Here is a 230,686-nt window from a genome sequence, read left to right as displayed (position 1 = left end):
CGTACCCAGGCGGTGATCGCCCTGCAGCAGATGGATATCAAGGACGACTGACCCCTTGCCATGACGGAAGGCGACAACCTCTGACCGGCTTCCCTCTCATCGCGGTATCTCGCTCGACAAATAGCACGGTCGTACTTTATGCTGCAGGGCCAACGAGGAGAGTGCGATGAGCAAGGGCCGGCTGACCCGCGACAACATTTTGCAGACTGCGTTTGAGCAGGCGAGCCAGCAGGGACTGGAGAGCCTGACCATAGGCTCCCTTGCCTGCGCCTGCGAGATGTCCAAGAGCGGCCTCTTTGCTCACTTCCAATCCCGCGACAACCTGCAGATCGCCGTGCTGGAGTACGCCGCCGAGGTGTTCCGGGAACGGGTGATCCAGCCGGTGCGCCAGCAGCAGCACGGCAACCAGCAGGAGAAGCTGATCGCCCTGCTGCAGGCCTGGCAGGCCTGGCTGGCCTGGAACCAGAGCTTCGCCGGTCGCTGCATGTTCCTCGATGCCTGGACCTCGGCCCAGGAGGGCGAGGTCCAGCAGGCGGCCCGCCAGCTGGTGCGCTTCTGGCTAGACTACCTGGCCCGCCAGGTGGTACAGGGTCAGGCGCAGGGGGAGTGGCGCGGCGACATGGATCCCTGGCGCGCCGTCTACCGGCTGTACGGCCTCTATCTGGGGGATCAGGTGTTCAACGCGCTGGACTTGTGTCAGGATCCGGCCCGCCACTTCTGGCCCGAAGTGGAGGCTCTGCTGACCAGCTGGCGCTGATTTTCAACTGCCTTTTTAAAAAGCCACAAAAAAGCACGACCGCTCGAACACAAAACAGACAGGAGCATCATGAGCAGCAAGATCTACTTCAACAACCGCCGCTTCAGCCCGAGCAAATGGCTGCTGGGACTCGGCACCCGGTTGCACCACAGACTCGCCCCCGCTCACGCCAGACGCACCGCCAGCAAGCTGCTGCTCACCCCCCAGCGCAATCAGCGGGACGAGGCGGCGCCTGGGGGCCTGGTGAAGCAAGCCGTGCACACCAGCGAAGGGCTATTGATGAGCTACCGGCTCGGCCAGGGACCGGTCTGGCTGCTGATGCACGGCTGGTCCGGCAGCGCCAGCCAGTTCTATCCGTTGATGAGTCACATCGCCGCCCAGGGCTTTACCGCCATCGCCTATGATCATCCGGCTCACGGCCACAGCGCCGGCCATACCGGCCACCTGCCCCGCTTCGTGCGCGCCTTCGACGAGCTGGTAGCCAAGCTGAGCGACGAGTCTGGCCCCATCCAGGGGCTCATAGCCCACAGCATGGGGGGCGCCGTCACCCTCTCCAGCCGGGTGCCAAACCTGGACAAGCTGCCGCTGCTGCTCATCTCGCCCGTGCTCGACTATGTGCCCCAGCTCTACGGCATGGTGGCGCGCTCCGGCTACTCCATCCGGCTGTTCGATGCCGTGGTGAAAGAGATTGAGCAGGAGTACCAGCATCCCCTCAGCACTGTCGATCCGCTGGGGTGCCTCGCCAGCCGCGCGGGGGCCGCCATCATAGTGCACGACGAGGAGGACAAGTTTGCCCCCCACGACGACTCCCTGCGAGCAAGCCGGGACGGCCGCACCCGGCTGGTCACGACCCGGGGACTGGGCCACGGTCGCATCCTCGCCAGCGCCCCCGTGTTTGCCGCCTTCGATCGGCTGAACACGCCGCATACGGTCGGATGACAGGGGTCGAAACCAGCCTGCAAAAAAATGGTGAGCAACCCTGTTTTTATATTCGATACAGCGCCTTATAGTTAAATTGCTCGGTGGCAACACCCCCAGTGGCAAGCATAAGGCGCAGTATCATGGCCAGACCCAACACAGCTCTTCTGTTAACCGGTGGCGGTGCTCGCGCCGCCTATCAGGTCGGTGCCCTCAAGGCCATTGCCGAGTTCTATCCCCGCAATCTCGGCATTCCCTTTCCCATACTGTGCGGTACCTCGGCTGGCGCCATCAATGTCACCGCACTGGCCTGCTATGCCTCCTGTTTTCATCTGGGGGTACGCAAGCTTGAATGGGTCTGGCGCCGCTTCGAGACCCATCACATCTTCGACTTTCATCCCGGCAGATTGCTGTGGCGGCTGATGTACGAGGGCTCGGCAGGCCTCATCAACCCCCACACCAACCACGCCTTTCACCTGTTCGACAACGCGCCACTGCGCCGCCTGCTGGATCAGCTCATCGACTACCACCGCATCGATGACAACATCCTATACGGCAGCCTGGAGGCGCTCGCCATCACGGCGTCCGATTACGATGACGGCCTCTCCACCACCTTCTTTCAGGGACGGGCCGAACACCTGCCATGGGAGCGGGCCAGACGGCGCGGGGTGCGCACCCTGCTCACGTCAGATCACCTGCTGGCCTCCTCGGCGCTGCCGTTTGTCTTTCCCGCAACCCATATAGGCGACAAATTCTACGGCGATGGATCCATCCACCAGCTCAGCCCGCTCAGCCCCGCCATCCACCTGGGGGCAGAGCGGATCCTGCTGATCACTCTGGATCCGCCGGCCCACTCGGCGCCAACCTTTCATCACGGTCACCTGACCAGCGCCAACATCGCCAGCCACCTGCTTGATACCGTTTTCACCGACACCCTCAACTCGGATCTTGAGCGACTGTGGCGCATCAACCAGACCCTGGATCTCATTCCAGAGCGGGAGCGTAGCCGTTTGAAATTAAAGCGGGTGGAGACCTGCGTGCTGAAGCCGAGCGAGGATCTCGACATCATAGCGCTGAACTATTTGCGCAAGATGCCGTTGCAACTGCGCCGCCTGCTGCGAGTGCTGGGGGTCACGGGGGATGAGACCAGCAGCCTGGCCAGTTTCCTGATGTTCTACCCCGGTTATTGCCAGCAACTGATCAAGCTGGGCTACCGGGACACCCTCAACGAGCGCCAGCGGGTCGAACAGTTTCTGGGCATCGAGCTGATGGCGCGGGAAGAGGCATGAACCGCAGCCGACCGGAGGGCCGCCGGGCTAGCGCCCCTCCAGCAGCCGCTGCTCGGCCTGCTCCATCGCCACCGCGTTGCCAAACAGCACCAGCCTATCTCCCGCCGCCAGCGTCAGCTCGGGTCTGGGCTCCAGGCTCTGCTCGCCGCGCTGCACCTCCTTGATCCGCACCGTATCCAGTGCCAGCGCCTGCACTGTGCGCCCCACAGCCCAGGCCTGATCGTGCAACAACACGGGATGCAGTCGCTCAAGCAACTGATCCGTCTCCAGATTCCCGGCGCTCTGATCTCCCCAGTAGAAGCCGTGCAGGAAGCGATACTGGCTGCTGCGCTCGTGCTCCATGCGCCGGATCACCCGGCCTATGGGGACGTTGCAGTTGAGCAGCAGGTGGGAGACCAGCATCAGGGCCCCCTCCTGGGATTCAGGGATCACCTCATAAGCCCCAGCCTGCTTGAAGGCCTCCAGAAAGCTGTCATCCCGGGTGCGCACCAGCACCCTGACCTCCGCCGCCAGCTCCTTGATCAGCGTCAACATGGCCTCGACCCGCTTGCGATCGTCGAAGGTGATGATCACCAACCGGGCCCGCAGCAGGCCGGCGGCCAGCAGGATATCGCGCCGGCTCGCATCGCCAAACGCCACCTGCTCCCCCGCCGACTTGGCCTCGCTCACCCGTTCGGGATCGAGATCCAGCGCGAGGAAGGGGATGTCTTCCAGCTTGAGGAAGCGGGCGCAGGTCTGCCCGGCCCGGCCGAAACCGGCGATGATGACGTGTTGATGCTTGCTGAGGCCGGACTGCGCCACCTCGGAGCGGGAGAGCAGGGCCGAGTCGGTGAGCGAGCGGGCCAGGCCGTGGGCCCGCTGCACCAGCCAGGGGGTCATGGCGATGGAGGTCACCCCTATGCCGATGAGCAGGGAGATCAGCTGATGGTCGAGCAGGCCGTGGTGATTGGCCAGCGCCAGCAGCACGAAGCCAAACTCGCCGACCTGGCTCAGCATGATCCCCGTCGCCATGGCATCGCGCTTGCGCTCCCCCATCAGGCGGCCGGCCAGCAGCACCAGCAGGGATTTGATCAATATGAGGCCGAGCACGCTGAGGATCACCTGCCACCAGGCCCGTGCCACCAGCTGCCAGTCCATGGTCATGCCGATGGTGATGAAGAAGAGCCCCATCAACACGTCCCGAAACGGCCGTATGTCGACCTCCAGCTGGTGGCGATAGTGGGACTCGCCCAGCATCATGCCTGCCAGAAAGGCCCCCAGCGCCATGGATAACCCCATCCACTGGGTCAGCGAGGCGGCCACCAGCGCCACCAGCAGGGCGCTCAGCACGAAAAGCTCGTCGGAGCGGGCCCGTGCCACCTCGTGAAACAGCAGCGGCAGCAACCACTTGCCCACCGCCAACAGGCTGGACAGGGCAAACAGCCCCTTGAGAGTGGCCCAGGCGATCTCCGCCAGCAGGGCGCTGCCCTGCACCTCTGGCCTCGCCAGTATGGGGATCATCACCAAGAGCGGTACCACCGCCAGATCCTGAAACAGCAGCACGCTCACCCCGAGCTGGGCCCGGCGGGTGTGCAGCTGTTTTTGCTCCCCCAGCTGCTTGATCACCACGGCGGTGGAGGAGAGCGCCAGGGTGCCCGAAACCACCAGCGCCTGCGACAGGCTCAGCCCCCACCACCACGCGAGCCAGAAGAACAGCGAGGAGGTGAACAGTACCTGCAAACCGCCCACCCCCAGCACCAGCATTCGCATGGCGATCAGCCGCGGCAGCGAGAACTCCAACCCGAGCGAGAACATCAGAAAGACGATGCCGAGTTCAGCTATGGTCTGCATGATCGCCTGCCCCGTGATCACGGCGGCGCCATAGGGGCCGAGCAGAACCCCGGCGAGCAGGTAGGCAAGGATCACCGGCTGGCCGAGGCGCCGGAAAATCGCCACCAGCAAGACGGCGGCAAACAGCAGGATCAAGACGTCTGTATACAATTTTTCCTCCCTTTTTATCCACTTAAGCCTAGCCAGCCGCCCTTGTTCACATCGAACATATTTTGGGCACAAGGATTGCAAGGAAGTGACAGGAAGTAGGATGTATGGGGGCTGTACCGTGGAAAACACATCGTCATTGAATGGTTTGGGACATGGCATAGAGCAGTGGGTTCGCCAGATGGAGCGACTCTCACCGCTGGCCAGTCAGGATCGCAACCAGTTGCTCGAGCTCTTGCTGGTACAGACGGATCTCGACAGCCTGCTGGCAACCTTTGCCGATCGTGCGGCAAGAATTGTCCGAATACACAGCCTCTACTTCGATCACGCTCAACCGCTTCGGCTGATCCAGCAGCCGCCCCAGGCCAGCCTGACGCTGCATAGCTACCCGTTCGAACTGCGCGGCCAGCATGGCCAGCTGTTTGGCCAGCTGCACTACACCCTGGAACATACCCTGAGCGGCAGCCAGCAGCGGATCCTGCAGCAGTACCATCAGCTGCTCTGCCTGCCCCTGCCCCTCTATCTGCGGCTGGCACAACTGGAGCAGCAGGTGCGGCTCGACCACCTGACCGGGCTCGGCAACCGATCCTACTTCGATGAGGCCATCGGCCGCGCGGTGGAGCAGCACAGCCGTGAGTCTCACGGTCTGGTACTGGTACTGCTGGACCTCGATCGCTTCAAGCTGATTAACGACACCTGGGGTCACCCGGTCGGCGATCTGGTACTGAGCCGCTTCGCCCAGTTGCTCAAGCATTGCATCCGCAGCACGGATCAGGCGTTTCGCCTCGGCGGCGATGAATTTGCGCTGCTGCTGCAACCCGCCGAGCCGGAGGCCTGGCGTCCCGTCTGGCTGCGGCTGCAACACATGCTGATGACCAACAAGGAGCTCAGCACCTTCTCGGTTGGCTGCAGCCTGGGGGCGGCCAGCTGGCAGTCCGGAATGGCGGTCCACAGCCTGTACGAGGCGGCGGACGCTCACCTCTACGCCCGCAAAAAAGCGGGCAAAGCCGGCCTGCTGGATTGAACCGGTCAGGGGACGAGAGCAGAAAAGCCGGCAATGCCGGCTTTTCTATCTTGATGGCGGGCCCGGATTCACTCCGGGATATAGCTGTCGGCCGCGGGTAGCCAGTCCCACTCCATACCGGCGGCTCGCGTCATGAATCCGTCACAGATAAAGAGTCCGGCCACGGCAGCCACCTGTTCGCCGTAATAGAGGATGGGGATGCGCCCCCGCTGCCAGGAGGGCACCCCATACTCTTGCAGCAACTTCTTGAAACGCCGACTGCCGCTGCGCCCCACGGGTTTGAGCATGATCCCGGGCGTCACCTGAAAACGCACCGACATTGGCTCCCGCGCGGTGGGCAACCTCAACCCCTCACCGCCCTGCCGCAGCTGTAGCTGCACCAGTCCCAGCCCGTCCGGCAAAGCGACCGACTCGCCAACCGCCACCGCCAGCTGCTCATGACAGGGCGCCAGCCCAGGCTTGACCAGATGGAGCCGGCCCTGAAAGCGGCGACAATCCAGACTCTTCAAGCTGAACTGCGGATTGGCGTCCTCTCGCGCCAGCGCCACCTCCTGCCACAGCAGAGCCAGCTGATCCCGGGAGGGCATCTCGCCCCCCAGCCGGCGGATCCAGTAGCGCAGCAGGTTGTTGCGCCGGGTCACCGAGAGCCCGTGCAACGGCTCGATATTCAGGGCACTTCCCTCACCGGCCAACCGCCAGTCCGTCTCGGCCAGCTCGGTCAGCAGCGTCTCCTGCTCGGCGCACAGCGCCATGCTGCGAGCGGCGGTGCGGGCCATGGCGGGCCAACGCGCCTTGAGCTGGGGGATAAGCGTCTGGCGCAGGAAATTGCGGTCATAGCTCACATCCTGATTGCTCTCATCCTCCACCCAACCGTAAGGAAGCGATTGTGCCACCTCTGCCAACTCGGCCCGGCTGACCTCAAGCAAGGGGCGCAGCAGCAGGCCGGCCGCAAACGTCTGACTCGGCAGTATGCCCGCCAGGCCGCGCACGCCGGCACCACGCTTGAGGGCCAGCAGCAGTGTCTCCAGCTGATCGTCCTGATGATGGGCGGTGAGCAGCCACTCCCCGGCCCCCAGGCTGGCGGCCAGCCGCTGATAGCGGGCCTCCCGGGCCTGGGCCTCCAGGCTCTCGCCATTGCCACGTACCAGCTGCACCCGCTCTACCATGAGCGGCACCGCCAGTTGCTGACACACGGCTTCACAATGGGCCACCCAGGCATCGGCGTGAGGGCTCAGGCCGTGATGCACGTGCAGGGCGCGCAGCACCAGCCCCTGCTCGCGGGCAAACTGCGCCGCCAGCACCAGCAACACGGTGGAATCGAGCCCGCCACTGAAGGCAACCAACAGGCCCCGGGAACCTTCCGGCGCTGGCAGGGTCTGAAAAAAACGAGAATAAATACGAGAAATCATAGGCTTCCCCAAAACGACCAGGCCGATCTTAGCAGAGTCGGGCTTATCAAGCTGCAACCCGACTGTTAGAGTGAAGAACTGCCCTGTTTGGGCCAGGAAGCTGAATAACCCGAATTGGAATCCAACAAGATGAACAATAAAAAAAGCATGCTGGCCGGCCTCATCGGACTGGCCCTGCTGGCCGGTTGTAGTCAGGCGCCGGACACAGCAGACAAACACTCCGGCCTCGCGCTGGCCAACATGGACACCCGGGTCAAACCCGGTGACGACTTCTTCCGCTACGTGAACGGCCACTGGCTGGCCACCGCCAAGATCCCGGACGACAGGCCCGCCGACGGTGCCTTTTACATGCTGCGGGACAAGTCGCTGGCGGACGTGCGGGTGCTGGTCGAGGGGCTCGACGGCAAGGCGGCGGCAGGCACCCCGGCCCAGCAGATCCACGATCTCTACCAGAGCTATCTGGATCAGGGCAGCCGGGATGCCAAGGGCACCACGCCGCTGCTGCCCCTGCTCAGCGACATCGATCAGATCCGCGATCGAAGCGGGCTGGCCCGGGCCTTTGCCCAGAGCGGTCGCACTGGCGGCGGCGCCCCGTTCGGCTTCTGGATCGACGCCGATGCCAAGGCGCCGGACAGCTATGCGGTCTACCTCTATCAATCCGGGCTCAGCCTGCCGGATCGGGATTACTACCTCAAGACGGACCCCAGCAGCCAGGCGCTGCGGCAGAAATACGAGCAGCACATCGCCGGCATGCTGACCCGTTTCGGCGAAGCGGATGCCAAGGCCAAGGCCGCACGCATCCTGGCCCTTGAGACCAAACTCGCCCAGATCCAGTGGGACAACGTGGCCCTGCGGGATCGGGAGAAGAACTACAACAAGGCGCCCCAGAGCGAGCTCAAGCGCCTCGCTCCGCATATCGACTGGGACGGCTACCTGAACCAGGCCGGCCTCGCCGGTCAGCGCAGCCTGGTCATAGGCCAGCCGAGTTATCTCGCAGCCCTTGATGGCCTGATGCAGCAGACCCCGATCGGCGACTGGCAAGCATACCTCAAGTGGCAGCTCATCACGGATTACGCTCCCTATCTCGACAGCCAGACAGACGCCCAGAACTTCGCCTTCTTCGGCACCACCTTAAGCGGCACACCCAAGCAGCGCGCCCCCTGGGAGCGCGCCCTCGGCGTGCTGGACGATCACCTGGGCGAGGCGGTGGGCCAGCTCTACGTGGAGCGCTACTTCCCGCCCCAGGCCAAGGCCCGCATGGAGCAGCTGGTAGAGAACCTGCGCACCGCCTACGGCCAGAGCATCCAGGAGCTGGACTGGATGTCGCCGGCCACCAAGACCCAGGCGCTGGAGAAGCTGGCCAAGTTCAGGCCCAAGATCGGCTACCCGGACAAGTGGAAGGATTACAGCGCCATCGAGATCCGCCAGGGCGATCTGCTGGGCAACCTGCAGCGGGCCCACGCCTTCGAATATGCCGACAACCTGGCCCGCCTCGGCAAGCCGGTAGACAGAGACGAATGGCACATGTCGCCGCAGACGGTGAACGCCTACTACAACCCGAGCAACAACGAGATCGTCTTCCCGGCCGCCATACTGCAACCCCCCTTCTTCGACATGACGGCAGATGACGCTGTCAACTACGGCGCCATCGGCGGGGTGATTGGCCACGAGATGGGCCACGGTTTCGATGATCAGGGGGCCAAGTCCGACGGCGACGGCCTGATGCGCGACTGGTGGACGCCACAGGATCTCAAGGAGTTCCGCTTCCGTACCAGCCGGCTGGTGGCCCAGTACAACCGCTTCGAGCCCATCAATGGCCAGTTCGTCAACGGCCAGTTCACCCTGGGGGAGAACATAGGCGATCTGGGCGGTCTCACCATAGCCCACAAGGCCTACGAGCTGTCGCTCAAGGGTGAGGAAGCGCCCGTGTTGGACGGCTTCACCGGTGAGCAGCGCTTCTTCCTCGGCTGGGCCCAGGTGTGGAAAGGCATGTATCGCCCCGAGCTGATGCAGATGCTGCTCGCCTCGGATCCCCACTCTCCGCCCGAGTACAGGGTCAACGGCGTGGTGCCCAACATCCCCGCCTTCTACGAGGCGTTCAACATACAGCCGGGTGACAAGCTCTATCTGGCCCCGGCCAAACGAGTCAAGATCTGGTAATCACCGCCTCCGGCGAGGCAGAGAAAGAGAGCCGGGCAGAGGCAAGCCCGAACCCGGCCCACACATACACATCCGTGACGGGCAGGCGTGCCGCCCGTCACCGCAGCAACAAGGGTCACATAGATGAAAGCCTTATTCATGACACTCGGCCTGCTCACCCTGCCACTGACTGGCCAGGCAGCGGAGGGGTTCTTCAAACAGCTGACGCTCCCCTCCGGCCAGGTGATCACCGTCAGCGAGGGACGGGGTGAACCCACCTCCATCGGCAGCTACGACGTGCGCCTCTACTCCGGCGCCAATCCCCAGTTTCCCCTCGATCAGTTCATCGACGGCAAGGTACTGGCGCGAGATGGCACCATCAAGGAGCTCAAACTGCAGGATCTCAACGGTGACAAGCAGCCCGAGCTCATCGTCATCATGGAGAGCGCCGGCAGCGGCAGCTACCTGAGTGCCGACGCTTTCACCATACATCCGCAAGAGGGGCTCGAGAGCTTCAACCACGTGGAAGAGCTGGCTCCCACGGAAGATGTGATCCAGGCGCTCAAGACCCCCCGCGATTAATTAATCACTCTCCATGAAGCAGCCCCGCAGCGCTGGGCTGCTTCCTTTTCGGCGACAGACGCTGACGCCCTTTCCCGCCTCCTTGCCGCCCGGCTACGGGCCTGCGCCCCGATGGACGGCTATTTTTTCTGCGTTTATAATCGCCCCACCTTGCCACTGCGAAAAATAAGGAGGTAAAAAAATGGTTATCCAAGCGTGTCCGATGTTCTCGGCCCGCCTGTTCGGCACATTCGCGTGCTCTTGCCTGCATACCATCGCGCTGCGATAGCGGGTTCGAGCAAAGCCGACTCCCTTCCAAACCGAGACCTTTCTCGACTCTGCCGTTGTCGCCAGCGCTCCTGATGACAGGGATTTTTGATCCCGCCATTTAAGAGAGCAAGAGCATGACAACCCTGATGAGTACCCATTCCCTGCAAATGAGTGCGGGGCACCTTCCGTTATTTGACAACCTGGACCTCAGCATCCGCAGCGGTGATCGCATTGGCCTCATCGGCGCCAATGGCTGTGGCAAGAGCACACTGCTCGCCCTGCTGGCCGGTCAGCGCCAGCCCCATAACGGACGCATACACAAGGCCACTCCCTGTCGCTGTGAATTCGTGGCCCAGCACCTGCCCGTGCAACTGCAAGCACTCAGCACCCGCGCCGTGCTGCTCGATGCGCTGGCCAACGAGGTCGACCAGGCGTGGCAGGTGGACAAGATGCTGACCGAGCTGCAGCTGGCCGAGCAGGCCGATCTCCCGGTCAGCGCGCTGAGCGGCGGCCAGCATACCCGCCTGCAGATAGGCCGCGCCCTGCTGCACCAGCCCAACCTGTTGCTGCTGGACGAACCCAGCAACCACCTGGACTTGCCCGCCCTGCTCTGGCTCGAGCGCTTCCTGCTGGCGTGGCGCGGCGCCTTCGTGCTGGTCTCCCACGATGGTCGCCTGCTCGATCGGGTGACCCGCGAGACCCTGATCCTGCGGGATCGGCGGCTTCATCGCTTCGCCCTGCCCTGCAGCCAGGCCAGGGCGGCCCTGGCCGAAGAGGACGAGCAAACCCGCCTGCGCCGGGCCGATGAGCAAAAAGAGATCGACCGTCTGAGCGCCAGCAGCAAGCGCCTCGCCATCTGGGGGCGAGAGCATGACAATGAGAAACTGGTGCGCCAGGCCAAGTCCATGGAGAAACGGGTGACCAGGCTGCAGGAGGAGCAGAGCGTGGTCGGGGCGGACGCCCCCTGGCGCGTCGAACTGCACGGACAGGCGCTGCCCGCCGATGCCCTGCTGCGGCTCGACGCCCTCGACGTGCGCCCCGCCCCCGGCCTGCCGCCGCTGCTGCGGGCCGAGGATCTCTGGCTGCGCGCCGGCGACAGAGTCGCCCTGCTCGGCGCCAACGGCACGGGCAAGTCCTCCCTGCTGCGCCAATGCTGGGGCGAAGTGTGCGATCAACTGCCGGCTGAGGGCTGGTATCGCCACCCGGGCGCCAGCATCGCCTACTACGATCAGGCCCTGCAGCAGCTGGACGGCGACGCCACCCTGACCGATGCCCTCTATCCGCTGGCGCCTTTGCCGGAGGTGTCGCTGCGCCAGGCGCTGATCCGCGCGGGCTTCCCCTACTCCCGCCACGGCCAGCGCGTCGCGACCTTGAGCGGGGGTGAACGGGCCAGACTGCTGTTCCTCGCCCTGTCGCTGGCGAGTCACCATCTGCTCTGGCTCGATGAACCCACCAACCATCTGGATCTGGCAGGAAAGGAGGAGCTGGCCGAGGCCTTGACCGGCTTTGCCGGCGGCGTGCTGCTGGTCTCCCACGACCGGGATCTGATCGAGCGCAGTTGCAACCGCTTCTGGGTGATCAGGCAGGGCCGGATCCACGAAGCCCACAGCGCCGAGCGGGCCTATGCCGAGCTGCTCGGCGATGCGCCCGATCGGCCCGCCGCCGACGCCCATGCCAATGAGGCCAGGGGGGAAGACCCCATGCCGGACCACGATGATGAAGCGCTGCTGGCACGCTGGTACGAACTGGATGCCCTGCTTGCCGCCGATCTCACCCGCAAGCCCAAACATCAAACCCCGCGGCTGCAGCAAGAGTGGCGCCATGAGCTGGGCAGGCTTGCCGGTTTGCTGGGCCTCGCAGAGGAGTGACCGCCACGCCAGCGTTTTTCACATGATCCTTTCACTCAACTCACGCGGCCGGCCACGGCTGGCCGCAAGGAGCACATTATGTCTTCACCACAGCAGCCTGATATCAGGCTCGACCCCGTCACGGATACCGACTTACCCCACATCTACCGCGGTCTGTCGGATCCCGTGGTCATCGCCTACTACGGCATCAGCTATGACAGCATGGAGGCGTGCCAGGCCCAGATGCGCTGGTACGCCGAGATAGCGCAGAGCCAGAGCGGGGCCTGGTTCCTGATCCGCTGCCAGCAAACCGGCGCCCCTCTGGGGGCCATCGGCTACAACGATGCCGACCCGCAACACAAGCGGGCCGAGCTCGGCTACTGGCTCTATCCCGAGTACTGGGGCCAGGGGATCATGCAGGCGGCATTGCAACAGTTTCTGGCCCTCGTCTACCGCACCACCGAGCTGCACCGGTTGCTGGCGGTGGTGGAAGAGCCAAACCGTCCCTCTGCCCGCCTGCTCGAGCGGGCCGGCTTTCGCTACGAAGGGACGGCTCGGGAATGCGAGTGGAAGGGGGAGCAGTTTATCTCCCTGCAGCACTACGCTCTGCTGCGCAGCGACCTGCCAGAGGCTTGAGCACAGCCGCACCTGATGGCCAGCAAAAAGCCCCGCACTGCGGGGCTTTTTATCGGGTCGGTTACTTGATGGCGCAGATGTTGTCGGTGGCCAGAGTGCGGCGACGTCTGCGCCGCCACAGGGAGAAAACCCCGTAACCCGCGCTCAGCAGCACCGCATAGAGCACCTGGGAGGCGAGCGCCACCAGCACGGCGAGGCAGAGCAGCACGCTCAAGGCCGCCAGCCCCTTGCCCATGCCACCGAGCAGGCGCCAGCCCGCCGCCATGCAGAGCAGATAGACCAACACGAAGTTGCCGTTGGCGTAGCGGATCAGCTCATCGAGCGGCAAACGCAGCCAGAGGATCAAGGTGATGGAGACGAGGCAAATGACAAGCACCCAGCACAGGGCATTGAGCGGCGCCCCCCTGGCCGAGAGGCGAGAGAGGGAAACGGGCAGTTTGCCCTCCCGCGCCATGCTCCAGATAAGGCGCGCAAACCCCTGCAGATAGATGTTGATGCTGGCAAAGCAGGAGAGGTATCCCAGAATGGCCACCAGCCACTTGGCGGTGGGGCCGAACAGCAGCGAGAGCAGGGCCGGGATGGCGGTGGCATTGGTCGCCTCGTCGCCATAGAGACCATATTTGAGCACCACCAGCGAGTGGACCCAATAAATGAGCCCCGCCAGCAAGACACCACCGAGCAGGGCCAGCGGATAGTCCCGCTCCGGCCGCTTGAACTCCTCCCCCATGTGGGCGAAGGCTTCCAGCCCCACGAAGCACCAGAACATCACCGCCAGCGCCGTGCCCATGGCGGGCCACTCAGCTGCCGTCGGCAGTGGCTGGGCCGCGTCGCGCCAGCTGAGATCCCCCTTGAACCAGATGAGCAGGGTCAGCCCCAATATGGCCAGGGCAATCAGCAACTGCAGGTTGCCGGAGGAGCGCGCCCCCCGTAGCCCGAGCAGAAACACTCCGAGCAGGGTCAGCAGCTGGATGGCCCACAGGGTCCACTCCCCCAGATCAAACAGCGCATGCCAGAAACCGGCGGCGATAGTGAGGGCCGCTGGCAACCCCACCGGCAGCACAGCCAGAAACAGGAAGGCGGAGAAGCGCTCGGCGCCGTTGCCAAAGGCAAGACCAATCAGGTGCGGCGCGCCGCCCGCATGGGGATAACGGCGCCCCAGCCGGGCGAAGGTGAAGGCGATGGGCAGCACCAGCACGATGAGCAGCACCCAGGCCCAGAGCGAGGCTCCCCCCGCCAGCGACGCCGCGGTCGCCGGCACCACGAAGATCCCGGTACCCAGCAGTGAGGTAGCGAGCAGCCCCATTCCCTGCCAGAGCCCCAGCTCTTTTTTCAACGCAGACATATCCTTTTGTCCTGACTGGAAAAAACACCCCGCCATGTTAGGCCTCCCTCGCCCCTTTGTTAAGCATCCGAGCGGGGAATATGCAGACCTTTATTCAGCGTCCAGTTCGGATTGGAGGGACTCGGCCAGAAAATCCCCCAGCAGGGCTATCTTGAGCACCTGACGACGGGCCGCCGGGTAGATGAAGTAGAGGGTTTTGGCAGGGGTCTGATAGTGGCTGAGCAGGGGTAGCAGACGCCCCGCGGCGATATGCTCCCGCACCTGTTCGGCTGGCTGCAAGGTGACGCCCGCCCCCGCCAGCGCCGCCGTCAGCAACGCCGGCAAGTGGTTGATACGCAGCCGAGATACCACCCGCACCTCCTCGCGCTGGCCATCCTCCCCGACAAACTGCCAGCGCTCGTGATCCCCCCAGTTGCCGTGCAGGCACTGGTGACGGGCGAGATCGGCGGGATGGCGCGGCAAACCGTGACGAGAGAGATAATCGGGGGCGGCGCAGAGGCGATAGTGTTGAGTCAGCAGCGGGCGGGCGATGAGCGCCTCATCCTGCGGGCGCAGGGTGCGAATGGCGGCGTCGAACCCCTCCTCCACCATATCGACCCAGCGCGGGGTGAGTTGCAAGTCCACATCCAGCTTGGGATAACGGTCTAGGAAGGCGGGTAGCAGCGGCACCAACCGGTGGTGGCCAAAGCTGAGCGGGGCGGCGATGCGCAGCCGCCCGGCAGGCTCGGCCAGCAGGTTCTGGGTGAGCGATTCGGTTAGTGTCATCTCCTCCAGCACCCGCTGACAGCGGGCCAAAAAGAGCTGACCCAGCTCGGTGAGGGTCTGCTGGCGGGTGGTTTTGTGAAATAGCTTGCCCCCGAGCCACTGCTCCAGCCCCTGCACATGCTTGCCCACCATCTGAGCGCTAATCCCCTGCTCGTTCGCCACCGCACTGTATGAACCCAGCTCCACCACCCGGGTAAAGATACGCATGCTGGTCAATCGGTCCAAAACCCCTCCTTTACCCCTTTTCGGGGCAACGCGGCCCGCTGCAGGGCCTCCAATTCACAACCAAAAGTTTAGTAAGAAATGTATTTTTGCCAATTTATTCCATTTTTAGTTACTAATACAGTGATGCAGTACCCTTCCCCACAGGATAAATCCCCATGAAAAGTACCTATCTGGCCGCGCTACTGGTCGGTCTGCTTGCCACCGGTGCCAGCCAGGCTGCCGAGAGCCGCTTTATCAACAGTCACGATCAAACTCCCGCCCCGGCAACCGCAACAGCCCAACCCGATATCTTCCGGGTCAGCCTGCTAGGCACCGGCACCCCGGTGCCCCAGATCAGCCGCGGCGGCTACAGCACGCTCATCGAAGCGGGCCACCAGAAGCTGGTGTTCGACTTTGGCCGCAACTCCACCACCCGCCTGTGGCAACTGCATATCCCCATCGGCCGGGTCAACGCCTTCTTCCTCACCCACTTTCACTCCGACCACACCAACGGGCTGGCGGATCTCTGGCTGACCGGCTGGCTGCAACCGGCCTATGGTCAGCGCCACGTGCCGATGGAACTCTACGGCCCCAAGGGCACCACCGCCCTCGCCCGTGGCTTGCAGCAGGCCTACGCCACCGATATCGCCACCCGGGTCAAGGATGAGGGGACGCCGCTGGACGGGGTGAAGATCAATAGCCACGAAGTCACCGCCGGGGTGGTCTACGACCAGGACGGGGTCAAGGTCACCGCCTTTGACAACGACCACGGGGTCAACATCAAACCGTCGTTTGGCTATCGCATCGACTACCACGGCCACAGCGTGGTGCTCTCCGGCGATACCCGCTACAGCCCGGAGGTGGTAAAGCAGGCCAAAGGGGCCGATCTGCTGGTGCACTGCGTCTCCATGACCTCTGATGCCCAGATGAAGGCCAACCCCGGCTACAAGGCGATCGCCGGCCACCTCGCCTCCCCCGAGCAGGCGGCCCGGGTGATGAACGAAGCCAAACCGGCGCTGACGGTGTTCAGCCATATCGGCCTCAACGGCCAGATCTCGGTGAAGGATCTGGCCCAGGATCTGCGCGCCCACTACACGGGCCCCTTCGTCATCGGCAATGACCTGATGCAGATTGACCTGCCCACCACGGCTGCCGGCAAGGGCTTTGCCCTCTGGCAATCGGAAAATATTGACAACAAATAGCCATAAAAAAAGCCGCCTCTTGCGAGGCGGCTTCTTCATTCAACTCGGTAACCAGTGTTATCAGGCAATCAGCTTGTAGATGATACCGGACATGGCGATCAGGCCAATCAGGGTCACGAAGCCGTTGCTGATGTTGCCAGCGTATTTGCGCATGGCAGGTACCTTGGTGATGGCGTACATCGGCATCAGGAACAGCAGCATGGCGATGATGGGGCCGCCCAGGTCTTCGATCATGCCGAGGATGCTCGGGTTGATGGTGGCGATGGCCCAGGTGGTCAGGATCATGAACACCGCAGTCACTTTGTTGAGCTGCTTGGTGTCAACGTTCTTGCCCTTCTCACGCAGCGCCTTGGCCATCAGGCCGTTCATGCCTTCTTGCGCCCCCAGGTAGTGACCCAGGAAGGATTTGCTGATGGCAACCATGGCGATCAACGGAGCCACAGTGGCGATAACCGGGTTGTCGAAGTGGTTGGCCAGGTAGGACAGGATGGAGATGTTCTGTTCTTTGGCAGCAGCCAGGTCAGCCGGAGAGAGGCTCAGTACGCAGCTGAATACGAAGAACATAACGGTCATTACCATCATGACGTGAGCGCCCAGCAGGATGTTGCTGCACTTCTTCTCGGCACCTTCACCGTAACGACCTTTGTTGTCCACCGCGAAGGAGGAGATGATCGGGGAGTGGTTGAAGGAGAACACCATGACCGGGATAGCCAGCCACAGGGTCTTGAGGAAGTCACCGTTGAAGGCGTCAGCCAGCGCTGGTGCTTCAGTGATGATGGTACCGTTCCAGTGCGGGATCAGGTAGAACGCCAGGCCCATCAGGGTGATCACGAACGGGAATACCAGCACGCTCATCGCTTTGACGATAACCTGGCCGCCCAGACGAACAACCGCCATCAGACCCAGGATCAGCGCCAGCGACAGGATGGCACGGGGAGGTGCAGACATACCCAGCTGGTGAACAATTACGCTCTCGACTGTGTTGGTGATAGCGACCGAGTACATCAGTACGATCGGGTAGATGGCAAAGAAGTAGAGCAGGGTGATGAATTTGCCTGCGGTCTTGCCGAAGTGCTCTTCAACTACTTCAGTGATGTCGCCATCACGGGTAGAGCCGGACAGCACGAAACGGGCCAGACCACGGTGAGCGAAGAAAGTCAGCGGCAGGGCCAGGATCAACATGGCAACCAGCGGCCACAGGCCACCTACACCGGCGTTGATCGGCAGGAAGAGCACACCGGCACCGATCGCGGTACCGTACAGACCCAGCATCCAGACCACATCGGCCTTGTTGATGCCACGGGAAGACGCATTACTGGCTAAGCTGCCTTCAACTGCAATGTTCATGTCAGACATAGGGGTGTTCCTGTCATCAAGGAAAATAGAAAAAATCTAGTCAACCGGGCGCAATGCCCTGTTCCATCTCCCTGGAACTCCTGCAGTCCATCCCTGTTATTCTGATCCCACCGACTCGGCAACTTGCTCGCCACTCCATGTAGCAACCAAACTGCAACAAACAGGTCTGTGGGTCATCAGCCCGAGGGCCGCAAGCACGTCAACCGTTACAACTCATTAACGCACCTTTGTTCTGATGGGCTGACTCTAATTAAATCCCCTTACCGATCACAGTGTTTTTTTGAATTAATCAACCAAAGTTTGACTGGAATCGCCTTTCTGGCGTCAGAGATCACGTTGCCAGCCCAATTTTGTGAACAACCATTAACAATTTCAGGTAGTTTCACCCGTATCTATATCCTTTGGGGTACAACAAACTGCTTACATTTGCCTGTTTATTGCTCAAGTTGTGCGCCGCAGTGCCCTGTCGTACCCTGTTCATCAACATTTCCCCGTTGAATTAATATGGCCATCACCCGTACCGACCTCGCCGAACTGGCAGTATTTGCCGCCGTCGCCCGTCACCAGAGTTTCAGCAAGGCCGCCCTCGAGCTCGGGGTATCGGCGTCTGCCCTGAGCCACAGCCTGAAAGGGTTGGAGACCCGCTTGGGTGTCAGATTGCTCAACCGCAGCACCCGCGCCGTGGTGCCGACCGATGCGGGCCAGCGTCTGCTCGAACAGTTGTTACCCACCCTGAACCACCTGCAGAGCGCGCTCGACGAGCTGGCTCACCACAGCGACGAACCGGTGGGACGGCTGAAGATCAGTGCGCCACGGGGCGCCATCGACGAGCTGCTGGCCCCCGTGTTGATCGATTACATGGTGCGCTACCCGCGCATGCAGGTGGAGGTGGTGGAGCAGGAGCTGATGCCACGCCTCATAGAAGATGGCTATGATGCCGCCATCTTCTATGGCGATCTGCTGCCCAAGGAGATGATAGGTGTGCCGCTCGGGCCGCCCCAGCGCTATCTGGTGGTGGGGTCGCCCGCTTATCTGGCCGAGCGCGGCACGCCGCAACATCCCCGCGAACTGTCGCGCCATGCCTGCATAGGCTACCGGCTGACCCCATCTAACCACTACCGCTGGGCGTTTGCCGGGGAAGAGGGGGCCCTGCTGGAGATAGAGGTGACAGGGCCCCTGACCACCAGCACGCCGGCGCTCTATCTGGGGGCGGCAGAGGCGGGGCTGGGATTGGCGTATTGCCTGGAGGAGGAGGTGAGCAAGCAGCTGGCACAGGGAAAACTGGTGAGCGTGCTGGAGCAGTGGTGCCCCACCTTCGTGGGATTTTCACTCTTTTATCCCAGCCGGCATCAGCTGGGCAGCGGCCTGCGCGCCCTGATAGACATGCTCAAGGCACACTATCAAACTCGATGATTGATGAACATGGCTCATCAATTCATCAAATAGAAACCGGATTATCAACAAAAAAATATTAATCTAGACTGTCTGCTCGATAATCGAACTCCCCAAGAGAACAGATATGTCTGCCTATTTCATGTTGCGCCAACGGGCGATGACTCGCCGTTTCTGGGGCTATGCCCTCCCCTCCATCATGGCCATGCTGGTCTCCGGTGCCTACTATCTGGTCGATGGCATCTTCGTCGGTCACTACGTGGGCGCCGCCGGCCTCGCCGGCATCAATCTGGTCTATCCCGTCATCATGGTGCTGATCGGGCTCGCCGCCATGATCAGCATGGGGGCGGCCACCGCCATCTCCCTCCATCAGGGGGCAAAGAATATCCGGCTGGCCCGACAGGCGCTGGTCAATGCGTTCTGGCTGCTCGGGCTGCTCGGGGCCTTGGCGCCCTTGCTGCTGAACTACTGGCACATCGACATCCTGCTGGCATTGGGGATTGAGCAAGGCACCGAGACCTGGAAGCAGGCCAGTGACTACCTCACCTGGATCGGCGGCGGTACCCTGCTGCTGGCCTGCAACCTGGCGGTGCCCTACCTGCTGCGCAACGATGGCAAGCCAAGGCTGGCCATGATCCTGGTCAGCAGTGGCGCCATCCTCAACATAGTACTCAACTACCTCATGGTCGGCCGGCTGGGACTGGGGCTGGTGGGCTCGGCCCAGGCGACGCTCATCACTGAGGGGATCGTCAGCCTGCTGGGCCTGGGTTACTTCTTTACCAGCCATGCCAAACTACGCCTCTCATGGCGCCACATGGTGCCCAGTTTTCCGGCCATGCCCAACCTGCTGTTCACCGGCCTGCCGAGCCTGATCGCCCAGTTCAACCTGGGACTGCTGCTGCTGCTGCACAACAGCCAGTTGATGGCGTATGGCGCCATCAAGGATCTCGCCGGCTTCACCGTGGCCGGTTATACCGAGGCCGTGTTCATCGTGATCCTGCAGGGTCTGGCCTTCGGCATCCAGCCGCTCATCAGCCAGGCGACAGGGGCCAAACGCCATCGTGATCTGAAATTCCTGATGGAGATGGGGCTCAAGATCACGCTCATCTATGGCATGGCGGTCTGGCTGCTGATCCAGCTGCTGCCGCGCCAGGTGGCCATGCTCTACATCGGCAATCAGGATGCCGAGCTGCTTGCCGCGGCCGTCAGCAGCCTGACCCTCAACCTCGGCGCCATTCCGCTGGAGGGGATCATCATGTTCGGCATAGTGTTGCTGCAATCCATGGCCCGCACCAAGCAGGCGCTGATCATCTCGGCCGCCAAGACACTGCTGCTGCTGCCGCTGATCTTCCTGCTGCCGCTCTGGTGGGGCCGCGAGGGTGTGCTGATGGCCCAGCCCACCACTGTCTTGCTGCTGACCCTGCCGCTGTGCTGGCTGCTGTGGCGGGAGTGGCGTCGCCTCAAGCTGGCGTGCACACCCCAGCGTCCACATAATGCCAAGCCGATCGGCGCCCGTCAGGGAGTCCAGCTGGCCCGCCGCGCCGGCTAGCCATTACGCAGACTCAAAGCCGGGTGGCGCGGGTACGCACCCCGGGTTCTGCCATCGCCTGCTGGGCGGCCACCAGTTGCAGCTCGTAGGCTCCCGCCAGCCAGGTCTGGGCCAGCACCGCATCCACGCTGGCGTTGGTGCGCTCAAACGCCAGCACGGGATCATGTCCCGCCAGCAGATTGGCCAGCATGGTGGCACTGAGCAGATCCCCCACCCCTATGGGCTGGCGATGAAATGCATAGAGCGGGCGCGAGATATGAAACGCGCCCGCATCGCATACCAGCACCATCTCGAACCTGTCTAGGCTTAACCCGGCCCGGCCCAGATGCTTGACCATCACCAGCTTGATCCCCTGCTCGCGCAACTGCTGACAAGCCGCCAGCACCTCGGGCACATTGCTTATCTCGTGGCCAGTCAGCCGTTCCAGCTCCAGCAGATTGGGGGCCAGCATGTCGGCCTGGGGCAAGGCCCGGGTTTTAAAGAATTCGCTAACACCGGGTGCCACTATGCAACCCTTGTCGGGGTGACCCATCACGGGATCACAGAAATAGAGGGCGTTCGGATTGAGCGCCTTGAGGTGTGCCACCGCCGCCAGTATTTCCTCCCCCTGTTCGGCCGAGCCGAGGTAGCCGCTCAAGAGCGCATCGCACTGCCCCAGCACGCCTATGTCGGCAAGCCCCGTCATCAACTGGCGGATATGGCCGCCGGGCATCACCATCCCCTGCCAACCTTCGCGGTACTGGGTATGGTTGGAGAACTGCACAGTGTTGACGGGCCACACCTCCATGCCCATGCGGCGCATGGGAAACACGGCGGCACCGTTGCCGGCGCAGCCGAACACCACGTGGGATTGAATGGAGAGAATTCGCTTCATGATGGCGACTCACGCAAAAATGGATAAAAAACACAGGGAAAAACGGGCCTTGCGGCCCGTTGTTGTCACTCTCGATTAACGCAGCACCTTGACGGTGTAGCTGCCATCGGCCTGACGATAGAGGCCGTGGATATCGGTCTCGAAGCCCGGGTAGTGGGCACCGATCTCGCACAGCATCTCGAGGAATTCGAGCACCGGCAGAGAATCGCTGGTCACCATCTCGCCCGGCAGTACCAGCGGTACTCCCGGCGGGTACGGCAGTATCATGTTGGCGCTGATGCGATCAACCATGTCACGCAACGGCACCTCTTCCAGATTGCCCGCCAGCTCCTGCTGCCATGCAGCGTGCGGGGTCATCTTCATCTCCGGCAGCACGTCGAACGCCTTGAACATCAGCTCCGGCAGACGGTATTTGCAGGTCAGATCGTGGATGCTCTGGGCCAGCGCCTGGATGCGCATCCCTTCGTAGAAGCTCGGGTCTTCACGATAGAGGCTCGGCAATATGCTCTTGATGGTCAGGTTCAGGTCATAACCGCGCTTGAACTCGGTCAGGGCACGCAGCAGCTGCATCGCCTTGGACTGATCGATACCGATGGAGAACAGGAACAGCATGTTGTAAGGGCCTGTCTTCTCCACCACTATGCCGCGCTCGTCGAGGAACTTGGAGACCAGTGAAGCAGGGATGCCCTTCTCCAGCAGCTTGCCATCACGACCCATACCCGGGGTCAGCAGGGTGACCTTGATGGGGTCGAGGTACATGTGGTCATCGTCGATGCCGTTGAAACCGTGCCAATCATCTTTCGGATCCAGCTTCCAGCACTCGACGGTGTCGATGTTGTCCGGCTGCCAGACGTCGAAGAACCAACCTTCGCTCTGATCACGCAGACGCTTGATCTCTTTGCGGAAGGAGATGGCGCGATCGATGGAGTCCTTGATCAGACGCTTGCCGGTGTTGCCCCGCATCATGGCAGCGGAAATCTCGGTGGATGCCACTATGCCGTACTGCGGCGAAGTGGAGGTGTGCATCATGAAGGCTTCGTTGAAGGTCTCTTCCTCCACGTCACCCTTGATGTGGATCATCGAGGCCTGGGAGAAGGCCGCCAGCAGTTTGTGGGTGGACTGGGTTTCATAGAACACCTTGCCCGGCATGGCGTCGCCACTCATGCCGCACTTGCCTTCATAGATGGGGCTGAAGTTGGTGTAAGGCACCCAGGCACTGTCGAAGTGGATGTACGGGGTATCCAGACTCTGCTTGATGAAGCCGGTGTTGTAGAGCAGGCCATCATAGGTGGAGTTGGTGATCACAGCGTAACGGGGAGCCTGGGCACCCGGGGTGGCGGCGACCTTGGCAGCTATGGTCTCGCGGCTGAATTCGCTCTGCGGGATACCGCCCAGTATGCCGTAAGCATTGCGGGTCGGACGGAAATAGAGCGGGGTCACGTCACTCATCATCATCAGGTGAGTCAGGGACTTGTGACAGTTGCGATCCACCAGCACTGTGCTGCCGGCCGGTGCGGAATACATGCCGACTATCTTGTTGGCGGTGGAGGTGCCGTTGGTGACGATATAGGAGCGATCGGCGTTGAAGGTACGGGCGATATACTCCTCGGCTTCCTTGTGCGGACCCGAGTGATCCAGCAGGGAACCCAGCTCCGGCATGGAGATGGAGACGTCCGCCTTGAAGGCGTTGGGGCCGTAGAAGTCATAGAAGATGCTGCCGGCCGGGCTCATCTGGAAGGCGGTACCACCCATGTGACCCGGGGTACAGAAGGTGTATTTACCCTCTTCCACGTACTTGAACAGCGCCTTGGTGAACGGCGGCAGTATGGCGTCCTGATACTCCTGAGTGGCTTGACCCATCTTGAGGGCGATGTCGTCGGCCATGCCGAGACGGTACTCGAAGAAGTGTACGTTCAGACGCAGGTCGGTCAGGTGAATATCCAGGGTGGACTGGTCGTTGGCGAAGGCGAAGATCGGCAGCTTCTCGTTGCGATCGTGGATCTCCTTGCACAGGCCGAGGGAATATTTATCCCAGTCGAAGATGGCACCGCAGACACGGGGGTTCTTCTCGATCAGTTTCAGCAGATCGGCTACGTCGACCGGGTATACAACCTGAAAGCCTTTACGCTCGAGGGAGGCTTGCAGCTGGCGAATGGGTTCTTCTTTGAAGAACACGCCCAGGTGGTTGAGGATGGCAATGATATTCATCGTGATACTCCACACGTAGAGGGGCGCTCTCCATCAGGGATGGTGAGTGAAGAGCGCTCGGAAAAGGAAAACGGAATTAGTGGCTGGCTTGCTCTTTGAGCAAGGCGTCGTGCTGACGCAGACCCTGTTTTTTGGCGTAGAACATCAGGATGATGAGCGACACCACGAAGGTGGCAGTGAGGTTGGAACCCTGGGCGCCCATCAGGGCCACCAGACAGAAGAGGCAGGCAACGCCGGAGAAGATCATGGTGCCTATGCTGCGGGAGGTCATGCCCTCGAAGCGAATGAGGTTAATGCTGGAGTAGAAGTAGGGCAGCATGGTCAGCAGCACCGCATCCGTGGTCAGCACGTTGAAGAGATCGGCAGCGTGAGCGGACTGGGAGGTGAAGGCGGTCAGGCCAATCATCAGGGCAGTCATCTTGAGGGAGCCCAAGATCAGACCCTTCTTGGCGACGCCATTCTTGTCCAGTTCGCCATAGATTTTCGGGAAGTTGCCGTCGTTGGCGGCACGCTTGCCCGCCTCACCCACCAGCATCATCCAGGAGCCCAGCGAGGTGAAGCAGGCCAGCGCGGTGAAGGCAGAGACGAACGGTGCAGACCAGCTACCGAAGATGGCGGAAGAGGCCATGGCAAACGGGGCGCCGGAGGCAGCCACTTCACCGGCCGGGAACATGCCGCTGATCACCTGGGTAGAGAGGATGTAGATAACACCCGCGATACCGGTACCCAGCATGGTGGCGAGCGGTACGGTGCGCTTGGGGTTCTTCACCATGCCGGAGGAGACGGCGGCAGACTCGACACCCACGAAGGACCAGAGGCAGATAAGCACGGCGCTGATGACTGCATGCAGATCGCTGCCGCTGGTGGTGTTCCAGTTCTGGCTGTAAACGCTGGTATCAAAATGCCCCCAACCCATCACGGCAGTACCGACTACCGGCAGCAGGATCAGCACCAGACCCAGGGTACAGAGTCGGCTCACCCAGCTACCGCCAAGCAGGTTGACGAAAGTGAAGATCCAGACGGCAGCGATGGTGGCTGCAGCGGCCGGGATCGGGCTGTTGAGAATGGGGAAGAAAACAGAGAGGTAGGAGACGCCGGTAATGGCGATGGCCAGGTTACCGATCCAGTTGGCGTGGTAGTAGAGCACACCGGTCTGGAAACCGAACACCGGAGAGATCTCGCCAGCATAAGCAATGGGGCCACCCTCTTGCGGGTTCTTGGTCGCAAGGCGGGCGAAGACGAAGGCGAGGCCCATGGCGCCTACCAGACAGATTGCCCAGCTAAAGACAGAGATGGAGCCGATGGTGGCCAGTGCCGAAGGCAGCAGCGCGATGCCGCTCCCCATCATGTTACCGGCCACCACACCTGTACAGGCGATGAGGCCAATCTTCTTGCTCGTATCTAGGGACATAAGATCTCCGGTTCTATAAAAGGTCGGGTCGTCACATACACATTTGGCGGAACGCCCCGCCAACGAATGGGCACAGACTAGGCCTCTCCTCCCCGGAAAACATAAAGACCCGCTAAGGGATAAAAACATGAGTGAACTTTTTTCGCCTCGTGGCATTAATCAATAAAAACCCATTTAAAACATAGAGTTGAATGTCACCCAACAAGCCACCTTGATAAATTCTTGATATCCAAGCCCCCGCTTGAGAGGTCCACAAAGCCTCATTCGATACACCTTGATATTTTTCATGATGCCCTTGCGGCCACGAGATGCCCCATTCAGCCCCTTTTGCCCTGATCCCACGGCCAGGCCGCCGCTTGAAACCTCGCCATCCTCCCAGACTCGCCACGCGGTCAAGGGATCAGCGGACGCCCCGGCAATGGCCACCATTGACCGGTGTAATCCGAAGGGAGGGCGAGCATCTGGACGACACAGCCGCGAGCGGTATGCAGAAGGAAGCTGGCCTGGGTCGGCCATCTGCGCAGGGGTGACGGCATGGCAGTGAAGGAGTCAAACCGGGTAGATAAGGATGCCATGGCCCGGAGCCAGTGGCGGGGATAGGAATAGAGACAGGAATAAAGAGAGCGGCTGGCAGCCAGGTCACCCACGACTGGTCATTGCCGGGCTGCGGCACACCAGGCGGCACATAAGCAACAGGCTGCCCCAAGGTAGCCTGTCTGGCTGAGCGCAACCTCTGCGGTCAGCGAAGCAGCATGTTGCCACGCCTCAGAACAGCTTCACCTTGCTTTGGCCCAGCGCATTGAACAGGGCGGGAGTCAGGGTTTCCATGTTGCTGTAGAAACCGAGTCGCTGGCAGAGCAGATAGGTCTGCTCGGTCGCCTCCATCAGGAAGGCCTGACTGTAGGCATCCCCTGCCGCCTCGGGGCGCCCATCCAGCTCCGCCAGCTTGCCGAGCAGTATGTGATAGAGCACGGAGCGGCCCCGGCTGGCGGCCAGCGCCAGCAGGCGATTCGCCTGCTGCTGCTGGCCGTCCAGTATGGCCTGCAGGGTCAACGCCTCCCACACCCGTGCCGGCAGCAGGCCGCCGTCCTGCACCAGACTGGCCAGATGGGTGCCAATCCCCTGCAACCGCTCACTCTCGGACTGACCGGCCAGGGTTGCCAGCGCCTCCCCCGCCAGATAGCGTTCGGCCAGCAGCAGCGGCTGATCCGGCTGGGTGGCGAGGGACTTGTCGAGCAGGTCGATACCGCGCTTGAGCGCCACCGTATCCTGGCTGTTGGTGTAGTAGTGCGCCTCCATCATGGCCATCAGGGCGGCATCGTCGGTAGGCCAGCCCATACCGGGCAAGGCGTCCGGCTGATCGAGGGCGCGCAGCAGATCCTGGCTGCTCGCCTGCAGTACCGCATGGACGTTGTGACGACTGAGCTGATACTGGTGGCTGAACAGCACCCGGTTGGTATTGATGTTGCGGTATTCCAGATCCAGATAGGTGCCACCGGGCTGACGGGAGACCCGCACGCTCAGCTCCTTGCCGGGCAGTATGCCGCCCATCAGGGTATTGGCACCGTATTGCACTCGCAGCGGCGTGGCGGCCGCCACCTCCCCCATCAGGGCGCGGGTGATGCCATCGGCCAGGCGCACATTCTCGTTGTCCCCCTCCATGCCGGAGTGAAAGCGAAACACCAGCAGGTCAGGATCCAGCATGGAGTGCACCTGGGGACTGGTGTGCTGGTAACTGAGCAGGCTGACGATGGCGACCAGGATGACGGCCACGAAGATGTCGAAACTGATCATCTTCCAGCGGCTGCGGCCGTCCTGGGCCCGGGTCGAGATGGCGCGGGTCAGGGGGCCGGCCGGGAAGGGGGCCACCCCACTGATCGCTTCGTCATCCTCGTCATCGGCAGGCGGGCTCAGGTCGGAGAGGGTCGAGTTGGTCGTCGGGGATGACTGGGCATCCGCCATCACCACAGAGACCACCTGCAAAGGTTGCAATGGCCGTACCGGCGCCACCAGCTTGTAGCCACGCTTGGGCACTGTGATGATGTAGTCGGTCGCATCAAAGCGACCATCTTTGAGGATCTTGCGCAGCTCGAAGATGGACTGGGTAACCACCTGATCGGTGACCTCGGCCCCGTCCCATACCTCGTTGATCAGGGCGTCGCGAGCAAACACTGTGCCGGCATTGCTCGCCAGAAACCGCAACAAATTGACCAGCCGGGGCTCGAGGTAGACCTCGCGATCGGGACGACACAGCATGTTGTCGTCAACGCTCAGGGTCCAGTCATGGATCTCAAAAACCGATTCGCTCATGATTCACTCGCTGCAGATGAAGACGATGCACGATGAGAGTGACGCAAGACCAGAGGCAGGTGGAACCGGGTGGGGAACTGAAAAACAGTGTCGCCGAAACAGTGAACATGCCTGAGGGTCAATCCTGTTTACGTCTGAAGGGCATCCTTGCGGGTATTCCAATCGGGCCGATCGGAAGCGGTCACTTTAAGCAAAACGGGAGCGGGATCCCACTTTTTTTGGCCACTAACCGCCGCTCAGTTGATCCGACACGGGGGTTTTCGGCAAACATCGTGCCAACTGGTATCCATATGAAGAGTGTTTATCCCGGGTCCAAAAAAGAAGGCCCCCGCACTGCGGGGGCCTTCTGGCATCATGTCGGGATGAAGCTGGCGCTTAGCAGTAGCCGTAGCCCATCAGCCGCTGGTAGCGCTGCTCCAGCAGCTGATCGGTCTCGAGCGGACGCAAGGCATTCAGATCCTGCTGGATGCGATCCTTCAGGCGCTTGGCCATCAGCTCCACATTGCGGTGGGCACCGCCGAGGGGCTCCTCGACTATGCTGTCGATGAGTTTCAGCTCCTTCAGGCGCTGGGCCGTGATGCCCATGGCATCGGCGGCGACCGGTGCCTTGTCGGCGCTCTTCCACAGGATGGAGGCACAGCCTTCCGGCGAGATGACGGAGTAGGTGGAGTACTGCAGCATGTTGACGCGATCACCCACGCCGATAGCCAGGGCGCCGCCCGAGCCGCCTTCACCGATCACGGTGCAGACAACCGGCACGGTCAGGCCGGCCATCACTTTCAGGTTGCGGGCTATGGCTTCAGACTGGCCACGCTCCTCGGCACCCACGCCGGGGTAAGCGCCCGGGGTGTCGATGAAGGTGATGATCGGCATCTTGAAGCGCTCGGCCATCTCCATCAGGCGCAGGGCCTTGCGGTATCCTTCCGGACGCGGCATGCCAAAGTTGCGCTTGATCTTCTCCTTGGTCTCGCGACCTTTCTGCTGACCAATCACCATCACGGGTTCGCCGTCGAGACGGGCGATGCCGCCGACGATGGCCTTGTCATCCGCATAGGCGCGATCGCCAGCCAGCTCGTCGAAGTCGGTGAAGATGTGCTCGATATAATCGAGGGTGTAAGGACGCTGAGGATGACGCGCCATCTGGGATACCTGCCAGGCCCCCAGATCGCCGAAGATCTTCTTGGTCAGCTCTTCGTTTTTCTTCTCCAGCCGGCGAATGTCTTCATTGAGATCGACAGCACTGTTGTGCTCACTCACATGACGGAGTTCATCAATCTGCGCCTGCAACTCGGCAATCGGCTGTTCAAAATCCAGAAAAAGACTCATAGGGCCTATAGATCCTCTAATCAAAAACCAATTCAACCCGCTCTCGTCCAAGCAGGACTCGCAAGTCATCTATCAGTTGATCGGTGGGCGTCACCCGCCACTCGGTACCGAGCGTCAATCGCACCCGGGAGCCGGGGCGACGATAGTTTACCTGAACCGGACAGACTCCGGCACGGGCGGGTTCCAAAATCTCGCACAAACGCGGGAAAAAGCGATCATCAATCCGCTGTTCATCGAGGGAGATGCGGATTGCCCTGGCAAAACGCTCCCTCGCATCGTTGATATCCAGTAATTCACGGGCCGACATTTTAAGGCCACCGGAGAAGTCATCAAAGCTGACCTGTCCAGAAACCACCAAAATACGGTCTTTTTGCATCAATTCTTCATATTTTTCCAGCGCCTCGCTGAACAGGGTCACATCGAGACGGCCGGATCTGTCGTCCAGGGTGAAGATCCCCATCTTGTTGCCGCGCTTGGTCACCATGCTGCGGGCGGCGATCACCAGCCCCGCCGCCGTGGTCACGGTATCGCGGGAGGTGGGATGCAGATCGCACAGGCGACCGGACGTGTAGCGACGCAATTCGCCGCTGTACTGGTTGATGGGGTGACCGGTGAGATAGAGCCCGAGCGTTTCACGCTCCCCTTCCAGCCACACCTTGTCAGGCCAGTGCGGCACGTTGGCGAACGCCTTCTTGACATCGTCAATCTCCTGGGTCAAGACCCCGAACATGTCGACCTGACCCACGGCCTGCGCCTTGGCATGCTGCTCGGCGGCGCGCATCGCCTCTTCCAGGGTCGCCATCAGGGCGGCGCGGTGCGGGCCGAGCCTGTCCATGGCGCCGGAGAGGATGAGCTTTTCCATCACCCGCTTGTTGATCTTCTTGATGTCGACCCGGTTGCAGAAGTCGAACAGATCGCGGAAGGGACCGTCCTGATCCCGGGCGCTGAGGATGGCGTCGATGGGGCCTTCCCCCACCCCCTTCACGGCCCCGATACCGTAGACGATGTGACCGTCTTCGTTGACCGAGAAGCGGTAACGACCGGTATTCACGTCCGGCGGTATCACGGTGAGCCCCATCCGCTGACATTCGTCCACCAGGGTCACTATCTTGTCGGTGTTGTCCATGTCGGCGGTCATGACCGCCGCCATGAACTCGGCCGGGAAGTGGGTCTTGAGCCAGAGCGTCTGGTAGGAGACCAGCGCATAGGCGGCTGAGTGGGATTTGTTGAAGCCGTAGCCCGCAAACTTCTCCACCAGATCGAAGATCTTCACCGCCAGTTCGCCGTCAACGCCGTTCTTGACCGCCCCTTCCTCAAACCCGGATCGCTGCTTGGCCATCTCTGCCGGGTTTTTCTTGCCCATGGCCCGACGCAGCATGTCCGCCCCACCCAGGGTGTAACCCGCCAGCACCTGGGCTATCTGCATCACCTGCTCCTGATAGAGGATGATGCCGTAGGTGGGCTCAAGGATTGGCTTGAGGCTCTCGTGCTGCCACTTCTCGTCCGGGTAGGAGATGGCCTCCTTGCCGTGCTTGCGCTCGATGAAGTTGTCCACCATGCCCGACTGGAGCGGGCCCGGCCGAAACAGCGCCACCAGGGCGATCATGTCTTCGAAACAGTCGGGCTGCAGCCGTTTGATGAGGTCCTTCATGCCGCGGGATTCGAGCTGGAATACCGCAGTAGTCTCGAACCGCTGCAGCAGATCGAACGACTTCTTGTCGTGGATCGGGATGGCGGCGATGTCGACCGGCGGCTTGCCCTCTTTGGCCAGGCGCGGGTTTATCATGCCGAGCGCCCAGTCGATGATGGTCAGGGTACGCAGCCCCAGGAAGTCGAACTTCACCAGCCCGGCGTATTCCACGTCGTTCTTGTCGAACTGGGTGACAGGGTGATTGCCGGAGTCGTCGCAATAGAGCGGCGCAAAGTCGGTGATCTTGGTAGGCGCTATTACTACGCCACCGGCGTGTTTGCCGGCGTTGCGCACCACCCCTTCCAGCCGGCGCGCCATGTCGATGAGGTCCTTGACCTCCTCGTCCTGCTCGTAGAGCTCGGGCAGCTTGGGCTCGGCCTCGAACGCCTTGGCCAGGGTCATGCCCGGATCCGGCGGGATCAGCTTGGAGATACGATCGACAAAACCATAGGCGTGGCCCAGCACCCTTCCTACGTCCCGCACCACCGCCTTGGCCGCCATGCTGCCGAAGGTGATGATCTGCGACACCGCATCCCGACCATACATGTCGGAGACGTGCTCGATCACCTCGTCCCGTCTGTCCATGCAGAAGTCGACGTCGAAGTCGGGCATGGAGACCCGCTCGGGGTTGAGGAAGCGTTCGAACAGCAGGTCAAATTCCAGCGGATCGAGGTCAGTGATTTTGAGCGCATAAGCCACCAGGGAGCCAGCACCCGAGCCCCGGCCCGGCCCGACGGGAATGCCGTTGTCCTTGGACCACTGGATAAACTCCATCACGATAAGGAAGTAACCCGGGAAGCCCATCTGGTTGATGACTTTCAGCTCTATGTCGAGGCGCTCGTCGTACTCACCGCGCTTGGCGACGCGAACCTCGGGATCAGGGAACAGAAAGGCGAGACGGTCCTCCAGTCCTTCCTTGGACTTCATTACCAGGAAGTCTTCGGTGGTCATGTCGCCGGTCGGGAAGTTCGGCAGGAAATATTCGCCCAGACGCACAGTCACGTTGCAGCGCTTGGCGATCTCCACCGTGTTCTCCAGCGCCTCCGGGATGTCGGCGAACAGCTCGGCCATCTCCTCCTGGCTGCGCAGGTACTGCTGCGGGCTGTAACGGCGCGGGCGACGCTTGTCCATCAGGGTGTAGCCATCGTGGATGGCGACCCGGATCTCGTGGGCATCGAAGTCCTCGGCGTTGAGGAACACCACCTCGTTGGTCGCCACCACCGGCAGCTCAAACTCGGTGGCGATGGCCACCGCCATGTGCAGGTAGACCTCTTCGTCGGGTCGACCGGTGCGCAGCAGCTCCAGATAGTAGGCGTCGGGGAAGTGGGTCCGGTAAAAGGCGAGGCACGACTCCGTCATCTGCCGGTTGCCCTTGAGCAGGAACTTGCCGACATCCCCCTCGCGCGCGCCAGAGAGCACTATCACGCCCTTGGCGTGATCGGCGAGCCAGGCCCGGTCGATGACCGGACGCCCCTGCACGTGGCCGCGCTGATAGCCACGGGAGATGAGCAGGGTGATGTTCTGGTAGCCGTCGTTATCCATGGCCAGCAGAGTGAGGCGGAACTGCTCGTCGCCGAGCTCCTCGCTCTGTACCCAGAAGTCGGCGCCGACGATGGGCTTGATGCCCTTGCCGTGAGCGGCGCCATAGAAGCGCACCAGGCCGCACATGTTCATCTGGTCGGTCAGCGCCAGCGCCGGCATGCTGTTGGCCGCTGCCGCCCCGACTATGGGGGCAATCTTCTGCAGGCCATCGACCATGGAGAAGTCGGAGTGGACCCGCAAGTGGATAAAACGGGGTTCAGCCATCGTCATAGCCTCTCGTTGCACAGAGTGGCGTGCATGTCGTGATGCCGGCAGCTCTGCATGGTTTACTCGATCCCCAGTGCACGGCGCACCGGTTTGAAACTCTGCCGATACTCGGGCAAGGGGCCGCGCTCGGCCAGGATGGCAAGGTGCTCAGGGGTCGGATAGCCCTTGTGACGGGCGAAACCGTACTCGGGATGACGGCTGTCCAGCTCGGTCATCTCCGCATCGCGAGTCACCTTGGCCAGAATCGAGGCTGCGCTGATGGCGGCCACCAGGCTGTCGCCCTTGACCACGGCGCGCGCTTCCATCGGCAATGCCGGGCAGCGGTTGCCGTCGATAAAAACCAGATCTGGCGTCACCGTCAGTCCCGCCACGGCGCGCTGCATCGCCAGCATGGTGGCGTGCAGTATGTTGAGCTCGTCTATCTCTTCGGGAGTGGCGCGGCCTATGGCCCAGGCCAGTGCCTTGGCCTTGATCTCGTCAAACAGCGCCAGCCGTTTCTTCTCGGAGAGCTTCTTGGAATCGGCGAGCCCGGTGATCGGGTTGGCCGGATCCAGGATCACGGCGGCCGTGACCACGTCACCCACCAGGGGACCACGTCCCACCTCGTCCACACCGGCAACCAGCCTGTCTTCGGGAATATCGATCATCATCTTGCAGCCTTGAATCAAAACAGGCCCCGCAGGGCCTGACATGGGGTCGATTAGCGCAGCTTAATCGGCCGCCCGGAATATTATCTGCCGAGCAGGTCGGCCACCGCATCCGCGGCCTGCACATCGGCGTTGCAGCGAATGCTCTGGTGCAGCCGGGTGAAGGTGGCGATGAGCTCGCGGTTGTCGTGTTCCAGCAGCTTGCTGACCTCTTCCACCAGATTGTCCGGGGTGCACTCGTGCTGCAGCAACTCTGGCACCAGCATCTGGTCTGCCAGCAAGTTGGGCAGGGACACATAAGCGGTCTTCACCAGCCGCTGGGCCAGCCAATAGCTGAAGGGCTTGAGCTTGTAACCCACCACCATCGGCTTTTTCACCAGCATGGCTTCCAGCGCAGCGGTACCGGAGGCGAGCAGCACGGCATCGGCGGCGATCATCGCCTCGCGGCCCTGCCCCTCCAGCAATACCATGTCGAGATCCGGCGCCAGCTCGGCCTTGATGGCCATGAATTGCTCGCGCCGTTTGTCGTTGACCAGCGGCACTATGAAACCGAGATCCGGGTAACGCACCGTCAGCCGCTTGCAGGCCTCGAGAAATACCGGTGACATGAAGCCCACCTCGGCGGTGCGACTGCCCGGCAGCACCGCCAGCCAGCGGCGGCCCGGGTCAATGCCGAGCGCCTGGCGCACTCCGGCCTGGTCCGGTTCGAGCGGGATCGCATCGGCCATGGTGTGACCCACGAACCGGCAAGGGGCATCGAAACGGTCGTAGAAGGCTTTCTCGAACGGCAGGAAGGCGAGCACCATGTCGGTGGCGGCCTTGATCTTGTGAATGCGGTTCTGACGCCAGGCCCAGACAGAGGGGCTGACATAGTGAACCGTCTTGATACCGGCGCGGCGCAGCTTCAGCTCCACCCCGATATTGAAATCTGGTGCATCCACGCCGACGAAGATGTCAGGCGGATTGGCAATGAAATGGCGCAGCAGTTCGCGGCGAACCTTGAGGATGCGCGGCAGGCGGCCCAGCACCTCAGTAATCCCCATTACGGAGAGCTCTTCCATCTCGAACAGGGCTTTGACGCCAAGAGCCTGCATGCGCGGCCCGGCGATCCCTTCAAACTGCGCATCCGGATAACGGCGCTGTAGCTCGCGCACCAGCCCGGCGGCCAGAATGTCGCCGGAGGTCTCTCCGGCGACGATACCGATGCGAACGGGATCAGGCACGGATGATCCCGCGCTCGTTGTCCTTGAGGAAATCCACGTAGAGCTGAACGGCCGGTTCGCTGGCCGCCATCTCCATCAGCACGGGCAACACCTCTTCGATGGTCTTGCCGGAGCGGAAGATCTCCTTGTAGGCACGCTTGACGGCCGAGATGGCCTCAGGGCTGTAGCCGCGACGACGCAGGCCTTCGGAGTTTACCCCGAACGGCTTGGCGTAGTTACCGGCCGCCATCACGTAGGGCGGCACGTCCTTGTTCAGGGCGGCGCAGCCACCGACGAAGGCGTGGGAGCCGACCCGACCAAACTGGTGGATCGCGGAGAGGCCGCCAAAGATCACGAAATCACCGATCACCACGTGGCCCGCCAGGGTCGCGTTGTTGGCGAAGATGCAGTTGTCACCGATGATGCAGTCATGAGCCACGTGCACGTTGACCATGAACAGGTTGCCGCTGCCCACCCTGGTCAGGGATTGATCCTGGATGGTGCCGCGGTGCACTGTGCAGTTCTCGCGAAAGACGTTGTTGTCGCCAATCTCGAGGAAGGTGCGCTCGCCGGCGTACTTCTTGTCCTGGCAATCCTCACCGATGGAGGTGTGCTGGAAGATCTTGTTGCCGCGACCTATCTTGGTCGGGCCCTTGATCACCACATGGGAGCCTATCCAGGTGTTTTCGCCGATTTCAACCTCGGCGCCGATGACAGAAAAGGGGCCGATTTCAGCCCCTTTACCGATCACGGCAGACTCATGGACGATGGCGGTATCGTGAATGATGGCAGTCTGGTCGATCACGTGTATTAAACCTCGCGTTTGGCGCACATCAGCTCGGCGGTACAGACCACTTCACCATCGACGGTGGCGACACCGGTGAACTTGGCGATACCGCGACGCTCTTTCAGGAACACCACGTCCAGCACCAGCTGATCGCCGGGGCCGACCGGACGCTTGAAACGAGCGTTATCGATTGAGGCAAAGTAATAGAGTTCGTTGGGGGACGGCTTGCCCACCATGGTGAACGCCAGGATACCGGTGGCCTGCGCCATGGCTTCCAGGATCAGCACGCCAGGGAACACCGGCTTGGCCGGGAAGTGCCCCTGGAAGATCGGCTCGTTGAACGAGACGTTCTTGATGGCGCGCAGGGTTTTGCGCTCGTCGCTGATCTCGTAGCTTTCCACCTTGTCCACCATCAGGAAGGGATAACGGTGGGGCAGCAGATCCATGATTTCCTGGATACCCAGGCTCTTCTTTTCAGTAGTCAAAACAGTACCCTATACCAATCGTGATTATTCTTGATCCAGCTTCTTCTCAAGCTTGCTCAACCGCTTGTGCATCTCTTCAATACGCATCACCCGGGCGGCGGTCTTGCGCCACTCTTTATTGGTTTGCAGGGGGATGCCGGAAGAGTAGACACCGGGCTCGGTAATGGGTCGCATCACCATGGCCATGCCGGTAATGGTGGCCTGATCGCAGATCTCCATGTGCCCGTTAAAGACGGAGGCGCCGCCAATGATACAGTATTTGCCGACCTTGAGACTACCAGCCATAGTGGTCGCACCGGCCACGGCGGTGCCGTAACCGATCTCGACGTTGTGGGCGATCTGGCACTGGTTGTCGATGATGACGTTATCCGCGATGCAGGTATCTTCCAGCGCACCGCGGTCTATGGTGGTGCAGGCCCCGATCTCGACCCGATTGCCTATGGTCACGCCACCGAGCTGGGGGATCTTGATCCACTCGCCACGCTCATTGGCATAACCGAACCCATCGGCCCCGATCACTGTGCCGGATTGAACCAGACAGTCGGTGCCCATGGTGATGTTGTGATACAGGGTGACGTTGGCCCACAACCGGGAGCGTGCTCCCAGTCGGGTATTCTTGCCAACAAAACAGCCTGGGCCTATGCGCACGTCATCCCCCAGCATGACGCCGGATTCGATCACCGCATTGGCCCCGATGGCCACTCTCTCGCCCAGTTGCACGTCAGCCGCGATGACGGCGCTCGGATGGATATCCGTGGCCGGTTGCGGCGTGGTGTCCAGCAGTTGGGCTACCCGGGCAAACCCCACATAGGGATCTTTGATCACCAGGGCATTGGTGGGACAAAATGGCAAATCCGCTTCTGTAATGAGCACGGCCGTGGCCTCGCTCTGTTCCAGATAATGCCGGTACTTTTTATTGGACAGGAAGGTGATATCCCCCTCCCCGGCCTTTTCCAGTGTCGCTACCTTGCGGATTTCCAGGGTTCCGTCGCCATGGACCTGGGCCCCCAGTTGCTGGGCCAGCTGTGCGAGAGTGAATGCCATCAATTAGTTGCTCTTGCTTACCTGAGAAATAACCTGGGCAGAGATGTCCAGCTTGCTGGCGGCATACGGGGCGGCATTGCGCTCCAGCACCAGATCATAACCATTGCTCTTGGCGATGGAATCGATGGCAGCCTGTACCTTGGTCAGGATCTTGCCGCGCTCTTCGGACTGACGGCGACCGTTGTCCTGTTCGAACGCCTGACGCTTCTGGTTGAACTCCATCTGCAGCTTGGCCAGTTTCTCCTGGTTCTGCTTCTTCTGCTCGGCGCTCATGAAGGCTTCGTCCTTCTTGAACTTCTCGACCAGCGCCTGACCGTCGGATTCCAGCTTCTGCAGCTCACGCATGCGCGGCTCGAATTCACCTTTCAGCTTCTTGGAGACTGCTTCACGCTGGGGCAGCTTTTGGAATACTTCGCCCATGTCGACCACGGCGATCTTGGTCTCGGCCAAGGCGGAGCCCATGCCTGCAGCCATCAGTGCAAAACTCAAACCAGCTACTTTCAACGCTTTATTCACACTTACTCCTTGTTCCCTCATGTGAGGGCTACCTGATTTACCTGATTATGCAAGCGGCGTTAGGGCCATCTTGTTACCTGGTGAGGCACGCATACGGCGCGTCCCATCATTGAATACCCCCACCGCCTGGGTGGGGGTGTGTCCGCCCTTAGAAGGTACGGCCGATGTTGAATGAGAAGAACTCGGTGCGATCGCCCTCGTACTGCTTGAGCGGACGGGCAATCGCGAACACCAGGGGTCCCATGGGGGAGAGCCACTGCAGCGACAGACCGGCCGAGGCACGGTAGTTGGTCGGATCCGAATAATCGCTCAGATAGTTGCAACCACTGAAACAGCGATTCTTGTACTGGTCATAGTCGAAGGTGGTATCCCACACGGAACCGGCGTCGATGAAGAAGCTGGTACGCAGCTGGGGCTGATAGGTCTCTGACGCGAACGGCGTCGGCACTATCATCTCGAGGGACGCCACCGCCAGTGCGTTGCCGCCCACCGAGCTGTCGGTACCCTGGATGACGTCGTTGCCGCTCAGGTTGTAGTAATAGAGAGCCTTCGGGCCCACTGTATTGCTCTTGAAGCCGCGCAGGGTATCAAAACCACCGGCGAAATAGTTCTCGAAGAACGGCAGGACGTGGTCATAGTTGCCGTTGCTGCCATAACCATTGCCGTAGGAGGCTCGGGCCTTGGCCATCAGCACCCACTTGTGATCCGCATCGAACGGGAAGTAGTGCGCATCTTCCGCGTTCAGCTTGAAGTACTGCAGATCCATGCCCGGCACTGTCACCTTGGCGTTCACACGCTGACGGTCACCCGCGGTCGGGAACATGCCCTTGTTGAGGGTGGAACGGGTCCAGCCAGCGGTGACGTCGACGGTGTTGAACACCATGCGGTTGTCGCCATCCTTGTTCTTGCTGTACACCTTCCAGAACTCATCCACCTGCAGATAGGGGTTGGGCTGGGACAGCTTGTTGTTCTCAAGGCCGAGGCTGAAGTCGAGGCGGTTGTTCTCGTTGACCGGGAAACCACTGGAGAGGCGGAAGCCGATGGTGGTGTTCTCGTAGTCGACTATGTTGGCGTCGGCCGCACTGAACTGGTTGTAGTAGAGACGACCACCCAGGCTGACTCCGTCCACGGTGAAGTAGGGATCGTTGTAGCTGAGGTCGACGCTCTTGGAGTACTTGTTGGTGCTGGCGGAGATGCCGATCTTCTTGCCGGTCCCCATGAAGTTGTCCTGCTGCAGGCCCGCCTGCAGGCTCAGGCCCGATTCGGTACCATAACCCACGCCGGCGTTGATGGAGCCAGCTGGCTGCTCCTTGACCTTGAAGTCGAGATCGACCTGATCATCGCTGCCGGGTACCCGCTTGGTGTCCACTTCTGCGGTTTCGAAGAAGCCGAGTCGGTTGAGACGGGTCTTGGACTGCTCGACGCTGTCGGAGGAGAGCCAGGTGCCTTCCATCTGACGCATCTCGCGACGCAGCACTTCATCCTTGGTGGTGACGTTGCCGCTGAAGTTGATGTTGCGCACATAGACACGGGGACCCGGCTCTATGTTGACGATCAACTCCACTTCCTTGGTCTTGTCATTGACCTGGGGGAAGGTGACCACTTTCGGGTAGGCGTAGCCGTAACGGCCGAGGAACTTGGAGAGCACCTCTTCGGTGTGGGTTACCTGGCTGGCGGAGTAGATGCTGCCAGCTTCGATGGGGATCAACCCCTTCATCTCGCCGCCACGGTCTATCATGTCACCCTTGAGCTGAACGCCGGAGACCTTGTACTGATCCCCTTCCTTGACGTTCAGGGTCACGTAGACGCCCTTCTTGTCCGGGGTCATGGAGACCTGGGTCGACTCCTGGGCGAAGCGAATGTAGCCGCGATCCATGTAGTAGGAGCGCAGGGTCTCGATGTCGCCGGCCAGTTTCTGCTTCTGGTAACGCTGGTCGCCGGTGAAGTTCCACCAGGGCACATCGTCTTTGAGGGAGAGCTGGGCCAGCAGCTTCTCTTCCGGGAAGACGTTGTTACCGACTATGTTGATCTGCTGGATCTTGGCCGCTTCCCCTTCCACGAAGGTGAACTTGAGGTCGACCCGGTTGCGCGGCAGCGGGGTGACGATGGCCTTGACCTTGGCGGAGTACTTGCCCACACCGTAGTAGAAATCTTCCAGACCCTTCTCGAGGGAGCTCAGTACGGTGCGATCCAGCGGATCACCCACCCGAATGCCGGAGGACTCCAGGCTCTGGGTAAGCTGCTCTTCCTTGATATCCTTGTTGCCTGAAAACTCGATGCTGGAGATGGTCGGCCGCTCCTTGACCGCCACTTGCAGCACCTGACCGTCACGGTAAACCTTCACGTCCTCGAAGTTGCCGGAAGAGTAAAGCTTCTTGATGGCGTTGGCCAGGGTCACGGAATCGACGGTATCGCCAACCCGGATCGGCAGGTTCAACAGGGCGGCACCCAGCGTCACTCGCTGCAAGCCGTCGACCTGGATATCTTGCACCACAAAAGAGGCAGGGGCCGCCTGGGCCAGGAAACTGGCACCCAGCAGGCAACTCAACACCAATGCTTTTTTAACAGCCATTTTGTTCTTGTGTGTCCTTGTTGATGCTCTGGCCTCAGAGGCGAGCGAAATCATTAAACAGCGCAATGCCCATCAGTAACATCAGAATGGCGGCGCCGATCCTGAAACCCACTTCCTGAATTTTGTCTGATACCGGCTTGCCGGTGACCGCCTCGATGAAGAAGTAGACCAGATGGCCACCATCCAGCACCGGCAGGGGAAACAGGTTGATGATCCCCAAGTTGACGCTGATCAGCGCCAGAAAACCGAGGAAATAGACCAGACCGTAATCGGCACTGCTGCCTGCGCCCTTGGCAATGGAGATGGGACCGCTCAGGTTATCCAGCGAGACGATGCCACCAATCAGCTTGCCAATCATGTCAAAGGTCAGTGTGGTCAGGCTCCAAGTCTTCTGGGCTCCCTGCCACAGGGCTTGCAAAGGCCCATACTGTAACAGAATTCGATACTCATCCGGTAATGGAACCAGTTGCGGTGACAGGCCGACAAAACCGACCAGCTGGCCCCGCACTTTTTTCACATCCGGGGTCAAGGTCAGGGTCAGCTCGCTGCCCGCCCGCTCCACCACGACCGGCAATGGCTGCTCCGGTGACTGCTGCACCTGGTGCACGAACTGGGCCCACTCGGTGACCTCCTGCTCGCCCACCCGCTTGATGCGATCACCGACCTGAATGCCGGCCTTTTCGCTGGCACTCTTGGGCACAATGGCCTCGACCACGGGCAGCACCTTGCCGCCAAGGGGCACTATCCCCAGGCTGCCGATGGGTGACTCCTTGTCCGGGTCGAACTGCCAGCCGTCGAGCTGGAGGGTCTTGTCCACCGCATAGCTGGTGTTGGCCGCTTTCAGTTTGAGCTGCACGGAATCATCGCCCAGGTGGCTGATGAGGGCATAGGTCACGCTCTCCCAGTCACCGGTCGCCTTGTCGCCGACACCGACGATCTCCATGCCGGGTTCGATCCCGGCTGCCGCCACTATGGAAGCGGGACGCACCTCCCCCACCACGGGTTTAACAGCAGAGACGCCGATCATGAACATCAGCCAGAGGGCAAACAGGGCAAACACGAAGTTCGCCATAGGGCCCGCCGCCACTATGGCCATGCGTGCCCAGACACTCTTGTGGTTGAAGGCAAATTGCTCATCGCCAGGTTTGAGCTCATCGACCCGGCCATCGAGCATCTTGACGTAGCCGCCGAGCGGGATCAGCGCCAGCACATACTCGGTGCCATCCTTGCCGACCCGGCGCCAGATGGCCTTGCCAAAACCGATGGAGAAGCGCTCTACCTTGACGCCACAGCGACGGGCCACCCAGAAGTGGCCGAATTCATGAACCGCAACCAGCAACCCGAGGGCGACAATAAAGGCACCTATGTTCCACAACACGCCGCCCATCAGTCAGCCACCTCGATTTCATGCATGGTCCGATACCCAAAGGCAAGGATGAAGGCAGCACAATGCCACGAAATACCACTCATCAGCTAAGCTCCTCAATCAAATTGTGAGCACGGGCACGGGCCGCACCATCCAGCGCAATCAAATCATCCAGTGAGCCCACGGCGGAACTGCCCAGCGCCGTCATGATGGCCTCATTGACTCTGGCAATATCCATAAAACCGATCCGCTCTGCAAGGAAAGCCGCAACGGCCTCTTCATTGGCGGCATTGAGCGCCGTGGTCGCCGCCTGCCCTTGCTGGCAGGCACTCATGGCCAGTGCCAGGCAGGGATAACGCTCATAATCGGGCCGGATAAAGCTGAATTCTCCGACACTGAAGAAATCCAAAGGTTCCACCCCAGACTCAACGCGAGCCGGATAGGCAAGGGCATGGGCGATGGGGGTGCACATGTCCGGGTTGCCAAGCTGGGCCAGTACGGAGCCGTCCTTGTACTGCACCATGGAGTGGATGACGGACTGGGGATGGATCACCACCTGGATCTGCTCGGGCGCCGCATTGAACAGCCAGCGCGCCTCTATGTACTCCAGCCCCTTGTTGATCATGGTGGCGGAGTCCACCGAGATCTTGGCCCCCATGGACCAGTTCGGGTGGGCGATGGCCTGGGCCGGCGTGACATGCGCCAGTTCCTGAATGTCGGTGTAGCGGAACGGGCCGCCGGAGCCGGTCAGCAGTATCTTGCTGATGCCGGCTCCCGCCAGATCGCAGAAGCCGGGCTGACGCTGGATGGCTTCGGGCAGGCACTGGAAAATCGCGTTGTGCTCGCTGTCAATGGGCAGCAGCTCGGCGCCATGCTCGCGCACCGCCTCCATGAAGAAAGCGCCGGACATCACCAGCGCCTCTTTGTTGGCCAGCAGGATGCGCTTGCCAGCCCGCACCGCCGCCATAGTCGGTGCCAGGCCAGCGGCACCGACTATGGCCGCCATCACGCTGTGAACGTCGGGATGGGCAGCCACCTCACACAGGGCGGCCTGACCGGACAGTACCCGGGTCACGCTGCCATGGGCCTTGAGCCGGCCTGCCAGCATGGCGGCCGCGTCTTCATCCACCATGACGGCGAAACGGGGGGAGAATTCGAGACAGTCGCGCAGCATGGCATCCACGCTACGGGCCGCCGTCAGTGCCAGTACCTGCCAACGGCCCGGATTCTGCCGCAGTACCTTGAGGGTGCTCTGACCGATGGAGCCGGAAGCTCCCAGGATCACCAGGTTATGCATCAACACTCCCGACTTGTTAACAAATGAATGGAGCCGGATGCCCGCGGGATCATCAGCGAGCGAGGCATCAGAATTCCTGGCTGAGCAACAGATAGCTGAGCAGGAACACCGGCAGGGCGGCGGTCAGGCTGTCGATCCGGTCGAGAATACCACCATGACCGGGCAGCAGGGTGCCGGAATCCTTGATGCCCGCCTCCCGCTTGAACATGCTCTCGGTCAGATCGCCGAGCACGGACGCCAGCACCGCCAGCAGGGAGCAGAACAGCACTATGGCCATCTTGGCGGGCACGAAGCCCATGAACCAGGTCACGGCAACCGCCAGCAGGCTGGCGGTAAACAGGCCGCCAAACATGCCTTCAATGGTTTTACCCGGGCTGACGGCCGGCGCCAGCTTGTGTTTGCCAAAGGCCTTGCCGAAAAAGTACGCGCCAGAATCTGCCGCCCAGACCAGCCCCATGACGAACAACAGGATCCAGGCCCCCATCATGGGGTCGTGATAGAAGTTGTAACCTCGGATGGCCACCAAGGACCAGAAGAAGGGCACAAGGGTCACCAGACCGAACAGGGACTTGAGCCAGATGGACTCTTTCCACAGCTTGGCGCTCTGGGGATAACGCAATACCAGCAACAGCCCCAGCAGCCACCAGCTAACCGCGGTCCAGAGCACGCCCATCACCAGCGGATGCAAGTGCGGGGTCCACAGCTGCTCGACCGGCAGCCAGAACAGGCTGGCACCGAGCAACAGACAGAACACCAGCGGCAGCCATTGCTGCGGCTGGGCAGTAACGAAGCCACTCCACTCGCGGCTGGCCAACAGAAACACCAAAGCTGCCAACAGGGCAAAGAATTTCAACGGCAGAAAAAATAGCGCCCCCAACACCAGGGGAACCAGTAGCAAAGCGGTAATAATTCGTTGTTTTAGCAAAAGAAACCTCTCTCTTGGGAGGGGGTTTAGCCGGTCTGATGCTCGGCGATCAATTCCCGTATCTGTTCACCCGTACACCCGAAGCGACGCTCACGGGCAACGAAAGAGGCAACGGCCTCACTGAACTCGGCCTCGTTGAAATCGGGCCACAATACCGGGGTAAAATAGAGCTCGGCATAGGCGAGCTGCCATAACACAAAATTGCTGATGCGATGATCGCCACCGGTCCGGATCAACAGATCCACGGGGGGCAGGTCGGCCATGCAGACTTGCCCGGCCAGCAGGGACTCATCGATGGCATCGGCATCCAGCTCGCCCGCCGCCACGGCACGAGCCAGTTTACGGGCCGCCTGGGCGATATCCCACTGGCCACCGTAATTGGCAGCAATATTGAGGGTCAGCCCCTGGTTGTCGGCGGTCAGGGCCTCGGCCTTGGCGATCTTGGCCTGCAAGCGGTCGCTGAAGCGGGCGGTATCACCGATCACCTTGAGCCGGATCCCGTTGCTGTGCAGTTTCTTGACCTCACGGCCCAGCACGGTCAGGAACAGCTCCATCAGGGCACTGACCTCCCCCTCCGGCCGCCGCCAGTTCTCACTGGAGAAGGCAAACAGGGTCAACGCCTCTATCTTGGCGCGCGCGGCAAAGGTCACCGCCTCACGAACAGACTGCACGCCCGCCTTGTGACCATAGACCCGCATCTTGCCACGGTTCTGAGCCCAGCGTCCGTTGCCATCCATGATGATGGCCACATGACGAGGCAAGGACGAGTTGGCACAATCACCTAACGCTGCCAAAAGCGACATTCATTTCTCCCACAAAGACAAAAGCGCCGTGCAGGGGCACTACACGGCGCTCGTAATATACCTGTCAGAGACTTAGATTTCCATTAGCTCCTTTTCCTTCGCGGCCAGGGCGTCATCCACCAGCTTGATGAAGGCATCAGTGAGTTTCTGGATCTCTTCCTGGGCACGACGGTCGTCGTCTTCGGAGATCTCTTTGTCCTTGAGCAGCGCTTTCAGGTCGGCGTTGGCATCGCGACGGATGTTGCGCACGGCCACACGGGCACCTTCGGCTTCGGCACGGACGATCTTGGTCAGATCGCGGCGACGCTCCTCGGTCAGCGGCGGCAAGGGCACGCGCAGGGTCTGACCGTTGCTGGACGGGTTCAGGCCCAGATCAGAGGTCAGGATTGCCTTTTCTACCGCCTGGATCATGGAGCGGTCAAAAATGGAGATGGACAGGGTACGAGCATCTTCTGCCACCACGTTGGCCAACTGTTTCAGAGGAGTGGCAGCACCGTAATACTCAACCTGGATACCGTCGAGCAGGCTCGGGTGAGCACGGCCGGTACGGATCTTGGACATCTGGGTCTTGAGCGACTCTACGCTCTTGGCCATACGGTCCTTGGCGTCGTTTTTAATCTCGTTGATCACAGTGGTTTTCCTTTTGGCGAACGAGCCGCCACGCGGCTCGTGTCTATCATATTTATTTGCTGGCGTAATGAATAAGAGCGCCTTCCAGCCTGATCTCTTGTCTTACTTGCCGATGTGGTGGATCAGGGTGCCTTCCGGCTCACCCATGATAACCCGACGCAGCGCACCCGGTTTGTTCATGTTGAACACGCGGATCGGCAGATCATGGTCACGGGCCAGAGTAAAAGCAGCAAGATCCATCACTTTGAGTTCTTTTTCAAGAACTTCATCATAACTCAATTCATGGTACAGCACGGCATCCGGGTTCTTGACCGGGTCATCCGTGAATACGCCATCGACCTTGGTGGCCTTGAGCACCACGTCGGCTTCGATCTCGATCCCGCGCAAGCAGGCCGCGGAGTCGGTGGTAAAGAAGGGATTGCCGGTACCGGCAGAGAAGATCACTACCTTGCCGGCGCGCAGCTGGCTGATGGCCTCGGCCCAGCTATAGGAATCGCAGACGCCCTGCAGAGAGATGGCAGACATCAGACGGGCATTCACATAAGCACGATGCAGGGCATCACGCATGGCCAGACCGTTCATCACGGTGGCCAGCATACCCATGTGGTCGCCCACCACGCGGTTCATGCCCGCTTTGGCAAGACCGGCACCACGGAACAGGTTGCCGCCACCGATGACCAGACCGACCTGAACACCCAGCTCAACCAGTTCTTTGATCTCTTGGGCCATCCGCTCCAGCACCGCCGGATCAATGCCAAAACCCTCGGATCCTTGCAGGGCTTCACCACTCAACTTCAGAAGAACACGTCTGTATGCAGGCTTGGGATTGGTACTCATGTCACTGATTCCTGGTCATATAAAGACCGCGACATAAGTCGCGGTCTGGGGAAACGGAAAAACCGGTTCGGTTAGGCCTTCTGAGCGGCCGCGATTTGGGCTGCTACTTCAGCAGCGAAATCGGTCTCTTGCTTCTCGATGCCTTCGCCCACTTCGAAACGGGTGAAGGAGACAACGTCAGCGCCTTCTTTCTTCAGCAGCTCGGCAACCGTCATGGAAGGATCCTTCACGAACGGCTGACCAGTAAGGGAAACCTCACCGGTGAACTTCTTCATGCGGCCTTCAACCATCTTCTCGGCGATCTCTTTCGGCTTGCCGGAGTTGATGGCGATGTCGATCTGAATTTCGCGCTCTTTGGCAACGACTTCAGCAGACACGTCTTCAGGCTTGACGAATTGCGGGCTGTTGGCTGCAACGTGCATGGCCAGATCTTTGGCCAGCTCGGCGGAACCACCGGTCAGCTTGGTGATAACACCAATGCGGGAACCGTGAACGTAGGTGCCCAGGTTGTCACCTTCAACCAGCATCACGCGACGCAGGTTCATGTTCTCACCGATCTTGGCAATCAGGTTGGTGATGGTCAGCTCGATGGACTCACCGTTGCCGAAATCGGTCGCTTTCAGGGCGTCAACGTCAGCAATTTTCTGGGTCGCGGCGATATCGGCGATCTTCTGGCCCATTGCCATGAAGCTGGCATCTTTGGCGACGAAGTCGGTTTCGCTGTTCAGCTCGATCATGGCAGCAATGTTGCCTTCGGTACGGGCGAAAATCACGCCTTCAGCAGCGATACGGCCTGCTTTCTTGGCGGCTTTGGCCTGACCGGATTTGCGCATGTTCTCGATTGCCAGCTCGATATCACCAGCGGCTTCTTCCAGTGCTTTTTTGCAATCCATCATGCCAGCGGCGGTGCGCTCGCGCAGTTCTTTTACCAGGGCGGCAGTAACGTTAGCCATGTCCAGTATCCTCGGTCTTGAATTGACAAGAAACAGGGGCCACAAGGGCCCCTGCTAACCAATTACATCAGCTTGGTTAATAAGGGCTTTTCAGTCCTTATCAATTACTCAGCTTCAACGAAGCCATCTTGTTCGGCTTGAACAACGATGTCCTGAGCGCGAGCTTCCAGTACGGTGTCAGCAGCAGCATTCAGATACAGCTGTACGGCACGGATAGCATCGTCGTTACCCGGGATGACGTAATCAACGCCGTCCGGGTTGGAGTTGGTATCAACGATGGAAACTACCGGGATACCCAGGTTGTTGGCTTCTTTGATAGCGATGTGCTCGTGGTCGGCATCGACAACGAACAGCACGTCAGGCAGGCCGCCCATGTTCTTGATACCACCCAGGCTCTTCTCCAGCTTGTCCATTTCGCGAGTACGCATCAGCGCCTCTTTCTTGGTCAGCTTTTCGAAGGTACCGTCCTGGCTCTGGGTTTCCAGATCTTTCAGGCGCTTGATGGACTGACGAACGGTTTTCCAGTTGGTCAGCATGCCACCCAACCAGCGGTGGTTGACATAGAACTGGTCGCAACGATCAGCGGCATCTTTTACGGCTTCAGACGCGGCACGCTTGGTACCTACGAACAGTACCTTGCCTTTCTTGGCAGCTACGGAGCTGATGAAGTTCATGGCATCGTCAAACATCGGAACGGTTTTTTCCAAGTTGATGATGTGAACCTTGCTGCGGGCACCGAAGATGTAGGACTTCATTTTCGGGTTCCAGTAACGAGTCTGGTGACCGAAGTGAACGCCGGCTTGCAGCATGTCGCGCATAGAAACTTTAGCCATTTTATACCTCTGTATTGGGGTTAGGCCTCCACACATCCCATGTAACCGACCCCCAAAGGGGCACCCCGGTACAGGTGTCGATGTGTGTGTGTTATTGAGTAAGGGTGATGAAATGCGGACGCAAGTTCCCCATTCCGGCGCGCTTTATACCATAACTTTGGTCAGGACACCACCGGCTGGGGTGCTAAAAATGGATCCCTGTACTGGATGCTGGGCAGAGGATTTGACGTTGTGATGACAATCACACTGGAAGTAAACGGGGGTTGGGGATAAAATTTTGGCCTGATTGCAAACGCATCTATTTTTCATTACCTGATTGTTGGGCATCGACAGGATGCGCAGTCAGGCCCCAAGAGAGATCCCATGTCCATTAAAATCAAGACACCGGAAGAGATTGAAAAGATGCGCGTTGCCGGCCAGCTGGCCGCCGATGTGCTGATCATGATAGCCCCCCACGTCAAGGCAGGCGTCACCACCGACGAGCTGAACACCCTGTGCCACGACTATATTGTCGACGTACAGCAGGCGATCCCGGCCCCGCTCAACTACCACGGCTTCCCCAAGTCCATCTGCACCTCGGTGAACGATGTCATCTGTCACGGCATCCCCAACCACAAGAAATTGCGGGAAGGGGACATCATCAACCTGGACATCACCGTCATCAAGGATGGCTACCACGGTGACACCTCCGCCATGTTCATCGTGGGTGAGACCACACCGCTGCGTCGCCAGCTGTGCAAAGTCGCCCAGGAGAGCCTGTACGCCGCCATCAAGCAGGTGCGCCCCGGCATGTGCATCACCGAGATAGGAGCCCTGATCCAGCCCATCGTCGAGAAGGCCGGTTTCTCCGTGGTGCGCGACTACTGTGGCCACGGCATCGGCAGCGAATTCCACGAGGAACCGCAGATCCTGCACTACCGCAACGGCGGCAAGCAGGAGCTCAAGCCGGGCATGTGCTTCACCATAGAGCCCATGGTCAACAGCAAGAAGTATCACTGCCGCATCAACCCGAAAGATGGCTGGACCGTGACCACCAAGGATGGCGGCGACTCAGCCCAGTGGGAACACACCCTGCTGGTGACCGAGGATGGCTGCGAGGTGCTCACCCTGCGCCCCGATGACACCATCGACCGCGTTATCCGCCACGTTTGACATTCAACCCCGGCCACACGCCGGGGTTGATCTTTATCCGGCCAGACCGAGAGTGTGAGATGCCATGGATGCCAGCCTGCTTTCCCCCCATCTGTTACCCGACGATCAGCTCACCCGCGAGAACTGCAAAGAGTATCTGAGCCGTTTTCTCGGCTGGCTGCACGCCCGTTTCGATGCCGGTGACAACATAATAGAACTGGTGGCCACCCGCTCCGAATACATGGATGAGTTGCTGACCCGGCTGTGGCAGAAGTTCGGCTTCGACAAGACGGCGCTCACCCTGATCGCAGTAGGCGGCTATGGCCGCGGCGAGTTGCACCCCCACTCCGACATAGACCTGCTGATCCTCTATGAAGGGGAGGAGCTGGACGAGGTGCTGGGGCTGCGCATCGGCGAATTCATCACCTTGCTGTGGGATCTCAAGCTGGAGGTCGGCCAGGCGGTACGCAATGTGGCCGAATGCATAGAGCAGGGCCGCGCCGACATCACGGTCGCCACCAACCTGATCGAGGCGCGCTATATCACCGGCCGCCAGGAGGGTTTCCAGCAACTCAAGGAGGCAACCGGCCCCCAGCACTTCTGGCCGAGCGAGCAGTTCTTCCAGGCCAAGCGCGAAGAGCAGGCCCTGCGCCACCAGCAATTTCAGGGGACAGCCTACAAACTGGAGCCGGACCTCAAGAGCAATCCGGGTGGGCTACGGGACATCCAGACCCTGGCCTGGGTCGCCCGCCGCCACTTCGGCGCCACCACCTTGTTCGAGATGACCAGCCACGGCTTTCTCAACCGGGCCGAGTACCGCGAGCTGCTCGACTGCCAGAATTTCCTCTGGAAGGTGCGCTTCGCCCTGCACATGGCCATCAACAAGGGCGACAACCGCCTGCTGTTCGATCGCCAGCGCACCGTGGCCCAGATGCTGGGATTCGAGGGGGAAGGCAACAGCCCAGTCGAGCAGATGATGAAACGCTTCTATCAGACGGTGCGGCGGGTCTCGGAGCTCAACGAGATGCTGTTGCAGCTGTTTGACGAGGCTATTCTCGGCAACACCGCCATGGATGTGCGCCGCCTCTCCGACGAATTCCAGCTGCGGGGTCGCCTCATCGATGCGGTGGATTCCGAGCTGTTTGGCCGCGAGCCCGCCGCCATACTGCGGCTCTTCTACCAGATAGCCCAGCATCCGGAAATTGCCGGTATCCACTCCGCCACTCTGCGCCAGCTGCGCGAAGCGCGCCGCAAGCTCAACTGCTGGCTGCAGGACCTGCCCGAGTGCCGCCGCCTGTTCATGGCGCTGTTGCGCCACCCCAACGGCATAGGTCAGCCGCTCTCCCTGATGCACAAATACGGCATCCTCGCAGCCTATTTGCCCCAGTGGAACCTCATCGTCGGCCAGATGCAGTTCGACATGTTCCACGCCTACACGGTGGATGAGCACACCCACCGGCTGCTCAAGAACATCCACCAGTTTCCCAATCCGGCCAGCCGCCAGAGCCACCCGCTCTGCCACGAGGTGTTCACCCGGCTGCGCAAGCCGGAGCTGCTCAGCATCGCCGCCCTGTTTCACGACATCGCCAAGGGCCGGCGCGGGGATCACTCCGAACTCGGCGCCGTCGATGCGCTGGAGTTCTGCCAGCTGCACGGCCTGGATCGCTACGAGAGCCGGCTGGTCGCCTGGCTGGTGCGCCACCACCTGCTGATGTCGGTCACCGCCCAGCGCCGGGACATCTACGACCCCGAAGTGGTTACCGACTTTGCCCAGAAGGTACGCGACGAGCAGCATCTCGACCTTATCTACTGCCTGACGGTGGCCGACATCTGCGCCACCAACGACACCCTCTGGAACGACTGGAAAGGCACCCTGCTGCGCGAACTCTACTTCGCCACCCAGAAGGCGCTGCGCCAGGGGCTGGAAAACCCGCCCGACATGCGGCTGCGCATTCGCGAGAACCAGCGTCAGGCCAAGCAGATCCTGGCCCAGCGGGACGTGCTGGAAGCAGCCATCAACCAGCTGTGGAGCGACTTCAAGGCCGACTACTTCCTGCGCCACAGCCCGGAGCAGATCGCCTGGCACTGTCGCAAGATCATCGAGCATGGCGACAACCCGGCCCCGCTGGTGATCATCGGCAAGCATCCGACCCGGGGGGGCAGCGAGGTGTTCATCTATTGCCGCGACACCCCGAATCTGTTCGCCACCGTGGCCTCGGCGCTGGATCAGAAGAACCTCAACATCCACGATGCCCAGATCATGAATTCGCGCAGCGACTATGTGCTGGATACCTTCGTGGTGCTGGAGCCGAGTGGCGAGCCCATCAGCCCCAACCGCACCGCCACCATCAAGAAGGCGCTGGAGAAAGCCTTGCAGGAACCGGGCAAACTGGTGCTGCGCAACAAGCCGCTGTCGCGGCGCCACCGCCAGTTCAGCGTACCGACCCGCGCCGTTTTTCTGCCCCACAAGGGCGAAACCCGCCACACCCTGCTGGAGCTGACGGCGCTGGATACCCCAGGCCTGCTGGCCCGCATCGGTGCCGTGTTCCAACAGTGCGGCCTGTCGCTCCATGCCGCCAAGATCACCACCATAGGCGAGCGGGTGGAGGACTTCTTCAGCCTCACCACACTCGCGGGCGAACCCTTGACCCAGGACGAGCAGCTGGCACTGGAAGAGCGGCTGGTGAATCAGCTCAATCCCCAGGAGTCGGCCGACGAGGAGGGCAGCGACAAGCCGGTGAAAGGCCTCACAAGGCGCCTTTCACCATCCTGATTTATCAAGCAGAACAAATGGTTGGACCACTTGAGCACAATAAATCAGCGTTCCCGTGAAGAAACCGGCTTGAGCCCTTAAAAACAATTGGAAAAGTGTGATACAACAAACGGAATTTTTTAAAGGAAACCTGTCATGACCGAGTTGCAACAGATCATCGAAGCGGCCTTCGAGCGCCGTGATTCCATCACTCCTGGCTCAGTCGATGCCGCCACCAAGGCCGCCATCCTGCAAGCCATCGACCTGCTGGATTCCGGCAAGGCCCGTGTCGCCGAGAAGATTGCCGGCGAGTGGGTGGTACACCAGTGGTTGAAGAAAGCGGTACTGCTCTACTTCCGCATCAATGACAACGGCATCATCAAGGGCGACGATGCCCAGTACTACGACAAGGTTCCCCTCAAGTTCTCCGACTACACAGCCGAGCAGTTCAAGGAAGCGGGTGTGCGCGTGGTGCCGCCGGCAACTGCCCGCAAAGGCTCCTTCATCGCCCCCAATACCGTGCTGATGCCCTCCTATGTCAACATCGGCGCCTTCGTTGACGAAGGCACCATGGTCGACACCTGGGCCACAGTGGGCTCCTGCGCCCAGATCGGCAAGAACGTGCACCTCTCCGGCGGCGTCGGCATAGGTGGCGTACTGGAGCCGCTGCAGGCCAACCCGACCATCATCGAAGACAACTGCTTTATCGGTGCCCGCTCCGAAGTGGTTGAAGGGGTGATCGTCGAGGAAGGCTCCGTCATCTCCATGGGCGTCTTTATCGGCCAGTCCACCCGCATCTATGATCGCGAAACCGGTGAAATTCACTACGGTCGAGTACCGGCGGGTTCCGTGGTCGTCTCCGGCTCCCTGCCCTCCAAGTGCGGCAAGTACAGCCTGTACGCCGCCGTCATCGTCAAGAAGGTGGATGCCAAGACCCGTGCCAAGGTCGGCATCAACGCCCTGCTGCGCTCCATCGACGAGTGATCGACCAGCCATCATGGTAAAAGGGGCCTTTTGGGCCCCTTTTGATTTTGGCGCCCCTGTCACAGGCAAGCCACACAGACTCGGTTAAGATAGATGGGTCAGGATCGTTTCAAACCGAGGAAGCCCGATGTACGAGAATCTGAAGAGCCTGGGGATCCAGGAACCCACCTCAGTGGACAGCTATACCCTGCGCCAGGAAGCCAATCACGACATCCTCAAGATCTACTTCAAGAAACAGAAGGGCGAGTTCTTCGCCAAGAGTGTCAAATTCAAATATCCCCGCCAGCGCAAGACCATGCTGGTCGACTCGGGTACCCATGAGTACAAGGATGTCACCGAGATCAACGCCAATCTCAAGTACGTGGTGGATGAGCTGGATAACCTGACCCAAGGCGTGCATACCCAGGCCGACCCGGATATCAAGCAGAAGATACTGCGTGACCTGCGCCATCTGGAAAAAGTGGTGCAGAACAAGATCAGTGAAATAGAGCGGGATCTGGAGAAGTTGTAAGCCCGATCCGGCAGCAAAAAGGGGCGCCCGTCAGGCGCCCCTTTTCTTTGTGCGGGATCCGCATGGCATGGTCTGTTCAGCATGTGGTGGGGGCTGCAGGCCATAAGCTGCCCCGCCCCCATCCCTTTTGATCAGGATGAGCAACTCGACGGATCCGGTCCCTGCCCGCCGTCACGCTGACACTCGCCCAGCAAAAAGGGAGGCTTGCGCCTCCCTTTTCTGAACTCCAGGATTCAGGCAACTGTATCAGTTGCTCTTCATCCAGATGTCCATGTCGGTTTTCAGGTTGTCGGACTTGGTACCGAAGATGGCTTGTACGCCGGAACCAGCTACAACCACACCGGCAGCACCCAGTTTCTTCAGACCAGCCTGGTCAACCTTGGCCACGTCTTTCACGCCAACCCGCAGACGGGTGATACAGGCATCCAGAGAGGCGATGTTCTCTTTGCCACCGAAGGCAGTGACTAGGGCAGCGGACATCTCGTCCTTGCTTTGGCTGACGGTCTCTTCAGCAGTCTCGTCTTCACGGCCCGGGGTTTTCAGGTTCATGGCACGAATGACGAAGCTGAATACTACGTAGTAGATGACCGCGTAGACCAGACCCAGACCCACCAGCAGCAACATGTTGTCGGCACGGGGTGATTGCACCACGAAGTCGATGAAACCGTTGGAGAAGGTGTGACCGTGTACCACGCCCAGGGAGTTGGTCAGCACATAGGCCAGACCAGCCAGTACGGCGTGAATTGCGTACAGCACCGGAGCGATGAACAGGAAGGAGAACTCGATAGGCTCGGTGATACCGGTCAGGAAAGAGGTCAGGGCAGCAGAGGCCATGATACCAACGATCTTGGCGCGGTTTTCCGGCTTGGCGGCGTGAGCGATGGCAAACGCAGCAGCAGGCAGACCGAACATCTTGAACAGGTAGCCACCGGCCAGCTGACCGAAGCCGTTACCGGCAGCGCGGGAAGCATCGTCAGCAGTCAGGAAGCAGGTCATGATGCCGTGAACAGTTTCACCGGCGCCGTTGACACAGGTACCCGCCTGATAGAAGAAAGGTACGTTCCAGATGTGGTGCAGACCGAACGGGATCAGGGAACGCTCAACCACGCCGTAGATACCGAAGGCCAGTACCGGGTTCTGGTTGGCAGCCCAGTCGGAGAAGGCACCGATGGCAGAGCCAACTGGCGGCCAAATCACGGACAGGATCACACCCAGACCGATGGACACGAAACCTGTGATGATGGGCACGGCACGCTTGCCGGCGAAGAAGCCCAGATACTCTGGCAGCTGGATCTTGTAGAAGCGGTTGAACGCCCAGGCAGCCACACCACCGGCGAGGATACCGCCTAGTACACCGGTGTCGATCTTCTCAACACCCATCACTGGCGCCATCACAGACAAGGTGGCGGTCATGATGCCGTAGCCAACGATGGCTGACAGACCGGATACGCCGTCGTTATTGGTAAAGCCGAGGGCCACGCCCACTGCGAACAGCAGGGCCATCTGACCAAATACGGAACCACCAGCTTGCTCCATCAATTGGGAGACAATTTCTGGCAACCAGCTGAAGTGAGCGGCGCCCACCCCCAGCAGAATACCTGCAACTGGCAAGACCGATACTGGCAGCATCAGCGCCTTACCGACCTTTTGCAGATTAGAGAAAGCATTTTTAAACATGTGTGCGCTCCTGAATGAATTGTCTTCCCGTAAACGGTTCAGTCCAATTGATAGACGATCACGAGCATCATCTTCATCGGCATGAATTCGATTGGGAGTTGTTTATTTTGACCAGATGAATATAACCCAGCAGATCGGAAATTTCTTCCATCAGGCGCAAGGGAATAAAAAATTTGGAGGGGAGATCACAAGATAGTTCTGAGGGAAATTTCGGGGATGTTTCAGATATATTTTGGCATTTTCATGCTACGCCATAAATATGAAAAGTGCTGTTTCGCATTGTATTTTAACCAATCATATTAATGCCAAAAGAAACGCATTGTAACTTAATGTAACCATTTGCTGTTTTTTCTATTTTAGTCTACCGATTAAAAAGGCCTCCAACAAGGGAGGCCTCAAATAAATATTATCTTTTAAAGACTGGGCAATATTCAGCCTTTCTGTGAACGCTTGACCGCATCAATAAAGACGGATTTCGCCTTGGTCGAGCCGGCACGCTCGGCCTCATTGACCAGTTGCATCGCCTTGTCGATATCACCGGCTTTCACCGCTTTCTCGATTTGGGATTGATAGAAGGCTTCGGTCTCGGTCAGCATGGCGGGTGCGGGTTTGCTGGGCGCAGCAACGGCTGCAGCCGTCACAGTGCCAGCCGCCACGGCAGCGGTCGCCGGTGCGGCCTGGCTCATCGCCACCTTGTCTGCGTACTCAGGTTTGAAGACGGCCTCAAGCCCCTGCCCCTTGGCCATGTCGACGACTTCGATCTGCACCAGGCCCCATGGGGAGTGCGGGATCACGGGATCCTTGATATCCGGCTCGACCGTGCCATTCGCACGAGCAAACGCCTTCGAGGGATGCAATATGGTGGTACTGCCCGCCAGCTTGTTGGCCGGGGCATAGACAATCATGTAGGTTTCAGCCGCCGGGTTGCCCGGCATGCTGCGATCGACAAAGACCTTGCCTTCGATGCGATCGTTGTCCAGCAGATGGGCTGGCTGGTAGCTGAATACCGACTCGCCCAGCACGCGCGTCACCTTGAACTGGGCATCCAGCATGATGACCTGAGGCACCAGCACTGTCTTGCTCACCTGGGAGGCGACATTGATGGCCAGATTGCCGGTGTTGGCCGGCAGGCGATAAGCCGCGAAGTAGCTCATCCCCTCGTCAAACTGAAAACTGGGTTGCTTGCCATCGAGGGCCAGCAAGGTATCGCCTTCCGGCAAGGTCACATAATTGAAGTCACTGAAAGCAGTGCAGCAGCTGGTCGCCTGTGAAAGCGCCTGCTTGGCCTGTTCGGCATTACTCAGGATGGATGCGTGATCCTGCATGGGGATCAACATGCTACCGGAACAACCGGCCAACAGCGCAGTAACCACGGCTGCGATAGACATCTTTACCAGTTTCATTCTTCTTATCTCCATAACCCGGTTGCCGTTACCCGGCGAAACAAAACTGCCCCCATACGGGGGCAGTGACTAACTTAACTGAAAGAAGTGCTTACCACCAAGCTTCCGCTTGAACACCAACTTGGTAGGTGTCTTTGGAGGTGCCGCTTTCGAAGACTTTCTGGTCTTCGTCGTTGGCCAGGTAGGAGGCGAACACACGGATTTCAGGACGGGCCCAGAAGCTGGAGCCAGCAGACCAGGCTTGAGCCAGGGTCAGCTTGTAGCCGGAGTCATCAACAGAGGTACCGTTGGTGGACTTGGTCTTGTCCTTGAAGTAGCCGCCTTCGAAGATGGTCTTGTTGAAGTCATCCCACTTGTACATGGGGCGAACAACGGCGGACATGGCTTCAACCTTGTCGTTGCCATCCCACATCTCGTTGCCTACACCGTAGACCAGCTGGTGACCCATCTCGAAGTTGTTGCCCATCGGGACAACACCCCAGTTGATGATGCGATAGCCATCAGCGCCGTCTTTGGCTTCGGCACCGTACCAGGAGCCATCACCGTAGAAGGCCATGGTCTTGGAGTAGCCTTCAGTACCGTACTGCAGTACGGTCTTGTTGAAGCCACCCAGAATGCCTTGAGTCAATTCGGCAGTCAGCATGACGCCGTCTTTCATATTGTTGTTTTTCAGCGGTTTCTGCGCTTCGGTCTCGTTAACCAGTGCGTAGTCTACGCCCAGTTCCAGAGACGCTTCGCTCCACAGCGGGATACCGGCATAACGCAGGTCCAGTGTGTTGACGTTAACATCTTCGTTCTTGGTGTAAGTAGGATCTTCTACATAGTTACCAGTTGGGTTGCCGTTTGCATCCAAAACAGGTTTTTTATTTACACCGGTCTTAGTGTACTGACCGAACACATCGGCCGCGCTGCGGTCGTTGCGAACCCAGGCGAAGGAGATCTTGCCAGGACCGGCCTGGATGCCTTCGATACCGGCACCGGCACCGGAGATGTTCCAGTAGTAGAAGTCGGAGATGTGGATGTCGTGACGTTGGTAGTAACGCTTACCGGCCCACAGGGTGGCTTCCGGTGCGAAACCCAGCAGGCCCTTGGCCTGGACATTGAACTGGCGCAGGGCGAAATCGGAATCACCGTTGCACTGTTTGGCATCGAAGTTACAAACGGTACCGGTACCTTCCCAGTCGTTTGAACCGTTGGATGCCATGGCGAACATGGAGTCAACGTAGAAAGTCTTGCCATCCTTGTTGAATACTTCCTGACCCAGCTGAACTTCGCCGTAGGTATCATTTTCGTTACCCAGACGACCAACCTTGTTCACGTTGTATTTAACCATGTCTCCGTCACCGGAAACGCCAACACCTGAACGGAAGTAGCCGTGGAAATCAACGGCGAAGGCGGCTTGGGAAGCCAGGGCTGCGGTTACTGCTGCAGCGATCGGGAGCCACTTTGCTTTCATTTTCATTTTCCTTATTCCCGCTGAGAGGAGTGTGATCCTGATATTCAAGTTCTTATCACCTAGAAAAACGTTTCGGTGATAACCGGAATGGATTATAGGTAGCCAATTTCGAGACAAACATGAGCTGATTCACAAAATGGCGACAAATCGCCCACCTCGTACTCGGGAGGGTTTTATAGGATATGGAAAGCAAAAAATTGGCAATAACTCACCACTAAAGAACGTAAATAAGCAAACAAAATAGACTGAAATCGCTACCAACAATTAATTCGCTTCGATGATTAAGTTGAAAATACCCAAATCAATGACAAAAACATGACTGAAATCGCTTTCAATGCGGAACTTTTAATTTTCTTGCATGTCGGTCATGACAGAAATAAATGCTCGACCAAACGAAGGGATGCCAGAAAAATAACCGGATAGAAGGTAGGAAATATGATCAGTTGAGACTGGTCTGTCTCGGAAATAAACATCCCCCGTGGGCAAACCAACGGGGGACAAATAAAGAACACGAGGAGGGGAAAACTAGAGTGTATTTCCCCAGCCGGTTAGCCAAGCCAGCGCCACTTTTTCCGGTTCATCGTCAACGGTGGCATCTATCTCCAGACGGGGCAACAGAGCCGTGGCCCCCAGCTCCTGCAACAGGCCGTCAAGCTGACGACCGGCACCACAAAAGTGCTCATAGCTGCTGTCACCCATGGCGATGAGCGCATAGCGCCACCCTTTCATATAGGGAGCCCGATCGGCCAGGGCGGCGGCGAAGGGTTGCAGATTGGGCGGAATATCGCCCTGCCCCGTGGTGGCAGTGATCACCAGCAGGAAGCGGGAGGCGTCCAGGTCTTCCAGCGCGGCCTCATCGAAGATCTGGCACTCATGTCCGACCTGCTGCAACTGCGCAGCCAGAGTCTCGGCAACCAGCATGGCCGCGCCATAAACGGTTCCCACCACTATATCTATCTGAGCCATAACGGATTCCTTTGACTGGCGTGGCTTTACAGCATGCCACAACCCGGTCGAAGGCAACACCCAGCCGTGAGTAAGCAGGCCAAGCGAAGATCAGTAGTCGCTCTCGCTGGCGGGCCAGCCCAGCTCGGCAAACAGCTGCAAGACGTCCGGCCCCAGCGGCGCCTGGATCCGCATCGGGACGTTGAGGATCGGGTGCTCGAAACTGAGTCTGCGGGCCACCAGCAGCAGGCGTTCGCACCCCAGCTGCTCGCGAAAGAAGCGGTTGTGACGGCCATCACCATGGCTGGTATCCCCGACTATGGGGTGGAACAGGTGGGCCAGATGGCGGCGCAGCTGATGCTTGCGACCGGTTTTCGGGAACAGCCTGACCAGACTGTAACGACTGGTGGGATGCTTCTTGGAAACCGCATGGGGCAGCTCAACCTGGTGCAGGCGATGAAATGCGGTGACCGCCTCCTGGGCCGGGCGATCCGGGGAACTCATGGCGTCGGCTATCTTGTCCAGCTGCTCCTTGAGGGGATAATCGATCACCCCCTGCTCCGGGGCCCAGCCCCGTACCAGCGCCAGATACTCCTTGTGCACCCGACGGGCGGCAAACGCCTCGGTCAGGGTGCGGGCAACCGCAGGATCCAGTGCAAACAGCAGTACGCCTGAGGTAGGGCGATCGAGGCGATGCACGGGGTAGACGTGGCGGCCGCCGATGAGATCCCTGGTCATCTGCATGGCGAAGCGGGTCTCGGCCTTGTCGAGCCAGCTGCGGTGCACCAGCAGGCCCGACGGCTTGTTGACCGCCACCAGCCAGTCATCCTGATAGAGCAGGGTCAGTTGCAAGGCGTTTTCTTCCTTTGCCTGCTCACTCATCATTGCTCAACCACTTTGCCGGAGAGCAGCAGATCGAAGCGGGCGATCAACCGCAGCAGGGCTTCCACGTCGGCCAGCTCTTCTTTGTAGACTTCACTCGCCATGGGATAGAGGGAGACGCTGGTGGGCAGCGGCGCTTGCAGCATGACCAATTGCTCCATGCGCGGGATCAGCACGAACTGCAGCCACTGATCGAAGCTCAGGGTATCGACACAGAACGGCAGCTCGCTCGCCAGGGCCTCTTCACCCGGATGCTCATCTTGCCAGCGCTCCAGGCGCTGCAACTCGGCGGTGAGTTCACCCAACAGGCCGGCTACCAGCAAATATTGATTCATCTCGTCGTCCTCTTGCTCATGACCACATACCGGTCAGCCTCCCCTGTAAAACGGACACAGGCTGGCCGGGCTCATCAAAAAAGGGCGCTACTATACACCGTCCCCCTCCCCCTCTGCCATGTTCCATTGGCAGGCTGGACGCAGAGCCGAGCCCCCACAGGCTATCTGATGCAACTGCTTTATACAGATTGACCCGCAGCGCCCTTCTCAGCATGTAGCAAAACACCCTTGGCCCCCCCACTGACTATCTGATGCAATCGCTTTATACAGCTTGACCCACAGCGCCTGTAATGAAGCGCTCTTGGTACCCCGGCTGGCTATCTGATACAACCGCTTTATAATCGGCCCGCATCACCCTTAGCCGGATCACATCATGTCTACCATCAACACGCTGACCGAGTTTCTGACCCAGGCCGATACCCAGTTTCAACTGTTCGACATGGGCCGCCAGGTGCGGCCGCTGGCGAGCGACACCTTCGTGCGCATCGAGCAGCAACAGGAACCCTATCCCTGGCCCCTGCAACAGCACGCTTGGCTCGGCGTCCATTTCTTCCAGCCGGCGGAGTCCAGGCACTATCTCTGGTTCCTCAAGTTTGCGCTCGATGAGCGCGGTCTGCTCATCGGCAGCGGCCCCAAGCTCTTCATGGATCAGGTGGTCGAGACTCTCGGCTACAAGCTGACCGGTGATCTGGATGAAGAGAAGGCCCAGCGACTGGCCGACAACCCCTACACCTTCCGCCCGGCCGAGGCCAAGATGGCCAGCCTGCATGCCAAGCTGGCCCGCCAGCTGGAACAGGCCCCTTCCGTCTACTACGACGCCCTGTGCCACTATCTGACGGCACCCGGCGACGAAGGCTGGCAGGCGCTGGGCCTGCAAGGCTTCGCCGACATGGCCGAGCGACTGCAGGACGAGCGCAATCTGGCGCTGGTGTGCAAGGCGTTGCCAAAGCTGCCCCAGGCGCCGCTCTACGCCCTGTGCCAGAGCCTGGAGAATGTCCCGCTGCCACCGGCCGTGCAGGGTGCCCTGTTCGAGCGCATCGGCAAGGAGCAGGAGAGCGCCGAGCCCAACCCCGAAACCCTGGCCTACCTGTGCCGGGCGCTGGCCTCGTGCAACGGCAATGCCATGCGCACCAACAAGCTGCTGACCCTGCTGCAAACCCAGCCAAGCCCGGCCCTGCTGCTCGCCATCGCCGGTCGCCTCTGGCCCGATCTGACGGTGCCGAGTCTGCTCGGTCTGTTCCTGGAGCAGCTGGCGCTGCAACCGACCCAGTTCTTCAATCAGGTGTATGCCGAACTGGTGACCCTGCCGGCCCTGCGCGATGATATGCTGGCCAGATTGCGGGATCCGGCGCGAAGCGATGCGCTCGGTCAGGCCATAGGCCGCCTGTTTGCAGCGGCGTAACGGCAGATGGAATAACGACCGGGTGGCTCGCCACTCGGTCCACACAAGGCCACATCACAAGGAAGGAGCCCTCGATGGGTGAAATGCTCGGTATCTTGCTGCTTATCCTCATCGGCGCTGCCTTCTGGCATCAGCGCCGCCAGGCCGAACTCGCCTGGCAATACATGCGCCGCTACTGCCAACATCACGATCTGCAACTGCTGTCGCTGGCACGCAGCCACCGTGCGCTGACCCGTCAGCCACTGCGACTGTTGACCTATTACGAGTTTGAATTTTCCAGCGACGGCGAGAGCCACTACCAGGGTCAGCTGCGCATGCAGGGACTGCACATCGTCGGCGTCGACCTGCCACCCCATCGCATGCCGTCCCAGTAAGCCAGCCGGCGCTTATCCCGCTGGCCCAAGAGCACGTCAGGCCAGCCACCCCGCATCGGGCCCATGCCATCGCAATAGAAAGCCGGTACGGATCCGGGCCTATAATTTTCAGGAATGTCCCCCGGGAGAGATGAGATGGAATTCCTGACCCACGACCTGTCCGCCCTGTTTGACCAGCTGGGCCTGGCCAACGACGAGCTGAGCCTGCACCGCTTCATCCACGAACACCGGCTGGACAATCAGACCCTGCTGCCCGAGGCCGATTTCTGGACCCAGTCCCAGGCCAACTTCCTGCGCGATGCGCTCTGGGATGATTCGGACTGGTCGGAAGCCATCGATCAGCTGGATGTGCTGCTGCGCCAGACCGATTGAACCTCCTCCTCTCGCCAGCCCGCTTTCCAGACGAAGGCGGTTTGGTTAAGCTCTGTGCCCCGTCCAGCCCGTATCACCGCCATCCTGCGCAGGAGCCCTCATGTCCGCCCAAGAGATCATCCGCATTGCCAACGAACTGGCCGCGAAGGGGATCGCCCCCTCCACCGCCATGGTCAAGGCTCGCCTCAGCCAGCCCGTGCCCATGGCCGAGCTGCTGAAAGCACTGAGCCAGTGGAAACAGCAACCCCAGCCCACCGAGCCATCCGCGGCTACCACGCCTGCGGTTGCCAAGCCCGAGATGGCGGCCGATGCCGCCAACCTGCAGCTGTTGAGCGAGCAACTCAACCGGCTCGAGCAGAAGGTCGATCGCCTGACCGCTCTGCTGCTTCAACGCCAGCCGGACTGAGCCCCCATGTACATTCTCGAACTCAGCTTTGAGTGCTATCGCGATACCTCCCTCGGTGAGGCCGAGCGGGCCATCGTCAACTACCTAGACATGCTGCGCTATCAGGGCCAGATCCTTGGCCGGGAATTTCCCACCAGCATGCAGCAGGGTCAGTTCATCAGCCGGGTGGTCTGCCCCGAGCAAGACAGCCTGCACCCGGACAACCAGAGCGAACAGGTGGCACTGGCTGAACAGCAGCTCAATCAGGCGGGACTGCTCGCACCAAAACTTCAGCTGCAAGGGGTGGATCTGCTCTCCGACAGCACGGATCCTTGCGGCCATACCGACGAGCGGCCGAGCTGGATGCTGCTCTACACCAGCTTCCTGCACACCTGCTCACCACTGCGTTGCGGCGACCACTTCGCGCCCATACCGCTCTATCGGCTGCCCGCAATCGCCAACGGTGACCACAAGCAGATCATCAAGTGGCAGGAGGATTGGGAGGCGTGTGATCAGTTGCAGATGAACGGCTCCATCGCCGAACACGCGGCATTGCACGAAATCGGCGAGGTAGGCAGCCGCCTGCAACGCCGTGGCAGCGATCTCGGCAAGCGGCTGGAGGCCCTGAGCGGCATTCCTACCTATTACTACCTCTACCGGGTCGGCGGGCTGAGCGCCGCCGAAGAGAAGGCTCGCCCCTGCCCCGGCTGTGGTGGCGAGTGGGCGCTAACCGAACCGCTGCACGAGATCTTCGACTTCAAGTGCGATCCCTGCCGGCTGGTCTCCAACCTCTCCTGGGACTTCAAGGATTAGGGGCCACGCCAGCCGTGATAAAGGGACAATGAAAAAGAGCCTTGCCAAGCGGCAAGGCTCTTTTCGTTAGGATTTGTGCAAAGCCCCTTATTGCGGCAAGGTCTCCAGCCGCGCGAGAAAATCGGGCAAGGAGGGCGCCAGCGCCAGACGGCGACCTGAGTCGAGCCACTCCAGCCACACCTGACCACTGTCGTTATCAAGGGAAATAAGCGTCATCTCGTTGCGGGTGGTGGCGATGAAGATCGATGGCGCTCGCTTCAACTTGCGCAGCATCAGCAGGTGGCCGATGAGGTTCTCCCTGAGCAGGTCCAGATCCGCCTCGTTCCACGGCAGGATCAACTCAAGGCGCAACCCCTTGTAGGAACAGGGAATAGGGCGGCTGAACCAGTGGCCAAACAGGGCAAGGGCTGCGGGATGCAGCACCAGCTCCAGCGCATCGGCCATGGCCGTGAAATCCGCGGGTTCACTGCGCTGCTGCGGACGCCAGGCGACCCGCCCCTCTCTGGGCTCATCCAGCTCGCAAGGAGAGCGCCAGGTCGCCTCCCATTCACACAGGGGCAGTCCCCGCCTTGCCTCGCCATCACGCTGCCAGCGTAAAAAAAAGTGTTCCAGGGCAGACAAGACTTGATCCGACATCGAAATTCCCCACAATTGCTGCCAAAGTCCGCTATTGCACCATCAAAGCCGTGAGCAGACAAGGTGAAGCGCGAGACGCCGCTACTTGGCGGCTATCCTCCCGCGACGCCGACCTGGGGCAAGGGCCCCAGCCGCTGCCAGCGCAATGGCCCATTCAACGTCCGGATCATCAAACACATGAGCAAACAAGAGAGATACGCAGGTGCCAGCGCCTTGCAGGGGCTGAGCCTGGGCCAGCAGTCCGCCTACATCAGCCAGTACAGCCCGGCCCTGCTGCAACCGGTACCACGCAGCCTGAACCGCGACGACCTCGGTCTGACCGGTACGCTGCCGTTCCAGGGTTGTGACATCTGGACCCTGTACGAGCTCTCCTGGCTCAATGCCAAAGGCAAGCCCATGGTGGCCGTCGGCGAGGTTTCAGTCCCGTCGACCAGCGCCAACCTCATCGAATCCAAGTCGTTCAAGCTCTATCTCAACTCCTTCAACCAGACCCGTTGCGACTCGCTGGAGGCGGTACAGGCGCTGCTGATCAAGGATCTGAGTGCCTGTGCCGGCAGCGATGTGAGCGTCACCCTGTTCCCGCTGACCCAGGCGCCCCACCACATTGCGACCCTGCCGGGGGAGTGCATCGACGAGCAAGACATAGAGGTGGACTGCTACGAGTTCGATGCCGAGCTGCTGCAGGGGGCGGCGAGCAACGAGGAGGTGGAAGAGACACTGCACAGCCACCTGCTCAAGTCCAACTGTCTGGTGACCAGCCAGCCGGACTGGGGATCCGTAGTGATCCACTATCGTGGCCCGCGGCTGGAGCGGGAGAAACTGCTGCGCTACCTCATCTCGTTTCGTCAGCACAACGAGTTCCACGAGCAGTGCATCGAACGGATCTTCATCGATCTCAAGCACTTCTGTCGCCCGAGCCAGCTGACCGTCTATGCCCGCTATACCCGTCGTGGCGGACTGGATATCAACCCGTTTCGCAGCGACTGGGAAGTTCCCCCCGCCAACCTGCGCCTGATCCGCCAGTAACCGCCGGGCGCAGTTGACGGGAAAGGGCTTGGATACCAAGCCCTTTCCTCCATCCCCACCAGTGAAGGCCGGACGCTGCAGATAAGAAGGGCTTGAATACCAGGCCCCTTCCCCCATCCCCACCAGTAAACGCTGGACGTGCAGGGGGGGGCTTGGATAACATGCCCACACCCCTGTGCTGTCCTTAATCCAATGAATCAACTGTTTTTTCTGGCAATGATGATGTCCTCCCTGTCGGCTCCTGATCTGGACCTGGCCAAGGAGCAATTGTCTATCGATCTGCAGCAGGCCCAGACCCTGGTGCTCACCGATCCTGCCAGATGTGTTCAGATCACCTCGGCCTTCCTGACACGCACAGCCAATAATCCCAAGCAAATCATCAGCAATCGCCAGGAGTACGGCTATCGCGAGCCATTGCTGAGCTATGGCACGGCCGCCCAGGCCACAGGCGCCCACCTGCTCAAGGGGGAGTGCCTGCTGCAACTAGGCCAGTTCCAGGCAGCCCAGAAATCGCTCGATCAGGGCATCGCCATGGCAGCCAAGGAGCAGCAACTGGAGTTGCAGGCCCACGGCCTCTATCTCAAGATCCGCAGCCAGAATCTGCAGGATCACTCCCATGGCGCCAGCGCCGGCCTGCTCGGCCAGCTGGAGACCCTGCTCAACAACCCCAGCCTCAAAGAGAGCCAGTTGCAGGTCTACAGCCGCTTGTTGCGTACCAACGCCAGCATAGAGGCGCACCAGTTCGACGAGGCCAAACGCCAGCTGGCCGAGGCTCGGCGCTGGGCGGACAAGACCAAGGAGCCGCTGGCCAGCGCCTGGGTCAGCGCGGTGAGCGGCGATCTTTACCATGCCCTCAGGCAGCCCCAGCTCTCCCTCGGTGACTACATAGACGCCCAGCAACAGGCCAGGGGACTGCAGGATCCCCTCTTCCTCGGGCTGCTGTCGAACCAGATAGTGAACCTCTATCAGGCGGAGCAGGAGCCGCAGAAGGCACTGCAATACGCCAATGAGGCCGCCAACTACTTTCATGCCCTCGGCAACCCCTCCCTGCTCAGCGATGCGCTGATCGTGCTCGCCCGCCTCAACCGGGATCAGGGCGAGATGAACATGGCGCTGGTCTACTTCTTCAATGCGCTGGATCTGCTGGACGAGGGCAACAATCGCACCCGCATCGCCAATCTCAAGTACGAGATAGGCAAGACCTATCTGCAAACCGGCAACCTGACTCTGGCCCGCAACTACCTTACAGCGGCCCGCCAGTCCCACGAACTGGGCGACGACAAGGAGCCGCTGATCGACACCCTGCTGCTGCTGGGTGAGCTGCACCTCAAGCAGAAAGAGGGTGGCATCGCCATCCTGCAGCTGGAAAATGCGCTGGCGCTGGCCAACCAGATCGGCGATGCCCAGCGCCAGTTCGAAATTTTCCGGCTGCTCTCGATGGCCTACGAACAGAAGGGCTACCTCAAGCAGGCGCTGGACAGCTACAAGAATTTCCACCAGCGCAGCGAACAGGTGCGCCAGCAGCAGGTCGATCTGGAGCAGGAGGCGATCCGCGACAACTATGTCCAGGTGGAGCGGGAGCAGCAGATCAAGGAGCTGGAACAACAGCTCGATACCAGCCAGCACCAGCAGGATCGCTACCTCTGGTCGAGCGTCATCACGGGCCTGCTGCTGACCCTGTTTATCTATCTGTTCTTCACCCTCTGGCTCAAGCTCAGGGTCGCCCGCCTGCAAGGCAAGCAGCTGGGGGAGGCCATCTTGATCGAGCCGCGCACCGGCTTGGCCAACTGGCAGCGGCTGATGAGCCGCTGGCCGCGCGAGATGGCCAGGCGCCAGCAAAAATCAGAGCGCTGGTATCTGAGCGAGCTGCCCACCAGCGAGTTTGACGACAAGCTGCACTATCTGCTGTTTCGGGTGCCCTTCCTGGTCAACAGCCTTGAGCAGCACGGCTATCAGGTAAGCCGCGAGATAGAGCAGGCCTTCGGCAGCTATGTCAACGGGCTGACGCCGCAGGATGGGCGTATCTACGATCTGCGTGAAGGTCATCTGCTCTACGTGGTGCCCCAGCGCCATGTAGAGGATCTGCACCGGCTGGCTCAGGATCTGCTCGCGGCCTTTGCCGCCTTCCCCTGCCAGCACCCGCTCGATCGCCACATCAGCCTCGGCATCGTCAGCCACCCCTTCCTGCCCAAGGCGGCGACCGCCCTCGATCATCACGGCCTGTTCGATCTCTGTTATCTGGCACTAGCCGGAGCCATTCAGCTCAGTGAAAAACACCAGCAAAGTGTCTGGCTGGAGCTGGCCGCCATCGATTGCCAACAGGCCGCATTTTTTAATGGGGATGTGTGGCAATGCTGCTTGATGGCAATTGACAAGGGACTGGTAAAAGTAAATTCTTCTCATGAAAAGCAATGGGTTAATTGGCTTCGACTTTCACGGACGAAAGTGCCGGATGACCAATGACGATATAGATAATCAACTGGGTCTGGAACTGGGTTCGACCGCCGTTGCTATCCAACACAAAAACGATAATGACAACAGGGCGACCTGAATAATGAATGATATCGCTGCCGTAGCAGGACAATTGGCCAGACTCAGGGAATCCCTTCAGCAAAAGCAGCTGGAGCTTGACGGCATCGTCTCTTTCTCCGACACCGAGCGCGCCCGCAGCATCCAGTTTATCGGCAAGTTGATGCAGGCCTGTCGCGGCCATGATCGCGAGCTGGACAACAAGCTCGCCAAGCTCAAGCAAAAACTCGATGGCAATCCGCCGCTCTCCGCTCTCGACGCCGATCTCGCCGTCATCGAGAAGCTGTTGCAGCAGCACGGCAATGCGCTGGAAGAGTCCATCACCCTGACCAAGTCAGCCATCGACCTTGGCTCCAAACAGCTCAAGTCCATCAAGGGCTTCCCGGAGGATACCCGCAAGTCCCTCAAGGAGTTTCTGGCGAGCCCGGATGGCTATGGCATAGGCGATCATCAAAAAAAGGTGATCCGGCTGCTGGAGTTCTACCAGCAGGCCATCAAGATCCAGCTGCTGCCGACCCAACCCCTGCTGGCTCCGGCACCCGTCGCCAGCACGCCGGCCGTGGCCATAGCTGAACTCTCTTCCCCCGAGCCAACCGTCCCGTTTGATGCCAAGACCCACGCCCACATAGCCGACGAGTTGCAGCGCCTCATCACTGAGCTGGACTTTGCCGGTGCCGTCGGCGAGAGCCTGGCGGATATCCGTCGCCAGCTGCTGGGTGGCATCACGCCGCCGCTGCTGGCCGAGATCTGCCTGCAGATCATCGAGCTCATCATAGAGGGCACCCGAGAGGAGCGAAAATCCTCCCAGGCCTTCCTGAGCACTCTCAACGAGAGCCTCTCGGCGGTGCATTTCAGCTTTACCGAATCCCTCGACGAGGGGCGAGCCCTGCAAAGCGCCACCCAGGATACCCGTCAGGCCATCGACAAGGAGCTGCGGGCCATCGACCATAGCCTGGCCAGCCACGACTCCCTCGATGAGCTCAAGGGCGCCATCTCGGGCCACATGGGTGCCATCAACCTGCTGTTGCAAGACAGGGAAGCCATGGCTGCCCGTGAGCGTCACCTGCTCACCCGCCTCTCCACCATGGAAGCCAAGCTGCGACTGATGAAGGAGGAAACCGCCGAGTACAAGAAGCGGCTCACCATCCAGAAGCACAAGCTGTTCCTCGACAGCCTGACCCAGGTGCACAACCGGGCGGCCCTCGACGAGCGGCTCGAGCTCGAATACAAACGCTGGCTGCGCTACAACACCCCGCTCTGTCTGGCCATCATAGACATTGATCACTTCAAGAACATCAATGACAACTATGGCCACATGGCCGGCGACAAGGCGTTGAAGGTCGTGGCCAAGGCATTGCAGGGTGCCCTGCGTGACACCGACTTCATCGCCCGCTTCGGCGGCGAAGAGTTCGTAGTGCTGCTGCCGAACATCAACCCGGACAAATACCAGAAGCCGCTGGAGACACTGCGCCAGACCATCAAGAGCATTCCGTTCCGTTTTCGGGATGCCAGGGTCGAGATCACCATCTCCATCGGCGCAACCCTGTTTCGGGAAGGGGATCACACCACGGATGCGTTCGAACGGGCCGACAAGGCGCTCTACAGCTCCAAGAACTCGGGCCGGGATCAGGTCAACCTGGCCTGATGGCAGGCTAAAAAAGCAGCAAACGCACTTCTCCCCTATTCCCCTGCCCTACCGCTTACATCTACTATCAAATTCAAGGGATGCCATATGGCATCCCGTTTTCTCCCCAGGGAAAAGCACAACGATAACAAGCGAGTGAAAGGGGAACCTATGATTACGCACATCAATCCTGTCGGCAGCATGGACTTGCTGTCACAACTCGAGGTGGATCGCCTCAAACAAACAGCCTCCAGCGATATCTATCAACTGTTTCGCAACTGCTCGCTGGCAGTGCTCAACTCAGGTAGCCATACCGACAGCTCCAAAGAGATACTGGAGCGCTTCAAATCCTTTGATATTCATGTGATCCGGCGCGAACGCGGGGTCAAACTCGAACTGTTCAATGCTCCCGAACACGCCTTTGTGGATGGCGAAATCATCCGCGGCATTCAGGAGCACCTCTTCTCCGTGCTGCGCGACATCCTCTATGTCTCGACTCAGCTGGAATCGAACCGGCTGGTCAACCTGACCAGCTCCACCCACATCTCCAATGTGGTGTTCGCCATACTGCGCAACGCCAAGGCGATCCTGCCGGGGGCGGATCCCAACCTGGTGGTCTGCTGGGGCGGCCACTCCATCAACGAGATCGAGTACCAGTACACCCGCGCAGTGGGCAACGAACTGGGCCTGCGCGAGCTCAACATCTGTACTGGCTGCGGCCCGGGTGCCATGGAAGGGCCCATGAAGGGCGCCGCCGTCGGCCACGCCAAACAGCGGGTGCGCAACGGCCGTTACATAGGCCTGACCGAGCCGTCCATCATAGCCGCAGAGCCGCCTAACCCTATCGTCAACGAGCTGGTGATACTGCCGGACATAGAGAAACGGCTGGAGGCCTTCGTGCGTCTGGGCCATGGCATCATCATCTTCCCGGGCGGAGTCGGCACCGCCGAGGAGCTGCTCTACCTGCTCGGCATCATGATGCACCCGGCCAACGAGCGCCAACCCATGCCGATTATCCTGACCGGTCCGAAGGAGAGCGCCGATTACTTCCGCGCCATCGATGACTTCGTCAAGGCGACCCTGGGCGAGCCTGCCACCAGCCTCTACCGGATCATCGTCGGCGATGCGCCGGAAGTGGCCCGGGTGATGAAGGAAGCAATGCCGAAGATCCGCGAATATCGCAAGTCGGTCGGCGATGCCTACTCCTTCAACTGGTCCCTCAAGATCGAGCCCGAGTTCCAGCTGCCATTCGAGCCGGATCACGCCAACATGGCCAGCCTGGATCTGCACCGCAACCAGCCGCCCCAGCTGCTGGCGGCGAACCTGCGCCGTGCCTTCTCCGGCATAGTCGCCGGCAACGTCAAGGAAGGGGGCATTCGCGCTATCGAGAAGAAGGGTCCCTTCAAGCTACACGGCGACAAGGAGCTGATGCACCTGATGGACAAGCTGCTGGAGAGCTTCGTCAAGCAGCAACGGATGAAGCTGCCGGGCAGCCAGTACGTGCCCTGTTACGAGATAGTGCGCTAAGGCTGAGATCGCAATACGAAGAGAGGGGCGCATTGGCGCCCCTTTTTTTACCGGCCTCTGGCACGCAGATGCCATCAATCCCCCATCAGGCCGACCTGTTTGTTACAATGACGCGTCTCGACCGCCAAGAGTGTCCCATGTCAACTATCAGGCCGCACCTGCTCATCATAGATGCCCTCAACCTCATCCGTCGTCTGCATGCGGTACAAGCCCAGCAGGCGCTGACCCCGGCCCAGGCATTGATCGCCACCCGCGCCAACCTCATCAACACCTGCCGCAAGCTGCTGGCCGGCAGCGAGCCTACCCACGCCATAGCGGTATTTGACGGCGAGGTGCACAGCTGGCGCAAAGAGGTCTATCCAGCCTACAAGGAGGGGCGAACCCCTATGCCGGTCGAGCTGCGCGAAGGCTTGAACACCTTGCAGGATGCGTTCTGGGAGTATGGCGTGGATGCCCTGCTCTCCCAGACCGACGAGGCGGATGACCTGATCGCCACCCTGGCTACTGGCGTTGCCCAGCATGGCGCCAGGGCCACCATCATCTCCACCGACAAGGGGTTCTGCCAACTTATCTGCCCGCAGATCCAGATCCGCGACTACTTCAACAAGCGCTGGCTGGATGCCGCCTTCGTCGAGCAACAATACGGGGTGGCGCCGGCGCAACTGGTGGATTTCTGGGCCCTGACCGGCATAGGTGGCTCCAACATCAAGGGGGTGCCCGGCATTGGCCCCAAGACAGCGACTCAGTTGCTGCAACAACATGGCAGCCTGTCGGCGCTGCTCGCAGCCTGTCAGCAGGAGGGCGCCGGCAAGCCCCTGCTCAAGCTGCGCCATCACCAGGATGAGGCCCTGCTGGCCCAGCGGCTGGTGCAGCTGCAGCGGGATATTCCGCTGGGGTTCAACCTGCGGGAGATACGCTATCCTCCCGTGCCCGACAGCGAGGCCTGACTGACCTCCCCTATGATCCAGCAATCCTGCCAATCATGACGGGACTCACCCTTGCTGTTGACAAAAGCAGATAGAATGTAAAGAAACATGGAGGGTTAGGTGTAGAAATGGTATAAAACGGCCGAATCCTCCCCCTCTGTTCCCTAGAAGTGGATACGTCTCATGTCAAAAAGAAAGATTACCGTCATCCCGGGCGACGGCATTGGCCCCAGCATCATAGAATCCGCCATCCAGATCCTGACCCATGCCGGTTGTGACTTCGAATACGAATATGCGGATGCCGGCCTGGTCGCGCTGGAGAAGCACGGCGAGCTGCTGCCCCAGGCCACCCTGGATCTGATCGAGAAGAACAAGGTCAGCCTGAAAGGCCCACTCACCACCCCGGTCGGCGGCGGCTTCACCTCCATCAACGTCTCCCTGCGCAAGAAATTCAACCTCTACGCCAACGTCCGCCCCGTCATCTCCTTCAAGGGCACCCGCAGCCGTTACGACAACATCGATATCATCACAGTGCGCGAGAACACCGAAGGCATGTACTCGGGCGCCGGCCAGAAGCGCAGCGATGACAACAATAGCGCCGAGGCGATGAGCATCATCACCCGCGACGGGGCCGAGCGCATCGTCAAGTTCGCCTTCGAGCTGGCCCGTCAGGAAGGGCGCAAGAAGGTCACCATCATCCACAAGGCCAACATCCTCAAGTCCACCTCGGGCCTGTTCCTGGAAGTGGCCCGTGAAGTGGCGGCCCGCTATCCGGATATTCAGAGCGAGGAGATGATCGTCGATGCCGCCTGCATGAACCTGGTGATGTACCCGGAGCGGTTCGATGTCATGGTCACCACCAACCTGTTCGGCGACATCCTCTCGGATCTGTGCGCCGGTCTGGTGGGTGGCCTCGGCATGGCGCCGGGCGCCAACATAGGGAATGGTGCCGCCATCTTCGAAGCTGTGCATGGCTCGGCGCCGGATATCGCAGGCAAGAACATCGCCAACCCGACCTCGGTGATCCTCGCCTCCATCCAGATGCTGGAATATCTGGGCATGCAGGACAAGGCTGAGCGCATCCGTGAGGCTGTGCGCGCCACCATAGAATCCGGTGATCGCGTGACTCGGGATCTCGGGGGGACGGCCTCTACCAGCGAGTTCACCCAGTCCATCATAGACCGTTTGTAATTCATCTTAATTCACTGATTTAAAAGGGGAGCTCAGGCTCCCCTTGTTTTATCTCGCGGCGCGCTACCCGCCTAGTCAATTGGCTACTATGTTCAATGCATAAGGGATAAGGAGATCCATTATGCGCGCTATTTTTCCCCTGTTGCTTGTCAGCAGCAGCGTCATGGCAGTAGACAGACCGGTCGACAATGCCTGGAAAGAACTACCAGCATCCGGCACCCAGCAAGCCAGCCAGATCTGGCGCTCCACCATGGATTCCAACGACCTGCTCAAGGCGCCCAAACCGCTCTCCTTCGGGGTAGACATAGTGACCGACAGCGACGGCAACCGGCAGGTCACCCCCTATCAGAAGCTGAATCTGACCGCCGAAAAGAGCGTGAGCCTCTCCTTCGAGCAGCACAAACCCAGGATCAAGTTCAAGGCCGGTGGCATGAACACCTCCATCAAGCTGCACGGCAACGGGGTCAAGCTGGAATTCAGCCCGACCGATCGCTCCATCCCCCTCGACATAGAGCTCAAGCTCACCGACGGCGAATCCTCCCTGCGCTTCGACTATCGCTTCTAGGCCTGCATAAACGACAGGACCGACAGCATCTCTGCTGTCGGTCCTGTTTTCCGTTCACGGCAAGGCGCCGGACGTCAGTCCTTGGCTTCCAGCTTGGAAACCCAGTACTTGTTGTAGACGTGCACAGTGATCTCTTCGCGATCGTGGTAAAGCTGCTTGGCCTGGATGACGAAGGCGTTGTCGATCTCCTTGAGCAGGCCGCGCAACACCTCTATGTTGTGCACCGCTTCGGCGTAACGCTTCTTCATCGGCAGCTTGAGGTTGAACATGGCCTCCTGGCAGTCGTTCTCCCGAAACCAGTCGGCAATCATGTGAACAACCCGTGCCGGCTTCTCCACCATGTCGCACACCAGCCAGTAGATGTTCTTCTTGCTGGGACGCCACACAAAACCATCGTCACGCAGGTGCTTGACCTGACCTGTATCCATCAAGGACTGGGCCATGGTGCCGTTATCCACCGCTGTCACCATCATGCCGCGACGCACCAGCTGATGCGTCCAGCCACCCGGGCAGGCGCCCAGATCGACCGCCTTCATGCCGGAGGTGAGGCGCAGGTCCCACTCTTCCCGTGGCACGAACACATAGAAGGCCTCTTCCAGCTTGAGGCTGGAGCGGCTCGGTGCATCCGGCGGGCAGCGCAGACGCGGGATACCCATGTGGAACTCGGAGTTGTTGAACGAGTAGGAATACCCCAGCAACAGGTGATCGTTGGCCATGAAGAAGGCATGGAACACCGGACGGTGCGGCGTCTCCTTCTTGGTCAGGAGCTCGTTGCTGCGCAGCGCCTGACGAAGCGGCACTGTGAACTTGCGGCAGAAGGCCGACAGCTCTTTCGCTTCGTTGGTATCCGCGGTTTCAACTCGCAGATCGCCACAGATGGTGTATTCGCGAGTCGCTTCTATGATGGGCGAGATCCGATCTGCGACATCCAGATCCTTCAGCTCATGGGTCACCACCAGCATCTGACGGATGAAGATAAGCTCCCTGAATGGCAGCTTGCGCGCCAGCAGATCGGCCTGCTCCTCGTCATACAACTCGAATATCACATAACCGCTGTCGTCCTTGACCCGGGCGAAACCGTAGCACTGCATGTTACTGGCACGCTCGGTGATCTCTGCCGCCGCCTCTTTCTCAAAACCGGGGCGGCAATAAAGCAGCAGATTATTCATTCTTTCCTCCAAGACGACAGCCAGCCCATATCAGAGCCGCCCATCCCAACATAAAACAGAGGCCACCGGCCGGGGTGATGAGCCCCAGCCCCTTGCTGCCGAGCAGCGCCATGGCGTAAATACTGCCGGAGAATCCGAGGATCCCCAGCACAAATGCGAAGCCCGCAAAGGTGATCACCTTGCTGCGCACACCGCACCAACCCAGCACCAGCAGGGCCAATGCGTGAAAAAACTGATACTGCACGGCGGTGTTGAACGCCGCCAGCAGCGAAGGCGTGATGCCACTCGCCGCCAGACCGTGGGCGCCATAGGCCCCCAGCAGGGTTGCCGTCAGGCCAAACAGGCCCGCCAGCACCAACCAATGCCGCTGGACATCTCGCTGGATCTGCATCCTTAGCTCCTTCTTGTCTCGCTCACCATGTCAGGTCTCAACCCGAGTGGCGGCGATAAAGCTTTTTATCCGACTGGCCGCCTGTTGCAGGTTCTCCTGCTCGCTCACACCACTGGCTTTTCGCGGTTTGAAGCCATGGTCACCATCGGTCAGCCAGTGGACCGATACGTGGGGTGAGAAGGGAAAATCTGCCAGTTCGGCACGCGTGCCGAAGGTATCGCGCTCCCCTTGCAACAGCAGGGTCGGCGTCTCGATCTGCTTGAGCACCTCGCCCCGCCAGCTGTCGGGCTTGGCCGGGGGGTGGAAAGGATACCCGAGAATGAGCAATCCTGCAGCATTCATCTCGTCCCCTCCTTCGCGATACAGCTCTGCCGCCATGCGTCCCCCCATGGACTTTCCCGCCAGAAACAGTCTTGGGTGGGCAAACTCGCGCATCATCTGGCGCCAATGGTCGAGCAACACCGGCTGCCTGTCCGGCGGCCTGCGCTTGCCATCCAGAGCCCGTTTGCTCATGTAGGGGAAGTTGAAGCGCACCACCTCGATATCGTGCCCCGCCAGCAGGCGTGACAGCTCGGCGAGAAAGGCGTGTTCCATGCCGGCACCGGCGCCATGGGCCAGCATAATGCGAACGGGGGCATCGCTTGCCCCCTCCCTTATCACATCACTCATCAGCCCCCCTGGCAGGTCTCGCCCGACGACATGCACGCGTCTGTGGTGACTTATGCGTCGGCTGCATCGGCGAGTCGTGCCCGGCGACGGGCCTCCTCCTGCTCCACCAGCTCCAGCATCCAGTCGCGAAAGGCCACTATCTTGCCCTGATCGGACTGCTGCTCCTGGCACACCAGGTAGAAGGCGTTCTTGCTCACCAGCACCTGTTCGAACGGGCAGATGAGCCGGCCCGCTTCGATCTCGGGCTGGGCCAGCACGCTGTGGCCGAGCGCCACCCCCTGGCCGTGGATCGCCGCCTGGATCACCATGGTCGAGTGGCTGAAGATGGGCCCCTGATTGACGTTGGGGGCATCTATGTCGAGCTGGCGAAACCAGGCCTTCCAGTCACGGCGGGAAGTATCGTGCAGCAGGGTATGACGGGTCAGATCCTCCGGGGTGCGCAGCGGCTTGGGGCCGGTCAGCAGCAGCGGCGAACAGACTGGGATCAGGTATTCGGTGTGCAACTTGTCGGATCTCAGTCCCGGCCAGTTGCCACGGCCGTAGTAGATGGCCACGTCCACATCGTCGGTCAGCGACCCCTCGTCCATGTCCACCGCCTTGATCCGTACATCTATGTCCGGATGGCGTTCGCTGAACTTCACCAGCCTGGGCACCAGCCACTGGATGGCAAAACTCGGCTGCAGACTGACGGTGAGCGCCCCCTTGGCACTGCGGGCCAGCAGCTTGTCGGTCGCCTCCGAGATGGAGGTGAAGATGTCCTTGATGTCGAGGAAGTAGCCCTGTCCCTCTTCGGTCAGCAGCAGGGAGCGGTTCTTGCGGCGAAACAGCTTGATGCCGAGATACTCCTCCAGCGCCTTGATCTGGTGACTGATGGCAGCCTGGGTCACGAACAGTTCTTCCGCAGCCCGGGTGAAGCTTAAGTGACGAGCCGCGGCTTCGAATGCTTTCAGTGCATTGAGCGGGGGTAAACGACGAGACATGAGACCAGCCGATGATGAGTTTTTCTAATGGGCCGCATTATAATTTGTCGGTTGCGGGCCGACCAGTGAATAAACATAATTCGCTTCGCAATCCGTTGTCATATGGCTCGCTTTTTCTCTTCCATGTTGGTTTACATGTGATTTTTGTGAGTCAGTGGTCTGCGATTGTGGTGTTGTGTTTCTTCCTCTGCGGGAAGAGGGGCTTAAATCGGACCGATTTAACCCAGTCTGTCATCTGAATGTGTTTGGCGCCTCCGGTTGGATGGCGCCTTTTTTCTTGTCCCTATACCTTGAACTGCCCCACCAGCTGCTGCTGCTTGTCCGCCAGCGCCGACAACTCGCGCCCGTTTTCGGCGGAGGTGGCCGCCTCGGCCCGTATGGTATGGCTCACATCGCGAATGTTGCTGACGTTGCGATTGATCTCGTCCGCCACCCCGCTCTGCTCCTGCGCCGCCCGGGCAATCTGCTCGTTCATCTGATGAATGGTCGCCACCGCATGGATGATCTGCTCCAGCACGCTGACCGACAGATCCACTTTTGTCAGCGTCACATCCGCCTGGCTGTGGCCCGTCATGATCGCCTTGACCACGGCCTGGGTACCGGATTGCAACTGCCCTATGAGGGTCTGGATCTCGATGATGGCATTCTGGGTACGCCCCGCCAGATTGCGTACCTCGTCGGCCACCACGGCGAAACCACGGCCCTGTTCACCGGCCCGCGCCGCCTCGATGGCTGCGTTCAGCGCCAACAGGTTGGTCTGCTCGGCTATGCCCTGGATCACCACCAGGATATCGTTGATGTTCTCGCTGTTGGCGGAAAGCCGCTCCACCACCGGCTTGGCGTCGCTGATCACCGCCATCAGCTTGCGCATCGCCTCCTGGGTATCGGCCACCACGTACTTGCCCTCCTGCGCCGAGGTATCGGCCTGGTTGGCTGCCGCCACCGCCGAGTTGGCGTTGCCCGCCACCTGCAGCGCGGTCGCGCTCAGCTCTTCAAAGGCGGTCGCCACCAGATCCACCTCCTGATACTGGGCCTGCATGCCGGCGCTGGTGCGCTCGGCAACCTGGGCCGCCTGCTCAGCGCTGGCGCGGGTGCCCGCGACCGTGTCTATCACCTGACTGATGGTGGATTGCAACTTGTTGAGGAAGCTGTTGAACCATTTGGCCAGCTCGCCGATCTCGTCATCGCGATGCAAGTCGATGCGCTGGGTCAGGTCCCCCTCCCCGGTGGCTATGTCCTTGAGGCGGGCCACCACGGCGCGGATGGGCGCCACTATCTGATGGGCCATTAGCCAGATGCAGAGCAGCCCGATCGCCGAGATCACGCCACCGATCACCAGTTGGGTGACCACGCTGCGATTGGCCTGGCTGGAGAGATCCTCTTGCAGCTGACGGGCCGAAGCCAGCACCACGCTGCGAGGCAGCTCGATATAGATGCCCCATGTCTGCGCTGTCCCGCGCATCCTGACCGGCACGAAGGTTTGCAGCAAAGAACCGTCCGGGCTCCAGCGGGTCATGGTCTGCCCCTGGCCGAGCCAGTCGGTCAGATCGCCAGCCAGCACCTGATATTGGTGGCCAAGCGGGCTGCCCAGGGTCACGTCAAAGCCATCCACCCCGGCGGCACGCCCTTCGTGACTCACCAGCAGCACCTTGCCCTGACCGTCGTAGAGTGCCTGATCCATCTCCTTGACCAGGTTTTGCAAGGTGGCCAGCGAAATATCGACCCCGACCATGCCGAGCAGGGTCTCCTGCTCCAGCAGAGGGACTGTCACCGAGGTCATCAGCACCTTCTGCGACCCCACATCGTCGAGATAAGGTTCGAGCAGACAGAGCGCCTTGCTGCGAATGCTGCAGCGATACCATTCGTTCTCTACCCCGCCGGCCGCCGTCGGACTCTCGTCCGCCAGCACGGATTCGTTTTGCACCTCATCTTCTATCTTGCCGTCGACCCGGGCCCAATAGGTGGAGAAACGCCCTTTGTCGTTGGCGCCGAGCGCACTGGAGCCATGGTAGTTGCTGTCTTCCCCGTCGAGCTGATCCGGTTCGAATACCGCATAGACACCGAGCAGATTGGCCGAGGAGGCCGCCGCATCGTGCAGTTGCTGATTGACGGCGCTACGCAGCGTCTCGGAGGATCCAAAGTTGTCGGCCGCATTCTTGCGCTGGAACAGGATCCCCTGCGCCAGCAGGGTGGTGCGGAAATAGGCTTCATCCAGATAACTGGTGACCTTGGCCGCCTGCTCGGACCCCATCGCCTTCATCCAGTTTTCGGCTGAACGCTGCGCCTCCTCCGTGGTGGAGGTCAGGACCTGATCCTGCATCCGGGCTGCGCTATAGAGAGAAGAGGCAACCAGGGCACCCGCACTGGCCAATAAACAACAACCGGCGATCAGGGTAATGCGCCCCTGAACAGAAAGAGAACTCATGCCACAATTCCTAGCTCATACAGATGTGATCAGTTTATCGGGTTTGGAAACAAAAACTTAACCTTATCAGGCAAAATCCAGGCTGAGCTGGTTAACTTCTCCGTCACGGGGCAGACCGACCACCAGCCCGAGCAGCCGGATCGGCTTGCTCTGTGCCCGCAGCAGCCCCTCATGGAGCAGGTCGTGAAATAACTCAGGCTGATAGCCGCCACGGCGATAGACAGTGGTCTGCTGAAAATCGGCAAACTTGAGCTTGATCCCCTGCCCCATCAGCTGCGCCTGCGCATAACCGACCGAAAAGCGCTGCTCCAGCTCGGGAATAAGCTGGCTCAGCACCTGCCAACAGGCGGCCTCATCCAGCACATCGCTGGCTAGCGTGGTCTCCACACCAATGGTCTTGCGCACCCGCTGGGCCTGTACGGGCTGATCGTCATGGCCCCAGATCCGCCCCGTCAACATCTCTCCCAGCTTGCCGAATCGGGCGATCAGCTCCTCGCTGCTGAGCACTCTCGCATCTTCGCAGGAGTAAAGCCCCTGGGACTCCAGCCGATCGGCAGTCTTGCGCCCAATCCCCGGCAGCTTGGCCAACGGCAGCTGGCACACGAACTCATCCACCTCCTGGGGCCTTATCACGAACAAACCGTCGGGCTTGCGCTGCTCCGAGGCCAGCTTGGCCAGAAACTTGTTCGGTGCCACCCCGGCCGAGGCGGTCAGCCCCAGCTCGGTCACTATGGCGTGGCGGATCTCGGCCGCCATCAGGGTGGCACTGCCGCCACAGCAGGGGCTGTCGGTAACGTCGAGATAGGCTTCATCGAGGGAAAGTGGCTCCACCAGCTCGGTGTAGCGCAGGAAGATGGCGCGCAGCTGGCGGGAGATCTCCTTGTAGAGCGCCATTCGACCGGGTATGAGCACCAGCGGCGGGCAGAGCTTTTTGGCCAGGCCGCTCGGCATGGCGGAGCGTACCCCGAAACGGCGCGCCACATAATTGCAGGTCGAGATGACGCCGCGCCTGTCTGCCGAGCCGCCGATGGCCAGCGGCACCTCGCGCAGGGCCGGGTTGTCCCGCATCTCTACCGCCGCGTAGAAGCAGTCCATGTCGATGTGAATGATTTTGCGCATACCACTGTACGGATAAACAGGTAATCTGCCTATGCTAACCCAGCGCTGCCGTTTCTGCCATCGGCATGAAACGACGAACAGGCATAGACTCTTAAGGCACCATTCACCACCCCATGGGTCAAGGAGGACGAGATGAAAGCACTCTGGCTGGGATTAGGGCTGGGGTTCTGTCTGCTGCCACAGCCGGGCAGCAGCAAGGATAACCCGACTGCCGAATGCAGCTGGCTGTATGACCGCATAGCGGCACTGGAAAAGGCCATCAAGCAGGGTGACGAACTGGGAACGCGGGAAGAGCTGGCGCGCTGGCAGGCAGAGTTCAACAAGAAAGCCTGCCATCAATACGACTACTGAGCACACCGCTATAAAAAAGCGGGCTGACCACAAGGTCAGCCCGCCTGTTATCCAGCATGGGACCAAATACGACTTCGGCCCCCGGCCCGCTCAGATGATCCGGTTGTCGATCAGCATCTTGCGACGGGCCTCTTCCTTGGCCATCTTCTTCTTGCGGTTGTCACAGGGCTCCGGACAATCGCACTCTTTCTCGATGCCGATCGTGCCCAACCCACCACAGGAACCTGAGATGGTCTTCTTTTGGAAGATGTAACCTATGGCCATGGCCACCACTACCGCCAGAAAAACCCCGAAGGTGATCAAGAAAATCTGCATGCTACTGCCTCTTACTTTCTAACCAGATACTGTTTGAAGGCATCTGAATAAGCCTCTTCAAAGCCATCGGCCGTCTTGGTGATCACGAAGATAGCCAGCCCGCGCTCCTTGGCATAGGCCAGGCTCTTCTCGGGCCCGAGCACCATGAACACGGTCGCCAGCCCGTCTGCCGTCATGCAGGAGGGGTGGATCACAGTCACCGACACCATGCGATGCTGGATGGGCTTGCCCGTCATGGGATCTATGGTGTGGGAGAAGCGCTGGCCGTCCATCTCGTAATAGTTGCGGTATTCCCCAGAGGTGGCAACCCCGTTGTCACCGGCCACTATCACTTCCTGCACCGAGCCGGCATTGGCAGTCGGCTTCTCGATGGCCACGCGCCAGGGGTGACCCTTGCCATTGACGCCATTGATGCGCAGCTCGCCGCCGATCTCCACCAGATAGTTGCGAGATCCCATGGACTCCAGGTACTCGGCCACCTTGTCCACCCCGAAGCCCTTGGCAATGGCGGAGAGATCCACGTAGAGATCCGGAATGTCTTTTTGCAGGGTATCGGCATCGGCGGAGGTGATCACATGCAGATTGCCCAGGCCAGTCTTCTGCCGGGTCTGGGTGATCAGCTCCTCGGACGGGATCTTGGTCGGACGGGCATCCGGCCCGAAACCCCACAGATTGACCAGGGGACCGACGGTAACGTCCAGCGCCCCACGGCTCTCACGGCCCAGATGCAGGGATTCAGTCACCACGCGCGCGGTATCGCGGGAGACCACCACAGGGGTCGAGCTTCTGTGCTGGTTGAAGCGCGACAGCTCGGAGTCAGGACGATAGGTCGACATCTGGTCGTTGACCCGCTCCAGCAGGACATCGACCTCGGCCTGGAACTTGGCCGGGTCCGTGATGACGTTGTCCGCCACCTTGATGGAGTAGTAGGTACCCATGGTGCTGCCGGTGATGTGGATCTCCGGCTTGGATTGGACCGTTTCCTGACCGCACCCAGTCAAGAAAAAGGCTAGCCCGAAGGCTAGCCAGGTCTTTACAACACTGTGCATTGATTAACCACCAAAGTCATCCAGCAGGATGTTCTCGTCTTCAACACCGAGGTTTTTCAGCATGTTGATGACGGCAGCGTTCATGACGGGAGGCCCGCACATGTAGAATTCACAATCTTCCGGCGCCTCGTGGTTCTTGAGATAGTTCTCGAACAAGACGTTGTGGATGAAGCCTGTGTAACCATCCCAGTTGTCTTCCGGCTGCGGATCGGACAGGGCGACGTGCCACTGGAAGTTGTCGTTCTCGGCCGCCAGCATGTCGAAGTCTTCGACATAGAACATCTCGCGCTTGGAACGGGCACCGTACCAGAAGCTCATCTTGCGATGGGTCTTCAGGCGACGCAGCTGGTCGAAGATATGGGAACGCATCGGCGCCATACCCGCACCACCACCGATGAACACCATTTCGGCGTCTGTGTCCTTGGCGAAGAACTCACCAAATGGACCCGAGATGGTCACCTTGTCGCCAGCCTTGAGGCTGAAGATGTAGGAGGACATCTGGCCGGGAGGCGCAGTCCAGTTGCTCGGCGGCGGGGTTGCAATCCGCACGTTCAGCATGATGATGCCGAACTCTTCCGGATAGTTGGCCATGGAATAAGCACGAATGATCGGCTCGTTGACCTTGGACTCCAGTTCGAAGATCTTGAAGCGATCCCAATCCCCGCGATACTCCTCGGGAATATCGAAGTTCTTGTACTGCACATGGTGCGCAGGGGCTTCGATCTGGATATAACCACCGGCGCGGAACGGGACGCTCTCGCCATCGGGGATCTGCAGCTTGAGCTCCTTGATGAAGGTGGCCTTGTTGTCATTGGAAATGACGGTACAGTCCCACTTCTTCACCCCGAAGATCTCTTCCGGCAGCTCGATGTCCATGTCGGAACGGACGGTGACCTGACAGGCCAGACGCTCGCCATGACGGGCTTCGCCCTTGCTGATGTGATCCAGCTCGGTCGGCAGGATATCGCCGCCGCCGGCTTTCACCCGCACCTTGCACTGACCACAGGAGCCACCACCGCCACAGGCGGAGGAGACGAAGATACCGCTGCCAGCCAGCACGCCGAGCAGCTTGCCACCCGCCGGGCTGGTGACAGCCTTGGCCGGATCGCCGTTGATGCTGATTGTCACGTCACCTGCGGTCACCAGCTTGGACTTGGCGAACAGAATAACTGCTACCAGGGCCAGCAGGATCACGGTGAACATGACCACACCCAGAATAATTTCCATCTATATTTCCTTTCCGATTACAGGGAAATACCAGAGAAGGACATGAAGCCCAGCGCCATCAGACCCGCGGTGATGAAGGTGATGCCCAGACCGCGCAGGCCTTCCGGTACATCGGAGTACTTCATCTTCTCGCGGATCCCCGCCATTGCGACTATGGCCAGCATCCAACCTGCACCCGACCCCACGCCATAGACCACGGACTCCACGAAGTTGTAGTCACGCTGCACCATGAAGGAGACGCCACCAAAGATGGCGCAGTTCACCGTGATGAGCGGCAGGAAGATGCCGAGCGCGTTGTAGAGCGCAGGGAAATACTTGTCCAGCGCCATTTCCAGGATCTGCACCAGGGCCGCAATCACACCGATAAAGGTGATGAAGCTCAGGAAGCTCAGATCCAGGCCGGAGACCAGGGCGCCATCTTTGAGGACGTAGTTGTAGATCAGGTTGTTGGCCGGAACGGCAACGGTCTGAACCACGATAACGGCAATCCCCAGACCCATGGCGGTCTTGACCTTCTTGGACACCGCCAGGAAGGTACACATCCCCAGGAAGAAGGAGAGGGCCAGGTTTTCGATGAAAATCGAACGAATCAACAGACTCAGATAGTGTTCCATACCTTAATCCTTCGCCTCCACCTGCTTGGGATCCCTGGTGCGGACGCCCCAGATGATCAGACCAATGATGAAGAACGCACTCGGCGGCAGCAGCAACAGGCCGTTAGGCACGTACCAGCCGCCATTGTTCACCAGCGGCAGCAGCTCGATACCGAACCAGGTACCCGAGCCCAGGATCTCGCGCACGGTCGCCACGACCAGCAGCACGGCGCCATAACCCAGACCGTTGCCGATACCGTCCAGGAAAGAGGGCAGCGGGGCGCTCTTCATGGCATAGGCTTCGGCACGACCCATCACGATACAGTTGGTGATGATGAGGCCCACGAATACCGACAGTTGCTTGGAGATGTCATAGGCATACGCCTTGAGCACCTGGTCAACCACGATAACCAGCGAGGCAATCACCGCCATCTGGGCGATGATCCGCACACTGTTCGGGATCTGGTTGCGGATCAGGGAGATGAACAGGTTGGAGAAGGCAGTGACCGCAGTCACCGCCAGCGTCATCACGAACGCCGTCTTCATCTGGCTGGTAACGGCCAGCGCGGAACAGACACCCAGCACCTGCAGTGCAATGGGGTTGTTGCCGAGCACAGGCGTCAACAGCAACTTCTTCATTTCGCTCTTGTCAGCCATTGTTGATTTCTCCTGCACGAATCTTGGCCAGGAAAGGACCGAAGCCCTTGGGTCCCATCCAGAAGTCGAACGTGTGCTGTACACCGTTACCTGTCAGGGTGGCACCGGACAGACCATCGATCTCATGCTCGGAACCTGCCGGAGCATGGCCCTTGATGACGCGCAATGCCGGCATGCCGTCCTGATCGAACAGCTTCTTGCCGATGAACAGACCTTGCCAGGCCGGGTTCTCGATCTCGCCGCCCAGACCCGGGGTTTCACCGTGGTCATAGTAGGTGATGCCCTTGATGGTCTGACCGTCAGCCGCAACGGCGACGAAGGCATACATGGTGGACCACAGACCCTGGCCGTAGATCGGCAGGATAATGTTGTCGACCTTGCCCTCGGCATCTTTGGCGAAGAACACCGGGATCAGTCTGGAGATTTGACGCAGACCGGCCTTGTCGTCGACAGATGCCAGACGAATGCTCTTGGCCGGGTCTTTCGCTGCCAGCTTGGTGTCGAAGTTGTCGGCATCGCCATCAACGAATTCACCCGTGGTCAGGTCAACCAGACGCGCTTCAATCTTGTCGCCATACAGCTGGGCCAGGTCACGCTTGGCCACGCTGCTGACATCGACACCGGCCACGGACAGAATATTGCTTTGCTTGTCCAGCGCCTTGTTTTCCAGCTGAGCCGGACGCAGCCCCACGGCAGCCACTGAGACCACGATGGAACAGACCAGACACAGACCGGTTACAACCGTCAGGGTGCCGACAGTAGAGTCTTTATTAAACGCCACGAGCGATCCTCCGCTTGATGTTCGCCTGCGCCACGAAATGGTCAAACAAGGGGGCAAACAGGTTGGCAAACAGAATGGCCAGCATCATGCCTTCCGGGAACGCGGGGTTCACGACACGGATCAGCACGACCATGACGCCGATAAGGGCGCCATACCACCACTTGCCCTTGTTGGTAAAGGCGGCGGAGACAGGATCGGTTGCCATGAAGGCCATGCCAAAGGCGAAGCCGCCCAGCACCAGATGCCAGTGCCACGGCATGTTGAACATGGGGTTGGTGTCTGAACCTATGACGTTGAACAGCAGGGAGGTAGCGACCATGCCGATCATCACACCGGCGATGATGCGCCAGGAGGCGATCCGCATGTAGACGATCATGGCGGCACCGATGAGGATCATCAGGGTGGAGACTTCACCGATGGAACCCGGCAGGTTGCCGAGGAAGGCATCCATCCAGCTGATAGCCTGACCGGTGGCACCGTTGATCAGCGCCATCTGGCCGCCATGGGCCCACTGGCTCAGCGCAGTCGCGCCCGAGTAGCCGTCAACGGCAACCCAGACGGCATCACCGGAGATCTGACCCGGGTAGGCGAAGAACAGGAACGCACGACCCGCCAGGGCCGGGTTCAGGAAGTTCTTGCCGGTACCACCGAATACTTCCTTGGCCAGCACCACACCGAAGGTGATCCCCAGCGCGGCTTGCCACAGGGGCAGCTCGGGCGGCACTATCAGGGCGAACAGGATCGAGGTCACGAAGAAGCCTTCGTTGATCTCGTGCTTGCGCACCATGGCGAACAGCACTTCCCAGAAACCACCGACCAGGAATACGGTCAGGTAGATGGGCAGGAAGTGAGTGGCACCGATCAGCATCTTGCTGCCGATACCGGCGACCGCAGGATCCAGCGAGGCACCCAGCAATTGCGCCAGCGCATATTGCCAGGTGTCGGCACCGGCAGCCGTGCCCAGATGGGCAATGGCGGCAATCGCCTGATTGCCGACGTTGAACATGCCCCAGAACATGGCCGGGAACACGGCCAGCCACACCATGATCATCATGCGTTTCAGATCGATCGCATCACGGACGTGGGCAGCATTGCGGGTCACGGACCCGGGGGTATAAAACAGGGTGTACGCCGCCTCGAACAGGGCATAGTACTTGGAGTACTTGCCGCCCGGCTCGAAGTGATGTTCCATATTTTCAAGAAGTTGCTTGAAACTCATCGCTTAACCTTCCAGTTCTATCTTGGTCAGGCACTCACGCAAGACTGGGCCGTATTCTGTCTTGCCGGGGCAGACGAAGGTACAGAGCGCCAAATCTTCCTCATCCAGCTCCAGACAACCGAGCGCCTGGGCGCTGTCGATGTCACCGGAGACCAGATCCCGCAGAAGCAGGGTCGGCAGGATGTCGAGCGGCATCACGCGCTCATAGTTGCCGATAGGCACCATGGAGCGATCACTACCGTTGGTGGTGGTAGTGAAGTTGATGAGTTTGCCCTTCATCAGATGAGAGAGGGTGGTACGGGTGATGGAGAACTTGCTGGCGCTGGGATTGACCCAACCCAGGAACTCTTTCTCACGTCCCTCGCCCAGCACGCTCACCTGGTTGTGGTAACGACCCAGGTAGTCATGCACCCCTTCGGCCTTGGCACCACTGAGCAGGGAACCAGAGATGACGCGGTTTTCATCCGCACGCAGCTCGTTGTTGGTCAGCTGGCTGATGCAGGCGCCCATGCGGGTGCGCAGCAGGCGTGGCTTGACCACGTTCGGACCGGCCAGGGAGACCACCTTGTCGGTGAAGATCTGGCCTGTGGTGAACAGCTTGCCGTAAGCGATGACATCCTGATAGTTGATGTACCACTGCACCTTCTTGGCACTGACCGGATCCAGGAAGTGGATATGGGTACCAGGCAGACCGGCAGGGTGCGGGCCGACGAACACTTCCTCTTTGACTTGCGCCAGGGCAGCGTGCGGCAGGCTGGCTTCGCCCTTGCAGACGTAGACGGCGCCATCGGTCAGGCGAGTCAATACCGCCAGACCATCGAGGAAAGCCTGAGCCTGTTCCTTGATGATGAGGTCGCTATTGGCGGCCAGCGGGTTGGTGTCCATCGCGGTGACGAAGATGGCGCGGGGAGAAGACTCCACGGCCGGCACCTTGCTGAACGGGCGGGTACGCAACGCAGTCCATTGGCCTGACGCGACCAGGATCTCTTGCACCTTGCTGCGCGCGAGCTGTGCCAGCTCGGCAGACGCAAAGTGTTCAAAGGTCACCTGCTCGTCGGACCCATCGAGTTCGATGACGACAGATTGCAGAATGCGCTTGGCACCCCGGTTGATCTCTGAAACCACACCGGTGGCGGGGGCCGTGAATTTAACGCCGGGGTTCTTCTTATCTTCGAAGAGCTCCTGACCTTTAATGACGCGATCACCTACTTTGACGAACATAGTAGGTCGCATCCCCACGAACTCTTCGCCGAGTGTAGCAACACGGGTGATGGCCGGGCCATCGTAGATTACTTGCTCCGGAGCACCCAGCACGGGGATGTCCAGTCCTCTTTTAATTGTAATCATACTCACTTGCACTACCGTTAAGGGAAGACAGGTTGGTTAGCGCCGAGAAATACATCACGACGAGTTGTTGAATGAGCCCGTTCATGTTGCGAAAAAATGCCGAAGAAACAAACAAATCAGCAACATACAGGGTCATTCAAAAGCGCCTGAGTTTACCACTTATGGCAAGTTACCCGCCATGCAAAATGGGGAAAATCCCCTCTCCATCACAAAATCATCAAAATTTAATCACACCATTTTCGTCACTAAACCTCAGGATTTGCCTCGCGTTAGCTATAAATACCTAAAAATAGGTAATGGTGTTTATGTTCAAAAATAGATTAGAAATTTTGATGCCTGGGCGGGAGAGCGGCGTCCCGAGCCGGGACTCGGGACGCCGCCACGAAACGTTTCTTAATTGTTAACTAATCGAGGATTGAGTAATCAATTCGTCAATAGCCTTAGGCCGGGCCATTCTTGCTGACGCAACTGGGGGTGGTCGGCGCCTGCTCCCGTTGCTGCCACTCCTGCTCCGTATAGGTATGCAGCGCCAGTGCATGAATGGCACCCGCCAGCTCGTCGGCCAGCACCCCATTGACCTGGCGATGGCGGGCCAGCAGCCGTTGACCCTCGAAGGCCTGACTCACCACCACCACCTTGAAATGGCTCTCTGAGCCCGGCGCGACCCTGTGCATGTAGCTTTCGTTGATCACCTCCAGGTGGCTGGGGGACAAGGCAGCGGCCAGCTTGGCCTCGATCTGTTGTTGCATGGTCACGAGCAAAACTCCCAAAATGGATGTCCGGCCATTGTAGCCAGGGTTGGCGGTATGACGAAATCGTCCCGTACGGGAAAAGGGGCGCGGTTTTGCCCCTCGCCCAGTACCGCCGGGCTGGTGAAATTCTCCGCCCTCGCTAGAATAGCGCCACTTTGCGCCCCGCCGGCGCCTGTTTTATGAATCATCTGGACGCTTCGCTATATGCAAACCCTTCTCGACACGGCTCATTGTCGTCTGACCCTGTATCGCTATCCACGCCAGAGCCAGGATCCGTTGCAGGCCTGGGATGCGGCAGACGAGTACCTGATCAATACCCTGGCAGAGGCGCCACTCGAGCAGACCGGCCCTGTCATCATCATGAATGACGGCTTCGGGGCCCTGGCCGCCTACCTGCACGGCCATGCCCCTGTCTGTGTGAGCGACTCCCATATCAGCGAGCAAGCCACCTTGGTCAACCTCGCGGAGAACGGGCTGGATCCCCATGCCATCACGCTGCAGGATGCGCTGGCGCCATTGCCTGCAGCCCCCGCGCTGGTGGTGATCAAGGTCTCCAAGTATCAGGCGCTGCTGGAGCAGCAACTGCTGGCCCTGCGCCAGGTGGCAACCCCGGCCACTCGCATCCTCGCCGCCGGCAAGGCCAAGGACATTCACAGCTCGACCCTGGCGCTGTTTGAAAAATACCTGGGGCTGACCCGCACCTCGCTGGCCTGGAAGAAGGCACGCCTCATTCATTGCACTGTCGATGGCGCATCGGCCAGCGAGCGACCCACCCTGAGCAATCCTTTCCCGACGGTCTGGCCGCTGGAGGGCACCGACATGCTCATCCACAACCATGCCAACGTATTTTCGCGCACCAGCCTGGATATCGGCGCCCGCTTCATGCTGGACAATTTACCGGTGCACAGTGCGCGCAAAGTGATCGATCTGGGTTGCGGCAACGGTGTGCTGGGGCTGGCGCTGCTGGCGCGGGATGCCGAGGTGGAGGTGACCTTCATCGACGAATCCCACATGGCGGTCGCCTCGGCGCGGCTCAACGTCGAACACAATCTGCCGGATGCCCTGCCCCGTGCCCGCTTCATGGTCAACAACTGTCTCGATGACGTGGCAGTAGGAGCGGCGGATAGGATCCTCTGCAACCCGCCCTTCCATCAGTTGCAGGCGATCACCGATCATATCGCCTGGCAGATGTTCAGCGATGCTCACCGGGTGTTGCCCCAGGGGGGCGAACTCTGGATAGTAGGCAACCGTCACCTGGATTATCACAACAAACTCAAGCGCCTGTTTGCCAATGCACAAGTCGTTGCGTCGAACAGCAAATTCGTTATTTTGAAAGCCATCAAACGCTAAACAGAAAGCTAAAGGAAACCCATGATGAAAAAGTCACTCTTGCTGCTGGCCGCCCTGATGCTGGGTGGTTGTGCGACTCACTGGCCGGAAACCGCTCTGCTCAACCCGCAGGTGATTCCTTCCAATCAGCAGTACTACTCGGGCAACCGCATCACCCTGGAAGGGATCGACAAGCGTGAAGCCGCCTACGTCTTCTCCATCAAGAAGAAAGAGAAGGCCGCCGTGCTGGTCAACAGCGAACAGCCGCTCAACAACCTGTTGGCCGAGAAGCTGGCGGAAGGTCTGCGCAGCCAGGGGCTGGAAGTGGGCAACAGCGGTACCACCAATCTGACCCTGGCCATCTCCAGCGCCGCGGTCACGGTGGAAGAGAAAACCTTCACCTATGTCACCAAGTCCCGTGTCAGCCTGCAGGTGATGGCCGACTTCCAGGGCAGCAAGCTGACCAAGCAGTTCAACATGTCCTCCAGCAAGGAAGGCCCGGGTGAACCGACCATGGCCGAGCTGGAATCCATCCTTAACCAGCAGCTGGGCAGCCTGCTGCAACAGATCATGGCGGACAATGCCCTGCGTGGTTATCTCAAGGGTCAGCCGAGCTGAGCGAGGAGAGTCAAATGAAAAAACTCTGGTTACTGGCCATGCTGATCGCCCCGTTGGCGTTCGCCGGCCCCAAGGTCAGGATGGAGACCAACCACGGCAACATAGTGGTGGAGCTGGCCTCCAAGCAGGCGCCGCAGACGGTGAAAAACTTCCTGCGCTACGTGGCGGACGGCAGCTATGACGGCAGCCTGTTCCATCGGGTGATCCAGGACTTCGTGGTGCAGGGGGGCGGCTATAACCAGCAGTTCCAGCAACTGCCAACCCTGGATCCCGTGGTCAACGAGTCCAAGGGCGGCCTGCCCAACAAGCGTGGCAGCATCGCCATGGCCCGCACCCAGGCCGTGGACAGCGCCACCCGCCAGTTCTACTTCAACCTGACCGACAACAACAACCTCAACGCCAATGCCGGCGCCGGTTATACCGTGTTCGGCCAGGTGGTACAGGGCATGGAGGTGCTGGACAAGCTGGCCCAGGTACAGACGGGTTACAGCTCCATCCTGCGCGCCAACGACGTGCCCACCAGCCCCATCATCCTGAAGAAGGTGGTGTTGCTGGCGGAGAAATAACGCGGGCCGGATCACATTCCGCCGCGTCTTTGCCCGGGTCACCGGCGCCCCTTTCTATACTCTGGCCTTGCCCCATTTTCCCGGGGTATGGCCCACATGAGGAGAAGGAGGTTACGGTGACCTGCAACGACTACCTAGCCCAACACACAGTCCCGCTGGCCCAGGCGGTTCGTCATTTTCTGGCACGAGAAATCCCCTATCAGCAATTGGAAGATCTGAGCTGGCAGCTCCTCTCCCACTGGCAAGACTTGCCCCATATCCCGGCTGACAAACAACCGGCCACCGACCAGGAAGGGGTGTTCTGGCACCTGCTGCACAGCCTGCATCAGTGGGATGAACAACAGATCATCGCCGACGTCTGGCTGCGCCTGCAGCTGATGACGTGCGCCAACTATCTGATCACCGAGGGCCCCTGCCCGCGCCACTGCATGGGTTCGCGCCCCTGAATCCAGACCCGCCACGCTCGGCTTGCCTTGGCTATCCCCCCCGAACCTGACAAAATGGCGCAATTTTCCCAGAGGAGTCAGGTATTTGAACACTGTCCGCACACCGAGCTGGCGAGACTCGCTCGCCGTCTACCTTGAGACTCGGGTCCTCATACTGTTTGCCATGGGCTTCTCGTCCGGCCTGCCTCTGCTGCTGGTGTTTGGCACCCTCTCGTTCTGGCTGCGCGAGGCCGATGTCAGCCTGACCGATATCGGCTACATGAGCTGGGTGGCGCTGGCCTATGGCTTCAAGTGGCTGTGGTCGCCGCTGGTTGACCGGCTGCCGCTGCCGCTGCTCTCCCGCTGGCTGGGACGGCGCCGCAGCTGGATGCTGCTATCCCAGCTGTTGATTGCCCTCTCGCTGGTGGGCATGGCCTATTGCGATCCCAAGACCCAGCTCGCCCAACTCGCCCTGTTTGCCCTGCTGGTGGCGTTTTGCTCCGCGACGCAGGACATCGTCATCGATGCCTACCGCATCGAGTCGGCGCCGGAGCGGTTGCAGGCGGCCATGGCGGCCTCCTACATGACGGGTTACCGGCTGGCGATGATCATGGCCGGCGCGGGGGCACTGGCGCTGGCGGCCTGGCTCGGCAGCAACAGCGGCTATGACTACCATGGCTGGCAACTCACCTATCTGCTGATGGCGGGGCTCATGTCCCTCGGCGTCATCACCACCCTGATCTGCCACGAGCCGGATATCGATCTTGCCGGTCAGAACGATCAGCAGGAAGCGCGCAAGGCGCTGCTGCTCTCCCGTGGCTGGCCCACCTCGCTGGCCGGCGTTGGCGCCTGGATCTACGAGGCCATCTGGTGTCCGTTTGCCGATTTCTTCCGCCGTTACGGCGGCTCGGCCATGCTGATCCTGGGGCTCATCGCCTGCTATCGCATCTCGGATGTGGTGATGGGAGTGATGTCCAACAGCTTCTACGTGGACCTGCAATTCAGCAAAACGGAAGTGGCCACCATCACCAAGGTGTATGGCGTCATCATGACCCTGGTGGGGGCCGCCCTGGGGGGCGTGCTGGTGATGCGCTTTGGCACCCTGCGCATCCTGTTCCTCGGCGCCCTGCTCACCGCCAGCACCAATCTGCTGTTCGCCCTGCTCAACGAAGTGGGCCACAACCTGGAGCTGCTGACCCTGATCATCTCGGTCGACAACCTCAGCGCCGGCATAGCGACGGCGGCCTTTGTGACCTATCTGTCGAGCCTGACCAACGTGGCTTTCTCCGCCACCCAGTACGCCCTGTTCAGCTCCGTCATGCTGCTGATGCCCAAGCTGCTGGCGGGTTTCTCCGGGCGTTTCGTCGAACAGTTCGGCTACAGCACCTTCTTTGTCGGCACCAGCCTGCTCGGCATTCCGGTATTGATCCTGATCGTGCTGGTTGCCAAACGAGGAAGAGCGTTGCTCTTGCAACAGGATAAATAGCAAGCGTTTGCGTGAAATTGGGGGTGATTAGATTCACACTTCCGAATAAAGTTCCCCGGCTCTTGTTTCTCCGATGAATTTATTTGGCTAGAATCCCTTCCGCTCCTTGTGGGCAGGCTACGGAAAACCTCAACTAACGCACAAGAGACCAATAAAATGGCCAAATTTACCAAGACTCTGATCGCTGCCGGTCTGCTGGCTGCTGCCGCCACCCCGGCCTTCGCTGCTGACTACAGCGGTGACATCCACAAGAACGATTACAAGTGGATGCAGTTCAACGTCATGCATACCATCGACCAACGTCCTTTCACCACTGGTGCAGAAGATTACAACGACACCTACTTCGAAATGGAATTTGGCGGTCGTTCCGGTCTGTTTGACCTGTACGGTTACGTCGATGTGTTCGACATCTTCGATTCCCGTCACAGCGACAAGCACAAGGGTCAGAACCTCTTCATGAAGTTTGCGCCGCGTATGTCTCTGGATGCGCTGACTGGTAAAGATCTCTCCTTCGGCCCGGTGCAAGAGGTGTACATCGCCTCCCTGAACAACATCGGCGACAACCAGATGGAAAACATGATCGGTCTGGGTGCTGACGTACAGGTGCCTTGGTTCGGTAAAGTCGGCATGAACCTGTATGCTCGTCATTCCACCGAGAACCAGTTCTTCACCGAAGAAGAAGGTGACTGGAACGGTTACTGGTTCGCCATGAACTGGTTCAAGCCTTTCTACACCTTCAGCAACGGCAGCTTCGTCTCCTACCAGGGTTACCTGGATTACGCATTCGACATGGATACCCACAACCGTGCCGACCGTACCAGCGACAACCTGGCGACCTTCCACGGTATCTACTGGCACTCTGACCGCTACGCAGTGGGTTATGGCCTGAAGTACTTCATGGATGCCTACGGCACCAAAGATGGCTCTACCGCCTACGACGGTACCCCCTGGAAGAGCTCTGGCTTCAGCCACTACTTCTCCGTTACCTACAAGTTCTAATAGAACGGGTAATGCGGATACAAAAAACCGGAGCAGCTGCTCCGGTTTTTTTATGGCTCTGTCATCGAACCTTTTACGGTTGCACCGCGTGGCGGTCGCACCAGGGGGAGGGCCGAACCCTCCCGCCCGTCATCAATCGCGGAAATTCTGGAACTGCATCGGCTGACCCAGCTCGGCACCACGTACCAGCGCCATGGCCTCCTGCAGATCGTCACGCTTCTTGCCTGTGACCCGCACTTCATCACCCTGAATGGCGACCTGCACCTTGATCTTGGAATCCTTGATCAGTTTCACCAGCTTCTTGGCGATCTCTTTCTCGATCCCCTGCTTGAACTTGACGTTCAGGTGGAAACGCTTGCCGGAGTGAACGCTGTCACCCACGTCCATTGAGCTGTTCTCGATGTTGCGCTTGAGCAGGGCTGCACGCAGGATCTCGACCATCTGCTTGAGCTGGAAGTCGGCATCGACCTCCAGCTTCACTTCTTCCTTGTTCAGCTCGAAGCTGGCTTCAACACCACGAAAATCGAAACGGGTCGCCAGTTCACGATTGGCGTTATCGACGGCGTTCAACACCTCGTTCATTTTGACTTCAGAGACAATATCGAATGACGGCATGTCAGGGCTCCTCATGTTGCGCTATAAGGGGGCAAATCTACCAGAAAACCGGCAAATTTGCTGATTTCGATGGGGTTGCTCTGCTAGAATCCCCTGCGCACAGGAATGGCGAGACCCGTTAGTGTCCGCCACGCGACATCTTCACTTATCCCCGGCGGGCGGTTGACCGGAATGCAACCCCTACCTTGATTGAGTCTCTCCATGCCAAGCGGATTACAAAGTTCCCGACTGCCCTCCTCCCCCCAATGGTCACTGCTGGGCTGCGGCGCCCTGGGTGGTGTCTTCGCCTCCTTGCTGACTCTAAGCGGTCAACCTACCCGCGTCTTGCTGCGCGATCGTCACCGTTCAACCCTGCACCCCGGGATCGACTTCACTTCGCTGGAGGGCCATACCCAGCTCATCAATATCGAACGTGGCTTCATCAGCCAGCCCGGCCAGATCAAGCGTCTGCTGGTGATGACCAAGGCCGGTCAGGTGGTGTCGGCCCTGACGCCGCTGGTGGGCAAGCTGGCAACGGGTGTGCCCATAGTGCTGCTGCACAACGGCATGGGCATAGCCGAGCAGGTGGTGCAGCTGTTCCCCCATAACCCTGTCATCGCGGGTGTCACCAGCCACGGCGCCATGCAAAGCGGCCACTTCGCGTTCCGCCATACCGGCAAGGGCGAGACCTGGCTCGGCCCGGTCAATGAGGCAGCCAAGGCTCATGCCGCCCTGGCGGACGATCTCGGTGCTGCCCTCGGTCAGGCCGGTTGGGATGAGCAGATCCTGGCTCGCCAGTGGCAAAAACTCGCCATCAACTGCGCCATCAATCCGCTGACCGCGCTCTATAAACTCAAGAATGGTGAACTGGCCGGTCCTCGCTTTGCCGATGTACTGCAGCAAATCTGCGTGGAAGTGGCAGACGTGATGCAGGCCGAAGGCCAGCCCACCAGCGGCGATGAGCTGTTGCGCCGCGCCATGACGGTGGTGGAGCTGACCGCCGACAATTACTCTTCCATGTACCAGGACATGGAGCAGAGCCGGGAGACCGAGATCGAGGCCATCACCGGCTTCCTGCTGGCCTGCGCCGCCAAACACGGCATAGCGGTGCCGGTCAATCAGGGCCTCTATCAGGCCATCAAAGAGAAGAGCTGAGCCCGCCGCGATGGCGGGTAACCAAGGAGTGCAGTATGAGCGTATTGGTATTGGTAGCACCGGGCTCGGAAGAGATCGAAACCGTCGCCATCGTCGACACCCTGGTGCGCGCCCGCATCGAGGTGCAGCTAGCCTCCTGCTGTCCGGCGGGTCTGCGCCAGATCCGCGCCTCCCGCGGGGTGCAGCTCATCGCAGATTGCCATATCGACGAGCTGACCAGCCGTGACTTCGAGGCCATCGTCGTGCCGGGCGGTTTGCCCGGTAGCGAGGCGATCCGCGATACGCCGCTCGCCATCAACCTGCTCAGGGAGCAGGCGGCACTCGGCCGCTGGCGGGCGGCCATTTGCGCCGCCCCCGCGGTGGTGCTGCAACATCATGAGCTGCTGAGGGATGCCAGCGTCACCTGTCATCCGGGCTTTCAAGCCAGCCTGCCCGCCGTACAGTTGAGTACTGCGCGGGTCGTGACGGATGAGGCTCATCGCCTGATCACCAGCCAGGGGCCTGGCACCGCCATCGAATTTGCCCTCGAAATCGTGCGGGTGCTGCGCGGGGACGACACCGCCCTCGCGGTCGCCGGCCCCATGGTGATGCCCCCTTCTGTCATGCCATGACCCCTGTTGCCATCGCGGATGCCCTCTCGTCATGACAGAGCGCCCCTTGCCAGCCGGCAAGGGGCGCTCTGCTATTGGCCGGGCGCAACTCGGGCTGCCCCCTTGATTGCTAGCTCAGCAACTCGGGCCTGAGCTGCTCCATCAGCAGGTGGTTGTCACTGTAATCCACCGGTATGGCCACCACGGCAGGCCCAACGACCGCCATGGCAGCGCGCAGGGTAGGCCGCAGATCCTCGGCACTGGTGACCGCAAACCCGGCCGCCCCGAAGGACTCGGCATAGGCCTTGAAGTTGATGGGCCCGAAGCTCACCCCCGAGCTGCGGCGGTACTTTTTCTCCTCCTGCATCGCCACCATGTTGTAGCCATTATCGACCCAGATGATGTGCACTATGTTGGATTTGAGCCGCACCGCCGTCTCCAGCTCCATGCTCGATTGCATGAAGCTGCCATCGCCGGAGACGGAGATGATCTTCTCCCCCGGCCTTACCATGGCCGCACCTATGGCCCAGGGCAGCGCCACCCCCATGGTCTGCTGACCGTTGGAGATGAGTACCTGGCGAGCCCGGAAGCTGTAGAGGTAGCGGGCAATCCAGATGTGGAAGCTGCCCATGTCCACGCACAGCGTCATGTCCTGCCCTATGATGTCCTGCAGCTCCTTGACGATACGCAGCGGATGGATGGGCATGCCCCCCAGATGCTGGGCATGCTGGGTCAGCTGATAGCGCTGGGTGCGGATCTCCTCGAGCAGGGTGGCGATGGCGGGATCCCGTGCCAGCGGCTTGTGCAACATCTTGGTCAAGCAATACAGATTGGCGCTGATGGAGCCCACCAGCTCAACCGCCGGGCAATAGCTGCTGTCGATCTCCGCCGGCAGGGCATCGATGTGCAGCAGTTGCCGCTCACCCGTGCCGTTCCACAGCACAGGGTCATATTCGATGGGGCTGTAACCTATGCAGATCACCAGATCCGCATCCTGCAGCAACCTGTCCCCCGGCTGGTTGTTGAACAACCCGACCCGACCGGCGAAGTCATCGAAATGGTGGGTATCCACCACACCGGCCGCCTGATAGGTGCCCGTCACCGGTAACCGGCTCTTGTCCAAAAAGGCGCGCACCGCGAGAGAGTTCTCGGGCCGGCTGGCCAACAGGCCGAGCAGCACCACCGGCTTGCGGGCCTGCGCCAGCAGGCTCAGCGCCCTGTCTATGCCTGCCTCATCGGCGGCGCCCGGTTCTGGTATGGCTCTGGGCACCAGGATGGCGCCATCGGTCGGCTCGTTGATGATGTCCATGGGCAGGCTGACGAAGGCGGCGCCGGGGCGACCCAGTTCGGCAGACCGAAAGGCATTGGCCATCACCTCTGAAAGGGCGGATCCGGTTCCCACCTGGGCGCTGAACTTGGTGACAGGGCGGCACAGGCTGACGGTGTCCAGGCTCTGGTGAGTGAGCTTGAGGCCATCGGCACGTCGCACCGCGCCACCCAGCGCCACCATGGCATCCCCTTCCGAGGTGGCGGTCGCGAGGCCTGTGATCAGGTTGGCGCAACCTGGGCCCGAGGTCACCAGCGCCACCCCGGCCTTGCCGGTCAGACGGCCCACGGCGGCGGCCATGAAGGCGGCGTTCGCCTCGTGGCGTACCACTATGGTGTCGATGGGGGAATCTTCCAGGGCATCGAATACCCGGTCGATCTTGGCCCCCGGAATACCGAATACCTGCTTGACGCCCTGCGCCTCCAGATGGCGTACGACCAGCTCGGCCCCACAGCTCCAGTGTTGATTTTCCATGAGAATAACTCCTTGTAAGCGAAGGGATTAGCCTTCGGCAGCGCGGATGGCGCGGTCCAGATCGGCGGGATTGAGGTCAGCCTGTTGAAAAGCAGGGTTGCGCGGCAGCTCTATGTTGAGATGCTGAACCACAGACAACTGCAACTGGCCGTGGCCCATGGCGTAATCGAGGATGTGACCACCGCCCTTGCGATCTTCGGTGATGAAATGTTCGTGATAGCCGGCCACATTGATCCCCTGCACGAAGGGCGGGCAGCGAAAGCCCACCAGGGTGCCGCGCCGCTGGCTGAACGAGAACAACGGCTGTGCCTCTATGGCCTCCAGCATGGGCTTGTAGGGAGGAGTCTGGCAGGGCACTGTGCGCACCTGGGCCTGCTCAAACAGACCATCGAGGCGAAAAGCGACGAAGACGTTGTCGGTGCCCACCAGCTGATCGATCCACTGGTGGATCTCGTCGCGGCTGAGGGGGTGATCGAAGCGACGCTCCAGACAGGGTCGAAAGTGAGTCATCACCGCAAACGGGGTTTTCTGCCCGGCCTGGGCCGGACGGGCCGAGCCATCGGCCTTGAGTTGATGGATCTGGCGCTCGAACGCAATCAGCTCGCCGTCGAGCCGGTTGAAGGTGCCAAGACCAAAGTCGCCGTGGCGCAGCAGATCGGCCATGGTGGTCTCGCCCTCATAGACGCCGGCCAGCAGGGCGCTCATCAAGGAGCTCTGATAGACCTCGCCACCACCCTGACGGGCTTGCCAGCGAGCAAACTGCTGGCTGATCTCGATGGCACAGTCACACTGTGTATGGGTTTCCATTTGGATTTAACCTCCAATCCTGTTAGGTTGGCAAATCAGGATTCAATAGTGACCAAGATCACACTTTGATACCAATATCCAAACCCATCAGCTTCGAGACGTACCAGATATGGAATTTCGTTACCTGCGCTACCTGGTAGCCGTGGCAGAGAAGCAGAGCTTTACCAAGGCGGCCGAGGCGCTGGGCATGGCCCAGCCGCCCCTCAGCCAGCAGATCCGCAAATTTGAACAAGAGGTGGGCACGCCGCTGTTTCACCGGCTGACCCGCAGTGTGGAGCTGACCGAGGCGGGGCTGAGCCTCTATCAGGATGCCAAGGGCATACTGTCGCAAACCGAGCAGGCCATGCAGAAGGCCCAGCGCATCGCCCGAGGTCAGCTCGGCTCCCTGCGCCTGGGCTTTGCCGGCTCCACTGTGCTGCACCCGAGTGTGCTGCGCCTGATCCACGACTTTCGCCAGGCCTGGCCAGAGGTGAGCCTGCATCCCATCGAGAACAGCATGCCCAATCTGGTGCGCGACCTGATGAGCGAGGAGCTGGATGCCGCCATCCTGCGCCTGCCGTGCAGCAGCAGCTCGGCGCTGACTCACCATCTCATCGATGAGGAGGAGATGCTGATCGCCCTCCCCCCGCACCACCCGCTGGCAAGCACGAGCGCCATCGCCATCGAGGCTCTGGCGGCAGACCCTTTCATCCTGTTCCCGCGCGAACTGGGGCCGGGCCTGCACGATGCCATCACCCAACGCTGCCAGCGGGCCGGTTTCAGCCCTCGGCTCGGCAGCCAGAGCCCGCAGGTGATCTCCACCGTCGGCATGGTGCAGGCCGGTTTCGGGGTTGCCATCATCCCGCGATCGGTGAGCGAGCTGCACCCCCACGGCGTCAGCTATCACCCCATCGCCGATGAACCGCTCACCACCCGCATCAGCCTCGCCACCCGCCGCCATCCCCGCCAGAAGAGCCTGCAGCACCTGATAGGGTTGATCCCGCGCCAATTATCACCAGAAGAAGGCAGAGTGAGTCTTGTAGATAAGGGGGATATCGCTAAAAGCGGAAAAGATTGAACTGAGTGACACGATGAAACGCCGAGTATTCGGCCAACGCTGAGAGCAGATCGCACCACAGTCAAGCTGGTATCCGATTTATTGATCCGCATCTCGAAGCAAGTACGTTCATCTTCCACTGACTAATTTATAGATAGCTTGTCCCAGATTGATTGCTATAGCGGTCATATGCAAGTAGTTAGCGACTTACGTTACGCGGCCGGATGACCTTTTATATTTTTTATCTCGACGCATCTAATCTGATCTTTAATCATTTCAACAACCTGTTCAAAATCCTCAGGTTTACAATATAAATTGTCGCTATATGATATTTTAAAGGGGTTTGATTCAAATCTAAGCGCCTTTTTTCCATTAGAAATAGAAAGCGTGTAGGTCAAGTCTTTTTTAAACATTGTTTCATGCTCTGATACTTCACTTTTAAAGCCAGTGAAAAATACCGCAAAGAGCGCCATGCCACCTGCACCAGCTAGCACCAATGGCCCCAATACGGCAACAGCTATCACACATACAACCACGCCAAGCCAAACAACGAACTATGGTATAGGCTATTTCAGGAATAGCATCATAATATGTGACGACTACCCCCTGCGTGGTTAGCCGATAATGGTAGTTTTTATCCGCCATCACCAAATAACGAAGATAAGGTGTCATTAGAATAGTGATGCCCAACATAAAATAAAAAGCACTCCAATCTTCACCAGCTGTTAATAACAAATACCCTCCCCCAATAAACAGTATCGAGAAGAGGCTAACCAACATGATGATAATCCAAGCCAATGGTGTGGGAACCCTGACATCCCATTCATGAAGCATCGGAGCTTCACGCACTTTTTTTGATTAGCATCGATAATGCGTTGTTGTTCTTCCTGCGATAATAGACGAAAAGGAATCTCCTGCTCGCTCACCTCTATAACCTCGTTCGCCTTGTCCATTATTTGTTTCCCTGCTTGCCGACCATCTGCACAGGCATGGCACCCAACCCTCCTGAGCTTGTCTCTGATGTGATGGGGCCTCTACTGTTGCTGCTGCCCTTGAAATTAAATTTTCGCTGTATCACGCCCCTCAGATACCCAGCTCCAGCTTGATGGCCGAACTGGTATCGAACTCAAGGGCAGGGCGGCTTTCCCCTGATGAATTAAAATAGCGTTTTCATTACAAAAAGATTGATGACCTGCACTATTAAGCAGTGCAGATCAATTAGATCATGAGGCTTTTGGTTAGATGCCGGGATGACCTTTTATAGGTTTCACATCCTCAACAAATATTTGTGATTTTATTAAAGTAGTAATCTGATCCATATCCTCAACTCTACAAAAAAGGGTACGACTGAATGCAGACTTAAACGGTACAGATTCAAATCGCAAGGCTCTATGCCTTGTCGAGATGATAAGGATATGTGGCCACTCCTTGTTAAATAAAGTGAATTCCTCACAAACCTCATGCTTAAAACCAGTACAAAACGCAGCAAATAGCGCCATAGCACCGGCACCAACCAGTGCTAGCGGCCCTAATATGGCAACAGCTATCACACATACCATGACAGCCAACCAAGCCAAGCCACGCCAAGCCACGCCAAGCCACGCCAAGCCAAGCCAAGCCAAGCCAAGCCAAGCCAAGCCAAGCCACGAACTATGGTATAGGCCACCTCAGAAATAGTATCCTGATACGTCGCGATAATGCCTTCTGTAGTTAGTCGATAATGGTAGTTTTTATCTGCCATTACTAAATAGTGAAAGTAAGGAGCCATGGCTGTACACACGCCAAATACAATATAAACGCCATTCCAATCATTATCTCCAGCTAATAGCCCCCCCACTCCGAAAAATAGCGTCATAAACAAAATCATCATTAATATCATTGGCCAAGCAAATACTGTTGGCACTCGGATATTCCACTCATGGAGCGTAGAGGCTTCACGCACCATTTTTCGATTGGCAGCGATTATACGTTGCTGCTCTTCTTGTGGTAACAAATGAAAAGGGGGTCTCCTGCTCGCTTGCTTCAGCTATTTCATTCACCTTGTTCATTTTTATTCCATTTATTGCCAACTACCAGAGCAAGCATATTGTTCAGCTCACCACTGCTGGTATCCAATGTGATGGGGCCGTTACTATTGCCGCTGCCCTTGAAGACAAATTGCCGCTGCACCATACCGCCCAGATAACCCAGTTCTAGTTTGATGGCCGAATTGGTATCGACCCCCAGCGGCAGGGTATAGACCAATTAATCCCAGCGTCCTCGTTGTGTTTCCAGCGTCTTGGGCTGCATAGCGGCCTGATAGCGAGCCAGCTCATGTTCCGGAGCAGTTAGCTGGCTGTTTACGACATGTTGGTTGCCATAATAGTAATTTGTACAAGTAGTTAGCGAATTACGTTATGCTCTCGGGTGACCCTTTATATACTTTATCTCGACACATCTAATTTGTGACTTTATTAATTCGATAACCTTTTTAAAATCTGTATGATTGCAATATACATTGTCGCTATATGATATTTTAAAAGGTGTCGATTCGAATCTCAGCGCATTTTTTTTAGTGGAAATAAGCAACATATAATCCCAATCTTTTTTAAACATGGTCTCATGTTCTGACACTTCGCGTTTAAAGTTAGTAAAAAATATCGCAAAAATGGCCATCCCACCGGCACCGACCAAGGCTAATGGCCCCAACACGGAAACGGCCATCACACATATTGCCATTGCCAACCAAGCAAGACCACGCACTATGGTGTAGGCCATTTCCGGAATAGCCTCCTGATATGTAACAATTAAACCTTCTGTTGTTAGTCGGTAATGGTAATTTTTATCCGCCATAACTAAATAACGTAAATAAAATATCATTACGATGGAAACACCAAGCGCTATATAAAAAAAACTCCAGTCATTACCACCTGTTGAATATACACTCCCGCCACCAAAGAGAAGCATCATAGAACCGACTACTATTGATATCATTACCCAAGCATACGCCTCTGGCACTCGGGTATCCCATTCGTGGAGTGTCGGTGCCTCACGCACCCTTTTTTGATTGGCATCGATAATGCGTTGTTGCTCTTCCTGCGGTAGCTGATGGAAAGGCGTCTCCTGCTCGCTCACCTCTATTACCTCGTTCGCCTTGTCCATTATTTACTCCCTTGCTTGCCGACCACCAGCGCAGGCATAGTACTCAACCCGCCTGAGCTTGTCTCCAATGTGACAGGGCCACCACTATTGCTGCTGCCCTTGAAAAGAAATTCTCGCTGTATCATGCCACCCAGATAACCCAGCTCCAGTTTGATGGCCGAATTGGTATCGACACCCAGCGGCAGGGTATAGACCAGCTCATCCCAGCGCCCGCATTGTGTTTCTATCACCTTGGGTTTCATCGCAGCCAGATAGGTGGCAAGTGCCTCTGGGGGTTGCGCAGGCACCATCTGCCCAGCCTTGGCCAAAGGTTGACTGATAACGCTCAGTCCTATGGTCTGCTCTCGTAAGTGGGCTGGCAACGAGAGTTGCAACTGCCACTGGGGGCGACCAGTGTCCATCCAGCCCTGAGGCCTAGAGCGAACCACAGTCAAGCTGGCCCCTGGCTTATTGACCAGCATTTCAAAGCGAGCCAGTTCGTCGTCCTCAGACCAGTTGGCAGGCTGCTTGCCCCAGGTGGATTGCAGCAACCACTTTTCCAAATCCGAACGCTTAAAAAGATTGAGCAACACGGTCAACACCAGATAGGCAGCACCCAGCACAAAGAACCCCACACCCATCCAGGTTGCACAGATGGCAGCAATGGATGAACTTCCGAACAACGCATTACCACTTAAGTACACAAACTGGGTGAAAAAGATTCCCCACTGTCCTGCCAACACGCCCATTTTCATCTGTAAGAGCGTCTTTTCTATGTCACTTATCAGTGGATCTTGGCTTGCTTGCAAAGTGTCCCAAAACTCTGCTCCTGCCGCCGCCATACCTAGGCTAGACAAGGCCAGCATACGCAGTGAGAAGGTTTTTACCAACGCGGCATGATCACCTTCTTTAATCGCTTCTTTGATCGAGATTGATGTCAGGGCCCTCTTACCTCCATCGGCAGTGAGTGGCTTTAACTGCCCCCACGCAGCCCCCTGATAGAGAGCAGCTATAGCATTGCCCGTCCAAGCGAAGGCCGAGCCCAGCTGCATATTTGCCCGTCCCCGACCGATGGACTGGGCGTTTTGCGCCGTCCCTGCAATGACTACAGTCAAATTCCAGAGGTTGAGCAGTGCTACCAGCCCACCAAAAGACGCTAGGTTGGGTACTCTCTCATTCATGGCAGTGATCCCCTTGCTCACCCCAGTACGCACGCTCGCAAGATAGTCACCGATATATTGCCTGGCCTGCTGCTGGTAGAGATCACCCTTGAGTTTGACCAGCATAGGCATCTCACTGGCTATCAAGGCATCCAACTTTTGCTGCAGGGTTTTGAGCTGGCTATTGATGGCCTTCACCGTGGTGTTGCGCCCAGGAGGGGGTGAACTGATAGCCGACATCTCTTTGGCAATGGACCAGACCCTCTGCTGGAAACTTTTTTCGAGCATCCGGTAACCACTGTTGACCTGCAGCGGTTTATCGCTGAGCAGTGACTCCAGCAGTACCAACCTCAGGTTGCCTGCCAGGCTGTTCTTCCAGGCATGGGGCAAGATGGCAGCCATGATTTGGGCGTGGGCCCCCTTGGCCAGGGATTTTCCCGCCGCCTTCATGGCGTCAATCACAGCTTCGACAGTCTGGAACCAGGGTTTCTGCTTGAGCTTCTCATCCCCCAGTAGCGCTTCCAGTTCACCAATGCGGCTAAAGAAGGCCGTCATGTCGCCGGACGAGGTGCTGAGCCAGGCATTGTCTACCGTCTGTTCGCTCAGCCCCTTGTACAGCGCAATATCAAAACCATAAGGGGCCAGCGCCAGCAAGTTGTCACGGCTCTTTTCGCCAAGCCGTTTTTCCAGCGCTTTCTTCCTGGCTTCAGTGCTGCAACTGAGCGAGAGTGCCTGCCCAGCCTCGGCAAACAGGAGCTGCAGATAGGCCTGCCCCTTGGCAGTTCTGTTGTCCAGACCAAAGGGCAGCGGATCGGCCTTGAGGCGGGTCACGCCATTGAACAAGTCCTCATGGGCCCGACTCAGCGCCAGTTCGAGCTCATTGAGTGGCACCTGATACTGCTTGATAAAGGCATTGAGCCCAGTCCAATTGACCTCATCCTGGAAGGCGGCGCGCTCTTTCCACTGACTTACCTGCTTATGGGATGGGTTGAAACCATATTGTTCCCGCAAGATTTTCAGCTTGGCATCGGCTCTTTTCGCCATGGGGGAGTCGAACCTCACCATGCCTGGCTCTGCCGTCATCTTCTCCGTGTCGGCGAGATAGCGATCCCCCAGGTAATCATCCAGCGCCTCTTCAAACGCCTGGGTCCTAGCCACATTGCCCCTGACGGAGGCAGGCAAGTCTTTCTCATCGAGTCGCACCCTGGCCAGATTGCGCGTCACCTCGGCCATCATCAGCTTGTGCGTGTTTGCCTTGCGCAGTTTCTCATCCTTGCCCATCAAGGCTTCCCGTTTGGCCAGCAGTTGATTGACCTTCATGGTAAGGTCGGCAAGCGAGGCTAGCGGATCCTCCAGAGCGACCACCATGGCACTTTGGGGATCTGGCATTCCCGCCTTGTAGGCGGCTGGTGAACCCGCAGCCTTGTGTGCCAACAGTTTGATCCCTTGCTTATCCTCTTCGGCTGGCTTGGCAAGGGGGGTACAAGATAGAACGAACCCCTGATTCGGCAGACCCAAATCTGCAACCTTGTCGAGCGAATCGGGCAGGCCGCAATGGGGGGCCTTCATGGTGCTGGCGAAGCTGCCCAGCTTGACTTGTCGCATCCAGGCACTGCGCAAACCACTGCTCTTTTGCATCTCTTTTTTGATGCGTCCGGTCCAACGCTGTGGAGAATAAATGAGGGAGAGTGTGTGGCTCGCCGGATAAAGCAGATGACCCTTGCTCCCCTTGCTCTGACTGATGAAGGTCGCGCCCTTTATTTCATATTCATCGAACGTCTTGGCCTTTTCGTCATAAACATAGAGCCAACCATCACGCAGCTGCCGCAAGGCATAGCCGCTCTCTTTGAACTTGAGCGGTGCCACAAAGCCAGCACCTGCTGGTAATGGATGAGGCTGCTTCTGCGGTGGAGCAAAAGGCTCATCGAGGGCGTAGCGGACCGGTACTATGGCAATGTTCTTGTTCTTGAGTGGACACACGCCAGCCGGGTTCTTGCTGTTGTTGGGACTTGCACACTGGGCGGCTTTATTGGGCGTATTCATGCGTCTTGATCCTTTTTGCTCAATGCTTCCGCCAGCTCAGCGGCTTGCTCAATACGTTGCGAGGGAGTTTGTGCCGAAGGCTGAGTGATCAACGCCTTGATGCGGGGATATTCATCCTGCTCACACCAGCCACTGCCGAGGTAGCCAAGCACATTGAAAAACAGCAGCAAATCCCGTTCACTCTCGAATCCCTTGCCATAAGCCCATTCGGCCCAATAGGTAATCCATGCAACAGGCTCAATTTGTTCCTGCAAACGAACCGGGAACCAATTGCCCATGTGTTGCCGGATCACATCAAGGGTGTGCAGCCAGCTGACTTCCCCCAAGCGAGCCCACTGCGCATCCGAGAGTCTGAACCGTTTGCCAACCGGCTTCCCCAGCTCAGGTGACGCTCTCTTGTGCCACCACACTTGCTGGTTGGCTTGTCGCACCGGGATCCAGACCTGACTCATCCCCAACCAGAGCCAGGGTTCATCATCTATGAACAACCGCCACATGCTTTCCGGCATGGCCAGCTTGAACAGGATCCGGCTGCCATAGGGGCTTTCAACTTCGATCAACGCCCTTAATCGTTCGGCCAGAGACAACAAGGCAAGCCGGGACGATAGCAGGTAACCCCATGATGGTTCACGGTTTTGTATGAACCAGTCCAGCAGCTTTGGCGTCGCGCACACCAGACAGGGGCTCACCTCTCGCAGGCTGTCCCAAGGTGCATAAAGATAAATGGGCTGATAAGCGGGAGCATCATCCTGTTCGAACAAGACCCGCTCCAATTCAGCAATACGAGCACCATCAAGCAACAGATAGAGTTGTTCACCACTGACCAGCTCAATATCGGGAACGGATGCGATGGAGGTAGCAGGCATCAACTGCCCCCTTCATGCCAGGCCAACTGCTCACAAATTTCACACACAGGCTCGGCTGATTTTAGCGTCGCAATCTGACGCGCCGGCTCCATGGGAGGCGGTGGAGCAACCACTTCAACCTCGCTGGGCTGGACGGGCATCTGCCCACCCCAGCCGGCACCTGATCCTGGGCCGCCACCCGAGTTCATCTTGATGGAGCCGCCGCTGAGGGTGACACCGCTCGGGTCTATCTTGACGAAGCTGCCACCCACTTTCAGGGTCAGCTCGGAGCCCGCTTCCATCACGATTTTCATGCCCGCCTTGTGATGCACTTCGCTACCCGCCTCAACCAAGAGGGACTGGCCCAGCTTCTGGTGCAGGCTGGCATCAACGGTGAGGGAATAATCTGCCTTGACCTGGTCGCGCTTCTCCCCCTCCACCGTTAGGTGGTCGTTGGCCTTGATGCGAGTCACCCGCTCGTTGTCGATGTCGGTGTGCTGGTCGTGCTTGATATGCCAGGCCGCATCGTTTTCGATGAGCACGTTTAGGTCTTTCTGACCGTGGATATAAATCTCTTCCTGACCGGCCTGGTCTTCAAAGCGCAGCTCGTTGAAGCCTTCACCCTGGTGGGTTTCGGTGCGCAGCACGGTACGGGTCTTGTTGGCCGGCAACTCATAGGGTGGTCGGTTGGTGGCATGGAAGGTACGACCGGTGACAATCGGTTGGTCCGGGTCCCCTTCCAGAAATGAGACGATAACTTCATGGCCGATGCGCGGGATGGCCATCATGCCGTATTGGCCGCCGGCCCAGCCTTGAGATACGCGTACCCAGCAGGAGCTCTGGTCGTTGGAGCTGCCGTAGCGGTCCCACGGGAATTGCAGTTTTACCCGGCCATGCTCGTCGCAGTAAATCTCTTCCCCCTCGGGGCCCACCACTATCGCGATTTGCGGGCCATCCACCATGGGCTTGTAAGGTGCCTGTGGGCTGCCGATGCGCGCCCGCCAGCTGGTGCTGGCTTTGACCACATCAAACTCGTTGTGGTAGACGGTGGGGCCACTGCCCCCCTCCTCTTCCAGCGCCTGCGGCTGCAAGCCGGTGTGGCTGATACGCACGATTTGCCAGTCGGTGTTGAGGCTGCCGTTCGGGTGCTCGGTCAGCGAGAAATACTGGCCCGGCAGCAGGGCCGCGCTGTTGGACTTGCCGCTGCCTGCCACAGCATCGTTGCGCAGCGCATCGAGTCTGTGCTGGGCAAATGCCTTGCCGCTGCCGTCCTGCTTGTAGCGACCCGGGAAATCGAAGTGCTGATAGGTATCGCGCTGGTGCTCCAGCTCGCTCCCCTGCTTCTTGTGGGAGAGGCCGTAGGCCGGGGTCTTGAAGCTGTAGTCTTTGAGCTCCACATCCGAGGGACGTACCGCCTCGCGGTAGTGGAACTGGCGCACATAGGGGCCCTGCTCCAGCGAACGGTTGCCGAGGTTGAAGAACAGCTCAGGGCCAGCGGTCAGGGCCGCCGCGTCGTCGGCAAACACGATGCGGTGTTTGCCCGCGTCGAATTCATGGAAGTAGAACAGCCCCTCTTCGGCGGCAAGCCGGTTGACGAACGCAAGGTCGGTTTCGCGATACTGGACGCAGTATTCCCGCTGGGCATGCTCATTCTTGAGCGCGAAGGCGTAGTCGGTGATGCCGTGCTCTTGCAGCAGGATGGAGAGGATTTCGTCAGGCTTTTGCGCCTGGAAGATGCGGGAATTGTGACGAAGCGAAAGCCGCCACAGCGCCGGCTGCACCTGCAGCTGATAACGAGTACGGCGAAAACCGCTGTCCCCTTGCGCAAAATCACTCACAACCCCGCACACCCGGCGCTGCAACTCGCCGTTGTACCACACCAGCAGTTCGCACGGCTGGTCCAGCACGGCGCCGAAGTCGACGTCGGGCTCTGGGCTCGCCAATTCCAAGCGCAGCTGGAAAGGTCCGTTCAGCGCCTCTTCCAACGCAAACTCGGCCACCACGAAGGTGCTCTCGGGCAGCGCCCCCACCTTGACGGTAAATTGTAATCCTGTGCTGTCTGCCATAACGCTGTTCCTTATCCTGCCTGTCCGTTGCCCGAGCCAATCGCAACACCACCGCAACCGGTGCCGGTCATGGCGATGGGTTTGCCACAGCGCCGTAAAGAGCACAACACGGAGCCAATGCCCTCCGAGATGCTGCGCGGATGGGGAGGATTGTTGGGTTTGACGTGAGGGGCCAGCGGATCACCCTGCCGGGCCACCGGTTTGCCATCGAGAAAGACGTCCGGGCTCTCGGCAATCACGGGGGATGGGTGAAGCCCATGGCGCTCGGTGCCGATCTCACCGGGCAACGCAATAGTGGGACACATCACGACTGACCTCTGTTGTGCTTTGCAATAAGGTCGATGCCTTCAGCCATATGGCAAAACACAAAAGCTCCGACCACGTCCAGACGAACAGGCCGGAGAAAGCTTGCACGGGCCTGGCGACCACTGACACTGTGAACGCCAGAACCCTGGGGTACATTACAAGGAATAACGTCAATAAGGACTCGAGGCTTAGGCCTCGATAGGTGCACGCCAGTCGTCAGAGCCGGAGGTACCTGCCACTGTGTGTTCCCAGTCAATCTTGCGATACGCCAGAGAGACCTGGATCAGCTGGGTGAAGTCAGACTTCGCCGGATCCTGGCAATGGGGCATCTGGCAGTCGATGTCGACTATGGTGGAGTCAGTCAGCACTGTGGAAAAGAAGTGCTCCTGTTTGCCTTCGACCGAGGTGCGATACCACTTCAGGGTCACTTTGGGCAGCATCTCGCCGGAGGCCAAGGAGTTGTACATCAGCGGCACGGCCTTGTTCAGGGCGACGGTGAACTTGAACGGCTTGTGGACGCGCTGGCCGGCAGGCTGACCGGATTGCGGATCGGTCGGCACTGTGACGACGTGTTGGAACTCTTGCACCAGCATCTCGTCTTCGTGGCCCTGCACGAAGATGTTGCCGACGGAGTCGGAGGTGAAGGCACCGGCGGTGATATTGCCCTGGGTTTTACCTTCGATGCTGATATAACATGGAGTTGGCATGTGTATGCTCCTGATGGGTTGGTTAAATGAGATAGCACTCGACCAAACCATTAGCAGTGACCATGCCACTCTTTTTAACCCTTATATTTCAGCACCTTAAATAAAACGCCCAACCAAACCTCACTCATGCAGCGCAATAAGTTGTGCATTATCGCTCTTTACACCATAAATAGTTGCCCACTCAGTCGAATATTTTGCAGATCGCGCAACTACTTGCTCAATACCAATGAAATCACTGCTTCTCATCCACATTGGCAACCAGCGCCATCTCCACATTCAACCTGACCATCCCCTGCTTCAGAGCCCATGAGATGGCCTGACTCTTGCTGCTGGCCCCCAGCTTGCTCACCACATTGTTCAGGTGAAATGTCACGGTACGAGGGGTGATCCCCAATATCTGGGCAATATCGCTCACCTGCTTTCCCTCCGCAGCCCAGCGGCACACCTCCAGCTCCCGCAGACTCAGTGCATCGTGGGGCGACAGACCGGCTAGGCAGACCCGGGCCACCGCCTCGAAAATGTGCATGGAGAGCCAGCTGAGAAAAGGCACAGCAGAGAGCCACTGCGCCCTGGTGCGAGGTTCACTGGTAATAAAGGAGAGCAGGCCCACATGACCGTTGGCTCCGTGCCAGGGAAACGTCACGCCATCGCGAATGCCGTATTCGCTGGCCAGTTGCATCACCTCCCGGCCCTGCTCATCGCAATCCTCGTCATCGCGCAGCACATCGGCCCACAGAATGGGGGTGCTCTGAGTCATGCCGCGTTTGACGATGGGATCGATGGCAAAGAAGCGGCTGCTGGTATAGGTATCCACCCAGGCTTGCGGGCAACCGTTGAAGATTATGACGTCGGGACGTTGAATGGTGCTGGGGAAAATCAGACCGAGCCTGAAATGATCGAATCCCATGCGCTCGGTCAGTTCACGCAACAGGGTCACTATGGTGCACTCATCTGCCGCCGTCTCAAACTGGGCTATGAGATCCAGCGCATGCAGGGTGTTCATCTCTAGGGTATGGGTATTGTGCACAAGGTCGGCTAGCCAAACATGGAAACATGCCGCATGTTAACAAGCGTCAATAGATGACACACCCCAGCACATTACAAAATCAGAGCTATCCCACAGTTTATGCTACCATTTCGCCATTTTTCTGCATAAAAACGCAATTGAAAACCGAGCAAGGAGTAGAAATAGCACATAGTAAAAAGGCCATCCTTTCGGATGGCCTTTTTGGCTGAATAAATGGCGGAGGAGGTGCCCGCCGTAATTAAGTCCAATCAACTCCACACCAATCCAGCAAGCCCTTTACTATCAGCACATTAGAAACAAACACCGTCCAATCCATCCCAATCACATATTACCACTGCGCATGCTTGGTGGCATACTGAGTGGCATATTCAATTCTCAAGGAGGTTACCTGATGGCAATCCTCACCGATACCAAAGCCCGCAACATCAAGCCTGAAGATAAGCCCCTTGCTCATGGTGGCGTCACCGGGTTGACGCTACACCCCTCTACCATCAAGGGCAGAGGAAAGTGGGTGTTCCGCTATGTCAGCCCACTGACGAAGAAACGACGTAACGCTGGCCTCGGGACTTATCCTGAGATCTCTATCGCTGACGCTGCTCGAGACGCCCAGGTAATGCGGGAACAGCTGGCAAATAATCTGGACCCACTAGAGATCCGGCTGCAGGAGCAGAACAAGCCGAAGATCCCGACCTTGGAAGCATCTGCCAGACTGGTTTACGAAAGCTTGTTACCAGGCTGGAAGAACCCCAAACACGGTAAACAGTGGATTACCACATTGGAGCAATATGCCTTTCCTGCAATTGGCGCTATCTCCATTGATACCATCACCCCAGCCCATATCGCTTCCGTTTTGCAACCGATATGGCTGACGATCCCGGAAACAGCAAGCCGTGTTAAGCAGCGCCTACACGCAGTGATGGCTTGGGCATGGGCTCATGGCTATACCTCTGCAAACCCTGTGGATGTGGTGAACCACTTACTACCGGCTCAGCCAAGCAAGTCAGTGCGAGTAGAGCATCAGCCTGCGATGCCCTGGCGTGATATCCCTGCATTTGTGCAAAAACACCTGAGAACAACGCAACAGTACGATGTAACCCGCTCAATGCTGGAGTTCTTGATCCTGACTGCTTGCCGTTCAGGTGAAGTCAGAGCCATGAAGTGGTCAGAAGTAGACTTGGAAGCAAGGATCTGGACCTTGCCTGCTGAGCGTATGAAGGCCAAACAACAACATCGTGTTCCGTTATCTCTTCGCGCCGTCGAGATTCTGATGGGATTGCAGGGATTACACGATGAACTGGTATTCCCTTCGCCCCGAGACCAAGTTCCGCTCTCGGACACTGTGCTGACTATGTTTCTGAGAAGAGCTAAAGCGGAGAGTTGTACTCTTGGTAGAATGGCAACTGCTCATGGCTTTCGTTCGAGCTTTCGGGACTGGTGCAGCGAGCAAGGCTATGCGCGGGATCTCGCTGAACGAGCGTTAGCCCATACAGTTCAAAACAAGGTAGAAGCTGCATACCACCGTACTGATTTGCTCGATCAGCGGCGCCCTATGATGGATGCGTGGGCTGAGTTTGTGGCTGGTGATCTACCAAGCAAATAAGAAGGAAGCGGCCCTGATGGGCACAAAGGGGCGAGAGCCTGTATCCCGCCTCGCAAGAATACAGGGCTATGAAAGCCCCCATGCTGGTGATGCGCAAGGAAGGGCTGGTGCACTGGAAGAGAAGATATCGGGATATCACCGCCGCTCGCTGGCGGAAACAGCGATGTCCCGGTTCAAACAGTTGATGGCAGGGAAAATCACGCTACGAGAATACAACGGCCAGGTAGGAGAAGTGATGGCGTATGTAAGTACGATAAACAAACTGAATACCCTGGGTCTACCTGTCAGAAAGCCCCGAGTGTAGTCACCTGGGGCTGGGTAAGTCATGACTTGCTGGCTGATTTAGGCAACAACGCCCCCTACAACATGTTCAAGAAGGGTCTGAAATTGATACCGAAGGAAGTGCGCATTAAAGTAGCGTAAACAAGACACCAGTTTGAGGCCGGTGTCAGGTGATAACTAGATCTGCACAGGTTGGGTATATCCAGCAAACGCATAGCCTATTCAGCTTGTTCACTTTTTGCATTATCATGTGAAGGGACTCGACGCGTAAGCTCGAGGATTGAAATGCCATCTTTGTTATAAAACACAAGCTCATTTTGGAAAAGATGATAGCTACGTGTGGCTATGAGTGCTTGTCGTACCTTATACTCAGCGTCAGCTAACTCATCACAAAGAACCGCCGTTGTAGCTCCAGGCGTGAAAGAGATATCTTGTGCATTGGTTTTATAGATTCCACTACTGCTATTGCATCCGAAAGAAACTCTAAACACAGATTTTTTTTCATTTTGACTTGGCATGTCGAGGAATAAAACATTATTAGCAGTCCGATCAATATTTTCAATTTTATCACCGTAGATCGTGGTAATACTCCAGTGAGAGCCGGATAAATATCCCTCACCATAATTTCTTATGCGCTCTTTGACTGATATTGGATGGGGCTGGCTGCATGCTGTAAGCAGTAGTATCACGAGGCCAATGAATTTTTTCACTAAGAACTCCATTTTGTGTATATTTTTGGTGAATTTTGCGACTATACATTATCTCTACTGTTATGATGACATCAACTTTCGTGATGTTTGAATCACCCCTGCTTCCATACGACAGTGACACTGAGCAAGATGTCATGCGGAGGTCTGTCGAACGTCGCTTCGGGGATTCGTTGCCGGCCTCACTGGTGGAATGGCTGACAGATAATAGTTCGGCGTATCGAGCCCATGAGACTCGCGCGTTTGCACGAGAAATCGGGTTGGGGCCCAGAACGACTGCGGTGAGAAGCCCACAGAGCAACGGTATAGCGGAGAGCTTCGTGAAGATAATGAGGCGAGGCTATATCGAGATGATGCCGAAACCAGATAGCCGAACAGCGGTAGGTAATTTGGCCATAGCGTTTAAGCATTATAACGAGCACCACCCGTACAGCGCTTAGGGATGAACCCTAAGCGGGAAAAAGTGTCTGGTACTATGGGGTCAAATCCATACACAAGCTGCAAGATAGAACATCACTCCAGTAGGAAGACTATTTTAATATCGTCTGTTACCTTGACCTGCTGTTGTTGATAGCTATTATCCTCCACCATCAACGTATTGACTATATATCCACTCTTGAGAACACTACTGTAAGCAGTAATGGGCGATCTATTTAGATACTCCACACTGTATATTTTTCCAAGCTTCATCCAAAAAGCCTTTGCAAGAGAGTCAGCCTTGGTTTTGGCATCTTCAACAGCCCACTGTCTAACCTGCTCTCTGATTGTCTGGGGAGATTTCAATCCATACTCAATCTGTGATACAGACTCCAATCCGGAGTTAAGCGCGCTATCCATCAAGGGGCTCAACTTGTCGAGTTGATAGAGTTTGACTATCAAGTGCCGTTAAGCACGGTAGTCCAGCAGTACCGGTTTTTTGTTATTGGCATATTGATACTCCGAAGAGACGATCAGATTCCCAGCTTCAACATCGCTACTCTTGATGCCAAACTTTTTCAATTGACTGAGGAACGCTCCAACCGTTCTATCGGCCTGTTGTTTGGCTTTCAGACCCTGTTTATCCAACACATTCACTTCGATGTTGAGCGTCAGCATATCGGGTTCGACTTTCTGTTCAGCGTAGCCGCTGACCAGCAGGTCGGGGGAGGGGCAGAACTTCAATCGCTAACAGCAGAGCGCTGACGACGAGAGAAAAAAAGCAAAAAGTGGATAACACAGAGGTAAAAACCTCAATAATAAAGATTGAACTAACTATGCCAGCGTATATAAGGGTTTGATATATCGCGCAATATAAAGATGAATCTTTCATTTAATAGGATTAGTTGAGGCTAATAGCGCTCATAATGTCGGAAATCTAGCTCTTGCCTACCATAGCCAGCTTGGCATAACGATAATTACCAACACCTTGCCATCAAAGTGAAATGAGCAACGCGACAAGACTTGTCATAACCATGCTGGCCCAGCAATCAGCCCCCTACTATTTTCCATTATAGACTGGCAATGATACAAAGATTCACGTCTATTAAGGGCAAGTAGGGACATATCTTCTCTACAGTGCTAACCGATGCGACCATCGTTGACATCGATTACCAAATGTAGCATAGCCAAGAACCAGAAAATACTGACGTCGTGTACCAAAATTGGCGAAAACTCTCCACCCTGTGCTATAGGAATGCCCCATAGCGAGCTCTTTGTAATTAATTTATCAACCCCCGGCCCCGATGGAACATATAAATGTACCCTACCAGAAAAAGACCTATTACACCTTGGATTTAGAACTTGGCAAATTGAAGCGCTCTCTATAAATCCTACACCTAGGAAATAAATTATTTAGAGTGACACTGCTTGCTTATGAATTAAATAGCTTATATCCATCAATGATAACAATAGTTAGGTTTGAAATAAAACTAGAGTGAGCATCTCTATGAGCAATGATATCTACATTGTGTATCATGATACCAGAGAAAGCCAGAAAGCGTGCCCCCTTGTTCCGGTTCCATCCAATGTATCGTATTAGGTGGAATGGTGATTATATCTCCTACGGAGACGGGTATAGATTGCTCTCCTGAGTAAACAATACCGGAACCTTCTAAAACAACAAAAGTTTCAAACACGTCATGCTTGTGTTCCCTCCCCTCCCTTAAAAAGGTGATGATTTCAATTGTCGGATTTTCATTTAAATGAAAAAGCTCTTTTTTATAACCAAAAGAAGTTTCTTTTGAAATGTCCTTCACTTTAGCATACCCCATCCATTTAGAATTGATGGCAAGATTATAACTGGCGAATGTAAAGTCACAACAAAAAACAGGTATGACCAGAAGGGGGGTATATGCAGCGCACAAAGTATATTATATTTAGACACTTTATGCAGGAAAAGCAAGATTGGAAACGCGATGCCTCATTCTACTTGTTATTATGTGCTAGCTCTTGTTCTTTTTTTTAGTCTAAGCAACCTATTTTAAGCGCTCCATTGCCAAAATCACACATTGTGAACAGGATTAAGGATATTACTAACATGATTATTGCTCATTCTACTTTGTTAAGTTTGCTAACTCGATTTCTGCATTGGTCAGTCTCCTAATGGGATGATCTGTTCTATCAACACGGCCTTGTTGATCAAATCAGAAGCTGGATAGCCGTTCCCCACCCCATTGGGACCATTCAACTCACTGGTTGGCGCGCAGGCATACCAAGTCCTATGAGCTTGTTCATGACTTTCACGCCAGTCAGGGTCTCGCCCATCTGGGCGTTGTAGTTCATCAGACTCAGTTTCGGCCCAATGAGTTGCTTGAACCGGTACATGGCCGTCTCGGCTATCGAGCGTTGTGATAGCCGGAGTATTTCTTCCATTGCTTCAGTTCACCGGCCTTGAGTGCGGCCACCGCTTCGTTGCAGGGATGGCCATCCTCCCACATCTCCACATTCTTTTTCGGCGGCATGAGGTCGTTGGCTCCCTTCTTTTGCTGTAGTGCATGGCAGGCCTTGGTGTAATACGCTCCATCGGCACAGACCTGTTTTATCTTGCGTCACAAGGGGTTGAGCAGCATCGGCAACACCTCGTTATCTGCCACCGTCTCCAGGCTGACTTCGGCTGCGACGACAGTATGGGTAGCGGCATCCACGGCCAGATGGAGCTTGCGCCAAACACGGCGCGTCTCCTTGTCGTGCTTGCGAATTTTCCATTCGCCTTCGCCGTAGACCTTGAAGTCAGTGGCATCAATGACCAGGTGAGCAATGGGACCTTGGTTGGGTAAGCGGTACTTTATATCAAGTGTCTTGGCGCGCTTGCTGATGCAGCTATAATCCGGCGACTGCAAAGGCACCGCCATCAGTTGGAACAACGAATCGATGAAACCCTCTAGGGCTCGCAACGGCAGCTTGAACAACCCTTTGAGCATCAAGGCTTGGTTGTATTGTTGCCAGTTGCTGGTCTTGTGCTTGGACTTGCCCATCTGATGCTCTCGGTGGTTGCTCTTCAGGACCAGGTCACTGAGGTTGCAGATAGTTTAGTTCACCGATTTGAGCAACAAGGCCGCCGCAACCCCTAGTCTGGACAGATTCGACAAGAGTTGGTTGTTCTGATTAAATCGGACTTTGATACTTATTTTTTCAGGCTGACAAGGAGTCCGCTCTGGATTATCGCAAACCTGTGTTCAAGGCGATGGACTACATCAGCCACCATCTGGATGACAACCCGAGTCTGGATGAAGTCGCAACGGCGGCCGCCATCTCCACCTTTCACTTCCACCGCATTTTCAAGACGATGGTCGGCGAGACTATCGCTGGCTTTACCCGGCGCCTGCGCATGGAACGCGCCGCCCGTCGCCTGCTGGCCTCCCCCCAGAGCGACATCACCACCCTCGCGCTGGCTGCCGGGTTCTCCAGCTCCCAGAATTTCGCCAAGGCCTTTCGCCTGCACTTCGCCATGAGCCCCTCGGAATACCGCCAGCAGCAAGGGGGAAACTGGAAAAGCAAGATTGGAAACGATCCCCTTCCCTTTGAAACCTATGATGACCTGGTCATGCACCCGGTCACCGAACACCCGGGTCTGTTGCAGGGGGCAAGCGTCAAGCAGATGCCCGCCCGGCGCGTGGCGTACATGCGCCGCCTGGGCCCCTATGGCAAGGAGACCTGCGAGCAAGCCCATCGGGATCTGCTCGCGCTGTTCGCCTCAGACGAGGCGCTGACACCGGCGGGCACCCTGAGTCTCTATTGGGATATCCCCGATATCACAGATGAGACGCACTGCCGTACTGACGTCTGCATCGAGCTAGGGCCAAAGATCCCCGCTGGGCGCCAGTTAACCACCCAGACCATCGCCGCGGGCCCCTATGCGGTATGCCAGTTTATCGCTCGCGGCGATCAACTGGTCGCCAGCTGGGAAACAGCGTTTCGCTGGTTAGTGAGCAAAGGGCTGATCTGCGACGACCGTCCGTATTACGAGCAATACCACGCGGGCACTGACCCTGACCGGGATCATTACGTGTTTGATATCTGTATCCCGCTTATCAACCGATAAGCCGATACCCCATTTCCATTCACCCACTTCGGTGCCTTCGGGCGCCGAAGCGACGGAGTCATGCCCATGAATATCAAAACGCTGCTTCTCACCAGCCTGCTGGCGAGCCTTCCTGCTGCCGCCAATGTCCAGTCACAGAGCCAGACTCTGATCTTTGGCGGCACCATCTACAGCGGCGATCCGGCGAACCCTCACCCGGAGGCGGTCGGCATTGAAGGTAAAAAGATCGTGGCGGTCGGCAGTTACCAGGAGGTCAGCGCCCACCTCGGCAGCCATGCCAACCGGATTGATCTGAAAGGGAAGTACCTGATGCCGGGGCTTATCGACAGCCATGTTCATGCGGCATTTGCCGGCTTTCAGGGGATGACGGTTAACTTTCCAGATGCCATGAATCAGGTTGAGCAGGTGCAGCAATTTCTGACCCGCAGCAAGGATGACCCCCGCCTGACACTGGGTGATGTGCAGCTATACAGCAATGTCTCCCTCGACTACTGGCATCAACTTCCCCTGCTCGACCAGGTGTTCAATGGCCCGCAATACCAGCAAATCCCCGTAGTGCTGGCCGGTTCGGATGCCCACACCGGTTGGGCCAATCAGGCCATGCTGCGCAAGGCAGGCATTGATGCCGACTCCCTTGCCGGTCGTTATGCCCCATTGAAAGGCAATTTTGGCCTCACCCCATCCGGCAAGCTGAGTGGCTTTGCCTCGGAAGGCGGCTGGGATGCCATCCTCAAGGCGCTGCCCCCCGTCAGCGACGAGACGATTGCCAATGCCATAATGACCGCCGCCAAGCAGCTTAATCAGGTTGGCATTACCGCCTGGATGGACCCTATCAGCAACATTCGCCCCCTTGCGCCCATCTTCAACGCCGAGCCGGATCGCCGCGACACCGGCCTGCTGCCGGCGTACAGCATGCTCTCTCGGGAAGGCAAGCTGACCGGGCATGTGTCCACGCTGGCACTGGTGGGGATCCACGCATCGCCCGCCATCATTGATGACGTATTGGCGCTGCAACAGCAGTTTCAAGACGCACCGGACGTCAAACTGGTAGGGATCAAGATCCTGCAAGATGGTGTCATCGAGTTTCCATCCCAGACCGCCAAGTTGAGCGAACCCTACCTCAACCGCCCCGGTTACAGCGGTAAAGACGATCTGGACAAACAGCGTTTCAACGAGCTAATCCGCACCGCGGATGCCCACCAACTGATCGCCCACTTCCATGCCATCGGCGATCGGGCCGTCCGTGAATCCCTCGATGCAATCGCTTATACCCGGGCCCACAATCAGGATCACCGCCTGCTGCACAGCATCACCCATCTGGAGGTGGTGAGCCCGGCCAGCATTGCCCGTTTCAAACCACTCAATGTGGCAGCCTCGATGCAACTGCTGTGGGCCGGGAAAAACGTGGCGACCACCATGCTGCTGGAGGGGAAAGTGCCCCCAGCCCTGCTGGCCCGCCTCTATCCGGCAGGCAGCCTGCTGCAAAGCGGCGCCATTATCGCCGGTGCCAGTGACTGGCCGGTCTCGAGCCCCAACCCTTTCCTCGCCATGTATACCGCGATCACCCGCCAGGGGGAGCTTGGCTTACTGCCCCCCGCCAGCGAGCAGATCAGCCGTCAGGCTATCTTGCAGGCGTATACCCTCAACGCCGCCAAGGTGATTGGGCAGGAGAAACAGATAGGGTCGATCAGCGTAGGCAAGAGTGCTGACCTGGTATTGCTGGATCGCAATCTGGAGCAGGTGGCGAGCGAGCAGATCAAGGAGACCAAGGTGCTCTGGACCATGTTTAAGGGAAAACTGGTCTATAAATCCCTCTAGTACAAGTTTGCCAAGCTGAGTGATGCCCTTATCGAAGAAGAAATAGACAAGAAAGGGCGGCCTTATGGCCGCCCAGTGCAGGACTATGACTTACTAACCAAGCTGGAAAGCGCCAAGATGGAGGAGGACATAGGCAACGTCTTAAGTTGTTCCATGACTGAAGCCAACTCGATACACTGCGTGTTAAGCACTAGTGTAGGGCCAAGGCCATCTTCATGCAGTTTGACCAGTAGAACACTTGGATGATTACGGTCATATATTACCAGCTGGGCCCCCAGCCTCTGTACTAATAGACTAGTAAGCTCAGTGTCCTGCAGGTTGATTTGGGAAAGATTGCTCTGATCATCGATACTGATTCGACGATAGTGCGCTCTGTCTTGCTTCCCGATCATAAACACAGGGCGTTTGCCATGCGCAGCGACCTGCACGCTGGTAGCCTTAGCTAGGCGCGGCAACGTGATGTGATCATCAGCACCTTTAGCTGCAATGAGTGACAGCATGTTCCCCTCCAATCTGCTCCAGCTAAAGGCTCCTAAGGTGCGGGCAGGTATGTGCCCTAACGCATCCAGAACAAGCAGTTTACTGGTACTACGATCCACGACATAGTGCATCTCACCATCAGACTCTTGGCCAAGGTACTCATATACATGTCTCGAAGACAGCCCCTTTCCACTGAGTTCATGCCGTTGATTACTCAGATACCAGTTAACTGACGCCTCACCGAGACGAATAGCTGGGGCCAGTTCCACATCCTGCCTCCAACTACCAAAAGCGTGCTCCAAGTCTTTGGACTGGCTAGCCAGCCAAGTATCACTCACTGCGACCAGGGTGGCAGGAGTGCCTAATGACGCGTTCATAGGAAGCTCCAGCACACATCCACCGCTCACAATACGCAGCGTATTACCAATCCTACGAGCTGATTGCACGCCATCACGCAAGGTTAGAAACGCTTCGGGATGCGTTTCGACAGAAGCAACCTCTAACGAAGCCGGTACTAGAAAATCGCTAACATGTTGTGGGATGGGTTGGCGATAGAGGATCCCTGCATCGTTATCGATAAGCCAGGCATATTGTTCATCTGGACTTACACCCAAGTAGCTCAACCGACGACCATCTAGCGCTTTGTTCGCCTGTATTACACGCTGTAATGCTACATCGTACCAAGCGCTAACTACCTGCTTGTCCGAATTGGTAAGGCCAAGTAGGGCAACCCCATCAAGAGATGGATTATTGCCCGCTGCTTTGGCTAGTGCATCAGATAACTTGTTACGGTTGACCTCAAGCCACTGGCGATTCAGTGCGGCCAGTACCGAACTACCCTCACGATCCTGCAAGTACACTACGCCCTCCTTGGTAAGGGCAAAAACTTGTCCTCCGTCCGAGAGTACAGAAGATAGTCCCGGCACAATCAGGTCACTGGCTATACCCGATTGACCGCGCTGTAGATAGAGTTTATTCGCTTTATGGCTGTAGAAATAGAAGACTTCACGCTCAGGGCTGTCGGTAGGTAAACGTCCTGCAAACAGCAGATCCTCTGGCAGCGGTTGAGCCAAGTTAGGGCGAATCACCCCTTCAGGCAGTGGTGCATTAGGATTAACCCAAACGCGTTGGTTCGCCCCACTGAGCTTACCCGATACAGTGACAAGGTGTCCGAACTCTGCCTGCACCTGTTCGTGAGCATCTAGGTCTTGCGAAGGGGCCTGCCAGCTGGGTTGCCCAAGTAAAGCAGCTGCTTTGTCCTTGCGGTCGAGGGAAGCGCCTTTAACCAGGGCCTCTAGCAGCGTTTCGTCGCCATTAATATTCACCAGACTCAAGCGTGAGGGTTCCACCAGATAAGTACGCAGCACGATCTCGCCACTACCTTGCTCTTCCACTTGCTCCCAATAGAGATGAGCACCCTCTTGCCAGAACCTAGCATGGGTGATGCGACCATCACCAAACGGCCTATACTGGCTCAGTACCTCTCCCGTCGCTATTTCGATACGCCACAGGCTATTTGCAGCGCTAAACCAAGCGTCCTCCCCTTGAACTGCAACCAACTCTGCTTGTGCCAACCACGCGGCGGCATCAGGGCGTCGTGTGTAGATAAAACGGCGTGTTTTAGTCTCATAGAAAGCCCGCCCCACTGGACCGTTCAATCCATTGGGATGATAGTTATCCACCACCACATAGTGGCTCCCCAAATGCGGCTCCCGGCTCAGATCATCAAGATGGGCGCGCAGCGCATCCGTGTCCTGCCACTTGTTTCCATCTTCACGCACCAAGGTCACTTCATTCGTGGCCAGGTCCACCCGGTATGCTTCCTCAGGAAGGATGACTAGCACCTCTCCCATATCAACCCCATCAAGGGAAATGGTGATATCACCGACAGTAAGATTACGCTCTTTAAGAGTAATGTAGGCTTTATCAAGTTGGCGGGCATCGAGCTGCCAGCGGCCGCCAGTACCATGCAACGCAAGAGTTGCCCCTGAACGCAGTACTACCTGATATTGGCCCCCGTCACCGTGTAAGGCGTAGTGCAACACCCCCTTTAACTCGTCGGCTAACTCGCGCATCAGGACTAGGCGATCGTGACTGTCCAAACGAACAGTAACGTCAGTTGGCTCGTACTGTTGGGTGATTCGACGCACCGTGAATTCGCTGGGAAAAACATAGAAGTCGTAATCGAAGGTCCCTTTACCCTCGAGCCTTCTCAGCACATTGAAACCTGGGTCGTGACGAGTCGTTGCCCCCGGCAAAGCCAAGTATTCGTAACTGATGTAAGAGCGCGGGGTAGCTGGGAGTAGCAATGGTTGTTCACCAACAGGCAGAGAAGCCGTTTTTGCGTACTTAAGTTCATCCCGAATATCAAGCGCTTGGGCTTTATCACGCACAATACGTGGCATATCCCCCACCCAAAAGAAGTAATTTATATTTCCTGAACCTGTAGGACCATGATGGGTACGATAGAGGTATTGGCTGCCAAAGGTGAGTTCATGACTCACCAAATCCAACTGGTTAATAACCGCGCCATCCAAAGGCGCCAATATGGATTGCTCCCCAGCCAAGGTCCGGATCTCATACCCCCCGCGCTGGTAGGCTTTGTCGATTTGCTCGAAATAGCGTCCAACCGCCTTGGCGTCTTCGGCCACGGCACCAAACCCCTGTGCCAATGCTGAGAAGCCCACGCCTAGCCCCGCGACGATAACACCAGCGCCCCCCAGAAAGGCCCCTGCGGTGGAGGCGCCCATAACACCAGCACCAGCTCCAGCCGCGCTCATCGCCAAGCTAGCAGAGTCAAACGCTAGCTGCGTACCGAAAGTAGCCTTTTCTACTTCGTTACTCGCTTGCGAAAGCTCAAAAGCATCTAGCCCCACATTGGCTATGCCAAACAATAATCCTGCGCCTTCGTTGGCCGCATGACCGATAGCCGTCACAGAACCGTTAACCAACGGTTTGGCCTCATTCATCGCGACTTTGTACAGAGCAACCACCTTGGCCGTGTCCATGACAGCACCATGAGCCAACTGTGCCAAGTTCACATAAGTGTGCACCGCCAGTGCTTGGCTCAACTGTGGAGTCATGGCTGGACGAGCAGCATCGTGCGCACGCAGCAACCCCATGATACTTTGTGCGGCAAAAGCAGCGTTCAGACCATCAACGTGCTCTACCTGTTCGATACCACTGCGCAGAAGCAGGCGCCCCTTCTCAAAAGTGTAAGTCCCCTTGATATGCGAGAGAATCTCCTGATAACGGTTACGGAAGCGCCAGACCCGCACATCTTGAGTGTCTATTAGCTTGAGCGACCCATCAGGCTTCATGAACGGCAGGGTGTAGCTACCAGTGTCTTCTTCGGTCATGCTCTCGAGCAACGGCACCCAGTCAGGCTGAACCGTATTGCGGCTGTAAAGGTCTCCTATCGCGTTATGATACCCCTCAGCCAAGTTCAGGCTCTCGAATGTATAGAGGTTGCTCTTGAGGAGAGTATCCCGTGCAAGGGCATCATTTATCTCAGCAGCAGTGCCTGCTACTTGCTGTGCTACGTACTGCTCGCTACGTCCAGCCGGTAAGGCAAGTTCAGCCACAGAGGTCAACCCACCTGTCAGAGGAACCGCCGCCATTGCTTGCGTATCAACAAGGCGCACCGCGAAAGAGTTTTTACCGTAAGCCTGGTAATACTTGCCAAAACCATTTTTCACAAAGTGGCTTTCAAGCCCTTTGCGAAATGCCTTTATGTTCTCAAACTTTACCACTGCGAAATTCGGGTCATAGAAGTAATAAGTGGGGAGGCTCCCCTTCTCCATGCTCTTCCCTACCAACATGCTATGGATCTTAGTGTCGATAACAAAAAAGGTGCCTTCCGAGGCCTTGTCCAGTGTGTTAACCAAGGTATCCAGCGTCTGCTGACCCAACGCAGTTTCAGCGCTAATAGCGGTCGAATTGGAGTGCAAGGACGCTAGCGCACTAAAAACCCGAACCCCGAATTCCCCGCCCGGCATGGCGGCCGCTTCATAAATTTCTTTTGCCAGTGCAGTTACCCCGGCCTCCCCATTGACGGCCAAAGCCACTGACATGGCGCGAGATAGCGGCAGGCAACGGCCGGAGGAGCCATTCAGCAAGAGGTCCTGAGGCATGAGTTGTACAACACGGCCTCCTGAGTCCTCAAAGGAGTGCTTTACTTTTAGCGTCGTATCAAGCACTTGTTGGCGATACTTCTGTTGCCAACGGGCCTCAATACGTGCGGTCAACGCTCCTTTTTGCGTCAGAGTCAGGGGGTGCTGCTCATCGAAAAACCGTCTCAACATCACTTGTAATCCAGCCCCCTCCACAAGCCCAGTGATGATAATTTGTTCTGAATGATCCAGCCCCTGCCTGTACTGCTCTCGGCGCGAACCTGTGAAGTTATCCAGCACCCGCTTCATGCTCACAAAGCGATCATAAAAACGGCTATCTTGTCCACTGGCAAGATTTCCGTCGATCGCTACTGCGGCATCAGTGCCAAGCGCATGCTTGCGTTGCAGCCATAACCAGAGACTTTCTTCGTTTTTCCAACGATCAAGCACTTGCAAGTTAAGGCTGCTAAGGAAGTCCTTGGTTATCTTGAGTGCAACCAACTTTTGCTGATTCAAAAATGAATGCGGTTCGGCACGCAACGCCAAGATCTGCCGGTTAAGTTCTGCTACACCACCGGTTTCACGCAATGCCTGTTCGACTTTTTGGCGAAAGTTGTTCCAGTCACTCAGTGATGGATGTGCTGTGGAGTTACCCTTCGGCATGGGATCCGCCGCATTGAATGGATGATCCTTTGGGAACTCCACCAAGTTTAACGATTTCCCCAGTTCTATCAGAGCATTGCGTGCCGCTTGACGGTTGTGTTCAAACTGCGCCAGTTTGGTGGTCACCACCTCAGAAGATTCAGGCCTCCCCGCTTGCATAACTAGAGGGGCGCCTTCATCTCCTTCTCTTTTAGCGTACCATGCATCAGCCACTCCATCCCCTTGGCGCACATGCTGCTGCTTCTGTATCAGCAACTGCCAACGCCCTTCTTTAAAGATCATGAAAGCTGCACCATAGCGGTGCTCTTCGTTGGGGCTTGCGTAGTCGTGGTAGTCTGCCTTCATCACAACCTTGTCGTAGAGCAGTGAGCTACCGACACGCCCATCGTGGAAGACCCGAAATCCTCCGTCCCTCTCAGTGACGATCACCGAGCAGCCGCTAAGGGTGCCGGTCATCAATAAGGTACCCTCGGGGACCTTGGCAGGAATATCTACGTAAGCAGGTGCCGGGTTGCTCGCACCATTAAAACCGAGGAAATAGGACGGCACGGTTCCGGGTTCATTACTGGCTACATAACGAACTCGGTACCCATCACGCGCAGGTTCAAGGCGAGCCCACGCTAATCCCCCAAGGGACTCCTGAGAACTGATTATCATTGTGTCGAGGGTATAACGTTCAATAAACGCTTGGGGGTCTTGTATCAGGGCACTTGCCGCTTGCTCACTACTGGGGAATGTGCGGATTGCTTGTACGGGAGCAGCTAGGACTGATGGAGTGAAAGTGCCGGTAGAGCCCAGTAATAAGGAGGAAATAAGCAGCGCCAAGCGGTGTTGCTTCATCTTCATGGGTAAACTCCATTATATTGGTGATGTGGCGTTTCCAAAGGGAGAAACGAACAAATGACCGAGTCTGGGGGGCGAGGCTAGTGGGTTCGTTAACAAGCAAAGAAAAAATTAACCGATTGAGTAAACTGAAATTTTATACGTGAAGCGCCCACCGAGACCCGGATGAACCACTATAACGAATGCCGCCCCCCCCTACTTATGCTAGGGGTCGTATTTTTGTAGATGAGAGCCGTATGAGGTTGCAGCAATACATCATTTGCTAGTAATGAGGGCTATGGGTTGTAGTAATTCATCAGGTAGTAACTAATATCCTGCTTTGCTTCCCGCACGCTCATATATCCCGTTGCCGGAAGCAACTCTGACTTCAGGCTCCTGAACAACCGCTCCATCGGCGCGTTATCCCAGCAGTTGCCACGTCGACTCATGCTCTGGGTCATACGATAGCGCCACAGCCGTTGCCGAAACTCACAGCTGCCCGCTGAGTTACGGCTTTCTTTGAACAAACGGCGCAACTCGCTGCGTTGCTGCATCCGCTCACGGTTAATCGTCCGCTTGCGAGCCAGATAGTCGTAAAAACAGGATGTTGGAACATCGAAAGCGCAGCAGACCAGAGTGATGGGGGCTTGCTCTCTTAATCGGTCTATCAGCGCGTACGAGTGAACTCGTCCGTCATCAAGAGAGCCGTAGCCTTCCTAAGAAACACCCTCGATTGCCTGTAGGGTGAAACCAAACTCGGCGGCCCGACGATGCAATCCCTTGACCACCCGATCTCGGTACTGCTGCTCGTAATGATCGGCACCGGGATCCTGATAGTTCATACCAAAACGCATGGCGTTGTAGAACAAGACCGCGATCTTGCGCGCCGTGGCGGTGACCGCCTTCGCTTTGCCGATGCGCGCTGACAACCGTCGGTAGAATGCCCCCAGCGCCGTATTTGTTCTGCCGATGGTCACCGCTGCCAGTCGTAAGTGGGCGGTCACTCGATTCTTGGTCTTGCGAGTATGAGCTGACAACACCTTGCCGCCACTGATCCGGCAGCCCGGAGCCAGTGTCAGCCAGGAGGTGAAGTGTTGGGCTGTTCGCCAGCGACTCAGATCCGTTCCACACTCGGCCACCAAACGCAGTGCCAGGTAAGGGCCAATGCCATGGATCTGGATCAGATCGATACCGACCAGTTGATAGAGCAAGGTGCGCACATCAAAGTTGAGTGCGTTCGGCTGCCGGGTACGGTAGCTGGCTTGGGCGTTGCCAAGGCGAGCTGAACGCTGCCACCACTGGGTAGCGAGCGCCGGATTTTTGGGCTCACCGAGCCCAGCCTGATACCAGTCACCTACTTGCCATGCTGCGTTAGCACGGATCTGCTGATCGGCGGCCAAGGGGCCCGACTGCTCTGCTGCTTGCTGCATCCAGTGCATGGCATTGGGGTAATCGGGCTGACTAGCCAGCTGTTTGGCTAGCTCATATTGAGCTCGGCCATCCCCCTGTTTTGCGGCTTGGGATAACTCGGCGTCAGTGAGTGACGCAGTGGAAGTACAGGCTGCAAGCATACTGGCTGCCAGTACCAGCCATAAGGCTCGGTGTGTTATGGGAAAATCTTCGCAGAGTGAAAAAGTGACGGGTGAGGCACTGCTGTCTTGCTGGCTGATCCATTATGCTACGCAGCCACCTGATGGGCATAAAGCTGATGCACCGCCTCCCATGGCAATGCTCAGGCGCTGTCAGGCAGATAGAAGAAGTGCAGCCTTCCCATTTTCCTCTTACTCACACTAGGCCGTTTCAGCGTTTTCCCTGCGGTAAAGGCATAGTCTTGGAAAGCTGGGCCAGCTTTGAATGCAGAACGTCGACTTTGGCCGGAGGGGCTTTGCTGGGTGGCTCTGGATGGATAGCGACCACCTTGATGAAGATTCGGCGCAAGCTTTTGCCAGCTTCTTTTTTACAGCTCCGCGTTTCTGCCACTGTCTCCACATAGCGGAGACAACGTAGGTAGTGCATAACATCGCTGGCAACATCGCTCGGCACCTGCAGCAGGTCAACTACCGTGTACAGGTCGAAGAACTCCCCATGCAGTAACTAGATTGGCCCCTTGAAGATCCAGACACTTCGCCCCTCTTAACTTAAGAGGTAGTCTTGGAACTATGTTCAGTACTAGTCACAACGAGAAGATGGTCGAAGTGTTAACAGGGGTCGAGCGCCGTCGACGCCGGACTCCACAAGAAAAGATCGCCATCGTGCAGCAGACCTTTGAGCCCGGGATGACCGTCTCTCATGTTGCTCGCTTGCACGACGTCAACGCCAACCAGCTTTTCAAATGGCGCAAACAATTCCAGGAGGGCTCTCTCACAGCGATCACCGCAGGTGAGGATGTTGTCCCTGCTTCCGAGTTGGCTGCGGCTATCAAGCAGATCCGAGAGCTCCAGCGTCTGCTCGAGAAGAAGACCATGGAGAACGAGATCCTCAAAGAAGCCGTGGAGTATGGCCGAGCAAAAAAATGGATTGCGCATGCGCCCTTGTTGCCGGGGAACGGCGATTAAGTGCTGTGAGCCAGGCTCTTAATGTATCGCGTGCGCAACTATCCGTTCGTGTTCATCGAAAACCGGGTTGGCAAGATGGTCGTCATCATCGCCAGCGTGATGATACAGCCTTACTTGGCCGTATCATGGAGGCGATGGCAGAGCTTCCCTCCTATGGCTATCGCCGGGTCTGGGCGCTGTTACGGCGTCAGTCAGAGGCAACACGACTGCCTGTAGTAAACGCTAAGCGGGTACATCGCGTTATGCGCGATCATGGCCTGCTGCTGGAAAGAAAACCGGCGGCACCATTGGCCCAGCAGGCACATAAGGGGCGTGTTGCCGTCAAAGAGAGCAATCGACGTTGGTGCTCGGATGGCTTTGAATTTCGCTGTGATAACGGTGAAAAACTACGTGTCACGTTCGCCATGGACTGCTGCGATAGGGAGGCGTTGGACTGGGCGGCCAGTACCGGGGGTTACGACAGTGACACAGTGCAAGATGTCATGCTGAGATCTGTCGAACGTCGCTTCGGGGATGCGTTGCCGGCATCACCGGTAGAATGGCTGACAGATAATGGTTCGGCGTATCGAGCCCATGAGACCCGCGCGTTTGCACGAGAAATCGGGTTGGAGCCCAGAACGACGGCGGTGAGAAGCCCACAGAGCAACGGTATAGCGGAGAGCTTCGTGAAGACGATGAAGCGAGACTATATCGAGATGATGCCGAAACCAGATAGCCGAACAGCGGTAGGCAATTTGGCCATCGCGTTTGAGCATTATAACGAGCACCACCCGCACAACGCCTTGGGATACCGTTCACCCCGGGAATTTCTGCGCAGTCGGGTATCACAACCCTAAGCGGGAAAAAGTGTCTGGACCTATGGGGTCAAATCCAGTAACCCCCAACTAGCCACCTTCAGAGCGGGCGCTTTCAGTTTGCTTTCCATATCTTAAGGCCGTTTTTCCTCTATTAGTCCTAAATTGCAGTGCTGCAATTTCCCCTCATAAATGGCCTAGGCTAGCGAACTGGTGCTTTGCTTCTCGTAGGTTTTTGAAAACGAGCATGAAGTTGATAACCGGCCCCTCTAAACTGGTTCACCGTTGTAGGCTTGGGAGGCTCTGGCCAGCTTCACTGCTTTATCCACCCTGATCTGTAGGGCTATGACTGCTTCTTTTGTCAAACGCACGCGGGGTTGGCCGCTTACCCAATCGCCTTCAGCGTTGTAAGTAACAGTTTCAGTTTGTCCATCGCCTACGCTAACCGTGCAAACATTGGACAGGCTCTTGGGAATCAATGAACCCGCCACCTGTACCGGACCGAACCATAGCTGAAACTCATTGCGCGGTGTCATCGCTGCTAGGCCTTTGTTCATACCACCTGAACAATTCACCCAGAGCTTAAGGCCCTTAGAGTCCAGCAACATCTCGCTGGGGTTGCCTTGAAGTTGATTGTCTATTGAAACATCGCCTGGCGCGCCATCGTTCTCTGCTGCACTGAATACACCATACTGATTCAGCTTCGTTACTTGCCCCACAGCGATGGGCAAACTCTTTCCGCCTGAAGCAAAGCTGACATCCCCCTCTTGTACTGGTGCATTTGTATAATTAACCATGTAAGAGGCGTCCTGTATGCTGAAGATATTCTGGTACTGATAGGTCGATTGATTGACTGTTGCCAGTGGTGGCTTTGCAACCCAGATAACCGTAAAGGTTTCATTCACCTTTCTGGCCAGGTAGAGGCTGTGGTTATTTACCTTTTGCGCAACAAGCTGCTTTTCATCGATGTAAACGATTATGGTTTTCTGGCTCATGGTCACTCTCGTACTCATTCGATAATGTGCGCCGCCGCACAAGGTCGTTCGAACGTGGCTCTGTCGTCACTAACAAAAACCCTGTACGTCTCAGACGTACAGGGTTTTTATTTAGCGCTGCGTGCACTCATACCATGAGGATTATGCGGGGTCTTTGATCCCGACCCTTGCGTGCAGCGCCTTGACTTCGGCGGCACTCAAGCGATCGGCAGGTTCACCGGTTACCCATTTTCCCTCGTTGTTATATGTGAGGACAATACTGCCGCCATCTTGCAGGGTCACGACATAGGGGTTGGACAAGTTGGTAGCGATCAAGGTGCCGGTTTCTTGAATATTGCCGAACCACAGTTGATATTCATTCTTCGGGGTCAGTGTTGCAGTGCCAATGTTCATGCCGCTCTGACGGTTCACCCAGAGGAATTTTCCATTGGAGTCCAGCAGAACCTGATGGGGATTGCCTTGCAACTGGTTGACGACAAGAATATCCGAGGGTTTCCCTCCGTTTTTGGCGGGAGTGAAAATGCCCGTATCTTGGAGGGTCGTAATTTGGCCAGTGCTGATTGCCAAATTTTTCCCCCCGGAGGTGAAGGTCAGATCACCCGCATGGACCGAGTCATTGGTAAAGTTGACCATAAACGACGGGGTCGTGATATCAAAAGTGTTTTTATATTGATAGCTAGGACTGCCGACTTTGGCAACAGGACCTTTTGATTGCCAAACCACAGTAAAATCGTCGTTTACTTTCTTGGCCAAATAGAAGCTGTAATTGTTTTTTTTCTGTGCGTCAAGTTGAATTTCCTCAATGAACACTGTGATTGTTTGGCTGCTCATATCGATGAATTCCTTTTAAATAAAGTGAAACATGATGGATGTGACTACGTAATGGCTTTTTACCTTGCTCACGCAGTACGAAGTAACCTTAGCAGGTAAAAAAATTTAGCTGAAATTATTTATAGCGATTAATGGCGACCATGTACCTTTGATTCTTTTAGAGGCCTCCGACATACGCGCATGTACTTGAACAGGCCGAATACCTTATTTCTGCCGAAGGTAAGCGCTTGCTGAGTTTACGTTCCCCTTTCCAGATTGGCTTTATCGCCAGCGATGACTGGGGTAGCTACACTAGGGGGTTTCCTCGCGAGATACATCTGACCGGGAAAATTTTCACGCAGCGTATCGAGCGTAACAACCTGACGCTCAGAACGCGCATCAAACGATTAGGGAAGGTGCGAACAAGTCATATGGCACAAAAGCGCAGTCTCCTAACCAATTGATTTTAAATGAATGGAATGTCCATTTTTGTTCATGATGTACTTATTCGCACCTTCCATAAAATCTTCTTCTATTTATGAGGTATGAACTGATTTTTTGTAACGGCAGTGTGTGTCAACGCGATTTTTTCATTTCTTGTGCCACCATAAAATACTGATACACAATGACATTTTTATTTTTAAACCTGGTAGCTGAATTCTTTCAGATGTCATACTGATACATTTGTCAGTATATGCATTGAAGTTAGCTGTGTAGATTTGTCTGCACGGCAATGAACGCAATCCATCTTAAACAAACGCACAAGATGTAACTGTTTATTTCCGTGTTCTAGTTATTTCAACGTAACCTTAAAGGTGTGCTTAAATGGGTAAAAAAATTCTGAAGCTAGAATTCAATGGTAACGATTTTGGCTATGTCAAAATGATCAAAAATCATGATGCTTTCTATGGTGATGGTTCTGAAGCTGAAGCTGTTGAGTTTGAATTGGTGAACTACCATGGGAGCGAGACACAGTTCTATTTTAAGGTCGCTGGCACGAATAGTTACCTAGATTTCTCATTCAGCTCATCTGTAATCAAAGTTACCACGCCATGGTTTAGCGTAGATGCATCTAGTGTCTGCGCATGGGAGCTTATCGATAAAGAGTTGCATGCCATTCTTTCTGATACGGATACGACAAAGGCGATTAGCCGTAGCAAAGCAGATCCACTTTCTAAGGCGTTATATGCAAACAGCCCCATTGATGGTAATCATTGCAAAGTGGAAATTGTAGATGCCACTGCAAAATCTAAAAATGAGGTAAAGGCAGAGCTACAGCATGCTTTGGTATAGCACCTAATTGTCAAGTGACGGACCATTATTTAATGGCCCGTCAGTTTTGAGGATAAAATATGACTACTAATGCATTAATTGATTTGGGTGATGTACCGTCTTCATTGTTAAAAGCGGCTAAACAGGCAAAGGAATATTTTGAGTCTGGGGTAACATTAACTATTCGAATCAGTAATCTCACGCAGAGCTCGACATTAAAAACATATAAATTTAAAAATGGTGATAAGGACAACACGACCGTAGGTGTTATGCCGCCAATTTTTATAGGGCCAGGCGAAACTGCAGATGCATCATTCAATGCGTCAAAATTTTTTGCCAGCTCAATTAGCCTGGAATGGTTTATTCAGCAAGGTAAAACAACGAGAGAGCCCCTGTATTATCTGGATTTTCAATATATATGGAGCGGAGCGAATAAAGGCAAGGTGTCAGTCAAGCTAGATGATTTATCGCTTACCCCAGAGGCACAAAGTAAAATCCCAAGAACTGAAACTGATTTTTATATGGTTGGATATATTAACTATAGTGATTATCAATACCAAGTGGCTTTTGTCGGTTCGGGAAGTACTGCTGAAATAATCATACTAGATGGGCCAAAATAACAGCTATTTAGCGCCAGCCATAAGGCTCGGTGTATCATGGAGAAAATCTACGCTGAGTGAATAAAGTGATGGATTAGGCTCTGCTGTCGTGCTAGTTAATCCGTTATGCTACGCAGCCACCTGATGGGCATAAAGCTAATGCAGCGCCTTCCCTGGCCATTAGCCTTGCCTGTCAGGTGGTCTGTTGCAGGTGATCCTGATAGACCTTCTGCCACTTGGTATGCTTAACCTTATCTCCTCTGGCCTGCCAGAAAGCCCAGATGCTCTCGGCCAATTCTGCGGCCATGGCATGATCGTTATCACGACGACAAAGCAGATACTGGGCTAGCCAGTTTTGGTACTGCTTCATTGATACCTCTTATACCACTATCCAAATCAATTGACCGGATCGGTATCCGTCTTGGGCTGTGTGGCGCGGTAGGCTTCCATGATAGGAGCCCATGCTTCACCGGTAGGGATAGGATTTTTCTGGTAGAGAGCACCAAATCGCTCTGTGAACTCATCAATCCCATACTGCCGATTGAGTGGGACTTTCTTGTCATACCAATCGTCGGTCACTTCATGGGCCATACCACTCGCAATCAGCACATCTGGCAGCGGATCAGGGCTCTCCAAGAACACCTCCACATACCCGCCGGGGGCGAGCCCTAACGCGATGTAGTTACGTTGGGCAATTCGATCACCTTTGAGGCGGTAACGCTGCGCCATCTGCTTGCCCAAATCCTGGGGGAGCTCTAGCGTAATACCGTACCGCTTTTTGTCGTGATACGACACCCATTCGATCTCCACCTTGTCAGGCACCGGCTGGCCGTAAAAACTCCTGCCTTTTCCAACAAACCAGCGATAGCTCTTGTCTTTTAAAAGCCGCTCGCTCACGGCAGACACGGTACCATTACTCGACTCATGGGTTCTCACTCCTTCCCGAGAAAACAGGGCTTGGGTATGCCAGATCTCATCCGCATTAGAGCCAACGCTGTAGCTCCAATCCATCTTGGTCGGGCCGTTGTCTTGGCAGGCCATCAGCCCGAGCAACAGTAACGGTAGTAATAACCAGCGTCTCATTTACCCCCCTCCAAGTTACTGATCATGCGGCGAGCTTCTTGCCCTTTGATACGATTTGTCCCGTTAACAATCCCATCATCCGCACTGTGGTGCAGGTACTCAAAGCGCAAGTATCGATAGACATCATCCGGGAGCTGTTGACTCAAATCTTTGGCCACCCCAGCCTCGCTACCTGCATTAACCCAATGCTCATCCAGCTTGCTCAAATCAACCCGTGGCCGCATCGGGGCGCCGCTCTCCAGCATCAAGTCTCTGTTGTCTGCTTTCCACTCCTGAACCGGCACCCCAGCCGCCCGTGCGGCTTCCACCATGATGTGTAGGGGGATACGGGAATACTCACCTTCAACAACCCGATTGATCAGCACCGTAACACTCACTTCCAACGGTCTTTTCCAGCCAAACTCTGGACGGTTTAACGTGCGAACTCGCAAATTGAGTTTCCCTTTCACTGGATCGCTAGCTGGAGAAGGTAACACAGTCACCCCGTTGCCCCAGCCTTGGCTCAGTTTTGCTTGGGCATAATCCATGGCTCGTTGGTAAGCCACGCTTTGTTCTGGGCGAGAACCTGCTGGTTCCATACTCTGAAACAGCTTGATAGCCTTTTGCTCTGTCAGCGCCGGATCACTGTTGGGGTTGCGCAAACTCCAGCGGCTGTAATAACCGCCACCAATATCCGAATGGCAACCTGGCAGCGCCAGTTCGGTGAAGTTGGACGCAATCTTTTTGCCCTCCACGTCATTAGTGATCCGGGTCAGGGCAAAGAAGTAACGCCACTCATCCTTGGCCGTCAGGTGCACAACGCGCTCCGCACAATCCGGGGCTAGCGTGACGCTACGCGCCTCCAGCAACGACGAGCACACCGTATCGAACAGTCCGACAAACTTGATCCGGCAATCCTCCCGGCTGGCCCAGTCAAAACCCGCTTTCAGCCGAATGCTGGTCTCTTTGGCAACGGCTTCAACCAACGGGTGATCGGCCTGCTGGTCGAGGGTGTTCACAAACTGCCGCGCCGCCGATGCACCCCGGCTAAACCCGAACACGTCAAATTCGAGCTTGTGGATACAACCCAGCGTTGGTAGAACATTTTTCAACACCCCCTTGATTTCATTAACAATTTTCTCACAACAGGCAAGTATCACCTTGCCGTAACTGGATGTAGCCCCCCCATCCATGCCTTGCCCGATAAGCGTGGAATCCCCCTGTCCCGACTCCGTACCGATCCCGTCGATATACACAGGAACGGTTAATCTTCCTTGTTGCGGCAACTGGTACAAGTCATAAGCCTTGCCGATATTAGTAACGTCATTCGCCTGACTGGTATCGCTGAACGAGACCTCCCCAGCCATGCACTGCTGACGCATCCGCTCTTGCTCCAGCGGATCGCTACATTGAGCCAGAAAGGCCTCAAGCGCCGCTTTACCCTCTTCATGCTTGGTGGTGTTGTTGGCGGTGCCATCAAAGAACACCCCGATACGCAGGATATTCAGCTGATAGCCTTTCACCTCAATCACGTAGGAGTGCTTGGTGATAAAGCGTGGCGGCTGGGCCTGTCCAGCTTTATGTCCTTCCGGTAGCGGCTGCTCGGGGTCAGTGAGGCAAAGGTCGCCGAAAGTCACCTTGATGTGTTCGCGCTTTACATCGTCGTGTCCGAAGAGTTTGTCGGTATAAGCGGGAACCTGGCTGGTTTCACCCTCTTTCAGGGCTTCACGGGACTGAGCAGCTTTGAGCCAGGGTTGGGTCTCCAGCTTGACGGTGACCGGCCCCACAGCAAAGCCTTGTACCAGGGTCGGGCCATCTTTCAGGGTCACGGTTTTGCTGGTGCCCGTGGCATCGGTCAAGGTGGTCTTTTGCCCCTTGAACGAGCGGTTTTGTTCGTCGCGAACGTCTATCTCAATCCAGCAGTTGTTCTTCTCACAGGGGATGCAGTGGGCACTGATAGCCATTACACGGCTCCTATCAAATCAGGGTGTTTGTTCAGCCAGTTATTCACCTGAGCCATTTCGTCGTCGGTCAGCATCAACGGCGCTCTGATGGCATCCAGCGCCATGCTTGCCTGCAGCGTGAGAGCGCCTGCCACCACGCCATCAAGGACGTCACCTGTCAGCCCAGCTTGATTGGCCTGCTTGAGGACGGTGGTAATGGCAGATTCCGGATTGGGATGACGCGCCATCATATCCTCCATCCGTTGCCAGAAGTGGCGAGAGAGGATGTAGGCGTGACGGCTTTCGTCATACAGCGGTGTCAGGTGGTGAGGCTGAATGCGAAACCAGGGGGCTTGGCGGGGAGTAAATTCAGTATCAAGTGTACGCGGCCACGCACTGTCGTTGGCCCACAGGCTTGAGCAGGGCCCCAGTACATCATCGAGTTCCTGCTGGCTCATGGTGGCCAGCATCTTGGGAAAGACCCGATTATCGGCATAGCGCAGCCACATCACTTCCCCTTCGAAGGCCACCTCTATCAGGCTTTGCCAGTGCTGCTGGACGACATCAATAGCGGCATCGCTCGCGACATATACGCAACCCAACTGTGGGTGGGCCGCGATAAACTCGGGAGCAGGGTTGGGCAGTAGCCAGGGACCTTGTTCGGCTTGGTCCGCAAACGCCGTACCGGCAAACAAGGGGATGGCATTCGTACCGCCCTGGTTGCAGTAGTCCGCCACGGCGGTGGTATCGAGCGCAGCATCGACGATGGCATACAACTGGCCGGGGTGTTGGCTACGCCACTCTTGAAACGTCATGCCTTACCTCCTTGGGCAAAGGGGCAGGGCTTCACCAACGGTGCCATGGACTCCATGCTCTTTTGAATCGCGCTCGCAGGAATAGTGGCAGGTGGTGCGGGTGGCACCTTGACCACCCCCGGCAAGCCGGGCATTTGACCCGCCCAACCGGAGCCTGAACTGGGACTACCACCAGAGTTCATCTTGATGGTGGGACCGACCAGGGTGACACCACTGGGGTCAACCTTCACAAAGCTACCGCCGACCTTGAGGGTCAGCTCGGAGCCTGCTTCCAGCACAATCTTGTTACCGGCCTTGATGTGGACCTCTTGGCCTGCCTCAACCAACAGCGACTGAGCCAGCTTCTGGTGCAGGGACGCATCGACCGTGAGCGAGTAGTCCGTCTTGATGTGGTCGCGCTTCTCGCCTTCTACCGTCAGGTGGTCGTTGGCCTTGATACGGGTGACTCGCTCGTTGTCGATGTCGCGATGCTCGTCGTGCTTGATATGCCAAGCGGCATCGTTCTCTATCAGCACGTTCAGGTCTTTCTGACCGTGGATGTAAATCTCTTCCTGACCCGCCTGGTCTTCAAAACGCAGCTCGTTGAAACCCTCGCCCTGATGAGTTTCGGTGCGCAGCACGGTGCGGGTCTTGTGAGCTGGCAACTCGTAAGGCGGTCGATTGGTGGCGTGGAAGGTGCGACCCGTCACGATGGGCTGGTCGGGATCCCCTTCCAGAAACGAGACGATAACTTCGTGGCCGATACGTGGAATAGCCATCATGCCATATTGGCCACCGGCCCAGCCTTGACTCACCCGTACCCAGCAGGAGCTCTGGTCGTTGCTTGAGCCGTAGCGGTCCCACGGGAACTGCAACTTCACCCGGCCATGCTCGTCGCAGTAAATCTCCTCCCCTTCTGGGCCGACTACGATGGCGATTTGCGGGCCATCCACCATCGGCTTGTGGGGTGCCTCGGGGCTGCCGATGCGAGCTCGCCAGGTGGTGCTCGCCTTCACCACGCCAAATTCGTTGTGGTAGACGGTCGGGCCGCTGCCACCCTCCTCCTCCAGCGCTTGTGGCTGCTCACCGGTGTGGCGGATATGAACGACTTGCCAGTCGGTGTTGAGGCTGTCGTTGGGGTGTTCGGTCAGCGAGAAGCTCTGCCCTGGCAGCAAGGCCGCGCAGTTGGACTTGCCGCTGCCCGCCACAGCGTCATTGCGCAGGGCATCGAGCCGATGCTGGGCAAATGCCTTGCCGCTCGGGTCCTGCTTGTAGCGGCCCGGATAGTCAAAATGCTGGTAGGTATCCCGTTGGTGCTCGAGCTCTGCCCCCATTTTCTTCTGGGAGAGGCCATAAGCCGGGGTCTTGAAGCTGTAGTCCTTGAGCTCTACGTCAGAGGGGCGCACCGATTCGCGGTAGTGGAACTGGCGCACATAGGCACCCTGTTCCAGCGAACGATTACCGAGATTGAAGAACAGCTCGGGACCTTGGGTCAGCGCAGCCGCATCGTCGGCAAACACGATGCGGTGTTTGCCTTGCTCGAATTCGTGGAAATAGAACAAGCCTTCTTCTGCGGCAAGGCGGTTAAGAAAATCGAGGTCGGTCTCCCGATACTGAACGCAGTATTCCCGCTGGGCGTGCTCGTTCTTGAGCGCAAAAGCGTAATCGGTGATGCCGTGCTCTTGCAGCAGGATGGAGAGGATTTCGTCAGGCTTTTGCGCCTGAAAGATGCGGGAGTTTTGCCGAAGGCCCAATCGCCATAGGGCAGGTTTGATCTCCAGGCTGTAACGGGTACGACGAAAGCCGCTGTCCCCTTGAGCAAACTCGCTCACCACCCCGCACACCCGCCGCTGCAACTCGCCGTTGTACCACACCAGCAGCTCGCAGGGCTGGTCCAGCACAGCACCAAAGTCGATGTCTGGTTGATGGCTGGCGACGTCCAGCTTGAGGCTAAACGGGCTGTTCAAACCCTCTTCAAGTTTGAAGCTCGCCACCGCAAAGGTATTGTCAGCCAGTGCGCCAACCTTGACGGTGAATTGTAATCCCATGCTCTGTGCCATGACCTTGTTCCTTATCCTGCTTGCCCGCTGCCCGAACCGATTACCACGCCACCACAATCCACGGCTGTGCCGGTGACGGCGATAGGCTTGCCGTTAACCAACACCGAGCTCACGCCTCCGGCAATGCTGCGTGGGTGAGGTGGATTGTTGGGCTTGTCGTGCGGCGCTAGCGGGTCACCCTGACGGGCCACGGGTTTGCCATCGAGGAATACATCAGGGCTGGCGGCTATCACCGGGGTCGGTGGGAAGCCATCGTGGTCGGTGCCAATGTCACCGAGCAATGCAATGGAGGGACACATAACGTAAAACCTCTTGTGTGCTTTGCCATCCCCCCGCACTCGCTACCACGGTAATCCCCATTACATCAGCGGCCAGACAGGGGGATGGCAAAACATAAAAGCTCCGGCAGCCAAAGACTGACCGGAGAAACACGGGATAAAGGCCGGAGCACACCGGCCACAAGATACGAAACGTAATACAAGGAATAGCGAAATCAGAAAGTGAGGCTTACGCCTCGATAGGAGCGCGCCAGTCGTCAGAACCAGAGGTACCGGCAACGGTGTGCTCCCAGTCAATCTTGCGGTAAGCAAGGGAGACTTGGATCAGCTGGGTGAAATCGGATTTCGCAGGGTCTTGGCAGTGCGGCATCTGGCAGTCGATATCGACGATGGTCGCATCGGTCAGCACGGTAGAGAAGAAGTGCTCTTGCTTGCCTTCCACAGAAGTGCGGTACCACTTCAGGGTCACTTTCGGCAGCATTTCACCGGAAGCCAGGGAGTTGTACATCAGCGGCACGGCTTTGTTCAGGGCCACGGTGAACTTGAACGGCTTGTGGACACGCTGACCAGCGGGCTGACCGGATTGCGGGTCAGTCGGTACGGTGACTTGGTGATTGAACTCTTGTACCAGCATCTCGTCTTCATGACCCTGCACGAAGATGTTGCCGACGGAGTCGGAAGTGAAGGCACTCGCGGTGATGTTGCCCTGGGTTTTACCTTCGATGCTGATATAACATGGAGTTGGCATGGGGTTGCTCCTAGATAGATTGGTTAAATGAGATAGCACTCGACCAAAACTCTTAGCAGTGACCATGCCACTTTATTCAGCTGTTTATTATCAATAACTTACAAACACCCTCCACGACACTGCCCCAACCAGCAGCAAGATGTTGCACCAGACAGAGTATCAAGCCTGCAATAATCGCATTGTCAGCGTTAAATTCCACGCATTGCGCAATGAATTGCGTCAGGTAGAACTATTGGTCACCCTCGTCAACATTTCCCACTAACGCCGTATCGATGTTGAGCCGCACCAGCCCCTGCTTTACCGCCCAGGATATCGTCGGTTTTTTACTGCTAACCCCGAGTTTCTCGACTAAATGATTGAGGTGAAAGGCCATGGTCCGTGGGCCCACTATCTTTGCTATATCACTGGGCTACTTAGCTACTCGATATCTGCCACCAAAGTGCCCAGTCTTGCCAAACGGCTCACAGATCAGCCCCTGCAAAGGGGGACGAGATAGATTGCAGCTGAAGATACCGCTATAAGAAAGGCCCTTGCTATCCAACGAAGTAAAGACCGTGACATGGCTACGATTAAACAGGTTGCCACGCTAGCAGGCGTATCTACCGCGACCGTCTCCAGGGTGATCAATGATACTGCGTATGTTGAACCCGTTACCCGTGAGCGGGTGGAAAACGCCATGCGCACCCTCAACTACCGACGGGACATGACAGCTGTGGCCCTGGCCAAACGCAGTGGCAACCTGCTGGGTTTGTTGACCGGCAATCTGGCTGATCCCTTCTTTGGCAGGCTGGCGCGTGGCGTAGAGTCCGTCACCCGCCAACAAGGTTTCCGTTTGATGGTATGCAGCGGATCCCACCAGAGCGAACAGGAGCAGCATGGTCTCGACTTCCTGATCAATCAGGGTTGTGAAGCCATTGTCGCGCATACCACCCGCCTGCCTGATGAAACATTGCTACGCTACGCCGCGCACATGCCTGCGCTCATTCCCATCAATCGTTATCTGCCCGAGTTGGCTCACCGCAGTGTCTGGCTTGATAACCGGTCAGGCGCTAGAGCTGCCGTTGATCACCTGGTGGCCCATGGTCACCAGCATATCGCCTGCATCACGTGTGACCTGCCAATTGCCGATAGGCAGCTGCGACTAGAGGGATACCTGCAGGGGATGGAATATCACCACCTTCCAATCAAACCGCACTGGATTATCAGCCAACCTTTCACGGAACTTGGGGGGGAGCAAGCCGCTGCACAGCTGCTTGCACAGAGTCCAGAAGTCACTGCGGTACTGACTTTCAATGATGTGATGGCGGCAGGCATGATGGCCCACCTGCGTCAATGCGCAAGAGAGCTGCCTCAAGCGCTCTCCATCGTCGGGTTTGACGACATCCTGCTAGCTCGCTATCTCTATCCTCCGCTGACAACACTCCACTACCCCATCGAAACCATGGCGCGTCGGGCAACCGAACTGGCAATCTCCCGCTTACAACAACTTGAACAGCGGCCAGAACTCCAGGAATTCACACCCACACTGGTGGTGCGCAGCTCGGTCCATTCCTTGGTCAAGCTGGAACATTGAGATGTAAGTCACGTTTAATGACGCCATGTAAGCGGTTACATGAGAGGTGCTCCTGGCTCACATTTCTTGATATGGAGACCGGCACAATAAGGCATCTTTAAGCGATGGGTTCATGATAATGAAAAACAATATAAAGGAACTCACCCTGGGCATGGCCACCCTGCCCATTCTGGTGATGTTGACGCTACTGGTCGTGGGGTACGCCCTGATGGGGCTCAGGATTGAGCCACTGTTGCTGCTGTCCGCCGTGTTTACCGCACTGTTGGCCCTTTGGCAGGGCTACAGCTGGGATGAGATTATGCATTCCATCGTCCAGAAGCTGGCCAAGGCGATGCCGGTCATATTGATCTTGGTCTGCGTGGGGGGGCTAATAGGTAGCTGGATGTTCAGCGGAACCATCCCCTACATGGTTTATTGGGGACTAAAACTCATCAGCCCGCAGTACATATTGATTGCCGCTTTCTTCATTACCAGCTTGGTCTCTGTCTGCACCGGCACGTCCTGGGGCTCAGCGGGTACCGTTGGTGTGGCGTTGATGGGCGTGGCACATGGCCTGGATATCTCTCTGGCTGCTGCAGCCGGCGCTGTGGTCTCCGGTGCCTATTTTGGTGACAAGATCTCCCCGCTCTCCGACTCCACCAACTTTGCCGCCATCGTGGCAGATACGACTCTGTACGCCCACATCCAGCATCTGCTCTGGACGACGTTGCCCAGCTTCCTGCTGGCTGCCGGAGTCTTCTTTGCGGCAGGTCTGTCCACGATGGGTGAACAAGTTGCAACGCCCGAAAAGGTCGTCACCATACTGACCAGCCTAGAGGGGCTCTACCACTTCAGCCCGTTACTGCTACTTCCACCGGTTATCGTACTGTGGGGAGCCGTTGCCAAGAAACCGACCATCCCGTTGATGCTGCTGGCCAGTACCATCGCCATTGTCTTGGGGATGGTCATGCAAGATCTGCCATTACAGGCTGGCTTCAATGCGCTCATTGATGGCTTCAACCTGACCATGTTTACGGCCCAGGGACATGACGTTAGCAGCCTCATCCCCGACATCCCCCGCTTGCTCAACCGTGGCGGCATGTTTTCCATGATGAGCACCATACTGCTGGTGTTCTGTGCCTTTTCCTTCGCCGGGGTACTGACCTTGACCGGCGCACTCAATCTCATCATCAACCGGTTGCTGCAACTGATCCACTCTACCGGGCAGCTCATCGCCTCCACCATCGCGACCACACTGCTGGTCACCGGTGCGACCAGTGATGGCAAACTGGCCCTGTTGATCCCCGGTGAATTGTTTCAGAATGCCTACCGCCGTATGGGGCTGGATACCAAAAACCTATCTCGCACCATCGAAGATGCAGGCACCGTCATTGAGCCATTGATCCCGTGGACGGCAGCGGGGGTCTACATGGCTGGCACACTCGGCGTCAGTACGCTGGATTACCTGCCTTGGGCTATCCAGTGCTATTCGGCCCTCTTCTTTGCGCTTTTCTACGGTTTCACCGGCATTGGTATTGCCCGTAATACCGAACTGGCAGACTTGCCAGAACCCCTCCAACAGTCAGCAGTAGAAGGTCACCGTCATGCATAACGCCCACTTTGATCTCGTCATCGATCGCCGTAATACCAACTCTATCAAATGGGATTGCATGAACCAGTATCTGGGGCTGGACGGTACAGAACTGCTGCCCATGTGGGTGTCTGACTTTGATTTCTCTTGCCCGGACGTAGTGAAAGCCGCTCTGCAGCGTCGGGTTGAGCATGGCGTATTCGGCTACAGCGAGCGTCGTGACGACTACTTTGAGGCGGTACAACAGTGGTTTGCCCGTCGCCACCGGATCACTCTCCAACGGGAGTGGATCCAGTCCATCGAAGGGGTTATTCCGGGTATCTCGCTGCTGCTGCAGATGCTCACTCTCCCAGGTGACGGCGTGGTAATACAAGGTCCCTGTTATGGCTCCTTTGCCAAAATCATCGGCTTGAATGAGCGTCGCTTGCTCGACAACCCGCTACGTCGTGAAGGAACACGCTACGAGATGGACTTGCGCCATCTTGAGCAGTTGTTCATCCGAGAGCAGCCGACCGTCATGATCCTCTGCAACCCACACAATCCAACTGGTAGAGCCTGGGAGCAAGCGGAACTTCATGCCCTTGCAGTACTCTGCCAGCAGCACAAGGTTACCCTCATCTCCGATGAGATATGGGCGGATTTGCAGCTAAATGGTCATCAACATTGTTCAGTGCTCACGTTGCCTGACCATCTGCTATCGCATCTGGTCGTGGCGACATCAGCCAGCAAGAGCTTTGGTCTCTCCTCACTGCGGATCTCCAACTTCATCTTGCCTGACGCTAATTTACGCCAACGCTTCAAACAAAGGCTTGATGCACACGGCCTGGACGTATTCAACGCCCTCTCCATGGAAGCAGCCACGGCAGCATACAGAGAAGGAGATGTCTGGCTGGATGACTTACTCGTCTATCTCAGTGACAACCGCCGCTGGTTCGCAGCTCAGCTGGCACATCGCATCCCGGCGCTGACGCTGATGGACGCCGACGCAACCTACCTGGTCTGGATTGATTGCAGTGCATTGGGTTTGAGCAACGATGAGCTGAAGTGCCACATGATCGAACACGCCAGCATAGTGCCCTCTATGGGAATTGGCTTCGGGGAGGCGGGCAGTGGTTTTATCCGACTAAATCTGGGTTGTCCGCGTCAATACCTGGAACAAGCGATCAGCGGTCTGGCACACCTCATGATAGAGCACGCGGTTTGAGCGGGTAATACCAACACGAGGCACATAGATACCGCCGAGTGTCTTAATCTCTCACCAGCTCAATAGGAAAGGCCACACCCTATCGGCATGGCCTTGTCTATTTAGATGAGGAACTCGTCCAGCTGACGGCCTTGCTCAAGCTGCTCAGCCAGGAATTTGGGCGTGCGGCCCTGACCGGTCCAGGTGCGCTCTTGCCCATTCTCGACATAACGGTACTTCGGCGGACGAGGAGCTCGCTTCGCTTTAACCGCACTGGTAGATGTGGAAGGAGCACTACCGACCAACTCAGCAGGATCAATCCCCGCATCAGCCAACATCGCTTGGAATTCGGCCAGCTTATTCAGATGTTCAGCTTGGGCTGCCTGTTCTTTTTCGGCCTGCTCCAGACGCTCCAGATAAATCAGTTCGATTTTCTCGTGAGCTTCTTTGACTTGCTCCACGGACAACTCACGCAGTGCAGCCCGCAAACTACGCACATTTAGCAATACGTTCAAAAAATCGTTCATTACATGTCTCAATTTCAGAAGGGCAACTAATCATGACAAAAAAGCGCATAACAGGGTCATGGGCCTCTTGGCATCACAGCGAGAAAATGGGGTTATACACCACTCTCATCCCTGCTTTCCATCTACGCTGTTGCGCATACGTCTCTTCTGCTCCCTCTTGGTCATGTCGCATCCAGAGAAACCCAAAACCCACAGCTCGGCGTTAAGCCGAGCTGTGGGGTGTCATTGATGTGAGAGCTCAAGGTCATGAGCGTCATCAGCTCGTAGGTGTGAACGTCCATGCACCTTGGTCAGTCTCTACGACGATTTCAACCACATCACAGTGATAGCGCTTGCCACTCATGCTGTTATACAACATGTAGCGGTAGGACTGGGTTGCACCAAATTTCAGCGTGTATGCCTTATTCGGATTACTCAGGCTTGGGTTGCACTGATTTCGATTGACCATCACCTTGTTGACCGTTAGCTCATCCGCTAACCCGGTGACATTGACAATCCGATAGTTTCCCTCCTGACCAACACTTATTTTGACAGACCCGTTTTTTGCCATCACGCCACTGCTGACGCACAGGCATGCGAGTAATAAATACTGTTTCAATCCCATGCAAACCTCTGGTAAAGGAAATTGGTTGTATTGAACACATCAGGGGAGAATGGGTGACTCGGCTTGCTCCTGGGCCTTCCCCCTAAGCAGAGAGATGGCGACGGGATGCACATCAAGGCCGATTGGGGCCAGGAGCATTGCTGCCCACAACCCCGTTCCGTTGGCAAAGCCTGCCGCCTCTCCCCTTATGCATTGCGCCAGGATGACCTAGCTTTTCCACCACTTGTACAACCCGTAGGCAGCAGCCCCAATTGCAATGGGCGCTGCGGCGGTGACCGCCAGTCCAGCGGCCATGCCGCCACCCACCACACTCCCAACAGTGGCCAAGCCCGATGTAATACCGGCAGCACCCAATCCGCCGACGGAGCCCACCGCAGCGACAGTGCTAACAGACCCGGCTGCACCCGCTGCAGCGCCAACAGCTCCCGCCTTTGCGGCGTCTTTTTCGATGTCACTCATGTCATACCTCTCCATACCGATAGGTTGTTTGCTTGCCAATAAACGTGTGTAAATCGCCAAAATGAACACACTAATTTCACATCAAGCCAATTTACAACTCAACGTTCATTTCATCAACCCTTTAGCTCAACAAAACTATTTCTACAACTTTTGAGTTCATAGCGGTCGTGTAATGAGCAAGTTCACATCAACAGAGATGGATGTCCTGTTAGGGAGGCGGGTCAAACTCCGGCGCAAAGAGTTGCGGGTGTCAGCGGCGCAACTGGCAGAGGCGCTAGACCTGTCTCAGCAGCAACTGTCCCGATATGAGCGGGGTGGAAATCGAATTAGTGCAGCGTTGTTGGTTGATATCGCAGCACTGCTGGATACCCCAGTTGAATGGTTCTTCCTGGAGTGCACCTCTAGCTTCGGAGCGCTCATTACTGCGCCAGCCCCCTTGGCTTATCGCCCAACAGAGGGGCTTAAGCGTCGGCTAGAGCAGCAGTGGGCAGGCCTGACCCCGGAGAAACAGCAAGCCCTCATCCAGTTTCTCGATTTTTATTAAAAAGAGCTTGGCGGCATCACTGACGCTCTTGTTGTACCTGTACGAGCTGACTCCATTGACGGCATACAAGGTCATGCCATGTGAGTGTGGGGCCGAGCCCCTCGCACTCACCCTCTTTTCGGTGTGGACATTGGCGATCATCCAGCATGTAGGGATAAATATTCAATACATGGAGCAGGTACTGCTGCACGCCTTTGTCGCGAACCTTCTGCTCATGGACATCCATAATATCGGAACGTCTGCGTATCTTGGCAAAGTCATCACTGATGGCCTTGGGGGAGGCATTAAACACGTCAGCCACCTCTCGAGAGCTAATTGGACGCTGCTGCTCATGTAGCCAATGAGCCACCCGTAAATACCGTGGCAAGGGTTTGTACCTCATGCTAAATGCTCCATCAGCAGGCTCAAGACATCAAACATCCGATTGATGGGTATTGTCATCAGCTCAGGTTACTCAAGGTGGAAGGCGTGCGACGCCAGACCGTTTGCACTCTCGACCCGAGGTCGAACCAATAGACGCTCTGCTTCACGTCGTAGTACGCGATATCGCTCTGCAAGCGGGCCACGCCCTTCGGCAGGCCAACTACCTTATTTTGCCAACCAGCGCCGAGGACGATCCGGACGCCAGTGTTTGATGGCTTCATGCAGTTGCTTGTCGCTCTCGAGGCGAGCCTGTTCAGTGTCTTTTATGGTTGGCATCAGAATATGGCTGGAGGGCTGTAGTGATCCGTGTGGCAATCGCTGCTTGAGGTAGGCGTTGATACAGCGAGCGGTAAATGAATGATGTTGGCTACCGGGATAGAACTGATGACCTACTGAGCTAAGCCAGCATCAGTTGGCGCATGTTAAATCATACTGAGTATAAAGTCATCAGCGATGGCTATGTGCTGCGACAGACCTTTTTCGAGCAGTCATGGTTGGATTGGACGCATGCTTGGCTTCCTTTATCAGCCGTGGATCACTCGGTCAATTACGTTGACCTATACGCGTCAATAATGCGATCCCCATAGGACAGGCATATCGCAGTCCGACTACCTAGCCCACATCATCTGGTATTCACCACCATGCAGGGTGACATGACAGGTACAGGGCCAAGCGTCGTTGTTACATAACATGGGATTGTCTAAGTACTGGCTGCATCAGCCTGATTGAACCGGGCCAATATCCACTGGTCCACATCGCTTTCCAGCCACCCCACACTTTTCAGACCAAGACGCACTCGCTTGGGGAAGGATGGGTCATAGCGGGGTGAACTCTCGCTCATCCAGTCATACAGCGTGCTACGAGCAATGCTCAGCTTGAACATCATGTCTTTGAGGCGCAGAACTCGAACGGGTTTGTGTTGGCTCATGGTGAAATTTCCTGAATAAAAAATGCCATGGCAACAAGTGCAACCATGGCATGGGGATAAGGGTAATGACGCTCAGTGGCGCTGTCGGTGATGAGGTCAGACAGTAGTGACGATGTGAGTGCTATGCCTGCTCATCAGATAACAAGTGGCGTAGAGAAATACCGATGGGGCTCATTAGGCCGTGGCAATGTCTCGGTAACGGGGGCTTGAGGCGCTGGCGTTCCAAGCGCCCTCGTTGCAACCCCCTTCGCATCACGGACTACCTCTTGCCACCGGCCGAGCACCCAAGCGACCGATTGGCTTTGCTGTACACCTTGGTCCGGTCTTTGGCCATGTAACTGACCCGCTTAAGAAGTCTTTTGTAGTCGGCAGAGTGTCGCTTATCCGCGTACAGCCAGTACCAGGGGTTTTGGGGGAAATGAACCAAAGAGGCATGTTTTTCCATGTCGTCCAGTTTCAAGGCACTACACCACGCTTGGCGTACCATCACTGACAGGCTGGGTCTCGGATTGCCCGTCAGACTTGCCTGGTAGTTACCTAGCGAATAGAACGCATCCTTGTTGAGCATCAGCACCAGGTGGTAATGAGCCTGCTCACTTTCCTCCCCGTGCTCTCTGACCCAGATATAGAACAAGGAGGTGTCATGCACGCGCTTGCCTTGGGCCTCTTTTTTCTTGCGCTTGCGGTTTGCCTTGAGTTTGGCTTTGAGCGAGCCAATGAAGCGGGAAATGGCCATGGTATCTGCTGCCAGTTCCTTGTTGGGGAAGTGCAGGTCGATACGCACCGCCATGAGCCTGGGGTGAGTCGCAAGCGCCAGGTCGATAGTGTCCTTACAGCGCTGCAGGTAGTAGGAGTTATGCCATTTGCTTGACAGTGACGACATGATGAAATCCTCTTAGGTGTGTTTGGGTGTCACCAGATGGATTTCGTCGTAAAAAGTTATGTCGATTGCACCGGACTGCGTACCACAGGGCGTGACGATTTGAACCGGATGCCTGCTCAGGTGATGGGCTGATTGATGCGTTGGGATGTGCTGATGGTGCTGATGGCGGAGTACTGCGCGTTATGTTGAACGGCAAGGCCTCGCATAGCGCCTCATTCGCTCTCTGACGCATTACTCAAGAAAGGGTGGCTCGTTGGCACCATCAGTCTCAAAAGCGCTGTACGGCGTTCACAGAAGCGATAATGAACCCGCCAGACTGCACAGCTCATTCAGGGGTCACTTCAGATAGCTCAATCACCTACAACGACCATGAACCAGACACGCGATACTGATGACCGATAACATCCCTTCTCTCCTCCTGCCTCTTCTCCTGCATCCAGGCATTCATACCCTCCAGGAAATCCATTAACGGTTATGTCGCTTAACATCCAGCCATAGGGGTCTCATCAACGTCGGTTATAACGTCGGTAACAGCATCAGTCACAATGTCCGCCATATAGGCCCTATCTACCCTGATACGGAGGTTAGATGTCAACGCACTGGCTCACGTCTCTATTTCAGATAAAACCGTTCATGATGCGACACAGGCCTCTGAGTCGATGATTGGGCTCTTGCTGGATTAAGATGCCATACCATCCACCTACACCTCACACATCCCCTTACCACTCCCATCGACACCTCTATAGGTCTATATCCAGACATCCTCACCGATAAGCCATGGCAAGCCTATCAACGAGGTACTGCCGATACTCCACCCCTTGTGAAAGGCCATATCAGCAACACCATCTCTCAATGTAATCGACTAGCACCTATGATTTATGTATTCCATATCTCTGTAGGTACATACCCCATATTCATGGTTTATATAATTCATATCTATCAGATATATTGACCATATTCCTTTTCACATACATCATGTTATTGTCATGTATCGTTTATGAGTTATATACTCTATATTATTATATTAACAAACCGACATGTTTTACCTCGTATTCGGCTAACCTAATATATATGTATACCCAGGAGCCGAGAGGGTTCCGACTTGTATATTAAGTCGCTCACAGTGGTAAAAATCACTCTGGAGTTATCATTCTGCCACTATGCCTTTTTCACCCTCAGAAAGCACCGTCTCCTTACCTATCACCCTCCTTGTTAGAAACCCGGAACGGCAGGGGCACAAACCCTATCTGAATCGCCCCTTCTTTCCTAGACACATCACCGCCGCCGGGCTGTCGTGCCGTCCATGCATTACCTCATCGCTGCCTGGGTGTGAAACGACGATGACAGGTAACCACCCTATCGAACCTCCAGTATTTTTTTACTCTGCACGGCTAACGGAGCCTGAGCATTGCAGTTCTACTCAGGCAGGTTACAGCGATGAAGCCATCACTGAGCAAAAACACCGCCACGCGGATGGTACCGGACACCCCTATCTGATATGAGTTGCAAGAAAATCCCGAAAATGCATTAATCAATAGCTTACAAAAAGGTGCAGCACCTTTGATTTTTATATTTCATCTTTACGATATTCAATTTGTTTTATGGTTGACGCGTTAATGGAGTGAGCATGGTCAGTAAAAACAGAATGTCAGTTAACTTTTCATCTGAAACTATGTACAAGCAAATCCAGCGCCTTGCGATTGAGCACAATATCAGCCAATCCAGAATTATTGAGTCCATCCTGGAAAAACACTTCTACAACGACCCGACCAATGCCACTTACGCCGACCTGGATTGGCTGTACAGTGACGCTGCGCTCTACGTAAGAAATCGCAATAAAACCCCCGGCAACATCTACATAAAGGATTTGCTGTCTAACACGGTAAAACTCAACAATGGCCAACGCTGCATCATCAATGCCACACCATTAGCCAGAATACCTTTTCGGTTTGAATGTAAGCATTCGGATGTTTTAGAGTGGCGTTTCGAGTTCAATAAATTCATTCCAAAACGCTCAAAACTAAACGAAATGTTGTTTGGTGAAATGAAACAACTCGATGAAAAACTTCTTGCAATGTTGCCAGCGGAACCCGACTTGTTGCATGTAATGCTAAGTGAAATAAATGTGAACATAACTATGAACACAGATGTCTCTGTCGAAATAGAACCCCATGAGCGCGTCAACGCAGTAACAATAAACGTTGTTGCCAGCCTATTCTTGCTCCCTGTTTTTAGGCATAGCGAACATACTCCAAACAAGAGCAACTTTGATTTTATTAACCTACGCTACCGTTCATTTCGAGCGGTAGCCCAAGAAGGGTGGAACAGAGCAAAGTACTCCCATCTGATTTGCGTGAAAGAGCAACCCGAACCAACAGTGAAATCAGGTGGTTTTTTTGTTGGCTTGTGTTACGAAAATCCTGACTGGCCTCTGGAACCGCCAAAAGGCATGCATCAGATAAGGAGTTGCTTTATCAAGCATCATATTCCTAGTATCAGGATGAAGGTGACAACGACCGTTTTAAATAGACGCATTTCATCTCCATAATTTTTCAGACCGACATTACCCATGTGACACACCACACTGGATGTCTTCATATCGAACAAGCCCTGGCATTTGCCGGGGCTTGTTCGTTTTGGTCTTCGCACACTTATGGGAGTACGTTATGCAACGAGGTGACCACCTGGTCGTTTCACGGGGATTGTTTACCCATCATGGCCTGTACCTTGGCGGGCAGCAGGTCATTCATTATGGCGGTGGGCTGTCGAGCCGAGAGCAGGCTGACGGGGTGGAAATCATCTCACTGGAGGCCTTTGCTAATGACCGCAATGTCACGGTGCGGCCCCATCCCTCAGCCACCTATGACGCCGATACTCGCCTTGCAAGGGCGCTCTCTCGTCTGGGGGAGCGCCAATACCATCCGCTCACCAACAACTGCGAACACTTCGTCAACTGGTGTATCGACGCACAAGCACGCAGTCCACAGGTCACCACTGCCATCACCACCGGCTCACTGCTGATGACCCCCTATGGCCGGGCAGCCCTGTTTGGACTTGGCTATCACGTCTGTCGCTCACTGGGTGGCCCCGTCGTTATCGGGGGACTGATTGGCTATGGCCTGGTTCGGCTGGTTAAAAACCTGCGTTCTTCTGGGTAAGGAGCATCCACATCATGATGAATGCTCTTTCCATCAACCCGACTGTGGTGGCTCGCATTGATAGCTTTATCCAGGCAGCCGGGATATCCCCTGCCAGCGTGCGCTGGTTATTGCATCTCACACCAACCAAAGGGGAGATGGCCCATACCACGACCACCCTGCTGCTGCAGTTGTCTGGCACGACAGCCCCTGGGGATACGCGATGGCAATTGCTCAGTGTCACGGATGCCAGCGGCTGGCCTGACATGCAGCGGCCCTTTCAGGAACTCTACGTCGATATCGAGCAGCACCAGTATTGGTACTGCCAAGGGGGCCCCTTAACCCCAGCGCAATTCACACCGGTCTTCGAACAATGGCAGGACCGCTTCATTGCGCATCACCTCATCGCGTTCACCCGAGCAGAAGCTGAGGCGCAGGAGCCTGCAGCTATAGCGGGTACCAATGCCGCTGACTGACTCCGGGCAATAACCCGACAGAACCTTTATCCAGGAGCCTTGATATGACCATTCCTATTGACCGGGAAGGCATCGCCTTGCCGGTCTCCCATACCTTGCTTGATATCCTCAGCCAAGAAATCGCACATGCCGGCCATGACTTGGCCTGTTGCACTGCGCTCACCTTCCACTTTCGTAATCCCACCTACAACCAAGCAACCGGTGGGGTTCATCCGGTCGAGATGCGTCTGATACGCAAGTCCACGCGCTGGCGGTTCGATTACATCACCGATTTCAGTTACCAGGGCCTTGGCCAGTATGCAGCGCTCTGCAGGGAACTCGATTTTAACTTCCACAGTGGCAAGCATGCCCTGCAAGGCTGGGGACCATTACCCATGACTGACGCCAGTGAGCTATTCACCCTGTGGCAGAGCAATTTCATCACCTACGCCCAGTTGGGATTTTTTAACGTCATTGTCAGCAAGGAATAGGAGGTCCAGATGCCCAAACAGCCGATAGCCGTTGAGCTTGAAGCGATTAATCGGGATGGCGAGACACAAGTGGTGCAGGGCAGCTCCCTACCCGTACACGGCTACAGCGTCTACCTGCGTGCAGTGGAAACCAGTGGACTGGCCCTGGCTACCTGGGTGGCAGACTACGGCACCATCGGCCCCGCCTACCAGCTGGCAGAGCGCCTGAGCCTGGCGCTGGCCATCCCGCTCACCGTGCTGGTACCCGAGCCGTTAAACACGGTGACGGTAAATAGTGAGATGCCTGTCGTCACAGCATGAATCACCACACAAACCAACTGCACGACCCTCAAGTGAATCAACAACCTATCTGCATTTAGCCCCGGTATGCCTCGCGCTGTCGGGGTCTTTCTTTTTCTGGAGAATCCCACATGCGTTACCACAAACTCAAAGCCGGGGAATGCCCCGGCACCTATGTCGTCACCGAACCCGTGACCGAGCAAGACCTGCTGCGTATCGCCAACCAGATTGCTCGCAAGCGCCTGGCCAAAGGCACTGCCATCACCAGTACCACAGAGGCCGCCGAGCGACTGCAAACCTTGCTACAGGACCGGGAGCACGAAGTGTTTGGTGCACTGTTCCTCGATTCACAACACCGGCTGCTGGCGTTTGAGGAGCTGTTTCGCGGCACCTTGGACAGCGCCAGTATCTACCCACGGGAAGTGGTCAAGCGGGCATTGCTACTCAACAGTGGTGCGCTTATCGCGGTTCATAATCACCCAAGCGGTGACCCAGAACCCAGCCACTCCGACCGAGTCTTTACTAAGGCCCTCAAGGAGGCCTTGGCACTGGTCGATGTCCGGGTGCTTGACCATCTGGTAGTCGGCGCCGAAGGCGTAGTCTCGCTGGCCGAGCGAGGCCTGCTATGAACCTTATCCCAGGTAAAGCACATCTCACCGCCCTCGATATCCTGCTCGAACTGCGTGGCTGGCTTGCAGACAACGTCGAGATGCAGGCTGCGCCCGCTATCGTGGCTCACCTGCCCAACGGTTACCAACTCACTCAAGCCGACTGTGTCGAGGCCATTGATGCATTGCTGCATCAGCTACGCCACTAATCAGGCCAAGTAGAGACAAACACCATGCGATTACCCAATCCATATTCCCTTGAGGAAACCCTGGGCAAGCTGCGCTATGGCCTGGCAGCCGCCAGCAACCAAAGGGCGCTGACACTGTTGGAGAAGGCAGTCACCAAAGCTCGTGATGACGAGGTTTATGCCAAGCAGCTTGAAGAGACCTTGCTGCTGGGCTCTACCCTCGAGATACGCGAGTGTCTCAGCTGCTTTGGCGACTACTTCGAGCGCTCCCGAGACACACCGCCCTATTACCCGCATCACGATGCCGTCAACGGCATTGATTCCACGCTCTACGCCATCCTGTTCGATGTCAGCTATCCCGGTACGCTTGAAGGAATGCACAACGCAGCACCCGGATCATAGGCAGTCACTGGCATCACTGGCATCACTGGCATCACTGGCATCACTGGCATCACTGGCGATCATGATCTCCATGTCACACGCCGGGATCACGAATAACGAGCCGACCGATCACCCAATCACATCACAAGTCCATCACCTTTCTCATTGGAGAAACCGGAGCGCCTGAACCAACACTATGATCTCGACACCTCAATCCCACCGACAAGGCCACCTCACGGCAGGTGGTCTTGTTCATTTCAAGGAGTCATCCCCATGTCAGCCTTCATGATCGATCGCCAGGACTACCTGGCCTTTGCCGTGCAGTTGCACCGCTTTTGCAATGCCCCCATGCCACCGCATTACACCCTTGAGCTGCTGCGCTCCCTCTGGTGGATACCGCCAACGAATGTAACCAGCACCTGGGCGTGGCGGGTTGACCGGCTGGTACGGCTGATGATGCTCGCCAACCAGCGGGCAGTCTGGCATCGCTATCAACGGGGACGTCTGCGGGGCAACAAAGAGCCACGTCAGCACCGCTCGAACAAGCTGAGTCCGCTTAAACCTGCCCATCGTTACCATCAAGCACCACTCACCGATGCCGAACTGGTAGCCCTGTACAAATTCACCTGCTGCGCCCGGTACCAGTCGAGCGAATGGACCGGCAGCCCTGAACAGGCCCCCCGGCTGGTGAAGGTGATTCAGCAGTTGCAGCAGGCGCTGGCGCAAGACGTGTTGACCCGGCTGTCACTGTGGGACCAAGCCCCTTGGGGAGAGATGTGATGGCCAGAACCGTCACTCACTCCCTTCTTCATCAGGAGCAATACCATGATCGAATTCAACGATAGCTTCAGTCAGGCTGCTGTGGCCGAGGCCATGTGTGCCCATTCAGGGCTTGCCAAGCTCATCAGCCAGCAGTTGATGCTACCGAGCTTTGCCTATGCCCACGATGTGGAAGGGAGGCGTATCGGCGGCCCGCTGGTTGCGCCTAACCCAGTGCTGCACAAGACGACGCTCTTTGTCAGTCCCCGTGACATGCGTGAACACCTACCGCGTGAGATTAACTTCGCCCGCTTTCGCTGCGCCTGTAATGCGGCGGGTCAGCCGGTGGGGGTATGGCAACGGGTAATCGTCGGGGCGTACGTCAACCATGGCAGCAATGACGCGCCCAATTGGAGCAGCCACACGTGACCACCCCAGGCAATGGCTGTAGAGCGTCAGCCTCTCCCCGCTCGACTTGCTATGAGGAAGCGACGATTACCTTCCCGCTGTCATTGACGTAGAGCCCCCAGCGCTCTGGCGCTCACTCTTGCCACCACCCCCTAACACAAACAACCACAGCCCCTCACATCCAAGGGGCTGTTTGCATTTGAAGGAACCACACCATGCACGACCTGCGTGATTACAAGACCCTGACGCCTAAGCAGATTACTGCTGCCATCAGTCAGCTCAACCACAACACCGCGCCGAAGATAATGACCCACCTCGCATTGCGGGCCAGGCAGCCCCATCCGCTCGGTAATGGCCGTAGCAGAGCCAAAGCGCTCAAGTTGCTGCGTCGGGTCAAGAAGGCTCACAAGACTGGGTGTATCCCGTTTGAACTCACGGCCACCGGCTGCCGGCTCGACCGAGGTAGCCATCATGCTGACCGCTACTATTACGACCGGACACTGCTGGCCCAGGGCTGGCAGCAATACGACACCGAGGAGGATGCCTGGTATTTCGGTATCTGGATTAACACGGAGAAGCTAGAGACCTTCACCTACGCCGAAGGGGATACCAGCCATGTGATTGCGCCCAACCTCGAAGCGTTTCGCTCAGAATTGGCACGGCTCTACCTGTACCACCCGCAAGCCCCAGCCTTTATCAGCATCGACCCGGAGGCTGGCGTTGTGACCCACCATTTTGAAGCCACGCCGGAGGTGTGAGATGGCTAAGAACATCACCATCAAGGTACCTGGCAAACATCCACAAACCGGTGAACTCACCACCTTCGAGCTCAAGGGCCAGCGCATGGATATCGACATCGGTGGGCACACGGTGTCCTTTCTGATTCACGGGCGGGGAATCAGTACGTCGCTGACTCACATCCCAAGTGGCTACCGCATCGCGTTGCTCGGTGGCTGGCTCACTGCACGTTACGCAGTCCCTGAGAATAAGCCCAGCAGAACGGCTTGTGCCCAGATGGCCATAGACCGGCTGGTGGCTCAATACGGCTCGCTGCACCTGCTGGACCGGCTCAACTGCAAGCCTGTTATCAATCAGATGTAACGCACAGCTCATACAACAAGGAACGATGCAATGAACAACCCCCTACCTGTAACAACGAATCCACTGACAGGCCATTCGGTGATGCAGATGCTGGATGTCGCCATGAGTTCCATCATCGGCGATTACGAAGACGCAGACCTAGTACCAGAATGGCAATGGGTCAAGCAAATGGCCTCCCATGAACATGTCGGTGTGAAGGATGACTCCGCCTATGAGTACACCCTGAACCTGGCCATGGAACTCGATGCCATCCCGCCAGCACTGCAACCCTTGCTCACTGCCGCCCAGCAAGCTGGCGTGAACTACATCCTGTTTTACAACGGCTAGCCACCGCGACCATCTCATCGCTCATCAACAAACAACATAAAGGGCCAGCCCTTCCAGGCTGGCCGTGTGCATCATTGGAGTCACCGAACATGACCCGCCTTATCACCGGGCTCGAGGTGCATCGCTATGCCCCCGCGCTCAACAAACTGCATCTGCGAAACCGGCAAATGCTACCCGCCCCCGGCATCACCACCATCAAGGAAGCCAAAGCACGCCTGTTTGGCCGCTGGCAGCCAAGGCATCAGGTGACCATCACCGTGAGCCATCCCGACTACATCAATCTCTCCCGGCTCTACCGGGGGCGACTGGCAAGCCTGACCGACCTCCCAGCGCATCTGACCAGATTGCGCCAGCGTCACAACGTGCCCGGCACCCGCATCGATATTCAACTGAGGTATCGCTAATTATGACCATGAGCCATTCCACATACTCTGACCCTGCTGCCCACAATTCAGAGTTACAAGTTCCCGCACAAGCCCCCAGCATTAGCTGGGGTCTGCCGCGTGATATTTCCCCACGCTTTGGCGCTCGTCTGATACAGAGTCGCTACCGGCTCGATTTTCTATCCGATCGAGCCAGTCTGATAGGTGACTGGAGTGAGGTGCTGATAGCCAAGCTCGACCAGGCTTTCCCGGAGATCATCAAGGCGCTGGAAGCAAAATTACTGACCGGAGAACTGGATGCTCAACGTCAGCACTGCATCACCGTCCAGCACGGCTGTTTCACCTGTGAGGCGGATAGCCTTGGTAGTCACGGCTATATCTATATCTGTATTCACCCTGCGACGAACACTGATGTCAACGCTGGCACGACATGACCCCACATCCACGTTTGTTCATGGCGCTCGGGGCATGCGGTAGGGAACAGAACGCAATGAGTCTTTCGCGGTAAGCTGGCTGGGTGATGGCAAAGGATTCCAAAACATCCTGATGCAACTACATCTGATTAGCTAGACAAAACACCATCATTGAGCAAATGATGGTCTGATGGGGCGAAGCATTATCGTCCAGACTTACATAAGTACATCTTTTGGTCAGCCAAGCGTAAAATAGTATCCAGGTCAGGCGGTATCACTGCATCGTAGTCAATGATTCCGCCTCGCAAGAACGCAGGGCTATGGAAAAAGAGGCACCCAAGAAATTAAGCGGTGCTGGTGATGCGAAAGGATGGGCTGGCGCACAGGAAGAAGATATCTGGGTACCACCGTCGCTCGCTGGCAGAAACGGCAATGTGGCGGTTCAAGCAGTTGTTGGCGGGGAAAATCAGTCTGCGAAAATACAACGGTCAGGTAGGGGAAGTGATGGCGTATCTAAGCGCCATAAACAAACTGAACCCCCTTGGTCTGCCTGTGAGAAAGTCCCTAAAGTAGCTGTCACTGGGGCTGGGGGCGTTGTAACCTAATTGCTGATTTAGGAAACAACGCTGGCTTGAATATCAAAGCGTGTTTGCATGAGGCGCTGGGGCACCCCATGCAACACGTAATCGGGACATAGCAATTTAAAAGGGATGTTCACATTCAGAGTAAATTAATACGTAAAGCTGACAGCAATACCTCTTGCATCCCTATCCATTATCGTCGGATAGAATGCTAATTGCGTGCCGTTCTTCGGGGACGTAAACAGATAGCTGAACCCTGTTGCAATAGCGGCGCCAGCAATTACATCACGCCAGTAATGGTTATCAGATTCGACTCGAGACCAGCCCACTGCACCGGCCGCAACATAGGCAGGTAAACCGTAACTCCAGCCATAACGTATTTGCAGATAGCTGGCACCACTAAACGCCCATGCTGTGTGTCCAGAGGGAAAACTCATATCGCCGCCATTCGGGCGAGTGGCATCAACTGTATGCTTCAAAACCTGAACGGTAGCCGTTGTTGAAAGGAGTGAATATCCAAACTCCTTCAATCCATCATAGTCGTCCTGATACCAGGAGATACCTGCAGCGATCGCCGGGATCGCAAATTGCCCGATATCACCGTAGGTTTCAAAAGCACTGGAGGCTTGTACTTGGTTACTCATGCCACAGACAACCGCTGCACATAGAAGGTATTTCTTCATATAAAATCCATTTTATTATATCCACAAATAATAATACTATTAATAGCATCTATGACAACAATAAATTGTGATTATTATGAAATGACGCATATATAGAGCTAAAGCTCCTACCAATGCAGGTTTACAAATGACCAATTAACACCCTTTAGTGTTCAACGCCTGCTTGATAGCACAAAAAACAACCACATCAAACGACAGTACGACGGTGCAGACCAAGATCGATTTCATTTTGTCGAAGTTTGTTCCCCCGAATAGCCTCTCCTTTTTCAGCAACAGACGCCAATTTGTTCAACATGTATCCAGCATAAAATCTAACGTTTCGTGAGTCTTCGCCCGCCTAAACCAGATCAGCTAATCTAGCTTGGTCATTTATTGCCCACCATTTATCTAAAGATAGTATTGAGGGAGAGTCATCTCCCTCACTTTTCGTTTTATTTTGCATTAATTTGTACAAAGTAAATTTATCTACACGCGCCTTATTCACCACTCACTGACACCATTCGACGTGTTTTTGATTGATAAATGACCAACGTTATGATGCAAGCGAAGAAGACCAAACTGGTATTAGTTACACCAAATCCCAAACCGCCATGCTTCTCTGACTGCGATAGCAAGTCACCCACAGAGGCCCCGAGAGGTCTTGTAAGCACATAGACAATCCAGAACGTCAGAACCGTATTCAGCTTGAACCTGTAATGAGCAATAGCAGTGACAACGATCAATGCGCCGAACAGCAGCATAGCATTCAGATAACCGATATCTATTCCCTCGGATACCCAGTCCCCGGCCGCAGTGCCCAGTGCGAAGGTCACCAGAATGGCGGCCCAATAAAAAAGCTCCCGCTTACGGGTATCGATAGACCGAATAGATAGCGTTTTTTCTTGGGCATACCAGATCCAGAACGTAACCAGCAGCGTGACAGTAAATACAGCTGTCGATACTGCCAAAGGAACCCCAACTTGGTCGGTAAGATTATCAGTCACCAGCGTCCCAAATATGCTCACCAGTACGACCGCAGACCAATACTTCCAAGGGACATAATGAGTCGATAAAACCTGTACCAAAAGGGTTGCGATTAGGATCATCCCCATCAGCATAGAGGTCACCGTCAATCCCAAATGCATGTTAAAAATCAAAAAATCAGCAGCAGTCTCACCGACAGTAGTCGACATCATTTTGATTAACCAGAAGATCAGGGTTACCTCTGGAACCTTGTTCAATAAGGCTGGTATCGATGATGAGTGATTGTTCATAACAATTCCTTATGGATTTAAAGTAAACACATGAGGATTATCCCTTATTAGCATACCCTACTTGTGTCTCTATACCTCCCTGCATATAGAAAGTGCTGAAACAGGAGCAAGCCACAAATATAGTGGTTTGCTCCAGAACTAATTTTGATAAATTACCCCTCGGAATCCAGATCTAATTCAACTGGGTCATTTCGCTTACTCTTCAAAGTTGATATGTAAACAAGGGCAGCTATCGCGACTAGCAATGCGACTGAAGCGGAATAGCGGCTCAACTCCAGACCTCCCTTGCTGATGGGTTTATCCAGGAAGTCCCCCACTACCGCACCGAGAGGACGAGTGATAATGAAGGCTGCCCAGAATAAAAAGGTCCGAGAGATGTTGGTCAAAAAATAAGTCGCGACGATGGCCAGCAAGATGCCCCCGAACACCACAGAGCTACCGGCATAACCAAACCCGGCATTATCTGCAGTCCAGTCACCAAGCGCAGTACCAAGGGTTTGCGAAAACATGATGGTGATCCAGTAGAACATTTCCGTTCTGGGTGAGGAAATCACGCTGGATGATATTTCCCCTTGAGCGCGATACCACACGGCAAATGAACCGAGCAACAAGAGAGCCAATATAGTCGAACCGCCTGCATAACCAATCCCCAAAGAGCGGTCGGCGAAGTCAGCTAGTGTCGTGCCAACAGTCGTGGTTGCAATGATGGTAGCCCAGTACAGCGCCGGTTTATAGGTCTTGGCTGATATCTGGGCACTGACAGCCACAAAGAAAATGACAGCAAAGATGCCCGTACTCACTAGATAGCCTAGATCCATAGACATGGAAACCGCATCGCCACCAGTTTCACCCAGTGTCGTCGCAAGAATTTTAATGACCCAAAATGCCAACGTGAGTTCGGGTACTTTGCTTACTGCACTACTGGTGTTGTTATGCATGGTTCACCCTATCCTGTGGTTCGACGAATTGCCGTCCATCACAGAATGTAGATGATTTATTAAGAAAGACTTAAGCAAGATGGCGTTATGAGAAAAATGTTTTTAACATGGGGACATAGCAATTGGAGGGGAGTGACATGGTGACATCAACGGAGTGGTTGTATTGGGCTTTGTTGTCTGCAGTCTTTGCTGCCCTGACAGCCATTTTCGCCAAGTTAGGCGTTCAAGAGGTTGACTCAGACCTGGCGACATTAATCCGTACAGGAATCATCATCGTTGTTTTGTCTGCGTTTGTTGCTTACACGGGCAAGTGGGTGAGCCCTTTGGCGTTATCACCTAACACTTGGTTTTTCCTTGGCTTGTCAGGTCTGGCAACAGGTGCATTATGGGTGTGCTACTTCCGGGCACTCAAAATCGGCGATGCTTCTCAGGTCGCACCAGTAGATAAACTCAGCCTTGTCTTAGTTGCATTTTTTGCTTTCACATTTCTAGGGGAACGTCCATCTCTTCGTGAATGGTTTGGGATTGGGATGGTCGCGACTGGTGTTCTCTTGCTGGCGTTCAAGCGCTGACAAACTGACTCGCCCTCGTCTTGGGCTCTGCCCGATAGATGAATTGCTTCCTTAACACTTGATTAATTTTTGCTATTCATTCCTTTTAGACTTCATTTTGTGAATCAAATCACATTTTTCTCGTCAATTAAGTTTTTGTAATTAATCGACTGTACAGCTTTGTTACTATCCTGCAGCGACAAAGCGAGATGGAGCTCTCGCCTAGACATTTTAGCTATTTAGGGAACAGCTATGCCTTTCATTATTAAAATAAAAATTGTGCCGCTCATCCTGTTATTGGCGCTTGCCTTCACCTTTATACTGAACTGGCGATTTTTGCTCCACTTCTATGAAGTCATCTACCAACTGGTGTACTTCAAACCAGGATTTGCGCTCTCACTTCCCTTTTTTCTAATCGCTGCACTCAACTTTGTATTTATCCCGTTCTCCATCCGTTATCTGGTCAAGCCCTTCTTCGCCTTCCTCTTTGTGACCAGTTCCATTGTCAGCTACACCATGATGAAGTATCGCGTGCTGTTCGATCAGAACATGATCCAGAACATCTTCGAGACCAATCAGAGCGAAGCGTACGCCTATCTCAACCTGCCCATCGTGCTGTGGGTATTGCTGACGGGGGTGGGACCGGCAATAGTCCTGTTTTTCGTGAAAATTGAGTATGAACGCAAGTGGTACAAGGGCCTTTTCCTGCGAGGGATCTCTATGCTGGCTTCCCTAGCCATCGTCGCCGGGATAGCTGCCATGTACTATCAGGATTACGTCTCCGTGGGGCGTAATAATCCAAACCTCCAGCGTGAAATTGTACCAGCCAACTTTATTAGCAGTACGACCAAGTATCTCTACAAACGTTACTTGGTAGAACCCATCCCCTTTACCACGCTGGGAGATGATGCAACCCGCGTCGTGAAAAACGAAAAACCGACCCTGATGTTCCTGGTTTTAGGTGAAACCGCCCGCGGCAAAAACTTCTCCATGAACGGTTATGAGAAAGAGACCAACCCCTTTACCAGCAAGGCCGGTGGCGTCATCTCCTTTAACGACGTGCGCTCCTGCGGTACCGCCACGGCGGTTTCAGTCCCCTGCATGTTCTCCAACATGGGCCGTAAGGAGTTTGACGACAACCTGGCCCGCAACAGTGAAGGGTTGCTGGATGTACTGCAGAAAACGGGAATCTCTATCTTCTGGAAGGAAAATGATGGCGGCTGCAAGGGAGTGTGCGATCGGGTACCCAATATCGAGATAAAACCCAAGGAATTCCCGCTGTTCTGCGATAAAATCACCTGCCATGACGAGGTGATGCTGCAAAATCTGGATAATGAAATCGCTCAGATGAAAGGCGACAAGCTGGTTGGTTTCCACCTGATTGGCAGCCATGGTCCAACCTACTACAAGCGCTACCCTGACGAGCATCGCTACTTCCTGCCCGATTGCCCACGCAGCGACATCGAGAACTGTACCACTGAAGAGTTGGTGAACACCTATGACAACACCATCCGCTACACCGATTATGTCATTGCACAGATGATTGCCAAATTGAAAACCTATGAGGACAAGTACAACACGGTACTGCTTTACATATCCGATCACGGTGAATCATTGGGCGCATTGGGGCTCTACCTGCACGGTACCCCATACAAATTTGCCCACGATGACCAGACCCGAGTACCGATGCAGCTCTGGATGTCCTCTGGTTTCACCCAAGAGAAAAGACTGGACATGAGCTGTTTGCAGAAAAATGCAGCCAACGTCCGTTACTCGCACGATAACTTGTTTTCATCCGTACTGGGGCTCTGGGATGTCAACACAACTGTCTACGATCAAGAGCGAGACCTGTTCAGTCAATGCAGAAACAACAAATAAATATCTCAGGGGCACTCAGGTGCCCCTTTGTTATTACCTCAGACGAGACTTTTTAATCAAAGCCAACACCTAGCAGGTTAATTTTTCAGTAAGCCAGCTTTTGTTAAGAGGGATATTGTTGCGATCAGTGACTACCAAATTGAGATGTTGTGGACCAAGGCAACCATAACGTTCAGGATCAGTCTGGGTGAATAATCCGATGCAAGGCACACCACTAGCTGCAGCAATATGGAGAGGCCCAGTATCACAGCTAATAAACAAATCCAATTCTGCAGTGAAGTGAGCGAAATCCTTTAAATTATTGAAAGATTTTGTAGTCTCTCCGAGAAGAGACTGGTCACACTCAGGGTCATTAATCTGAATCAATAGGGCATTGTGACAGTGGTGGCGCACTTCCTGTAACAGCAATTGCCACTGAGACGTGGTGAGTCCTTTACCTTTACGAGCATCAGTGAAAAAGCCAATAAAGGGACGATGGGGGTGAGATTGTCTCAGCATTCTACAATGCAAGTTATCTGAAGATAATGATAGCCCCAGTGTAATTTTATCGCTGTGGCTGGCATTTATACCCAACAGTTGTAGCGGTTGATGGGCATAGTGACCATGATGATTAGGTCGCTGTGGGGCTTCAAAAACTTCATCTCCTTTGGCATCGTCAAAACCAAATTTTTCCCTGGCTTTAACCCATGCTGCAATGAAGTGGTCTGTGCTTGAGGGGAATGGTACATAAACCCTATCGTAGTATTTATTACGAAGGTGCCACAGTATGGGAATAGAGTTAATTAAATGCTTACCTTTCAGCCTGACCTTATAAATGTTTTGTAGATTTATGCTTTCAAAAAATGGTTGCATCGGCCCACCGGCACATACCAGATCAATCTCTGCGTCAGGATAGATAGCACGCACTTTATGTAAAAATGGTAATAAAAATAGATTATTACCAAGACGACTAGTGCTCCTAACAATAATAATTCGCTTAGGTGACTCTTTAGAAGGCGGTAACTTACCGTGTTTTGCAAGCCAAGCAAGTGTCGCTCGTTCTAAACCTAATGTCCAACAACGACGTTGTCCATCAAAACGCCGAAGAAAATCCTTTATTGCTTTCATTAAGCGGGGCTCCGTTGGGGGGGATACTGCTATAGTACACATTAATTCTTAAGGCTTTATTAATGAAAAAAAAGAGGGTAATGATGGTGATCTGCGGATTGACTGTTGTGACAGATGCTCGGCAAATTTCTATTGAAGCAGTTGTCAACAAGTATGACGGAATCCGAAATCTACTATACAACAGCTGGGTTCAACTCTGGCGCTTCGGTCAAGAAGGTGGATTACAGCGCTATATGCATGTTGTGTGGCTACCACTTGGTTAGGAGATGCTGTGATGTCAGGGTTGAGACGTTATGAACGTCGAAAAGTTGCTCTATTAACCAAGCATGGTAAAGAGAAAGTGATTGTGCCTCTACTGGATACTAGGCTGGGTTGCTCGATAGAGCTGGTTAAAGGTTTTGATACTGACCTACTGGGTACATTCACTCGCGAGATTCCACGTGTAGGAACACAACTTGAGGCAGCTAGACAAAAAGCACGAAAAGGAATGGAATTGTCGGGGTCCTCACTTGGTATTGCCAGCGAAGGGAGCTTTGGTCTTGATCCTTTCATCGGTATGCTGCCTTGGAATATGGAATTATTGATCTGGATTGATGATGAACTCGGAATTGAAGTTGTTGGTATAGCTCAAGGTGCCGCTCGTGGTCCACGGATAACGAGTGGTGATTGGCAAGCTATCGCCAACTTTGCAACCATGGAAGGGTTTCCTGAGTATCAACTGGTAATGCGCCCTGATGAGAAAGATGATAGGAGAGTTTGCAAGGATATTGCGAGTTGGGAACGCTTGAAAACCAGCTTCGATGATTGCATCGCTTTATCTGCAAGTAAGCAGGTATTTTTGGAACTGGATATGCGAGCGTTTGCAAATCCGCAGAGAATGGAGCGGATTGAGCAAGCTGCAACCGATTTACTGAAGCGCCTACAATCTCCATGCCCTATTTGTAATACTCCTGGTTTTTGGATAAGAGAGCGGCAACCTGGACTACCCTGTGGATCTTGCGGCCTACATATGAGCGAAGTATGGGCATGCCTGTGCTGTGAGCATAAAGACATTGTTATGAGGACAGACCGGTCAACTGCAGATCCAGTACATTGTTCATTCTGTAATCCATGAATGGCTTATCTCCACATCAGCTGTAGTGTTGAGCTATAGCACTCAACTAAAATCGGATACTTGGTTAGGCTTTAGGCCAGAGTTAGCCTATTTACTCGTATAGAATCTACAAAAAAAATGATGGTTGTTAAACAGGGCGTAGTCCAAAGAAAGACGATAAAGAATAAAGACAGCCGACATCGAATGGCATACTCACTGGCATACCAAAAAACGCAGGCACAAAAAAGCCCAACCGAATCAATCAGTTGGGCTATATATATGGCGGAGGAGGTGGGATTTGAACCCACGGATGGTCGCCCATCGCCGGTTTTCAAGACCGGTGCATTCAGCCGCTCTGCCACCCCTCCGCGACAGTGCGGCGAATATTACCCATGGCGATCCGGCTTGTAAATCCCCTTTTGGTTCGTTTGCCGATTTATTGGGCTAAATGACGCATAAAGTCGATAAAACGGGCAGAAACAGCGCTTTTTCAACCAGATAACTTGACTTGAAAACAGACTCACCCACTATAGTGGCCATCACGAAATTTCCAGCAAGATGGACTTATGAGAATCAAACATGCCCTGCTTTGCGCCCTGACTGGCGCCACCCTGCTTGCGGCGCCGGTTCAGGCAAGCGAGCTGACCAAAAGCGATGTCGAGCAAATCGTGCGCGACTATCTGGTCAAGAATCCGGAGATCCTGGTCGAGATGTCCAATGCCCTGCGCGCCAAACAGGAGAGTCAGCAGGCGGCCAACGACAAGAGCCTGATCGAGGCGCACGCCAAGCAGCTCTATTCCAATAAAGACCCTGAAAGCGGCAACCCCAAGGGCAGCATGACCGTGGTCGAGTTCTTCGATTACAACTGCGGTTACTGCAAGCGCGCCCATCCGCTGATCAAGCAGTTGCTGGGTGAAGACAAGGATATCCGCTACATCTACAAGCAGTTCCCCATCCTGAGCGAGACCTCCTACTTCGCGGCCCGGGCGGCGCTGGCGGTGCAACTGGGTCAGCCTGACAAATACCAGGCCTTCCACGAGAAGCTGTACGCCCATCAGGGCCCGCTGTCCGATGAAGCTCAGGTAAAGCAGCTGGCGGAAGCGGCCGGGGTAAACTGGAGCAAGGTTGAGGCCAAGATCAAGGACGGTAGCATAGATCAGAACCTCGGTACCAACCGGGCGCTGGCCGAAGCCATGAGCATCTCAGGCACACCGGCCTTCATCATAGGTGACCAGATACTGCGTGGCGCACCCCGTGATCTGGCGAGCCTGAAAGGCTTCATCAAGGATGTGCGCGCGGGCAAGAGCATTCAGTAACCCAGCCCGTCACACATAAAAAACGCCCCGGCATTGCGATGCCGGGGCGTTTTGCCATTCAGGCTTGGGCCCCTCAGGACTGTTGGGCCGTAGCGAGGAGCTGTCAGCAAGGCGAAGAGCTGCGCAGGGACCGGAGTTGATATGAATAAATGAGGCTCCCGAGCAGCACATGATCCTTGATCACGGCTTCGCAGTAGGACCATAGCCGTTCGGGTTCTGGCTTTGCCAGCGCCAGGTGTCGGCCATCATCTGCTCGAGCCCGCGCTCCGCCTGCCAACCCAGCTCGTCACGGGCCTTGTGCGGCTCGGCCCAGCATTCGGCTATGTCACCGGGGCGGCGCGGTTTGATCTGGTGCGCTATGGTGCGACCGCTGGCCGCCTCGAACGCACTGATCATCTGCAGCACGGAATAGCCCTGACCGGTACCCAGGTTGTAGGTGAAGACACCGGTATCGGCAGCGATGCGGGCCAGCGCCTTGAGATGACCGAGAGCGAGATCCACCACGTGGATGTAGTCGCGCACGCCTGTGCCATCCGGGGTCGGATAGTCGTTGCCAAACACCCCCAGCTCCTTGAGCTTGCCGACACCCACCTGGCTGATATAGGGCAGCAGGTTGTTGGGGATACCGTTGGGATCTTCACCGATGAGGCCGCTCTCGTGGGCGCCGACCGGGTTGAAGTAGCGCAGCAGCACTATGGCCCAACGCGGATCGGATTTGGACAAGTCACGCAGTATCTCTTCCACCATCAGCTTGGAGCGACCATAGGGGTTGGTCGCGCTGGTGGGGAAATCTTCCCGCAGCGGCACAGAGGCAGGATCGCCATACACGGTGGCCGACGAGCTGAATACCAGCCGGAACACGCCCGCCTTTGCCATCTCCTCGCACAGCACCAGGGTACCTGTGATGTTGTTCTGGTAATAGGTGAGCGGGATCTGGCTCGACTCTCCCACCGCCTTGAGGCCGGCGAAGTGGATCACGGATTCAATCTTGTGGGCGGCAAACAGCTGCTGCAGGCAGGCTCTGTCCAGCACATCTCCTTCAACAAAGGTAACCGGCTTGCCGGTGATCCGCTCGACCCGTTTGAGAGACTCGGGGGAGGAGTTGGATAGGTTATCCAGCACCACCACTTGCTGCCCCGCGCCGAGCAGCTCAACCAGGGTATGGGAACCGATGTAACCGGCACCGCCCGTGACCAATATTGTCATTTTTTATCCCGTGTTCTGGTGAAACTGGGCAGAGTCTACCTGCCCTGCGTCATCGGGAAAAGCTTGAGATGCCAATGAAGCCATCAATAGTCGAGGCTGACATCCCCCCTGGCGGTACAGGAGCAGGCCAGTGCGACTCCGATCTCCAGATCCTGCGCACTCAGCGTCATCACGCTCTGCCGTTCGATCTCGCCAATCGTGGTACAGCGGCAGGCGCCACATACTCCGGCGCGGCAAGCGGCCATCATGGTTTCGCCAGCCCCTTCCAGGGCGGCAAGCAGGGTCTGGCCCGGCAGTATCTTCACCTTCTTGCCGCTTTTCTTGAGGGTCAGCCAGAAATGGTCGCTACCGGCCGCAACCGGCGCCGCGCCCGATGTAACAGCAGGCAAGCCGAACGACTCCTGATGCAACTGTTCCGCTGGCAACCCCAGCTCCGCCAGCATGGCGCAGACGGCGGTCATGTAGGGCGCAGGGCCGCACAGATAGACGTGGCGATCGAGCAGGTCCGGTGCCAATTCCCTCAGCATGTCCGGGCTGAGTCGGCCAACCCAGGGATGAGCGGCCGGCGCCTGCTCCAGCACCAACCCATGGCGCACGCCGGGATGAGCCTCGGCCAGCGCAGCCAGTTCGTCCGCGAAGATCAGATCCTGGGGCGAACGGGCGCTGTGAATGAAGCGGATGTCCGCCTCGGGCCGTTTGGCCAGCTCGTCGCGCAGCATGGCCCACATGGGGGTAATGCCGGAACCGGCGCTGAGCAGCAGCGGTCGCTCGCAGGGCAGCGCCGTCAGGTTGAAGTCGCCGAAGGGGCCGTCGACCCGGATCTCGTCCCCCAACTGCAGGCTCTGGTGCAGATGGTGGGAGACCCGCCCCACATCCTTGATGGTGACTTGCCAGCACGCATCCTGCGGGCTGGAGGAGAGGGTATAGGCGCGGCACATGGGCTGGCCGTCGATCTCTGTGTGCAGGGTCACGCACTGGCCGGCCAGCACGGGGGGCAGGCTTCCTGCAACCGGCGCGAACTGCCAGCTCACCACATCATGGGTGTCGGCGCGACGACCGATGCAACGCAGGGTGAGAGAGGTGGAGGTCATCACAAGGCTCCTCATTTTGAAAACATGTTTTTGAAACACGACGCGTTGAAAAAAAGGCGAGCCATCAGGCTCGCCAAAGGCTTACAACATGCTGAGATGATCAGGCCGGCACGGCCTGCGCGATCACCGGATTCAGGCAGCCAGGATCTCGGCGAGATCTGCTTCGGCCGTGGTGGTTCCTTTCAGGCCGAACTGCTCCTCCAGCACCTTGAGCAGGGCCGGGGTCAGGAAGGCCGGTGCGGTCGGACCGGTGCGAATGTCTTTCACACCGAGCGCCAGCAGGGTGAGCAGGATGACGATGGCCTTCTGTTCGAACCAGGAGAGCACCAGGGTCAACGGCAGGTCATTGACGCCACACTCGAACGCCTCGGAGAGCGCCAGTGCCAGCTGGATGGCGGAGTAGGCATCGTTGCACTGCCCCACGTCCAGCAGGCGGGGAATGCCACCTATGTTGCCAAAATCGAGCTTGTTGAACTTGTACTTGCCGCAGCCCAGGGTGAGCAGCAGGCTGTCTCGGGGGGCGGCCTTGGCAAACTCGGTGAAGTAGGCGCGCTCGGCCTTGTCGCCGTCACAACCGCCCACCAGGAAGAAGTGGCTGATTTCACCGGCTTTCACCTTCTCAATCACTGCCGGGGCGGCCTGCATCAGGGCATTGCGGGCAAAGCCGATGGTGATGAAGTGATCGAGCTCTGTGTGTTTGAAACCGTCCAGCGCCAGTGCCTTCGCCACCACAGCGGAGAAATCGTCCCCTTCGAGGTGAGTGACGCCCGGCCAGCCGACGATGGAGCGGGTGAAGATGCGGTCGCTGTAGTCGCCCACGTTCGGATCTATGATGCAGTTGGAGGTCATCACCACGGCACCGGGGAAGTTGGCAAACTCCTTCTGCTGGTTCTGCCAGGCGGAGCCGTAGTTGCCCACCAGGTGCGGGTACTGCTTGAAGAAGGGGTAGGCCAGCGCCGGCAGCATCTCGCCGTGGGTGTAGACATGGATGCCAGTGCCTGCGGTCTGCTCCAGGATCAGCTTGAGATCCATCATGTCGTGGCCGGAGACCAGGATGCACTTGCCCGGCACCGGTGTGACGCGCACTTGGGTCGGCTCGGGGTGGCCAAACGCCGTGGTTTCACCGAGATCCAGCATCTCCATGACTTTGAAGTTGAGCAGGCCGATCTCCATGGCACATTTGAACAGGGGATCCAGCTCGCTCGGGTCCGTGCTGAGCCAGCTCATGATGCGATGGAACTCGGTGGCCACGGCGCTATCCTGCTGGCCCAGCACCCGGGCATGTTCCATGTAGGCGGCGGCGCCCTTGAGGCCGTATAGGCAGAGCAGACGCAGCCCCATGATGTCTTCATGCACCTCGCTCTTGCCGCGATTGACCGCGGTTTGCGGTGCATGGGCCAGCTGGGCGAGCAGCTCGTCACCCGGCTCGAAGCTGGCGGCCTCGGGCAAGCCGGTGACTTGCACCGCCAGTGCCGCCAGACGGTCGGCCAGCTGCTGACGATGAGCCAGCGCCTGGTTGACATAGGCAACGATGCGGGCGGAATCGAAGTTGACGTTGGTGAGGGTGGCGAAGAAGGCCTTGGGCACGAAGGCATCGACCTCGTTGTCGATGACACCGTGCTCGCGGGCGGCCAGCGCCCAGGCACTGAGGCCCTGCAGCGCATAGATCAGCACATCCTGCAGATCCGAGGTTTCGGCCGTCTTGCCGCACATGCCTTGTGCATAAGCACAGCCATTGCCTGCCGGGGTACGAATTGTCTGTTCACATTGCACACAAAACATCATGCCTCTCCCAATTGGACATTTCAGTTACTTGTTTTGTGGCGATTCTATGCCCCTCGCCAAAAACTTAATAGGTATTCAATTTGCCAATTAAGTTTTCATTGATGCAGATCAAAAACAAAAAAGCCGCCCAAACAGGGCGGCAAGCGGGTGGATAAAAGGAGAGACAACTCAGGTTTACAACAAAGGTTTACAACAAAACTCACATCTACAAAGGGTCAGGCCAGATAGGCGCGCAGCATCCAGACCAGTTTTTCCTGCTGCTGTACATAGTCGGAGAGGATGGATGCCGTCCCCTCGTCACCGGCCTCGGCGGCTTGTCCCAGGATCCGGCGCTGGGCGACCAGCAGCTCGCGGAAGCTCTCAAGCAGGGATTCGACACAGGCACGACCGTCATGCAGCCCCTTCTGCTCCGGGATGGCAGAGACTTTCAGGTAATCGCTGAAGCTGTGCATGGGCACGCCATCCAGGGTGAGGATACGCTCGGCCAAGGCGTCGACCTTCAGCAGCAGATCGTTATAGATCTCTTCAAATTTCAGGTGCAGTTCGAAGAACTGGTTGCCGCGGATATTCCAGTGGAAGCCACGGACGTTCATGTAGAGGATCTGGTAGCTGGCCAGCAACTTGTTCAGCTCGGCGGCCAGGGCTTGTGATTGAACGGTATCAAGACCAATCGGACTTTTCATGTTTCACCTCCAGATTTGACGACGGAGCCAGATTAGCTCCCTTCAGACTCAAAAGGTAATAGTTACTACCTAACTGATTGATAGCGAGCGGCTATCGCCAAGTGCACCCATCAGATGATCTGGCATGACTCACCCCGGGCGCCGCTCGATATAGAGGATCACCTCGCCCAGATGAATGCCGAACTTGCTGATCTCGGCCCGATTGATCAGGCGATCTTCATCCAGCAGGTACATCCAGTCATCGAAGCTCACCCGCACCACCTCCCCGTCCGGCAGGGCCAGATCGAGCTGATAGCGCCAGTTGAGAGCAAAGCCTTCCGTCTTGCCTATCGCCTCCCCCACTACATCGGATGCGGTACCGCGCCAGTGACCATCGGCCCCCTTGCTCAAAAACCAGGTACGGGTCTGCCGGCGGCCGTCATCGAAATAGAACTGCTCAAACAGCTCGCCCTTGCCATCCTGCCAGCGCCCCACCATCTCGACCCGAAAGCGACTGGTCACTTCGCCGTTGCGGTCGGTCACCAGGCCATGGGCCACCAGCTTGCCGCTGAAGAAGCGGGCGAGATCCCAGTTCGGCCCCTGACCACGATATTCATCCAGGCTGGCGCCACAGCCAGTGAGCAACAGGAGTGGCAACAAGAGCAGAAAACGACAGTAACGATAGAAAGACATTGAGTACTCCAGCATCAGAGTTGACCGCGCAGGCGGCGGGTAAGGGCAGGATCGCGACTATTGTCGGCAAGCCAGATGGCCAGAAAGGCCGCGGAGAATTGGGGATCGGCGAGGCTGCCGAGCGGCTGATCGTGCCACCAGAAATGGCCAAATCCGGCCTCATCCACATAGAAGGTAAGACTGTCTCCCGCCCCCACATCGGGCCAGAGCGCCGCCAGCTGATCGAGCCAACGCAGGCGATCGGCATCGCTGCCGAGCCCGAGTCGCTGCCACTCCTCGGCGGTGGCGGTGAGCAAATCACTACGTTCGATATCTCTGGCGTAGGTGAGGGTCAGCGCCTGTGGATAATGGCCCGGCTCATAACGACCACTCTGGCTGTAGAGGGTAGCGTCATAGAGTTTGAACCAGAGCCAGTTCATCTCCCCCTGCCCCACGGTTCGCAGCAGCTGCCAGGGGGCTGAAGGGGTTTCCTTGGCCAGTGAATGCGGGCTGCTCAAGGCCACGATCAGCAGGCTAATTCCACCCCATGTGCCAGCTCGCGGGATCTTCCAGTTCATGCCAATCCATCTCCTGTTCCAGCAGGGTGTTGATATCCTGCATCACCACGCGGGCCAGTTTCCCCTGCGCATCCCGTTGGCATGACACCACCAGATAGAAGCGCTCGGTCAGCTCGTGCTGGCTCTCTTTGGTCCACTTGGAAAACAACAAGGTGTCGGTCGAAAAGGTGTTCATCTCGCTTCACCCTCCAGCTTGACCGTTACCCACAGGAGTACGGGTAACCACCACATCCAGATCACCGCCAGCAGTGCCGTGCTGATCCAGATGCCCCAAGGTAAGTGTACTGCCCCCATGGCTGCTCCCGCCACATAGGAGGAGGCGCCACCCGCCATGCCAAACAGCCCCTGCTGCCAGCGGGGCAAGGGGCGCAACCAGCGCAATCCGTGACTGAGGCTCAAGGCAAATCCCAACCACAGCAGTGCCAGCCAGAGGGGGAAACCGGCTGAAAATTGAAACAATCCGAGCTGCCAGAGCGAGCCATCGAGCAGACAGCCGGCCAGGGCCACCGGCCATAACCGCAGATCGCGCCTGCGGCTGGGGGAGAAGAGAAAGTGGAGCAACAGCATCAGCAGCAGCGGGCCCGGCTGCTGCCACTTCACCGCCAGCAACCAGTAAAGGTTGAACCCCAGCAGCTGGGCCCACTGCCACATGGTCAGTGACCGCTTACTGGCAGATCCCCAGACCAGCCGAGGGGGCCCGGTTTGGCCGCTTCCAGCTGGACCAGACTGATGGCCCGCTCCCAGAAGCCTCCTTCGCAATAGGCAAAGTAGAAGTGCCATAGCCGGATGAAATCCTGGTTGTAGCCGAGCCTCGGCAGCTCTGGGGCCAGCGCCAGAAAGCGCTCGCACCAGTGCGCCAGGGTGCGGGCGTAATGGTGACCGTGATCGTGCAGCCGCACCAGCTGCATGTCGGTCTCGCGGGCCAGCAAGCCCGCCATCTGGGAGACGCTCGGCAGGCAGCCGCCGGGGAAGATGTAACGCTGGATGAAGTCGACGCCGCGCAGATACTGGGCGTGGCGCTGATCGGCGATGGTGATGGCCTGAATGAGCAGGCGACCACCGGGTTTGAGTAGCCGCGACAACTGGCGGAAATAGTCCGGCAGGAAGGCGTGACCCACCGCCTCTATCATCTCGATGGAGACCAGCTTGTCGAAGGTTCCCTCCAGCTTGCGGTAATCCTCCAGCAGCAAGGTGATGCGATCTCCGAGCCCCTCCCGCTCGATCCACTCGCGAGCATAGTCATGCTGGGCCTGAGAGATGGTCGTCGTGGTCACTCGGCAGCCATAGTGACGGGCCGCATAAATGGCCAGCCCGCCCCAGCCTGTGCCTATCTCCAGCAGGTGATCGTCCGGCCTCAGCTCAAGCCGCTCGCAGATGGTACGCAGCTTGGCCTGTTGTGCCTCCTCCAGGCTTGCTTCCGCACTCGGATAAATCGCGCTCGAGTACTGCATATGGCCATCGAGAAAACCCTGATAGAGGGTATTGCCCAGATCGTAGTGGGCGGCGATGTTGGATCTCGATCCTGTCAGGGTATTGCGATTTATCCAGTGACGCGCCTTGTTGAAGGGGAAACTCAGCCAACTGAGCCGCCGCTCCAGGCTGTCGAGCAGTGTCATATTGCGGGCCAGCAACCGCACCAGCGCCACCGGATCCGGGCTGGTCCAAAGCCCCTCCACCCAGGTTTCACCGGCGGCAATGCTGCCCCCCAGCAGCAGGCGGCGATAGAAGGCCGGATCCTTTACCACCACTTCGGCGTGCAGGTCAGTACCCGCCACCCCGAAACTATGACGATCGCTGCCGTCCCGCAGCAGCAGTTGACCGTGCTCGAGACGCCCCAGCAGCTTGAGCAGCAGTTGCCTTGCGCCTTTGTCGATGAAAGAGGCTGAACTTGTTGATTGCACCAGTTCCATTAGCGAGTCTCCGGATGGCTGAAGATAGGTGTTCGTTTGATAAAAAGACGCAAGGCCTGCCAGTAGATCCCGAGCAGCACCTTCAGGGTCATCCAGGGCCAGCGAGCGAGCAGCGCCATCAGTCCCTTGCGGGACAGGGGCTCGCGGCTCAGCGCCAGGGTGGCGTCAAACAGCTTGGCCTCACCGGACTGGGGATGACTCTCTATGTGGATCAATGTCTCCTGCTCCGGTGGGCGAATACGCCAGTGGTAGCGCATGGCCAGCCCCATAAACGGGGAGACGTGAAAATCTTTGTCGTGGGGCGCCAGCGCCGCCAGATCCAGCAGGTAGTAGTGACGCTCGTTCCAGGGGGTGTTCGACACCTCGGCCAGCAGGTAACGCGCCTCACCCTGCCGGTAGCAGAAGTAGAAGTTGACCGGGCTGAAGTAAAAGCCCATGCAGCGTACATTGCCGAGCAGCAACACCCGCCCCTCGGGGTCGGCATCGCCACCCAGTTCACTCACCTTGTGCCACACCGCCTGCTTGAGGCTCCCTTCGCTGCCTTTGAGATAGTCATTGCGATGAAAGGAGAGCAACCCGGCCCGCTCCACGCCGAACCAGTGCCCCTGGCTGAGGCTCGGCAGCTCGTCCAGATCCAGCCCCAGCATGAAGAGGCTGTAGGAGAAAGCGTGGGCCCTGGGTGCAAAGCGGCGATGGCGCACCGAGCCCTGCCAGATGGCGCTGACAGTCTGAGCCATGGCGACAGCACTCATAGCTCGGCTCCGAAGCGTCTGGCAACGTCCAGTGCGCTGCGTACCCCGTCCTCGTGAAAGCCGTTGTACCAGTAGGCGCCGCAGAAATGGGTGTGGTGCTGGCCGCAGATCTCCAGGCGCGCCTGCTGCGCCTGGATGGATGCCTGATTGAACACAGGGTGGTGATAAACGAAGCGGCGCAGCACCTTGCTCTCGTCCACCTTTCCTTTGGGATTGAGACTGACGCAGAAGGGCACTGGCGAGTTCACCCCCTGCAGAATGTTCATGTTGTAGCTCACCAGCGGCCGCGCCTCGTCGTCCCCGTCCAGCTGATAGTTCCAGCTGGCCCAGGCTTTGCGGCGAGTGGGCAAACAGCTGACATCGGTATGCAGCCAGACGTCATTGGCCTGATAAGCCATGTCCCCGAGAATGGCCTGCTCCCGCTCGCTCGCATCGGCAAGCAGGGCCAGCGCCTGATCGCTGTGGCAGGCGAGGATCACCTCGTCAAACTGTTCCTCGCCATAACGGCTCTGGATCAGCACACCCTCGGCCAGCCGCCGGATCCCCTGCACCGGGCAGGCGAGCCGGATCTGCGGCTGCCAGCCTGCGGTGAGCGGGCCTATGTATTCCCGCGAACCGCCCGGTATCACGTACCACTGGGGACGGTTGGCCACATCGAGCAGGCCATGGTTGGCAAAGAAGCGCAGGAAGAAGGCCAGCGGGAAGGCACGCATGTCCGCCAGGGTGGAGGACCAGATGGCCGCCCCCATCGGCAGAATGTAGTGGCGGGCGAAGTAGTCGCTAAAATCACCCACCTGCAAGAAGTCCCCCAGGGTCAGCGCGGGACACTCGCCATGTCGTTGGCCGTCGGCCAGCCAGGCGCGGGCCTCCCGGTTGAAACGCAGTATCTCGGCGACGAAGCGGTAAAAACCAGGGCTCAACAGATTGCTGCGCTGGGCAAACAGGGTATCCAGGTTGTGGCCGTTGTACTCGAGCCCCTGCGGGCTTTTCACCGAAAAGCTCATCTCGGCGTCCTGGCGCGCCACGCCGATCCGCTCCAGCAATTTGAGGAAATTGGGATAGGTGCGATCGTTGAATACGATGAAGCCGGTATCGATGGCATAGCTGCGGCCACCCTGGCTCACATCGACGGTCGCTGTGTGGCCACCCAGAGTGGGCGCGGCCTCAAACAGGGTAACGTCGTGGCGCTTGTGGAGCAGAAAACCAGCGGTAAGCCCGGAGATCCCAGAGCCGACGATGGCGATTTTTTTCTTCATGAAGGGCGTCCTTTCGAAACAAGCGTGCTGCCAAGCCGCAGCCAGAGTCCCACCGGCAGTGCGCCAAGCAGGCGCAACAACCAGATGAAGCGGCGAGGAAAATGGATCTGGTGACGACCGGCGGCCAGTCCGGTCAGGATGGCGCGAGAGGCCTGCTCTACCGTCACCAGGCAGGGCATGGGAAAATCATTTTTCGCGGTGAGCGGCGTCTGCACAAAGCCGGGGCGGATCAGGGTCACAGCTATGCCCCTGGCCTTGAGATCGAGACGCAGGGTATCGGCCAAATAGTCGAGGGCCGCCTTGGAAGCGCCATAGGCTTCGGCCCGTGGCAGCGGCAACCAGCTCACCGAGGAGCCGACGATGGCAAGCCTGGCACCGCGCTCCAGCAGCGGCAGGAAGGCGGCCAGCGCGTGGCCGGTGGCGATGAGATTGGTCTCGATCACCCGGGCAAACAGCTCGCCATCGAACCCCTCTGCCAGATCCATGTATTCGCAGCTGCCGGCATTGAGGATCAGCAGATCCAGCGGCGGCAGGCTGGCCGCCACCTCTGCCATGGCAGCCGCATCCCGGCCATCAAACTGCAATGGGGTGATGCCGTGGCGACCCAGTGCCAGCAGCCGATCGCCATCGCGACCGCAGCCCCACACCTGCCAGCCCGCCTGCCGGTAATCGAGCGCCAGCTGGCAGCCCAGCCCGGAGCTGGCCCCCGTGATCAGCACACGTCCGCTCATGATCCCAGCCTCCCCTTGATGGTGCGCACCAGGGATCCGAGCAGCGGCAACTGCTCGTAGAGCATGGCGCCGAGATCGAAGTAGTCGCGATGCAGACACACCTTGTCTGCGGCGTCGAACTCAAGCCGGGTCGCCCCCTCCACAGTGACGGGCCGCCCCCCGCCGAGCCTTGGGTGGGAGAAGGTCATGACCCAGCTGATCCAGGCCTCACGACCCTGTTGCTGCTGGCTGACGATCTCGAAGCGGCAGTCTGCGAGACGCTCATAGAGGGCGGCAAAATAGTCGGTGAGCGCCGTCAGCCCCTCGATACGGTGGGCCGGATCGATGAAGATCACCTGCTCGGCGTAGACGTCCGGCAAGCGATGCAACTGCTGCTTGTCCAGTTGCTGGTAAAGGGCAATAAAGCGGGCCAGCGGCGCATTCATTCTATTTCTCCAGGTGTCGAAACATCTCGATGGCTCTCACCCGGGCGACGGCGTGATCCACCATGGGCGCCGGATATCCCCTTCCCCCTTTGAGTCGCAACCAGTCATGGGGCTGGTGCACATAGGCGACAGGGACATCGGCCAGTTCAGTTACCCATGTACGGATAAAGTCTCCTTGTGGATCAAATCGTTGCCCCTGAGTGGTGGGATTGAACACCCGAAAGTAGGGGGCCGCATCGGCGCCCGTACCCGCCGCCCACTGCCAGCCGCCATTGTTGGCCGCCAGATCCCCGTCAATCAGCTGGCTCATGAAGTAATCCTCCCCGAGCCGCCAGTGGATGTGCAGATCCTTGGTCAGGAAGCTCGCCACTATCATCCGCAGCCGGTTGTGCATCCAGCCGGTGGCGTTGAGGCAGCGCATGGCCGCATCGACGATGGGATAGCCGGTCCGCCCCTCACACCAGGCGGCCAAGGCATCCGGATCCCAGCCCCAGGGCAGAGCCGCAGTCTCGGGTTTGAACGGCAGGTTCATGGAGAGGGTCGGCACCAGCACCAGCAGGTGACGATAAAATTCGCGCCAGACAAGCTCGTTGAGCCAGACGAAACCGGGCTGCGCCTTGGATTGGGGCCGATAACCGAGCCGCTGCTGCAGCGCTCCTACGCACTGACGCGGGCTTATAATGCCAGCAGCCAGATAAGGCGAGAGGATGGAGGTGCCCGCCTGAGCCGGAAAGTCCCGGGTCTCGCCGTAGTCGAGCACGGCCTGTTCCAGAAAGGCGTGTAAACGGCGCAGTGCCTCGGCCTCCCCCACCGGCCAGCGTGGATCCGGCGTCACTTCACCGAGATCTGCATCGACAAATGCCCTGTCGGCCAGCGGCTGCCACGGCAGCGGCTCGCCCCGTGGCGCGGGGGCTCTGTGAATAACGAAGCCATCCTCCTCCAACGCCTTGAGCCAGGCGCGGCTGAAGGGGGTGAACACCTTGAACATCTCCCCAGCACCTGTCAGCACCCGCCCCGGCGGCAACACACAGCAGCCGTTGAGCCAATGGCAACTCACCTCCTGCTCTGCCAGCGCTGCGGTGACGGCATGGTCACGGCGCTGCTCGTCGAGTTCGATGGCCTGATTGGCGTAGAGATGGGTGACACCGAGCTCCCGGGTCAGAGTCGCCAGCGCTGCCGGCAGCTCGGCAAAGGTCTCCACCCGCAACAGATGGAGCTTGATGCCGAGGGCCGCCAGTTCGCGGCCCAGCGCATCGACCTGCGCCAGCATAAAGCGTTGACGGATAGGGGCCATCTTGTGTTGCCGCCACTGGGTCGGGGAGATGACAAACAGGGCGGATACCTCCCCCGTCTCGGCACACGCGTGTCGCAAGGCCGGATTGTCGGCGAGGCGCAAGTCATTGCGAAACCAGACCAGCTTCATGGGTTCTTGCTCCCGCGTACGGCGCCGCCACGGGCTGCCGGTTTGTCCAAACCAACCTCGGCAAGGGTGGGCTGCCAGCCGTGGGCCCTCAGCCAACCCGCGTCATAGAGACTCCCCAGCTCGCCAAACAATCGGGTGCCCGCCGGCCAGCCGGTGGCCAGATCAGGCTTGCCAAGCCCGGCCCCCAGCAGCACCAGCCAGGGAGTGGTCGCCCGCCCCTCCAGCAGGGCAAGGTGGCGCGGCTCGACCGCCCCCAGCAGCTGCACCTCGTAACCCTGGCCGATCAGCTCGTAGGCAGACCAGACCAGATCGAGGGGGCCGACCTGGCCCCAGCTCGCCAACGTGATCGGCGTGCCCTTCTCCTGCTCGATCAGGTGGCGGGCGAAGCGGGTATGAAGCCAGCCCAGCCACACCTGTTGCAGCAGCTCGCCATCGGGCCGCTCGCGCCACAGACCAAGCAGCTGCTCCACCAGGGGTTGCAGCACCCGGCTGCGTACCAGCTCGAACGGGTAGCTCGCCAGCAGGTCATTCAGTTGCGCCTCCACCTTGCGCTGGTTGAGGGCGAGCACAGACTGGCATAGCTGCTCAAGGGTCTGCTGCCAGTGATCGCTCACCAGCTGGGATTGGGGCTCGCTCAGCAATCCTTTGACCTGGCCTATGCTCACTCCCCGCTCCAGCCAGCTCAGGATCTCGCCTATCTGGCGGATGTCCTGCTCGCTATAGAGGCGGTGACCCTTCTCGGTGCGGGCCGGCTGCACCAGCCCGTAGCGGCGCTGCCAGGCGCGCAGGGTAACGGCATTGACACCGGTGAGGCGGGAGACATCGCGAATGGGGTAAATCCCCTCATCCAGCCTGGTGGCATCATCTTGTGGTAAATCTGACATGGCTAATTCCGTTCAGCAGGGTATGGGCGCCCCGGCCAAAGGGGCCGGGGTCGCAAAACAGGGATCAGAGCCCGTAGCGCAGCTTGAGCGTATCGGGATGAGGATTGAGATAAACCTGCCCGGACAGATAGGGATTGGGGTATTCCCGCAGGTAGTGGCGGATCAGGGTCAGCGGCACCAGCAAGGGGAAGATGCCGGTGCGGTACTTGTCGATGGTCTCGGCCAGCTCCTGCTTCTGGGAGGGGGTCAGTACCCGTTTGAAGTAACCCTGCAGGTGCATCAGCACATTGGTGTGGCTGCGGCGATTGGCACGCAGGGTCAGGGCAGCCATCAATCCCTTGATGTAGCTGTCGGCCACCTGCTGCAGGTTGGCCTTGCCAAGGTTGCCCAGCAGCTTGCCGAGCGCCCGATAGTGGGTAGTGGCATGGGAGAGCACCAGATACTTGTAACGGGAGTGAAAGCGGATGAGCGCCGCGGCACTGAGCCCCTGGGCGCAGAGCTGCTGCCAGTCGTGGTAGGCAAAGACCCGCAGCACGAAGTTCTCCCGCAGTATGGGGTCGCACAGGCGGCCATCTTCTTCCACCGGCAGCAGGGGGTTGGCTTCCATCAACGCCTTGGCGAACAGGCCAATCCCCTCCTTGGCACTCCCCTCATTGTTGGCGCCATAGATGCGCACCCGCTCCATGCCGCAACTGGGTGACTTGGCGCAGAGGATATAGCCGGAGATGAAGTCGAGCTGGCGAGCCTTCTGCTCGCTGAAGGCGATCAGTTGCTCGGTGACATCGAAACTGCCGTTGCTCGCCTCGGCGCGGATCTCGCCATGGCGTTTGACCAGCCGGATGGCGGCGCGCGGCGCCCCCAGGCCGATGGCCATCTCGGGACAGACTGGGTGGTAATCGAAGTGAGCGCCAAGATCCCGTTCGCAGAAGCTGGAGCGCTTGTGGCCCCCGTCGAACCGCACTTCCTGTCCCAGCAGGCAGGCACTGATACCGACTTTAATCTTGTACATGTTGACGCTCCTTGTATAAGCCTGAGTTCAGTTATAGCAGTTATACAAAGAAAAGAAAGTTGTATAACTATTGCGGACTGATACGGCACAAGAGCAAAAACAGGATCACCAGAAAATGAAAAAGCCCATGACAGACGTCATGGGCAAAAATGAAGACACTACAGGAAACAGGATTAGAAGCTGTACTTCACACCCAGGCTGGAGATGGAGCCCTGTTGCAGGTCCCACTTGCGGTAGGTGTAATCGGCGGTGAGGGCCAGGTTCTGGCTCACCTTGTAGGCGGCGCCCACTTTGAAATCGTGCATGTCGTCGGTCATGTTGGCGTAGCGGTAGCCGGTGGAAAGCTCGACGGCGCCGATGTCGTAACGCAGGCCCACTTCACCGTACATGCTGCCGCTGTTCTTGCGGGTGATGTTGTCCCAACCAGTGTTGTTCACGTTGGATTGAAGCTGGCGCTCCATGGTGTAACCCATCAGACCCGCTTCACCATAGAGGTTCAGGCCGGTGCTGAGCGGGGTGTAGACACCCAGACCCAGGCTGGAGAGGCCCATGCTGTCGTTGCCATCGTTGCGGGAGGTGTATTCACTGCCCAGACGGCCGTAGAAGTTGGAACCGAAGCTCTTGGAGAGATCCAGATTCAGACCACCGAAATCGCGGTTGTTGCCGTCTTTGCCGCCGATGTAGTCGGACTTGGTGTGTGCCCAGGTCAGGCCGCCTTTGGCGTAACTGAAGGCATCCTGTGCCAGAGCGGAAGTAGAAGCGAAACCGGCCAGAACCAGAACAGAAAGTGCAACTTTTTTCATTTTGATGACTCCACTTGTTGAGCTAGTTGAGACCTAGCTGGAATGGAGCCATTGTGCCGAGCAGGAGGGGGAATGCCGAGCGGCAAGCTGTTGCCAAATCATGTCAGATGTAAGCAACTGTTGCTGGCGGTTACCAGGTTAACAATTGACCCCAAACAGGCTCGGTGATGGAGCCTGTTTGGCAACTGGTGTCTGCGTGGCGAGTGTTTAGCGGAACTCCACTTCCTCAATCTCGACCCGCACTAGGGGTTTGCCAGTCAGACCGGCCGGGCGCGGCATCTCGAGCACCAGGGAGGGACGCTGCTGACCCTTGCGCAGGTAGGACTCCGGCAGGCGGTTCTCGCCCACCCAGAAACGGGCCTCCTGCTTGACCAGCTGGGCACCCTGCTCGCTGAACAGGGTGACGCTGCCGCGCACCCGCACCACGCTGCGGCTGCCCGTGTTGCTCACCAAAAATTGCAGCGACAGGGGATCCGAGCCCTCAATCTTGTCGAGCTTGACGCTTATCCCGTCCTTGACCGCCTGGGCCAGCAGATCCGGATTGGTCATCGCCTGCTCGGTCAGCACGGGGACGGCCACCCCGCCCGTGACCACCTCACCGCTCGCCGTCGGCTTGATCAACAGGTATTCCCAAGTGAAATCATCGTTGAGCTGCACCTGGCGGCCATCCGGCAATGTGACCTGGGTCAGGGGCGCAGCCTGTGCCAGCAAGGGTGACAGACAGAGGGCAACCAGCAGGCGGGACAAGGGTTTCATAGGGCTATGGCTCGGCATCGATGGAAAAGGGCGTCAGTATAAAGAGTCGGCTCCGACTTGCCTATGATCCGACTCACGTTCTTGCCCTCTGCCGCCAGCGTCAGCCGGCCAGCTCCTGCCGCTCCTCCTCCTGCACCATGTCCAGCGTCACCAGATCGAACTCTGTGCTCTTGAGGGCATTGAGGATGTCCGGTTGCAGGTCAAATGCCCGGGCACGCAGCCGCAGCGGTACGCGCACCCGTGCCAGGGTGGTCGCCTGATCCGAGAGGGTATGGAAGAACACCTGCGCCTCCTCCAGCCCCATATCGGCCAGCATCTGCTCCGCCATGTCCACCATGCGCAGATGGTGCTTGTCCACCAGCTCGGGATCGGAGAAGCGACGGCTCAGGCAGCCATGGGCACTCTTGCCCCAGCGCCCCAGCTGCCGTTTGTTGAAGCCGTAACGAAAGTCCCTGTGGGTCATGCCCTGCTTGGCAAACAGCCAGAGGGTGTTGACCGGCAGGCTGCCGAAGCGGCGCAAATACTCCTGCAACTCCTCGACCGGGGCGGGCAGCAGCATGGGCAGATGGCTCCAGTCGGTTTCCAGCGCGGTGAGATGACAGATGTAGCGTACCGGGTCTATCACCTCATAGAGGTGACGCAGGTGATCGCAGAAAATCATCTCGTCGGTCTTGATGACTTTCTGCTCTATGTCATAGCGCTGGCAGTAACGTTTGGCCCGCGCCACCTCCTTGCGGCTGCGGGTCGGGCTGTCCAGGGTGACGGCCCTGATCCGGACCCCGCTGGCGCGGCACAAATCCATGCTGTAGCAGGATTCCAGTCGGCCGGAGAAGGAGACCACCAGTTCGCCGTAGCTGGCCAGGGTCTCGACAAGCAGCTGCTCCCTGGCCTGAAAGGTCTGATCGTATCCTCGATTCAGCACAACTATATTGGCATCCATAACGACAACACCGGATGATGAATTGGTCACCATTGTGCCGTAACAATCCTGAATAAACCCTTAAAGGAGAGGGGTAAATCAGAATTTAATGATCATCTCCTGCCAATCTCCCTCGTTTTCATCCTGTTGCGCATCATAAATCCGCAGTTTCGCCTGATGCACTTGGTGGGCCCGCAAAAAGCCCTCCGCCTGTTCGAGGGAGCCGAACGTCAGCCTCCCCTCCTCGCTGTCGGTGAGACACTGCATCTCGCCGTCGACCTCGACACAGAGCTGGTAACCGCTGCCATCCAGGCAGGCGATCAGCAGGCCGGCATCCGGATAGTGACTCAACCAATTACGAAACCGGCCATGCTCCATAACGTCTCCTTGAGCATTCCTGACTGTCGGCTCAACCGGGCAGATAGCCCAGCGACAGCAGCTGCTGACGACAGCTGGGCACATCGGTAAACACCAGCCCCCCGATCCCCAGTGCCTGCGCGGCCGCCACGTTGGCGGGGCTGTCATCGATGAACAGGCACTCCTCGGCCTTCAGGTCGAACGACACCAGCAGATAGCGGTAAATATCCGGCTCCGGCTTCATCATTCGTACCCGCGCCGACACCACCTTGCCGCTGAAGAAGCGCCAGAATGCATGCTGCTCCAGCCAGTCGATGCTGGCATGCCCCATGTTGGAGAGCGCATAGAGGGTGTGGCCCGCTCCATGCAGCGTCTCTATCAGGGTCAGCATAGCGGGATCCGGCAGGAGCGATGCGGGCACAGCCTGCAAAATGGCGAGATTCTGTGCCGCAGGCAAGCCGGTACGCCCCTGCGCCTGGCGGGCCATGGTGTGCAGCGACAGGGTGCCGCGGTCCACCTCCAACCAGTCCGGGTGGTTGAACAGCCGCTCCGCCAGCGCCTCAGCGTCGTCTGGCCCTCGCACCGAGCGCACTATGGCAACCGGATCCCAGCTCACCACCACTCGTCCCAGATCAAAAATAATCGCCATTGTTACCTCCTCCTGATGCCTCTGCCTCTGAGCCAACCGCCGCAATCTGGTGCTTGAATGGCCCCGTCGGCACACGCAAACACCCTGCCCCGTTCGCCTCCCCTGGGCAAGTTTTACTTGCATCACAGGCCCAAATCCCTTAATGGTTATGACGATATTTTCAGGACAAGACCCATGCACGCACCATTCCTCTTTGCTTTCTCGTTTATCCAGCCCACATGAGGGAAGGCCCTGTCGTCGCATGAACAGAAAGCAAAGACGAATCGAGCCTCCCCTAGCGGAGGCTTTTTTTTTTGCAGCTACAACAATCGATTACTTGGATAGGGAACAATCATGGCTACGCTCGACGAGATCAGACAAGACATCACCCGGTTGGATCAGGAGCTGCTTGCCCTGCTGGCCAAGCGCAAGACTCTCAGCATAGAGGTCGCCCGTGCCAAGCAGGCCAATCCCCGTCCCATCCGCGATACCCAGCGCGAGCAGGACTTGCTGGTCGCCCTGATCCAGCAGGGCCGGCTGCTGGGGCTGGATGCCCAGTACATCACCCGCATCTACCACACCATCATCGAAGATTCGGTGCTCTCCCAGCAGGCCTATCTGCAGAGCCTGCTCAACCCGGAGCAGCAGGAGCCCATGACCAGCGTCGCCTATCTGGGCCCGCGCGGTTCTTACTCCAGCCTGGCTGCCCGCAAGTATCTGGCCCGCTACAAGGATCAGGTGATAGAGGTAAATTGCCAGAACTTCCGCGAGGTGCTGGATGCGGTGGAGTCAGGGCGCGCCGCCTTCGGCGTGCTGCCCATAGAGAACACCAGCTCGGGCTCCATCAACGAGGTGTATGACGTGATGCAGCACACCAGCCTCTCCATCGTCGGTGAGCTGACCTACCCCATAGAGCACTGCATCCTCACCGCAGTGCCGACCGAGCTGGGTCGCATCAAGACCTTCTATGCCCACCCCCAGGTGTTCCAGCAGTGCTCCCACTACCTAAGCAAGCTGGAAGGGGCACGCCACGAGATCTGCGATTCTTCTTCCAGCGCCATGATGAAGGTCAAAGAGCTGGCCAGCCCGGAGGCGGCAGCGATTGGTAGCGCGGCTGGCGGTGAGCTGTACGGACTGGACGTGCTGGCCGAGCAGCTCGCCAACCAGAAGGAGAACTACAGCCGCTTCATCGTGGTGGCGCGCAAGCCCATCGACGTGGCACCGCAAATTCCGGCCAAGACCACCCTCATCATGTCCACCTCCCAGAAGCCCGGCTCCCTGGTGGAGGCGCTGCTGGTGCTGCGCAACAACGAGATCAACATGACCAAGCTCGAATCCCGGCCGGTACAGGGCAACCCCTGGGAAGAGATGTTCTATCTGGATGTGTCCGCCAACCTGCAGACGCCGGCCATGCAAGCCGCATTGATCGAGCTGACCAAGCTCACCCGCTACATCAAGGTGCTTGGCTGCTATCCGAGCGAAGACGTCAAGCCGACCACAGTGCCGCCGGTCCTGATGGGCAACTGACCGTTTCTGCCAACAAAAAAGGCGAACATGATGTTCGCCTTTTGTTTTTCTGCCTCGCCGTCAGAACTGACCGGCCATCAACTGGTTGATGTTGTAGAGGGCGCGGGTATCGAGCTCCATCTCGGTGGCATAGGTGTTGCCACGGGGATAGGAGGCCACCACCCGGGCGCCACGCACCATGCCGGCCACGGACACGTCCAGCGAGTTGGAGGTCTGGGTCAAATCCTTGTAGCTGCTCTGGCCTCGCACCTGCTGGCCATTGAGCTGCTCAGCCAGTTCGCGGTAGGCATCCATCTTGGAGGCGCGAATGGCCTGCAACATCTTCTCTGACTGGGACGGCCCCGGCTGGATGTCGATTACCGCGTAGCCCACTGCCTTGAGCACCGGGAAGTCATCAGGCTTGTTGTTGCCGCCGCCGTAGTTGACCACCCGATTGCCACTGCATGCGGTCAGCAGCAGGGCCAGCAGGCATCCAAACAGGATTTTCATTGTGCTCACTCCTATATCAGGGCGTCAGGTTGACCAGATGGCCGCCGGGACGAGCCTGGCTGTCACGCATCAGGTAACCGCGATTGATGGATGCCCGGCCAAACGAGTTGTTGGCGCCAAACAGGTATTTTTGCGGGATCAGGCTCTGGGCCGTGGTCTCCACCATCTTGGTCCGTAGATCTATGATGCGGGCATTGACCAGGATCCCCTTGCCATTGCGGCTGAAGGTGCCGGTCAGGATCCGGGAGATGGGCAGCCGGGGGGAGAGATCCCGGTAGTTGCGGCTCATCACGAAGTCACCCTGCGGGGTCACCTTGATGCTGCCGGTCATCTTGAAATCCACCACCACTTCTCCACGGCGGTTCAGCTCGTAGATAAAGCTCTCCTCGATCTGCTGCCCCATCCAGTTGGTGTCCTGCAGGGTATCGAGATCGACGAAGGAGGAGACGGCGATGGGCTCGGTCAGGGTCGTGAGGGACTTGCGCTCCATCAGCTGATCGGTCATGCGCGCAACCAGCCAGTTTAGCTCCATGCCAGCAGCGGCCTGGCGAGGATCACCCAGATCCCGGTTGATGGGGTCGGAACCACAGCTGGTCAGAGCCAGCGCGAGGGCCAACGCCGTGATGAGTTTGTTCATGGATACCTTTCCTGTATCTGCACCTGATTCGTTATCGGTTCGGCTGGCCAAAGCTTGAGTCGGGAATGAGGCATGGATCTTGCTAATTATTTGCGGTGTGCTGTGCAACTGGCACGGTTCTGTGGTCTGTATCGGCCGGCGCCATCACTTCGACAGGGGTGAGAGGGCCGACCCGCATATTCAAGGTGTTTGTCATGAAATTACCGCTGCTGTTAACCCTGCTGCTGGCCAGCCTGTCGGTCCGGGCAGAGCTTATCGAAGCCCAGGGCAGTGCCGCCATCCTGGGGGGCGACGAGGTCTATGCCCGCGAGCAGGCGACCCGCGACGCCCTGCGCCAGGCCCTGCTGGCGAGCGGTGCCGCCGTCTCCAGCATCCAGCGTCTGGAGAACGGCAGCCTGCGCTCCGAGCAGATCCAGATCCGCTCCGGCGGCGACATCCGCCAGTACCGGCTCAAGCGGGAAGAGGTGCGCAACGGCCGCATGTACATCACGGTACAGGCCGATATCCAGGCCGAACGCCAGATCTGCCAGACCCAACATTACGCCAAGGATTTGACGCTGGTCAGGCTGCGGCTGCGCTACCCGGATCAGGCGAGCTACGGCGCCCTCGACGACATGCCCGCCAACCTGTCCCGTCGCATGTTCGAGACCCTGGCCAACGCGCCGCAAGGGGTAGCCGTACGCCAGTGGCTGGACGAAAACCTGCGCATAGATCCGCTCCACCTGCAACAGGGGGATCGCAGCGCCCTCGAGGAGATCAAGGCCCTCAGCCTGCGCACCGACAGCCAGTATCTGGTGCTCGGCAGCATAGATGACCTCTCCATCGAGCCGCAGGGCAACCAGCTGACCAGCTGGTACGAAGATCCCATCCGCAACTTTCGCATGCAGCTCTACCTGTTCGACGGCATCAATGGCAGCCTGCTAAGCCGCAAGGAGTATCAGGGCCGCGCCAACTGGACCTTCGGCAAGCGGGATCAGATAGGCAGCAGCAGCGGCCAGTTCTGGCAGTCCAGCTATGGCCAGGAGGTGAACTATCAGTTGCAGGAGGCGGTGCAGGATCTGGTGGCCCAGCTCAACTGTGCCCCGGTCACCGCCCGGGTGATAGGCCAGAACGAACGCGGCCCCCACATCAACCTGGGCCGGCGCAACGGCGTCAGACTGGGGGATCAGTTCCGCATCCAGCACAGCGCCGACTTCATCGACCCCTATGGCAAGTCACGCATGATGCGCAACCCGGCCGACGGCCTGTTCGAAGTGGTACAGGTATTCGAGGACGGCGCCATCATCAGCACTCAGAACAAATATTCGCCGTTTAACATCCAGATCGGGGATTTGGCAGTATTGGAATAAGAATCAAGGGTTTAAAAGGGAGCGGCTTCTTGTATAATGCCCGCCACAAGGCTCCCGTAGCTCAGTAGGATAGAGCGGTCCCCTCCTAAGGGACAGGCCACTGGTTCGACTCCAGTCGGGAGCACCATATAAAACAAGGGGTTGGCATCATGACGATGCCAACCCCTTGGTCGTTTTTGGCTTGGGTGTTTCTGCACATCCCAAATTCTCGAATGTGTCATCTTTTGTTACGGTATCTCTGCGTCAGCCTTGAGTACTAGGCAGACCATACAAAAACAGCGCTTACCATTCCTTAAGCGAATGGAAGCCCTGCATTGACCTTTTCGCCATGGAAAGAGTAAATGAGCAATGGATATCTACCGCTCATGTAGCCGCCACTTTACCTTCGAGATGCTGTTTCACTGTGGTGAAACCTGGCAGCGCATCCAATGCCCAAACTTGCCGGAACAAACCGAGAGCTGGTTGGCCTATCGTGAACTGGCGACGCATATTCTCGACCCGCTGGTACACATGTTCGGACCCGTGTCACTCACCTACGGATTTTGCGGGGCTGTGCTGCGTAAAACGATTCTGGCCAATCCCTCCCCCGGCATAGCCCCCACCCTAGACCAACATGCGGCCTGTGAACTCAACCAGCGAGGAAGACTTGTCTGTCCTCGGCAAGGGGCAGCGGTTGATCTGATATACCCAGGGCAAAACAGCTATCAAGTCGCCCTTTGGCTGGCACAACACACCCCATTTGATCGTCTCTATCTCTATGGTCCAGACCGGCCACTGCATATCAGCTATGGACCCGAGCAACAGCGAGCCTTGGTCGAGCTAACCACACACAGTGAAAGACGGATTCCCAAGCGGCTGACACTCACCCAACTCAAAGGAATGTGCTGATGCTGACTCCCGAGCGTTTCGCGCAACTGGTCTCAGCCCTGCCATACAAAAAAGTGCTGCCCGATGCGGTCTATCTGCACAAAGAGACCCTGGCTGCTACCAGCCCGCTGCTTTATCGCTTTGTCTGCGCCGTAGCTCAAGCGCTAAAGCTGCCAGAAAATGAGTGGGACCTGCTCAAATTGGCCAAGAAAGATTTCCGGCTGTCACTGCTGAGCTACCCCAGCTTCTTTGATGAGGCCTATCCCAGCCTCAAGCAGAGCGTCACCATTGATCTGGCCAAACTGAGTCATACCGTTACCCGCTACGACAACCAGGACAATCCCCCCATTCTGCATCGCAAAGAGTGCATGCTGGCCCCGATCACCCACAGGCAGAGAGCTGCCGCCAGATCACCGAAGAGGGGGAGCTAGCGGGACTCTACGATCATCCCCGCATGATTGGCTTTAAAGCCTCGTGGGAGCGGCTTATCGCAAAACATGGCTATCAACTGGTTGATGGACGCCTGTTTCGCACCTCCGCCCTGCCGCCCGAAGAGGGGGGCCCACCGATTGATCGCCATAAAACGGCGCTGGTTCGCCATGAGCTCTCGGCCCCCATGAAGATGCTGGCCCGCCATGGTTACCTCAACGGCGACCATGCGTTGTTTGATTACGGCTGCGGTCGGGGGGATGACCTGCGTGAGCTGGAAGCACACGGTATTGACGCGCTGGGCTGGGACCCGAACTTTCGCCCGGATGGCGAGAAGGTGATCTCCCATCTGGTCAATCTCGGTTTTGTGATTAACGTGATTGAGGATCAAGATGAGCGAATGGAGGCACTGCTCGGCGCCTGGGAGCTGACCCAAACCCTGCTGGTCATCTCGGCCATGCTGGCCAACGACAGCTTTATTGCCCAGTTCACCCCTTATAAAGATGGCGTCATCACCTCTCGCAACACCTTTCAGCGCTACTACAACCAAAGCGAGCTCAAACACTACATAGACAAAACACTGGATGAGAATGCCATCGCCGTCGGCCCCGGCATTTTCTACGTGTTCAAAGACAAGCTCGAAGAGCAGCGCTTTTTGGCACAGCGCCAACGTCGAAGCCACAGCTGGCAGCAGCTGACCTCGCCCACCCCCAACCATCAGGCCACTGCAGCACTGCTGATCGCTCGCCATCAACCACTGTTTGAAGCCTTCTGGCAGCGGGCGCTAACCCTTGGCCGAATTCCGGCCAATGACGAATTTGAACAAAGCGGCGAGTTAAAAGGGATAGCAGGTAGCCATCGCAAAGCCATGACCCTGCTTGGTCAGCATTTTGACCTGGCCCAGCTAAAACAGGCCGAACAAGAGCGACAACAAGATCTGCTGGTCTACCTGGCACTCAACCTGTTTGGAAAACGACAAGCCTATACCCAGTACCCCAGCGAGTTGCAGCGGGATATCAAAGCCTTTTTCGGTGGCAACCCACAGGCACAGCAGGCCGCCAAAGCGCTGCTCTATCAGATTGCCGACATTGCCCTGATCAACCAGGCCTGCGAGCTGGCCCATCAACAGCTCCCCAACAGCCTGCTCTATCCCAGCCATTCACTGCTGCTGCACAAATGCTTTATTGCGCAATTACCGCCGCTGCTGCGTGTCTACCTGGGGGCGGCTTGCCAACTCTATGGTGACGTGACCGATATCGATGTGATCAAACTGCACATTCGCTCCGGCAAGGTGAGCCTGATGGGATATGACGACTTCAACAAACCCATTCCCTATCTGGTGGAGCGGGTGAAGATCAAGATGGCCGAGCAGGAGGTCGATTTTTTTGACTACATCAATGAGCAGACCCGGCCAACCAAACGTTTGGAAAGGGCCACCTCGCAAGAGGTGGCCCTTTTTTATCAAGCTTTAAACCCTCAACGTCTCATAAAAAGCGCAGAGGAATATTCACACTAGGGGCTGTCACGTCCACAAACTCGTCAATACCACACCACAGCCGGGCATGCTCACGGGCGGCTTGCTGATAGGCCCAAGTGGCGATGGCGGTAGAACGCTCGGCATCGACACTCACCAGGGGGGCCAGCTCGCCAGTAAGGTACGCCCCGTGAGTCAGGATATTCTGCTCGTACCAAGCATCCCTGTGCTCGGGAGCGGCGAGAAAATCCCGTTTGCTCCGGTTACAGTTGGCGTGTGCCAGTACGAAGTTGTGGCCCAAATCGATTGGATAACGACGCCAGGGGATGAAATGGTCTACCTCACCACTCCCGTGTATCGCCCTGTTACAGTAAAAACAGGTTCCCCCCTGCAAGTCCCTCAATACATCCCCTACCCGCCCCAGCGCCTGACGGCTTGAACCAAAAAGAAAATTCTCCAGCCCAACACTTGGGCCAATCAGTGGCTGATTCCCCTTGATGTCGCAGATAAGCTGCAGCCAATGCTGTCGGGAGAGGGAAACCACCAGATCGTGAAAGCGGTGAAGACTGTAGAGAATGCCGGGGTTAAGGCAGATATGATCCGCGCCCCTTTGGTGCGGATAAAGGTGGCACTCCTCTCGCCCACCCAGGATCTGCAGACGCCACAAAGGGCCCTCTATGAGGATTCGCCGAACTCGGGCAAGGAGAGGCCGCCAGGCGTCGTGACGACGCAGTGCAGTCACCGAACGGACACCCTCTTCACGCAGCCTGGACAACTCCGTCAGCATGATGGCCTGACGACCGCTGCTCTGTTTGAGCAAGGTAGCCGTTTCTCCCGTCGCCGAGTAGGGCAGACTGTGCTGCCAATAGAGCTCCACAAACTTGGTGGCCAGTTCGTCCAGCGTAATAGTGCGCGCCGCCATCAGATCATGGGTCTCGGTACTGCGCTCAATCGCGATATCTGCAATCCCGTGGAGCAAGGCGCACTTGTAAGTGGCAACAAAATCGCCTTCGTTAAAGATGCGTTGCAAATAAGCAATAAAGGCGAGTTGCTGCTCAGGGGAGGCGTGCATGTTCGCCCCCAAGGATCAGACTCTGCCAACTCAAGCCGGTACGCGCCAAGGCATCCCCCTGTGGTTCTGACACATGGAGAAGTGTCATCCCCTCCTCCAATGCAAGCCGCTCCACTTCATCGGCAGCCACCGGATACATGGCTCGCTCCCGCATCTCCTGCTCCGAGATAACCAGGCGCAGACTCAGTACCAGATAACCATCTGATGAAAGCAGCTCATGAATACGTGCCAGAGCCACGGGGCGAGACTCCGGGGGTAGATGCATCCAGACTGCACTGAGCAAAATCAGATCAAAAGTGCCTGTCACGCGAGAGAGAGCAGGCATAGCGTCACTGACCCACGCCACCGCAGCCTCACGGGTATGACATTGCCCCTGTAGAGCGAGTGCCTGACAGGGCTCGACAGCGACCACACAGTGGCCCTGATGGAGCCCCGCTAAAAACGCGGCATCACGACCACTGCCAGCCCCCACATCGAGCAACCTGCGCGGCGCAGCCAGGAGCCAAGGCTCCAGCAGAGTGAGCCAGTCGCCGTGAACTGCGCGAGCAGATACCTGCTGGTAACGGGTCGCCAATTCGGTGGCGTGGCGCTGGTAGTAATCGAGGGACACAATGCGTTCCGATCGGAGAAGGAAGGGAAATAGTCTCACAAGATCAGTGGGTTGACCATGACAAGGACAACACTTTCCAAACATGAGCCATTAAGGATGCAGGGACATTTACCAAAACGGGATGCCAGCCAAAAGAACTGAGACCAGAGGGCTCTGAATGATGCCACCGTTCAACATTTCGGGTAATATTCGGCCAACTCACTGATCTTTTGGCACTTATTATCGCCATGAGATGTCAACGCCAGATGGAGATGGCTATTGATGAACTCGACTGATGTCGTGGCCCTGTTTGGGGATGACAAGATTCTTTCCTTTGACCTTGAACTGACCCGGGATGAAAAGCTCCGTCATCTGGGTGCACTTTTGGCTGATCGTGAGCTCAATCTCAAGGGCCCGCAGGATCTCTCCCTCAAGGAGTTAAATACGCTGGCACAAGAGGCTGATGTGGTCCTTGGCCACAATATTCTCGATTTTGATCTCCCCTGGTTGGCCAAACAGGCTGTACGCCCCCAGTTGCTTCTCGAAAAACCGGTAATAGATACCCTCTATCTATCTCCCATTGCCTTTCCCAAAAACCCCTATCACCGCTTGGTCAAGGATTACAAACTGGTTCGGGATACCCTCAATGATCCGGTCGCTGATGCAAGGCTCGCCTTGCAGATTTTCTCGGAACAGTTGATAGCCCTGCAAGCCTTACCCCTACCCCAATTGCAGCTTTATCAACACCTGTTCAGCCAGGGAGTCATGGCGCAATTTAACACTCAGGGTCTGTCACTGGTGTTTGCAAGGCTTACGGGCTGTCCTCCAGTAAGGGTCTCCGAGCTACCCACCCTTATCAAGAGCATTGCCCATGAGAAGGCTTGCCCCAATCAGCTCAACCGAGTGATTGGCGATGCCCTGCGTCAACCTATGCTGCTGTTACCGTTGGCTTATGCCTGCGCCTGGTTGCCCGTTTCCGGCGGCAACTCTGTGCTGCCACCCTGGATTTGGCGCCGCTTTCCCCAAACAGCAGAGATCATTCACACTGTCCGCGAGCGCCACTGTGGTCATGCCGACTGCAGTTATTGTCTGGAGAACCACGACGCACGCCGCCATCTGCAACGCATCTTTGAGCTCGACAACTTCCGTAATTTGCCTGATGGGACACCATTGCAGAAGACCTTGATCGAGGAAGCCATGGCTGGCGTCGCACTGCTCGGGATCCTCCCCACCAGCGGCGGCAAGTCGCTCTGCTACCAACTCCCTGCACTGGTTCGCAACCAGCGCAGTGGCGCGCTCACGGTCGTGATCTCCCCCCTGCAGGCACTGATGAAGGATCAGGTGGACAACCTTAAATACAAGGCCGGTATCGAAGGGGTTGCCGCCATCTCGGGGCTGCTGACGCTACCAGAGCGAGGCGCGATTCTTGAGCAGATCCGCATGGGGGATATCGCCCTGCTCTATATCTCCCCCGAGCAGCTTCGTAACCGCACTGTCAAACAAGCAATACGACAACGTCAGATCGGTGGCTGGGTATTTGACGAAGCGCACTGCCTGTCGAAATGGGGACATGATTTTCGCCCTGACTATCTCTACTGCGCCAAGGCCATCGCCACCATTGCCAACGAGCAGCAGGTCCCCATGCCTCCTGTCTTCTGCTATACCGCCACTGCCAAGCCGGATGTGATTGAGGATATCTGCGCACAGTTTCTCGACAAGCAGCCCCGACCGCTTCGCAGACTGGAAGGGGGGGTTGAACGTACCAACCTCGAATATGCCGTCGTTGAGTGCCCAGGCCTCAATAAACAGGGCCATATCCTCAACCTGCTCGAGCAGTTCTTTGGCGGGGAGAAGCCCGGCTCCTGTGTTATCTACTGCGCAACCAAGCGTAGCGTGGACGAGCTGGCTGATTTCCTCGGCCAGCAACAATCCCTCACCGTCGCGCGCTTTTACGCCCGAATGGACAGTGCCCAAAAGAAAGCAACCCTCGAACAATTTATCAGTGGCGAGATCCGGGTCATCTGCGCGACTAATGCCTTTGGGATGGGCATCGACAAGGATGATGTGCGTCTGGTCATTCATGCCGATATCCCCGGCTCGCTCGAGAACTATTTGCAAGAAGCGGGGCGAGCGGGCCGCGATACAGAGCAAGCCCACTGCGTGCTGCTGTTTGATGCACAAGACATCGAGAAACAGTTCCAGCTCGAAGCCATGAGTGAGGTCAGCCTGCGCGATATCAAACAGATCCTGCGCGGAATAAGACTCAGGGCCAGCAAAGGAGGCAAGCAGGAGAACAACCCGCCACTGGTCGCAACCAGCGCAGAGCTCATCAACCAGCCAGAGGTGGAAACCAGCTTCGCTGCCGATGACAACAATGCGGATACCAAGGTCAAGACAGCTATCGCCTGGCTCGAGCGAGCTGGCTATCTGGAGCGCAGCGACAACATCACTCAGGTATTTCAGGGACGCCCCCTGTTTGCGTCCACCGAGGAGGCGATGAAAAGGGTAGACAGTCTGAAACTGGCTCCCAAGGCCAACGCCATCTGGCAAGCTGTTATCCAGGCGCTGATGAGTGCTGCCGATGATGATGGTCTCAGTGCCGATACCATTGCCGAAGAGGCAGGCCAATACATGGCGGACCAAGGAAGTGGTGTTCAGGCCAGCGAAGTGATGCGGGTACTCACCCAAATGGCGGATGTAGGTCTGCTCTCTCAGGGGATGTTACTGACTACCTGGCTTCGCCCCAAAGGAAGAGACAACGCCCGGGTGCTCTGCGGGCAAGTGCACAGTATTGAAAAGGCGATGCTGGACACCTTGCGTGAACAAGAACCCGAACCTGATACAGGGCAAGGTCTGATCTTTAACATTCGACTGGTCAATCAGGCCATCAAAGATCTGGGGCATGAACGGAGTAACCCTGGCTTGCTGCGCAATTTGCTGACCAGCTGGTCCCAGGATGGTCGCTCGGGGGGCGAGAAAGGCTCCATTGATGTCAAATATCTCTCTCGGGATCTCTACCAACTCACCTTCAACCGTACCTGGTCCCAGATTGAGCAGACGATTGATCAACGCCATCGCGTCACAGGTGCCACCCTCGATTTTCTCTACACCCTGTTGGCAAGCAGCGAAGAGAGTGTCCAGCGCCAGGTAATGCTGTCGTTTGCCCTGGAACAACTGGTCAAATACCTGCGAGAAGACATGGATGTGGCTCAGCTCATGAACAAGCGGGAGGCAAGCAGCCAGCAGGAGTGGCTGCTCAAAGGGGCCGAGCGGGCACTGCTCTACCTGCATGAGCAACACGCCATCGTGCTGCAAAATGGTCTCGCCGTGTTCCGAAGCGCCATGACCCTCACGCTGACGGCGGAGCGGCAGCAGCAATACAACAAAGCAGACTATCAGCCGCTTGAGCATCACTATCGCCAGAAGGTGATTCAGATCCATGTGATGAATGAATACGCCCGCATCAGTCTGGAACACTTCAAGCAAGCCAAAAAGCTGGTGACAGACTACTTCTCCATGGAAGCTGACAAGTTCCTCGGTCACTACTTCAAAGGGCGCAACAAGATCCTGGAGCTGGCGACCAGCGAACACTCCTGGAAACGCATCGTCGAAGATCTTCACAACCGGGCACAGGAGCAGATCGTCCAGGCACCACCCGAGCAAAACTTGCTGGTACTGGCAGGCCCGGGTTCAGGCAAGAGCAAGGTGATTATCCACCGCTGCGCCTACCTGATGCGGGTCAAGCAAGTCGCCCCATCCAAGATCATGTTGCTTTGTTACAACCATAATGCGGCGATGTCCCTGCGCCGACGCCTGACCGAACTGCTGGGGCGTGACGGAGCTCGGGTTTCGGTATTCACCTTTCACGGTCTTGCAATGAGCCTGACAGGCAATGCGGTGCAAAACCGGACATCAGACGATATCGACTTTACCACCATCATTGATGACGCTATCAAGCTGCTCCGGGGAGAGCAGAGCCAGCTCGGTCTCGAATTGGAAGAGCAGCGGGAAAAGCTGCTCGGAGGGCTGCAATTTCTGCTCGTCGACGAATATCAGGATATTGACGAGCAGCAGTACCAACTTATCGCCGCACTGGTTGGAAAAAGCGAAGAGGATGAAGAAGCGCGCCTGCACCTGATGGCGGTGGGTGATGACGACCAGTCTATCTACGCCTTCCGCGAAGCGAACGTCAGCTTTATCCGTCGCTTCGAGCAAGATTACAACTCCCAGACGCACTACCTGACCTGGAACTACCGCTCAACAAGCCACATCATCGAAACGGCTAACCAGCTGATAGAACACAATCTGGATCGCATGAAGCGTTCGCATCCCATTGTGATCGATGAACGGCGCAAGATGGAGGTACCGGGTGGCGCTTGGGAAGGGCTGGAGACTTCACGCGGCAAAGTCATCGTACAATCCTGTACTGACGCTGCCCAACAGGCCGCTGAAATCGTCAGACACATCACACTGATTCGTGAAAAAGATCCGACATGCCCGCTGGAGTCTATCGCAGTACTGGCTCGCAATGGGTTGGATAAAGAAGAGCTGGCATGGGTACGTTCAGCACTCGCTGATGCTTCTATTCCCTGCAGATTTACCCTGGATCGAGAGCATGGCTTCCCGATACATCGCTGTCGCGAGATCTTGCGTTACCAGAACTGGTTACATCAACAAGGCCACGCACTCCTGACAGCGCAACAACTGGCCGGCCCACTCCCTCCCCTTGATCAGGCAAACCGCTGGGAGGCCTTGTTGTACGATCTGATTGCCCAATGGCAGGAGAGTCAGGGAGAGCAAGCGCTGTCAGCGCACTATTTCCTGCAGTTCCTTTACGAATACTTGAGCGAGCAGCGTCGCCAGATCCGCTTTGGCAAGGGCGTGCTTCTCAGCACGGTGCATGGCGTTAAAGGGGAAGAGTATCGCCATGTTTTGATCCTTGATGGCGGATGGCAACGCTGCGCAGAAAGCACTGCGAACAACATCGAGGAAGAGCGACGCCTCTTCTATGTTGCGATGACCCGAGCAATCCAACGGTTAGTGGTTATGTCCCGCGCTGACCAGCGGCATCCCCACCTCCCTCTCATTGCCGAACGTTGTTACAACGAGTCGATCCAGGCCACCGCCCCTGTAAGGCAACGCCGTTTTGCCATCATGGGTATGCGTCAACTGGATATCGGTTATGCCGGACGTAGTAACGAAAACCACTCGATACACCAGAACCTGCGGCAATTACACGTCGGAGACGCAGTGCGTATCGATATCGACAAGCGTCAGAAACTTCATGTTTTCCATGGTCAAACACCCGTTGCTCGCCTCTCCCAAAGTGCTCATCAGATCTGGCAGCACCAGTTTGCCACTATCCGGCACGCCAACGTCATCGCCATGATTGAACGAAGCAAAGAACAGGAAGACGATGCCTATCAGGAGCAAGTTCGAAGTGAACGTTGGGAGCTGCCCATTATCGAGCTGGAGTTATAACTGTCAGATGGGCGAGTGGTCTACAACTCTCCCATCTGACAAGTAGCCCCAGCGCCATCATGTTGCACATATCGCGCGAACTTGAGTATTAACAAGGTCGGCGGAACACTCATGCTGTCGGGCTGACAAGCACCGGGATTATCCACATCTCCTTGAACTGGCCTCAGTCCGAAGAGAACGCCAAGCGCCTCGTCGGGCAGTGCGACACAAAGGCCTTATCACCTGTTGCAATCCTGGGGAACCCCCGGCTCACACCAGCCCGTCGGTATGTCTGTATGTCGCGGATCAATATTGAGTAAATTGATGTTGGCTGCTGCCTTTTAAATGCACTTACAATACGCGCCCAATTTTCGTTGGATTCCTTTAATGCTCAGCCAATGTAATTGGCTATTCCTATTTCTCCTGCTACTGCTTTGGGGCGTAGCAGCGCAAGCCAATACCAGTCTGAATGAGGACGAGTTCGGCAGCCATTAGATCAGGCAAGGGAGGGCCGGTCTGCTAGACTGGCCCTCTTTTTATTCATCTTGCAAAGGAGTGTTGGATGTCTGCTTCTTCCTGGTGGGACAGGTCCACCGGTTTTGCACTGCTGACCATACTGCTGTGGGCCTCGCTGGCGGCGCTCACCTCCCGGATCACCAGCGTGTCGCCTCTGGTGCTGGTGGGATTGGTGCTCTTCTTCTGTGGCGCCGGTGCCCTGCCGTTCTGGCGCCGGTGGCGGGCTCGCCCCATCACCTGGTTGGTCACGGTGGCCGCGCTGCTGTTCTACCATCTGCTGCTGTTCATGAGCTTTCGCCACGCCCCCGTGCTGGAAGCGAACCTCATCAATTACCTCTGGCCCCTGTGCATCATACTGTTCACCCCCCTGCTGCTGCCGGGTCATCCGCTCCATGCCCGCCACCTGCTGGCCGGCGCGCTCGGGCTGGCGGGTTCCGTGCTGGTGATGGTCAACGGCGAGTTGCAGCTGCAGCAGGCCTATCTGCCCGGCTACCTGCTGGCGCTCGGCGCCGCCATCATCTGGGGCGCCTACTCGGTGCTCTCCCGCCGGCTGCCCCCCGCCCCGGCTGTGGTGACGGCAGCGGCCTGCCTACCCGCCGGATTACTGGCACTGCTGCTGGCACTCTGGCTGGAAGGGCCGCTGCCTCTCGAACAGATCCCCGCCGGCGACTGGTGGCTGATCCTGGGGCTGGCGCTCGGGCCCATGGGGGCGGCCTTCGTCACCTGGTATCTGGCGCTGCGAGACGGAGATCCCCGTCGCATCGGGGCGCTGGCCTATCTGACGCCGCTGCTGAGTACCTTGGCTCTGGTGCTGCTCAATGGCGAACAGCTGACGCCCCGTCACCTGCTGGCCGGGGCCTTCATCATCGGGGGCGCCCTGCTCGGCATGCTGGGCAAGTCGCCGGCCGCCCGCAAGCCGGAGGAGCCCGCCGCGCCTTCGTTGCCATGATCTCGCCGCCATGCAGCGGCTGTCATAAAAACGCCATCTCTCCTGCTTAAGCTCACGCCGACTTCCATTCCCGTGGCTCAAGCAGGAATCCTGACGTGAAAATAGCCCATTACGCCTCCCTCTCCTCCCTGGTACTGCTGCTGGTCGCCGCCGTGCAAGCCGGCGCCTTGTTTCATGGCTGGCAGCAGCTGAACCGGGCCGAACAGGCCCAGCATCAACACGAACGGCTGCAACAACGACTGACCGGCACACTGCAAGGCACCTTGCGCGACTACCTCGCCAGCGGCGATCCCCTGCGCCTGACTGAGGCCGAAGGGGTGCGCAAGCAGGCACTCACCCAGCTGGCGCAGCAGGACGAGCAGCTGACAGCCCCGCTACGCGCCCTGCTCGAGCAGATGGGAACGCGCATCGACAACGACTATCTGGCGGCGGGCAAGCTCTCCGGCAACAGCCAGTGGCTGCTGCAAAACGCCGAAAACGAGCTGACCGCCCAGGCCAGGGCGCTGCTGCGTTATGGCCAGCAGGGGGCGACGGGGGCAGATCCGGCCAGCGCGGATCGATACCGCCAGGGTGCCACCGACATACTGGCGGCCCTGCCCGGGCTCAGTCACCTGCGCCAGAACTACATGGAGCAGGCCAGCCCCAAGTTGCTGGAGGGACTGACGTTCGAGCTGGCTGCCTTGCAAAAGCAGGCGCAGCAACTGGCCGCACTGCCGCTGCTCGGCCTGTTTGCAGCGGCGCCTGCCGACGAGTTCACTCTGGGGGAGCCAGAGCGCAAGGAGCTTGGCGATCAACCGCGCAGCGAACTGCTCTCCCTTCTCACTCGCTACCCGCAGGAGCTGGAGAACAGCCGCAAGGCGCTGCAACAGCAGCAGACTGCCCGCCTCGCGGTGCAGCAGGACATCGGCCAGATGTTGCAGGCCACCAACCAGATGGGGGCCGAGCTTGCAGCCGGGCGGCAGGCGGTCAACCAGGAGCTGGCCCTCATCCTCGGCAGCCTGGCGCTCTGTCTGGTGCTGGTCGCGCTGCTGTTTGCCCTGGTGCAGCGCCGCTGGCTGGTCAAACCGCTGCAGCGGCTGCGCGGTGCTTTTCTGCAACTCAACGAGACGGGTCAGGCCGAGACCCTGCCCCAGGGGCGCGAGCGCAACGAACTCGGCGACATAGTGGCCAGTTACAACCGCCTCATCATGCGCCTGCAACAGGAGCAGCAGCAAAAGGAGGGGCAACTGTCGGCGGTCTCACTGAGCCTGCAGGGCATGGTCAATCAGGTCGAAGAGATCCACCACAGTACGCGCACCACCGAGCAGGCGGTGGACGAGGGCGATCTGATGATGAACGAGCTGAACCAGCTGGCCGGCGAGGTACATCAGGTGGCCGCCGAGATAGCACAGCACGCCCAGCACAACGAGCACTCCATGAGCCAGAGCGAGCAGTTGGTGGGAGGCATGTTGCAGGCCACGGCCCAGACCGGGCTTGCCATCGACGAGAGCAGTGGCGCCCTGACACAGCTCAAACGCTCGGTGGATGATGTCACCGCCATCGTCGACGTGATAGGCCACATCGCCCAGCAGACCAACCTGCTGGCGCTCAATGCGGCCATAGAGGCGGCACGGGCGGGGGAACAGGGGCGCGGGTTTGCAGTGGTGGCCGACGAGGTGCGCCACCTCTCCGCCGATACCCAGCGATCCCTTGGCCAGATCACCGAGATCCTGGTGCGACTCACCCAATCCGGCGATCAACTCGGCACTGTGCTGGCGCGGATCACCACAGAAGCAGCCGCCCAGCGCCAGCAGGCGGAGCAGTTGCGCCAGACCACCCAGGCGGTACGGGAGATGGCGCGCAGCACAGCCGTCATCGCCCTGCAAGGGGCGGACAACGCCAAGAGCCAGGAGCACAAGCTGGCCAGCTTCGCCGACCTCATCGCTCGCATCAGCCAGCACGCCCGCCAGGGCAGCCGGCTCTCGGTGCAGGTGTCGGAGCACATCCATCATCAAGCCAGCCAGATCCCTCGCATCCTCGGCCATCAGGCCTGAATCTCCCGTCCGGTTTCCCTTCCGAGTCCCCTGCCCCCGCCCCCAACGCGGGGGCATATCTTTTTTTGTGCCACAAAATTATCTGTTGCATACAGGTTAACGAAAAAAGTTATGCCCCTTGTGAGAGATCCGCCCGCGTCGCTGAACAATTTCACCTGAAAACGCTATCAGCGCCGATATGAGCGGGCTGGGAGTGTCCACAACAAGATCCATGATTATTTGCACTCGGTCATATTTTTGAAACTTGGTGGGAACTTTTCATTGATATTTCGCACCGCGAACGTACTCTTGGAATTGTCCGATAGCCAAGAATCGGAACACAAAAAATAAAATGATGTGATGAACAGAACTGCCCACCGCAGATGTGCCAAGACATCGCGGCCGCAGACGAACTACCAGGAATTTTTTGCCCTACGGGGTTTTGATTGCAATGCCAATACCGAGCGGCGGGCCCTTGCCTGACTGCCGGACAAAAAGCTAAGTCCATAAAATCAGGAGCAATACAAAATGGAAAAAGTGATCTTCAAGCGTGCCGCATTGAGTGCAGCTGTTGTTGCCGCCTTGGTCGCCCCCGGTATGGCATTTGCTGCCGACGAAGCAGGTCCCGCCTATGCTGCCGCCGCCAGCAAATTCTATGAAGAAGGCAAACTCAACGGTGGCCTCTTCTACTTCCAGCGTGATCGTCAGCGTATCGATGGCGACCCGACTGCCGCCAAGAAAGAAGGCAAATACCAGTCCAACCTGAGCCACGCCACTACCCAGGCCTCCCTTAACTTCAACTCGGGTTATGCCTGGGACATCGTCGGTATCGACGTGGGTGGCTTCGGTGCCTATGACCTGGCCGTGACCGAGAACCATGCGGTCAACCAGGAGAACGAATTCTCCTTCGCCGGCAACAAGTGGGGCGAAAACTACAAGGATGGCTCCCCCGAAGGTGGCTTCAGCCTGGCCAACGCCTCGCTGAAACTGAAAGCACTGGACGGTGCCGTCACCGCCAAGGGCGGCCTGACCCAGCTCTACGTACCGGGCGTGATCGGTGTGAACTGGTCCTATCAGCCGGGTACCTACCGTGGTGGCCAGATCGAGGGTAACTTCGGCGGTCTCTACCTGACCTACGCCATCGCCGACGAGTACAAGTCCCCCTGGTACAAGGAGACCCAGAAGTTCTCCCGCGCCAAGGCATGGATGGATCCGTTCGCCGATGAAAACGTCATCGACTACATCCAGGGTGTAGCCGCACGTTATACCTTCGAAAATGGCACCGCCATCACCGGCTCCTACGGTAACTCCGAAAAATACATGGACAGCTACCACTTCAAGCTGGCCCATAAATTCGACGTGCTGAACGGCCTCTCCACCAGCTATCAGTTCTACGGTTCCGAAACCGACACCTATCAGAAGGGTGGTGCCGACATCGAGACCTATGACGGCATGGCATGGCAACAAGCGCTGACCGCCGCCTGGGGCACAGGCCCGTACGGTTTCCGTCTGGAAGGTCTGTGGACCAAGGCCGAGGGTAACGAAGGCAACTATCTGCCCCGTCTGACCCGTGGCTACGGCAACTCCCAGGGCGCGAACGAAATCTGGTGGGATTCCCGCTCCGACTGGAACGCGAACAACGAAAAAGCGCTGTTCTTCGGCGTGACCCGTTCCCTGGATGATCTGGTGGGTGCACCGGGCTGGTCCGTCGGTGTCTCCGGCGCCTACGGCTGGGATATCCAGAAAGGCGACGGTACCAAGGCCACCAACGGTGAAGATACCGAATGGGCAGCCAACTTCGACGTCATGTACACGGTGCAGGATGGCAAGCTGAAAGGCACCCTGTTCAAACTGCACTACACAGATTACAACAACGACATCAGCCAGGGCGGCGGTTGGACCGAATACCCGAACATCTTCGCCTCCGAGCATGACGTCAAGTTCCACATCATAATGCCGTTCACCATTCTGTAAGCAGGTGGTAGAACCTCAGCAAACCGGGCCACGTGGCCCGGTTTTCTTTTTTGTCGCGCTCGGGCTACCATGCCTGCTTCGGCCAGACTCTGGTCGCCAACAAGGATGACCTTTATGCCCCACCCCTTCGTGCTCATCACCGGCTGCTCCAGCGGCATCGGCCTCGCCGCCGCCAAGGCGCTCGGTGTTCACGGCTTCACCGTGATCGCCTCCGCCCGCAAGGCCGACGATGTGGCACAACTGCAACAGCAGGGTCTGCTGGCAGTTCAACTGGACCTGGCGGACACCGCCAGCATAGAGCGAGGGGCGGCAGAGGCGCTGGCCCTGGCCGGGGGCCGTCTCTATGGCCTGTTCAACAACGGCGCCTATGGCCAGCCTGGCGCGCTGGAAGACTTGCCCACCCAAGCGCTGCGCGAGCAGTTCGACACCAACCTGTTTGGCTGGCACCACCTGATCCGCCAGATACTGCCGACCATGCTGGCCGCAGCAGAGGGACGGATAGTGCAGAACAGCTCGGTGCTGGGGCTGGTGGCCATGAAGTATCGTGGCGCCTACAACGCCAGCAAGTTTGCGCTGGAAGGGTATACAGACACCCTGCGCCTGGAACTCGAAGGCAGCGGCGTGCACATCAGCCTGATCGAACCGGGCCCCATCGATACCCGCTTTCGCGCCAATGCCCACGCCGCCTTCGTGCGCCATATCGATCCAGCCCAGAGTCGTCATCAGGGCGCCTATCGCCAGACGTTGACCCGGTTGGAAAAAGAGGGGGCCACCAGCGGCTTCACGCTGCCAAGCGATGCCTGCATTCCGCCACTGCTGCATGCGCTGCAGAGCAAGCGGCCAAAGCACCGCTACCCGGTCACCTTCCCAACCCAGCTGTTTGCGGTATTGCGCCGCCTGCTGCCAAGCCGCTGGCTCGACAGGATCCTCTCCAAGTCGGCCTGATCCCGTTAGCGGCTATGGGCATCAAGCAACCCAGATTGGGTTAGCGGCGTAACCCGACGCGCCGATCTTGTTTACCCTCTTTTCAATAGTGCTGACCATCGCTGTAGTAGTGGCTTTTGACGATGGGCAGCACCTGCACCACCACATAGGTCTGCTCCCCCAGCACCGCCTTCAGATGACGGGTGATGAGCGCCGCAGCGGCATCTTGCAGCTCCTGTGGTCGTTCGAACCAGACCAGCTCCACAAACGGAAAACCGGCTTCGACCGCCCCGCCGCGTACCCAGCTGCTCTCGACCCGCTCCAGGGTGACAAACTCGGGCTTGCCGCCGGTCAGGGCGCACAGATCCGCCAGCAGGGGCGTGCTTATCTGCTGCAGGGTATCGATGGAGACGGCCCGAAAACGAAGATGGGGCATGGGAAACCTCTTGGCTGTGACGAATGAGGACTTATCATAGGGCTTATTGTTATGAAGAGAAGCCATCCCGCCAACATAAGGTGCCTCATGAAATTTCATCGCACGCTGATTTCCTTCCTGCTCTGCCTGCTGCTGCCGCTGACCGCCTTTGCCGACCCCGCCTTCTATCGGGTGAGCAAGGGTGACCAGCAGCACTGGCTGCTGGGCTCCATTCATGCGGGCAAACCCTCGCTCTATCCGCTGCCTGATCCCATCGAGCGCGCCTGGCAACAGAGCCGCGCCCTGGTGATGGAGGCCGACCTGACCCACATCAGCCAGACGCAGTGGCAGGAGATGGGCGCCATCACCCGGCTGGTGGATGGCAAGACCCTCAAGGATCACGTGCCGCTCGATCTGTATCGGCGCACCATCATAGCCGCCGGCCAGAATGGCCTGACCGAGAACATGCTCTCCCCGCTGCGCCCCTGGTTTGCGGCCATCACTCTGACCCAGGCGGCGCTGGAACGTACCGGTTTCAGCAGCGCGCTCGGGGTGGATCAACACTTCGCCAAGCGCGCCACCGAGAGCGGCAAGCCCATCATCGGCTTCGAGACCCTGCTCGAACAGCTCGGCTACCTCGCCAGCGTCGGTGACAACCAGACCCTGATGCTGGAGAGCACCCTGGATGAGCTGCCCCAGCTCGAAACCGGCTTTCGCGACGTGATGAAGGCGTGGCAGGAGGGGGATCAGGCGGCTCTCGTCAACCTGCTCAAAGCCGAGATGGCGCCACCCAAGCTGCAAGCCTGGCTGGAACAGACTCTGCTGGCAGAGCGCAACCACAACTGGTTGAAGAAGTGGCCGACCCTGCCAAACGAGAGCTTTATCGTGGTAGGCGCTCTGCACCTTTATGGCGACCAGGGGTTGATCGCGCTGCTGGAGCAGCAGGGGTGGCGCATCACACCGCTCACAGCACCTGGCCCAGGCACGGCCGCCAAGTGATGCCCCATCCGTGCGCCTGATCTGCCCGGCGGCTTGGCCGAGTGCGAGGCCGCTCACAGATCCGGTTGCCGGTTAAATAACCACTACGGGACTTGATCGAGATCATCTCATCACTCCCAAAGAGGTATCTATCATGCCTGTCATCAATGGGATGACAGGAGTACATGAGATGGAATTTTGGATGAACCTGATGTTCGGCAACAGCGTGGGGCTCATGTCCATGTTGGTGATTATCGGTACCTTCCTGCTGATCAGTTCCTACGCGGCCTATTTCATCTACAAGGTGATGAACGCCAAGCCGCCGAAAGAGGAGCAGTAACACATCTAGTCAGGCGATCCCCGATCGCCTGTTGACGCCTGCCCGGCAGCAACAGCTTTTCCTTCCCGACCGACGGTGGCCGTCTGGCTGGCTAGCCCCATTTTCTGACCCCGACTCCCCCGCTATAATGCCCGCTCATTCCAATGCGGGGAGCCTGCCGTGTCTCATGACGACGAACTCTCACTGTTTCTGCAGGAAGTGGCCGACGTGCGGCCCATTCACAGCGACAACACCCTCTCCCTCACGGGCACATCCGCCCCGACCGAGGCGCAACTGGCCCGCCGTCAGGCGGCTACCGCCGAGCAACTGACCCTGGATCACCTCAGCATGGAGGCGGTCGAGCTGCTCGATCCCCACGCCATCGTCGGCTTCAAGCGCGATGGGGTTCAGGAGGGGGTATACAAGAAGCTGCGGCTCGGCAAATACGAGTTGCAGGCAAGCCTGGATCTGCACCAGAAGACCCTCAACGAAGCGCGTCAGGCGCTGGTGCAGTTCATTGCGGATTGCGAGGTGCGGGACATCCGCTGCCTGCTGATCCTGCACGGCAAGGGGGAGCGCAACACGCCGCGCGCGGTGCTGAAAAGCCATGTCAGCACCTGGTTGCCGCAACTGCCGGCCGTCATGGCCATGCACAGCGCCGAGCGCCGCCACGGCGGCAGCGGCGCTCTCTATGTGCTGCTGCGAAAAAGCGAGCGCAAGAAGGCGGAGAACCGCGAGCGACACCAGAAGCGGCTCGGCTAGTCAGCCCCCGTCATCTGGTCAGTCATCCTAGGCCAGGGTGGTAAAACGCGCGATGGCAGTGTTAGCATCGATCGGCCCCGATCATGCCAGGTACGGGGTGCATACCATCAGGGACGATAACAAGGACAATCCCATGTCATATCAAAAACTTGAACAACATCAGCAACAGCTGCACCGGCTCTCCCACCTCAGCGCCATCTGCGGCTGGGATCAGGCCGCCATGATGCCGGAGGGCGGCAACGAGGCACGCGCCGAGGCCATGGCCGAACTCGGTGTGCTGATCCATCAAAAGCGTACCGCCCCCGAGCTCGGCGACTGGATAGCCAAAGCCGAGAGCGAACCACTGGATGAGATCCAGCGCGCGAACCTCACCGAGATAAAGCGCCACTGGCAGGATGCGAGTCTGCTGCCCACAGATCTGGTCGAGGCGCTGTCGCTGGCCGGCAGCAAGTGCGAGCACGCCTGGCGCAGCCAGCGCAAAAACAACGACTGGGCAGGCTTCGCTCCCAATCTCAAGGAGGTGGTGACGCTGTCGCGGGAAGTGGCGCGCCTTCGCGCCGAGGCACTTGATGTGCGCCCCTACGACGCCATGCTGGCGTTGTACGAACCCGGCATGACGAGTGCGCGTCTGGATCAGATCTTCGGCGATCTCACCGGCTGGCTGCCCGGCCTGATCCAGCAAGTGAGTGAACAGCAGAAGCATGAATCGATCTTGATCCCGCAGGGGCCCTTCCCCATCGCGAGCCAGCAGGCGCTCGGTCAGGAGGTGATGGGGCTGCTCGGCTTTGATTTCGCCCACGGCCGGCTCGATGTGAGCAGCCACCCGTTCTGTGGCGGCGTGCCGACCGACGTGCGCATCACCACGCGCTACAACGAGCAGGAGTTCGTCTCCAGCCTGATGGGCATAGTGCACGAGACGGGTCACGCGCGTTATGAGCAGGGGCTGCCGCGCCAGCTGCTGGGTCAGCCGGTGGCCGAAGCGCGTTCCATGGGCATTCACGAAAGCCAGAGCCTGTTCTGCGAGATGCAGCTCGGCCACGATGCGGCCTTCCTAGCTCTGCTGGCGCCGCGCATCCGCGCGCACTTTGGCGAGCAGGCGGCGTTTGCGCCGGCGAACCTGGCGAAGCTCTACAACCGGGTCGAGCCCGGATTTATCCGCGTCGATGCGGATGAGGTGACGTACCCGGCGCACGTGATCCTGCGCTACGAGCTGGAACGCGACCTCATCGAAGGGCACATCGAGGTGGCCGATCTGCCCGAGCTGTGGGATGCCAAGATGCAGCAGTGGCTCGGTCTCTCCACCCAGGGCAACTACCAGAATGGCTGCATGCAGGACATTCACTGGACGGACGGCTCGTTCGGCTACTTCCCGAGCTACACGCTCGGCGCCATGTATGCGGCGCAGCTGCGTTTCGCGCTGGAGCGGGAGCTGGGCAACATGAGCAGCGTGATCGAGGCGGGTCGCCTGCCGGAGATACTCGCCTGGCTTGGTCGCCACATCTGGTCACAGGGCAGCCAGCACAGCACGGACGAGCTCATTCGCCGCGCGACCGGCGAGGCGCTGAACCCGCGCTGGCTGCGCCAGCATCTGGAGCAGCGCTACCTGAAATAACGGATGACGCGCCAGCGAGTGAAAAGTGCAACGGGGCAGCTTGGCTGCCCCGTTTTTCATTGGCAAACAACCGGATTCAGAGAGGATCGGGGACGCTCAAAAACTCGCGCAATTGCAGGATATTGCCTTCCGGATCAAACGCATTGCGCAGCACGAAGCCAGGCCCCGGCCACTGCTGCGGCAACAGGCCGCCACCGAGATCGGCCGCCCTGGCCTCGGCCCAGGCGAGGCTTGGCACGGTAAAGAACAATTTGATCGCCCCCTGTTCCCGCAGGATCGGTGGCACCTGGATATTGATATCGCAGGCAATCGACTCGGGGATGGCGTGGATCAACAGCTGGATGTCGTCGTTCTCCATCACGACAAAAGCGGCATCCTGACTGCGAATGTCCATCTGCAGCAAGGTGCGGTAGAAATGGGTCAGCAGGCCGAGATCCCTCGCGTAGATCAGGGCGCCGGCGCGGGCGGGTCCTGGCATGGTGCTATCCTCCTTGGATGTTGTCACCCCAGATTCTCACACTTGCCCGCCCGGTTCGACCGCTTTCAACCTCGCCACAGGGGCTCTCCCGGCGACGTTTTTATTTCAATTGCTGTCCGTTTCTGGCTAGTCACCGCGCCCCCTCCCCCTTACTCTCTCATCCATGCACCCAGTACCGAGCGCCAGGACCATGAACTCGCAACCAGCCAGTGACCACCATCAGGATGAGGGGATCCCGAGCCTCAACCGCGAGCAATGCCACGCCGCCCGGCTCGCCCGCGATGCGCATTTCGATGGCCGCTTCTTTACCGGCGTGCTCTCCACCGGCATCTACTGCCGCCCCGTCTGCCCCGCGCGGCCACCGCACGAGCACAACGTGCGCTACTTCCAAAGCGCAGCCGCGGCCGAGCAACATGGCCTGCGCCCGTGTCTGCGCTGTCGCCCCGAGCTGGCCCCCGCCGCACGCGGCGATCTGCCGCTCGAACTCGCCCGTTTGCTGGCGCGGATCGATCGCGGCGAGCTGGCGGACGGCTCGCTCGCCGAACTGGCGGCAGAGGCAGGAATAAGCGAGCGCACGCTGCGCCGCCAGTTCGAACAGCATCTCGGCGCATCCCCGAAACAGGTGGAGCAGACGCGCCGGCTGCTGCTCGCGAAACGGCTGCTGACCGAAACCGCACTACCCATCACGGACATAGCGTTTGCGGCGGGCTTTGCGAGCATTCGCCGCTTCAACGATGCCTGGAGCCAGGCGTATGGCCTGGCGCCCCGGGCGCTGCGCCAGCGTGAAGGAAGGGCCGACGTCATCGAGAGCGGCGCGGTGCTCACGCTGCAATTGCCGTATCGCCCGCCTTATGACGTGGCAGCCATGCTGGCGTTTTACCGGCTGCGGGCCATCCCCGGGCTGGAGCGGGTCGATGGCGAGGCGTATGAACGGCGCCACAGGGTCAGCGATCAGTCTGGATGGATCCGTATCGAGCAGGGCAAGGGCCATAGCATCAGGCTCACAGTGCATGATCTGCCGCCCGCGGCGCTGCCTGATCTCTTGTATCGCGTGCGACGCATGTGGGATCTCGACGCCGACATGCAGCGCATCGGTGAGCGGCTCGGGCAGGATCCGCTGCTGGCGCGCCTGCAGGCACGCTGGCCCGGTGTGCGACTGCCCGCCGGTTGGGATGAGTACGAGGTGATGCTGCGCGCCATCGTTGGCCAGCAGGTATCGGTCAAGGGCGCCATCACCATTATGGGGCGGCTGGTGACGCGTACCGAGGCGCAGTTCGGCGTGGTGCAGCTGCCCACCCCGGCGCAGCTGTGCACGCTGGATCTCGACGGCATCGGCATGCCCGGTAGCCGCATTCGCACGCTGCAAGGGCTCGCCGCCGCGCTCGCGAGCGGTGCGCTTTCCCTGACCACGGCCAGCGACGAGCAACTGCTGGCCTTGCCGGGCATAGGTCCCTGGACGGTCGCTTACTGGCGGCTGCGCTGCGGGCAGGATCCAGACGCCTTCCCCGCCTCCGATCTGGTGCTGCAAAAGGCGCTGGGGGGCGGCGACAAGCTGCCGGTGAAGAAGGTATTGGCGCAAAGCGAAGCATGGCAACCCTGGCGCGGCTATGCAGCGAGCTGGCTGTGGCACGCTATGAGCGAACAACCGGCGCTGCTGATCAACGAGCCATTGACCACCACTGCGAGCCTGGTTTCAGCCACCACGGGGAGCAAGGCGCCCCAAAGCCATGACGAGGAGATAACCCATGATCCGCTATGACATGCTGCCAACGAGCTGCGGCGAGCTGCTGGTCGCCATCAACGCCCGCGGCCTAGTGCACGTGGACTTTGTGGCTGGCCTGCGGGCACTGCCCGATATGAGCGGCTGGCAACAAGACAGTGAGGCGCTCGCCCCCTATCTTGCCGAATTTGACGCCTATTTCAGCGGACGCCTGCAGCGCTTCACCCTGCCACTCGCCGCCCATGGCACGGCTTTTCAGCAAGCGGTGTGGCAAGCGCTGCGTGACATCCCCTACGGCGAAACACGCAGCTACAGCGATATTGCCCGCGCCATCGGCAAGCCGAGTGCGAGCCGGGCGGTCGGCGCCGCGAACGGCCGCAACCCGCTGTCGATCATAGTGCCGTGCCATCGCGTGATAGGCCAGAACGGCAGTCTGACCGGTTATGCGGGAGGATTGCCCATCAAGCAGCAGTTGCTGGCACTGGAATGTGATCAGTCACGTTCAGCCAACCAGCCATGAAAACCGCTCGCCTGAAAATAGCGCCAGCCAGTGCCCAACCCGGCAGCCCCCAGCGGTTGCCAGGTTTGCTCCTCATTCAAGGGGAAAAAGTCCCGATCCAGACGCTGTATCATCTGCTCGCAGGTCGAGAGCGGTAAACCGGCCAGATAAGCCTGCAGACCCATAACCGGGTACCAACCGCAAGATGCGCGGATCATCATCCTGTGCCCCGTCACCTTTGAATCGCCCCGTCATCTTCTGCTCCTAGGTGTGAGCCCCCTTGATAGGGGCGACTACCGGGAGAAGGTCAAGAACCATCAGGGTTGAGGTACTTGTTAGCAGACGTTGCCCCAGAGGGAGCGCAGCGGCTCTAGCGCCCCCTTGCTAGGGGCCGCTTTCAGGGCTGGATTGAAGACGCGCTTGATGGAGGCGGGATTGGCCGCCAGCTTGGCTGTAGGGCGGCGGGAACGCCTGAGCAATTCACCGCCGCAGTTGGGGCAAATCAGTTGCAGATAGTGCTCGCTGCAATCGGCGCAGAAGGTGCACTCGAATGAGCAGATATACGCAAGACCCGTGTCGGCGGGCAGATCCTGCTCACAGCATTCACAGTTGGGTCTGAGTTCAAGCATGGTGGTTGGCCTCAGTGGCAGCGGAAGAAGGTGAGCGGCTCAATCGACGATAAAGAGCCGGGCGCCCTGCTCGGTGAAGGATCTATGGGGCTCTGCATTGTCGGCCACCTGATAGCTCATGCCCGGTGTCAGGGTGAAGACGCGGCCATCCTGCAACTCTGTGTGCAGCTCTCCCTCAATGCAGAGCAGGACGTGCCCCTTGCTGCACCAATGATCCGCCAGATAGCCGGCAGAATATTCCACCATCCGCACCCGCAGCGTACCAAAGGTTTGGGTATGCCAACGGGCGACGCCGGTTTCACCCTTGTGCTCGGTCGGTTCGATATCGGCCCAACGGGTCGTGCAAAACGGCAGGTCTTTGATTTCCATCACAACTCCATTTGTCGAAAAAACGGGGATCCCAAGGACGACTCACTTGCCCCCACAGAAGGCATCTCGGGCAAGCCAGCCCTCTCTCGAGCGTCTTATACTGCCATCAAACCCACTCCTGTGGCATGCCCCGTCTGGTACCTTGATGGGCAATTAACGCTTAAGGCTACCCATCACCTGCATTTCGCAGCGGTTGCAGTCAAAACGCAGGCGGAAGGTGTCTTTACCCATCTTGAGCTCCAGCGGCTCAGCCTTGAGACCGGGCACCTCTTTCGGGCAGAGGTTCTGGCTGTAGCGGATGCAGTGCTTGGTGATCATCAGCACCACTTCCCCCTCCTCCTTATTCGCCTCATAGGCGGGAGCAATGCGCTCGACCCCATGCTCGCGGAAGAACTGCTCAGCGGCGCTGTTCAGCACATTGCCAAGATAGGAGAGACGGTGCTGCGGATAGTTGATATCCCGCAAGGCGATGCGTCGCTCGGGGCGCTGGTAGCTGGCCACACGCGCCGCCTCCAGCGCGGCGATGCCATCCCTGCGCAAGCCGTTGAGCTGTGATGCGGCGATGAATAGCGGCCTCGTTACTACCAACTCAATCTTGCGCGCCACAAACAGGGTATTGCCGAGTTTGCCAAGTTGGTCGCGCGCCTGTTGCAGCGCCCGCTCCGGATTGTCGGCTGGCAGCTTGTCACAGGGAAGCATGACGGTAGCGCTGATGCCCTGCTCGTCGGTGAGCGTAAGGCTCAAACCCTCATCACACTCTGCAAGCATCATATCGACCCGGATACGGCGATCCGCGCTCGCCTTCTCCAGCATCTTGCTAAACACCTGATCGTGGTTGCGGTAGATCTCGGTGCCTACCTTCAGCCCCGGCATACGTTCTGACAGGAGTAACTGCTTACCTTCCACTTTATTGAGGCGCATCCCCACCAGCTCGTTGTTCGGCTTGAAGAAGCCCAGACCGTCGCCGTTGTTGAGGGTGACCTGCTTGCCGTCAATCTCGATGCCATCCTTGGTCACCTTGGTAACGCGACCCAGCGGCTCGCCCACATATTTCGGGCTCTTGGTGGAGTCGATACCTTGCTGACGACCATTGAGGAAGTAGTCGGTAGCACCACGGTTGAAGCTCTTTTTCGGATCCGGCTCGAAGCTGTAGCTGCAACGACCCGCCGAGGCGGCCACCAGATCGGAGCGGCTGTCGAGAATGGCGTCGAGCTTTTTACGATACCAGGCGGTGACGTTTTTGACATAATCCAGCCCCTTGAGGCGCCCCTCAATCTTGAAGGAGCGAATGCCCGCAGCGATCAGCGCCTCCAGATTGTCGGTCTGATCCATGTCCTTCAAGGAGAGCAGGTGACTGTCGGCCACCAGCACTTCGCCGTCCGGCTTTTGCAGTGAGCAGGGCAGGCGGCAGAGCTGGGCACACTCGCCGCGGTTGGCGCTGCGGCCGGTGCGGGCATGACTGATATTGCACTGACCGCTGTAGGAGACGCAGAGCGCGCCGTGGATAAAGAACTCCAGCTGCACATTGGTCGCCGCGCTGATCTCGCGGATCTGCGCAAGGGACAGTTCGCGCGCCAGCACTACCTGAGAGAAGCCCACATCCTGCAGAAACTTCACCTTCTCTGGCGTGCGGTTGTCGGTCTGGGTACTGGCATGGAGTGCGATGGGCGGCAGATCGAGCGCCAGCAGTCCCATGTCCTGCACTATCAGCGCATCGGCCCCTGCTTCGTAAATCTGGTGGGTCAGCCGCCGAGCCTGCTCCAGCTCGTGATCGTGCAACAAGGTATTGAAGGCAACGAAGACCTGGGCGCCGAAACGGTGGGCGTGACGCGCCAGCGCTTCGATATCGTCGAGGGAGTTGCCCGCCGCACTGCGGGCGCCAAAGGCAGGGCCACCCATGTAGACGGCATCGGCGCCATGGTTGATGGCTTCGATGCCGTAGGCGAGGTTCTTGGCCGGAGCCAACAGTTCGAGGCGGTTCAGTGCGTGGCTATGGGTCTGTGGGTGCATGGTCTGTGGGTGCATGGTCTCTGAGTCTATCGGCAGACAGAAAATGCCCGTCACTCTAGGTCAGTCGCCCTTTGCTTGCCTTGATCCCGCTTAAGATCACCGCAAGATACAGGATTAAAAGTCCGGAGTTCGCAGTCCCGCCTGTGGAGCCGGATATTCGTTCAGCGGCCCTGCTCTCATAGCGCGAGCCGCTGACAAGCGAACCTCAGAGCACCACCTTGAGCGCCAACCCCAGCAGCACCAAGCCGCTGACCTTGTCGATCACGAAGGATTTGGCTTTGAGCCACGCCAGTACGGGGCCACGAGAGAGCACCAGCGCCACCAGCACGTACCAGACGGCATCGATCCCGCCAGCGGTGAGCATCATGATGCCCCCTTCGCTCCAGCCGGTATCGGCCCGCACAAACTGGCTGAACAGGGCGATAAAGAACACCGCCAGCTGGGGATTGAGGAAGGCAACCATAAAGCCTTCAAAGGCCCCCTGCCGACCGCGCAACTGGTGTACCTCTTCACTCGCTTCGCCACCGGCAGGCCTCGCCAACAGGGCTTTCACCCCGAGCCAGGCAAGAAATGCGGCGCCGCCGTAGCGGATCAGATCAAACAGCAGCGGGGTCTGGGTGATCAGCACGGAGAGCCCCAGCGCGGTAATCAGTGCATAGATGCCAACGCCAAGGCCGTGACCCAAGGCCGTCACAACCCCGTGGCCCTGCCCGCCCTGCACCGTGTTGCGGATGATCAGTGCCAGACTCGGCCCCGGGCTGATGGCCCCCATCACGCAGATTGCAGCCAGTGCCAGCCAACTCGTCAGTTCCATACTTTTCCTCTTTTGTGCTCGATATGATGACCTGCACTCAGGGTACTGGCTGAGCCATTATGCCAGTATTGAAAGTTATGAATAGAACCCATAACCCATGGCTATAGTGCAACACAACTGACTGGGGCTAACCGCCGAGATCGAACTGCTTGCGACTCTCGCCGACGGTGCGTTGCAGGTGATCCCGCAGAAAGGGGTAGGCCAGCTCTCGAAACCAGCGGTGGGCCGGATCCTGATGGTGACGCTGGTGCCACAGCAGATGATACTGCTGATCGCGGGTAGCAAAGGGCAAGTCGACAAAGGTGAGCCCATGGCCGCAGGAGAGCTGCCAGGCGATATGGGCCGGGGTGGTCATCAGGCAATCGGTGCGCAGCAACACCTCCACCGCCGCCTGAAAGAAGGGAACCCTGGCAAACCAGCGCCGACTCAGCCCCTGCGGCGCCAGCACCTGTTCCACCGGACTGTCCTTGTCACCACCGCCACTCACCTGCAGGTGAGGCCAGGCGAGATAGTCATCGAGACTCAGCGCCTTGCCTGCCAACGGATGGTGGCTTCCCATCAGCACCGCCAACCGATCTTCCCCCTGATGCAGACCGCGGATCTGATCCGGTACCAGCTCGGTGATGGTGGAGACCAGATCCAGCTCTGACTGCCACAGCTGCGGCAACTGACGCTTGTCCCACAGGCTGTACTCCAGCGCTGCCAACGGCGCCTCTTTGGCGAGCGCAGCACAGATATCGGGCAGGATATGCTGGGCCACATAATCAGAAGAAGCGAGCCGAAATACCCGCTCGCAGCGGCTCGGGTCAAATCCGGGTGCTGCGTAGAGCCGCTCCAGCGCCCCAAGAGAATCCGCCAGCTGAGCGGCCAGCAGTTCGGCCCGTGGCGTCAGCAGCCAGCGTTGTCCCTCCCGTACCAGCAAGTCGTCGCCAAACTCGCTGCGCAGCTGGCTTAGCTGCTTGCTGATAGAGGGCTGGCTCAGGTGCAACAGCTCGGCGGCACGGCTGATATTGCGGGTCTCCAGCAGCACCTTGAGGGTGGGCAACAAGTTGAGATTGGCTCTGTGCAAGGAATACCCTCATCGGTGGGGAAACGCCTATCTTAGGGCAGACGAGTCCCGCGTTTTAAGCAAAATTTCCAGCCATGTTCAGCACCTTGCAGCCCTTTGTGGCCAGATGGCGCAGCCGCTCGCCCCGCACATAACCATGACCACAAGATGACAGTGGTTGTCTCGTACGGCATAATTGCACGATTTTCCGCCCGCGGGCGATCCACTTTGAGAAGCGGTAACAAGATGAAATACGCCAATATCACCGGCTGGGGCAAATGTCTGCCTCCCTCAGTGCTGACCAACGATGACCTCAGCACCATCATGGATACGTCGGATGAATGGATCTATCCGCGAACCGGTATCAAGGCCCGCCGGATCTCCCACGTCAGTACCTCGGATCTCGCCACCCTGGCCGGTCGCCGCGCCCTCGCCTGTGCGGGCCTGGAAGCGAGCGATCTCGATGGCATCATACTGGCGACCGCGACTCCGGATAACCTGCTACCCAATGCCGCCTCTGCGGTGCAGAAGAAGCTCGGTGCCGTCAACGCCGCCGTGTTCGACCTAAACGCTGCCTGCACCGGTTTCGTCTATTCCCTTTCCGTCGCCACCTCACTGGTGCAGACCGGCATGATGAAGAAGGTGCTGGTGATCGGTGCCGAGCGCCTGACCTATCTGCTGGACTGGGCGCGTCGCGATACTGCGGTGCTGTTTGGCGATGGCGCAGGTGCCGTGGTGATCGAAGCAAGCGAGCAAGAGTGCGGCCTTATCGCCAACAAGCTCGGCTGTGACAGCGAAGCGCGGGAGATACTGCACGTCCCGAACTTTGGTACCGATCGAGTGCGTTTTGCCGATGTCGATGGCCTCTTCACCTTCAACTTCGAAGGCCCGGAGATCTTCAAACGCGCCGTGCGCGGCATGGGAGAAGCCACCAGCTCAGTGCTCGCTCAGGCTGGCATAGACCCTGAACAGGTCGATCTCATAGTGCCGCACCAGGCCAACATCCGCATCATCGAAACCCTGGCCAAGCGCATGAACGCCCCCATGGAGAAGGTGATGGTCAACATCGAAAACTACGGCAATACCTCCGCCGCTACCGTGCCCATCGCCCTGTGCGAAGCGCTGGAGCAAGGCCGCGTCAAGCCGAACTCCTATCTGCTCACCGCAGCCTTCGGTGCCGGTCTGACCTGGGGCGCCGCCATCATCAAATGGGGCGATCGCGTCACCCCCATCAACTCATGCGATGCCGAACTGCCCCCGTGCGACAAGAGCGCGCTTGAGCTGATTGCCCATGCGGTCGAAGGGTGCCAGAAGGCCCACGCCAACCAGGCCTAATCCTCATCAGGAGCCTGGGTCATCAGGCTCCTTTTTTATCTCTGTGCTTACTTCCGCGCTATCCCCACGCTTCGTTATCCGCCACTTCACTGCGCTCTCGTTTAGCCAGAGCCCCTTCTGCTGCCTTCATATTCCAGTTTTATCAGTAGCCCCCCCCGAATAGGACCGATTTGTAACCAAGTTATTTTTTTGCGCTAACCTTACTGAGCCATTTGTAACTAATGGGTTCGGGCGTGGATCATCCTCTCTGTCACCAGTGGGATAACCGCTTGTTCCCACCCCGACTCACGTGCAGGGATGAGTTTGCGTATGACAGATCACAAAACGGCAGAAACCATTGCATTCTGGGACCCGGTGAGTTGGGCATGCTGCCTGGGCATAGGCCTGCTCAGCACCCTGCTGCTGATTCTCGCTGGTAGCCCCCTGCCTTATCTGCTGGCCAACGGCGTGCTGGCTCTCGGTGCCGCCCTCTGGTGTTCCCATCACTATCACGGCAGGCCGGAGACGAGTCATCACGATGATGAGGCTGCCCATACCTGGTCTGCCGCACAGCTCAGCCACTCCATCATTGGGCTCGAGCAAGTGTGCGAGAAAGCCGTCCCCATCTGGTCACAGCAGATTGAGAACTCCCGTCAGCAGACCGAAGGGGCAATGATCGATCTGACCCAGCGCTTCGCCGGGCTCACCACCAAGCTGGAAGAGGCGGTGGCCGCCTCTCACAATGCAGCCGGCGATCTTGGGGGAACAAAATCGGCGGGCATGGCTGCCGTACTGGCCGAGAGCCAGGCCCAACTCAACCAGGTGCTCGCCATCATGCATTCCGCACAAGCCAATCGTGATGCCATGCTGGCAGAGATCAAGACGCTCACCGCCTACACCATAGAACTCAATACCATGGCGCTCGACGTGGCCAAGATTGCCTCCCAGACCAACTTGCTGGCACTCAATGCCGCCATAGAGGCGGCTCGCGCTGGTGAAGCCGGTCGCGGCTTCGCAGTGGTGGCCGATGAGGTACGCACCCTGTCGCGTCTCTCCAGCGAAACGGCCCAGAAGATGACGGACAAGGTCGACACCATCAATAGCGGCATTGGACGTGCCTTCCAGATAGCAGAAAGTGCTGCCGCACGGGATCAAGCCGCCGTCAGTGACTCGGAGCACGCCATCGAGCAGGTGCTGGAGCGCTTTCGTATGGCCACCACCAGCCTGGCGGAGTCGGCCGCCCTGCTGCAGAGCGAAAGCTCGGGGATCCACCGCGAGATCTCCGATGTCATTGTTTCGTTACAGTTCCAGGATAGAGTCAGTCAAATCCTCAACCATGTACGCCAGAACATGGACAGCCTCAATGACCACCTGATTTCCTCACGCAACAGAACACACCAGTCCGGCCCCATCCAGATAGATGCGGAGAGCTGGCTGGCAGACATGGAACTCTCCTATGCCACTGATGAACAACGCAACATTCATCATGGCCGCCGCCAGCAACCCATGGTGAATTCCTCCAGCAGTGCAGACGTTACTTTTTTCTAGGAGACAGATATGGCCAAAACAGTCCTGATCGTGGATGACTCGGCAACTATTCGCCAAGTCGTCGGCATGACACTCAAGGGAGCCGGTTACGAGGTGATGGAAGCCTGCGATGGCAAGGATGCCCTCAGGAAACTCGACGGCAAGAAGATCAATCTCATCATCAGCGACGTCAACATGCCGAACATGGATGGCATCAGCTTCGTCAAGGAGGCCAAGAAACTGGCCAGCTACAAGTTCACCCCCGTCATCATGCTGACCACGGAATCTCAGGACAGCAAGAAGCAGGAAGGACAGGCGGCAGGGGCCAAAGCCTGGGTGGTCAAGCCATTTCAGCCCGATCAGATGCTGGCGGCCGTCGCCAAGCTCATCATGCCCTGAGTCTGGAGCTACCCATGCCGCTACACATAGAGACGGGTGAACACAAGACGCTGGTCAAAGTATCGGGGGAGATGACCATCTACACAGCCGCCGAGCTCAAGCTGGCACTCACCCCCCTGCTTTATCGCCAGCAAACGCTGGAGCTGGACCTGTCTCAGGTATCCGAGATAGACAGTGCCGGTTTGCAGCTGTTGCTGGCGGCCAAGAAAACGGCGCAACAAGGCGGTTATCCGCTGCACCTGATCATGCACAGCCATGCGGTGCTCGACGCGCTGGAGCTGTGCCAACTGACAGCCTTCTTTGGCGATCCAACCCTCATGCCCCACGCTGATCACGGCTAGGCAGTCCCAGCGACAAGGAGTCATTCGTGAGCATCAATCTTGATCAGGCCCTACAAACCTACATCGCCGAAGCACGCGAACTGCTGGAAGAAATGGAGTCCGCCCTGCTGACGCTGGAAAACGATCCGGAGAACAGCGAGCTGATCGGTGCCATCTTCCGGGCGGCACATACCATCAAGGGCTCCGCCGGCCTGTTTGGCTTGCAACCCATCGTCAGCTTTACCCACATAGTCGAAGACTTGCTCGATCAGGTGCGCAATCAGCAACTGACGATCACCACAACGCTCATCAAGGATCTGCTGGAGAGCCGGGATCATATCGAGCGACTGGTCCGCCTGGTCGCAGAGCAGGGCGTGTCCCTAGGGGATGACGAACAGGCACTGGACTCTCAATTGCGGCTCAATCTGGCGCGCCATCAGGTGGCAAGCCAGACCAGATTGCCGGAATGCCCCCCATCAACAGAACCTGAGCCGGTCAGCAAGGAGGAGGGTCATGTCAGCGTCACCTCACTGTGGCACATCTCCCTGCGCTTTGGCCCGGATGTATTGCGTAATGGCATGGATCCAACCTCATTCATGCGCTATCTCGGCACCATGGGCACCCTCTGCGCCATCGAAACCCTCCACGACGCCCTGCCCGACTGGGAACACTTCGATCCCGAGAGCTGCTACCTAGGTTATGAGCTCGATGTCGACACCCTGGCCGACAAGGGGGCCCTGAGCGATGTGTTCGAATTCGTACGCGATGACTGTCGCATCACCATACTGCCTCCTCACAGCAAGATTGCCGAGTACATAGCACTCATCCATGACCTGCCAGAAGACAACGACATGCTGGGGCAACTGCTGGTCAAAACGGGGGCGCTGACCGCCAGCGAGCTGGCGATCGGCCTGCAAACCCAGCATGACAGTTCGCAGGCTGGCAGCAGCAAGCTTGGGGAGATCCTGATTGCTCAGGGAGCCGTCAACGAGGTAGTGGTTGACGCCGCGCTCAAGAAACAGAGCCAGAGCAAGGAGAACAAGAATAAGGAAGGTCGCTACGTTCGGGTGCATGCCGACAAACTGGATGATCTGATCAATCTGGTCGGCGAGCTGGTTGTCGCCAGTTCGGGCGCCAGCCTGTTGGCTCAGCGCTCACGAGACAGTCAGCAGCAGGAGGCCAACTCCACCATCGCCATGCTGGTCGAGGAGATCCGGGATGGTGCCCTACGCCTGCGCATGGTGCCCATTGGGGACACCTTCAACCGCTTCCAGCGCGTTGTACGCGATGTCAGCCACGAGCTGAACAAGGACATTGCACTGGTCATCACAGGCGGTGACACCGAACTCGACAAATCCGTAGTGGAAAAAATAGGCGATCCCCTTATGCATCTGGTTCGCAACTCCATGGATCACGGCATCGAATCGGCGGGGCAGCGCCTCGCCGCTGGCAAACCGGCGAGGGGCACCTTGACCCTCAATGCCTATCACGACTCCGGCAGTATCGTCATCGAGATCAAGGATGATGGCGCCGGACTCAACAAGGCAAGAATTCTGCAAAAGGCGCAAGAGCGGGGCCTGATCGCCACCAATGCAGTGTTGACGGACCAGGAGATCTACCAGCTCATCTTCGAGCCCGGCTTCTCCACCGCAGAGGCCATCACCAATCTCTCGGGTCGAGGGGTCGGCATGGACGTGGTCAAACGCAACATCACGGCCCTGCGCGGTAGCGTCGAGCTGGACAGCAAACCAGGACAAGGCACCCGGGTGCAGATCCGGCTGCCATTGACCCTGGCCATCATCGACGGTTTTCTGGTTCGGGTCAGTACCACCCATTACGTCATCCCCCTTGACATGGTAATCGAGTGCGTGGAGCTGACCCAGGGTGCGCTGGCCGATACCCAGGGACGCAACTACCTCAACCTGCGCGGCGAGGTGCTGCCATTTGTCCGGCTCCAGCATTACTTCGATGTCGAAGGGGCGAGAGGGCGCAGGGAAAACATCGTAGTCGTCAGTCACGGCGGCAGGAAATCCGGGCTGGTGGTCGATGAACTGCTGGGGGAATTTCAGACCGTGATCAAGCCGCTCGGCAAGCTGTTTCAACGCCTGCAAGGGATCAGCGGATCCACCATTCTGGGCGGCGGCGAGGTTGCCCTCATCCTGGATATTCCCTCCCTCATTCAACATGCCATCGATCAGGAACTGAGCCAGCTGAGCCAGTACGCCCTTCCTCGCCAGCAAACTCAACCAAGAGTCAATTAACGCCAGGAGCCCGTCATGTTCAGAAACTCCACCATTAAAATGCGACTCACCATACTGCTCTGCCTGTTATGCACGCTGCTGCTGGGCGTCGGCGGGCTGGGACTTTACAACATGCAGAACAGCAATCAGGGCCTGCAGCGGGTTTATAACGACCGGGTGGTGCCACTCAAACAGCTGAAAACCATCTCCGACAACTACGCCGTCGCCGTCATCGACAACGTCAACAAGGCCAATGCGGGCCTCATCAGCGCCGAAGAGGCGCTGCAACAGATCCAGCGGGCCCAGCAGCAGATCAAGCAGGAGTGGCAGCGTTATCAGTCCACCAAGCTGACCGCAGCCGAGCAGAAACTGTCGGCAGAGGCAGGCACCCTGTTCAGCGCGGCGGATCGCGACATCAACCGACTGGAGCAGTTTCTCGCCGCCCAGCACGGCGTCATCGCCGGCAACCTCAATGATTTTGACGGCAAGCTTTACGGCTCCATCGATCCCATCGGCAACAAGATAACCGAACTGGTCAGTCTGCAACTCGATGTGGCCAAAGCCGAATACGAGCAGGCTCAATCCTGGTACGACGCTATGCTGCTCACCATGATGGTGGTGGTCACGATGGGCATAGTGGCAGCAGCCTGGTTTGGCATAGTGCTCATCCGCAGCATCATAGCCCCCATCAATCAGGCGCTGCAGGTGGCCAATCATCTGGCGGAGGGCAACCTCGACGTCACCATCACCATAGGGGCCAACGATGAAGCGGGCCAACTCTTGATGGCCATGCAGAACATGGTCAACAAGCTGACGGCCCTCATCAACGACATAGAAACCCTGGTCACGGCCGCCGTCGAACAGGGGGATTTCAGCTACAAGATAGCGCTGGACAATCGGCAGGGCTATATCAAGCGCCTGTCCGAGCTGCTGAACCGCCTGTCCAACGTTACAGATACCAGCCTCAAGGATGTCATGCGCATCGCCACCGCCCTGTCGCGGGGGGATCTCACTCAGAAGATAGATCAGCCCTACCCAGGGATTTTTGGTCAGACCAAGGATGGTCTCAACAGCACCATAGACGCCTTGACGGCCATAATTGAAGAAGTGCGCAACGCCGCCGACAACCTCACCAATGCCTCCAGCCAGGTCAGCACCACGGCCCAGTCCCTGAGTCAGGCCACCAGTGAACAGGCCGCAAGCGTGGAAGAGACCAGCGCCTCCATCGAGCAGATGAGTGCCAGCATCAACCAGAACACGGACAACGCCAAGGTGACCGACAACATGGCAAGCAGCGCCGTCCTCGAAGCGACCGAAGGGGGCCGCTCGGTACAGCAAACCGTGGCGGCGATGCAACAGATAGCCCGCAAAGTCAGCATCATCGATGACATCGCCTACCAGACCAACCTGCTGGCGCTCAATGCCGCCATAGAGGCGGCCCGCGCCGGTGAACACGGCAAGGGCTTTGCGGTGGTGGCCGCAGAGGTGCGCAAACTGGCCGAGCGCAGCCAGATTGCGGCTCAAGAGATAGGTGAACTCTCCTCCAGCAGCGTCGATACTGCAGAGAAAGCGGGCAGCCTGCTCGACAAAATAGTGCCTTCCATCCGCAAGACATCCGATCTGGTCCAGGAGATCAACGCGGCGTCCGGCGAGCAGGCCAGCGCGGCGAACCAGATCAGCATCGCCATGAACCAGCTCAATCAGGTGACCCAGCAGAACGCGGCCAGCAGCGAGGAGCTGGCAGCCACCGCCGAGGAGATGAGCTCCCAGGCCAACGAGCTGCAGCAGACCATGGACTTCTTCTCGCTGGAGAACCTGGTCAGGCCCTCAAAACTCAGCGAGGGCACGCACAGGGGCGCGCCCCCCAGAGGCAAGTTTGTCATGCCTGCCCAACACCCGCTGCACGGCAACACGGCACCGCAACCCCAGGTTGATGAAGCCGATTTTGTCCGCTTTTAACCGGAGAGACTCATGAGCATGTCAACCGAAGTGGTCCCACAGCCAGTCACGCTGGCTCATGACAATCAGGGCGATGCCCAGTATCTGACCTTCCTGATCAAGGGTGAGATGTTTGCCATCAACATTCTCGGGGTCAAGGAGATCATCGAATACGGCAACATCACCCCCATCCCCATGATGCCGAACTTCATCCGTGGCGTGATCAACCTCAGGGGGGCAGTGGTCTCGGTGGTGGATCTCAACGCCCGCTTTGGCAACGCCCCCTCCAGCATCACCCGCCGCAGTTGTATCGTCATTATTGAAGGGGTGCACCCGGATGATCCCGAGCACGGCAATCAGGACATTGGTGTCGTGGTGGATTCGGTCTCGGAAGTGCTGACCATCCCCAGCAACGAAATAGAGCCGCCGCCCAGTTTTGGCGCCCGCATCCGGGCCGATTTCATCAGCGGCATGGGCAAGGTGAACGGCAAGTTCGTCATCCTCATCAATACCGAGAAGGTGCTCTCCATCGACGAGATGACACAACTCAGTGAACTCACCCAGCAGCAGGAACGGCTGCTTGAACAGAGACAGCCAACGCCATAACCCTGGCGTCAACAACAACGAGAGTGTCGCTCACACCACACAGCAATGACATGTCGCACAAGGATAAGGCCCATGACTCAATCATTCTTTGGCAATCTCTTCGGCAACGGTAGCGCTCATACCTTGCAACAAGCACAGCTGACCCAGTTGATCGGCGCCACTCGCACCATTTCGCAGGGGATCGCGCAGGGTGAACAGCCGAGTTTGCTCGAACTGGGCATGCTGGATGGCCCGCTGCGGGAACTCTGTCAGGAGTTCAACCAGGTAATTACACTGCTGGGCCAGCGCCTCAGCAGCGGGCTGGCGGCCATCAGCGCGAACCAGGCCCTGTATGACGAGAACCTGCGGGTACGCAAGGCACTGGATGGCGCCTCGACCAATGTGATGATCGCCGATACCAACCTCGACATCGTCTACATGAATGAAGCCGTCCTCGCCATGCTGGGGCAGGCGGAATCCGACATCCGCAAGGATCTGCCCAACTTTGACACCAGGCAGCTGATGGGCAAAAACATCGACACCTTTCACAAGGATCCATCCCACCAGCGCAGCATGCTGGCCAAGCTGGACAAGACCTACCGCGCGCAGATCTCGGTCGGTGGCCGCATCTTCTCCCTGATCGCCAACCCTGTCTTCAATGACAGCGGGGAACGGCTCGGTTCAGTGGTTGAATGGGCAGATCGCACCAAGGAGATCGCCATCGAAAATGAAGTGAAAGCGGCCAACGCGGCTGCCAAGCTCGCCGCCGCCGAAAGCCTGCGAGTCAAGAGGGCGCTGGATGGCGCCAGTACCAACGTGATGATTGCCGACACAGATTTGAACATCATCTACATGAACGAGTCGGTCAAGGAGATGCTGAGCCTGGCCGAGTCCGACATCAGGAAGGAGCTATTCAGCTTCAACTCATCCACCCTGATGGGCGCCAACATAGACAGCTTCCACAAAAATCCCGGCCATCAGCGCAGCATGCTGGCCAAACTGAACAACACCTACAAGACCCAGATCCTGCTCGGTGGTCGCACCTTCTCGCTCATTGCCAACCCGGTATTCAGCGACGATGGCGAGCGGTTGGGCTCGGTGGTCGAATGGTCTGATCGCACCAAGGAGGTCGCGATCGAGCGGGAGATGTCGGAGATAGTGCAGGCGGTGATCAATGGGGAGCTACACAAACGCATGGATCTGGTGGGCAAGAGTGGCTTCTTCCAGACTCTGGGGGAAGGCATCAATCGCATCGCAGAGGTGATAGACACCAATCTCAACGATGTGATCCGGGTGGTGCAATGCCTGGCACGGGGGGACCTGACCCAGACGATCGTGGCCGACTACCCTGGGGTATTTGGCACCACCAAGGACTCTCTCAATCAAACCATCATCTCGCTGACCAACATAGTGACCGAGGTGCGAAGCGCGTCCGACAACCTCTCCAGCGCTTCGGAACAAGTCAGCGCCACCGCCCAATCCATCAGTCAGTCGAGCAGTGAGCAGGCATCCAGCATGGAGGAGACCAGCGCCTCCATTGAGCAGATGAGTGCCAGCATCAACCAGAACACAGACAACGCTCAGGTCACGGACGGCATGGCCAGCAAGGCGGCCAAGGAAGCGGTGGAAGGCGGTGAGGCGGTCAAGCTCACGGTCGATGCCATGAAGCAGATCGCCAAACGGATCGGCATCATAGATGACATCGCCTACCAGACCAATCTGCTAGCCCTCAACGCCGCCATCGAAGCCGCCCGCGCGGGGGATCACGGCAAGGGCTTCGCGGTGGTCGCCGCCGAGGTCCGCAAACTTGCAGAGCGCAGCCAGGTGGCGGCTCAGGAGATAGGCGAGCTGGCCTCCAGCAGCGTCGACATGGCGGAAAAAGCGGGCCGCCTGCTCGATCAAATGGTGCCCTCCATCAACAAGACTTCGGATCTGGTGCAGGAGATCAGCGCCGCCTCCGCCGAGCAGTCCACCGGCGTCAGCCAGATCAACATCGCCATGAATCAGCTGAGCCAGGTGACCCAGCAGAATGCTTCCTGCAGCGAGGAGCTGGCAGCGACAGCAGAGGAGATGAGCAGCCAGGCCGAGCAACTGCAACTGGCCATGGAGTTCTTTACCCTGGAGCAACACAAGGGTGGCACGGGTCAGAAAGCCACAGTCCCCCGGGCTGGGACCCGAGGGCGTTTCATCACCGACAATAATGGGCAAGATGGCTTCAATGGCTCACCTCGCCCCCACAATGACACTGATTTTGTCCGGTTCTAAGCAAGGTAGCGGGTGAGTATGGCTCACCCGCTACGCCCCTATCACCACAGGGAGTCCGTCCGTGTATCAGACCCAGTTGCATGATGATGAATTTGCGCAGTTCCAACGCTGGATCCACCAAACGGCAGGCATAGATCTGTCACCGGCGAAGAAGGCGCTGGTCGCCAGCCGGTTGTCAAAACGGCTCTGTCACTACGAACTGGAGAGCTATGGCGACTATTTCAGTCTGATAATGAATAACCGGGGAACAGAGCTGCAGATCGCGCTCGACTTGCTCACCACCAACGAGACCTACTTTTTCCGGGAGCCAAAACACTTCGAATTTCTCAGCGAGAAGGTGCTGGCACGACAACCAAAAGAGCGGGCGGTGCGCATCTGGAGCGCAGCCAGCTCGTCCGGTGAAGAGCCTTACAGCCTGGCCATGACGCTGGCCGACACGCTGAGCCAGGGCAATTGGGAGGTAATCGCCTCGGATATTTCGACCAGGGTGCTGGAGCAGGCCAGGTCTGGACAATATCCCATAGAGCGGGCCCACAATATTCCGCTCTCCTTCCTGATGAAGTACTGCCTGAAGGGCGTAGGCTTTCAGGAAGGCACCTTCATCATCGACCGCAAACTCAGGGAAAAAGTGCAATTTCATCACATCAACTTGAATCAGGAGATCCCCGACATCGGCATGTTCGACATCATTCTGATCCGCAATGTGATGATCTATTTCAATCGGGAAACCAAGGGACAGGTGCTGCAGCGCCTGGTGCCACGCTTGAAGAAGGGAGGCTACCTCATCGTCAGCCATGCGGAGAGTCTGAACGGTCTGCCCCACGGTTTGCAACTGGTGTCGCCCTCCATCTATCTGAAACCCTGAGGGTTTCAAGATGAAAGAGATAATGCTGCAACCGGGAGAGTTCTTTTTTGGTCAGGACGACACCATCATCCGCACCCATCTGGGCTCCTGCGTAGCCATTACCATGTGGCACCCGGAGCAGAAACGGGGTGGCATGTGCCACTACATGCTGCCCAGCCGTGGCCACAACGATGACGAACTGGATGGCCGCTATGCGGATGAGGCAATCCAGTTGTTTATCAATGAAATAAGCAAGTACCCCGCCCCCATTCACGAATACGAGGTCAAATTGTTCGGTGGCGGCAACATGTTTATCGAACAACAGACACTCAACACCATGAATGTGGCCATTAAAAACATCAAGGCGGCCTGGCAACTGACGCAGCACCTGGGGCTGTCGATCAAGGCTCATCATCTTGGACATGCAGGCCACAGAAGCCTGATTTTTGAACTGGCCAACGGCAATGTCTGGGTACGCCACCACCGGCTGCCGCATCGTTAAGGGAACTGGGCTATGAAACAGATCAAGGTCATGCTGGTGGATGACTCCGCCGTAGTCAGGCAGGTATTGCAGGCCATTCTGGAACAGGAGCCTGATATCAAGGTGATTGCCACCGCGTCGGACCCGCTGTTTGCACTGGAGAAGCTGAAAAAAGAGTGGCCCGATGTGATAGTGCTGGATGTGGAGATGCCACGCATGGATGGCATCACCTTCCTCACCAAGATCATGGCCGAGCACCCCACCCCCGTGGTGATCTGCTCTTCCCTGACCGAGAAGGGGGCGGAAACCACACTCCAGGCCATGGCTGCCGGCGCAGTGGACATCATCACCAAGCCCACGGTCGGGCTCAAAAGCTTTCTGCAGGAGTCGGCACAAGCGCTGGCCATGGCGGTGCGTGCTGCAGCTCAGGCCAATGTCAAACGACTGGGCAAGGCGCCGGCGGCCACAGTCGCCGCCAAACTCAACGCCGACGCCATCATGCCTGCGGCCAGCCAGCATGCCATGGCCCAGACCACGGAGCGGATCGTGGCGATCGGCACCTCTACCGGCGGCACCCAGGCGCTGGAAGCCGTGCTGACGACTCTGCCTCGCGTCTGTCCCGGCATCGTCATCGTGCAGCACATGCCGGAGAAGTTCACCGCCTCCTTCGCCGAGCGGCTCAACAATATATGCCAGATCGAGGTCCGGGAGGCGAAGAGCAATGACAGGGTCATTCCGGGTCTGGCGCTCATAGCGCCGGGGGGCAAGCACATGCTGCTCAAGCGCAGCGGCGCCTACTATCACGTCGATGTGATGGACGGCCCCCTCATCAACCGTCACCGCCCTTCGGTGGACGTACTGTTTCGATCTGTGGCCAAATTTGCCGGTGGTAATGCCACCGGCATCATAATGACGGGGATGGGGGATGATGGTGCGCGTGGGCTAAGAGAGATGCTGGAGGCAGGCGCCAACACCTTCGCTCAGGATGAAGCCTCCTGCGTGGTGTTCGGCATGCCCAAGGAGGCCATCAAGCTCGGGGCCGCCCGCCACATACTGCCGCTGCAGGATATTCACCACGCCATAGTGGGTCGCTAGCAGGCAAGACGACACGGCCCGGCATCACCGGGCTGTGCTGTTTTAATACGGCATGTCGTCGAGCAGCGCGAACAGCCGATCGATCTCGGCCTGCGTGTTGTAATGCATGCAACCCACCCGCAACACTCCCTCACTCACCCCCAACTGTTCCACCAGCGCCAGCGCATAGAAGTGGCCGGCCCAGCTGCATACCTGGTGATGGCCGAGATACTCGGCCATCTCGGTCGGCGTATGGCGGTTCGAGGTGATGGCGAAGGTCGGGGTGCGCCCCTTGCTATCGTTGATGCCGTGCAGAGTGAACCAGGGCCGTTCGGCCAGCCTGGCCAGCAGATGGGCGCCGAGCTGCTGCTCATGGGCCCGGCTGCGAGCAAATGCCAGATCGATACGCGCCTCCAGATCATGTTCGGCGGCGTCCAGCCCGGACAGCGAAGCCAGATATTCGACCGTCGCCTCCACCCCGGCTAGGGCTTCCCAGTTCTGGGTACCGGTCTCCCACTTGTAGGGTGCCACATTCTTCGCCGGTTCGACTTTGTAGGGCGTGAACCGCTCCAGATGACGGTGCTTGCCATACAGGATGCCGAGGTGCGGGCCGAAGAACTTGTAGGCGGAGCAGCCGAGGAAATCACAATCCCAGGCCTGCACGTCGATGCGCTCGTGGGGCGCAAAGTGAACCGCATCCACATACAGCAAGGCCCCGACGCTGTGCACCGCATCGGCGATGCGGGGGATATCGACCAGGGTGCCCGTGGTATTGGATGCCGCAGTGACCGCCACCAGCCGGGTCTTGGGGCCCAGCAGCGTCAGCAACTGCGCATAGTCGAGCCCGCCGCTCGCCACATCCACCCGCACCTGATGCACCACAACGCCACGATCGGCCGCGGCCTGCTGCCAGCTCGACACGTTGGAGTAGTGATCCAGCGCGCTGACGATAATCTCGTCCCCCGCCTGCCACTCCCTAGACAGGGCACGGCTGACTGCAAACGTCAGAGTAGTGAAGTTGGCGCCAAAGACGATCTCTTCGGCCCGATCCGCCCCCAGTAGGGTCGCCACGGCCTGCCTTGCTCGCTGTGCCTGCTGCTCAGTGGCGCGGGCCGAGAAGAAGGGACCACCCAGGTTGGCATTGAAGTGGCCGAGATAGTCGGTCATGGCCGTGAGCACGGGGCGAGGCACCTGAGCGCCGCCCGGGCCGTCGAAGAATATAGGGGTCTTGCCATCAACCAGTTGATTGAGGGCGGGAAACTGGCCGCGCAACACGGCGATATCGAGAGCCTGCATAGAAGAGTTCACAGTCCATGTTAACAGTTGAATAACATGATGAGAGTAAAATGGTGCAGCAGCAATGTCCATCCGTGAACCGGTCAACCATCACAGTTACAAAATGAGGCCATATTTTCAGTATAAAATGCTGGGGAGCCACGCATGGCCCGCCCTCTCCATCAGTGCCTGCCGGCACGGGGTTCTCGCCGTATTCATGCCGGGAATCGACATAGAAGTCGTTGATAAGGATGAAAAATGAGCGAAAGATATCAAAAAATGACCGACTCGCACTTTTTTGTCGCCAGATATCATCGGAAGGGGTTCACAAAGCTGCCGGATCTGATAGTATGCGCCTCGCACTTGGGGAGGGGTTCCCGAGCGGCC

The 230,686-nt window shown here is 57.8% G+C and carries 210 protein-coding genes, 2 tRNA genes, 9 pseudogenes and 1 other annotated feature (1 of these 222 cut by a window edge); of the genes and pseudogenes, 99 read left to right on the top strand and 122 right to left on the bottom strand.

The window, feature by feature from the left end:
- The 4 genes from BN1128_RS25275 to BN1128_RS06995 form a co-directional block, all read left to right on the top strand.
- Window positions 1-51, top strand: the 3' portion of a protein-coding gene (locus tag BN1128_RS25275) for a hypothetical protein (RefSeq protein WP_420864926.1). It extends 48 nt beyond the left edge of the window; 51 of the gene's 99 nt are visible here — the last part of the coding sequence; its start codon lies beyond the left edge, outside the window; the stop codon is at window positions 49-51.
- Window positions 52-166: 115 nt separating this feature from the next.
- Window positions 167-757, top strand: a complete 591-nt coding sequence (locus BN1128_RS07005) for a TetR/AcrR family transcriptional regulator (protein WP_042867223.1) — start codon at window positions 167-169, stop codon at window positions 755-757.
- Between the two features lie 69 nt (window positions 758-826).
- Window positions 827-1,696 carry an alpha/beta hydrolase gene (locus tag BN1128_RS07000; protein ID WP_042867222.1) on the top strand — a complete coding sequence of 290 codons (870 nt, stop codon included), beginning with the start codon at window positions 827-829 and terminating at the stop codon, window positions 1,694-1,696.
- A gap of 122 nt (window positions 1,697-1,818) precedes the next feature.
- The gene (locus tag BN1128_RS06995) at window positions 1,819-2,964 is read left to right on the top strand and encodes a patatin-like phospholipase family protein (protein WP_042867221.1); all 1,146 of its coding nucleotides are present in this window, start codon (window positions 1,819-1,821) and stop codon (window positions 2,962-2,964) included.
- Window positions 2,965-2,991: 27 nt separating this feature from the next.
- Here the strand turns inward: BN1128_RS06995 and BN1128_RS06990 are convergent, their stop codons facing one another.
- Window positions 2,992-4,944 carry a cation:proton antiporter domain-containing protein gene (locus tag BN1128_RS06990; protein ID WP_042867220.1) on the bottom strand — a complete coding sequence of 651 codons (1,953 nt, stop codon included), beginning with the start codon at window positions 4,942-4,944 and terminating at the stop codon, window positions 2,992-2,994.
- Between the two features lie 100 nt (window positions 4,945-5,044).
- Here BN1128_RS06990 and BN1128_RS06985 point away from each other — a divergent pair, with 100 nt between their 5' ends.
- On the top strand, window positions 5,045-5,965 hold the full coding sequence (locus BN1128_RS06985; RefSeq protein ID WP_042867219.1) for a GGDEF domain-containing protein: 921 nt from the start codon (window positions 5,045-5,047) through the stop codon (window positions 5,963-5,965).
- A gap of 68 nt (window positions 5,966-6,033) precedes the next feature.
- Here BN1128_RS06985 and tilS read toward each other — a convergent pair whose 3' ends face one another.
- The gene (tilS, locus tag BN1128_RS06980; protein WP_042867218.1) at window positions 6,034-7,374 is read right to left on the bottom strand and encodes a tRNA lysidine(34) synthetase TilS; all 1,341 of its coding nucleotides are present in this window, start codon (window positions 7,372-7,374) and stop codon (window positions 6,034-6,036) included.
- 129 nt (window positions 7,375-7,503) lie between these two features.
- On the opposite strand from tilS, the gene BN1128_RS06975 reads away from it, so the two are divergent.
- The 4 genes from BN1128_RS06975 to BN1128_RS06960 all read left to right on the top strand — a co-directional run bounded on the left by BN1128_RS06975 (window position 7,504) and on the right by BN1128_RS06960 (window position 12,827).
- Window positions 7,504-9,534, top strand: coding sequence for a M13 family metallopeptidase (locus tag BN1128_RS06975; RefSeq protein WP_042867332.1), 2,031 nt, complete (start codon window positions 7,504-7,506; stop codon window positions 9,532-9,534).
- Window positions 9,535-9,657: 123 nt separating this feature from the next.
- Window positions 9,658-10,095, top strand: a complete 438-nt coding sequence (locus BN1128_RS06970) for a PliI family lysozyme inhibitor of I-type lysozyme (RefSeq protein WP_042867217.1) — start codon at window positions 9,658-9,660, stop codon at window positions 10,093-10,095.
- Between the two features lie 383 nt (window positions 10,096-10,478).
- Complete coding sequence (locus BN1128_RS06965; protein WP_042867216.1) at window positions 10,479-12,212, top strand: ABC-F family ATP-binding cassette domain-containing protein; 1,734 nt, start codon at window positions 10,479-10,481, stop codon at window positions 12,210-12,212.
- 78 nt (window positions 12,213-12,290) lie between these two features.
- On the top strand, window positions 12,291-12,827 hold the full coding sequence (locus BN1128_RS06960) for a GNAT family N-acetyltransferase (RefSeq protein ID WP_042867215.1): 537 nt from the start codon (window positions 12,291-12,293) through the stop codon (window positions 12,825-12,827).
- A gap of 61 nt (window positions 12,828-12,888) precedes the next feature.
- Here BN1128_RS06960 and yjeH read toward each other — a convergent pair whose 3' ends face one another.
- The gene (yjeH, locus tag BN1128_RS06955; RefSeq protein WP_042867214.1) at window positions 12,889-14,169 is read right to left on the bottom strand and encodes an L-methionine/branched-chain amino acid transporter; all 1,281 of its coding nucleotides are present in this window, start codon (window positions 14,167-14,169) and stop codon (window positions 12,889-12,891) included.
- A gap of 90 nt (window positions 14,170-14,259) precedes the next feature.
- On the bottom strand, window positions 14,260-15,159 hold the full coding sequence (locus BN1128_RS06950; protein ID WP_042867213.1) for a LysR family transcriptional regulator: 900 nt from the start codon (window positions 15,157-15,159) through the stop codon (window positions 14,260-14,262).
- 155 nt (window positions 15,160-15,314) lie between these two features.
- Here BN1128_RS06950 and BN1128_RS06945 point away from each other — a divergent pair, with 155 nt between their 5' ends.
- Window positions 15,315-16,340 carry an MBL fold metallo-hydrolase gene (locus BN1128_RS06945; protein ID WP_042867212.1) on the top strand — a complete coding sequence of 342 codons (1,026 nt, stop codon included), beginning with the start codon at window positions 15,315-15,317 and terminating at the stop codon, window positions 16,338-16,340.
- 60 nt (window positions 16,341-16,400) lie between these two features.
- Here the strand turns inward: BN1128_RS06945 and BN1128_RS06940 are convergent, their stop codons facing one another.
- Window positions 16,401-17,696: an HAAAP family serine/threonine permease gene (locus BN1128_RS06940; protein WP_042867211.1), complete on the bottom strand. Its 1,296-nt coding sequence runs from the start codon at window positions 17,694-17,696 to the stop codon at window positions 16,401-16,403.
- A gap of 504 nt (window positions 17,697-18,200) precedes the next feature.
- On the opposite strand from BN1128_RS06940, the gene BN1128_RS06935 reads away from it, so the two are divergent.
- On the top strand, window positions 18,201-19,109 hold the full coding sequence (locus tag BN1128_RS06935) for a LysR family transcriptional regulator (protein ID WP_042867210.1): 909 nt from the start codon (window positions 18,201-18,203) through the stop codon (window positions 19,107-19,109).
- A gap of 106 nt (window positions 19,110-19,215) precedes the next feature.
- Window positions 19,216-20,637: an MATE family efflux transporter gene (locus BN1128_RS06930; RefSeq protein WP_042867209.1), complete on the top strand. Its 1,422-nt coding sequence runs from the start codon at window positions 19,216-19,218 to the stop codon at window positions 20,635-20,637.
- 13 nt (window positions 20,638-20,650) lie between these two features.
- On the opposite strand, the gene pdxY is transcribed toward BN1128_RS06930, so the two are convergent.
- The 21 genes from pdxY to rpsB all read right to left on the bottom strand — a co-directional run bounded on the left by pdxY (window position 20,651) and on the right by rpsB (window position 47,162).
- Complete coding sequence (pdxY, locus tag BN1128_RS06925) at window positions 20,651-21,511, bottom strand: pyridoxal kinase PdxY (RefSeq protein ID WP_042867208.1); 861 nt, start codon at window positions 21,509-21,511, stop codon at window positions 20,651-20,653.
- Between the two features lie 75 nt (window positions 21,512-21,586).
- Window positions 21,587-23,719 carry a lysine decarboxylase CadA gene (locus BN1128_RS06920; protein ID WP_042867207.1) on the bottom strand — a complete coding sequence of 711 codons (2,133 nt, stop codon included), beginning with the start codon at window positions 23,717-23,719 and terminating at the stop codon, window positions 21,587-21,589.
- Window positions 23,720-23,795: 76 nt separating this feature from the next.
- Window positions 23,796-25,130: a cadaverine/lysine antiporter gene (cadB, locus tag BN1128_RS06915; protein ID WP_042867206.1), complete on the bottom strand. Its 1,335-nt coding sequence runs from the start codon at window positions 25,128-25,130 to the stop codon at window positions 23,796-23,798.
- A gap of 765 nt (window positions 25,131-25,895) precedes the next feature.
- Entirely contained in the window at window positions 25,896-27,440 is a 1,545-nt protein-coding gene (cadC, locus tag BN1128_RS06905; protein WP_042867204.1) for a lysine decarboxylation/transport transcriptional activator CadC, read from the bottom strand.
- Between the two features lie 375 nt (window positions 27,441-27,815).
- Window positions 27,816-28,766 (bottom strand): acetyl-CoA carboxylase carboxyl transferase subunit alpha, encoded by a 951-nt coding sequence (gene accA, locus BN1128_RS06900; RefSeq protein WP_042867203.1) that lies wholly within the window; start codon window positions 28,764-28,766, stop codon window positions 27,816-27,818.
- Window positions 28,767-28,782: 16 nt separating this feature from the next.
- Window positions 28,783-32,262 carry a DNA polymerase III subunit alpha gene (gene dnaE, locus BN1128_RS06895; protein WP_042867331.1) on the bottom strand — a complete coding sequence of 1,160 codons (3,480 nt, stop codon included), beginning with the start codon at window positions 32,260-32,262 and terminating at the stop codon, window positions 28,783-28,785.
- A gap of 62 nt (window positions 32,263-32,324) precedes the next feature.
- A complete protein-coding gene (rnhB, locus tag BN1128_RS06890) occupies window positions 32,325-32,915 on the bottom strand; it encodes a ribonuclease HII (protein ID WP_156140140.1) in 591 nt (196 codons plus the stop codon).
- A gap of 80 nt (window positions 32,916-32,995) precedes the next feature.
- Window positions 32,996-34,135: a lipid-A-disaccharide synthase gene (gene lpxB, locus BN1128_RS06885; protein ID WP_042867202.1), complete on the bottom strand. Its 1,140-nt coding sequence runs from the start codon at window positions 34,133-34,135 to the stop codon at window positions 32,996-32,998.
- The gene (lpxA, locus tag BN1128_RS06880) at window positions 34,128-34,919 is read right to left on the bottom strand and encodes an acyl-ACP--UDP-N-acetylglucosamine O-acyltransferase (RefSeq protein ID WP_082030375.1); all 792 of its coding nucleotides are present in this window, start codon (window positions 34,917-34,919) and stop codon (window positions 34,128-34,130) included. The genes lpxB and lpxA overlap by 8 nt, the downstream gene beginning before the upstream one ends.
- Before the next feature lie 5 nt (window positions 34,920-34,924).
- Window positions 34,925-35,386 carry a 3-hydroxyacyl-ACP dehydratase FabZ gene (gene fabZ / locus BN1128_RS06875; protein ID WP_042038166.1) on the bottom strand — a complete coding sequence of 154 codons (462 nt, stop codon included), beginning with the start codon at window positions 35,384-35,386 and terminating at the stop codon, window positions 34,925-34,927.
- A gap of 24 nt (window positions 35,387-35,410) precedes the next feature.
- Window positions 35,411-36,430 carry a UDP-3-O-(3-hydroxymyristoyl)glucosamine N-acyltransferase gene (gene lpxD / locus BN1128_RS06870; RefSeq protein WP_042867327.1) on the bottom strand — a complete coding sequence of 340 codons (1,020 nt, stop codon included), beginning with the start codon at window positions 36,428-36,430 and terminating at the stop codon, window positions 35,411-35,413.
- A 3-nt stretch (window positions 36,431-36,433) separates the two neighbouring features.
- Window positions 36,434-36,946: an OmpH/Skp family outer membrane protein gene (locus BN1128_RS06865; RefSeq protein WP_042867201.1), complete on the bottom strand. Its 513-nt coding sequence runs from the start codon at window positions 36,944-36,946 to the stop codon at window positions 36,434-36,436.
- 148 nt (window positions 36,947-37,094) lie between these two features.
- Window positions 37,095-39,518 (bottom strand): outer membrane protein assembly factor BamA, encoded by a 2,424-nt coding sequence (gene bamA, locus BN1128_RS06860; RefSeq protein ID WP_042867200.1) that lies wholly within the window; start codon window positions 39,516-39,518, stop codon window positions 37,095-37,097.
- A 34-nt stretch (window positions 39,519-39,552) separates the two neighbouring features.
- Complete coding sequence (gene rseP / locus BN1128_RS06855) at window positions 39,553-40,905, bottom strand: sigma E protease regulator RseP (RefSeq protein WP_042867199.1); 1,353 nt, start codon at window positions 40,903-40,905, stop codon at window positions 39,553-39,555.
- A gap of 82 nt (window positions 40,906-40,987) precedes the next feature.
- On the bottom strand, window positions 40,988-42,181 hold the full coding sequence (gene ispC / locus BN1128_RS06850; RefSeq protein WP_042867198.1) for a 1-deoxy-D-xylulose-5-phosphate reductoisomerase: 1,194 nt from the start codon (window positions 42,179-42,181) through the stop codon (window positions 40,988-40,990).
- Between the two features lie 67 nt (window positions 42,182-42,248).
- On the bottom strand, window positions 42,249-43,106 hold the full coding sequence (locus BN1128_RS06845; protein ID WP_042867197.1) for a phosphatidate cytidylyltransferase: 858 nt from the start codon (window positions 43,104-43,106) through the stop codon (window positions 42,249-42,251).
- Between the two features lie 26 nt (window positions 43,107-43,132).
- Window positions 43,133-43,909: a polyprenyl diphosphate synthase gene (gene uppS / locus BN1128_RS06840; RefSeq protein ID WP_042867196.1), complete on the bottom strand. Its 777-nt coding sequence runs from the start codon at window positions 43,907-43,909 to the stop codon at window positions 43,133-43,135.
- 72 nt (window positions 43,910-43,981) lie between these two features.
- Entirely contained in the window at window positions 43,982-44,539 is a 558-nt protein-coding gene (frr, locus tag BN1128_RS06835) for a ribosome recycling factor (protein WP_042867195.1), read from the bottom strand.
- Window positions 44,540-44,641: 102 nt separating this feature from the next.
- On the bottom strand, window positions 44,642-45,376 hold the full coding sequence (gene pyrH, locus BN1128_RS06830; protein ID WP_042038153.1) for a UMP kinase: 735 nt from the start codon (window positions 45,374-45,376) through the stop codon (window positions 44,642-44,644).
- A 71-nt stretch (window positions 45,377-45,447) separates the two neighbouring features.
- A complete protein-coding gene (gene tsf / locus BN1128_RS06825) occupies window positions 45,448-46,329 on the bottom strand; it encodes a translation elongation factor Ts (RefSeq protein WP_042038148.1) in 882 nt (293 codons plus the stop codon).
- Window positions 46,330-46,433: 104 nt separating this feature from the next.
- Entirely contained in the window at window positions 46,434-47,162 is a 729-nt protein-coding gene (gene rpsB / locus BN1128_RS06820; RefSeq protein ID WP_042867194.1) for a 30S ribosomal protein S2, read from the bottom strand.
- 363 nt (window positions 47,163-47,525) lie between these two features.
- On the opposite strand from rpsB, the gene map reads away from it, so the two are divergent.
- The 4 genes from map to BN1128_RS06800 all read left to right on the top strand — a co-directional run bounded on the left by map (window position 47,526) and on the right by BN1128_RS06800 (window position 52,540).
- Window positions 47,526-48,314, top strand: coding sequence for a type I methionyl aminopeptidase (map, locus tag BN1128_RS06815; protein WP_042867193.1), 789 nt, complete (start codon window positions 47,526-47,528; stop codon window positions 48,312-48,314).
- Window positions 48,315-48,378: 64 nt separating this feature from the next.
- Complete coding sequence (gene glnD, locus BN1128_RS06810) at window positions 48,379-51,066, top strand: bifunctional uridylyltransferase/uridylyl-removing protein GlnD (protein ID WP_042867192.1); 2,688 nt, start codon at window positions 48,379-48,381, stop codon at window positions 51,064-51,066.
- A 135-nt stretch (window positions 51,067-51,201) separates the two neighbouring features.
- Window positions 51,202-52,029, top strand: coding sequence for a 2,3,4,5-tetrahydropyridine-2,6-dicarboxylate N-succinyltransferase (dapD, locus tag BN1128_RS06805; protein ID WP_042867191.1), 828 nt, complete (start codon window positions 51,202-51,204; stop codon window positions 52,027-52,029).
- 127 nt (window positions 52,030-52,156) lie between these two features.
- Window positions 52,157-52,540 carry a DUF3461 family protein gene (locus BN1128_RS06800; protein ID WP_042867190.1) on the top strand — a complete coding sequence of 128 codons (384 nt, stop codon included), beginning with the start codon at window positions 52,157-52,159 and terminating at the stop codon, window positions 52,538-52,540.
- Between the two features lie 246 nt (window positions 52,541-52,786).
- Here BN1128_RS06800 and ptsG read toward each other — a convergent pair whose 3' ends face one another.
- From ptsG to BN1128_RS06770, 6 genes are all read right to left on the bottom strand, one after another.
- Window positions 52,787-54,217, bottom strand: a complete 1,431-nt coding sequence (gene ptsG / locus BN1128_RS06795) for a PTS glucose transporter subunit IIBC (RefSeq protein ID WP_042867189.1) — start codon at window positions 54,215-54,217, stop codon at window positions 52,787-52,789.
- Window positions 54,218-54,648: 431 nt separating this feature from the next.
- Entirely contained in the window at window positions 54,649-55,620 is a 972-nt protein-coding gene (locus BN1128_RS06790; RefSeq protein WP_042867188.1) for a MalM family protein, read from the bottom strand.
- A 91-nt stretch (window positions 55,621-55,711) separates the two neighbouring features.
- Entirely contained in the window at window positions 55,712-57,076 is a 1,365-nt protein-coding gene (locus tag BN1128_RS06785) for a maltoporin (RefSeq protein WP_042867187.1), read from the bottom strand.
- A 525-nt stretch (window positions 57,077-57,601) separates the two neighbouring features.
- Window positions 57,602-58,042 carry a flavodoxin gene (locus tag BN1128_RS06780; protein WP_042867186.1) on the bottom strand — a complete coding sequence of 147 codons (441 nt, stop codon included), beginning with the start codon at window positions 58,040-58,042 and terminating at the stop codon, window positions 57,602-57,604.
- A 90-nt stretch (window positions 58,043-58,132) separates the two neighbouring features.
- Window positions 58,133-58,906, bottom strand: coding sequence for a tRNA pseudouridine(65) synthase TruC (gene truC, locus BN1128_RS06775; protein WP_042867185.1), 774 nt, complete (start codon window positions 58,904-58,906; stop codon window positions 58,133-58,135).
- Window positions 58,903-59,238: a YqcC family protein gene (locus BN1128_RS06770; protein ID WP_042867184.1), complete on the bottom strand. Its 336-nt coding sequence runs from the start codon at window positions 59,236-59,238 to the stop codon at window positions 58,903-58,905. The genes truC and BN1128_RS06770 overlap by 4 nt, the downstream gene beginning before the upstream one ends.
- Window positions 59,239-59,611: 373 nt before the next feature.
- Here BN1128_RS06770 and BN1128_RS06765 point away from each other — a divergent pair, with 373 nt between their 5' ends.
- From BN1128_RS06765 to BN1128_RS06745, 5 genes are all read left to right on the top strand, one after another.
- The gene (locus BN1128_RS06765; RefSeq protein WP_042867183.1) at window positions 59,612-60,640 is read left to right on the top strand and encodes a DUF3549 family protein; all 1,029 of its coding nucleotides are present in this window, start codon (window positions 59,612-59,614) and stop codon (window positions 60,638-60,640) included.
- A 74-nt stretch (window positions 60,641-60,714) separates the two neighbouring features.
- The gene (locus BN1128_RS06760) at window positions 60,715-61,014 is read left to right on the top strand and encodes a DUF3301 domain-containing protein (RefSeq protein WP_042867182.1); all 300 of its coding nucleotides are present in this window, start codon (window positions 60,715-60,717) and stop codon (window positions 61,012-61,014) included.
- 135 nt (window positions 61,015-61,149) lie between these two features.
- Window positions 61,150-61,386 carry a DUF2789 domain-containing protein gene (locus tag BN1128_RS06755; RefSeq protein WP_042867181.1) on the top strand — a complete coding sequence of 79 codons (237 nt, stop codon included), beginning with the start codon at window positions 61,150-61,152 and terminating at the stop codon, window positions 61,384-61,386.
- Between the two features lie 100 nt (window positions 61,387-61,486).
- On the top strand, window positions 61,487-61,792 hold the full coding sequence (locus BN1128_RS06750; RefSeq protein WP_042867180.1) for a hypothetical protein: 306 nt from the start codon (window positions 61,487-61,489) through the stop codon (window positions 61,790-61,792).
- Window positions 61,793-61,798: 6 nt separating this feature from the next.
- A complete protein-coding gene (locus BN1128_RS06745; protein WP_042867179.1) occupies window positions 61,799-62,584 on the top strand; it encodes a Zn-ribbon-containing protein in 786 nt (261 codons plus the stop codon).
- An 87-nt stretch (window positions 62,585-62,671) separates the two neighbouring features.
- Here BN1128_RS06745 and syd read toward each other — a convergent pair whose 3' ends face one another.
- Window positions 62,672-63,220 (bottom strand): SecY-interacting protein, encoded by a 549-nt coding sequence (syd, locus tag BN1128_RS06740; RefSeq protein ID WP_042867178.1) that lies wholly within the window; start codon window positions 63,218-63,220, stop codon window positions 62,672-62,674.
- A 177-nt stretch (window positions 63,221-63,397) separates the two neighbouring features.
- Here syd and queF point away from each other — a divergent pair, with 177 nt between their 5' ends.
- The 7 genes from queF (at window position 63,398) to BN1128_RS06705 (ending at window position 72,608) form a co-directional block, all read left to right on the top strand.
- Entirely contained in the window at window positions 63,398-64,246 is an 849-nt protein-coding gene (gene queF, locus BN1128_RS06735; RefSeq protein WP_042867325.1) for an NADPH-dependent 7-cyano-7-deazaguanine reductase QueF, read from the top strand.
- A 192-nt stretch (window positions 64,247-64,438) separates the two neighbouring features.
- On the top strand, window positions 64,439-66,709 hold the full coding sequence (locus BN1128_RS06730) for a hypothetical protein (protein ID WP_042867177.1): 2,271 nt from the start codon (window positions 64,439-64,441) through the stop codon (window positions 66,707-66,709).
- A 91-nt stretch (window positions 66,710-66,800) separates the two neighbouring features.
- On the top strand, window positions 66,801-68,420 hold the full coding sequence (locus BN1128_RS06725; RefSeq protein ID WP_042867176.1) for a GGDEF domain-containing protein: 1,620 nt from the start codon (window positions 66,801-66,803) through the stop codon (window positions 68,418-68,420).
- Between the two features lie 150 nt (window positions 68,421-68,570).
- Window positions 68,571-69,926: a nucleotide 5'-monophosphate nucleosidase PpnN gene (gene ppnN, locus BN1128_RS06720; protein WP_042867175.1), complete on the top strand. Its 1,356-nt coding sequence runs from the start codon at window positions 68,571-68,573 to the stop codon at window positions 69,924-69,926.
- A gap of 137 nt (window positions 69,927-70,063) precedes the next feature.
- Window positions 70,064-70,873 (top strand): flap endonuclease Xni, encoded by an 810-nt coding sequence (gene xni / locus BN1128_RS06715; protein ID WP_042867174.1) that lies wholly within the window; start codon window positions 70,064-70,066, stop codon window positions 70,871-70,873.
- Window positions 70,874-71,035: 162 nt separating this feature from the next.
- Window positions 71,036-72,043 carry an isocitrate dehydrogenase gene (locus BN1128_RS06710; protein WP_042867173.1) on the top strand — a complete coding sequence of 336 codons (1,008 nt, stop codon included), beginning with the start codon at window positions 71,036-71,038 and terminating at the stop codon, window positions 72,041-72,043.
- A gap of 121 nt (window positions 72,044-72,164) precedes the next feature.
- A complete protein-coding gene (locus tag BN1128_RS06705; RefSeq protein ID WP_042867172.1) occupies window positions 72,165-72,608 on the top strand; it encodes a hypothetical protein in 444 nt (147 codons plus the stop codon).
- A gap of 74 nt (window positions 72,609-72,682) precedes the next feature.
- Here the strand turns inward: BN1128_RS06705 and rlmM are convergent, their stop codons facing one another.
- From rlmM to dinB, 6 genes are all read right to left on the bottom strand, one after another.
- Window positions 72,683-73,777, bottom strand: a complete 1,095-nt coding sequence (gene rlmM, locus BN1128_RS06700) for a 23S rRNA (cytidine(2498)-2'-O)-methyltransferase RlmM (protein ID WP_042867171.1) — start codon at window positions 73,775-73,777, stop codon at window positions 72,683-72,685.
- Window positions 73,770-74,168, bottom strand: coding sequence for a DUF423 domain-containing protein (locus BN1128_RS06695; RefSeq protein ID WP_042867170.1), 399 nt, complete (start codon window positions 74,166-74,168; stop codon window positions 73,770-73,772). Before BN1128_RS06695 ends, rlmM begins: the two co-directional genes overlap by 8 nt.
- Before the next feature lie 30 nt (window positions 74,169-74,198).
- A complete protein-coding gene (locus BN1128_RS06690; protein WP_042867169.1) occupies window positions 74,199-74,837 on the bottom strand; it encodes an alpha/beta family hydrolase in 639 nt (212 codons plus the stop codon).
- A 50-nt stretch (window positions 74,838-74,887) separates the two neighbouring features.
- A complete protein-coding gene (locus BN1128_RS06685) occupies window positions 74,888-75,817 on the bottom strand; it encodes a transcriptional regulator GcvA (protein WP_042867168.1) in 930 nt (309 codons plus the stop codon).
- Window positions 75,818-76,100: 283 nt separating this feature from the next.
- Window positions 76,101-78,242 (bottom strand): methyl-accepting chemotaxis protein, encoded by a 2,142-nt coding sequence (locus tag BN1128_RS06680; protein WP_042867167.1) that lies wholly within the window; start codon window positions 78,240-78,242, stop codon window positions 76,101-76,103.
- A gap of 66 nt (window positions 78,243-78,308) precedes the next feature.
- Complete coding sequence (gene dinB / locus BN1128_RS06675; RefSeq protein ID WP_042867166.1) at window positions 78,309-79,361, bottom strand: DNA polymerase IV; 1,053 nt, start codon at window positions 79,359-79,361, stop codon at window positions 78,309-78,311.
- 132 nt (window positions 79,362-79,493) lie between these two features.
- Here dinB and BN1128_RS06670 point away from each other — a divergent pair, with 132 nt between their 5' ends.
- Window positions 79,494-79,712: a hypothetical protein gene (locus tag BN1128_RS06670; RefSeq protein WP_042867165.1), complete on the top strand. Its 219-nt coding sequence runs from the start codon at window positions 79,494-79,496 to the stop codon at window positions 79,710-79,712.
- 90 nt (window positions 79,713-79,802) lie between these two features.
- Here the strand turns inward: BN1128_RS06670 and nqrM are convergent, their stop codons facing one another.
- The 9 genes from nqrM to BN1128_RS06625 all read right to left on the bottom strand — a co-directional run bounded on the left by nqrM (window position 79,803) and on the right by BN1128_RS06625 (window position 87,649).
- Window positions 79,803-80,027, bottom strand: coding sequence for a (Na+)-NQR maturation NqrM (gene nqrM, locus BN1128_RS06665; RefSeq protein ID WP_042867164.1), 225 nt, complete (start codon window positions 80,025-80,027; stop codon window positions 79,803-79,805).
- Between the two features lie 11 nt (window positions 80,028-80,038).
- Complete coding sequence (locus tag BN1128_RS06660) at window positions 80,039-81,076, bottom strand: FAD:protein FMN transferase (RefSeq protein WP_042867163.1); 1,038 nt, start codon at window positions 81,074-81,076, stop codon at window positions 80,039-80,041.
- A gap of 3 nt (window positions 81,077-81,079) precedes the next feature.
- Window positions 81,080-82,303: an NADH:ubiquinone reductase (Na(+)-transporting) subunit F gene (gene nqrF, locus BN1128_RS06655; protein WP_042867162.1), complete on the bottom strand. Its 1,224-nt coding sequence runs from the start codon at window positions 82,301-82,303 to the stop codon at window positions 81,080-81,082.
- Window positions 82,304-82,320: 17 nt separating this feature from the next.
- Complete coding sequence (gene nqrE, locus BN1128_RS06650) at window positions 82,321-82,917, bottom strand: NADH:ubiquinone reductase (Na(+)-transporting) subunit E (RefSeq protein ID WP_005330713.1); 597 nt, start codon at window positions 82,915-82,917, stop codon at window positions 82,321-82,323.
- 3 nt (window positions 82,918-82,920) lie between these two features.
- Window positions 82,921-83,553 (bottom strand): NADH:ubiquinone reductase (Na(+)-transporting) subunit D, encoded by a 633-nt coding sequence (locus tag BN1128_RS06645; RefSeq protein WP_042867161.1) that lies wholly within the window; start codon window positions 83,551-83,553, stop codon window positions 82,921-82,923.
- Window positions 83,546-84,334, bottom strand: a complete 789-nt coding sequence (locus BN1128_RS06640; RefSeq protein WP_042867160.1) for a Na(+)-translocating NADH-quinone reductase subunit C — start codon at window positions 84,332-84,334, stop codon at window positions 83,546-83,548. Before BN1128_RS06640 ends, BN1128_RS06645 begins: the two co-directional genes overlap by 8 nt.
- A complete protein-coding gene (locus tag BN1128_RS06635) occupies window positions 84,324-85,553 on the bottom strand; it encodes an NADH:ubiquinone reductase (Na(+)-transporting) subunit B (protein ID WP_042867159.1) in 1,230 nt (409 codons plus the stop codon). The genes BN1128_RS06640 and BN1128_RS06635 overlap by 11 nt, the downstream gene beginning before the upstream one ends.
- 3 nt (window positions 85,554-85,556) lie before the next feature.
- Window positions 85,557-86,900 carry a Na(+)-translocating NADH-quinone reductase subunit A gene (locus BN1128_RS06630; RefSeq protein WP_042867158.1) on the bottom strand — a complete coding sequence of 448 codons (1,344 nt, stop codon included), beginning with the start codon at window positions 86,898-86,900 and terminating at the stop codon, window positions 85,557-85,559.
- A 440-nt stretch (window positions 86,901-87,340) separates the two neighbouring features.
- Window positions 87,341-87,649 carry a BolA family protein gene (locus BN1128_RS06625; protein WP_042867323.1) on the bottom strand — a complete coding sequence of 103 codons (309 nt, stop codon included), beginning with the start codon at window positions 87,647-87,649 and terminating at the stop codon, window positions 87,341-87,343.
- 207 nt (window positions 87,650-87,856) lie between these two features.
- Between BN1128_RS06625 and BN1128_RS06620 the strand changes: the two genes are divergently transcribed.
- The 6 genes from BN1128_RS06620 (at window position 87,857) to BN1128_RS06595 (ending at window position 93,075) form a co-directional block, all read left to right on the top strand.
- The gene (locus BN1128_RS06620; protein WP_042867157.1) at window positions 87,857-89,002 is read left to right on the top strand and encodes a methyltransferase; all 1,146 of its coding nucleotides are present in this window, start codon (window positions 87,857-87,859) and stop codon (window positions 89,000-89,002) included.
- 24 nt (window positions 89,003-89,026) lie between these two features.
- Window positions 89,027-89,599: a YajG family lipoprotein gene (locus BN1128_RS06615; protein ID WP_042867156.1), complete on the top strand. Its 573-nt coding sequence runs from the start codon at window positions 89,027-89,029 to the stop codon at window positions 89,597-89,599.
- 14 nt (window positions 89,600-89,613) lie between these two features.
- On the top strand, window positions 89,614-90,165 hold the full coding sequence (locus tag BN1128_RS06610; RefSeq protein WP_042867155.1) for a peptidylprolyl isomerase: 552 nt from the start codon (window positions 89,614-89,616) through the stop codon (window positions 90,163-90,165).
- Between the two features lie 116 nt (window positions 90,166-90,281).
- On the top strand, window positions 90,282-90,611 hold the full coding sequence (locus tag BN1128_RS06605; RefSeq protein WP_042867154.1) for a hypothetical protein: 330 nt from the start codon (window positions 90,282-90,284) through the stop codon (window positions 90,609-90,611).
- 85 nt (window positions 90,612-90,696) lie between these two features.
- Window positions 90,697-92,076: an AmpG family muropeptide MFS transporter gene (locus BN1128_RS06600; RefSeq protein WP_042867153.1), complete on the top strand. Its 1,380-nt coding sequence runs from the start codon at window positions 90,697-90,699 to the stop codon at window positions 92,074-92,076.
- Window positions 92,077-92,232: 156 nt separating this feature from the next.
- Window positions 92,233-93,075 (top strand): nucleoside-specific channel-forming Tsx family protein, encoded by an 843-nt coding sequence (locus BN1128_RS06595; RefSeq protein WP_042867152.1) that lies wholly within the window; start codon window positions 92,233-92,235, stop codon window positions 93,073-93,075.
- 132 nt (window positions 93,076-93,207) lie between these two features.
- Here the strand turns inward: BN1128_RS06595 and BN1128_RS06590 are convergent, their stop codons facing one another.
- Window positions 93,208-93,690 carry a YajQ family cyclic di-GMP-binding protein gene (locus BN1128_RS06590; protein WP_042867151.1) on the bottom strand — a complete coding sequence of 161 codons (483 nt, stop codon included), beginning with the start codon at window positions 93,688-93,690 and terminating at the stop codon, window positions 93,208-93,210.
- A gap of 201 nt (window positions 93,691-93,891) precedes the next feature.
- Between BN1128_RS06590 and BN1128_RS06585 the strand changes: the two genes are divergently transcribed.
- Together BN1128_RS06585 and BN1128_RS06580 are read left to right on the top strand one after the other, a co-directional pair.
- Window positions 93,892-94,824, top strand: a complete 933-nt coding sequence (locus BN1128_RS06585; protein WP_042867150.1) for a ketopantoate reductase family protein — start codon at window positions 93,892-93,894, stop codon at window positions 94,822-94,824.
- A 35-nt stretch (window positions 94,825-94,859) separates the two neighbouring features.
- A complete protein-coding gene (locus BN1128_RS06580; RefSeq protein ID WP_042867148.1) occupies window positions 94,860-95,435 on the top strand; it encodes a DJ-1 family glyoxalase III in 576 nt (191 codons plus the stop codon).
- Between the two features lie 109 nt (window positions 95,436-95,544).
- On the opposite strand, the gene alsS is transcribed toward BN1128_RS06580, so the two are convergent.
- A complete protein-coding gene (gene alsS / locus BN1128_RS06575) occupies window positions 95,545-97,215 on the bottom strand; it encodes an acetolactate synthase AlsS (protein ID WP_042867146.1) in 1,671 nt (556 codons plus the stop codon).
- Window positions 97,216-97,242: 27 nt separating this feature from the next.
- Window positions 97,243-98,022 carry an acetolactate decarboxylase gene (gene budA, locus BN1128_RS06570; RefSeq protein WP_005311953.1) on the bottom strand — a complete coding sequence of 260 codons (780 nt, stop codon included), beginning with the start codon at window positions 98,020-98,022 and terminating at the stop codon, window positions 97,243-97,245.
- 109 nt (window positions 98,023-98,131) lie between these two features.
- On the opposite strand from budA, the gene BN1128_RS06565 reads away from it, so the two are divergent.
- Entirely contained in the window at window positions 98,132-99,079 is a 948-nt protein-coding gene (locus BN1128_RS06565; RefSeq protein ID WP_042867144.1) for a LysR family transcriptional regulator, read from the top strand.
- Window positions 99,080-99,270: 191 nt separating this feature from the next.
- Here BN1128_RS06565 and BN1128_RS26160 read toward each other — a convergent pair whose 3' ends face one another.
- The 10 genes from BN1128_RS26160 to BN1128_RS06515 form a co-directional block, all read right to left on the bottom strand.
- Window positions 99,271-99,582, bottom strand: a complete 312-nt coding sequence (locus BN1128_RS26160; RefSeq protein ID WP_244464565.1) for a hypothetical protein — start codon at window positions 99,580-99,582, stop codon at window positions 99,271-99,273.
- 1,022 nt (window positions 99,583-100,604) lie between these two features.
- Complete coding sequence (locus BN1128_RS26155; RefSeq protein ID WP_156140136.1) at window positions 100,605-101,051, bottom strand: hypothetical protein; 447 nt, start codon at window positions 101,049-101,051, stop codon at window positions 100,605-100,607.
- 38 nt (window positions 101,052-101,089) lie between these two features.
- Window positions 101,090-101,302 carry a hypothetical protein gene (locus BN1128_RS06550; protein ID WP_042867139.1) on the bottom strand — a complete coding sequence of 71 codons (213 nt, stop codon included), beginning with the start codon at window positions 101,300-101,302 and terminating at the stop codon, window positions 101,090-101,092.
- Window positions 101,303-101,452: 150 nt separating this feature from the next.
- Window positions 101,453-102,199, bottom strand: coding sequence for a transporter permease (locus tag BN1128_RS24060; RefSeq protein WP_052445499.1), 747 nt, complete (start codon window positions 102,197-102,199; stop codon window positions 101,453-101,455).
- Entirely contained in the window at window positions 102,199-105,381 is a 3,183-nt protein-coding gene (locus BN1128_RS06540; RefSeq protein WP_042867137.1) for a toxin VasX, read from the bottom strand. The genes BN1128_RS24060 and BN1128_RS06540 overlap by 1 nt, the downstream gene beginning before the upstream one ends.
- On the bottom strand, window positions 105,378-106,247 hold the full coding sequence (locus tag BN1128_RS06535) for a DUF4123 domain-containing protein (RefSeq protein ID WP_042867135.1): 870 nt from the start codon (window positions 106,245-106,247) through the stop codon (window positions 105,378-105,380). The genes BN1128_RS06540 and BN1128_RS06535 overlap by 4 nt, the downstream gene beginning before the upstream one ends.
- Entirely contained in the window at window positions 106,247-108,292 is a 2,046-nt protein-coding gene (locus BN1128_RS06530) for a type VI secretion system Vgr family protein (protein ID WP_042867134.1), read from the bottom strand. Before BN1128_RS06530 ends, BN1128_RS06535 begins: the two co-directional genes overlap by 1 nt.
- A gap of 11 nt (window positions 108,293-108,303) precedes the next feature.
- Complete coding sequence (locus BN1128_RS06525) at window positions 108,304-108,597, bottom strand: PAAR domain-containing protein (RefSeq protein ID WP_042867132.1); 294 nt, start codon at window positions 108,595-108,597, stop codon at window positions 108,304-108,306.
- A gap of 189 nt (window positions 108,598-108,786) precedes the next feature.
- On the bottom strand, window positions 108,787-109,305 hold the full coding sequence (hcp1, locus tag BN1128_RS06520; RefSeq protein ID WP_042867131.1) for a type VI secretion system effector Hcp1: 519 nt from the start codon (window positions 109,303-109,305) through the stop codon (window positions 108,787-108,789).
- 232 nt (window positions 109,306-109,537) lie between these two features.
- Window positions 109,538-110,308, bottom strand: a complete 771-nt coding sequence (locus BN1128_RS06515; RefSeq protein WP_042867129.1) for a LuxR family transcriptional regulator — start codon at window positions 110,306-110,308, stop codon at window positions 109,538-109,540.
- 415 nt (window positions 110,309-110,723) lie between these two features.
- On the opposite strand from BN1128_RS06515, the gene BN1128_RS06510 reads away from it, so the two are divergent.
- Window positions 110,724-111,932 carry a tyrosine-type recombinase/integrase gene (locus BN1128_RS06510; protein ID WP_042867127.1) on the top strand — a complete coding sequence of 403 codons (1,209 nt, stop codon included), beginning with the start codon at window positions 110,724-110,726 and terminating at the stop codon, window positions 111,930-111,932.
- Between the two features lie 24 nt (window positions 111,933-111,956).
- Window positions 111,957-112,236: pseudogene (locus BN1128_RS06505) on the top strand (IS5/IS1182 family transposase); the annotation flags it as partial.
- A gap of 196 nt (window positions 112,237-112,432) precedes the next feature.
- Here BN1128_RS06505 and BN1128_RS24525 read toward each other — a convergent pair.
- A complete protein-coding gene (locus BN1128_RS24525; RefSeq protein WP_167335798.1) occupies window positions 112,433-112,924 on the bottom strand; it encodes an META domain-containing protein in 492 nt (163 codons plus the stop codon).
- 107 nt (window positions 112,925-113,031) lie between these two features.
- Here BN1128_RS24525 and BN1128_RS24520 point away from each other — a divergent pair.
- Window positions 113,032-113,361: pseudogene (locus BN1128_RS24520) on the top strand (integrase core domain-containing protein); the annotation flags it as partial.
- A 73-nt stretch (window positions 113,362-113,434) separates the two neighbouring features.
- Here BN1128_RS24520 and BN1128_RS06500 read toward each other — a convergent pair.
- The 3 genes and pseudogenes from BN1128_RS06500 to BN1128_RS06495 form a co-directional block, all read right to left on the bottom strand.
- Window positions 113,435-114,137: pseudogene (locus BN1128_RS06500) on the bottom strand (SIMPL domain-containing protein).
- 706 nt (window positions 114,138-114,843) lie between these two features.
- Window positions 114,844-115,155, bottom strand: coding sequence for a cupin domain-containing protein (locus BN1128_RS24515; protein ID WP_167335797.1), 312 nt, complete (start codon window positions 115,153-115,155; stop codon window positions 114,844-114,846).
- A gap of 427 nt (window positions 115,156-115,582) precedes the next feature.
- A pseudogene (locus BN1128_RS06495) lies at window positions 115,583-116,373 on the bottom strand (IS5 family transposase).
- A 209-nt stretch (window positions 116,374-116,582) separates the two neighbouring features.
- Between BN1128_RS06495 and BN1128_RS06490 the strand changes: the two are divergent.
- Together BN1128_RS06490 and BN1128_RS06485 are read left to right on the top strand one after the other, a co-directional pair.
- The gene (locus tag BN1128_RS06490; RefSeq protein WP_042867318.1) at window positions 116,583-117,440 is read left to right on the top strand and encodes a GyrI-like domain-containing protein; all 858 of its coding nucleotides are present in this window, start codon (window positions 116,583-116,585) and stop codon (window positions 117,438-117,440) included.
- 66 nt (window positions 117,441-117,506) lie between these two features.
- Window positions 117,507-119,258 carry an amidohydrolase gene (locus tag BN1128_RS06485; RefSeq protein WP_042867125.1) on the top strand — a complete coding sequence of 584 codons (1,752 nt, stop codon included), beginning with the start codon at window positions 117,507-117,509 and terminating at the stop codon, window positions 119,256-119,258.
- An 83-nt stretch (window positions 119,259-119,341) separates the two neighbouring features.
- On the opposite strand, the gene BN1128_RS06480 is transcribed toward BN1128_RS06485, so the two are convergent.
- The 4 genes and pseudogenes from BN1128_RS06480 to BN1128_RS26630 all read right to left on the bottom strand — a co-directional run.
- Window positions 119,342-125,359, bottom strand: a complete 6,018-nt coding sequence (locus BN1128_RS06480; RefSeq protein WP_042867124.1) for a TcdA/TcdB pore-forming domain-containing protein — start codon at window positions 125,357-125,359, stop codon at window positions 119,342-119,344.
- Window positions 125,360-125,637: 278 nt separating this feature from the next.
- Window positions 125,638-126,051: pseudogene (locus BN1128_RS25255) on the bottom strand (integrase core domain-containing protein); the annotation flags it as partial.
- A pseudogene (locus BN1128_RS26635) lies at window positions 126,052-126,507 on the bottom strand (transposase); the annotation flags it as partial.
- Window positions 126,508-126,585: 78 nt separating this feature from the next.
- Window positions 126,586-126,945: pseudogene (locus BN1128_RS26630) on the bottom strand (hypothetical protein); the annotation flags it as partial.
- Between the two features lie 576 nt (window positions 126,946-127,521).
- Here BN1128_RS26630 and BN1128_RS06460 point away from each other — a divergent pair.
- A protein-coding gene (locus tag BN1128_RS06460; RefSeq protein WP_156140134.1) for an IS3 family transposase occupies window positions 127,522-128,726 on the top strand; the annotation gives its coding sequence in 2 pieces (ribosomal slippage) (window positions 127,522-127,840 and window positions 127,840-128,726; 1,206 coding nt in all).
- Between the two features lie 227 nt (window positions 128,727-128,953).
- Here the strand turns inward: BN1128_RS06460 and BN1128_RS06455 are convergent.
- Both BN1128_RS06455 and BN1128_RS06450 read right to left on the bottom strand, forming a co-directional pair.
- On the bottom strand, window positions 128,954-129,679 hold the full coding sequence (locus BN1128_RS06455; RefSeq protein WP_042867313.1) for a hypothetical protein: 726 nt from the start codon (window positions 129,677-129,679) through the stop codon (window positions 128,954-128,956).
- 141 nt (window positions 129,680-129,820) lie between these two features.
- On the bottom strand, window positions 129,821-130,510 hold the full coding sequence (locus BN1128_RS06450) for a hypothetical protein (RefSeq protein WP_042867121.1): 690 nt from the start codon (window positions 130,508-130,510) through the stop codon (window positions 129,821-129,823).
- A gap of 221 nt (window positions 130,511-130,731) precedes the next feature.
- Here BN1128_RS06450 and BN1128_RS24495 point away from each other — a divergent pair.
- From BN1128_RS24495 to BN1128_RS06440, 3 genes and pseudogenes are all read left to right on the top strand, one after another.
- Window positions 130,732-130,905: pseudogene (locus BN1128_RS24495) on the top strand (IS1 family transposase); the annotation flags it as partial.
- A 409-nt stretch (window positions 130,906-131,314) separates the two neighbouring features.
- On the top strand, window positions 131,315-131,782 hold the full coding sequence (locus tag BN1128_RS06445) for a hypothetical protein (RefSeq protein WP_042867119.1): 468 nt from the start codon (window positions 131,315-131,317) through the stop codon (window positions 131,780-131,782).
- Between the two features lie 59 nt (window positions 131,783-131,841).
- Window positions 131,842-132,381 carry a hypothetical protein gene (locus BN1128_RS06440; protein WP_042867118.1) on the top strand — a complete coding sequence of 180 codons (540 nt, stop codon included), beginning with the start codon at window positions 131,842-131,844 and terminating at the stop codon, window positions 132,379-132,381.
- Between the two features lie 172 nt (window positions 132,382-132,553).
- Here the strand turns inward: BN1128_RS06440 and BN1128_RS25850 are convergent, their stop codons facing one another.
- From BN1128_RS25850 to hcp1 (BN1128_RS06410), 7 genes are all read right to left on the bottom strand, one after another.
- Entirely contained in the window at window positions 132,554-132,730 is a 177-nt protein-coding gene (locus BN1128_RS25850; protein ID WP_167335796.1) for a hypothetical protein, read from the bottom strand.
- Between the two features lie 26 nt (window positions 132,731-132,756).
- Window positions 132,757-133,443, bottom strand: a complete 687-nt coding sequence (locus tag BN1128_RS06435; protein ID WP_042867117.1) for a DUF2931 family protein — start codon at window positions 133,441-133,443, stop codon at window positions 132,757-132,759.
- Window positions 133,440-135,386: a T6SS phospholipase effector Tle1-like catalytic domain-containing protein gene (locus BN1128_RS06430; RefSeq protein WP_042867116.1), complete on the bottom strand. Its 1,947-nt coding sequence runs from the start codon at window positions 135,384-135,386 to the stop codon at window positions 133,440-133,442. The genes BN1128_RS06435 and BN1128_RS06430 overlap by 4 nt, the downstream gene beginning before the upstream one ends.
- On the bottom strand, window positions 135,386-136,180 hold the full coding sequence (locus BN1128_RS06425; RefSeq protein WP_042867115.1) for a DUF4123 domain-containing protein: 795 nt from the start codon (window positions 136,178-136,180) through the stop codon (window positions 135,386-135,388). Before BN1128_RS06425 ends, BN1128_RS06430 begins: the two co-directional genes overlap by 1 nt.
- The gene (locus tag BN1128_RS06420) at window positions 136,177-138,219 is read right to left on the bottom strand and encodes a type VI secretion system Vgr family protein (RefSeq protein WP_042867114.1); all 2,043 of its coding nucleotides are present in this window, start codon (window positions 138,217-138,219) and stop codon (window positions 136,177-136,179) included. The genes BN1128_RS06425 and BN1128_RS06420 overlap by 4 nt, the downstream gene beginning before the upstream one ends.
- A gap of 11 nt (window positions 138,220-138,230) precedes the next feature.
- A complete protein-coding gene (locus BN1128_RS06415) occupies window positions 138,231-138,518 on the bottom strand; it encodes a type VI secretion system PAAR protein (protein WP_042867113.1) in 288 nt (95 codons plus the stop codon).
- Between the two features lie 208 nt (window positions 138,519-138,726).
- Complete coding sequence (hcp1, locus tag BN1128_RS06410) at window positions 138,727-139,245, bottom strand: type VI secretion system effector Hcp1 (protein WP_042867111.1); 519 nt, start codon at window positions 139,243-139,245, stop codon at window positions 138,727-138,729.
- 559 nt (window positions 139,246-139,804) lie between these two features.
- Here hcp1 (BN1128_RS06410) and BN1128_RS06405 point away from each other — a divergent pair.
- The 3 genes from BN1128_RS06405 to BN1128_RS06395 all read left to right on the top strand — a co-directional run bounded on the left by BN1128_RS06405 (window position 139,805) and on the right by BN1128_RS06395 (window position 143,592).
- Window positions 139,805-140,818, top strand: coding sequence for a LacI family DNA-binding transcriptional regulator (locus BN1128_RS06405; protein WP_042867110.1), 1,014 nt, complete (start codon window positions 139,805-139,807; stop codon window positions 140,816-140,818).
- Between the two features lie 151 nt (window positions 140,819-140,969).
- On the top strand, window positions 140,970-142,409 hold the full coding sequence (nhaC, locus tag BN1128_RS06400) for a Na+/H+ antiporter NhaC (protein WP_244464563.1): 1,440 nt from the start codon (window positions 140,970-140,972) through the stop codon (window positions 142,407-142,409).
- The gene (locus BN1128_RS06395; protein WP_042867108.1) at window positions 142,402-143,592 is read left to right on the top strand and encodes a MalY/PatB family protein; all 1,191 of its coding nucleotides are present in this window, start codon (window positions 142,402-142,404) and stop codon (window positions 143,590-143,592) included. Before nhaC ends, BN1128_RS06395 begins: the two co-directional genes overlap by 8 nt.
- Before the next feature lie 101 nt (window positions 143,593-143,693).
- Here BN1128_RS06395 and BN1128_RS06390 read toward each other — a convergent pair whose 3' ends face one another.
- Both BN1128_RS06390 and BN1128_RS06385 read right to left on the bottom strand, forming a co-directional pair.
- Window positions 143,694-144,098 carry an H-NS family histone-like protein gene (locus BN1128_RS06390; RefSeq protein ID WP_042867107.1) on the bottom strand — a complete coding sequence of 135 codons (405 nt, stop codon included), beginning with the start codon at window positions 144,096-144,098 and terminating at the stop codon, window positions 143,694-143,696.
- A 256-nt stretch (window positions 144,099-144,354) separates the two neighbouring features.
- Entirely contained in the window at window positions 144,355-144,702 is a 348-nt protein-coding gene (locus tag BN1128_RS06385) for a hypothetical protein (protein WP_156140133.1), read from the bottom strand.
- A gap of 631 nt (window positions 144,703-145,333) precedes the next feature.
- Between BN1128_RS06385 and BN1128_RS06375 the strand changes: the two genes are divergently transcribed.
- Window positions 145,334-145,705 (top strand): helix-turn-helix domain-containing protein, encoded by a 372-nt coding sequence (locus BN1128_RS06375; protein WP_042867104.1) that lies wholly within the window; start codon window positions 145,334-145,336, stop codon window positions 145,703-145,705.
- Between the two features lie 16 nt (window positions 145,706-145,721).
- On the opposite strand, the gene BN1128_RS24490 is transcribed toward BN1128_RS06375, so the two are convergent.
- The 3 genes from BN1128_RS24490 to BN1128_RS06355 all read right to left on the bottom strand — a co-directional run bounded on the left by BN1128_RS24490 (window position 145,722) and on the right by BN1128_RS06355 (window position 147,939).
- On the bottom strand, window positions 145,722-146,087 hold the full coding sequence (locus BN1128_RS24490; protein ID WP_082030368.1) for a hypothetical protein: 366 nt from the start codon (window positions 146,085-146,087) through the stop codon (window positions 145,722-145,724).
- Window positions 146,088-146,828: 741 nt separating this feature from the next.
- Window positions 146,829-147,056, bottom strand: a complete 228-nt coding sequence (locus BN1128_RS06360; protein WP_042867101.1) for a helix-turn-helix transcriptional regulator — start codon at window positions 147,054-147,056, stop codon at window positions 146,829-146,831.
- Between the two features lie 259 nt (window positions 147,057-147,315).
- Window positions 147,316-147,939 carry an inovirus Gp2 family protein gene (locus tag BN1128_RS06355; RefSeq protein ID WP_042867100.1) on the bottom strand — a complete coding sequence of 208 codons (624 nt, stop codon included), beginning with the start codon at window positions 147,937-147,939 and terminating at the stop codon, window positions 147,316-147,318.
- Between the two features lie 1,627 nt (window positions 147,940-149,566).
- Here BN1128_RS06355 and BN1128_RS06350 point away from each other — a divergent pair.
- The 16 genes and pseudogenes from BN1128_RS06350 to BN1128_RS06275 form a co-directional block, all read left to right on the top strand.
- The gene (locus tag BN1128_RS06350; RefSeq protein WP_042867099.1) at window positions 149,567-150,487 is read left to right on the top strand and encodes a hypothetical protein; all 921 of its coding nucleotides are present in this window, start codon (window positions 149,567-149,569) and stop codon (window positions 150,485-150,487) included.
- 118 nt (window positions 150,488-150,605) lie between these two features.
- Window positions 150,606-151,097, top strand: a complete 492-nt coding sequence (locus BN1128_RS06345) for a lecithin retinol acyltransferase family protein (RefSeq protein ID WP_167335795.1) — start codon at window positions 150,606-150,608, stop codon at window positions 151,095-151,097.
- Window positions 151,098-151,111: 14 nt separating this feature from the next.
- On the top strand, window positions 151,112-151,552 hold the full coding sequence (locus tag BN1128_RS24055; protein ID WP_052445497.1) for a hypothetical protein: 441 nt from the start codon (window positions 151,112-151,114) through the stop codon (window positions 151,550-151,552).
- A 44-nt stretch (window positions 151,553-151,596) separates the two neighbouring features.
- Window positions 151,597-152,022 carry a DUF2787 family protein gene (locus tag BN1128_RS06335; RefSeq protein WP_042867098.1) on the top strand — a complete coding sequence of 142 codons (426 nt, stop codon included), beginning with the start codon at window positions 151,597-151,599 and terminating at the stop codon, window positions 152,020-152,022.
- Between the two features lie 9 nt (window positions 152,023-152,031).
- A complete protein-coding gene (locus BN1128_RS06330; protein WP_042867096.1) occupies window positions 152,032-152,322 on the top strand; it encodes a hypothetical protein in 291 nt (96 codons plus the stop codon).
- Window positions 152,323-152,432: 110 nt separating this feature from the next.
- Complete coding sequence (gene radC / locus BN1128_RS06325; RefSeq protein WP_042867094.1) at window positions 152,433-152,930, top strand: RadC family protein; 498 nt, start codon at window positions 152,433-152,435, stop codon at window positions 152,928-152,930.
- Window positions 152,927-153,118: a hypothetical protein gene (locus BN1128_RS06320; protein WP_042867092.1), complete on the top strand. Its 192-nt coding sequence runs from the start codon at window positions 152,927-152,929 to the stop codon at window positions 153,116-153,118. Before radC ends, BN1128_RS06320 begins: the two co-directional genes overlap by 4 nt.
- Before the next feature lie 24 nt (window positions 153,119-153,142).
- Window positions 153,143-153,499: a hypothetical protein gene (locus BN1128_RS06315; RefSeq protein ID WP_209428546.1), complete on the top strand. Its 357-nt coding sequence runs from the start codon at window positions 153,143-153,145 to the stop codon at window positions 153,497-153,499.
- Window positions 153,500-153,751: 252 nt separating this feature from the next.
- Window positions 153,752-154,258 carry a hypothetical protein gene (locus BN1128_RS06310; RefSeq protein WP_042867091.1) on the top strand — a complete coding sequence of 169 codons (507 nt, stop codon included), beginning with the start codon at window positions 153,752-153,754 and terminating at the stop codon, window positions 154,256-154,258.
- Window positions 154,259-154,303: 45 nt separating this feature from the next.
- The gene (locus tag BN1128_RS06305) at window positions 154,304-154,666 is read left to right on the top strand and encodes a hypothetical protein (protein ID WP_042867090.1); all 363 of its coding nucleotides are present in this window, start codon (window positions 154,304-154,306) and stop codon (window positions 154,664-154,666) included.
- Window positions 154,667-154,860: 194 nt separating this feature from the next.
- Window positions 154,861-155,403, top strand: a complete 543-nt coding sequence (locus tag BN1128_RS06300; protein ID WP_042867089.1) for a hypothetical protein — start codon at window positions 154,861-154,863, stop codon at window positions 155,401-155,403.
- Window position 155,404: 1 nt separating this feature from the next.
- The gene (locus BN1128_RS06295; RefSeq protein ID WP_042867088.1) at window positions 155,405-155,746 is read left to right on the top strand and encodes a hypothetical protein; all 342 of its coding nucleotides are present in this window, start codon (window positions 155,405-155,407) and stop codon (window positions 155,744-155,746) included.
- Between the two features lie 30 nt (window positions 155,747-155,776).
- Complete coding sequence (locus BN1128_RS06290) at window positions 155,777-156,073, top strand: hypothetical protein (protein ID WP_042867086.1); 297 nt, start codon at window positions 155,777-155,779, stop codon at window positions 156,071-156,073.
- Window positions 156,074-156,162: 89 nt separating this feature from the next.
- Window positions 156,163-156,477, top strand: a complete 315-nt coding sequence (locus BN1128_RS06285; RefSeq protein ID WP_042867085.1) for a hypothetical protein — start codon at window positions 156,163-156,165, stop codon at window positions 156,475-156,477.
- A 2-nt stretch (window positions 156,478-156,479) separates the two neighbouring features.
- Window positions 156,480-156,890, top strand: a complete 411-nt coding sequence (locus tag BN1128_RS06280; protein WP_082030366.1) for a type IV toxin-antitoxin system YeeU family antitoxin — start codon at window positions 156,480-156,482, stop codon at window positions 156,888-156,890.
- A gap of 273 nt (window positions 156,891-157,163) precedes the next feature.
- Window positions 157,164-157,442 (top strand): annotated as a pseudogene (locus BN1128_RS06275) (transposase); the annotation flags it as partial.
- A 157-nt stretch (window positions 157,443-157,599) separates the two neighbouring features.
- On the opposite strand, the gene BN1128_RS06270 reads toward BN1128_RS06275, so the two are convergent.
- The 3 genes from BN1128_RS06270 to BN1128_RS06260 form a co-directional block, all read right to left on the bottom strand.
- On the bottom strand, window positions 157,600-158,133 hold the full coding sequence (locus tag BN1128_RS06270) for a phosphatase PAP2 family protein (protein ID WP_042867083.1): 534 nt from the start codon (window positions 158,131-158,133) through the stop codon (window positions 157,600-157,602).
- A gap of 476 nt (window positions 158,134-158,609) precedes the next feature.
- Complete coding sequence (locus BN1128_RS06265; RefSeq protein ID WP_042867082.1) at window positions 158,610-159,386, bottom strand: COG4705 family protein; 777 nt, start codon at window positions 159,384-159,386, stop codon at window positions 158,610-158,612.
- Window positions 159,387-159,538: 152 nt separating this feature from the next.
- Window positions 159,539-160,324, bottom strand: coding sequence for a COG4705 family protein (locus tag BN1128_RS06260; protein WP_042867081.1), 786 nt, complete (start codon window positions 160,322-160,324; stop codon window positions 159,539-159,541).
- A 137-nt stretch (window positions 160,325-160,461) separates the two neighbouring features.
- On the opposite strand from BN1128_RS06260, the gene BN1128_RS06255 reads away from it, so the two are divergent.
- Window positions 160,462-160,896: an EamA family transporter gene (locus tag BN1128_RS06255; protein WP_042867080.1), complete on the top strand. Its 435-nt coding sequence runs from the start codon at window positions 160,462-160,464 to the stop codon at window positions 160,894-160,896.
- A gap of 231 nt (window positions 160,897-161,127) precedes the next feature.
- Complete coding sequence (locus BN1128_RS06250) at window positions 161,128-162,753, top strand: MCR-3-related phosphoethanolamine--lipid A transferase (protein WP_042867079.1); 1,626 nt, start codon at window positions 161,128-161,130, stop codon at window positions 162,751-162,753.
- Window positions 162,754-162,822: 69 nt separating this feature from the next.
- On the opposite strand, the gene BN1128_RS24485 is transcribed toward BN1128_RS06250, so the two are convergent.
- Window positions 162,823-163,860: a glycosyltransferase family 9 protein gene (locus BN1128_RS24485; RefSeq protein WP_082030365.1), complete on the bottom strand. Its 1,038-nt coding sequence runs from the start codon at window positions 163,858-163,860 to the stop codon at window positions 162,823-162,825.
- Between the two features lie 274 nt (window positions 163,861-164,134).
- Between BN1128_RS24485 and BN1128_RS24480 the strand changes: the two genes are divergently transcribed.
- Window positions 164,135-164,974, top strand: coding sequence for a DUF6671 family protein (locus tag BN1128_RS24480; protein WP_082030364.1), 840 nt, complete (start codon window positions 164,135-164,137; stop codon window positions 164,972-164,974).
- Window positions 164,975-165,233: 259 nt separating this feature from the next.
- On the opposite strand, the gene BN1128_RS06245 is transcribed toward BN1128_RS24480, so the two are convergent.
- Window positions 165,234-165,321 (bottom strand) — tRNA-Ser (locus BN1128_RS06245).
- 198 nt (window positions 165,322-165,519) lie between these two features.
- On the opposite strand from BN1128_RS06245, the gene BN1128_RS06240 reads away from it, so the two are divergent.
- Entirely contained in the window at window positions 165,520-166,269 is a 750-nt protein-coding gene (locus BN1128_RS06240) for a DsbA family protein (protein ID WP_042867078.1), read from the top strand.
- Between the two features lie 180 nt (window positions 166,270-166,449).
- On the opposite strand, the gene galE is transcribed toward BN1128_RS06240, so the two are convergent.
- From galE to BN1128_RS06135, 21 genes are all read right to left on the bottom strand, one after another.
- Window positions 166,450-167,475, bottom strand: a complete 1,026-nt coding sequence (galE, locus tag BN1128_RS06235; RefSeq protein ID WP_042867077.1) for a UDP-glucose 4-epimerase GalE — start codon at window positions 167,473-167,475, stop codon at window positions 166,450-166,452.
- A gap of 83 nt (window positions 167,476-167,558) precedes the next feature.
- Entirely contained in the window at window positions 167,559-168,566 is a 1,008-nt protein-coding gene (locus BN1128_RS06230; RefSeq protein WP_042867076.1) for an FAD-binding oxidoreductase, read from the bottom strand.
- A gap of 132 nt (window positions 168,567-168,698) precedes the next feature.
- The gene (gene hcp, locus BN1128_RS06225) at window positions 168,699-170,348 is read right to left on the bottom strand and encodes a hydroxylamine reductase (RefSeq protein WP_042867307.1); all 1,650 of its coding nucleotides are present in this window, start codon (window positions 170,346-170,348) and stop codon (window positions 168,699-168,701) included.
- Between the two features lie 218 nt (window positions 170,349-170,566).
- Window positions 170,567-171,034 (bottom strand): Dps family protein, encoded by a 468-nt coding sequence (locus BN1128_RS06220; RefSeq protein WP_021140949.1) that lies wholly within the window; start codon window positions 171,032-171,034, stop codon window positions 170,567-170,569.
- A 129-nt stretch (window positions 171,035-171,163) separates the two neighbouring features.
- Window positions 171,164-171,706 carry a DUF3833 domain-containing protein gene (locus BN1128_RS06215; RefSeq protein WP_209428545.1) on the bottom strand — a complete coding sequence of 181 codons (543 nt, stop codon included), beginning with the start codon at window positions 171,704-171,706 and terminating at the stop codon, window positions 171,164-171,166.
- 14 nt (window positions 171,707-171,720) lie between these two features.
- Complete coding sequence (locus tag BN1128_RS06210) at window positions 171,721-172,263, bottom strand: chalcone isomerase family protein (RefSeq protein ID WP_042867074.1); 543 nt, start codon at window positions 172,261-172,263, stop codon at window positions 171,721-171,723.
- Window positions 172,220-172,438, bottom strand: a complete 219-nt coding sequence (locus tag BN1128_RS06205; protein ID WP_042867073.1) for a TIGR02450 family Trp-rich protein — start codon at window positions 172,436-172,438, stop codon at window positions 172,220-172,222. The genes BN1128_RS06210 and BN1128_RS06205 overlap by 44 nt, the downstream gene beginning before the upstream one ends.
- Window positions 172,435-172,914, bottom strand: a complete 480-nt coding sequence (locus BN1128_RS06200; protein WP_042867072.1) for a DUF2878 domain-containing protein — start codon at window positions 172,912-172,914, stop codon at window positions 172,435-172,437. The genes BN1128_RS06205 and BN1128_RS06200 overlap by 4 nt, the downstream gene beginning before the upstream one ends.
- Window positions 172,915-172,916: 2 nt before the next feature.
- Window positions 172,917-174,173: an SAM-dependent methyltransferase gene (locus BN1128_RS06195; RefSeq protein ID WP_042867071.1), complete on the bottom strand. Its 1,257-nt coding sequence runs from the start codon at window positions 174,171-174,173 to the stop codon at window positions 172,917-172,919.
- Window positions 174,173-174,925: a DUF1365 domain-containing protein gene (locus BN1128_RS06190; RefSeq protein ID WP_042867070.1), complete on the bottom strand. Its 753-nt coding sequence runs from the start codon at window positions 174,923-174,925 to the stop codon at window positions 174,173-174,175. Before BN1128_RS06190 ends, BN1128_RS06195 begins: the two co-directional genes overlap by 1 nt.
- Window positions 174,922-176,181 (bottom strand): NAD(P)/FAD-dependent oxidoreductase, encoded by a 1,260-nt coding sequence (locus BN1128_RS06185; RefSeq protein ID WP_042867069.1) that lies wholly within the window; start codon window positions 176,179-176,181, stop codon window positions 174,922-174,924. The genes BN1128_RS06190 and BN1128_RS06185 overlap by 4 nt, the downstream gene beginning before the upstream one ends.
- Entirely contained in the window at window positions 176,178-176,912 is a 735-nt protein-coding gene (locus tag BN1128_RS06180; protein ID WP_042867068.1) for an SDR family NAD(P)-dependent oxidoreductase, read from the bottom strand. The genes BN1128_RS06185 and BN1128_RS06180 overlap by 4 nt, the downstream gene beginning before the upstream one ends.
- A complete protein-coding gene (locus BN1128_RS06175; RefSeq protein ID WP_042867067.1) occupies window positions 176,909-177,337 on the bottom strand; it encodes a nuclear transport factor 2 family protein in 429 nt (142 codons plus the stop codon). Before BN1128_RS06175 ends, BN1128_RS06180 begins: the two co-directional genes overlap by 4 nt.
- 1 nt (window position 177,338) lies before the next feature.
- Entirely contained in the window at window positions 177,339-178,760 is a 1,422-nt protein-coding gene (phrB, locus tag BN1128_RS06170) for a deoxyribodipyrimidine photo-lyase (protein WP_042867066.1), read from the bottom strand.
- Complete coding sequence (locus BN1128_RS06165) at window positions 178,757-179,644, bottom strand: MerR family transcriptional regulator (RefSeq protein ID WP_042867065.1); 888 nt, start codon at window positions 179,642-179,644, stop codon at window positions 178,757-178,759. The genes phrB and BN1128_RS06165 overlap by 4 nt, the downstream gene beginning before the upstream one ends.
- Before the next feature lie 64 nt (window positions 179,645-179,708).
- Window positions 179,709-180,653, bottom strand: coding sequence for a YbgA family protein (locus BN1128_RS06160; RefSeq protein WP_042867064.1), 945 nt, complete (start codon window positions 180,651-180,653; stop codon window positions 179,709-179,711).
- 173 nt (window positions 180,654-180,826) lie between these two features.
- A complete protein-coding gene (locus tag BN1128_RS06155; protein ID WP_042867063.1) occupies window positions 180,827-181,456 on the bottom strand; it encodes an outer membrane beta-barrel protein in 630 nt (209 codons plus the stop codon).
- Between the two features lie 207 nt (window positions 181,457-181,663).
- On the bottom strand, window positions 181,664-182,212 hold the full coding sequence (locus BN1128_RS06150) for a DUF3157 family protein (RefSeq protein WP_042867062.1): 549 nt from the start codon (window positions 182,210-182,212) through the stop codon (window positions 181,664-181,666).
- A gap of 100 nt (window positions 182,213-182,312) precedes the next feature.
- On the bottom strand, window positions 182,313-183,185 hold the full coding sequence (locus BN1128_RS06145; RefSeq protein WP_042867061.1) for an adenine nucleotide alpha-hydrolase family protein: 873 nt from the start codon (window positions 183,183-183,185) through the stop codon (window positions 182,313-182,315).
- A gap of 45 nt (window positions 183,186-183,230) precedes the next feature.
- A complete protein-coding gene (locus BN1128_RS06140; RefSeq protein WP_042867060.1) occupies window positions 183,231-183,509 on the bottom strand; it encodes a DUF6482 family protein in 279 nt (92 codons plus the stop codon).
- 31 nt (window positions 183,510-183,540) lie between these two features.
- Entirely contained in the window at window positions 183,541-184,137 is a 597-nt protein-coding gene (locus BN1128_RS06135; RefSeq protein ID WP_042867059.1) for an HAD family hydrolase, read from the bottom strand.
- 170 nt (window positions 184,138-184,307) lie between these two features.
- Window positions 184,308-184,431: a sequence feature (Phe leader region), on the top strand.
- A gap of 39 nt (window positions 184,432-184,470) precedes the next feature.
- On the opposite strand from BN1128_RS06135, the gene pheA reads away from it, so the two are divergent.
- The gene (gene pheA, locus BN1128_RS06130; protein ID WP_042867058.1) at window positions 184,471-185,643 is read left to right on the top strand and encodes a prephenate dehydratase; all 1,173 of its coding nucleotides are present in this window, start codon (window positions 184,471-184,473) and stop codon (window positions 185,641-185,643) included.
- Between the two features lie 60 nt (window positions 185,644-185,703).
- Here pheA and BN1128_RS06125 read toward each other — a convergent pair whose 3' ends face one another.
- Complete coding sequence (locus tag BN1128_RS06125) at window positions 185,704-186,132, bottom strand: LPP20 family lipoprotein (RefSeq protein WP_005311901.1); 429 nt, start codon at window positions 186,130-186,132, stop codon at window positions 185,704-185,706.
- A gap of 16 nt (window positions 186,133-186,148) precedes the next feature.
- Window positions 186,149-186,769 (bottom strand): FlgO family outer membrane protein, encoded by a 621-nt coding sequence (locus BN1128_RS06120; RefSeq protein ID WP_042867057.1) that lies wholly within the window; start codon window positions 186,767-186,769, stop codon window positions 186,149-186,151.
- A 194-nt stretch (window positions 186,770-186,963) separates the two neighbouring features.
- On the opposite strand from BN1128_RS06120, the gene BN1128_RS06115 reads away from it, so the two are divergent.
- The 5 genes from BN1128_RS06115 to BN1128_RS06100 all read left to right on the top strand — a co-directional run bounded on the left by BN1128_RS06115 (window position 186,964) and on the right by BN1128_RS06100 (window position 190,930).
- Window positions 186,964-188,118: a flagellar assembly protein FlgT gene (locus tag BN1128_RS06115; RefSeq protein ID WP_042867056.1), complete on the top strand. Its 1,155-nt coding sequence runs from the start codon at window positions 186,964-186,966 to the stop codon at window positions 188,116-188,118.
- A 50-nt stretch (window positions 188,119-188,168) separates the two neighbouring features.
- Window positions 188,169-188,245, top strand: a tRNA-Arg gene (locus BN1128_RS06110).
- Window positions 188,246-188,466: 221 nt separating this feature from the next.
- Window positions 188,467-189,006, top strand: a complete 540-nt coding sequence (locus BN1128_RS25245) for a hypothetical protein (RefSeq protein WP_042867055.1) — start codon at window positions 188,467-188,469, stop codon at window positions 189,004-189,006.
- The gene (locus BN1128_RS26145) at window positions 189,006-189,416 is read left to right on the top strand and encodes a class I SAM-dependent methyltransferase (RefSeq protein WP_244464562.1); all 411 of its coding nucleotides are present in this window, start codon (window positions 189,006-189,008) and stop codon (window positions 189,414-189,416) included. Before BN1128_RS25245 ends, BN1128_RS26145 begins: the two co-directional genes overlap by 1 nt.
- A 23-nt stretch (window positions 189,417-189,439) precedes the next feature.
- Complete coding sequence (locus tag BN1128_RS06100; RefSeq protein WP_244464561.1) at window positions 189,440-190,930, top strand: DNA phosphorothioation-associated putative methyltransferase; 1,491 nt, start codon at window positions 189,440-189,442, stop codon at window positions 190,928-190,930.
- Here the strand turns inward: BN1128_RS06100 and BN1128_RS06095 are convergent.
- Both BN1128_RS06095 and BN1128_RS06090 read right to left on the bottom strand, forming a co-directional pair.
- Complete coding sequence (locus BN1128_RS06095) at window positions 190,899-191,960, bottom strand: HNH endonuclease (RefSeq protein ID WP_042867054.1); 1,062 nt, start codon at window positions 191,958-191,960, stop codon at window positions 190,899-190,901. The two genes, BN1128_RS06100 and BN1128_RS06095, sit on opposite strands and share 32 nt — an antisense overlap.
- A complete protein-coding gene (locus tag BN1128_RS06090; protein WP_042867053.1) occupies window positions 191,944-192,570 on the bottom strand; it encodes a class I SAM-dependent methyltransferase in 627 nt (208 codons plus the stop codon). Before BN1128_RS06090 ends, BN1128_RS06095 begins: the two co-directional genes overlap by 17 nt.
- A 261-nt stretch (window positions 192,571-192,831) precedes the next feature.
- Here BN1128_RS06090 and BN1128_RS06085 point away from each other — a divergent pair, with 261 nt between their 5' ends.
- The 5 genes from BN1128_RS06085 to BN1128_RS06065 all read left to right on the top strand — a co-directional run bounded on the left by BN1128_RS06085 (window position 192,832) and on the right by BN1128_RS06065 (window position 204,405).
- On the top strand, window positions 192,832-198,030 hold the full coding sequence (locus BN1128_RS06085) for a RecQ family ATP-dependent DNA helicase (protein WP_042867052.1): 5,199 nt from the start codon (window positions 192,832-192,834) through the stop codon (window positions 198,028-198,030).
- 541 nt (window positions 198,031-198,571) lie between these two features.
- Entirely contained in the window at window positions 198,572-199,474 is a 903-nt protein-coding gene (locus BN1128_RS06080; protein ID WP_042867051.1) for a DMT family transporter, read from the top strand.
- Between the two features lie 95 nt (window positions 199,475-199,569).
- Window positions 199,570-201,507 (top strand): methyl-accepting chemotaxis protein, encoded by a 1,938-nt coding sequence (locus tag BN1128_RS06075; protein ID WP_042867050.1) that lies wholly within the window; start codon window positions 199,570-199,572, stop codon window positions 201,505-201,507.
- A 507-nt stretch (window positions 201,508-202,014) separates the two neighbouring features.
- Window positions 202,015-203,460 (top strand): OprD family outer membrane porin, encoded by a 1,446-nt coding sequence (locus BN1128_RS06070; protein WP_042867049.1) that lies wholly within the window; start codon window positions 202,015-202,017, stop codon window positions 203,458-203,460.
- A gap of 114 nt (window positions 203,461-203,574) precedes the next feature.
- A complete protein-coding gene (locus BN1128_RS06065) occupies window positions 203,575-204,405 on the top strand; it encodes an SDR family oxidoreductase (RefSeq protein WP_042867048.1) in 831 nt (276 codons plus the stop codon).
- 82 nt (window positions 204,406-204,487) lie between these two features.
- Here BN1128_RS06065 and BN1128_RS06060 read toward each other — a convergent pair whose 3' ends face one another.
- The gene (locus BN1128_RS06060) at window positions 204,488-204,820 is read right to left on the bottom strand and encodes a DUF1904 family protein (RefSeq protein ID WP_042867047.1); all 333 of its coding nucleotides are present in this window, start codon (window positions 204,818-204,820) and stop codon (window positions 204,488-204,490) included.
- Window positions 204,821-204,907: 87 nt separating this feature from the next.
- On the opposite strand from BN1128_RS06060, the gene BN1128_RS06055 reads away from it, so the two are divergent.
- The 4 genes from BN1128_RS06055 (at window position 204,908) to BN1128_RS06045 (ending at window position 208,470) form a co-directional block, all read left to right on the top strand.
- Complete coding sequence (locus BN1128_RS06055) at window positions 204,908-205,798, top strand: TraB/GumN family protein (RefSeq protein ID WP_042867046.1); 891 nt, start codon at window positions 204,908-204,910, stop codon at window positions 205,796-205,798.
- A gap of 133 nt (window positions 205,799-205,931) precedes the next feature.
- On the top strand, window positions 205,932-206,117 hold the full coding sequence (locus BN1128_RS24470; RefSeq protein ID WP_098984905.1) for a DUF3149 domain-containing protein: 186 nt from the start codon (window positions 205,932-205,934) through the stop codon (window positions 206,115-206,117).
- 159 nt (window positions 206,118-206,276) lie between these two features.
- A complete protein-coding gene (gene smrA, locus BN1128_RS06050; RefSeq protein WP_042867045.1) occupies window positions 206,277-206,858 on the top strand; it encodes a DNA endonuclease SmrA in 582 nt (193 codons plus the stop codon).
- A gap of 133 nt (window positions 206,859-206,991) precedes the next feature.
- Window positions 206,992-208,470 (top strand): carboxypeptidase M32, encoded by a 1,479-nt coding sequence (locus BN1128_RS06045; protein ID WP_042867044.1) that lies wholly within the window; start codon window positions 206,992-206,994, stop codon window positions 208,468-208,470.
- Between the two features lie 76 nt (window positions 208,471-208,546).
- On the opposite strand, the gene BN1128_RS06040 is transcribed toward BN1128_RS06045, so the two are convergent.
- A complete protein-coding gene (locus BN1128_RS06040; protein ID WP_042867043.1) occupies window positions 208,547-208,948 on the bottom strand; it encodes a VOC family protein in 402 nt (133 codons plus the stop codon).
- A gap of 190 nt (window positions 208,949-209,138) precedes the next feature.
- On the opposite strand from BN1128_RS06040, the gene BN1128_RS06035 reads away from it, so the two are divergent.
- Both BN1128_RS06035 and BN1128_RS06030 read left to right on the top strand, forming a co-directional pair.
- Complete coding sequence (locus BN1128_RS06035) at window positions 209,139-210,707, top strand: AlkA N-terminal domain-containing protein (RefSeq protein ID WP_042867042.1); 1,569 nt, start codon at window positions 209,139-209,141, stop codon at window positions 210,705-210,707.
- Window positions 210,694-211,188, top strand: a complete 495-nt coding sequence (locus BN1128_RS06030) for a methylated-DNA--[protein]-cysteine S-methyltransferase (RefSeq protein ID WP_042867041.1) — start codon at window positions 210,694-210,696, stop codon at window positions 211,186-211,188. The genes BN1128_RS06035 and BN1128_RS06030 overlap by 14 nt, the downstream gene beginning before the upstream one ends.
- Here the strand turns inward: BN1128_RS06030 and BN1128_RS06025 are convergent.
- The 6 genes from BN1128_RS06025 to BN1128_RS06000 form a co-directional block, all read right to left on the bottom strand.
- Window positions 211,161-211,352, bottom strand: a complete 192-nt coding sequence (locus BN1128_RS06025) for a hypothetical protein (protein WP_042867040.1) — start codon at window positions 211,350-211,352, stop codon at window positions 211,161-211,163. The two genes, BN1128_RS06030 and BN1128_RS06025, sit on opposite strands and share 28 nt — an antisense overlap.
- A 150-nt stretch (window positions 211,353-211,502) precedes the next feature.
- Window positions 211,503-211,796 (bottom strand): DUF1272 domain-containing protein, encoded by a 294-nt coding sequence (locus BN1128_RS06020; RefSeq protein WP_042867039.1) that lies wholly within the window; start codon window positions 211,794-211,796, stop codon window positions 211,503-211,505.
- Window positions 211,797-211,835: 39 nt separating this feature from the next.
- Window positions 211,836-212,165 (bottom strand): DHCW motif cupin fold protein, encoded by a 330-nt coding sequence (locus BN1128_RS06015; RefSeq protein ID WP_042867038.1) that lies wholly within the window; start codon window positions 212,163-212,165, stop codon window positions 211,836-211,838.
- A 153-nt stretch (window positions 212,166-212,318) separates the two neighbouring features.
- Window positions 212,319-214,190 (bottom strand): peptidase U32 family protein, encoded by a 1,872-nt coding sequence (locus BN1128_RS06010; protein WP_042867037.1) that lies wholly within the window; start codon window positions 214,188-214,190, stop codon window positions 212,319-212,321.
- A 190-nt stretch (window positions 214,191-214,380) separates the two neighbouring features.
- Window positions 214,381-214,989, bottom strand: a complete 609-nt coding sequence (locus BN1128_RS06005) for a LysE family translocator (RefSeq protein ID WP_042867036.1) — start codon at window positions 214,987-214,989, stop codon at window positions 214,381-214,383.
- A 127-nt stretch (window positions 214,990-215,116) separates the two neighbouring features.
- Window positions 215,117-216,058: a LysR family transcriptional regulator gene (locus tag BN1128_RS06000; protein ID WP_042867035.1), complete on the bottom strand. Its 942-nt coding sequence runs from the start codon at window positions 216,056-216,058 to the stop codon at window positions 215,117-215,119.
- A gap of 225 nt (window positions 216,059-216,283) precedes the next feature.
- On the opposite strand from BN1128_RS06000, the gene BN1128_RS05995 reads away from it, so the two are divergent.
- From BN1128_RS05995 to BN1128_RS05945, 11 genes are all read left to right on the top strand, one after another.
- Window positions 216,284-217,372 carry a ketoacyl-ACP synthase III gene (locus BN1128_RS05995; protein ID WP_042867034.1) on the top strand — a complete coding sequence of 363 codons (1,089 nt, stop codon included), beginning with the start codon at window positions 216,284-216,286 and terminating at the stop codon, window positions 217,370-217,372.
- Between the two features lie 309 nt (window positions 217,373-217,681).
- Window positions 217,682-218,899, top strand: coding sequence for a methyl-accepting chemotaxis protein (locus tag BN1128_RS05990; protein WP_042867033.1), 1,218 nt, complete (start codon window positions 217,682-217,684; stop codon window positions 218,897-218,899).
- A gap of 9 nt (window positions 218,900-218,908) precedes the next feature.
- Window positions 218,909-219,277 carry a response regulator gene (locus tag BN1128_RS05985; protein WP_042867032.1) on the top strand — a complete coding sequence of 123 codons (369 nt, stop codon included), beginning with the start codon at window positions 218,909-218,911 and terminating at the stop codon, window positions 219,275-219,277.
- 14 nt (window positions 219,278-219,291) lie between these two features.
- Window positions 219,292-219,618 (top strand): STAS domain-containing protein, encoded by a 327-nt coding sequence (locus BN1128_RS05980; protein ID WP_042867031.1) that lies wholly within the window; start codon window positions 219,292-219,294, stop codon window positions 219,616-219,618.
- Window positions 219,619-219,644: 26 nt separating this feature from the next.
- A complete protein-coding gene (locus tag BN1128_RS05975; protein ID WP_042867030.1) occupies window positions 219,645-221,858 on the top strand; it encodes a chemotaxis protein CheA in 2,214 nt (737 codons plus the stop codon).
- A 15-nt stretch (window positions 221,859-221,873) separates the two neighbouring features.
- Window positions 221,874-223,796 carry a methyl-accepting chemotaxis protein gene (locus BN1128_RS05970; RefSeq protein ID WP_042867029.1) on the top strand — a complete coding sequence of 641 codons (1,923 nt, stop codon included), beginning with the start codon at window positions 221,874-221,876 and terminating at the stop codon, window positions 223,794-223,796.
- Window positions 223,797-223,808: 12 nt separating this feature from the next.
- Window positions 223,809-224,381, top strand: a complete 573-nt coding sequence (locus BN1128_RS05965; protein WP_042867028.1) for a chemotaxis protein CheW — start codon at window positions 223,809-223,811, stop codon at window positions 224,379-224,381.
- A gap of 72 nt (window positions 224,382-224,453) precedes the next feature.
- A complete protein-coding gene (locus BN1128_RS05960; RefSeq protein ID WP_042867027.1) occupies window positions 224,454-226,625 on the top strand; it encodes a methyl-accepting chemotaxis protein in 2,172 nt (723 codons plus the stop codon).
- A gap of 61 nt (window positions 226,626-226,686) precedes the next feature.
- Window positions 226,687-227,490 carry a CheR family methyltransferase gene (locus BN1128_RS05955; protein ID WP_042867026.1) on the top strand — a complete coding sequence of 268 codons (804 nt, stop codon included), beginning with the start codon at window positions 226,687-226,689 and terminating at the stop codon, window positions 227,488-227,490.
- Between the two features lie 10 nt (window positions 227,491-227,500).
- On the top strand, window positions 227,501-227,971 hold the full coding sequence (cheD, locus tag BN1128_RS05950) for a chemoreceptor glutamine deamidase CheD (RefSeq protein WP_042867025.1): 471 nt from the start codon (window positions 227,501-227,503) through the stop codon (window positions 227,969-227,971).
- Between the two features lie 12 nt (window positions 227,972-227,983).
- Window positions 227,984-229,045, top strand: coding sequence for a protein-glutamate methylesterase/protein-glutamine glutaminase (locus BN1128_RS05945; RefSeq protein WP_042867024.1), 1,062 nt, complete (start codon window positions 227,984-227,986; stop codon window positions 229,043-229,045).
- Between the two features lie 42 nt (window positions 229,046-229,087).
- Here the strand turns inward: BN1128_RS05945 and BN1128_RS05940 are convergent, their stop codons facing one another.
- Window positions 229,088-230,320 carry a cysteine desulfurase-like protein gene (locus tag BN1128_RS05940; RefSeq protein ID WP_042867023.1) on the bottom strand — a complete coding sequence of 411 codons (1,233 nt, stop codon included), beginning with the start codon at window positions 230,318-230,320 and terminating at the stop codon, window positions 229,088-229,090.
- Window positions 230,321-230,686 lie beyond the last annotated feature (366 nt).

It is taken from the genome of Aeromonas piscicola (assembly GCF_000820005.1).
Taxonomy (GTDB): domain Bacteria; phylum Pseudomonadota; class Gammaproteobacteria; order Enterobacterales; family Aeromonadaceae; genus Aeromonas; species Aeromonas piscicola.
Note: the sequence above shows the minus strand (reverse complement) of the source record. Positions and strands in the feature narration are given on the sequence as shown.

Bases quoted from the DNA above. Each gene is read 5' to 3' on its own strand.
- BN1128_RS07005 (WP_042867223.1), top strand. From the start codon at position 167: ATGAGCAAGGGCCGGCTGACCCGCGACAACATTTTGCAGACTGCGTTT.
- BN1128_RS07000 (WP_042867222.1), top strand. From the start codon at position 827: ATGAGCAGCAAGATCTACTTCAACAACCGCCGCTTCAGCCCGAGCAAA.
- BN1128_RS06995 (WP_042867221.1), top strand. From the start codon at position 1,819: ATGGCCAGACCCAACACAGCTCTTCTGTTAACCGGTGGCGGTGCTCGC.
- BN1128_RS06985 (WP_042867219.1), top strand. From the start codon at position 5,045: ATGTATGGGGGCTGTACCGTGGAAAACACATCGTCATTGAATGGTTTG.
- tilS (WP_042867218.1), bottom strand. From the start codon at position 7,374: ATGATTTCTCGTATTTATTCTCGTTTTTTTCAGACCCTGCCAGCGCCG.
- BN1128_RS06975 (WP_042867332.1), top strand. From the start codon at position 7,504: ATGAACAATAAAAAAAGCATGCTGGCCGGCCTCATCGGACTGGCCCTG.
- BN1128_RS06970 (WP_042867217.1), top strand. From the start codon at position 9,658: ATGAAAGCCTTATTCATGACACTCGGCCTGCTCACCCTGCCACTGACT.
- BN1128_RS06965 (WP_042867216.1), top strand. From the start codon at position 10,479: ATGACAACCCTGATGAGTACCCATTCCCTGCAAATGAGTGCGGGGCAC.
- BN1128_RS06960 (WP_042867215.1), top strand. From the start codon at position 12,291: ATGTCTTCACCACAGCAGCCTGATATCAGGCTCGACCCCGTCACGGAT.
- yjeH (WP_042867214.1), bottom strand. From the start codon at position 14,169: ATGTCTGCGTTGAAAAAAGAGCTGGGGCTCTGGCAGGGAATGGGGCTG.
- BN1128_RS06945 (WP_042867212.1), top strand. From the start codon at position 15,315: ATGAAAAGTACCTATCTGGCCGCGCTACTGGTCGGTCTGCTTGCCACC.
- BN1128_RS06940 (WP_042867211.1), bottom strand. From the start codon at position 17,696: ATGTCTGACATGAACATTGCAGTTGAAGGCAGCTTAGCCAGTAATGCG.
- BN1128_RS06935 (WP_042867210.1), top strand. From the start codon at position 18,201: ATGGCCATCACCCGTACCGACCTCGCCGAACTGGCAGTATTTGCCGCC.
- BN1128_RS06930 (WP_042867209.1), top strand. From the start codon at position 19,216: ATGTCTGCCTATTTCATGTTGCGCCAACGGGCGATGACTCGCCGTTTC.
- pdxY (WP_042867208.1), bottom strand. From the start codon at position 21,511: ATGAAGCGAATTCTCTCCATTCAATCCCACGTGGTGTTCGGCTGCGCC.
- BN1128_RS06920 (WP_042867207.1), bottom strand. From the start codon at position 23,719: ATGAATATCATTGCCATCCTCAACCACCTGGGCGTGTTCTTCAAAGAA.
- cadB (WP_042867206.1), bottom strand. From the start codon at position 25,130: ATGTCCCTAGATACGAGCAAGAAGATTGGCCTCATCGCCTGTACAGGT.
- cadC (WP_042867204.1), bottom strand. From the start codon at position 27,440: ATGAGCGAATCGGTTTTTGAGATCCATGACTGGACCCTGAGCGTTGAC.
- accA (WP_042867203.1), bottom strand. From the start codon at position 28,766: ATGAGTCTTTTTCTGGATTTTGAACAGCCGATTGCCGAGTTGCAGGCG.
- dnaE (WP_042867331.1), bottom strand. From the start codon at position 32,262: ATGGCTGAACCCCGTTTTATCCACTTGCGGGTCCACTCCGACTTCTCC.
- rnhB (WP_156140140.1), bottom strand. From the start codon at position 32,915: ATGATGATCGATATTCCCGAAGACAGGCTGGTTGCCGGTGTGGACGAG.
- lpxD (WP_042867327.1), bottom strand. From the start codon at position 36,430: ATGGCATTCACTCTCGCACAGCTGGCCCAGCAACTGGGGGCCCAGGTC.
- bamA (WP_042867200.1), bottom strand. From the start codon at position 39,518: ATGGCTGTTAAAAAAGCATTGGTGTTGAGTTGCCTGCTGGGTGCCAGT.
- rseP (WP_042867199.1), bottom strand. From the start codon at position 40,905: ATGGGCGGCGTGTTGTGGAACATAGGTGCCTTTATTGTCGCCCTCGGG.
- ispC (WP_042867198.1), bottom strand. From the start codon at position 42,181: ATGCATAACCTGGTGATCCTGGGAGCTTCCGGCTCCATCGGTCAGAGC.
- uppS (WP_042867196.1), bottom strand. From the start codon at position 43,909: ATGTCGCTTTTGGCAGCGTTAGGTGATTGTGCCAACTCGTCCTTGCCT.
- pyrH (WP_042038153.1), bottom strand. From the start codon at position 45,376: ATGAGTACCAATCCCAAGCCTGCATACAGACGTGTTCTTCTGAAGTTG.
- tsf (WP_042038148.1), bottom strand. From the start codon at position 46,329: ATGGCTAACGTTACTGCCGCCCTGGTAAAAGAACTGCGCGAGCGCACC.
- rpsB (WP_042867194.1), bottom strand. From the start codon at position 47,162: ATGGCTAAAGTTTCTATGCGCGACATGCTGCAAGCCGGCGTTCACTTC.
- map (WP_042867193.1), top strand. From the start codon at position 47,526: ATGTCCATTAAAATCAAGACACCGGAAGAGATTGAAAAGATGCGCGTT.
- glnD (WP_042867192.1), top strand. From the start codon at position 48,379: ATGGATGCCAGCCTGCTTTCCCCCCATCTGTTACCCGACGATCAGCTC.
- dapD (WP_042867191.1), top strand. From the start codon at position 51,202: ATGACCGAGTTGCAACAGATCATCGAAGCGGCCTTCGAGCGCCGTGAT.
- BN1128_RS06800 (WP_042867190.1), top strand. From the start codon at position 52,157: ATGTACGAGAATCTGAAGAGCCTGGGGATCCAGGAACCCACCTCAGTG.
- ptsG (WP_042867189.1), bottom strand. From the start codon at position 54,217: ATGTTTAAAAATGCTTTCTCTAATCTGCAAAAGGTCGGTAAGGCGCTG.
- BN1128_RS06790 (WP_042867188.1), bottom strand. From the start codon at position 55,620: ATGAAACTGGTAAAGATGTCTATCGCAGCCGTGGTTACTGCGCTGTTG.
- BN1128_RS06785 (WP_042867187.1), bottom strand. From the start codon at position 57,076: ATGAAAGCAAAGTGGCTCCCGATCGCTGCAGCAGTAACCGCAGCCCTG.
- BN1128_RS06780 (WP_042867186.1), bottom strand. From the start codon at position 58,042: ATGGCTCAGATAGATATAGTGGTGGGAACCGTTTATGGCGCGGCCATG.
- truC (WP_042867185.1), bottom strand. From the start codon at position 58,906: ATGATGAGTGAGCAGGCAAAGGAAGAAAACGCCTTGCAACTGACCCTG.
- BN1128_RS06770 (WP_042867184.1), bottom strand. From the start codon at position 59,238: ATGAATCAATATTTGCTGGTAGCCGGCCTGTTGGGTGAACTCACCGCC.
- BN1128_RS06765 (WP_042867183.1), top strand. From the start codon at position 59,612: ATGTCTACCATCAACACGCTGACCGAGTTTCTGACCCAGGCCGATACC.
- BN1128_RS06760 (WP_042867182.1), top strand. From the start codon at position 60,715: ATGGGTGAAATGCTCGGTATCTTGCTGCTTATCCTCATCGGCGCTGCC.
- BN1128_RS06755 (WP_042867181.1), top strand. From the start codon at position 61,150: ATGGAATTCCTGACCCACGACCTGTCCGCCCTGTTTGACCAGCTGGGC.
- BN1128_RS06750 (WP_042867180.1), top strand. From the start codon at position 61,487: ATGTCCGCCCAAGAGATCATCCGCATTGCCAACGAACTGGCCGCGAAG.
- BN1128_RS06745 (WP_042867179.1), top strand. From the start codon at position 61,799: ATGTACATTCTCGAACTCAGCTTTGAGTGCTATCGCGATACCTCCCTC.
- syd (WP_042867178.1), bottom strand. From the start codon at position 63,220: ATGTCGGATCAAGTCTTGTCTGCCCTGGAACACTTTTTTTTACGCTGG.
- queF (WP_042867325.1), top strand. From the start codon at position 63,398: ATGAGCAAACAAGAGAGATACGCAGGTGCCAGCGCCTTGCAGGGGCTG.
- BN1128_RS06730 (WP_042867177.1), top strand. From the start codon at position 64,439: ATGAATCAACTGTTTTTTCTGGCAATGATGATGTCCTCCCTGTCGGCT.
- BN1128_RS06725 (WP_042867176.1), top strand. From the start codon at position 66,801: ATGAATGATATCGCTGCCGTAGCAGGACAATTGGCCAGACTCAGGGAA.
- ppnN (WP_042867175.1), top strand. From the start codon at position 68,571: ATGATTACGCACATCAATCCTGTCGGCAGCATGGACTTGCTGTCACAA.
- xni (WP_042867174.1), top strand. From the start codon at position 70,064: ATGTCAACTATCAGGCCGCACCTGCTCATCATAGATGCCCTCAACCTC.
- BN1128_RS06710 (WP_042867173.1), top strand. From the start codon at position 71,036: ATGTCAAAAAGAAAGATTACCGTCATCCCGGGCGACGGCATTGGCCCC.
- BN1128_RS06705 (WP_042867172.1), top strand. From the start codon at position 72,165: ATGCGCGCTATTTTTCCCCTGTTGCTTGTCAGCAGCAGCGTCATGGCA.
- rlmM (WP_042867171.1), bottom strand. From the start codon at position 73,777: ATGAATAATCTGCTGCTTTATTGCCGCCCCGGTTTTGAGAAAGAGGCG.
- BN1128_RS06695 (WP_042867170.1), bottom strand. From the start codon at position 74,168: ATGCAGATCCAGCGAGATGTCCAGCGGCATTGGTTGGTGCTGGCGGGC.
- BN1128_RS06690 (WP_042867169.1), bottom strand. From the start codon at position 74,837: ATGAGTGATGTGATAAGGGAGGGGGCAAGCGATGCCCCCGTTCGCATT.
- BN1128_RS06685 (WP_042867168.1), bottom strand. From the start codon at position 75,817: ATGTCTCGTCGTTTACCCCCGCTCAATGCACTGAAAGCATTCGAAGCC.
- BN1128_RS06680 (WP_042867167.1), bottom strand. From the start codon at position 78,242: ATGAGTTCTCTTTCTGTTCAGGGGCGCATTACCCTGATCGCCGGTTGT.
- dinB (WP_042867166.1), bottom strand. From the start codon at position 79,361: ATGCGCAAAATCATTCACATCGACATGGACTGCTTCTACGCGGCGGTA.
- BN1128_RS06670 (WP_042867165.1), top strand. From the start codon at position 79,494: ATGAAAGCACTCTGGCTGGGATTAGGGCTGGGGTTCTGTCTGCTGCCA.
- nqrM (WP_042867164.1), bottom strand. From the start codon at position 80,027: ATGCAGATTTTCTTGATCACCTTCGGGGTTTTTCTGGCGGTAGTGGTG.
- BN1128_RS06660 (WP_042867163.1), bottom strand. From the start codon at position 81,076: ATGCACAGTGTTGTAAAGACCTGGCTAGCCTTCGGGCTAGCCTTTTTC.
- nqrF (WP_042867162.1), bottom strand. From the start codon at position 82,303: ATGGAAATTATTCTGGGTGTGGTCATGTTCACCGTGATCCTGCTGGCC.
- nqrE (WP_005330713.1), bottom strand. From the start codon at position 82,917: ATGGAACACTATCTGAGTCTGTTGATTCGTTCGATTTTCATCGAAAAC.
- BN1128_RS06645 (WP_042867161.1), bottom strand. From the start codon at position 83,553: ATGGCTGACAAGAGCGAAATGAAGAAGTTGCTGTTGACGCCTGTGCTC.
- BN1128_RS06635 (WP_042867159.1), bottom strand. From the start codon at position 85,553: ATGAGTTTCAAGCAACTTCTTGAAAATATGGAACATCACTTCGAGCCG.
- BN1128_RS06630 (WP_042867158.1), bottom strand. From the start codon at position 86,900: ATGATTACAATTAAAAGAGGACTGGACATCCCCGTGCTGGGTGCTCCG.
- BN1128_RS06625 (WP_042867323.1), bottom strand. From the start codon at position 87,649: ATGCAACAACAGATCGAGGCCAAGCTGGCCGCTGCCTTGTCCCCCAGC.
- BN1128_RS06620 (WP_042867157.1), top strand. From the start codon at position 87,857: ATGCAAACCCTTCTCGACACGGCTCATTGTCGTCTGACCCTGTATCGC.
- BN1128_RS06615 (WP_042867156.1), top strand. From the start codon at position 89,027: ATGAAAAAGTCACTCTTGCTGCTGGCCGCCCTGATGCTGGGTGGTTGT.
- BN1128_RS06610 (WP_042867155.1), top strand. From the start codon at position 89,614: ATGAAAAAACTCTGGTTACTGGCCATGCTGATCGCCCCGTTGGCGTTC.
- BN1128_RS06595 (WP_042867152.1), top strand. From the start codon at position 92,233: ATGGCCAAATTTACCAAGACTCTGATCGCTGCCGGTCTGCTGGCTGCT.
- BN1128_RS06590 (WP_042867151.1), bottom strand. From the start codon at position 93,690: ATGCCGTCATTCGATATTGTCTCTGAAGTCAAAATGAACGAGGTGTTG.
- BN1128_RS06585 (WP_042867150.1), top strand. From the start codon at position 93,892: ATGCCAAGCGGATTACAAAGTTCCCGACTGCCCTCCTCCCCCCAATGG.
- BN1128_RS06580 (WP_042867148.1), top strand. From the start codon at position 94,860: ATGAGCGTATTGGTATTGGTAGCACCGGGCTCGGAAGAGATCGAAACC.
- alsS (WP_042867146.1), bottom strand. From the start codon at position 97,215: ATGGAAAATCAACACTGGAGCTGTGGGGCCGAGCTGGTCGTACGCCAT.
- budA (WP_005311953.1), bottom strand. From the start codon at position 98,022: ATGGAAACCCATACACAGTGTGACTGTGCCATCGAGATCAGCCAGCAG.
- BN1128_RS06565 (WP_042867144.1), top strand. From the start codon at position 98,132: ATGGAATTTCGTTACCTGCGCTACCTGGTAGCCGTGGCAGAGAAGCAG.
- BN1128_RS24060 (WP_052445499.1), bottom strand. From the start codon at position 102,199: ATGGACAAGGCGAACGAGGTAATAGAGGTGAGCGAGCAGGAGACGCCT.
- BN1128_RS06540 (WP_042867137.1), bottom strand. From the start codon at position 105,381: ATGAATACGCCCAATAAAGCCGCCCAGTGTGCAAGTCCCAACAACAGC.
- BN1128_RS06535 (WP_042867135.1), bottom strand. From the start codon at position 106,247: ATGCCTGCTACCTCCATCGCATCCGTTCCCGATATTGAGCTGGTCAGT.
- BN1128_RS06530 (WP_042867134.1), bottom strand. From the start codon at position 108,292: ATGGCAGACAGCACAGGATTACAATTTACCGTCAAGGTGGGGGCGCTG.
- BN1128_RS06525 (WP_042867132.1), bottom strand. From the start codon at position 108,597: ATGTGTCCCACTATTGCGTTGCCCGGTGAGATCGGCACCGAGCGCCAT.
- hcp1 (WP_042867131.1), bottom strand. From the start codon at position 109,305: ATGCCAACTCCATGTTATATCAGCATCGAAGGTAAAACCCAGGGCAAT.
- BN1128_RS06515 (WP_042867129.1), bottom strand. From the start codon at position 110,308: ATGAACACCCTGCATGCGCTGGATCTCATAGCCCAGTTTGAGACGGCG.
- BN1128_RS06510 (WP_042867127.1), top strand. From the start codon at position 110,724: ATGGCAATCCTCACCGATACCAAAGCCCGCAACATCAAGCCTGAAGAT.
- BN1128_RS06490 (WP_042867318.1), top strand. From the start codon at position 116,583: ATGGACTACATCAGCCACCATCTGGATGACAACCCGAGTCTGGATGAA.
- BN1128_RS06485 (WP_042867125.1), top strand. From the start codon at position 117,507: ATGAATATCAAAACGCTGCTTCTCACCAGCCTGCTGGCGAGCCTTCCT.
- BN1128_RS06480 (WP_042867124.1), bottom strand. From the start codon at position 125,359: ATGAAGATGAAGCAACACCGCTTGGCGCTGCTTATTTCCTCCTTATTA.
- BN1128_RS06455 (WP_042867313.1), bottom strand. From the start codon at position 129,679: ATGAGCCAGAAAACCATAATCGTTTACATCGATGAAAAGCAGCTTGTT.
- BN1128_RS06450 (WP_042867121.1), bottom strand. From the start codon at position 130,510: ATGAGCAGCCAAACAATCACAGTGTTCATTGAGGAAATTCAACTTGAC.
- BN1128_RS06445 (WP_042867119.1), top strand. From the start codon at position 131,315: ATGGGTAAAAAAATTCTGAAGCTAGAATTCAATGGTAACGATTTTGGC.
- BN1128_RS06440 (WP_042867118.1), top strand. From the start codon at position 131,842: ATGACTACTAATGCATTAATTGATTTGGGTGATGTACCGTCTTCATTG.
- BN1128_RS25850 (WP_167335796.1), bottom strand. From the start codon at position 132,730: ATGAAGCAGTACCAAAACTGGCTAGCCCAGTATCTGCTTTGTCGTCGT.
- BN1128_RS06435 (WP_042867117.1), bottom strand. From the start codon at position 133,443: ATGAGACGCTGGTTATTACTACCGTTACTGTTGCTCGGGCTGATGGCC.
- BN1128_RS06430 (WP_042867116.1), bottom strand. From the start codon at position 135,386: ATGGCTATCAGTGCCCACTGCATCCCCTGTGAGAAGAACAACTGCTGG.
- BN1128_RS06425 (WP_042867115.1), bottom strand. From the start codon at position 136,180: ATGACGTTTCAAGAGTGGCGTAGCCAACACCCCGGCCAGTTGTATGCC.
- BN1128_RS06420 (WP_042867114.1), bottom strand. From the start codon at position 138,219: ATGGCACAGAGCATGGGATTACAATTCACCGTCAAGGTTGGCGCACTG.
- BN1128_RS06415 (WP_042867113.1), bottom strand. From the start codon at position 138,518: ATGTGTCCCTCCATTGCATTGCTCGGTGACATTGGCACCGACCACGAT.
- hcp1 (WP_042867111.1), bottom strand. From the start codon at position 139,245: ATGCCAACTCCATGTTATATCAGCATCGAAGGTAAAACCCAGGGCAAC.
- BN1128_RS06405 (WP_042867110.1), top strand. From the start codon at position 139,805: ATGGCTACGATTAAACAGGTTGCCACGCTAGCAGGCGTATCTACCGCG.
- nhaC (WP_244464563.1), top strand. From the start codon at position 140,970: ATGGCCACCCTGCCCATTCTGGTGATGTTGACGCTACTGGTCGTGGGG.
- BN1128_RS06395 (WP_042867108.1), top strand. From the start codon at position 142,402: ATGCATAACGCCCACTTTGATCTCGTCATCGATCGCCGTAATACCAAC.
- BN1128_RS06390 (WP_042867107.1), bottom strand. From the start codon at position 144,098: ATGAACGATTTTTTGAACGTATTGCTAAATGTGCGTAGTTTGCGGGCT.
- BN1128_RS06385 (WP_156140133.1), bottom strand. From the start codon at position 144,702: ATGGGATTGAAACAGTATTTATTACTCGCATGCCTGTGCGTCAGCAGT.
- BN1128_RS06375 (WP_042867104.1), top strand. From the start codon at position 145,334: ATGAGCAAGTTCACATCAACAGAGATGGATGTCCTGTTAGGGAGGCGG.
- BN1128_RS24490 (WP_082030368.1), bottom strand. From the start codon at position 146,087: ATGAGGTACAAACCCTTGCCACGGTATTTACGGGTGGCTCATTGGCTA.
- BN1128_RS06360 (WP_042867101.1), bottom strand. From the start codon at position 147,056: ATGAGCCAACACAAACCCGTTCGAGTTCTGCGCCTCAAAGACATGATG.
- BN1128_RS06355 (WP_042867100.1), bottom strand. From the start codon at position 147,939: ATGTCGTCACTGTCAAGCAAATGGCATAACTCCTACTACCTGCAGCGC.
- BN1128_RS06350 (WP_042867099.1), top strand. From the start codon at position 149,567: ATGGTCAGTAAAAACAGAATGTCAGTTAACTTTTCATCTGAAACTATG.
- BN1128_RS06345 (WP_167335795.1), top strand. From the start codon at position 150,606: ATGCAACGAGGTGACCACCTGGTCGTTTCACGGGGATTGTTTACCCAT.
- BN1128_RS24055 (WP_052445497.1), top strand. From the start codon at position 151,112: ATGATGAATGCTCTTTCCATCAACCCGACTGTGGTGGCTCGCATTGAT.
- BN1128_RS06335 (WP_042867098.1), top strand. From the start codon at position 151,597: ATGACCATTCCTATTGACCGGGAAGGCATCGCCTTGCCGGTCTCCCAT.
- BN1128_RS06330 (WP_042867096.1), top strand. From the start codon at position 152,032: ATGCCCAAACAGCCGATAGCCGTTGAGCTTGAAGCGATTAATCGGGAT.
- radC (WP_042867094.1), top strand. From the start codon at position 152,433: ATGCGTTACCACAAACTCAAAGCCGGGGAATGCCCCGGCACCTATGTC.
- BN1128_RS06320 (WP_042867092.1), top strand. From the start codon at position 152,927: ATGAACCTTATCCCAGGTAAAGCACATCTCACCGCCCTCGATATCCTG.
- BN1128_RS06315 (WP_209428546.1), top strand. From the start codon at position 153,143: ATGCGATTACCCAATCCATATTCCCTTGAGGAAACCCTGGGCAAGCTG.
- BN1128_RS06310 (WP_042867091.1), top strand. From the start codon at position 153,752: ATGTCAGCCTTCATGATCGATCGCCAGGACTACCTGGCCTTTGCCGTG.
- BN1128_RS06305 (WP_042867090.1), top strand. From the start codon at position 154,304: ATGATCGAATTCAACGATAGCTTCAGTCAGGCTGCTGTGGCCGAGGCC.
- BN1128_RS06300 (WP_042867089.1), top strand. From the start codon at position 154,861: ATGCACGACCTGCGTGATTACAAGACCCTGACGCCTAAGCAGATTACT.
- BN1128_RS06295 (WP_042867088.1), top strand. From the start codon at position 155,405: ATGGCTAAGAACATCACCATCAAGGTACCTGGCAAACATCCACAAACC.
- BN1128_RS06290 (WP_042867086.1), top strand. From the start codon at position 155,777: ATGAACAACCCCCTACCTGTAACAACGAATCCACTGACAGGCCATTCG.
- BN1128_RS06285 (WP_042867085.1), top strand. From the start codon at position 156,163: ATGACCCGCCTTATCACCGGGCTCGAGGTGCATCGCTATGCCCCCGCG.
- BN1128_RS06280 (WP_082030366.1), top strand. From the start codon at position 156,480: ATGACCATGAGCCATTCCACATACTCTGACCCTGCTGCCCACAATTCA.
- BN1128_RS06270 (WP_042867083.1), bottom strand. From the start codon at position 158,133: ATGAAGAAATACCTTCTATGTGCAGCGGTTGTCTGTGGCATGAGTAAC.
- BN1128_RS06265 (WP_042867082.1), bottom strand. From the start codon at position 159,386: ATGAACAATCACTCATCATCGATACCAGCCTTATTGAACAAGGTTCCA.
- BN1128_RS06260 (WP_042867081.1), bottom strand. From the start codon at position 160,324: ATGCATAACAACACCAGTAGTGCAGTAAGCAAAGTACCCGAACTCACG.
- BN1128_RS06255 (WP_042867080.1), top strand. From the start codon at position 160,462: ATGGTGACATCAACGGAGTGGTTGTATTGGGCTTTGTTGTCTGCAGTC.
- BN1128_RS06250 (WP_042867079.1), top strand. From the start codon at position 161,128: ATGCCTTTCATTATTAAAATAAAAATTGTGCCGCTCATCCTGTTATTG.
- BN1128_RS24485 (WP_082030365.1), bottom strand. From the start codon at position 163,860: ATGAAAGCAATAAAGGATTTTCTTCGGCGTTTTGATGGACAACGTCGT.
- BN1128_RS24480 (WP_082030364.1), top strand. From the start codon at position 164,135: ATGTCAGGGTTGAGACGTTATGAACGTCGAAAAGTTGCTCTATTAACC.
- BN1128_RS06240 (WP_042867078.1), top strand. From the start codon at position 165,520: ATGAGAATCAAACATGCCCTGCTTTGCGCCCTGACTGGCGCCACCCTG.
- galE (WP_042867077.1), bottom strand. From the start codon at position 167,475: ATGACAATATTGGTCACGGGCGGTGCCGGTTACATCGGTTCCCATACC.
- BN1128_RS06230 (WP_042867076.1), bottom strand. From the start codon at position 168,566: ATGACCTCCACCTCTCTCACCCTGCGTTGCATCGGTCGTCGCGCCGAC.
- hcp (WP_042867307.1), bottom strand. From the start codon at position 170,348: ATGTTTTGTGTGCAATGTGAACAGACAATTCGTACCCCGGCAGGCAAT.
- BN1128_RS06220 (WP_021140949.1), bottom strand. From the start codon at position 171,034: ATGAAAAGTCCGATTGGTCTTGATACCGTTCAATCACAAGCCCTGGCC.
- BN1128_RS06215 (WP_209428545.1), bottom strand. From the start codon at position 171,706: ATGTCTTTCTATCGTTACTGTCGTTTTCTGCTCTTGTTGCCACTCCTG.
- BN1128_RS06210 (WP_042867074.1), bottom strand. From the start codon at position 172,263: ATGAACTGGAAGATCCCGCGAGCTGGCACATGGGGTGGAATTAGCCTG.
- BN1128_RS06205 (WP_042867073.1), bottom strand. From the start codon at position 172,438: ATGAACACCTTTTCGACCGACACCTTGTTGTTTTCCAAGTGGACCAAA.
- BN1128_RS06200 (WP_042867072.1), bottom strand. From the start codon at position 172,914: ATGTGGCAGTGGGCCCAGCTGCTGGGGTTCAACCTTTACTGGTTGCTG.
- BN1128_RS06195 (WP_042867071.1), bottom strand. From the start codon at position 174,173: ATGGAACTGGTGCAATCAACAAGTTCAGCCTCTTTCATCGACAAAGGC.
- BN1128_RS06190 (WP_042867070.1), bottom strand. From the start codon at position 174,925: ATGAGTGCTGTCGCCATGGCTCAGACTGTCAGCGCCATCTGGCAGGGC.
- BN1128_RS06185 (WP_042867069.1), bottom strand. From the start codon at position 176,181: ATGAAGAAAAAAATCGCCATCGTCGGCTCTGGGATCTCCGGGCTTACC.
- BN1128_RS06180 (WP_042867068.1), bottom strand. From the start codon at position 176,912: ATGAGCGGACGTGTGCTGATCACGGGGGCCAGCTCCGGGCTGGGCTGC.
- BN1128_RS06175 (WP_042867067.1), bottom strand. From the start codon at position 177,337: ATGAATGCGCCGCTGGCCCGCTTTATTGCCCTTTACCAGCAACTGGAC.
- phrB (WP_042867066.1), bottom strand. From the start codon at position 178,760: ATGAAGCTGGTCTGGTTTCGCAATGACTTGCGCCTCGCCGACAATCCG.
- BN1128_RS06165 (WP_042867065.1), bottom strand. From the start codon at position 179,644: ATGTCAGATTTACCACAAGATGATGCCACCAGGCTGGATGAGGGGATT.
- BN1128_RS06160 (WP_042867064.1), bottom strand. From the start codon at position 180,653: ATGTACAAGATTAAAGTCGGTATCAGTGCCTGCCTGCTGGGACAGGAA.
- BN1128_RS06155 (WP_042867063.1), bottom strand. From the start codon at position 181,456: ATGAAAAAAGTTGCACTTTCTGTTCTGGTTCTGGCCGGTTTCGCTTCT.
- BN1128_RS06150 (WP_042867062.1), bottom strand. From the start codon at position 182,212: ATGAAACCCTTGTCCCGCCTGCTGGTTGCCCTCTGTCTGTCACCCTTG.
- BN1128_RS06145 (WP_042867061.1), bottom strand. From the start codon at position 183,185: ATGGTGACCAATTCATCATCCGGTGTTGTCGTTATGGATGCCAATATA.
- BN1128_RS06140 (WP_042867060.1), bottom strand. From the start codon at position 183,509: ATGGAGCATGGCCGGTTTCGTAATTGGTTGAGTCACTATCCGGATGCC.
- BN1128_RS06135 (WP_042867059.1), bottom strand. From the start codon at position 184,137: ATGGCGATTATTTTTGATCTGGGACGAGTGGTGGTGAGCTGGGATCCG.
- pheA (WP_042867058.1), top strand. From the start codon at position 184,471: ATGGCTACGCTCGACGAGATCAGACAAGACATCACCCGGTTGGATCAG.
- BN1128_RS06125 (WP_005311901.1), bottom strand. From the start codon at position 186,132: ATGAAAATCCTGTTTGGATGCCTGCTGGCCCTGCTGCTGACCGCATGC.
- BN1128_RS06120 (WP_042867057.1), bottom strand. From the start codon at position 186,769: ATGAACAAACTCATCACGGCGTTGGCCCTCGCGCTGGCTCTGACCAGC.
- BN1128_RS06115 (WP_042867056.1), top strand. From the start codon at position 186,964: ATGAAATTACCGCTGCTGTTAACCCTGCTGCTGGCCAGCCTGTCGGTC.
- BN1128_RS25245 (WP_042867055.1), top strand. From the start codon at position 188,467: ATGGATATCTACCGCTCATGTAGCCGCCACTTTACCTTCGAGATGCTG.
- BN1128_RS26145 (WP_244464562.1), top strand. From the start codon at position 189,006: ATGCTGACTCCCGAGCGTTTCGCGCAACTGGTCTCAGCCCTGCCATAC.
- BN1128_RS06100 (WP_244464561.1), top strand. From the start codon at position 189,440: ATGATTGGCTTTAAAGCCTCGTGGGAGCGGCTTATCGCAAAACATGGC.
- BN1128_RS06095 (WP_042867054.1), bottom strand. From the start codon at position 191,960: ATGCACGCCTCCCCTGAGCAGCAACTCGCCTTTATTGCTTATTTGCAA.
- BN1128_RS06085 (WP_042867052.1), top strand. From the start codon at position 192,832: ATGAACTCGACTGATGTCGTGGCCCTGTTTGGGGATGACAAGATTCTT.
- BN1128_RS06080 (WP_042867051.1), top strand. From the start codon at position 198,572: ATGTCTGCTTCTTCCTGGTGGGACAGGTCCACCGGTTTTGCACTGCTG.
- BN1128_RS06070 (WP_042867049.1), top strand. From the start codon at position 202,015: ATGGAAAAAGTGATCTTCAAGCGTGCCGCATTGAGTGCAGCTGTTGTT.
- BN1128_RS06065 (WP_042867048.1), top strand. From the start codon at position 203,575: ATGCCCCACCCCTTCGTGCTCATCACCGGCTGCTCCAGCGGCATCGGC.
- BN1128_RS06060 (WP_042867047.1), bottom strand. From the start codon at position 204,820: ATGCCCCATCTTCGTTTTCGGGCCGTCTCCATCGATACCCTGCAGCAG.
- BN1128_RS06055 (WP_042867046.1), top strand. From the start codon at position 204,908: ATGAAATTTCATCGCACGCTGATTTCCTTCCTGCTCTGCCTGCTGCTG.
- BN1128_RS24470 (WP_098984905.1), top strand. From the start codon at position 205,932: ATGCCTGTCATCAATGGGATGACAGGAGTACATGAGATGGAATTTTGG.
- BN1128_RS06045 (WP_042867044.1), top strand. From the start codon at position 206,992: ATGTCATATCAAAAACTTGAACAACATCAGCAACAGCTGCACCGGCTC.
- BN1128_RS06040 (WP_042867043.1), bottom strand. From the start codon at position 208,948: ATGCCAGGACCCGCCCGCGCCGGCGCCCTGATCTACGCGAGGGATCTC.
- BN1128_RS06035 (WP_042867042.1), top strand. From the start codon at position 209,139: ATGAACTCGCAACCAGCCAGTGACCACCATCAGGATGAGGGGATCCCG.
- BN1128_RS06030 (WP_042867041.1), top strand. From the start codon at position 210,694: ATGATCCGCTATGACATGCTGCCAACGAGCTGCGGCGAGCTGCTGGTC.
- BN1128_RS06025 (WP_042867040.1), bottom strand. From the start codon at position 211,352: ATGGGTCTGCAGGCTTATCTGGCCGGTTTACCGCTCTCGACCTGCGAG.
- BN1128_RS06020 (WP_042867039.1), bottom strand. From the start codon at position 211,796: ATGCTTGAACTCAGACCCAACTGTGAATGCTGTGAGCAGGATCTGCCC.
- BN1128_RS06015 (WP_042867038.1), bottom strand. From the start codon at position 212,165: ATGGAAATCAAAGACCTGCCGTTTTGCACGACCCGTTGGGCCGATATC.
- BN1128_RS06010 (WP_042867037.1), bottom strand. From the start codon at position 214,190: ATGCACCCACAGACCATGCACCCACAGACCCATAGCCACGCACTGAAC.
- BN1128_RS06005 (WP_042867036.1), bottom strand. From the start codon at position 214,989: ATGGAACTGACGAGTTGGCTGGCACTGGCTGCAATCTGCGTGATGGGG.
- BN1128_RS05995 (WP_042867034.1), top strand. From the start codon at position 216,284: ATGAAATACGCCAATATCACCGGCTGGGGCAAATGTCTGCCTCCCTCA.
- BN1128_RS05990 (WP_042867033.1), top strand. From the start codon at position 217,682: ATGACAGATCACAAAACGGCAGAAACCATTGCATTCTGGGACCCGGTG.
- BN1128_RS05985 (WP_042867032.1), top strand. From the start codon at position 218,909: ATGGCCAAAACAGTCCTGATCGTGGATGACTCGGCAACTATTCGCCAA.
- BN1128_RS05980 (WP_042867031.1), top strand. From the start codon at position 219,292: ATGCCGCTACACATAGAGACGGGTGAACACAAGACGCTGGTCAAAGTA.
- BN1128_RS05970 (WP_042867029.1), top strand. From the start codon at position 221,874: ATGTTCAGAAACTCCACCATTAAAATGCGACTCACCATACTGCTCTGC.
- BN1128_RS05965 (WP_042867028.1), top strand. From the start codon at position 223,809: ATGAGCATGTCAACCGAAGTGGTCCCACAGCCAGTCACGCTGGCTCAT.
- BN1128_RS05960 (WP_042867027.1), top strand. From the start codon at position 224,454: ATGACTCAATCATTCTTTGGCAATCTCTTCGGCAACGGTAGCGCTCAT.
- cheD (WP_042867025.1), top strand. From the start codon at position 227,501: ATGAAAGAGATAATGCTGCAACCGGGAGAGTTCTTTTTTGGTCAGGAC.
- BN1128_RS05945 (WP_042867024.1), top strand. From the start codon at position 227,984: ATGAAACAGATCAAGGTCATGCTGGTGGATGACTCCGCCGTAGTCAGG.
- BN1128_RS05940 (WP_042867023.1), bottom strand. From the start codon at position 230,320: ATGCAGGCTCTCGATATCGCCGTGTTGCGCGGCCAGTTTCCCGCCCTC.